A 224,542-nucleotide genomic window follows, 5' to 3' on the forward strand; every position below is an offset into this window, starting at 1 on the left:
CCCAGCACAATATCAAGATGGTCGGCATCGACTATCCGACCTCGATGGGCATCACCGGCATCGAAACCGTGCTTGACGTCATGAAGGGCATCCCGGTTCCCGAAAAGGTCGAGGTCAGCTTCAACGTGGTGACCTCGCCGGGAGCCGACACGGTTTCGGTCAAGGGCGACCGCCACCTTCTCGACCATGTCAGCATGAGCGACCCGGGCGACCTGTCGCCGAGCAACGGCTTGCCGGCCGGATACAATCCGAGCACGTTCAAGCCCGATTATCCGAAGTAAGCCTCCCAGCCTGACAGGGTGTGCGCTCCTTCGGGCGCACACCCTGGCGTAACCGGAATTTCGAGCATCGGATAAATGGTCACTCCCGTCATCGAGCTCAGTCGCATCGAGAAGGAGTATCCGGGCGTAAAACCCCTGGACAGGGTGGATTTTGCCGTTCGTCCTAGCGAGATCCATGCTCTTCTCGGCGAAAACGGGGCGGGAAAATCCACCCTCATTCGGGTCATGGGTGGCGCCATCAGGCCGAATGGCGGCAGCATGACGTATCTGGGCAAGCCTGTTTCCTGGCAGTCGCCCAAGCAGGCGCGTGCGGCGGGCATTCACGTCATCCATCAGGAACTTGCTCTTTTCCCGCAGCTTTCAGTCGCTGAGAACATCCTGGTCGACGCGCAGCCGCGCAACGGCCTGGGGCTGATCTCCGGCCGCGCCCGCCACGCGCGGGCAGCCGAGATCTTGTCGCAGCTCGGCGTGAAGATCTCGACCCATGCCAAGATCGATGAACTGCCGCTTGCCGACCAGCAGATGGTCGAGATCGCCAAGGCGCTGGTCGGCGAGGTGAGGCTGCTCGTGCTCGACGAGCCGACGGCGGTGATCTCCGGCCACGAGGTCGATCTCCTGTTCGACAACATGCGGCGTCTCAAGCGCGAAGGCGTCGGCATCGTCTATGTCTCGCATCGGCTGGAAGAGATATTCGAGATCGCCGACCGCGTGACGATCCTGAAGGACGGGCAGGTGGCGGGCAACGGTCCGGTCGGCGATCTGACGCGCGACGAGATGATCACCAAGATGGTCGGACGCCGCCTTGAGCAGATCTATCCGCCGCGCCGCAAGGCGCCGGCCAGCGGGCCGGACATCCTGAAGGTGAGCAACCTTCGGGCCGGCCACCGCGTGCGCGATGTCAGCCTCTCGGTCAGGCCGGGAGAGGTCGTCGGCATCGCCGGCATGGTCGGCTCGGGCCGCACCGAAGTGGCCGAGGTGATCTTCGGCACGCGCGATCTCGATGGTGGCACGATCGAGTTCGAAGGCAGGCCGTTCGATCGACGCATGCCACGCGAGGCGATCCGCAACGGCCTCGGCTTCCTGACCGAGAATCGCAAGGACGAGGGGCTGTTCCTCGGCCTGCCGATCTCGGCGAATGTCATTGCGCCCGATCTGGCGGGCGTCACCAGGCGAGGGCTGATCGACCGGCGCGGTGAGCGCGAAATCGCGCTCGACCAAATACGCAACTTCGCCGTGGCCGCGCTTTCGCCGGAGGTCAAAGTCGGCAATCTTTCCGGCGGCAACCAGCAGAAGGTGCTCTTCGGCCGCTGGTCGCGTATCGCCCGCAAGCTGCTCATTCTCGACGAGCCGACGCGCGGCGTCGACATCGGCGCCAAGGTCGAAATCTATCGCATCGTGCGCAACCTCGCGGAGCAGGGTGTGGGCATTCTGATGATCAGCTCCGAACTGCCGGAGATCATCGGCCTGTCGGACCGCATCTTTGTCATGTCGCAAGGCCATGTCGCGGGCGAGATCGACGGCGCCTCCGCCACCGAAGAGGCGATCATGGATCTCGCGGTGCGCTCGGTCGATCGGCGCGAGAGCAAGGCGGCGCGGCTGGAGCAGGTCGCATGAGCGCCGTCGTCGCCGAATTCCGCCGCAACCGGCTTTCGCTCTCCTATGTGATCGTGGTGGCGTTGCTCATCCTGCTCGTCGTGGCCGGCGGTTTCCTGTCCGACCGCTTTCTCACCTGGCGCAATTTCGGCAACCTGTTCCAGCAGCTCGTCGTGCTGGGCATGGTCAGCCTCGGCCAGACATTCGTGGTGCTCCTAGGCGGCATCGACCTTGCGGTCGGCTCGCTGGTCAGCGCATCGACGGTCTTCATCGCACATTTCCTCGAATGGCGGCCGGACCTGCTCTGGCTGGCTCTGCCGCTCGCCTTGATCGCCGCGACGGCGATCGGCGCGCTCAACGGCCTGCTCACCATCGTGCTGCGCGTCCATCCGCTGATCGTCACGCTCGGCATGTCGTCGATCATCTTCGGCGGCACGCTGATGTACAACAAGGAACCAGGCGGATCGGTCCCGCGGGGCCTGGCCGACTTCTCCTATGCAAAGCTGTGGGGCATCCCGGTGACCGCGATCGTCCTCGTCGCGATCTTCGCCCTTGCCGGCCTCTGGCTCCAGCGCTCGCGCTCGGGCCGCAGCATCTATTTCGTCGGCGGCGACCGCGAGGCGGCGCGGTTGAACGGCCTGCCGGTGAACCGTATCGTGGTCATGGCCTATGCGCTCTCCGGCCTGTGCGCCGGGCTTGCGGCGATCTTCCTGACCGCCCGCACCGGTGTCGGCGACCCGCGCATCGGCACCGCCTTGACGCTGCAGTCGATCACGCCGGTGGTGGTCGGCGGCACGGTTCTCGCCGGCGGGCGCGGCGGCGTCCTCGGCACGCTGCTCGGCGTGCTCCTGGTGACGATGCTCAACAATTTGCTGAATTTCCTCAACGTGTCTTCCTATTACCAGTGGGTGATCCAGGGCCTGATCATCATCATCGCCGTCAGCATCCACACCACGAAGCGGAGGCAGTGATGGCGCCTCTGGAGACACCTCTGCCCCGCTCCCGAGGCGTATCCGTCGCCTCGGTTTTCGAGCGCTATGGATTGATCGTCTTCCTCGTCGCGCTGCTGCTGGTCGCGGCCGCGCTCTCGCCGACCTTCCTGCGGCCGGCCAACCTGGTCAACGTGCTCACCATCGCGGCTCCGCTCGGCATGGTGGTCGTCGGCCAGACCTTCGTCATCCTGGTGCGGGGGCTCGACCTGTCGGTGGCTTCGCTGATGGCGACGGTGGCCGTGCTTGCGACCGCCTTCAAGGCAACGACCAACGATGCGATCCCGATGATCTTCGTGTCTGCGATCGCCTTCTCAGCCGTCGTCGGCCTGGTCAACGGCTGGCTGGTCGCCAAGCGCAACGTCAGTCCGTTCCTTGCCACGTTGGCCATGATGATCATCCTGCAGGGCATCCGCTTTGCCTATACGGGCGGGGCGCCGATCAGCACGCTTCCGCCGGGCATGGGCTTCCTGGCGTCGGGCCGCATCCTCGGCATCCCGGTCAACCTGATCACCTTGGCGCTGCTGGCGATTGTCTTCGGCACAGTGCTCCACCGCTCGCGTGTCGGGCGCGAGATATTCATGGTGGGCAGCAATCCCAAGGCGGCCTTCCTCAACGGTGTCGCGCCCGATCGCGTCATCATCTTCTGCTACGTCATCTGCTCCGTCTGCGCCGGCATAGGCGGCCTGTTCCTGCTTGGCTATGTCGGGACGGTCTCCAACTGGGTCGGCCAGGGCTATGAGCTCGACTCGATCGTCGCGGCGGTCATGGGCGGCGTGGCGCTCACCGGCGGACGCGGCAACGTCTTTGCCGCGCTGCTCGGCGTCGCGGTGCTGGTCGTCATCAACAACCTGGTGCTTTTGCTGGGCTTCCCGATCGAGATGCAGCTCATCATCAAGGGCATCATCATCATAGGCGCCGCTGCCTTCTACCGCACGCGGCTCGCATGAGCCAGCCGCCAGCCATCGAGGGAGGTATCAAATGAATGTCGAGAGCCTGAGCGAACGCGGTGCCCGCGCGCGGCGCGACGAGGAAGTGGATGTCGCCATCGTCGGCGCCGGGCCTTCCGGTTCGGTCGCCGCGCTTCATCTCGCGCGGGCCGGCTTTTCGGTGGTCGTGCTGGAGCAGGGGGAGTGGCCCGAATACAACGACTACACGGGCGCGCGGCCGGAGCACGAGCTGGTCAGCACCAAGCTCTGGCACCCCAATCCCAATGTGCGCGACAACCCGAACGACTATCCGGTCGACACTTCGACCACCGATATCAATCCGCTGATGTTCGCCGGCGTCGGCGGCAGCGCCACGCTCTATGGCGCGCAGTGGATGCATTTCCTGCCCTCCGACTTCCGTGTCCGTTCGCTCGACGGCGTCGCCGAGGACTGGCCGTTTTCCTACGAGGACCTGCTGCCCTACCAGCTCGAGATCGAGCGCGAGGTCGGCGTGTCCGGCCTTGCCGGCGATCCGGCCTTTCCGCCGCGCGGACCCTATCCGTTTCCCGCGCTGCCGATCGGTTCCGTGGGTCTGCGCGGCGCGCTCGGCATGGAGCGCATGGGCTGGCACTGGTGGCCGGGGAGCAACGCGATACCCTCCGAGAAATTCGGCGAGTTGAACGCCTGTGTGCGGCGCGGCACCTGTCTCACCGGCTGCCCCGAGGGCGCGAAGTCGACCACCGACCGCTCGCACTGGCCGCTTGCCTTGAAGGCCGGCGCCCGGCTCGTTACCCGCGCGCGCGTCAAGGAGGTCGAGACGAACGAGCAGGGGCTTGCCACCGGCGTCGTCTATGTCGACGCCAATGGCCGCGACCGGCGCCAGCGGGCCAAGGTCGTCATCCTCTGCGCCAACGGCGTCGGCACGCCGCGGCTGCTCTTGATGTCGGGTGGAGCGAAGCATCCGGACGGGCTGGCCAACTCGTCCGGCATGGTCGGCAAGCGGCTGATGATGCATCCCTTCGCCAGCATCCTTGCCTCCTACGAGGACCCGTTGGACTCCTGGCGCGGCCCATTCGGTCAGCAGGTCTATTCGCTCGAATTCTACGAAACCGACGAGCGGCGCGGCTTCGTGCGCGGATCGAAATGGAACTGCATGCCATCGGGCGGCCCGGTCGGCGTGTCGGGCGCCATCGGCTCCAAGGTCTATGTCGCCGAAGAAGGCCGTTTCCAGGACTTCTGGGGCGCCAACCTGCATGAGAACGTCGCCCGCCGCTTCGGCCATTCGCTGATCTGGGGCATCGTCGGCGAGGACCTGCCGGAAGAGAACAACCAGGTGGTGCTGTCCAAGGACCTCGTCGATTTCGACGGCCTGCCGGCGCCGCAGATCGTCTACAAGGTCAACGAGAACTCAAACCGCCTGCTTCAGTTCAACATCGATCGCTGCCTGGAATCGGTACATGCCGCAGGCGCGATCGAGACGCTCGTTTCCACCCCGGTGCGCGAATCCGGCTGGCACCTGATCGGCACGACCGTGATGGGCGACGACCCCAAGCGCTCGGTCGTCGACCAGTGGGGCGCCAGCCATGACGTGCCCAACCTCTACATCATGGACGCCTCGACCTTCCCGACCTCGGGGGCGACCAATCCGACCGCGACGATCATGGCGGTGGCGCTTCGCAACACGCGTCGCATGATTGCCGAACGGCGCAACCAGAAGGTCGCCTGAGATGAGCCAAGACAAGACTTTCCTCGCCCTTGCCGATTTCCTCATTCCGGCCCATGGCGAAATGCCGGCGTTCGGTTCGGTCTGCAGCTTCGCAGACGCCCAGAAGGCGCTCGATTTTCGCGTTGACCTCAAGGAAGGGTTCGATCGCGGGCTCGACGCCGATCCGGCATTGAGCGCGGAAGCGCATCTCGAAAAGCTCAACAAGGAAGACGGCGCCGCCTTCTCGGCCGTCACCACGATTGCCATCTGCACTTATTACATGAACCCGCGCGTGCGCGAGTTGCTCGGCTATCCCGGCCAGGAAAGCGTGCAGTACGATTCCAAGGCCACCCAGATCTACCTCACCGACGGCTCGCTCGGCCACGTGCTGGCGCGCGGTCGCAAATACCGGCCGACACCCGGCCTCTGATCCCCTCCCAAGCAGAAAGGAATAATCCGATGGGTAAGGACATGTTCGACAAGGGCTTCGAGATCCGCAAGGCGGTACTCGGCGCCGAATTCGTGGAGAAATCCTTCGCCAGCGCCGACGATTTCAACCGTCCTATGCAGGAGCTGGTGACCGAATATTGCTGGGGCGCCGTATGGGGTCGCGAAACGCTCGACCGCAAGACGCGCAGCATGCTGAACCTTGCGATGCTCGCTTCGCTCAACCGGCCGCACGAATTGAACATGCACGTCAAGGGCGCGATCCGCAACGGCGTCACCAAGGACGAGATCCGCGAGGTGCTGCTGCAGGTCGCGATCTATGCCGGCGTGCCGGCCGGCGTCGACGCCTTCCGCAATGCCCGCGAGGCCCTGCAGGAAATCGGCGCATGATCCAGCGTCCGCCGCTCGCCGAGGACAAGCTTGCCATGCTGATCGGCGGCCGCTGGGTCGCCGCGGCATCGGGCGAGTATTTCGAGTCCTTCGATCCCTTCACCGGCAAGGCCTGGGCGCTTGTTCCGCGCGCGGGCGTCGCCGATGTCGATGCGGCCGTCGAGTCCGCCTCACAAGCCTTCCGGGGGGAATGGCGGTCGATGACGGCGAGCGCGCGCGGCCAGATCATGGCGCGCTTTGCCGACCTCGTCGCAGAGGAGGCTGAGAACCTCGCCGTCCTCGAGACGCGCGACAACGGCAAGCTCATCAACGAAATGCGGATGCAGTGCAAATACATCCCGCAATGGTTCCGCTTCTTCGGCGGGCTGGCCGACAAGATCGAGGGGCGTGTCATCCCGATCGATAAGCCCGGCGTCTTCAACTACACCAAGCTCGAGCCTCTGGGTGTCGTGGCGGCGATCACGCCATGGAACTCGCCGCTGATGCTGGCGACCTGGAAGCTGGCGCCGGCGCTGGCCGCCGGCAACACGGTGGTATGGAAGCCTTCGGAATTCTCGTCGGTCTCGGCGCTCTTCTTCGGCAGGCTATTCGAGAAGGCGGGCTTCCCGAAAGGCGTCGTCAACATCGTCACCGGCTTCGGCCATGAGATCGGCGACCGCATGGTCACGCATCCGAGGGTGGCGAAAGTCGCCTTCACTGGCGGCGATGCCACGGGTCGCCGCGTCTACCAGGCCGCGGCCGGCGGGCTGAAGAAGGTGACGCTGGAGCTTGGCGGCAAATCGGCGAACATCGTCTTCGCCGACGCCAAGCTGGAGGCGGCGATCCCCGGACTGGTCTCGGGCATCTTCGCGGCGACCGGCCAGACCTGCATCGCCGGCTCGCGCGCGCTGGTGCAGCGCTCCGTCTACGACCAGGTGGTCGAAAAGCTGGTGGCGTTCGCGAAGACCGCCAGGATCGGCGATCCGCTCGATCCGGACACGCAGGTCGGTCCGATCACGACGCTGCCGCAGCGCAAGAAGGTCCTCGACTATATCGGCATCGCCCGGGACGAAGGCGCCCTCCAGCTTCTCGGCGGCAAGGTGCCCGAAGACAAGGCGATCGCCGATGGCTGGTTCGTCGAGCCGACCATTTTCGGCAATGTCAGCCAGTCGATGCGTATCGCCCAGGAAGAGGTGTTCGGTCCGGTTCTCTCGATCATTCCGTTCGAGGACGAGGACGAAGCCGTGGCCATCGCCAATGATAGCATCTATGGCCTCGCCGCCGGATTGTGGACCCAGGACATCGGCCGCGGCATCCGGCTGCCGGACCGGCTGGAGGCGGGCATCGTCTGGGTCAACATGTACCGCGCGACGAGCTACCTGTCGCCCTTTGGCGGTTACAAGCAGTCGGGCTTCGGCCGGGAAAACGGCCGCACCGCCATCTACGAATATCTCCAGGAAAAGAGCGTCTGGATCGACGCCGGGAACTCCATTCCGGCTCCGTTCGTCCAGCGCTGAAGATCGGCGGGTCGGACGGTCCACTATCCGACCCGCCGATCCAGACCATTGCCATCCGCCCACAAGCGAGACAGCCGATGTCCTGCTACGAGATCATCGATCCGCGCTTCGGCGACCTTATCGATCCGGTCGCTTTCCTCGAAACGCTGCACACCGGCAACCGCTGGGCGGAGGGGCCGGTCTATTTCGCCGACCTGCGCACGCTGGTGTGGAGCGACATCCCCAACGACCGCATGCTGCGCTGGGACGAGGAGACCGGCGCGGTTTCGCTGTTTCGCGGCAATGTCGCCAATCCGAACGGCAGCACGCGCGACCGCGAAGGCAGGCTCGTGACCTGCATGCAGGGCGAGCGCCGCGTCGTGCGGACCGAATGGGACGGCTCGGTCACCGTGCTTGCGGATGCCTTCGAGGGAAGGCGGCTCAACTCGCCGAACGACGTGGTGGTCAAGTCGGACGGCAGCGTCTGGTTCACCGATCCGAATTACGGCATCATCTCCGACTATGTCGGGCGCCGGGCCGAGCAGGAGCAGCCCGGCTGCCGCGTCTACCGCATCGATCCGCAATCCGGTCGCGTCACCGTCGTTGCCGACGATTTCTCGATGCCCAACGGTCTGGCCTTCTCGCCTGACGAGAAGACGCTCTACATCGCCGATTCCGGTTATCTGACCGACCGCAGCGCGCCGCATCACGTCAGGTCGTTTGACGTTGCCGGCGACAGGCTGGTAAATTCGCGCGTGTTCGCCGAAATATCGCCGGGCATTCCGGACGGGTTCCGGGTCGATATCGCCGGCAACCTCTGGATCAGCGCCTGGGACGGTGTCCAGTGCCACACGCCGGCCGGTGAATTGATCGGCAAGATCCTGGTGCCGGAAATGGTGGCGAACGTCGCGTTTGGCGGCGCGCGGCACAATCGGCTGTTCATCACGGCGACGACTTCTGTCTATGCCGTGTTCCTGAACGTGCGCGGCCTGAAATATCCGTTTCGCACCTAGGGATCGAAGGCTTCGGGCAGGGCACCGCCCGGCGGCGGGTTGGGTGGGTTGAGTTGGACACGAAGCAGCTACAGGTCTTCATCGCGGTCGGCTCGGCGGGCAGTTTCTCGAAGGCCGCTGTCGATCTCAACGTCACCCAGCCGATGATCACGCGCCATATCCGCGGGCTCGAAGAGGAACTGGGTGTCGAACTGTTCCACCGCAACGGTCGCGGCGTGGTGCTGACCGAAGCCGGCGCGCTGTTGAAATCGCATGCCGACGAGATCGTCGAGCGCATGCGCCTCGCGCAAAACGCCGTGTCCAATCTCAGGGCTTCGCCGCGCGGCCGGCTGGTGCTCGGCGTTCCGCCCTCGGTCGGCACGGTGCTGACGGTGCCGCTGGTCAAGAAGATCAAGAACGAGTTCCCGAATGTCGCCCTGCAGGTCATCGAGGGCTTCAGCGGCCACATCCTGGAATGGCTGATCGCCGGCCGCATCGACGCTGCGGTGCTCTACAACTCGCCCAACCACCCTTCGGTGCTGACCGAGCCGCTCGCCGATGACGAGCTTTTCCTGATCGGTCCGGCGCTGGCCGAACCTCTGCTGCCGCGCGGCCCGGTCGGCCTCAACGTGCTTGCGGAACTGCCGATGATCCTGCCGAGCCGGCCGCATGGCCTGCGCCGGCTGATCGACAACATCGTCGCCGAGCACGGCATCTATCCGCGCATCGAGATGGAGCTGGAAGCGATGCCGTCGACGCTGCTGCTTGTCGAGGAGGGCGGCGGCTACACGGTCCTGCCCTATGCCTCCGTGCATCTGCTCGCCGAAGCCGGCCGGATCGAGGTCTGGCCGTTCGAGCCGCAGATCACGCGCAAGCTGATCCTTGCCACCTCGTCGCAGAAACCGATGTCCTCGACGTTTCGTCCGCTGTTTCGCGCCGTGCGCACGGAACTGAGGGATATCATCTCCACCCATGTCTGGAAGCCGCCGCAGCACAGTCGCTGAGGTCGCTCGGCGGCTTGTCGTTTACGCCTTCGGCCGCGCCAGCGCCATGATCGAACCGGCGTCGCTGACGCCGCGCAGCGCCCACAGCCCGTCGGCAAACGCGCCGGCATCGATCGCCGGGCAGCCATAGCGGGCGAGGGCGGCGAATTTGTCGCGCAGCGCGGCATCCGTCATCGGCCGCGCCGGACTGCCGGTGGCGGCCAGCTCGCTCGTCTCGAAATGCGATCCGTCGCCGCAGCGGACGGAGATGTATGCCGCCTCGACCGGAATGGCTTCGTCCGTTTCGACCGGACGCACCTTGGCGCGCAATGCCTTCACTTCAGGATCGTTCACCGCCGCGTCGCTGAAATCGGCGGCGCCGGCCGTGCCGCGCAACAGGGCGACGGCGACGGCATGCTGCGCGCTGACCTGCGCCTCCCTGCCCGTGGTGACCTCGGGCCTGTCGGCGCGGGCCTTGAGCAGCGGGCAGCCGCGCACCGTGACGTCGCTGACCAGGCCGGCGGAGAAATCCGGTTTCCGATGCAGGTCGAGGCATGCGTCGATAACGGGGTTGAGCACCACGCCGCACGGATATGGCTTGAACATGTTGCGCAGGTTTTCCCAGTCACTGCCCAGTCCCCGCTCGATCAGCTCCGGCTGTGGCGCGTCGCACAAGACCTGCAGGAAACCGCGCGGGCCTTCGAGCGGCATCGGCGGTCCCTCGACGCCGCCTTGGGCCATCAGTGCCGCGAGCAGGCCCCCGCGCGCGGCAGTGCCGACGCCGACGCTTTTGGCCATAAAACCCAGTGTTTCGACGAGGCCGGATGCCTGGGCGGAAGCATTGCCGAAGGCCCAGAGGATTTCCTCCTCGGTCAGATCGAGCAGCTTCGCCGCGGCCGCGGCGGCGCCGAAGATCCCGCAGGTCGAGGTGATGTGCCAACCGCGATTGTAATGGCCCGGCGAGATCGCGTTGCCGATCCGGCAGGTCACCTCCACGCCGAGCACGAAGGCGTGCAGCAGCTCAGTCCCGCTGACCGGCCGGGACTCGGCCAAGGCAAGGACGACGGGCGCCACGGGCGCGGTCGGGTGGATGATCGTGCCTTGATGGGTGTCGTCGAAATCGAACACGTTCATCGAGGCCGCGTTGAGGAAAGCTGCGGTTGGCGCATCGCGCTTGGCCTCATGACCGATCACGGTCGCCGCTTCCCCGGCGGAGAAGGGCGCGAGGCTCGCCGCAAGGCGCAGGATCGCCTGGTCGGATGAGCCGCCAAGCGCGGTCCCGAAACCGTTGAAGAGAGCGCGCAGCGCGTGCTCGTGTACCGGTTCGGGCACGTCGCTCCATTGCGAATTGCGCACGAACGCCGCAAGCCGGCGCGACAGGCCCGGAGCGATCGCCTGAGGGGAATTGGCGCTCATCGGATGCGTTCCGGCCGGCGTCAGGCCTGGGCCTTCTTGCCAGCAACCGTCACGCCGGCCCAGCCTTCGATCGGCTTGATGATTTCGGTCAGGTCCGCATCCGGGCCGAGATCGCTCTTCGCCACGGTCAGCAACTGCCGCACCGCGCCGCCGACGATCATCGGCACGCCCAGCGCATCGCTCTCCTCGAGGCAAAGGCGGATGTCCTTGGCCGACAGCCCGATGGCGAAGCCGAAATCGAAGCCGCGGGTAAGCACGAATTTCGGGATCTTCGTCATTGTCGCGTTGGAACTGCCGCTGCCCGAATTGATGACCTCGAGCATGACGTCCGGATCGAGCCCGGCCTTGGTGCCGAGCACGAGCGCTTCCGACGCGATCGACAACGCCGTCACCGACATCAGGTTGTTGATCACCTTGATCATCTGGCCCATGCCCGGCTCCAGGCCGACATGGACCGGTTTGCCGAGCGTTTCGAGGACCGGGCGGATCGTTTCCATCGTCGCCGCGCCGCAAGCGGCCATCATCGCCAGCGTACCTTTTTCAGCGCCGCCCACGCCGCCGCTCACCGGGCAGTCGGCCAAGGCGATGCCGGCGGCCTCGAGGTCCTTCGCGACGAGGCGCTCCGTCCGTGGACCGGTGGTCGAGAGGTCGATGACGATGCTCGCGCCCTTGGCGGAGGCAAGCCCGTCGGGGCCGAGGCAAACGGCCTGCACGATCTCCGGCGTCGGCAGCGAAAGCAGCACCACGTCGCAGCTCTTCGCCAGCTCGGCGGGCGTCGCGGCCTTGCCGGCGCCCTGAGCAGCCAATGCCCCGACGGCGGCGGCATTGGTGTCATAGACGCTCAGATGGTAGCCGGCCGCCATCAGGCGCTTCGCCATCGGCGTTCCCATCCTGCCGGCGCCAGCCAGGCCAAGCTTGAGATCAGTCATTGTCGTCTCCATGCGATTGTGACGAACGCCCCGAGGCTTTCGACCGTCCGGGGGCATTGATCAAGAAGGCGCTCACGGCGCTCCGGGGATCGGGTCGAGGTCGAGACGCACGATGTCGTCCACGCCCGCCAGGGCGGCGGGATAGCGGGCGAGCACCAGCGGATCGTGGCCCGGGATGATGTGGTTCGGCGAGCTGGCGAGCTTGCGCATAGTGGCGTAGCCGTCCAGCATGTCGGTTGCGCTCTCCAGCACCGGGAAAGGCCGGTTCTGCTCGAAGTTGGCATAGAAATGCGAGGCGTCGGAGCCGAGCACGACAAAGCCGCGCTGCGTCTTCACCCGTATCACCTGCAGGCCTTTCGAGTGGCCGCCGATGCGATGAACGGTGAGGTTCGGAGCGACTTCGGAGACGCCGTCATGGAAAGTCACGCGCCCGGCGTAGAGCTTGCCGATCATGCTGGCCACGTCCTCATAGTCGAACGGATGCCGGAGATAGCTGTGGCACATGCAGCGTCCCGTGCAGTAGGCCATCTCCACGTCCTGGACATGGTAGCGGGCCTTCGGGAACAGCTCGTGGTTGCCGGCATGGTCAAAATGCATGTGCGAGATGATGACGTCCTCGACCTTGTCCGGGTCGATGCCGATCATCTTCAGTCCCTCGCCGACCGGGCGCAGCAGATTGCGCTGGCGCCGGTCCGCGACTTTTGCGTCGAAGCCGGTGTCGAACACGAAGGTGCGCGACTTGCCCACGATCGCCCAGACGAAATAGTCGAGCGGCATCGGGCCGTCATGCGGATCGCCGCCGATGAAATTCGCCGCCGCGTTGCGGTCGTGGTGGCCGTAACGGATGGCGTAGACTTCGTAGAGGTCGTCCATGGATAGCTCCCTTCAGCGCCGTGCCCGCGCGAGCATGTCGGTTGGTTTCAGCGCCGGCTCAACTTGCCAGCCAGCCCGCTTCGACCGGCAGCACGGACCCGGTCATGTCGCGGGCGATCGGGCCGCACAGGAAGACCAGCAGGTCCGAGATGCTCCCGGCAGAGACGAAATTGCCGCCCGGCTGCTTGCCTTCGAGGAAGAGCCGCTCGGCCGCCGTCCGATCGATGCCGCGTTCCGCCATCAGCCTCGCCACCCGTTCTTCCGTGCCCGGCGTCAGCACCGAACCCGGGCAGAGGCTGTGACAGGTCACGTCCCGGTCCAGGTTCTCCAGCGCTACGGCGCGGGTCAAGCCGAGGATAGCAGACTTCGTCGTCACATAGCCGACGCGGTCGGTCGTTCCGCGCATGCCATAGACCGAGGTGATGTTGAAGATCCGGCCGAAATTCCGGTTGCGCATGTTGGGGAGCAGAAGCCGGATGGCGTGGAACGCGGCGGAGAGGTTGACCGCCAGCGCAAGGTCCCACTGCTCGGCCGGAAAATCCATAACCGGCGCGAAGTGCCGGACGACCGCATTGTTGACGAGGATGTCGATCGGGCCAAGCACCGACATCGCGGCATTGATCAGTCCTTCGACCCCCGACCGCGTCGAGAGATCGGCCTTGTGGTAGGCGACACGGGCGCCCGTCTTACGGGCGAGCTCATCGCGTTGCGCCTCGATCTGCTCGGCGTCTTCCAGCCCGTGCAGCATGACGCCGCATCCGGCCTTGGCAAGCCTTGCCGCCATCGCCTGCCCGAGACCGGCGGTGGAGCCCGTGATCAAGGCGGTGCATTCGTTGAGCGGCTTCGCCCAGGTGGAGGGCGCCGCCCCCTCGGCTTCCTTCGACAAGCTCAAATCCTGTTCCGCCACTCTGCGAGCATTGCCAAGCCCCCTCGTTCCTACCGACAGCCCGCCAGGCCGTGACCGCCTTGCAGGTCTCGACTTTATATTGGTACCGGTAACAAAATGCAATCGCAGAAAAGCGGGGGAGCGGTGTCGCAGTTCCGGTCCCAGGGGCGGGTCAGGTGCTCTCGCGCTGGATGACTTCGAACTTGAGGTCGACGACGCTGCCGCGCAGGTGATCGGCGCCGTCGATGATGCGGCTCAAAAGGATCCGCGCCGTCCGCTCGCCAATATCGTAGCGCGGCAGCCGCAAGGTTGTGATGGAGGGGCTGACATGCCGCAACAGGTCGACATCGTCGAAGCTGGCGAGCGCGATGCGGCCGGGCACCGACCAGTTGCGGCGCTGGCACTCGAACAGCGCGCCGGCGGCCAGAACTTCGCCGGCGCAGAAAAGCGCGTCGACCTCCGGCACGCTCTGCATCACCCGCGCCACCACTTCGGCGCCGGCGGCAAGACCGCGCCCGGTTTCCAGCACCATGCGCGGGTCGGGATCGTGTCCCAATTGCTTGAGCGCAGCCAAATATCCCTTGAGGCGGTCCTGGGAGCGGTCATTGTGCACGGAATAGAGACTGGCGAAGGCGATCTTGCGGTAACCGAGCCTGCCGAGATGCATGGTCATCGCGTAAGAAGCATCGCGATTTGAATAGCTTACGACCATGTCGAGCGGTTCTTTGGGGATGTTTCCGTTCTCGACGACCGGAATGCCGGACTTGCGGATCTTCTCGATCGCCTGGGGCGTATGCTCCGTGCTGTGGAGCACGAGGCCGCCGACCCGATGGCTGAGGAAGACGGTGATGAGCTCCTCTTCCTCATTGGGATCATAGCCCGATTCCGCGATCATCAGCTGGAAGCCGGAGCGCTTCAGCACCTCCGACAGGCCCTTGACCGTCTGCGTGTAGATCGAATTGTCGATGCTGGGCACGATGAGCCCGATGGTCGTCGAGCGGTTCGAGGACAGGCTGCCCGCCAGGTGGTTCGGCAGATAGCCGATCTCGCGAACCGCCGTCAGCACGCGTTCGCGCATCTCCTCGGATACTTTGCCGGGCTCGTTCAGGACCCGCGAGACGGTCATGGTGGAGACCCCGGCGCGAACCGCGACGTCGCGCATTCGGGCGCTTCCGTTGCGCCTTTCTGGATTGTCGGATGATCGCCTGGGCATGTTTGTTATCGCTTGGTCCGGCCGGTGCGCATCAAATCATTCCCTTGTCGAACAAACAAGCCGTTGGCGGGGGTTGGAGCAATTCTGTTGTTACCGATATCAAAATCGGGTAATGCCCAAGGGAGGAGAGGCCGCGATGCCGGCGTGGAGGATTTGCGATGGGCGTGTATTCCTGCGTCGGCGTGACGGAGCAGTCGCTGCTGCGCTATGCCGACGCCGCGCGTGACGCGCAGCGATTGATCAGCCAGACCCTGACCCAGCTGTCCGGCTATGCGCTGTTCCTGCTGACGTCGCGCCGCCAGGCGGCGCTGGCCGAGGGCGCTCTGGCAGGAGCGAGACAGGCCGTGATGCAGGCGGCCGAAGCCGTTCGCGCCTTGCAGGCGCCGGAGCCGGCCGCGCACCATTATCATCATATGCGCGGCGCCGCCGAGACGCTCATGGAAGCCTGCGCCGCGGCGACGGCTTGCCGCGGGGCGCAGGACAGGTCGGACAAGCGGTTCGACACGCTGACGCGCGCTTTGCGCGCGACGAGCGACCATCTGCGGGCGACGACGCGCCTGCTGCCGGGCTTCGAGCTCGTCGATTTCGGCCAGGCCTGTTGCGCCACACACGCGCCGCGCCTTTCCGGCCAAGGCATCGAGAGCAATTCCAGGAAAAGTGTGAGCGGTTTTCCGTCCGGAATTGCGTCAACAAGGAGATAGAGCGGTTCGCCGTTTCCGTGAAACGGCGAACCGCTCTAGCCTATCAAGGGAGGATTGAATGGCACACTACTCGATCTGGGTGCTCGAATACGCGGCGGTGGAGAAATTCCCCTTCAGCGTCATGATGTACGGACCGCAGCACCAGGGCACGCGCAAGCTTCCCTATGCCTATGCGCTTCTGAAGGGCGGCGGCGAAACCATCCTGATCGATACCGGCTACGACCATGTCGCCTATGGCGAGCAACTGGCCACCGCCTATGGCGTCTCGAACTATCACGGCCCGCGGGCGGTTCTTGCCGAATGCGGCGTGAAGCCGGAGGACGTGACCAGCGTTTTCATCACCCATGCCCATTTCGACCATATGGGCGCCATGCATTTGTTTCCCAACGCCAAATTCTACGTTCAGAAGAGCGAGCTGGACAAATGGGTCTGGGCGCTCACGCTCGGGCCGGAATACCGCTTCCTGGTGGGCGGCGGCGATCCGGCCGATATCGTGCGCGCGGTCGAGGCGGCGAAGGAAGGCCGCATGATCTGCATCGACGGCGACCAGGAGAACGTGCTGCCGGGGATCGACGTGCATCTCGCCGCCGACACCCACACCTATGGCAGCATGTATGTGACCGTGCGCAATGACGGCACCAGCGGCGGCGAGGATCGCTGGATCTTCGCCGGCGACCTTATCTACACCTATGACAACCTGACCGGGCTCGATCCGGCCGCGCCGCAGATCGTGCCCATCGGCCTGGCCGTCGGCAGCCAGCACAATCTGATCTTCTCCAGCGCCGAAATGCTGAAAGCGGTCGGCGGCGAGGTGCGCAGGGTGATCCCGGTACATGAGGACCGGCTGCGCACGACATTCCCGTCTCGGCTGACGGACAGGGGTCTTCAAGTGGTGGAGATCGCCCTCGCCAAGGGCGAGAAGAGCTGCGTCGCCTGAACGGGGACGGCAAGGCAGGGGGCAACCCCCTGCCTTGAGGCCTCAGAGCTTGTCGGCGCCCGCGACGAAGCCGCCGCCGTCGATCACCACGGCCTGTCCGGTGATGAAGGACGCAGCGTCCGACGACAGGAAAAGCACCAGCTGCGCGATCTCGGACGGGTCGCTGATGCGGCCCATCGGGATCATCGGCAGCACCGTGTCCTTGGCGCTCTGCTCGCTGCCGAACATGCCACGCAGCAGCGGCGTCATCACCGAGCCGGGCGCGATGGCGTTGACGCGGATGTTCTTTCGCGCGACTTCCAGCGCCACCGAATTGGTTAGGCCGATCACGCCCCATTTGCTGGCGCAGTAGACCGCGGTCGTGGCAAAGCCCATGACCCCGAACAGCGACGAGGTGTTGACGATCGCGCCGCCGCCCTTCGCGGTCATATGCGGGACCTGGTGCCTGAGCCCGTTGAAGATGCCGCGCAGATTGACGTCCATCAGCAGGTCGTAGTCTTCGTCCTCGAGCTCGTGCACGGGCGCGGTCTTGCCCGGGACGCCTGCATTGTTGAAGGCGATGTCGATGCGCCCGAAGAGGTCGAAGGCATGCTTGTGCAGGGCGGCCATCGCCTTGCTGTCGCGAACGTCGACTTCCTCGAACTCAATCTCGACGCCAAGCGGCTTGACCTCGGCCTTGAGGCTTTCTCCGGAGTCCGCCCCGATACCGGAAACGTAGAGATTGGCTCCGGCCTTGGCGAAGGCCAGCGCCGTTGCCCGCCCGATGCCGGTCGTCCCTCCGATCAGGATGACGTTCTTGCCGGAAAAGTCGTAGATCACTTTCATGTCTGCTCCCATCTCGTTCGGACTGTCACGCGCTCGCGGCGCTCTCCATTTCGGCTGCTTCAGCCATAGCCCCAGCTTGATACCGATAACAAGAAAAATCAGCTTAGCAACGCGATCTTGCTCGTTTCAAATCACATGTGCCGTCGCGAACGCGAATTTCACAGGGCGCGCGATGCTGGCTATTGCCGGCCTGCTAAAACTACCATATGGTACCGGTACCAAAATTTGTGGCTCCGTCTCATGTTGGCTCACGGGAGCTGCAACGGAGTCATGCATGCAAGCGGCCGACAGGGGTGCCAGCGGATCCGGCAAAGCCGGTGTCCGGCGCCCCTGGTCGGAGTCCGAGGAGAGGGAACCGTCGGCCCGCCATGGGCCGGCACCAACGGGGAGAGGAGGATTTCCCAGATGAAAAGGCTTTTGCTCGCCTTACTGACCGCCGGAACGATGATCGTTTCAACCGCCGTGCAGGCGCAGGACCACAAGACACTCGGCATCGTCGCGCTGCTCGCCAACGACGCGCTCAACATCGCGGTCATCGGCGGGGCGACGGACGCCGCCAAGGCAGCCGGCTGGGACGTCAAGGTCACCGACACCCAGGCCAGCGCCGATCAGGCCAACGCGGCGATGAATAACTTCGCGGCCCAGCATGTCGACGCCATCTTCGTGCTGGCCTTCGCCAGCAGCTCGATCGGCTCCGGCCTTGCGGCCGCGCGCGACGCGCATATTCCCGTCGGCACCTGGGGCGGCGAGATCGTCCCCGGCATCGTGGCGACGACCAGCGGCCGGCAGGTCGGCGACGATTCGGTCAAATATCTCCTGGAGAAGACGGGCGAGAAGGCCAATGTGCTGGCCATGACCTTCCATCCGGGCAAGCTCTGCATCGACCGCGGCGTGGCCTTCGATGAAGGCGTCAAGGGTAAGTCGGGTGTCAAGGTGGATTACAGCGAAGTGGTCGCGCCGGGGCAGGTGCAGTTTGGCAACGCCACGGCCGCGGCCTGGCTGACCGCGCATCCCGCCGGCGGCGACACGCCGCTCGCGATCTGGTCGTGTTGGGACGAGCCGATGCAGGGCGCCGTGGCGGCTCTGCGCCAGGCCGGCCGCACCGACGTGACTACTGTGTCGATCAACGGCAGCGCCCAGGCCCTGCAGCTGGTCAAGGAAGGCGACATGACGGCCACGGTCTGGCAGCCCGCCTATCAGGAAGGCAAGGAGGTATTCCAGGCCATTCTCGACTCCATGAAGGCCGGCGATTCCTGGCAGCCGAAGACCATCGAGATCCCCGGCGTGGTGGTGACCAAGGACAATGTCGACAAGTTCATGGCCGAACATCCCAATGGCATGTGAGACCTGCCGGCCGGGCCGCTTTGCGAAACGGAGCGGCTAGGTGTCGGCGACCGTTTCGGCCGCCGACGCATGGATGCGCATCCGCGGCCTGACCAAATCCTTTGCGGGTGAGCTAGCGCTCGACCGCGCCGATCTCGACATCGCGCGCGGCCGGGTGCATGGCCTTGTCGGCGCAAACGGCGCCGGCAAGTCGACGCTGATCCGTTGTCTTGCCGGCGTAACCAGTCCGGACCAGGGCAGCGTGACCATCGCGGGCGACGAGCTTCAGATGGGCTCGCCGCAGGCTTCCGAGCGCGCCGGGCTTGCGTTCATCCATCAGGAACTCAATCTGATCCCGCATTTCAGCGCGTTGCAGAACATGCTGCTTGGCGCGCCGAAGGTGACGCGGTTCGGCATGATCGACTGGAAGCGCTCGGGCGTCGCCGCGCGCGCCGCGGCCGAGCGCGTCGGCATCCGGTTTCCGCTCGATACGAAAGTCTCCGAGCTGTCGGTCGCCCAGCGCTGGCTGGTCATGATCGGCAAGGCGCTCACCCGCGACGCCAGCATGATCGCGATGGACGAGCCGACCGCCTCGCTCTCCGAACCGGAAAGCGAGCAGCTCTTCGCCATCATCCGCGACCTCGCCGCCCAGGGTGTCGCCATCCTCTATGTGTCGCATCGGCTGGAGGAGGTGCTGCAGCTCTGCGACAGGATCACCGTGCTCCGCGACGGCCGCATCGTCAGCGAGGCCGAGCGCGGCGCGCTGGACAAGAAAGGATTGGTCCGCGCCATCATAGGCCATGCCATCCGCACGCCGGACGAGCGCGACCGGCTTGCCGCCGACCGCAGCCGGCAGCCGGTCTTTTCCGCGCGTGCCATCGCCTGGAAGCGGGCGCTGAAGGATGTGAGCCTCGATCTCTACAAGGGTGAGGTTCTGGCACTGGGCGGGCTGGTTGGAGCCGGCCGCACCGAATTCGCCCATCTCGTTACAGGCCTCGCGCGCCCCGAGGCCGGCCATTTCGAGCTGGACGGCAAGCGGCTCGACGTCGCCAACCCGTCCGAAGCGGTGAGAGCCGGCATCGCACTGGTGCCTGAGGAGCGCCGCTCGCAAGGGGTGATGCTGCAGCAGTCCGTCGCCTTCAACATCAACATCTCGACGCTGAAGCTGCTGCGCAGCGTGCCCGGCCTTCCGTTCCTTTCCGACGCCAAGAGCCGGCGGCAGGCGGAAAGCCTCGTTGCCCATCTCGGCATCAAGACGCCGGGCGTCACGGCCAAGATCGCTGGCCTTTCCGGCGGCAACCAGCAGAAGGCGTTGATCGCGCGCTGGCTGAACGCCGGCACGAAACTGCTCATCCTCGACGAGCCATCGCGGGGCGTCGATGTCGGCGCGCGCGAGGAGATCCACGACGCCATCCGCGCGCTTGCCCGTTCCGGCGTCGGCATCCTGGTGATCTCTTCCGATGTCGAGGAACTCACATTGCTGGCCGACCGCGTCCTGGTGATGCGCGAGGGCCGCATCACCGGCGAGCTGACCGGCGCCGACGTCACCGAAGCGCGCATCATCGAACTCAGCTATCACGACGCGCAAGACGATCAAGGAGAAGCGGCATGACGGCCGAGACTGTGCCCGTGGCAAAGGAAGCGCCGCAGCCCCGCAAATCCTCATGGAAACGGACCGCGCTGATCGGCCTGTCGCGCTACGGGACGATCATCGGGCTGCTGCTGATGGTGCTGTTCTTCTCCATCAATGCACCCGGCGTTTTCCTGTCGCGCGCGAACTTCCTCAACATCCTGAGCCAGGCTTCGCTCACCGCGATCATCGCCAGCGGCTTGACCTACACCCTTGTGGTCGGCGAGTTCGATCTCAGCATCGGCTATGTCGCAAGCTTCGTCGGCCTCATCGTCACCGGATTGATGGCGTATGAGGGCTTTCCGATCTGGCTGAGCATCCTGTGCGCGCTCGCTCTCGGCGCCGGCATCGGCATCCTCAACGGCCTGCTCGTGACCAAGGTCAGGATCAATGCGGTGATCTCGACGCTTGGCATCGGGACGATGCTGACGGGCATCGGTTTCACCTACAGCGCCTTTCCGATCGCCACCGGCATTCCCCGCGCCTTCACCGACATCTCGCTCGGCCGCATCGTCTTCGGTCTGCCCAACCCGGTGATCATCATGGTCGTGGTGCTTTTGGCGCTGTGGACCGTGCTCAACAAGACCGACATCGGCCAGAAGATGCAGGCCGTGGGCAGCAACATGGAGGCGGCGAGGCTCTCGGGCATTCGCGTCGACCGCATCAAGATCTTCGCCTTCGCCACCGCCGCCTTCTGCGCCGCGCTCACCGGAACGCTGCTGTCGTCGCTGCTCGGCAGCGGCACGCTGGCCGCCGCCGACGGCTATCTGCTCGACGCCTTCGCCGCGGTGTTTCTCGGTTCCGCCACCTTGCGCGAGGGCGAGTTCCACATCACCGGAACGCTGGTCGGCGTGCTGATCCTGGCGGTCGGCTTCAACGGGCTCAGCATCTTCGGCGCGCCCACGCATTTCCAGCCCATCTTCAAGGGCGGGATCCTGGTTCTCGCCGTCGGCATGTCGGCGCTCGCCCGGCGCTACGCCGCCTCGGCTTGAGAGCGTAGCGACGGACGAGGCAGTTTCGGGCTTCAGCCGAGATATTTGTTGAGGATCGACATGCCGCCGGAGCGGATCGTCTCCGGCTTCATCTCGTCGACGATCTCGCCATGCGTCATGACGTAGAGCCGGTCGCAGACGCGGGTTGCTACGTCGGTGCGTTGTTCGACTAGAAGCAGCGAGGCGCCGCGCTTGCGCAGCTCCAGCATCGCCTTGACGACGATGTCAACGGCGACCGGGGAAAGCGCCACAGAGGGTTCGTCGAGCAGCATGATCTCGGGGTCGCTCATCAGCATGCGGCCGATCGCGACCATCTGCTGCTCGCCGCCGCTCAAGAAAGACGACAGCCGCTGGCGGTAGGCCTTGAGGACGGGGAAGAGGTCGTAGACCGAAGCGAGCAAGGTCTGAGTGCGGGCCTTGTCGTGCCGGAGATGCAAAGCTCCCAGGAGCAGATTGTCTTCCACAGACTGGTCAAGGAACAGGCGGCGTCCCTCGGGCGCGATCGCGGCCAGTCCGCGCGCGATGCGATGGGTGGGCAGCGCCGAAACGTCCGTGGCGCCGATCCGGATCAGGCCGCGCCGCTGCTTGACGAGACCCATGATCGCACGCAGGACCGTTGTCTTGCCGGCGCCGTTAGGGCCGAGCAAGGCGACGGCCTCGCCCTTGCCGACGCTGAGCGCCACGTCGCGCACCACGTCGAAGCGTCCGTAGCCGGCGCATAGCGCGTTGATTTCGAGAGTGGGCTGTTCGCTCATTCGCCGAGATACACCTGTCTTACCACCGGATCGGCGCGCACTTCGTCGGCCGAGCCGGTGAGGATCACTTCGCCGGCATTGAGCACGGTCACGCGGTCGCAGAGCGGGAACAGAAAACGCGTCTGGTGCTCGATGATGATCATGGTCACGCCCTGAGTCTTGAGATTGGCAAGGATGGCGGCCAGATGCCTGACCTCTTTCGCGGAAAGTCCCGTCGCCGGCTCGTCGAGCACGATGATGTCCGGTCCGGCCACGCAGACCGAGGCGAGCTGCGTCAGCTGCTCGATGCCGTGCGGCACGTCCGCCACCTGCCTTACGGCCCAGTCGCCGGCGCCGACAAGGCTGAGAGCCTCGCCGGCGCGACGTTGCATGGCCGCGAGGTCGCGCCGGCCGGAGGCAAGCATCGGCCAGAACGGCGCGCGGCCAATGATGCGCGGCACCCGGTCGAAGAGACCGACCATGACGTTCTGCGTCGGCGTCAGTTCCTTCACCAGCTGCGCGGCCTGGAAAGTGCGCCGCAGTCCCAGCCGCGAACGGCTGCTCGCCGGCATGCCGTCAACGCGCGTGCCCTTGAGCAGGACCTCTCCGGCATGCGGCGTCAGGGCGCCCGATATCACATTGGCCAAAGTGCTCTTTCCCGAACCGTTCGGGCCGATCAGGCCGTGTATGTGGCCTCGGCGGACGGCCAGGTCGACATTGCGCAGCACCTTCGGGCCAAGCCCGTAGCCGAATTCGATGCCCCGGCATTCCACGATGACCTCGGAGTCCTTCGGCGAAGCCGGCGAGGCCGCCGTATCGAGCGCGGCGGGCAGGGCTTCGGCCGCGGCGTCCGCCGCCGGTGCTATTTCGCCGGCGCGCCGGGCAAGGGCGCGCCGCGCGATGCCGACCACGCCGTCGGGCAACCGCGTGATCGCCAGGATCGACAGCGCTCCATAGACGATCTCCTGCAGCCAGGGATTGATGTTGACGACATTCGGGAACATCGAGACGAACATCGCGCCGACAACCGGACCGATGCTGGTGTTGATGCCGCCGATCAGCACCATCACCAGCACGTTCAGCGACACCGACCAGTCGAACTGGCTTGGAGAGACGACGCCGAGGAACGAAAAGAGCCAGCCGGCTCCTCCGGCCATCGCGGCCGAGACACCGAAGACGCCGACCTTGATTGCCGCCGTTCGCGCGCCGGCGGCCTCGGCGAACGGCTCGGCATCGCGGATCGAAAGCAGGATCGGGTAGAGCGGCGAATGGCGGATGTTCCAGACCAGGCCGAGGCAGGCGAGCAGCGCCAGCATGATGCACCAAACCAAGGGTGTGCCGAGCCATTCCAGGCTTGCCGGGAAATCCGGAAAGGCCGGGCCGAGCAGGCCCTGCAGGCCGCCGGTGACGGTCACCATGTCGGTCGCCAGGACCGTCAGCACCAGCGTGAAGATGAAAGTGGTGATGGCGAAGTAGAGACCGCTGACCCGGAGCGACATCGCGCCCACGGCCATGCCGATAAGGGCCGTCGCAGCCAGGACCAGCACCAGCAGGCCGAAGACATTCCAGCCATAGTCGTTGGCAAGGATCGTCGTCGCATAAGCGCCGATCCCGAAAAAGCCGCCTTGACCAAGCGAATAGAGGCCGAGCATCCCGGCCACAAGGTCGAGGCTGATGGCGAGGATACCGAAGACCGCGGCCACCAGCACCAGGCTCTGGAGGCCGAGGTCGGTATGGGCGATATAGGCGGTGGCCGCGAGATAGACGATCAGGACAGCGGCCAGCCGGGCGGCGCGCCAGCGGCCGACGCGAAGCCTTGGAGCGGCGACCGGCTGAGTATCGAATGCAGGAGCCATGCTCGACCTCAGCCGCGTGTCACGGCCGCCCGGCGCGGGCGAAACAGGGGGTTGCTGGTGCTGAACAGGCCCTTGGGCGAGACGATCAGGATGAGCACGAGCACGATGAAGGGGAACCAGTCCGAAGCCTGCGAATTGATGAGCGCGTTGGCGCCTTCGGCGCAGACGCCGAGCAGCAGGCCGCCGAACATAGCCGCTATCGGCCGCTCGGTACCGCCTCCGATCATCATGGCGATGAAGCCGTAGGTCCCGAACGTATCGCCGAGATAGGGGTTGGCGAAGGTCGAAGGTCCGATGAGCAGGCCCGCGATCCCGGCATAGATCGCGGAGACCGCGAAGGCGACGATGGCGACGACAGTGGTGTTGGCGCCGATGGCCGATGCCATCTCGGGATCGCCCGCCGTCGCCATGCCGAGCTTGCCGAACAGCGTGTGGCGCCGCACGATCTCGAAGCCGGCGGCAAGCACTGCCGCGGTGACGATAGCGAGAACCTGCTGGGCGGTCAGCACGGCGCCGCCGATTGGCAGGCTGATGCCGTTTAGGATCGGCGGGAAAGCTTGCGAGGTCGGGCCCCAGATATAGGCAGCCGCGTTTTCCACGATCACGGCGAAGCCCAGCGTCGAGACCAGCCAGCCGAAGCTGAAGCGGTTCGACAAAAGGATCGGCCGCACCGCGATGACGTAGGAGAGGATGCCGACGACGCATGAGCACGCCACGCCGGCCAGCGCGGCCAGCCAGACCGGATAGCCGGAAGAGGCGAGCTCGGCGGTGACCATGACGGTCACCATCATCAGCTGGCCTTGCGCGAAATTGATGATGCGGGTGACGTAGAACGAGATCGCGAGCGCCATGCCGATCAGACCGTAGATCGATCCTATCGCTACTCCGCTCAACACGAATTGCAGCACTGCTGGCTTTCCCCTCTCCTCCGGCGGCGTCGCCTCCTCAGCCGGCTTGATCGCCTCGCGGGAGACGCTTCCGTGGGATAGCCGCCCCGGTTCAGTTGTGAACCGTCGGGCCGGGGTTCCATGTCGCAATATCCAGCTTTGGCATGCTGCGCCGGTGCCAAAAACCTAGTCGAAAGTGACCGTCCCGAAATAGCTGATGCGAGTGACATAACAGCTATGAGCGCAGCGATTGGATAGCGTTTCGGAACGGTGAAACGCGGGGCGACGAGATCGTGTTTCCACGTATGGGCGAACCAAGTCGCTCGGATCTAAAAACTAAATAAAACTAGGAGGTTAGAACGAAAATAGAGCTCTTCTCCGGCCGCATCGATAGTCGTGCTTGGCCGGCTTCTCCAGTGGCATTTGCAAGGTCGCTGAACCGGCTCCGGGGCGCTGGCGCTCGCGTTGACAAGGCCGGGCAACGGGATAGCAAAATCCACCACCGAGAGGGCGCGGGATGCGCAGGGCAAATTGAGCGATCGGGTTGTCGGTTCGTGCCCACCGTTCGCAGGGAGGGAAATCAGACATGAGAAAACGCGCGACGACTTCCGCGATGTTGCTGGCCACGACGGCATTCTGGGGGCTCGGCGTCCAGGCCGGCGCGGCGGACGAATATCTCATCGGCCTGATCGCAGGAACGACCGGCGCCTATGGTTCGACCGGCATCGCCACGGTGAACGGCTCGCAGATGGCGGTCGATGAGGTCAACGCTGCCGGTGGTGTCGACGGCCACACCTTCAAGCTCGACCCGCACAACGACAATGCGTCGGCCACGCTGTCCGGCCAGCTCTATGAGAAGCTGATGTCGCAGGGCGCGATCGCCATTGCCGGCTCGCCGGACACCGGCCCGGTCACGGCGCAGCTGGCGCAGCGCCACAAGTTCCCGACCATCGGCGTCGTCGACGATGGCGGCCTGACCGTCAATCCGGACGGCCCGACCAGCCCGCCCAATCCGTGGGTCTTCGACTTCGGCCTCAACACCTTCGCCTGGGGCGAGAAGATCGGCCAGCATGCGTTGAAGCACTGCCCCGACGGCCTCGCGGTGCTGCATGATCCATCCACCTACGGGCAGGGCGGTCTGTTCGGCATCCAGCTTGCCTATGACAAGGCCGGCAAGAAGATCGCCATGGATCACACCATCACCGAGAACTGGTCGACGGGCGCGACCGCCGGACTGATGCCGGAAGTCAACGCCATCAAGGCGGCGGGCATCAAATGCGTCGACGTGTGGCTGACGCCGCAGGATCAGGCGGCCTTTGTGCAGGACCTGCATTCGATCGGCTATAACGCCATCGTCTACGGCAATGACGAAACCAATGCCGACGACACCTACTCGAAGCTGGCCGGCGACCTTGCCGACGGGACGATCACCGCGATGCTGACGACGGAACTGCATCCGGGTCCGGAGCTTCTGGCTTTCAAGGATGCCTACAAGAAGAAGTTCAACGTCGACGCCACGCCCTTCTCTGCCGGCGCCTATGATAGCATCAAGATGCTGGCGCAGGTCATCAAGGAGGTGAAGTCGACAAAGCCGGAAGACCTGCAGAAAGGCTTCAACGCGGTCCAGGGCTTCAAGGGCATGACCGGCACCATCGGCTTTACCGAGCAGAGCCACATTACCATCACGGCCGAGCAGGTGACGCTGGTCAAATACGACGCCAAGAGCAAGACCTGGGTCGAAGTCACCGACTGATGCTTCAAAAGCATGAGGGCCGGTTCCGATCGGACCGGCCCTTATCCGTTTCTGTTGCCTGTTCTCAGAGCTGAACCAGCCAGGCTTCAGGCACCAGACGGTAGCCGTCCCCGGCCTTCACCAGATGTGCGAAACCGGGCAAATGCAGATGCCCGCCTGTGACGAGCAGCCGCTCGTTGGCGACATGCTCGAAGATCTTGTGGCGATTCTGATGCGCCAGCGCTTCGTCGACGTCGAATTCGCTGGTGACCTGGGGCCGCGGAATCTGGATCTCCGGCACGTGCACCGTGTCGCCCCACATCACCAGCGTCTCGCCCGCCGAGTCGAGCTGATAGCCGCTGTGGCCGGGCGTATGTCCAGGCAGCGGGAGTTGCCTGATGCCCGGCACCACTTCCCCGCCCTCGGCGGGATGGAAATGACCCCGATAGCTGGACAGCAGGGCATCGGCCGAACCGGTATAAGGTCGCGCCGCGGGTGACCTTTCACGCTTCTCCGGATTGGACCAGAAGTCGAGATCATCCCGGTGGACGATGACTTCAGCCCGCGGAAAGAGCGGCTTGCCCGATCTGTCCATCAGGCCGCTCGAATGATCGGGATGGATATGGGTGAGCAGGACGGTGTCGAAGTCCGTCGGCTTGAAGCCGGCGGCCTCGAGATTCTGCGGCAAGAGGCCCATGGAGTAGACCGTGGTCGACCCGCCGCCGGCGTCGACCAGGACGGTGTTTTTGCCGGTTTCGATCACGAAGGCGTTGACGGTGAGGCGCGGCTCCGTGTGCCGGAACTGCTCGCGCATCAGGCCTTCCATGTCGCCGCGCTCGGTTCCGCGCAGGATGGCCACGCTGATGTCGAGAAAGCCGTCATTGATGACGGTGACCATGGCATCCCCCACTCGGCGTCTATAGACCCCCGGCGTCTGTTTGCGCGGCTCGTCCGTCATCATTTCCTCCCGGTGCAGAAGGCGCTTTAGCGCCTTCGTCTGTCGGTCAGCAGTTTTGCGTGATTGGCAAGGCGGAGTGAAGCGACGAGGCTGTGCAGAATCCGGATAACAGCTATGGCGCTTTTCGCATGGCAGGCCCTGCCGAACGCGCCGGCCTTCAGCTCCCGCAGTCCCGCCCGATGCGGCGCGCATGCCCGATCCAGCATGAAACATAACTGATATTCCCTGGGCGGATATGTCTTGAGCCAGCCAAAAAGGGGATGGTCGCCGGCAGCAAAAGCAGGTCGCGAAGGGGGTTCGCGACCGGGCCGGCAAGGCCTGGTTCGGGAGGTGGCACAATGGCCAAGGCGCGGTTGTCGCAGGAGGGCGTGGTGTTCGCGCTCGCCGTCGCGCTGTTCGTGGTTTTTGCCGCCACGCTTAACAACTTCCTCACCGCGGGCAATCTGATCGCGCTGGTGCGCAGCGTCTCCATCCTTGGCATATTGGGCCTCGGCATGGGGCTGGTCGTCATCGGCCGCGGCATCGACCTCGCCATGGTGGCGACCATGGTGGTGTCGCTGTCCTGGGTGCTTTCGATGGCGCAGTCGGGCACGCCCTTCGACGCAGCCCTGGTCTACGGCGCCCTGCTGGCGCTGGCCATCGGCCTGGCGAGCGGCATCCTGATCGCCTATGCCGATATTCCAGCCATATTCACCACGCTCGCGATGGGCCTCGTGATGTATGGCTCGGGACGAGCCTTCCTGTTCCAGATCGACGTTCAGAATTCGCCTGCCGGCGTCGACTGGTTTGACTTCCTCGGGCGAGGGGCCTTCCTCGGCCTGCCGATGCCCATCGTCGCCTTCGCGGTGCTGGCCGCATTGGTCGCGCTTGTGCTGATGCGCACGCGCTTCGGTCGCTTCGTCTATGCGGCCGGCGACAATGCGCTCGCCGCGCGCATCACCGGCCTGCCGCTGCGCCCATTGATCGTGGCGCAATATGTGATCAGCGCCCTGATCGCCTTCCTCGCCGGCGTGGTGATGGCGGCTGCCGTCTCGGGAATGAGCACCCGCGTTTACAACTCGACGATGATCTACGACGTGCTGCTGGTCGTCGTGCTCGGCGGCATCAGCCTCAGCGGCGGCCGTGGCAGTGTGCGCAACGTGCTGGTGGGAACGCTGCTGGTCGGCGTGCTGCTCAACGGCATGACCATCCTCGACATCACCTACACGACGCAGAACCTCATCAAGAGCCTGATCCTGCTGCTCGCCATCACGGTCGATAGCTTCATCAACCCGAGGGACGAGCAGACTTCGCAACAGAGCCAGGGCGACATCTGAACAAAGCTTTGCAATCCAACGGGAGGAAACCATGAAATTCAGAACTATCCTGGCGGCCCGGGCTCATGGCACTCGGCCTCGCCGGGGCCGCTCAAGCCGATGACGGTCTCGACAATCCGTCGCGCAATCCGTTCTACGATGGTCTCAAAGGCAAGCGCGTCGTCTTCATTCCGCTGGCCATGGGCTTTGACCTGACGGAAGGCTGGGCCGCCATCATGCGCAAGCAGGCGGCCGATCTCGGCTACACGCTCGAGATCCGCGACCCGAACTGGAGCACCGACGCCGGCACCCGGGCGCTGACGGCGCTGATCGCCGAAAAGCCCGACCTGATCATCGCCCACAATCCGGATGTCCAGTCCTATGCGCGCCTGCTGAAGCGCGCCATGGACGCCGGCATCAAGGTGATCCAACTCAACCTGGAATCGGTCGTGCCGACCGACGCCTATGTCGGCGCCGATTGGTCGCGCGTCGGCTATATCGAGGCGGACGCGCTGGTGAAGCAGTGCGGCACGGGATCGGGCAAGTCCGGCAAGATCGCGATCATCCGCGGCCAGCCGACCGCGGCGTCGGATCTCTACGAGCTCTATGCCTACAAGCAGACGTTCGCCAAGGATCCGGCGATCAAGATCGTGTCCGAGCAGGCTGCCCAGTACGATCCCGCCAAGGCGCGCGCCATCATGGAGACGGTGCTGCAGCAGCATCCGGACCTGTGCGGCGTGGTCGGCAACTGGGACAACCAGGATGTCGGCGCGGGCGCCGCCATCCAGGCGGCGGGCAAGGCCAATGACGTCTATGTCGTGACGTCAGGCGGCGGCAACCAGATCGGCTGCGACAACATCCAGAAAGGGCTTCTGGACCTGATCATCAGCTATGACGTTCCGCTGCAGGGCAACGCGATCAACCAGCAGATCGTCCAGACGCTGCTGTCGCCCGCCAAGGCCGGTGAATCGAAGACCTCGTACTACACGCCGCTGACGCTGCTGACCAAAGACAATATCGGCCCGCGCACCTGCTGGTCGCTCGACCAGTTGAAGTAAGCCGGGGCAAGTCAATCAGCATCATGTCCAGCGACACCTTAGCGTCTCTGCGCTCGCGCTTTCTCCCCGATCATCTGATCGGGGAGATCATGTCCAAGCGATGGATCGACAACGCCATCCCGTTCACCGCGCTGGTGCTCACGGTGCTGGTGATGGGATCGGTCATTCCCGATTTCCTGTCGCTCTCCAGCCTGTCGGATCTGGCCCGCCAGTTCGCCGAATTCGGGCTTGTCGTCCTGGCGCTCACCGTTGTCATGATTTCTGGCGGCATCGACCTCTCGGTGGCTTCGGTCTTCTCGCTTGCCGTCCTATTCTCGCTCATCGGCGTGAATGTCTACGAGATGCCGGTACCGGCGGTTCTCGCCGGCATTCTCGGCATGGGCATGGTCTGCGGCGCCATCAACGGCGTGCTGATCGGCTATCTGCGGCTGCGCGCCTTCCTGACCACACTGGTCAGCCTGATCATCTTCCGCTCGCTCTATGAGATTGTCTTCGTGCGCATGTCCACCTCGATCATGTCGGGGTTCTCGATGTCGGATCTGTGGGTGTTCATCGGCGAAGGCACGGTGCTCGGTATTCCGGTGTCGCTGGTGATCACGCTGATCATCGCGCTCGCCTGGCATCTGGTGCTGTCGCGCATGCGGCCCGGCTGGCGGCTGACGGCCGTCGGCGGGGCGCGGCGCTCGGCCTTCAACGCCGGCATCAACGTGCGCTTCATGGTGTTCCTCACCTATGTCGCCTCGAGCACCATGTGCGCGCTCGCCGGCTTCCTGTTCGCCGCCCGCCTCGGCAGCACGGGATCCGACACCGGCGTCGGCCTGGAGGTGCAGGCGCTGACCGCCGCCGTGCTCGGCGGCACCGCCATCGGTGGCGGCCGAGGCTCCGTCGCCAAGGCCATCATCGGCAGCCTTCTCGTGCTCATGCTGACCAACGGCCTGATCAATCTCGGCATCAGCGGGCCGATCACCTCGACGATCCTAGGGACGATTCTTTTGCTCGCCGTCTTCGTCGACATGCGCTGGCAGAAGCACCGCCACCGCATCCTCGCCAAGGTCTATGTGTCGCCCGCCTATCTGGCGCTGCCGCCGTCGCCGCAAGTCGATGCGCCCGGCTCGCCCTATGTGCTCAACGACCGGCTGCGCTCCGTCGAGATCATCGGCCTCGGCGAGATCGAAGGGCCGGAGGACGTCATCCTCGATCCCGACGACAATCTCTATTGCGGCACGCGCCACGGCGACATCGTGCGCTTCTTCGGTCCCGACCATAAGCGTTCCGAGGTGTTCGCGCATATCGGCGGCCATCCGCTCGGCATGGCCTTCGACAAGGCCGGCAATCTGCTCGTCTGCATCGGCGGCATGGGGCTTTTCCAGGTGGCGCCTGACAAGACGGTCACCAAGCTGACCGACGAGACGAACCGCAGCTGGTTCTCGGTGGTGGACGATTCGCGCCTTCGCCTGGCCGACGACGTCGATGTCGCGCCGGACGGCCGCATCTATTTCAGCGAGGCGACCATCCGCTACGAGCAGGAGGACTGGGCGACCGACGCGCTCGAGAGCCGGGCGAGCGGGCGCATCATCTGCTACGACCCCCGCACCGGCAGGACGCACACGGAAATTCCGAAGCTGGTGTTCGCCAACGGCGTCGCCATGTGCCCCGACGGGCAATCCTTCATGTTCGCCGAGAGCTGGACCTGCTCGATCAGCCGATACTATTTCGACGGCCCGAAGAAGGGCAGGACCGAGAAGATTATCTCCAACCTTCCGGGCTATCCGGACAACATCAACCGCTCTTCCGACGGCAATTACTGGCTAGCGCTGCTCGGCATGCGCGGACCCGCGCTCGATCTGGCGCTGCGCATGCCGGGCTTCCGCAAGCGCATGGCCCGCCGCGTCGCGCCGGACCAATGGCTCTACCCCAACATCAACACCGGCTGCGTGGTGAAGTTCAACGAGAAGGGCGACATCCTCGACAATCTCTGGGACCTTGGCGGCCTCAACCATCCCATGATCACCTCGATGCGCGAGCATCGCGGCTGGCTCTATCTCGGCGGCGTCTCCAACAATCGCATCGGCCGCTACCGCTTGCCCGATGCCGACCCGAACTGGTGCGCGCAGGACGCCTATTGGGGCGCCCGCTCATGATCGCCGCCATCTGGAAAGCCTGGGCCAATTTTCGCGGCTTCGATCTCACCGGCAGCACCGTGCCGCCGATGGACGGACCGTTGCGGCCGAACGCGAAGCTGGACGCAATGCCCGTGCTGATGCAGCTCGGCGGCGTCGACAATCTCACGGCCGCGCATGACGGGATGCTCTGCTCTTCCGGCAACGATCTGCTGACGCTGTCGACCGCCGGCAATGCCTCGCAATTCGAGCTGAGCGCGCGTTGTCCGATGGACGGGCCGGTGACCAGCATCGCCGCCTTGAGCGAAAACCTGGCGATCGCGGTCGAAGGACGCGGAATTCTCCTGGAAAGTCCCGGCGCCGCCTCGCGGCCTCTGGCCGTCCAAGGCCTCAATCCGTCCTGCGTGACCGCCATGGTCTTCGCCGACCCAACGACATTGTTCGTTGCCGTCGGATCGGATCGCCACGCGGCGAGCGAATGGAAGCGCGACCTGATGACGAAGTCGGCAAGCGGCTCGGTCTGGCGCATCGACACCGGCAGCGGCCGCGCCGAACAGCTTCTCGGCGGGCTGGAATTCGCGGCCGGCCTGGCGCTTTCGGGAAAGGACATCTTCGTCGCCGAGGCGTGGCGGCATCGCGTCCTTGCGCTGGCGGGCGGCTCCCAACCCCGCGTCGCGCTTGCGGCCTTGCCGGCCTATCCAGGCCGCATGACGCCATCGGCTTCGGGCGGCTTCTGGCTGGCGATGTTCGCGCCGCGCAATCCGCTGGTTGAATTCGTGCTCAAGGAGGACGAATACCGGCGCCGCATGGTCGACACCATCGACCCGGCCTACTGGATCGCGCCGGCGCTGGTGACCGGAAAGAGCTTTCTCGAGCCAATCCAGGGCGGCGCCCGCAAGAAGCTCAACACGCTGAAGCCTTGGTCGCCGACATGGTCGACCGGCCTGGTGGTGCGGTGCGACGACCGCATGGCCATGCTGCGCAGCTACCAGAGCCGTGCCGATGGCGATGTCCATGGCGTGACGTCGCTCTGCGAGACCGGCGGCAGGCTGATCGCCGGCGCCAAGGGCTCGGGCAAGATCGTGGCAATCGACGACGAGACGGCGGCATGAATTCACTGGTTCAATTGCGTGGGGTATCTAAGGATTTTCGCGGCGTGCTCGCGATTTCGGATGTCAACCTCGACGTCCGTCCGGGCGAGATCCATGCCATCCTCGGCGAGAACGGCGCCGGCAAATCGACGCTGATGAAGGTGCTGGCCGGCGTCTATCAGCCGTCCTCGGGCGAGATGGTCCTGGACGGCAAGCCGACGGTTTTCAACTCGCCTTCCGACGCGCTCGCGCATGGCGTCGCTATGGTCTTCCAGGAGACCAACCTGGTTCCGGCGATGTCGGTGGCGCAGAACATCTATCTCGGCGACGAAAAGCTCTTCAACCGCCTGCGCGGCCTCAACATCCAGGCGCAGCGTTATCTCTTGTCGCTCAATTTCTACGTCGATCCCACCTCGCAGGTTTCCACGCTCGGCGCCGGCAAGAAGCAGATGGTCGAGATCGCCCGCGCCGTGCACCACCGCGCCCGGCTCATCATCTTCGACGAGCCGACAGCGACGCTGACGCCAGAGGAAAAATTTCACTTCTTCAACCTGGCGCGCCGGCTGAAGGAGCAGGGGATTGCCATCATCTTCATCAGCCACGCGCTGGAGGAGGCGCTTTATCTGTCGGACCGCATCACGGTGATGCGCGACGCCAAGGTCGTCGTCACCGACGACACGCGCAATTTCGACCGCGACCGCATCGTGCAGGCGATGGTCGGGCGGAGCCTGTCCGGCGAGCTTTATGCCGGCGAGAAACGCAAGGCGCGGCCGATGGGCAAGAAGATCCTGAGCATCGAGAACCTGTCGATGGGCAACACGGTCCGCAACACCTCCTTCTCGGTGTTCGCGGGTCAGGTCACCGGCATGTTCGGCCTGGTCGGGGCGGGGCGGACGGAGACGATGAAGATCGTCGCCGGCGTCCTGAAGCGCGACTATTTCCACGGCGGCACCGTGCGCTTCGAGGACCGACCGGTGCGCTACCGCACGCCGCGCGCCGCGGTGCGCGACGGCATCGTCTACGTCACCGAGGACCGCAAGATCGAAGGCTTCTTCGAGACGATGACGATTGCCAGCAACGTCCAGCTCGGCGCGCTGGCGACCGGCACCAATCCGCTGACGGCGGTCACGCCGCGCAACGCGCGCGAGCTCGCAACGGCCTGGACCAAGCGGCTGGGCGTCAAGGCGATCGATGCCAATGCGCGCGTGATCGAGCTTTCGGGCGGCAACCAGCAGAAGGTGGTGTTGTCCAAGGCCCTGATCCAGAAGCCGAAGCTGGTCGTCCTGGACGAGCCGACGCGTGGCGTCGATGTCGGCACCATCGTCGAGATCCACAACTTCATCAACGAGCTTGCCGACAGTGGCATGGCGGTGGTGGTGATCTCGTCCTATCTGCCGGAGATCCTGGCACTCTCGGACCGCATCCTGGTTGCGCGCCAGGGGCGCGTCGTAGAGGAGATGGACATCGCCGAGGCTACCGAAAGCCGCATCATGTACGCGGCCGTGCACTAAACAGGTCGGTCAGCCGGTGGGCAACCCTAAGCGACGGCCAGGGCCGCCGTTGGTCCGGACCTACCACCTGTTCGTCGGCAGCACGAACATCTGCGCGATCTGGACATGCTGCGGCTGGTTCAGCGCGAACATCACGCAGCGCGCCACGTCCTCGGGGTCGAGCGCCATGCCGAAGCGCTCGAAATATTGCCGCGCCGCTTCCTCGTCGCCGCGATGCCGCGTCGTGACGATGTTGGTGCGGGTGAGGCCGGGCATGATCTCGATGACGCGCAGCGGCGTCTCCGCGAGCTCGCCCCGGATGATGTCGCTCAGCATGTGCACACCCGCCTTGCTGGCGGAGTAGGGCGCCTGCTCTGGCACGATTCGGAGCGCGCTGATCGAGCTCATATTGACGATGTCGCCGCGGCCGCGCGCGACCATGCCCGGCAGGATCGCGTGCGTCACGCGCATCAGGCCGATCAGATTGGTCTCGATGATCGCCGACCAGTCATCCGCCGATCCCTGGTCGAAGCGGATGCGGCCGCCGATATCGTGGCCGGCATTGTTGACCAATATGTCGATATCGCGGAATTCCGCCGGCACTCGTTCCAGGCATGCATCGACGGCCGACGCATCGGTGATGTCCAGCGGAAGCGGAAAGACCTCGCTGCCCAGTTGGCTTGCGAAAACCTGAAGCGCCTCGGCCTGCCGGTCCGAGAGCACGATGCGGGCGCCCTCGGCCTGGAGGCTTGTCGCGATGGCGCGGCCGATGCCGCTCGCCGCGCCGGTCACGAAAGCTGTCCTTTGCCGAATTGTCATTCAGATCGGCCTTCCCGCTTAAGCCGCTTTTCGCTGCTTCGCCTTTTCCTTGGTCGCGCAGAGCGGCATCAGCCGGCCGGCATCCTTCTTGGACTCCAGCCTGTCGACGAAGTCCTCGATCGACCTTGCCACCTCGCCGCCCACGATCGGCACGGCAGCCGACCGGAAGCGCTCGCGGATTTCGGCTTCTGTCGCCGGTATGACGTCCTGAAGGCCCATCGACAGCTGCCGTCCGTCGCCGAGGAGGACATCGATGCTGGCGCCCTGCCTGGCCGGAAACTGCGCCGTCAGATCCTCGCTTGCCGAAAGGTCGCAGGCATCGATCAGCCGCAGCGTCTCCTTGTCCTTGAGGTCCCGGTAATTGTCTTCCGACAGGCCGCCGCTGGCGAACACCGCCGCAACGCCATAGGGGATGCTCATCTTGGCTTGCAGCGAACGCTCGAAGGGACCGGTGTTGTCGCAACCCGGATAGGCGGCCGCGGCGGCGGGGACGCGGATACGGATCCGCTCGACGGGCGCGGCGCCGGGACCGATCATCTCGACGAGCTTCAGCGCGGTCTGGCAGGCGGTCTGCGCGAAATTACAGGCGGGTGCCGCCTTGTGATAGACGGCCAATATATCGGCCTGGCCGTCAGGGAAGAGCTGCACGGGTCCCGGCATCGGCCGGCGTGCGAAGGCAGCGAAGTAGCCGGATTTTCCCTCGAGTGCGTCCGGGCTTCCATAGGCGCCGGCGGCTGCAAGCTGGACAGCCGTCCAGGCGTTCCGCGCGGCGAAGCCGGGATGGAAGAACATGTCCGATCCGCCGCTCTGCGGCCATTGGTTCAAGCCTGAGGACGTGTTGGCGGCAAAGGCGATCGCGGCCGCCGTCTGTTCCCTGTCGAGGCCGATGAGCCGCGCGGCGCCGCATCCGGCGCCGATCGGCGCCACCAGCCCCGTTGGTCTGAATAGCGCCGAAAGCTCCCGGTCGATCAGCATCCGGCCCAGTCGCCCGCCGACCTCGTAGGCGACGATCGCCGCCCGCAGCAGATCCGCCCCCGAGACCGTCTTCGTCTCGGCCAGCGCCAGCAGAAGCGGCCAGACGACGACGCCGTGATGGCATACGGATCCGGCATGCATGTCCTCGCGGACCAGTCCATGCCCCTTGACCGCGTTGACGAAAGCCGCGTCCGCCGGTGTGGCCTGCCGGTTTTCGCCTATGATGTGGCCGCCGCGCGCCGGCGTCACCGCGGCCAGCGCCTGCTGGCTCGGATCGAGCGCGGACGCCTCGAAGGCGCAACCGAGGAAATCGAGCAGGCAAAGCTTTGCCTTGGCGGTGGCGGCCGGACTGAACAGTGCCAACGGCAGGTCGGCCAGCGTGTCGGCCAATTGCTTCGTGAAGCTTGCCATCCCCGAGTCCTCCGCGGTTCCTGCCCTTTTAGAGCAATTCCAGGAAAAGTGTGGAGCGGTTTTCCGTCCGGAATTGCGTAAAAACAAAGACTTAGAGCGGTTCAGCGATTCCGCGAAGCGCTGAACCGCTCTAAGCGCGGATTTCTATCCCCGCCCATTCTTCGACGATGCGCACCATCGAGGTGAAGTCCGAGTCCGGTCCGAAACGGGCATTCGTGGCGGCAAGCATCTGTCTTACCAGCGAGCCCGCGACCATCGGCACGCCCAGATTCTCCGCCTCGTCGACGCACATGCGAACGTCCTTGTAGGAAAGGGCGGTGGCGAAGCCGAAATCGAAGGTTCCAGGCAGCACCGCGCGGGGAAACTTGTCCTGGGTGGCGCTGTTGCGGCCGCTCGAGGCGTTGATGATGTCGCACATGATGCGCGGGTCGAGCCCGGATTTCACACCCATCGCGAGCGCCTCGGCGGAGAGCAGGATGACGGCCGCCGCGATCATGTTGTTGCCGAGCTTGGCGACCTGCGCGGTGCCGGCGTTTTCGCCACAGTAGAACCGCTTGCCGAAATTGGCCAGCACCGGCTCGATCTCGTCAAACACCGACTTCTTGCACGAAACCATCACAGCGAGCGAGCCGTTGCGGGCTCCGGCGATGCCGCCCGAAACCGGCGCGTCGACCCAGGCTATGCCGCGGCCGGCCAACTCCGCCGCGATTGTCTTGGCCATGCTGGGGCCGGTCGTCGACAGGTCGATCACAACCTTGGCTTTCGCACCGGACGTCAGGCCGTCGGCGCCAAGAACCACGTCCTTCACGATGGGCGGTGTCGGTAGGCTGCAGAACACCACCTCGGCCTCGTCCGCGACGGCGGCGGCCGTGGCGGCCACGCTGATCGAATTGCCCGGCAGGTCCGCGGCAGCATCCGGCCTGCGATCATGGACGATGACGTGGTGGCCCGCTTCCGCAAGCCTTCTTACCATGGGCGCGCCCATGCGGCCGAGCCCAACGAACCCAAGCGTTCGAGTCTGCAAAGTTTTCACTCCGGGAAGGCCGTGCTCGTTCAGACGGCCATGGCTAGCAAATAAGCCAATTCCGGAGCGCAGCATAAGCTTCGCTCGCCGCATAACAGCTTTGCAGGGCCCCGGTTGGGCCTCACTTGTCAACCAACGCTCCGTGTCCCAAACTCGGACGTCTGCCGCGTGCTTCGACAATGCGGTTCCCGCATTCGAGCCAGAGGCTGCCACTGATGTTCGATCTTAAACAACTGCAGCTGTTCACCGCCGTGGCCGAGTTCGGCAGTTTCTCACGCGCGGCGGTGGCGCTCTCCATCAGCCAGCCGGTGCTCAGCCGTCAGATCAAGTCGCTCGAGGACAAGGTCGGCGTTGCGCTGCTTTATCGCAATGGCCGCGGCATTGTGCTTACGGAAGCCGGCAAGATCCTGCAAAGCTATGCCGTGGCCCTGCTTGAGCAGGCCGCGCGCGCCGAGACGGAACTGGCGGCGCTGCGATCCAACCCGCGCGGCACGATCGTGCTCGGAATGCCGCCCTCGGTCGGCGTCGTGTTGACGGCGCCGCTGGTGCAGAATTTCCGCGCCCAGTTCCCGCAAGTGAGCATGAGGGTGATCGAAGGCTTCAGCGGCCATTTGCTCGAATGGCTGGTGATGGGCAAGATCGACGTCGCGGTCTTGTACAACGCCCCGAGGATGAACAATCTTCTGGCTGAACCCATCTTGCGTGACGAACTGTTCCTGCTCGGCGCCAAAAACGACCCGCACAATCTCGGGCCAGGCCCGGTCGATGCCGACGTGATGTCCCGGCTGCCGATGATACTGCCGGCAAGGCCCCACGGGCTGCGGGTGGTGCTGGATCACATCCTCGGGTCCGCCGGCATCGAGCCCAACATCGAAGTCGAGGTCGACGCCATGCCTTCGACCTTGCGGCTTGTCGAAGCGGGGATAGGCTACACCATCTTGTCCTATTCGAGCTGCCATAACCTCGTTGCAGAGGGCAGGATCAACTACTGGCGCATCCGCAATCCGCCGATCGAGCGGGAACTGCTTCTGGCGACATCCAGCCAACGGCCGACGACTACGGTCATACGCGCGCTGACGACCCTGATCCGCGACGAGGTGCGTGTCCTGCGCAAGCTGGGGGTCTGGGAACCGCGCCAGCCCTCTCCGGTCCCCGACCATGCCGCTGATACGGGATAGACAGGATAAGGAGCGAGCCATGCCGTGCGTGCTGGCGGGAACGGCGCTCCTCGGCATTGCCGGCGGATGCAGATTTTCCCACTTGGCCTTCAGCGGTTCTCGCCATAAGGCGGGCGTTCTTCGTGCGAAAGGCGGCGTAGGACGGCGTGCGTATAGGCGCGTCCGCTTAGCGCCTTGTATTGCTCGTTCGATCAGAAATCACCGCACTCCGACATAGCCGGTACGCCGGCATGGCGGACGCGCGACTCTTGCCGAGATGCTTCTAAACGGACGCGGTGGAGAACAGTCATCGCTCGCCTTGGCGCATCTGTTCAAGCAGGCCGCCGCCAAGGTTCACGTCGGTGCGATGTTCGTAATTGCTGCGCTGTATGAGTCTGGCCAAGGTCTGTCTTTCGATCAGAAGGCGGCGCAGAAGTGGTTCGCCGCCGCTGCCGAGCGGCGACATGGTATGCGCAACTCTTGCTTGGCCGCTATCTCTCCAAGGGTATCGCCGGAGAACCCAACCCGCGCGCGGCCCGCGTTTGGCTCGAGCGTGCAGTCGCTCAAGGTGTCGAAGAAGCCGCCCAAGAGCTTACGGTTCTCGAGCCGGCTTGAGAGTGCGCCAAGCACGGGAACAAAATCATGCTGAATAGTCGGTGCAGAAGGCGCGCAATACCGCCTAATTCGCTGAGCCCGGTGTTCCGCTTCTATCAGTTAATCTCGTTCATCGTCATTAGGTTCGCCAGACCATACGAGAGAATACGAAGGAACGGGTTGGCGAACCAGCCGCTAACATATTGACTTTCTGTTGAAAACGACGACCTTCAGCGACTAGCATAATTGTATTTGCCGACAGGTTACGAGGCGGTTCGCCGAAATAGATTCAAGAAGGAATGCTGCTGCTCGCCCATCCCGTTTGTCTTCTGCGGAACGGCAGCTATGCGCCCGATATCTGTCGTTCAAACCCGCTTGTGCAACACCCGATCAGCGCCGGTCCAGTGACATCGATCACCGCTGGGGCGGAGCTATCTTCACTGTCCAGGCTGCATCTGTCACCGTTGATAACCAATTGGTGGACGCGCGGTGCAGGGCCGCGGTCTCTACGGACGAGGTGCCGCTATGAACTTTATCGACATGGACCTCAATTTGTTGCGCGTCTTCGATGTGATGATGCGTGAAAGAAGCGTCACGCGCACTGCAACCGAAATAGGCAGGACACAATCAGCTGTAAGCCACTCCTTATCAAAGCTTCGGTCTCTATTGCAGGATGAATTGTTCACCAGAGATGGGGGCGAGATGCGACCAACGCCTCGGGCAGTGGAGTTGCTGTCAGACATTTCTGCAGCACTGGCAACAATTCGGGCCTCGATCGACCGGCATCAGGTGTTCAATCCGGCAACGACCCGACGCAACTTTCGCGTTGGACTTACCGACTATCACGCCATGATATTCATCCCGGGGCTCATCCGAGAGTTTTCGAGGCAAGCCCCTAACGCGACACTGAACGTCATTCCCGCAAACGGACCCGACATCGGTTCATCTGTCTATTTGAGACAAGTTGACTGTGCGCTGACGGGAGCGGCAATTCGCGACGATCCGAATCTCTTGAAAGTGGAGCTCGGGCAGGATCGGCTATTTTGCGCGGTGTGGAGTGGAAGCAAAATCGCCAGAGGCGGTATGACGCTGGAAGCTTACTTGGCCAGTTCCCACCTGCAGATTTCCGCGGATGGTCAAGCAGAAGGATTGGCGGATGCCGCCCTCAAGCAGCGCGGTCTGCGACGCAACGTCGTTGCTACGATCTCGAACTATCTGGTGCTTCCCTGGGCGCTGCGGGGCACGGAACTGATCACCCATTGCGGGGATGCCATTCTGCAGATGCTGGATGACAGAAGTGAAGTGAGCCTTATCCCGCCACCGCTTCCTATTTCGGATGTTAATGCGTGGCTCATCGTTCACCGTCAGATGGCGAACGATCCGGGGACCAAGTGGCTCCGGGAGGTGATTGTGGGCATCTACAAGGAGTCCCAGGCCAGGCGCAGAGCTTCAATCGTCGGCATCGGAGTAGCGGGGCAATCCAAACAATAGCGCCTCAGCCAACTGTCACTGTCCACGTCCTCGACGCCGCACCCAAATCCAGAACCCAATTATCGGGCGCACTATGAGCTGCGCTCATGTTTGGAATGAGGACAATCAATTTGACGAATAGTTGATCGTACGTGCAAATTGGACTCAACAAAAACAGGGGAACACCGAAATGAGATCGCTGCTTACGGGTCTGATTACCGTAGCCATGGCGTGCACCGCCTCGTCAGCCTGGTCCGCAACCCTCGACAACGTCAAGAAAAATGGAGTGCTCACCTGCGGCACCAACTCAGCAACCGCGGGCTTCAGCCTTCCGGACAATGAAGGCAAGTGGACTGGATTTGTCGTTGATTACTGTCGTGCTGTGGCTGCCGCCGTGCTTGGCGACGCGCAAAAGGTGAAGTTCATCCCGTTGACGCCAAAAGATCGCTTCACCGCCTTGCAGTCGGGAGAGATCGACATTCTCGCGCATAACGCAACCTGGACATCCTCCCGCGATATGTCGCTCGGTATTCTTTTCGCTGGCACGTATTTCTATGACGGCCAGGGATTCATGGTGCGCAAGGCGGACAACATCAAGTCAGCCAAGGGGCTGGACGGCGCATCGATTTGCGTAACCCAAGGCACCACAACCGAATTGAACCTTGCCGACTACTTCCGTTCACAATCGATGAAGTACACCACGGTCGGGTTCGCCGACGAGGAAGCTGTCGTTAAGGCTTTTGAGGAGGGGCGTTGCGATGTCTTGTCTGCAGACACCTCCACCTTGAACGCGTCGCGGTTGCGCATGGCCAAGCCGGACGACAGCATCGTGCTTCCCGAGTTGATCTCCAAGGAGCCGCTTGGCCCGGCTGTCCGGCAGGGCGATGATCAGTGGTTCAACGTGGCGAAGTGGACGCTCTACGTCATGGTGGCCGCGGAAGAATTTGGGGTCACCTCGAAAAATGTCGATGCAATGAAATCGTCGGACAATCCCAACATCCGCCGTCTGCTCGGTGTGGAGGGCAGCATAGGCAAGGACATCGGGCTGGGCGACACTTGGCCGGTCGAGGTGATCAAACAGGTCGGCAACTATGGTGAAGTCTTCGACCGCAATGTCGGCAAGGAGTCGCCGCTGAAAATGGAACGCGGCCTCAACGCGCTCTGGAACAAGGGCGGCATTCAGTACGCTCCGCCGATCCGCTAGACGTGACATCATTGCCGGGCGCCGGCGCATGATCGCCAGCGCCGTTATGCTCACCCGACAGGACCGGCCATGTCCGATTTGACGCTTTCCATGCAGCCGCGCAGAAGCCTCTCTTTGCACAATGAGAAGGTGCGAGGCATTTTCTACCAGGTCCTGCTCGCCGGCAGTCTCTCGGCCTTGGCCCTTGGTATCGGCATTCAGACCGCCTCGAATATGCGGGCAAGGGGCATCCCGCTCTCATTCGGCTTCTGGAATGAGTCAGCCGGCTTCGACATCAATCAGGCCCTGATACCCTACGACGCGCTTTCCACCTACGGACAGGCGTTCTGGGTGGGCGTGGTCAACACGCTCTTCGTCAGCTTGCTCGCGATCCTGTTGGCAACGTTGCTCGGCTTCGTCGTCGGCATTGCCCGCCTGTCGCAGAACTGGATCGTCGCGAAGGTCGCGACCTCTTACGTCGAGATCATACGCAACATCCCGTTACTGCTGCAGCTGCTTGTCTGGTACAACGCCGTCCTCAAGCCGCTGCCTGCACCGAAGTCGTCAATCGAAATTCCCGGCGGCATCTACCTCAACAATCGCGGCCTCATAATCCCGGAGGTCCAGCTGCATCCGGGAGCGGGGCTGGTGGGCCTGGCGTTCGCGGCAGCCATTTTCTGCTGCATCGTCTTCTGCTTTTACGCCAAGCGTACCCAGAGACGAACTGGCAGGCAACTGCCAGTGCTCTTGGTTAGCCTCGCGACCCTGATAGGTTTTCCCCTCGTCATTTTCCTGGCGGCCGGCGAGCCGGTATCGTTCATAAGGCCGCAACTGCACGGGTTCAATTTTCAAGGCGGACACCAGCTCTATCCCGAGTTCGCTGCTCTCCTGATCGGTCTGTCAGTCTACACCGGATCCTATATCGCCGAGATCGTCCGGGGTGGCATCCAGGCGGTGCCGAAGGGCCAAACCGAGGCTGCCTACGCGCTGGGGCTCTCACCGGGCAAGACGCTTCGGCTGGTCGTTGTTCCACAGGCGCTGCGCATCATCATACCGCCTCTGACAAGTCAGTATCTTAACCTGACCAAGAACTCCTCGCTCGCTGTCTTCATCGGCTATCCCGACCTCGTCCAAATCTTTGCGGGGACGGTGCTCAACCAGACGGGAGCGGCCGTCCAGGTGATGGCAATTACCCTGGCGGTCTATCTCGCCATCTCCATCGTCACCTCGTTGGCCATGAACGCCTTCAACCGACGTTTTGCCATCGTCGAGAGGTGACGCATGACCGATCAATCCTTGCATCCACCAATCGTCAATCTCGCACTGATGCCGGCGATGGCGCCGCCTGCCGATGTCCGGCCGGGTCCGTTGACCTGGATCAAAAGGAATCTGTTCTCGACGCCGTTCTCAGGCGCGCTGACAATATGCTTTGTCCTCCTTGCGCTGTGGCTGCTGCATCAGTTCCTGAGCTTCGCCGTCATCAAAGCTGTCTGGAGCGGCGGCCGAGACGCCTGCCGTGCGAGCCCCGAAGGAGCCTGCTGGCCCTTCATCGCAGAGAAATTCAATTATCTGCGATACGGCGCGTACCCCGTTTCCGAGCGGTGGCGCGTGGATCTCACGCAGACGATCGGGGCCATCCTGATCGCTTGGCTCCTGTGGACGAAGGCTCCGCGGCGCAAACTGGCGGCAATGCTGTTCTTCGTTCTCTACCCCGTTGTCGCCTTCGCTCTCTTGCGTGGCGTCGCTCTGCTGCATTTGCCCGTGATTGATACCACGCTCTGGGGCGGGCTCCTGATCACGCTGCTCATGTCGATCGTGGGCATCGTTTTCTCACTTCCGATCGGGATCCTCCTGGCGCTCGGACGCAGGTCGGACCTCCCCATGGTCAAGGCGGTTTGCCTCACATTCATCGAAGTCGTTCGAGGAGTCCCGTTCATCACGGTGCTGTTCATGGCGAACTTCATGATGCCGCTTTTCGTGCCCGACTATCTTACCCCAGATCGTCTCCTGCGCCCCCTCGTCGCAATAGCGTTGTTCTCGTCGGCCTATATGGCCGAGGTTGTGCGGGCCGGCCTTCAGGCGATCCCGAAGGGTCAATACGAAGCGGCGAAGGCGCTGGGGATCAGTTATTTCGACATGATGCGCCTGATAGTCCTCCCCCAAGCGTTGACGATCGTCATCCCGAGCATCGTCTCCACGTTCATCGGCCTGTTCAAAGACACGACGCTGGTTGCGATCGTCGGCATCGCAGACTTCCTGAAGGCTGTCGAAACGGCACGGGTCGACCCGAGTTGGGCGGGTCCGACGATCTCCTCAACCGGGTACCTTTTTGCGGGGCTGGTCTATTGGGGCTTCTGCTTCGGCATGTCCCGTTACTCGCAGTCGATGGAGCGCCAACTGGCGCGCGGCCACAAATCCTAGAAAGCGAACGAAGATGCCTCCAGCAGTGTGCACTCCGAGAAGTGAAGTGCCCGGCGAGTCCATCGCCGCCGTTGAACTGCGCGACGTCAACAAGTGGTTCGGCGCTTTTCATGCGCTGAAGAACATCAACCTCACGGTGCGTCGCGGTCAGCGCGTCGTGATCTGTGGGCCGTCCGGGTCGGGCAAATCGACGATGATCCGATGCATGAATCATCTCGAAGAGCATCAATCGGGCGAGATCATCGTCAACGGCAAGCCAGTAGCCCAGGGTCTCCGCAGGATCGACGAAGTCCGCAGCAACGTGGGTATGGTGTTCCAGCACTTCAATCTGTTTCCCCATCTGACGGTGCTCGAGAACTGCGTGCTCGCGCCTGTGTGGGTGAGGAAGATGCCGCGGATAGCGGCAGAAGAATTGGCGCGCCATTATCTCGATCGCGTGAGGATCGCGGAGAAGGCGACCAGCTTTCCGGGACAGTTGTCGGGTGGCCAGCAGCAACGCGCTGCCATTGCCCGAGCCCTCTGCATGAACCCAAAAATCATGCTCTTCGACGAGCCGACCTCCGCCCTCGATCCGGAGATGGTGAAGGAGGTCCTAGATACGATGGTATCGCTCGCCAGTGAGGGCATGACGATGCTGTGCGTCACGCACGAGATGGGATTCGCGCGCGAGGCGGCCGATCGAGTGGTGTTCATGGACCGCGGGGAGATCGTTGAGGCAAACACACCTCACGAGTTCTTCGCCAATCCCCGATCGGAGCGAGCACGCCAGTTTCTGGCGCAGATACTCAACTAGCGACGCCGCAAGCAAGACGGCAAAAACGCGGGCAAACAGATTTTTGCGGGCATCACAAATGACATGTGCGGACACGTCAAATCCGTCGATCGCGGCTGCAAGCCTTGCGGGAGTAGATTTCGACCAAATCCACGACCGTCAACAGTTCGGATCGGTCAAGTGGTCCAATCAATGGGATGAGTTCTCCCCGCGGGTCGAGGGGCAAGGCCTGCTCTCGCTTTGGACGGCGGATATGGATTTCCGTGCTCCGGAAACTGTCGTCACGCGGCTGCGCGAAGCGGCAGACCATGGCATCTACGGCTACACCCGTCGCGATCCGCGCCACTACGAAATCGTGCAATCGTGGTTTGCACGACGCCACAACTGGTCGCCGGACGTGGAATCGCTGCTTCCCGCGCCGGCGATCATGCCATCGGTGGCGACGGTGTTGCGAACCTTCACGAAACCGGGCGACGGCGTCATCGTGCAGGCGCCTGTGTATTCGCCCTATTTCGAAGTGGTTCAGGGGAACGGGCGGCATCTGCTTACCAACCGGCTGAAGCTGAAGGACAATAACTACGAACTCGATCTCGACAACTTCGAGACACTGGCGGCAAGCGGCGCCAAGGTGTTCCTGCTTTGTAATCCCCATAATCCTGCGGGAAAGGCCTGGCGGCTCGATGAACTGACGGCGCTGAACGCTGTTTGCGAGCGCTTTGGGGTTTTGGTCATTTCCGACGACATTCACTGCGACATCAGATTGTCCGACCGGCCTCACATCGTCTTCTCCTCCATTTCGGAGGATGCAGCCGAGAAGTCGTTCATCTGCACGGCGCCGACGAAAACCTTCAACCTAGCCGGCGTTCCCTCGGCGACCATTTCGGTGGCGAACAAAAAGCGGCGCGACAAGCTTTTTGCCGCGATGCAAGCCTCATTCATGGTGAACGCGAACTTTTTCGGCCGCCTCGCCTTGGAGGTAGCTTACAGTACCGGTGCGCCATGGCTCGACCAACTGGCGCGCTACGTCGGCGGCAACATCGATCTGGTCTGCGAATTCGCCCGGGAGCATCTTCCGGGCATAACGCCGATGAGGCCCGACGCATCGTTTCTGGTTTGGTTGGATGCACGCCAGCTCGATGGCCGGGTGGAAGGAGTTCAGAAGTTCTTTGTCAATCGCGCCGGGGTCAATTTATACGACGGCCGCGTTTACGGACCCGGCGGCGAAGGGTTCATTCGCCTCAATGTCGGCTGTCCGCGTCCTCTATTGCGGCGAGCGCTGGAGCGCATGGCAAACGCGCTGATGTCTTCATGACAAAGGCTCAACCGCCGGGCTCCCAACCAAGCCACGCGTGCTATTCTAGCCGCGTGTAAGACCTGGCTTATATTGGCTTAGCTTATATTAACTTCGCTAATCCGACGCCATTCGATTAACCTCTTTATAATTCGCAGCATGTGTGATGTTCTTAATGGAGCGGCTTATAGTGTCGATTCGACTGGCTGGTTGAAGGCCATTGTCCGCTCTCCGAAAGGGAAAGCCGAAGGAGAATACGATCCCTCGGCTCTCGACCTCTCCCGATGGAGACCATCGGGATCACTTGTAGCCCCACACCCGTTTGGGTATTGTTCCTGCCTTGACGGGTGTTTGGAAAGGCTTTCTGTAAGCGCGGCTGCTGTACTCTTACGGCCACGGCGTCGGGGCGCGGCGCTATTCGATCCTTTTGAAAAGCGCCGCCCTTATCTCGTCCAGCGTCTCAATGCCGTTTTCAAACAAGGCGATGATCTCCGCCGCCAAGGACTCCCGCTCGGGGCTATGCAACGGAAGATCGGCCCCAACAGTTGCTTGACGGCCTCCGTCAGTATCGCAAGCTGTTCCGGTGTGGCATTGCCCGTTATGTTTCATAATCGCCCCCTGTGGCCCCTTGTTAAGCATCCGTCGCTATCGCTTCCCGCAGCCAGGAATAACCCGCATTAACATTTGTTATAGGCCGCATGGAGAAGGCGGATTGATCGATTCCTGTTGCCATTTTGCTCGCAGCGATCAGATCGCAGGTGGCCATCGACGGACGACACGGCGATGCCAGAAGGCCTCCGCGCAAGGGGGCTGGTGCCATGCCATCCACATCGATCAAGAGAACAGAAGACGATCCAGCCAGCAGGACGCTCTCCGTCTGATTTGTGGCCAGCGGCAAGCGCTACGATTTTGAGGGGGGCCGCCGGAAACTTATGCGGCGATCCGGGTGGCGTTGGTCAAAGCTATTTCAATGACGACATTCGCAATCACTTCCGCTATCGCCGCATTCCGGACTAGCTGTCCAGTTCAAGCGGCTCGTGTCCGTCCTGCTCGTGCCAGAGGACTTGGCGGAGGTTCGCGCCGATCGACCATCCGCTCATCAGCACGCCGGGCGGACAATGCTCCTCGATCGTGTCGCTGATCATCGGTAGAGCGGCGCGGCATGGAGGATCGTTCTTGCGCAGCTCAGCCACTTTTTAGAGCCTTCGCCTCCCGCTCCAGGGTTTCGCGGGCGTTCCCGTGCTTCCTGATCAGCTCGCGCACCTGCTGCGGCGTCAGCCCGACCTTCTGGGCGAAATACTCCACCTCATAGTCGTCATTAGCCGAAACTCGATCGCGGTCGCGGAAGTCGCGCTTGCCCTTGTCGTCTGCCATGTAGATTCCTCTTGAGTAGGAGAAACACCACCATTGCCGCCTTGTTCCCGCTCTTTGGCGGATCGCGGAACGCCTTGAACGCGCCGCCGTTGTCCCCAATGGCGCTTTCCGACGATATCCGCGTGGTCCGAGGACATGTTCGGCTGGGCAGGCATCACCTTGCGCAGCAGCGCGAGCGCATCGCTCAACTGGAGCGTGATGAATTGCCAATCAGTCAGGCGCTCGATTTCCTTGCGCTTCTGGAAAGCATGCAAGAGCTTCACGAGTGGCATCTGTCGCGGCTGCTCGAAAAGGCTGCGGATCAAGCCTTAATCGAACCGGCCCGAGCCGCTGGACTGCGCGATTCATGCTCAATGAGGACGCGCGGCATCAACTTCATCGACAATTGGATGGCAGAGCACCTCCCAACGCGATCACTGATGATCCCGTCGCGGTGAGCGACCTGGCCGACGAGCTGATGAAAGCGGCGGAAAGGGAAGGCATCCAAGCCAACGAGATCAACGAAGAAATCGACAGCGTCGTCGAGCTGATTTTCGAGAGTCTGGAGCATCGAGATGGCAGCTTGGTGTAGCAAAATGGAACATTTTGGACGCTGATGAATTGTCCCGCGGCGGTCGGTGCCTCGGAGGGGGTGTCAGCCGCTCAAATCGCAGGAAGGCCCGTCGCTTACGTGCCCCGCAACGCACGCCGGGGCAAGGTCCCGGTCTTGCCTAGTCCCCTCTAGACGTCCCCCAGGCGGGGTAATGGTTTATCCTCTGTACGGACGCTATCACCGTACCGAGCCAGCACCGCTTGTAGCTTTTCAATTGCTTCATCCGGCACCCATGCATCCGCTTCGACAACGAATTCGTGGCTCAGCCGACCGATGTAGTCGGGCACTATCTGGAACTGAAAGCCGGGCAGCGCTGCGCGAAGGTCCTCGGCTAGGTCGTCGACAAGCTTGGACGTGACCGCGCACATGCGCGGCGGCACGACGATCATGCTGGTTGCCTGCCGGCCTGATGTCATTTCGATCTGAAAAGGACGGGCGGCCAGCCGGGTTTGGGGACTGCCGGCCGCCCGAGGGGGCTTGGCGGTGTCGGGACAATGGAAAACCGACCAGCCGCCGCTATGCGGGCCGTTGCGGTATGCAAGAAACGCCCCGTTGCGATGGTGAAATGCAGTTACTTTCCACAGGGTCGGTCCCTCGCTTGCACGACCTGATGGCATTTTCAGCATCTGTTAGAAGTTCCTCGCCTAATAGGCCCGCTCGCCGCCCTCACGCTTGCCGGGGTCGCCGAACGTGGGCAGGTCCGAGCGGTGGGCCACGAACACCTCCTACATTCAATTTATCTAAAAATGCCCGGAACCGGACCGCAGGCACGGCTTGAATGTTGGGTGTGTGCATGCGTAACGCGGTCGAGCGTCTGAAGTTCATCGAGGCTATGAAGCCGAAGCTTTTCCGGTATCCTCCGAAGGGCGATGACTGGATTCACGAAGTCAAGCAGGACGGCTATCGGACGCAGATCATCAAGGACAGGGACGGCATCCGGCTTTTCACCAGAAGGGGCCATGACTGGACCGGCGTATTTGCGGAACTGGCGGTCGAGGCGACCGCGATCGGAGCCGATAACTTCATCCTTGAAGGTGAGACCCATCAAGCTAAATGCAGCCGGCCTTGCCGATTTCAACGCGCTTCAGAAAGCCATCGGCACCGGGCAGGGCCAAGGACATCTATCTGGCCGCGTTCGATCTCCTTCATCCGAACGGCAAGGACCTTCGCGATGAGCCGGTGGAGAGGCGTCGCGAGATGCGGCAATCGCATCCAGTTCAGCGAGGCCTTGCCGGGCAGAGGCGACGTGGTTTTTCACCTGGTCGACATGGCCGGGGTGAGGGCATGGTTTCGAAGCGGAAGGGCAGCCGCTACTGCAGCGGGCAACCATCGACTGGCACAAGGTGAAGTGCTTCCAGACGAAGACGCTGGAGATCATCGGCGTCCAGCGCGACCCTGGCCAAGCCGTCCGCGTGTTGATACGGATAGGGGCCGATACGTTGGCGCCGCGGTCGCAGGGGTTGACAGGAGCGCCACCTCCCAAGGAGGTGAAGAAGGAAAAGCCGAGTGGGCTGAAGTCCGGCCTAATGGGCGAGGTCGAGACGCTCAAGGGCGAGGAGAAGCTGCGTCACTTCCCTGAAACGTGCGTGGAAAGGATGAGTGGGAACACCGGCTGCGTCGGCGCTTTTTTAATGGGAGCGAGGACGCTGGCATGGTGGAGACGAGCCGAAGAAAATTCGACCCCCGGACAGAATTCGTGCGCATGGTGGCGCGGCAGACCGGCATCACCGAGGAACAAGTTCGCGAGATCATCGCAATGGTCGGGCTGGACTTTTCTTCGATCGTTAGAGAAGCCCGCATCGTGAAACGTGATAATCCGAGCTGATGTGTCGATCCGGAGTGCCCGCCAGATCGCAGGTGCTGGCGGGCACTCCATGCACTGACAATGAAGGGACTTTGCTTGCCAGCGCCCTTTAATAGGCTTGCCGCTCAAAGGTTTCGCTCCTCAGACCTAGGAGCCCCGCTATAGGACTTCAGTCCCAGACGCGCAGCGTCGTTCCCAAATGGCTCTTGTCTCTGTTGGCGTGTCAGTTTGGTACATCTGGCTCGGCATCGATTTTGCGTCGCCTTTGTTGCGAGGCGGCGAGACAATGACACTTTCACGAGACCTGTACGATTCCAACATCACCTTTCATTGTCCGGAGTGCAAAGCCGAGGTGGTCCGAAAGGGGTCTTGGTTCAAAAGCGCCAGGGTCTACATCTGCGCCAGCTGCAACGCGAAAACCCGCCTTACATACGGGCTCAAGCTGGCGATCTTCGATGCGCACCTGCATCCCCCTTCTGCATCAAATCTGCCGGCGCATGTGAGGCGCAAAGAACAATAACGGACGCCTCTTGCCCCTATGGCCACGAGAAGTTTTATGGAACGTGGCCCTGACCAATCCGTTGGAGAGAGCGCGGCGCTAGGTAGGACTGGAACAATACTTGTCGTGCCGCCGTTGGGGATGACCTGACAGCCCGCCCGAAGGAACCTATCTCGGGCGGGCCAGTCACCAAGCGGCCGGCCGGCGCGCATTACCGCCCGCGATCGCCAGCTCTACTTCGATCTTCGCGTTGTCCTTCTGCGTCATGTTGTCGGCCGCGATTGGCCGGCGCAGCGCACGCTTGGTTTTCCTCTCGCGTCCAGCCGGCCTCGATCGTGCAATCGACGACGGCCTGGAAGCCGGGTTCCATGGCCCGCTGGCAGTCGACCTCGCGGTCGGGATAGTCAGTAGTGCGACGAGGATGACTGATCATAGGTAAGCCTCCCCGTCGCCGCGATGCTCGTCCCGCAGTCCGTGCGGCTTGCCCTTCATCTTGTCCAACTCAGTCTGGAGGTGGCCGTTGAGCACGATCATCTCTTTCAGCGCCTTCACGGTATCGCCGCCGTGCAGCTTGATGAACTTGTCGGCAACCTGTTGCAGCGCTGCCTCCTGGCGGCTGTCCAGTCTTACGATGTGGTCCATTGCCGTTCTCCTTAGAACAAAGAAGCTTGCACCGGCGGCTGCTGCGGGAACTTGATCTGCGTCGCGGGTTTGTCGACGATGATCAACGCATCGTCTGGCGCCGTGCGCTGCAAGTCCTTGGCTTCCGACCACGGCGCTGTCAGCCAGGTGTCGATTTCCTCCTGTATGGTCAGGATTACCGGCATGGCTTTCTCGTGGATCGGCGCGATAACGGCGTTCGGCTTGGTTGTCATGAAGCCGTAGAGCTCGAATTCGCCCGGGCCGTCCTTGACCCGGCGCACGCCTTGCCACTTTGTCCAAAGGCCGGCGAAGAAGAACAGCGGCCGATCCTCGCCGCGGGCAAACCAATAGTTCCGCTGGATGCCGGTTTCAGGATCCTTGTCGGCTGGCCTCGGCGACGGCTCGGCGAAGCTGGTGACCGGAACGACGCAGCGATGCTCGACACCGACATACTGCTGCCAATGTGCATATTGCGGATTGCGGATATTGGTTGTGCCGTAGTCGGCCTTGCCCTTCACGCGTTCCGGCGGCGTCGGCATGCCCCAAAGCAGCCTGGCCAATTCGCGCTGACCGTCCGGTGCGTTTCGCACGATGGCGCCCGGCATATTCGGGTAGACGTCGATCGATGGCTCGAGGTTGCCCAGAATATCGCGCATGGCGCGCGTGAACTGTCGGATCGCCTCTTGCGACGTGGTGAGGTTGTAAAGATTGCACATAGTCCGTTCCTAATTCCGCAGCATCGCCGGCACGCTGAGTGGCCCGATTTCAGAATGCGCTCATTGGCGCCCTTGCGCTGCCAGATGCCACGCGAGCGGCCGCTTTCCCGATCCCGATTCGGATCGAACATGACGCCGCCGAAGTGGTCAAGGAAAGCCGCCGCGGCCGCGCTGTCGGCAAAACAGTGCAGCCGCCACTGCTCTTGCTTGCCGTCTTCCCACCTGGCGATCACTGTCCTGGTCCGGCATGCCACCCCGCGCTGCTCTAGGAAACTGCGGATCGGCGTGAAGTTGCGGCCCGTGCAGATGTCGTCGGGCAGGGCGACCTGGTGCGGCATGTCGCGGTCGATCACCGACGGCGGCGGGATGCCGCGGCTGCGCCTCACCATGCCGGCGGCAGAAAACTGTCGGCCTGCAGGCGCATAGCCGCGAGTGTAAGCGCAATCGCCGCGTTCGCCGGCGGCTTCTCCATGTGCTGATAGCCATCGGTGCAACGCCACGCGGCCACGCTGAGATCATCTTCGTCGTGCTCGTCGCGATCCGGTTCGATGATGCGAGCATCGCATGGATCGTGGTCGACCTCGATCGTCCAACCGGAAAGCGATTTCTCGGTGATTTCCAAAACCTGAGCCAGGTTGCCGGTGAGATAGGGAAGGTCCATCTCCGCGGCCTCGTCCGGTGTGCTCGGCTCATTGATCCAGCCCATCACATAGCAGATATCGACATCGAGTTGCCGGTCGGGGCCGGTGGCTATTTCCAGGCGCTCGATGATCTCACGGTATCTCCCTTGCCTGTCTGGCCAGGTGGCGAGGTTGGCCGTTTTCACCTTCGGTTTCGCTGGACCGATGCCCAAAACCCGGTGCGGGCGCACAACCTTGTCTGCGGGCCATCCTGCACAGCATGCCTGCCAAGCGGCGCGTTCGGCCTCGTACCAGACACTGGCTGCGGTCTCCTGTTCGGCGGTGGGCCCTGGAAAGTCTGGGAATTTCTCCTTCATCCAAGGATCGGCCGCCAGCATCCCGTCCGCAGCATCTCGGTATGAAATTCCAGAGCGGGCGAAAACAGCCTCCGCGGCCGCGACGCCGCGGCACAACTCTTCCCAGGTTGCATTCTCAATCACCAGTCGAAGCGGCATCGCTGCCTCCTGTGGCTATCAAGATCAAGGCAACAGTGAACAAAATAGGAACAAAACTGTCAAGCCGGCATTGACCGGCTAGGAATTTGTTCTCTATTCAGGTGGCATCGGCACGTCAGAGGATAGGCGGACGCCCAAGCGTCCGGCTGCGGGAGCTATGGCGAAGACAGCAGAGGACAATTTCCGAATAGAGGTGTGGGATCGCGACGAGTCGGCCCTTGTCGAGACCATATCGCGTTCACCGGATTTCGTCGTCTCCCAAGCGGGATGGCAGGCGGCAATTCGACGTCGGCCAGGAATGCTGCTCATCCATCGCAACGCCAATCACATCATGGAGAAGCTGCTTACGCCGGGAGAGCAGATCGTTCCGCCTGAGACGATCGTCGATGGCAGCATTCACGCGGGATTGGATGTTGCGCTTGGTGATCTCCGGAGCTGGCACGCACTCCGAGCGTGGTGCAAGAACTGTTCGCATCATGCCGCGGTGAACCCGAGGCCCTGATCAAGCGCTATGGCAAGGCCGCGTTGTTCAGTTCTGTAGAGCGAGCACTATTCTGCACAAGCTGCGATCGCGGTGGACCGGTTCGACTCGAAATCCTGTCGGTGCCTCGATGAGTGAACGAACGCGCAGTTTGTGACGCGAGCAGTTAACCACACGCCGCGATCAGCCATGCGGGCGCATCACCACTTTGATGCAGCCGTTCTGCTTGTCCCTGAATGTCTCGTAGGGGCCGGCCCGTGCGGGTTGGGTAGAGGCGCGCAACTCGACATCAATTGTACACCACTCGTCCGCTCACGTTGCAGATGGGCCGTCAATGCCCCGGACGAACCAGGCATTAGGATCATCTTTGACTGGCAGAAGCTGGATGGCTTTGAGGAGAGGGTCTAAGCCAAGACCATTGCCCTCCGCGGTGGCGATGATACCGGCGTGCGTTGAACTTGCGCTGGAGCCGAAGTCCCGACCGCACCTGGCGCAGCCGATTTACATTCATTTTTGCTAAAATGATCGGAACCGATTGCTGCGGCACGGTTTGAGTCCCCGTTGCAGGAGTCGAGTGCATGCATAGAGCGAAGGGTCAACTCGCATTCATCGAGTTCCAATCGCCAACCTTGGCAGAGAAGCCGCCCGATGAGGGCGATTGGGTGCATGAAATCAAATATGACGGCTACCGAACGCAGCTGGTGGTGGAGGCTGGGAAGGCTAAGGCATTCACGCGGCGCGGCTACGACTGGTCCCACCGTTATAGGCGTGTCATCCAGGCCGCGGCGAATCTGCCGGTCAAATCCGCCATACTCGATGGCGAAATTGTCGTTCTCGGCGCCACCGGCCTGCCTGACTTTCAGGCTCTGGAGCGGGAGCTGGGTAATCCGAACTCCTCCAAGCTCATGTTCTTTGGCTTCGACCTTCTGCACCTCAACGGCCAGGACCTTCGGCAGCAGCCCCTGATTGATCGCAAGGGCGCGCTGCAGAACCTGCTGACGGACACCGCGCCGACATTGACCTATGCCGAGCACCTTGAAATGAGCGGCAAGGACGTGTTCGACCACGCCTGCCGAATGGGCTTGGAGGGGATCGTCTCGAAGCGGGTGGACGCTGTCTATCGCTCGGGTGTCCAAACGAGCTGGCTCAAGCTGAAATGCGTCAAGAGCGACACTTTTCCGATCGTCGCGTTTGTCGAGAAGCTCGGCGCTCAACCGCGCCGTGTAGCATCGCTCTATATCGGCAAGCAGGAAGGCGATCGGCTGCTTTATGCCGGGAAAGCTCAAAGCGGCTACACACTGGAAGCGGCGCGGCGCATTCGAGAGCGGCTCGACCCGCTTATCGTCAGCAAATCTCCCTTGTCAGAGCCAATCCAAAAGCCCAAGGCCACCTGGGTGAAACCCGTTGTGCTGGCCGAGATACAGTTCAGCGGTGTGACCGACAGGGGGATATTGCGCGAGGCCGTGTTCAACGGCTTGCGCGAAGACCTTCAGACGATTCCGGCCAAGCCCCCGTCGCCCTCCAAGCGCAGGTCCGAAATCCAGAGCGTAGTCCCTCGCGAGAACATTTTGCAGTTTCTGCCCGAAGCGGTCGCTCCTTCCAAGGAGGACCTCGTGCGATACTGGTGGCTTGTGGCCGATCAAGCTCTGGTCCACCTCGGCGGGCGACCGCTCAAGCTGGTCCGCCATGCCTCGGGAGTCACCTTCTATCACAAGGGGCCACTGCCTGCGATACCCGCGGCGGTGCACCAGCTGCGCATCCAGAAGCGCGAGGGCGGTGAGGGTGTCCGAGTCTGGATCGACGACCTCGACGGCCTGCTCGGCCTGGTCGCTATGGATGCCGTCGAACTGCATCCGTGGAACGCCAAGGTCGACGATATAGAACATGCCGACCGGGTTGTCCTGGATCTCGATCCCGGAGAGGGCGTTCCGTGGGACCAGGTGATCGAAGCCGCCTTGTCTTTGCGAGACATATTGGAAGCGGCTGGCCTGGAGAGTTGGCCGAAGGTCACCGGCGGCAAAGGCATCCACCTGATGGCTCCGCTCACCACCAGGATGACCCATGACCGCGCGCGCCAATTGGCGAGGTCTCTCGCTCAACGCCTGGTCGATGCCGATCCGGACCGGTACCTGCTGTCAGCCGATCCGGTAGCGCGGAAAGGGCGCATCTTCCTGGACTATCTTCGCAACGGGCGGGGCAACACCGCGGTCGGCGCGTTTTCGCCCCGAGCACGACCCGGCTTCGCGATCGCCCGTCCTGTAACCTGGAGACAGGTTGAGCGGGGGCTGCAACCGGATGCTTTCACGCTGGCGCATCCGTTCAATGCCCGCGGTCAGAAAGCAGCATAGGGTGGGTTAGCTATCGCGCTGCTTCCGATCAGAAGTTTAATCTCTGTTCGAGCGAGGCACTGGAAGCCGCCCTGGCGATCAACCCGTCATCGGCGCGATCATGCGCATCCATCCCGATGGGAAAAGCCCGCCCATGTCAGGGCGAGCGCGTCATCCTGTCCATGAACAAGGGTCGCCCGGGCGCGACGGATTGAAAACGCGCGGTTGATCTCCTTCAGGCCGGTGCGAAGGAACAGGCAATGATGGCACATCGCAGTATTGCCATGCGCGAGCGCATAGGCCGGTTCGAGCGCGATCGCGTGCTCAAGAAGTACCAGCGCCCTGGTCCCTTGCTCCGGCATACCGGAATCGACATCACGCTGGGCCTGCAGCACGAGATGATAGGCATCGAGACTGTCAGGGCGCCTGCGCCTGAGGCGTTGGATCTCGGCCTTCCGCACCCTCGGCGCAATGGCGCCCACCGCTGCCAGCGCGATCTCGTCTTGAAGCGCAAAGATGTCTTCGGAAGGCAACGTTGGCGCTCAACGGGCTGGATGAACCTCCAGCGGGTGCCTCAGGTAGCCTACTTGATGACCGGCAGGCGATCCCACTGATGAAAGGGCGGGGGCGAGGGCAGCATCCATTCCAGCGTTGTGGCTCCTGAACCCCACGGATTGCTGCCAACTTGGCGTCTCCGGTAAAAAGCTTCTATCACGCAAGCGAGGAAGAAGAGGACGCTCACGCCGGACATGTACGAGCCGTAAGAAGACACCATGTTCCATCCGGCAAACGCGTCGGGATAATCGATGTAGCGCCTTGGCATACCGGCCAGGCCGAGGAAGTGATGCGGGAAGAACACCAGGTTGACGCCAATGAAAGTTGTCCAGAAATGTACGCCGGCAAGAACGGAATTGTACATATATCCGGTCATTTTGGGGAACCAGTAGTACCACCCTGCGAAGATACCGAAGAGCGCGCCCAGTGATAGGATGTAATGGAAATGGGCTATCACGAAGTAGGTGTCGTGCAGCTCGCGATCGAGCCCCGCATTGGCCAACTGGACGCCGGTTACGCCACCAATGGTGAAAAGAAAAATAAAGCCGAGAGCCCAAAGCATCGGCGTTTGCAGGCGGATGGATCCACCCCACATGGTGGCGATCCAAGAGAAGACCTTGATACCGGTCGGAACAGCGATAACCATTGTCGCGAAGGTGAAGTAACGCTGGGTATCGAGACCGATCCCGCTCGTGTACATATGGTGTGCCCACACGATAAACCCGATCGCGCCTATGGCGACGATTGCATAAACCATCCCCAGATACCCGAAGATCGGCTTTCGCGAAAACGTCGAAATCACCTGGCTGACGATGCCGAAGGCCGGAAGGATCATGATATAGACTTCAGGGTGCCCGAAGAACCAGAAGAGATGCTGGTACAGGATCAGATCCCCGCCCTGATCCGGCACGAAGAAGGCAGTGCCGAAATTTCGATCGGTCAGCAGCATCGTCAGCGCGCCAGCCAGCACAGGTAGAGCCAATAGCAGCAGGAAGCCGGTAATCAAAACCGACCAGGCGAACAGGGGCATCTTGTGAAGCGTCATGCCGGGAGCCCGCATATTGAAGATCGTGGTGATGAAATTGATGGCGCCTAGGATCGAAGACGCGCCAGCGATGTGTAAGGCCAGGATGATAAGATCCACCGCCGGCCCCGGGTGTCCAGATGTCGACAAGGTCGGGTAAAGGAACCAGCCGGTTCCAGCGCCGTAGCCCCCAGGCACGCCAGGCATGAACATGGAAAGCAGCAGCAGCATGAAGGCCGGTGGGAGAAGCCAGAACGAAACGTTGTTCATCCGCGGGAACGCCATATCGGGCGCTCCGATCATCAACGGGATCATCCAATTTCCGAATCCCCCGATCAGCCCTGGCATCACGGCGAAAAAGATCATGATCAGCGCATGGGCAGTCGTGAACACGTTGTAAAGCTGCTTGCCGCCATCGATCGCCGAATCGCCCTGATAGCCGTAGAGGAATGCGGCCAGACCCGGGAAAATCTGAATGCCGGGCTCCTGAAGCTCCATTCGCATCGCCACCGAGAGAACCATTCCGACGATGCCCGCGATGATCGCAAAGACCAGATACATCGTGCCGATGTCTTTGTGATTGGTCGAGAACAGCCAGCGCGCGGCTCCAGTGGGGTGGCGGATACCAGCTTGCAGTTCTGCACTTGTCTCGGTGGGGGACACGGCAACTCTCACTTTTCAGCCGGATGACTGGCAGCGAGTTATGCACGCGCCAGGCGCACCGAACCGGACAATGTGGGGATTGTTCCCCGCCGATTGGCGGTAAATTTTCCGGCCGCTGGAACAACCAAACCAACGGCCTGTTCGGTTGCGACAGGAGCGACGCAAATGCTGGAGATGTTTGCAGCCCTACTGGTGCTTTCGGCGGTCGCCGGGGGATTGATTGTCGTGTTTTGGCTGGCGGCCCGTCATGGCCTCCATGGTCCGCCGGAGAAGGCGCCGATCGGCGGCACCGATGTGGGAGGACCCGATGTCGCTCCATGAGGGCGTTGGCCGTTCTCTTGGTGGCCTGGATCGCAAGGCGCTTTGCGGATGGCTGCTGGTCGGCTTCGCGCTGGCTGGATTTTTCGATGGCATCGTTTTGCACCAGATCTTGCAGTGGCATCACTTGCTTTCAGCCGTTTCCCCCAAAGCCGACTTGCGGTTCCAGATCATGAGCGACGGCCTGTTCCATCTGGCGATGTACCTGTTGCTAGTATTGGCAACCATTTTGCTGGTAGCGGCACGCGCAGCCAACTCACGCGTCGTCACGACAAGTGAGATTCTGAGGCTGTCGCTGGTCGGGTTTGGCCTGTGGCACGTTGTCGATGCCGCTGTATTTCACTGGCTGCTGGGGCTCCATCGGATCAAGATGAATAGCGATGCTCCGCTGGCCTGGGACATCGGGTGGGTCGGTGTCTTTGGTCTTGGACCTTTGCTGCTCGCGTGGGTCTTGCCGAGCCGGAGCGGGACGGCGAGTGGGAGCGCGAGCGCTGCCTTGACGAGCATTGTCTTACTGTCAGGGCTAGCGGCAGGGGTCGGACCGAGCTTCACCCGAAACTCCGAAACGATAGTGGTCTTTCAAAGGGGGATGAGCCCGGCCTCCATGATGCAAGTGGTTCTTGGTGCCAGCACGGGCTTAAAATGGACCAGCTCCGACGGATCTGTGTGGGTCGTTGGGCCGGTCTCATGGGCAGGGCTATTCAGGTTGCATGCGAACGGTGCCCTTGTCGTCAGCACATCGCCGTTCGTCAGCGGCTGCTTAGCTTCGTCGCGATTCAAGGCCTGAACGGAATAGCACGCTCGGTCGTTTATCTTCGCCTCAGTGCCGCCAGCTCCAGTCAACTCCCAGGCCGGTTGCTTCAACCGACTAGCCCCAAGGTTTCGTCGAGTGACCGCCGCGAGCCTGCTCTGCCAGCAGCGTTGTGGATGTGAGCGGCAGCTAAAGCTGCCTGACCAAATCCACTGCCATCTGGTTGAGAGCTTTGGCCACGTCGCCGATGGCGTAAACTCCCTCGACCGAGCTTTGCGGGTGCGAGCCAATGTAATGTAGCCGTCGTCATCGCAGTCGGCGCCGACGTCCATCGCGAGCTCGGATCGGACCTCGCATCCCATGGCGGGATAAAGCACGTCGATCCGCTCCGTCGACCCATCTGCCATGACGACGTCGAGCCCGGAGTAGCGCAAGACGAGATCATCAACGGCGTCCCAGACCGCTATACCAGCGGCGCGGGCCTCAGTTCGCTTAAAGGCCCTCTATCCATTGGCACCAGGTACGTGTGGGCTGTTCTATTCTAGGGGCGGCGCTTCCGTAGCGGAACATTGAGCCTAAGCCGATGTTCGGGGGCGCGACGCGCGCTTTCCCGAGCGCTTCACCGCGTCGTGTCGGGTGGATGGTCCCCGACAAAGAGCCTGGCTGACCCTCCCACAGCCAGGCTCTTTCTAGCTTCACGGATGGGGAACCGGCTGTATTGCGGGGTAGTAAATCGAAGTAGGCATGAGGTGGATGCTATGTTGGCTCTCATTCTGGAAGACGAGTATCTGATCGCCAACGACCTTGCTGGGGACCTGAAGGAAGCGGGGTTCGAAGTCAACTGTGCTGCCAGTGACACCGCAGCCGAGGCGTGGCTGGAGCGCAACACGCCAAGCGTTGCCATTCTCGATATCAAGCTGTTGGATGGGCCGGAAGGAAGGGCTGCTGCTCGCCTAAAGGAACTGGGCGTTCCTTTCACCGTTCATTCTGGCTACGATCCGGCTTTTCAGGCCCGATCTTCCAGGGAGTGCCGTACCTGCCCAAACCGGCGCCGGTGCGACACCTTGTTAGTCTGGCGGCCCGGCTGGCCCAGGGCTCTGACAGTACTAACACGGGCATTTCGCCGTGACACTCTTTTGACCTGTTGCTAGGTGTCACCGCCGCGCAATCATGCTCAAGCGTTCGCGGTTATTTTGCCGTACTTCTTAATGAGGTCCGCAGATCGCGGTCGCCGAACTTAGCGCTTCTTGTCTTCTGCCATGTAGGTTCGGTCTGAATGGGAGTAGCACCACCATTGGCGCCTTGTTCCCGCTCTTTGGCGGATCGCGGAACGCCTTGAACGCGCCGCCGTTGTCCCTAATGGCGCTTTCCGACGATATCCGCATGGTCCGAGGACATGTTCGGCTGGGCAGGCATCACCTTGCGCAACAGCGCCAGCGCATCTCAACTGGAGCGTGATGAATTGCCAATCAGTCAGGCGCTCGATTTCCTTGCGCTTCTGGAAAGCATGCAAGAGCTTCACGAGTGGCATGTGTCGCGGCTACTTGAAAAGGCTGCGGATCAAGCCTTAGTCGAACCGGCCCGAGCCGCTGGCTTGGGAACATAGTAGAGACTGCGCGATCATGCTCAATGAGCACACGCGGCATCAACTTCGTCGACAAATGGATGGCAGAGCACCTCCCAAACGCGATCACTGATGATCCCGTCGCGGTGAGCGACCTGATGAAGGCGGCCGAGCGAGAAGGCATCCCGGCTGCGGAGATCAACGAGGAGGTCGACAGCGTCTACGAAGTGATCTTCGAAGCGATGGAGCACCGCGAAGGAAGCTTGGCGGGGTAGACCGCGAATAACGGTTATTACAAACAAATTTGGCTTGGAACCGATCGGCCAGGTGCGGCTTGAATCGCGTTCGGAGTACAACGTGTATGCATGGCGCCAGAGAGCGGTTGAAATTCATCAATCCGATGGAACCCGCTCAGGTTCTCGAGCCGCCTATCAGCGACGATCGGTTTCACGAGATCAAATAGGACGGGTTTCGCACCCAGCTGATCCTCGATTGGGCTGGTGCTCGCGCATTCTCAAGGAACGGCCACACTGGTCGAAGCGCTACCGGCCCGTCATCGGAGCGGTCGAGAAGCTTCCGGCGAAATCCTTCATCATCGACGGCGAGATGATCGCGCCGGATCCTGACGGTCGGCCCAACTTCCATGAGATGCATTCCCGCATGGCATGGAACACCGAGCTGCTCGCGTTCGTCACGTTCGACATCCTGCATCTGGACGGCCGGGAGCTGCGGTCGCTGCCGGCCGTCCAGCGCAAGGACATTCTCTGGGAGCTGGTCAGGCCGGCTACAGACATCATCCAATATAGCCATCGCGTCGAGGGTGGCGGTGCCGAGTTCTACGCCGCCGCCGACAAGATGGACTCGAGGGCATGGTCTCGAAGCGGAAGAACAGCCCTTATCGCAGCGGGAAGACCGAAGCCTAGGTAAAGACGAAATGTTGGGATGTCGCCGACTTCGAGTGGTTGGGCATAAGGCGCGACCCCGGTAAACCGGCTGTCGCGCTTGTGGCGCGTGACGGCAAATACGCCGGCGGTGCCGTCATCACGGCAAACCGTTCCATCAAAGAACGGTTATGGCGGCGCGTGGAGGAGGCAAGGGCGAAGCAACCGACTGGCGTGCCGGCTGCGGTCACGGACGATTTGGAATGGGTGAGGTCTGGCATCGTGGCGCGGGTGAAGACTCTCAGGGGTGAGGCGAAACTGCGCCACGCGTCAATGCTGGATTTCGGAGTCGGCGAGCCGTCAGCACTAGGCGCACTAGCTACGTGCCCCTTCTCCAATCGCGCATTTACCGCCAGCCCGAAGAAATGGCAATCGGGGGCCCCTATGGCAACGCTTTGGCGCGTCGCCCCTCGGGAAGCGAGACGGCCAATAGCACCGCAGCGCAGCAGAACAGCAAATAGCCACCTATCAAATTGTACAGGACCGCTCCTACGACGCCGCCAAACAGGAAGCAAAAAATCGTGCCGGTGTGGAGACGCAGACGTTCCATTGCGTTCGGGATTTTTGACGACGAACTGAGCAGGGCTGCAAGTCCGAGCCCGATGTCGGTTGCCATCCCTGATACATGCGTTGTCCTCACCCTGGCGTTCGATATCAGTGTGGTCGCCGCATTTTGGAGCCCCATGATGAAGCTCAGTCCGAGAACCAATGCCCAGCCGCTTTGCGGGCCGGTCAGGGCAATATCGGCAAGCCCGAGAACAACGAGGAGCGCCGCCTCAAAAGTGATGCTGTAGGCGTAGATAGCGCGGACTCCTCGCTTGCGGCCGGCCTCGATCAGCAAGCCCGAGATGAACGCCCCTGTAACGAAGGCGCCGACCAAGGCGCCGAAGAAAGCCGCCGTGCCAAATTGTGCCAACCCGAGGTGGTCGGACAGCGATGAAACGTTGCCTGTCATGTTGGCGGTGAAAAAGCCCGTTGCCTGGAAACCAGCGGCGTTGAGGGATCCGGCTATCGCCGCCAGCAGGGATGCCAAGCGGATGTCGATCCCGAGGGTCCGTCGATCGCCTTCACTCACCAGCATCGCCACCCACCTTCCGGCTGACCCGTTTCAAACGATTCCTACGGTCGATCACCATAGAGCGTAATTGTTATCGATGAACTCATGCAGCTATGATTTCGCAGGTCTTGGCTTAATCCTCGATCGGAGAAAAGGAGGGGCCAGGGCGCGTCGCAACATAGAAATTATGAATCCACTACAGCGGTCACAGTCGTCCGGCTCTATGACGTTCCTTGTGCGGGTTCCTCGGTCGGGCGGACCATCCGGGAAAGGGGCGCACAGGCAGTTTCAGGGAAGATTGTCCGTCGGCTCACGCCGGCGGGCTTTTCTTTTCTTGACAACCAACAATAGCGCCGCTCAATTTGATGGGCGTTTTGAGGGATCAGCCGGTTTAGGGAGGGACCTCACGTGCCGATTTATCAAAGAGCCAAAGAGGCGGGCATCTTTAGTTCTTCAGAGGTTGCGCTGCTCGGTCGCGTGTTCGACAAATTGAAGGACGAACGCCAATCCTTGGAGCGGCGCGAAGCCCTGGCATCTCGCCTTTTGGCAAATTACTTGGCAGGGATCAGGGACGAGACTGAGCTGCTGTCAGTTTCCAAGTTGCCGCTCGGGCGCTAAACTGTTCCGATTAGTCGCCCGACATGGCCTCCTGCGTTTTGATTCTCGGCGCGCTTCGGCGGTCTGTCGAATGACAGCCGCTCAACTGTGGCCACGATCGCCACGGGCGAGTCGAAGCTGAGCCTCACGGCGCAAGGGGTTCACGAGGACTATGGCCGGCCGATCGCCTGAAAGCCCGCGAGGTCGACGGCGCCTGTGAGGTGTTCGAGGGTGATGACGTGCTCGGCCGGTTCATCAGCATTGTCGAGATGGCGCGCTTCGTGCGCGATCGCGGCGCGCGCTTCTGGCTCTCGGACCGTGATGGGCGGCAATACCTAGCCGTATGACTTCTCGCCGACTTTCTTTGGGTCCGATTCCGTCGGCCGGCTCCTTGGTGAAAGGCACGGACCGAGTGCGGGCAAGTGGTTCTGGTCGTGCTCGACCTATGACAGGCGCTGGCGCGGCCATGGTGGCGGTAGAGGCCGCGCGGAGAGCAAGGACGAGGCCGTCGCCGCGCTCGAAACGGAGTTCACCCGCTACATCGCCGACACGCCCGACGGCTGGTCGGCCTATGCCGCGTCGAAAGGCGAGTGAACTCGGCCCGCCATTTCGTCTTCCTGTATTCGACGAAGGGTTTCTTCTTGGGCGGCGCAGCCCCTTGGGCTTCATCGTCGGGTATTTATGCTCGCCAAAATCAACGCCGAATGCGCCTTCAATTTCTGAATTTGCTCGACGGCGGCGGAAAGTACGAAGCGGGGGTGCTTCTCCCAATATTCAACCTTGCTCTCGCAAAGGGGCCATCTCCTGCTCGGCTTGAATGCGTTCGTTGAGCGACGCTTCGGGGGTTGGTCGCCACGAATTTGAGGAAGAGATAGTTCTTGCGGAAGATCCGCGTGCCGTCGACCTTGTCGATCTTATCTCCCAGGCCACGCTGGCGGCGAGATGGGCTGCCTAGAGCGCCGCCAGCATCGGCATGTCCGGCTAACCTGTCGAGCGGAGAGCACCGTCTCGATGCCCTGGCGGGCTGCCGTTACTTCGCGGCCGATGCCAAAGCGAACCGCGTTGCCGAGAAGATCGTCCATTGCTCGTCGCGGTGTGTCGAGAGGCGCCTTGACACGGCGCCGCGGGGTCGAGCCAGGTGCGATGCGCTCCACTGATCCTCCCGTTGAGGTCGGTGACCGCTGCGATCAACGCCGGCCAGGTCTCGGTTGGCGAGTGCTCGTCCGGGCGATAGTAGCAGCGGGGTGGAAATGCAGGCTTCCGGTTCCGCGTAAATCCGTAATGCCGCCTTCCCGTAAATGCGCCTGTACGAGTGTGCCGTAGATCGGCTGCGACATGCGAACCACGCGACGAGCCGCTTCGGGGGAACCGTGCGGCGCCGGGCTCTGCCGCTGGTGATCAGGGGGTTCACGCTCCGGGGGCGGCACGCTGAGGAAGGTCCGGGCCTCCTCAGTGACTTCCTTGAAGTCTACCAGGCCGCAGCTTTCGCGGATGACGTCGAGGAGATCGCCATGTTCGCCGGTCGGTGCGTCGGTCGATTTGCCGGCCGGACCCTTGGGCATGTCTTTGAGCCGGACATAGATCGAGCGGCCCGGCGTGTTGCCTACGTCGCCCCACCAGCCAGTAGCCACCTTCGCGGCGACCGCTGGAGAGGCAGTGCCGGCACACCTTCCTCGCCACGATCGGCGAGACGGCGTGCAAGATCATGCGGACTTGCGCCATGAAGGTGAACGGCCTGATCGTCGTGGCCATCGACGTCAACGGCGTCACGGCGGCGGTCAATCAGGTGGCAGACGCCAAGATCCCGTGGTGGCGATCGACGCTATCCTACTAAGGCGCCGCAGAATGCGCAGATCGGCGTGGACAACGCCAAGGCGGTGCCGACATGGGTGCGCATTTCCTCGACTATGTTAAGGCCAAATACGGGAAGGCAAGGCCAGAATCGGCATTGTCGGCGCCCTCAACTCCTACATCCAGAACGGAGCGCCAGAAAGGCTTCGAGGACGCCATCAACGCTAAGGACGGCATTGAAACCGTAGCTGTGGTCGATAGCCAGAATGTGCAAGACACTGCGCTTGCCGCTGCTGAAAATCTGATCACCGGCAATCCCGACATGAACGCCATCTATGCCACCGCGGGGACGTCCCTCTGGAAGGAATCGTTTTCAGTGACTCCTACTAAGAACGAAACCTTGACTACCGGTCTCGGATAGTAACGTGTCCGTTCCTAGTGAAGGAGGCAGGGAACATTGTCGTGCCTTCCGTCTGAGGATCATCGCCTCACGAGGGTCAGTGATGCCAATGCGTAAGACAGGTCGATATGAGAGCGTGATTGTCGGTGGGGAGAAGGTCAATGCCTTCGTCCCCTTCGATCTGCCACCCATGCGCCCGGCGCTGGTCATCGAGACAAGCTCGAACATCGCCTCCGCGAAGCCGAGCAGGCGCTCGTTCGGCTCGACCTTGCAGGCGAGATGGTGCCGTCGCTCGATTGGTTCATCTATGCCTTCGTGCGTAAGGAGGCGGTGCTTTCATCCCAGATCGAGGGCACCCAGGCATCGCTGATCGACCTCCTTGCTTTCGAGGCCGAAGAGCATCCTGCTGCCAATGCAGACATCGAGGAAGTGACGAACTATCTCGACGCTCTGGCCTATGCGCGCGGGCAACTCGCAGCAAAGCGCGGCCTTCCTCTTTCAATGCGGCTCCTGAACGAGGCTCACAAGCGGCTGATGCGTGGCGTACGCGGCTCGAACAAACAGCCTGGAGAGGTTCGCCGCAGCCAGAACTGGATTGGGGGAAGCCGGCCTGGGAATGCAGCTTACGTGCCACCGCCGCCCGACAAACTCCCCGAACTTCTTGGCGCGTTCGAAAAATACATACACGCCGATGAAAAGCTGCCGGCCCTTGTGCGCACGGGTCTGCTGCATGTGCAGTTTGAAACCCTCCATCCATACCTCGACGGCAACGGCAGAATCGGACGACTGCTGATCGCGTTGCTGTTGGAGCATTGGCGCTTCTGAAAGCCCCGCTTCTCTACCTCAGCCTGTTCTTCAAGCGTCATCGCGAAGAGTATTATCGTCGGCTCAACCGCGTCCGGCTGGAGGGGGACTGGGAAGGCTGGACCGACTTCTTTCTCGACGGGATCGCCACGATTGCCGATGAAGCGGTCGCGTCGGCGCGTGAGCTGTTCAACCTCGTCAACGCGGATCGGACGCGATTGTTGAACACAGAATCTGCTTTTGTCTCGGCGATCAGACTGTTTGAGCAGCTGCCCCGGCATCCGATTGTCACGGTGGCCTCCACTATGGAATTGATTGATGCCAGTAAGCCGACGGCGACGCGGGCGATCGAAACGCTAACGGAGGTTGGCATTCTCACGGAAACGACCGGCAGGAAGCGTGATCGCAGTTTTGCTTACCGAACCTACATGGAGTGCCTGCGGGTCGGAACGGACTTATTTGACCGCAGTCCTGCCGGAGATCAGGCCTCGAACTCCATCGGACAATGAACCGACCACAACGGGTTCGCTGGGAGAGGCCGCACAGAACGATACGGGGGACTTGGCCCACGAGAACGCCAATAACAGATTTGCTCGCGTCCTCAGCGACTAACATAATCTTTATTCGCGAACAGGTTACGAAGCAGTTCGCCGAAATCGATTCAAGAAGCCGATCCCACCATTCGTATTCCTATCGGCTCCTGCGGAATGGCACCTTTGGCGCGATCGCTCATCTACTCTGCTTGCCGAGGTCGGGATCGGAGCAATTCGCAGCCTCATGGTTTGGTTTCAACTCTGCTCGAGAGGACCATCATCATTATGCGCCACCGCCGAGCTAGGTGTTTGATCCCAGACTTTGATGGTGCATCCTTGTCCTCCGAATCGAAGGAGGCACTTGGGCCAGGTTCTCCATGGGAGCGCCACGACGACAGAGGCGGTCCGTCGAGCGATACAACATAGTCAAGAGAGCCTGAGAACCCTGGCCAAGCGCTACGGGATCAACCGGAAGACGGTCGCGAATTCGACATCGCCGGGCAGCGGCGCGAGATTGCGTGCCTCGTTGTCGGCTATAGACGCGTTGGGTCCGGTAGCAGTGGGTGTCCTCGACCGCCCGATCGAGCCAGCGACCTCGAGGTGGCTGAGCTCTTCGGTCGCTATGTCGAGGAGCATGTCCTTGCGGCCGACATCTTCCTCCAGCCCTTGGGATGGCCGAGACGATCAGAGCGCGCCGAGGCGTCGCCGTGTCAGTCGGGCCTGAAGCAAGACCACCACCAGCAGGAACAGCCCTCGGATCACTGATTGCCAGTAGGCCGAAAGCGAGATCCATCCCATTCCATTCTCAAAGTTCAGAACATTGAAAAGGATGCCGAGGAGCAACACGCCGGCGAGCGTGGTCACAACCGAGCCCGAGCCGCCGGTGAGCAGCGTGCCGCCGACCACGACGGCTGCGATGGCGAACAATTCCCAACCAACGCCTTCAATGGGCTGTCCCGCTCCGAACTGCGAGGCAAGGATGACGCCGGCGAGCCCCGCCAGTCCTCCGCTCGCGACATAGACCAAAAACTTCACACGATCGGTACGCAGTCCCATCAGGCGCGAAGCATCCTCGCCGCCGCCGATTGCCAGCACTGCGCGTCCGGTGCCGGTATAGTTCAACACTAGGGAACCGATGAGATATGCCACGACCGCGATGGCCGCAGGGATCGGAAACATCCACAAGTTGCCCTGGCCGATGGCGGTGAAGCCCGACTCATAGGAGACCGATACCGTCTGGTTGCCCGCAAGCAGAAGGGCTGAGCCACTGGCGGCCTGCATCGTAGCGAGAGTGGCTATGAACGGCATCAGATTGGCGCGTGTGACAAGGATCGCATTGATGAGCCCGGCGAGCAGCCCAGCGCCTATTCCCGCCGCGAGACCCGGCGCGATCCCGTAAGGACTCGCCAATGCCGAGGCTACACTGCCCAAGGCAGCGACGGAGCCCACGGATAGGTCGATCCCCCCTGTCATGATGACGAAGCACATGCCAAGCGCCACCAGCGCGAACATGGAATTGTAGCGCAGGAGAGTCATCACATTGTAGAAGCTGAGAAACCGATCATAACGCAGGAACCCGAACAGAACCAGCGCAGCCAGCGCAATCAATACGCCGTAGGTGCCAATGATGCGGACCAGGCGGGCGCGATTCATAGGCTACCCGCGATGCTGCTGCTGCAGCCACACGGCGAGGGCGATGATCCCCGCCTTGACCACCAGGGCAGCGGCGTCAGGCACCCCGTTCGCCAGAAGGGTGAAGCGCACCAGTTGAATGGTAAGCGCGCCTAGCAGGCTACCGACGATGGTGGCCTTGCCGCCACTGAGCAGAGTCCCGCCCACGGCAACCGCCGCGATGGCGTCGAGCTCCATACCAAGGCCAACCAGATTCGCGTCGCTGGAGGAGTTGATTGCAATCACGATAAGCCCGGCCAGCCCGGCGCAGAGGCCGCTTATGCCATAGACCGCAAGTTTGATCTTTGAGACGGCAATACCTGCGAGTTCGGAAGCCCTTTCATTACCGCCGACTGCCAATATGCATCGCCCGAACAGCGTTTTTTTCAACGCCCATGCAGCTGCCGCGACAATGACAGCCATGATGATGACTTGCGCCGGGATGTCCAAGGGTCGGGCAAGGCCGATCCATTGAAATTCCGGTACGCGGAAGGTCTGCAGGTTCCCATTCGTCATCACCTGAGCGATGCCGCGGCCCGCGATGAACAGAACCAGTGTCGCGACAATGGGCTGGATGCGGAAGCGGGCGACCAACCAGCCATTGAAGAGTCCCAATAGCCCAGCCACCGATACCGAGACGATCATCGCGGCAGCCACGCTCAGGTAGATGCTTCCGATCGGAAGGATCTTGCCCATGAATATCATCGGGGCCAGCGCACCCGAAATAGCCATCAGAGATCCGACGGAGAGATCGATGCCGCCTGTGGCTATGACGAGCGTCATTCCGACGGCTACGATGACGATCGTGCAGACCTGAGTGAGGTTGACGTTCAGCGTCTGCATCGTCGCGAAATTGCGCGTGAAGGCGAGGTTGAACGCAACCAGCAAAACCAGCGCGATCACGGTCCCGTAGCGCGACAAAAAACCGAAGAGATCGAAGCTGCGCGCGACGGCATCCCGATCCGCGTATGATCTCGGCAACTCGGTCACGTCGCGGCCTCCGAGGAAGCGCTTATCCCGTGCGCCATTGCGGTGAGCACTTTTTCTTCGTTGGCGGCTTCAGCCTCCAACTCGGTCACGCTGACACCGTCGCGCAGAACGAATATGCGATCCGCACCCTCGATCACTTCCTCCAGCTCTGACGAGATCATGAGCACGCCGAGACCCTGGTCTGCAAGTCCGCGGATCAGACGCTGGATCTCGCCCTTGGCACCCACATCGATTCCCCTTGTCGGCTCGTCGAGTATGAGCAGCTTCGGGTTCATCGCCAGCCAACGGGCAAGCAGCACTTTCTGCTGATTCCCGCCCGAAAGCTCTCGCACCTTCTGATTGGGCCCGGAACATTTTATGCCGAGCTCGCGGATGAACCGCTCGACGACTTCGCGCTGGCGCGACTCGTCCAGCACGCCGTTGCGGCTGATTTTCGGGAGCAACGCAAGGGTGAGATTTTCTGCCACCGTCATCTCCGGCACGATGCCTTCGCTCTTCCGGTCCTCGGTGCAAAAGCCCATGCCGGCGACGATAGCGTCGGCGGGACGCTCAGGATTGTAGGCAGCGCCTTCCATCGTCATCTCGCCGGCGTTCGCGCGATCGGCTCCGAACACGAGCCTTGCGGCTTCTGTACGACCTGCGCCCAGTAGGCCGGCAAAGCCCGCGATCTCGCCGCGCCGGAGGTCGAAGCTTACATCGCGGACGGCCTGCCCGGCTCTAAGCCCGCGGGCCGAAAACATCATATCCCCGATCCTAGAGCGGTCGCGCTCGCCGAAGGCTGTGGCGTGCCCCTCGACAGCCGCGACATCGCGGCCAAGCATAGCTGCGACAAGTTCCAGCTTGCCGATCTCTTCCATCGCGGCGCTGCGCACAGTGCGGCCGTCGCGCATGATCGTGACCTGGTCGCAGACTTCATACAGCTCATCGAGCTTGTGGCTTACAAAAATAACCGATACCCCTTCAGCCTTCAGCTGACGGATGACGCTGAACAGCACTCCCACTTCGCGTTCATCAAGGGACGAGGTCGGCTCGTCCATAATGACAAGGCGAGCGGAAAACCCTATGGCCCGGGCGATCGCCACCATCTGCTGTGTTGCGGTGTTCAATTCACCCAGCGGACGGCGAACATCGATGCCAATGGAGAAGCGGCTCAGCAGGCGCTCGGCTTCCGCGTGCATGGCATTCCAGTCGAGCAGGCCGTAGCGGCGCTTTTCCCGGCCCAGGCAAATGTTCTCCGTCACCGAACGCAGCGGGACCAGATTGATCTCCTGATAGATCGTGCTGATGCCGTTGACTTGTGCCTGGTGGGGCGAGTGGACCTCAAAAGGCTTGCCTTCGAACAGCACTTGCCCGGCATCCTTGCGGTGGTACCCGGTCAAGATCTTGATCAGCGTCGATTTGCCCGCGCCATTCTGGCCTATCAGGGCATGGACCTCGCCTGAGCGCACGGAAAGCGACGCGTCCACCAGCGCGGGTATGCCGGCGAAGCGCTTTTGGATGTCGCGCATGTCGAGAAGCAGCGGGGAGGGCCCGTCCGGCGGCCGCGTCATTGGCAAAGCTCCGAAAAGCCTCCCCGCCGAGGCGGGGAGGCAGTTTTAACCAGACGATCTCAGAACGCCGTACCAATCTTATCCTTGGCGTTGGTGCCGTCGTAGAAGTCGTCGTCGTTCTTGATGAAAGGCGGGATTTGCTTCCCGGCTGCATAGTCGGCCATCGTGGCGAAAGCCTTCGGTCCGAAAAGCGGGCTGCAGCCGCAGATGGCGCCGATCTTGCCGTCGATGATTGCTTGCACGCCGTCCTTTTCGCCATCGATCGAGACAATAAGCACGTCTTTTCCCGGCGTCTTGCCGGCCGCCTCGAGAGCTGCGATGGCGCCGAGTGCCATCTCGTCATTATGGGCATAGATGATATCGGCTTCAGGATGCGCCTGTAGCAAGGTCTCGGCTACCTGGCGGCCCTTGTCGCGGGCGAAGTCGCCCGACTGTGAGGCGACAATCTTGAACTCCGAGTGCTTGGCGATGATGTCGTCAAAACCCTTCTTGCGGTCGTTGGCTGGCGAGGAACCGGTGGTGCCTTCCAGCTCGATGATCTTCGATTTTCCATTGGCGTTCTTCACCACCCATTCGGCAATGCGGTTACCCTCATTGATGAAGTCGGAACCGATGAAGGTGACGTAATCCTGTCCAGGCTTGGCCATGGTGTGGTCGACATCGCGGTCGATGAGGAAGACCGGGATGCCGGCATCACGCGCGGCCAGGATGACTGGCACCAGCGGCTTGTCCTCGCGCGGAGGCAGGAAAATCGCATCGACCCCCTGAGCGATCATGGAGTTTACGTCGGAAGCCTGCTTGGCCGAGGATCCGGCGGCATCAGTATAGACGAGCTGATGGCCGAGCTTTGCAGCCTCGTCCTGCATGCTTTTGGTTTCAGCCAACCGCCATGGATTGTTGCTCTCGGTCTGGGCGAAGCCAACCTTGTATTTGTCTTTCTTGGCGAGCGGCGGCAGCGCGGCGAAGGCACGTGATGCGAGGGTAAGAGCGGCCACGCCGACGGCGGAGCCTACCAACAATTTCCGACGGGTAATGATCATGCTTTCCTCCTTGGTTGTCGCGTTTTGACGACGTTGAATATTCCTCGCCTATGCGGGCCAGGTCAGCTCGCTAGCAGGCGCCTCCCTCGATTGAGTCACTGCGCCCGGTTCCAAAATGAAGTCGGCGCAGCGATCGCCCAGCATCATGGCGGGTGCAGCGGTGTTGCCGGCGTTGATGTTGGGACAGGCTGACATGTCGGCAACGCGCAAGTTCTCTATCCCGCGCACCCGCAGGGCCGCGTCCAGGACGGCCATTCGATCGCTGTCCGGACCCATACGGCACGTGCCGGCGGGATGGTAATTCGTTTTGACAAAACGCTTGCAGTGCTTTTCCAGCGCCTCGTCGCTGAGGTCGTCTTCCCTGGGAACGGCTACAGCCTTGATGCGGTCCGCCAGAGGCTTCGCGTGGAATGCCTTCATGAAATAGCGCTGGCCGGCAATCATCTCCTTCATGTCGTCTTGGTGTTTGAGCAGGTGCGGAGAGACGACCGGCATGTCATCTGGATCTGCCGAACGCAGCTTCACAAAGCCACGGGACTTCGGCTTGACAACCACCGTCGTCACCGTGAGGCCGTAGGTATTCTCCACCAGGGTGAGGATATCGCGGTCCAGGTAGACATGTGGTACGCAAAACGCCTGGATCGTCGGTTCGCCATCCGGATCGGAAGGATTGACAAAAGCTCCTGCCTCGACCCCTGCGGACAGGATCGTCCCGGCGCCGAACAGCTTGAAATGCAAGCCGTTCTTGATCATCCGCCAACCCTGGCCCTGCTTAAAGTAGCCGTAGGGCCCGTTTGTCGTGGCAATGATCGGCACTTCCGGATGGTCGATCAGGTTCTGGCCTACGCCTGGAAGGTCGGCGATGCAGGCAATGTCATGTTTGGCAAGTTCGTCAGCCGGGCCAATACCTGACAGCATCAGGAGTTTCGGCGACACCAGTGCGCCAGACGAGACGATCACGTCGCCATCCGCATAGGCCTGGTGTTCGGTTCCTGATTGGTCAGTGTAGATTACACCCTTTGCGCGCTCGCTTTGGATCAGCAACCGTCTCGCGGCAGAATTCAGCCTCAGCGTCAGCCTTGGATCCTTCGCCAATGGCTCGATAAAGGCATAGGCGGCGCTGCTGCGCTTCCCGCGCCGGTTCATGAACTGATAGAAGCCCACTCCGCTTTGCGACGGCCCGTTGAAGTCATGATTGTAGGGCAGTCCGAGCCGTTGCACCGCCTGCACGAACCACCGCGAAACGTCATCAATGTGACCGGGGTCGGAGACGAGCAACGGTCCTTCGCTGCCATGCAAGTCGCCGCCGAGGCGGTTGTTGCCTTCCATGCCCGTGAAGTGGGGCAGCACAGCCTGCCAATTCCAGCGGATGCCGGCATTGTTGCCGCGCAGCAGCTCATCCCATTCGTCGTAGTCCGAGGCGCGGCCGCGCATATAGACTTGGGCATTGACCGAGGTGCCGCCGCCCAGCACGTTGCCCTGGGAGATTTCGTGTTGGCGGCCTTCCAGATGCTGCTGCGGCTCGGTGCGGTAATAGCGCATGAACTTCGAGCCATTGATCATCTTGAAGATGCCCGGCGGCATATCGAGCAGCGGGTGGTGGTGCGAATGCCCAGCTTCGAGAAGCAGGACCCGCCGTCCCGCTTTCACCAACCGCGCCGCGACCACGCAACCCGCTGCTCCGCCGCCCACCACGATATGATCGTAAGTCTGGGTCATTCTCACCGGCCCTCCCGCCGGCCCTCAAGACATTTCAAATGTCCCACGGACATATTCCCAAGCCGCGGAAAGATGATTGAGCAGTGCGCGCTCTGCGCCGTCTGGGTCTCGATCGATGATGGCCATACAGATTTCGCGGTGGCTCAGGAAATTGATCCGGTTGCGCTCGGGTGACCGGGGCATGCGCATCCAATGCGGTGACAGCCAGGCAGTGAAGGCCTTGTGCACGGCGGGCATCACCGGATTGCGCGTGATCTGGTAGAGCACGGCGTGGAATCCCACGTCGGTTGCATAGAATTTTTCCGAATCCGGTATCGCCGCCTCATTCATCTCGAGCGCTGATCTGAGCGTGGCCACGTCGTCCTTGCGCGCGTGGATGGCGGCGTTGCGGGCAAGAGCGGCTTCAAGAAAGACCCGGGTGTCGTAGAGGTTCTTTACTCCTGCCTGATCGTTTAGCAGGTGGCCGACAACACCTTCCAAAGCGCCGAGCGCCGCGTCCAGCCCCGGCCGGCGCACCACCGGGCGAAAGCGTGGACGCGCTTCGACAAGACCGCGGCTTGCCAGGCGAGCGACTGCTTCACGCACCACGCCGCGGCCAACGCCGTACTCGGCCATCAATTCGCGCTCAGCCGGCAGGAAGCTGCCGTCGCCGAGCTTGCCGGAGGCGATATCCGCTTCGATTCCGGCCACCATGGCGTCTGCGGCGCGAGCAGCTCCGCTCGTGGCCCGCGTTCCGAGATGTTGTGGTGTGCTTAGCAAGCCGTCCTCCACTTTTCACCCAACCATTAATGCGCAGATCGGACCAAAGCACAAGGTCCGGCGAATTATCATCGGACCAAAATAGGCGAAATCGGCTTCGGCTGGTTGCGGTCCGCGCTCCAGAGTGCAATTATGGTAGGACGAAAATAGGTGAAGGGACGAGAGTCTCGCAATGGGCGATACAGCGATCACGGACGTGAAGGTTCGGCTTTTTCGGGTGCCGCTGCGTGAAGTGATGACCGACGCCAAGCATGGCGCCCACACGCATTTCGAGCTCGTGACAGCAAGCCTCAGGCTGGCCGACGGCAGTGAAGGAACTGGCTACACCTACACTGGCGGCAAAGGGGGGCATGCGATCGGAGCCATGATCGTGCACGACCTGGCGCCGTTCCTGAAAGGACGGGACGCGACGGAGATCGAGGCGCTCTATGATGGGATGTTATGGCACATCCATTACGTCGGGCGCGGCGGAATCGCGTCCTTTGCAGTTTCTGCCCTCGACATAGCGCTCTGGGACCTGCAGGGCCGGCGCATGGGCCGGCCACTCTGGCAGATGGCCGGCGGCGCGAACAAGACAGCCAAGGTATATCGCGGTGGCATCGACCTGAACTTCTCCCTCGATCAGTTGCAGGCGAGCATCGACTCCTATCTCGCCGCCGGGTTCAAAGCCGTGAAGATCAAGGTCGGCAAAGATGACCTCGCAGAGGATGTCGCCCGAGTAAAGGCCATCCGCGAGCGCATCGGGCCGCACACCCCCTTCATGGTGGACGCCAATTATGCGCTCGACATTCATCGGGCGATCGAGGCGGCGAAAGCATTCGCGCCTTACGATCTGCTATGGTTCGAGGAGCCTATCATCCCGGACGATTACCAGGGCTACGCTGCCATTGCCGAGGCGACGGGCGTGCCGCTGGCCATGGGCGAGAACTTGCATGTCATCGAGGAGTTCGAGCATGCCTTCGCATGGTCGAAGCTGTCCTACATCCAACCGGACGCCTCGAACTGTGGCGGCATAACAGGTTGGTCGCGGGTGGCCGAGCTTTCCCGCAAGGCTGGAGTTCCGGTGTGCAGCCACGGCATGCAGGAACTCCATGTCAGTTTGGTCGCGGGCCAACCAAACGCTGGTTGGGTGGAGGCGCACAGTTTCGACATCGACCAGTATACCACTCGCCCGCTTAGGTTGCTGGATGGGCTCGCAGTCGCCCCGGACGAACCAGGCATTGGTGTCAGCTTTGACTGGCGGAAGCTGGATGGTTTTGAGGAGAAGGTCTAACCCGAGAGCACGGCGCTTACCCAGGTGCCGACAGGGATATCGGCGCGTCGACCTGAGCCCAACTTTTCCCCTGCTCGACGACGTGCCTCCGAACGGCACGCAAGCTAGATCGACCAGGCAAAACGATGTCTAGAACGGCGGCCATACGTCAGCCGAGTATGCAGACCCCGACGGGTCTGCCGGTAGGATACCTCGCCAGAGTCGCGAGGGCGGCAAGGTAGCCAGCGTCGTTGCGGAATTGGATTTCTTGGCAGCCTTGCTCGACTCACGCTGGCACATTCCCGGAACTAATTTGTTCGGTCTGGATGCGTTGGTGGGGCTGGTGCCCATACTCGGAGACGCAGCCACTGGCATCGTGTCGGCCTATATCGTGTTGCGTGCCCGAAGCTGCGGTGCCGCAATTTCTTGGTCGCCAGGATGTTGGGGCACGTATTGCTCGATACGCTTGTCGGTAGCGTCCCCATTCTGGGCTCAATCTTCGACGTGTTTTTCAAGGCCATCAATCGCAACATGCGGCTGCTTCGCCGTCACCTTGGTAAGGCGGACGTTTGCAGCCGCTCTGCCAAGCGAGCGGCTTGATCGGCACACCCCACCGACTTTCTTGGTTATCGGACGTTCCCCGCCGGCATAAGCCCACTTAGAATTCCACTCGGTAGTCTCGGCATTGCCTACAACGACGGCTCGCTGGGCAGAGCCGACTGAACGGCGTCGAAGAAGCGACGCACTTCATCGCGCGCATCGTTGGCGTTCTGCCCGCGTTCGATTGCGACGGAAAGCAGATGCGAGGCAGTTTCCCGCCAGAGCTGGGCCGCTTCGTCGCTCGGGAGCCGAGCGATCGCGCCGGCCACGATACGAATGGTGGGAAGCTCCCGGCTGAGTGGGAATGCATGCACTGACATGGACGGAATACCTGCAATGTTCCATGCCAAGCTAACGGTCGAAAAGGAAAGAAAGGCTTAAAGCACCCGCAACGTTCGGGGTGCTTAGGGCTTCGCGAAGCTCGACTTTCTCGGGCCCCATTGAGATCAGCAGCGCAGCCGAGTTTTTGGGCGTGGATCGCTGACAATCGGATGCGCGGCAGTGTTGGCGCCGAAGGCGCGCTCGCAAGCGTTCGATTTCGTGTCCACGGCGGTCGAGCATCAATCGCAGTGAACTATTACCTTTTGTGGCGTGTTATGCAGTTTGTTACACAGCCGCGAATGACCGCATGGGCCGCGTGTCGGCCGTTGAGGTCAGCTGTGAGTATTCTTGAAAGCGGACGTCATCGACGACAACGCAAAGGACGTCGCGCAAAGCATTACGTCGCGGCTTCCTGCTCCATCTCCTTCATGTCCTGGAAACGGTCCGCTATGCGCGGATGGACCCGTCCGCCGTCCGCCGCGCCGATAGCCACGACGATCTCGTCCGCGGCCGGTCCATCAGCGATCTGAAAGTTTGCAGTGATGAAATGCGAGCGGCGGCCGTTCTCGCTCTTGTGCATCATCGGCAGTGACAGCAGCGCGCCCGGCGCGTTGCGCGTGTTGCAGAACTCGAGATAGGTCGTGCCGCCGACGGCGTCGCGAAACACATTGCCGAAGCGCAGCGTGTGGATCATGGCCGAGGCGTGCTCGATCTCGCCGGCGACGCCGACGGCCGCGGCTTTGCCGTAGCTCTCGATGCGCTCCGCGGGCGTGAGCTCGAGCAGGCGCCGCGTCAGTTCGTGGCCAAGCCGGGGCGCGATGGCCACGATCTCGGGCCGCAGGTTCTCGACGAAGCCGCGCCCCGCCCATGGATTGCGCAGCACGGCGGCGACGACGATCGAGGTTATCGGCCTCGCGCCCGGTTTGCCGCCTTCGATATGCACTTCCTCGATGAAGGTGCAGACTTTTCGCAATTCCATGATTTCGAGCCCTGTTGATGGAAGCCCAGCCTAGTCAGCCCCGTCGACCAGGTATTCCTCCGGTTCGTAGGAAGAATCTGCGTGCACCCCGCTTGGAAGCGGTGTAGCGTTGGTACATCCGCGACGGCTTAAGTAGGCCCTTCGCGAGGCAGAAGACCGGGCGTGGACCACCAGTCGCAAATTCTCTCGTTGCGGGACGCCGCCAGCCTCATCAATTCGGGTGGCGATCTCCAGTCGGTGCTGCGCGATCTCGTGCTGGCAGCCTGCCGCCATGCCAAATGGACGCTAGGCTCGATCATGAGCATCGATGCGCCGCATGGCCACGCCTATGTCATCGTGCGGCATGACCCGACGCTCATCCAGCGCACCTTGCCGGACCGCTGGGAACTCGCGACCAGTCCCTCGATCGTGGCGCTCAACCGCAACGAGCCTGTCTATATCAGGGACGCGCGGGTATCTGAGGAGTTTCCGGGCTATCGCCGCGAGGCGTTCGAGCGCGACTACCGCAGCGTGCTCGTCATGCCGATGAACTGCGTCGACGAGGCCGGCCGGCCGATGGTGCTGACCGTGGTCTCGCGGGAGATCACCGAAGTGAGCGCCGAGGATATCGCCTTCATCGGCATGATCGTGCATCTGGGCGAGATCGCGGTGGAGAAGCAGCACCGCCTGCGCCAGGAAAAGCAGGCCGGCGAGCGCCTGCAGCGCGCCCTGGCTGCACACACCTCGCTTCTGCAACAGGCCCTGTCGGAAGGATCGGTGGCCGCGCTCGCCGACAAGGTCGGCGAGCTGCTGCCCAATCCGGTCGTGGTCATCGATTTCCATGCCAATCTGGTCGTCGCCGGCCGCTCGCCGAGCGAAGCGCATTTCGACGCCGCGGCCTGGCAACAGGCCGTCGGCGGCGCGCTCAACCGGCAGATCGTCAAGGTCGCGCGCGGCGCCTCGGAGGCGCGCCAGAAAGAGACGCTGTTCATCGACGACGGCAAGCACCGGCTGAAGCTTTCAGTGCGCATCGAGCCGCTGACCATCGACGACGAAGTGGTTGGCGCGCTGATGATTTTCCCGACGCCGCAGCAGTCCGGCCAGCTCGACCAGATGCTGCTCGACAGCGCCAAATTCGCGCTCAGCGTACAGATGATGCGCAGCTTCGTCCGCTTCCGGTTCGAGACCAGATCGCTGACCGAGCTCTTCCTGGAAGTCGTCGAGCGCCGCTGGCGCGAGGAGGCCGATATCGTCAATCGCGCCCGTCGTTTGGGGGTCAACCTGACGACGCCGCATAGACTGGTCGTCGTCGACTATGCCGACGAGGCCAAGGACGGCAGCGGCGGTCTTGCAGATCCCCACCATGCATTGGTCCGGCTGCTGGAACGGGCGGGTCTGGGGGGCGCTGTCATCGCCGTCGAGGGTGGTCTCGTCTGTTTGGTCGCGGACGATGCGGCGCAGGATGGCCTGCGCCTGGGTAAGCTGCCGAACAAGATCGCCGCAGAGCTTGGCCGCTATTTCAAGCGCGAGCCGGCGGTGCTGGTTTCCGAGACGTGCGCCGCGCTGGCCGATTACCCGACCGCTTGGGAACGCTGCCGCCGTATGATCCGCATCGGCCGCTCCTTCGGGCGCACCGGCGTCTTCGCCGGCCAGGATTTTGGTCCGCTGCCGATGCTGGTCGCCGCCGCCGACGTGCCCGACGTGCGCAACTTCGTCGACAAGAGCGTCGGCGCGCTCATCGCGCATGATCGCGAGCACGGCACGCCCTATCTGGATACGCTGTTTGCGTATCTGCGCGAAGGCTGCCGCAGCCAGGCCTGCGCCGACGCCATCGGACTGCACGTCACCACCTTGCGCTACCGTCTGTCGCGCATGGAGGAATTGTTCGGCATCAACCTCGACACACCCGAACAGCGCTTCGCGGTCGAGCTGGCGATTCGCCTCAGCGGCATTATCGACAGCCGCGTGCCGGCCTTCCCCTAGAACTGCTCCATCCGAACATTGCTGCCAGTATGTCAGATCGCGTGTCAGGCACGGGCACGCCGCGCTTCCGCTTGCTCGGGTCGGCAGCAGCGCGTCGTAAACTTTTCCTACAGATCGGAGGAAGAATGGGCGCCGGCTCCTGCCTAGCTTCCGTCCAACGATGTGGAGGAAGACAATGGCGGATGCGATGGCACAAAGGACGATCGACCCGATCGCCTTGCGTCGTGCCTTCGGCACCTTCCTCACCGGTGTGACCGTCATCACCACGCGCGACGGCGACGGCAATCCGCGCGGCATGACCGCCAATTCCTTCACCTCCGTCTCGCTCGACCCGCCGCTGCTGCTAGTCTGCGTCGGCAAGTCGGCGGCGAGCTTTCCGGCCTTCAACGAGGCGCAGTCCTTCGCGGTCAATTTCCTGCATGAGGGGCAGGTCGATGTATCGTCGGTGTTCGCCTCGAAGGCGGCGAACAAGTTCCAGTCGGTGAACCATGACCGCGCCCATACCGGCGCACCGGTCCTCACCGACAGCCTGACTTGGTTCGACTGCACCGTCCACAACCGCGTCGAGGCCGGCGACCACATCATCCTGATCGGTCAGGTGCAAGCCTTCGGGACCAGCCCGTCGGCGCCGCTCGGCTTTTGCCGCGGCCGCTACGCCAGCGTGAAGGATCCGCTGCCTGCCGGTTGGCTCGCCTCGCAGGACATGATCATCGGCTATCTGGTCGAAGCGGGGAACCGCATCCTTCTACGAAGCGACGGCAAGGGCGGCTTCGTGCTGCCGACGGGGCGGCGCCGCAAGGCGGACAGCAGACTGGTGCTGGACGGCGGCGAGGCGCTGAGCCTCGTCGCGGAAAACACCTTCCTTTATTCGGTGTTCGATGTCGCCGACAGCGACCCAGGTTATCTGATCTATCGCGCCGAACTGAGCGGCGACGGCAGGCAAGCCACGCTGCCGGACAGCCATGCCTTCTTTCCCGTCGACGCGCTGCCCTATGACCAGATCGCCACCCACGAACTGCGCGCCATGCTGCGCCGCTATGCCCGCGAACGGCAGGACAAGCGCTTCGGCATCTACATGGACAGCGGCGACGGTGGCCGCGTCGCGATGATCGACGGCCCGTCGCAATCGTGGACGAAGGCTGCATCCGAATGACGATCCACGCAGGACAGACAGCATGAAAACGACGGTCGCATCGCTCGAAGGGTCGCGTCAGAACCTGTTCATCAACGGCGCGTTCGTGGCGCCGAAGAGCGGGCAATATATCGACAGTTACGACCCGACCACCGGTAAGCCCTGGTACCAGTTCGCCGAAGCCAGCGAGGAGGATGTTGGCGCGGCTGTCGCGGCGGCGCGCGCTGCATTTGCCGATCCGGCCTGGCGGCGCATGACCCAGACCGACCGCGGCAGGCTGGTGCGCCGGCTGGCGGAGCTGGTGCTGGAAAACGCCGATGAGCTGGCGCTGATCGAGACGCGCGACAATGGCAAGCTGCTCAAGGAGATGCGGGCGCAAATGCGCGCTATGCCCGACAGCTACACCTATTTCGCCGGCATGGCCGACAAGCTGCTCGGCGACACCATTCCGGTCAACAGGCTCGACATGCTCAACTTTAACCTGCACGAGCCGATCGGCGTGGTCGGCATGATCACGCCGTGGAACTCGCCGCTGATGCTGCTCACCGGCACGCTAGCGCCGTGCCTGGCGCTCGGCAACACGGTGGTTGTCAAGCCGTCGGAGCATGCTTCGGCCTCGACGCTCGCTTTGGCCGAGCTGATCATGGAGGCAGGTTTTCCCGCCGGCGTCGTCAATGTGGTGACCGGCACAGGAGCAGTCGCCGGAGACGCGCTGACCCGGCATCCTGGCATCGCCAAATTCGTCTTCACCGGCGCGACCGGAACCGGGCGGCGGATCGCCGCCAATGCGGCGCAAAACCTCATTCCCTGCTCGATGGAACTTGGCGGCAAGTCGCCACATGTCGTGTTCGGGGACGTCGATATCGAGCATGCCGTGAACGGCGTCGTGTCCGGCGTCTTTGCGGCTGCGGGCCAGACATGCGTCGCCGGCTCGCGTTGCTTCGTCGAGGCAAGCGCCTATGAGCCTTTCGTCGAGGCGCTGGTCGAGCGCACAAGGCGGGTGCGGGTTGGACTGCCGATGCTGGAGGACACCGATATCGGCCCGCTGGCGCTGTCGGCGCAGCTCGCCAAGGTGGAAACCTATGTCGCTTCCGGTGTACGCCAGGGCGCGCGGATCGCGGCCGGCGGCAAGCGGCCGCAGTCGGACGAGCTTGCCGGCGGCTGGTATTTCGAGCCGACGGTGATGACCGATGCCGACAACGGCATGGAGTTCATGCAGGAGGAGCTGTTCGGCCCGGTCGTCGGCGTCATCCCGTTCTCGTCGGAGGACGAGATGATCCGGCTCGCCAACGACACCCGCTACGGTCTCGCCTCCGGCATCTGGACCCGCGACATCAACCGCGCGCTGCGCTTCGCCAGGAATGTCGACGCCGGCACGGTCTGGATCAACACCTACCGCGCCTCTTCCTTCATGTCCGCCAATGGCGGCTTCAAGGAAAGCGGCTACGGGCGGCGCGGTGGCTTCGACGTGATGGAGGAGTTCTCGCGGCTAAAGAACGTCGTCATCGACTATTCCGGAGCCATGCAGGACCCGTTCGTCATCCGCCTTCGCTGAAGAACCCGATGTAATGACCGGGAGATCAACATGAAGTTCGCCGTATCGCTGACAATGGAGCGCTTCTCGCCCGATATCCCAATGGCAAGGGTGAAGAGCAATCTGCTCGAGCTCGCGCGCATGGCCGACGAGGGCGGCTTCGAGACGCTGTGGACGGCGGAGCATCACACGATCGAATGCACGATCTCGCCCAATCCGCTGATGACGCTGACCTGGCTGGCGCAGCACACCGAGCAGATAAGGCTCGGCACCTCAACGCTGGTCGCGCCCTATTGGAGCCCGATCCGCCTGGCGGGGGAGGCGGCGCTTTGCGACCACCTGACCGGCGGGCGCCTGGAATTCGGCATTGCGCGCGGCTCCTACCAGTATGAGTTCGACCGTATGGCCGGCGGCATGCCGCAACAGGAGGGCGTCGCCTATCTGAAGGAGCTGGTGCCGGCGGTAAAGCGACTGTGGGCCGAGGACTATGCCCATGACGGGCACTACTGGAAGTTCCCTTTGGCCGCCGGCGTGCCGAAGCCGCTGCAGAGGCCACATCCGCCGATCTGGGTCGCCGCGCGCGATCCCGGCACTTTCGACTGGGCGGTCGGCATCGGCGCTTCGATCCTGTCGACGCCTTTGTCGGCGCCGCCGGCCGAAGTGGCCGTCCTTGGCGAGAAATTCCGCAAGGCCGTCGCCGATCATCCGGAGGTGCCGCGACCGCGCCTGATGATGCAGAGACGCACCTGTGTATACGATCGGGAGCAGGATTGGGAGGTCGCGGTCGGGCATGCCATCGACTACGGCCGCGCCTTCGAGAACCTGTTCCAGAATATCGGCACTGTCAGGGACGGCTTTCCCGAAGCCGTGCCCTACGAGAGCGTGAAAGGCAGGGACAACTACAATCCGGAAAACATCCGCCGCAACCTCATGTTTGGCACGCCGGACGAGGTGATCGAAAAGCTGCTCGACTATGAAGCCGCGGGCGTCGACCAATACTGCCTCGGCCTGACGTTCAACCTGCCGTTCGAGCTGCAGAAGAAGACGATCAAGCTTTGGGTCGACGAAGTGATGCCGGCTTTTGCCGCGCGCGAGCGCGACAGGGCGCGCCAGGCGGCGAGAGCGTGAGGATGGCGCGTTCCGGCCAACTCGATGTGGAAGGCGTGCTGCTCAACTGGCGCCTTGAGGGCGAAGGTGGCGTGCCGCTGGTCTGCATCCATGGCGTCGGCTCCTATCTCGAAGCCTGGAACGGCGTGGCCGATCGGCTGAAGGATCGTTTCGCGATCCTTACCTTCGACCTGCGCGGCCATGGCCGCTCCAGCCGGGTCAAGGGGCGTTACGAGATCGACGATTTCGTCGGCGAGACGCTGGCGTTGGCCGACCATCTGGGGTTTTCCACGTTCAATCTGGCCGGGTTTTCCCTGGGCGGCCTGATCGCGCAGCGCCTTGCGCTGACCCATGCCGAATGCGTGCGTAAACTGGTGCTTTTGTCGACCGTCGCCGGACGCACGCCGGAGGAGCGGCATGCGGTGCGCGGCCGGCTGGCGGCGCTGATGGCGAGCGACGCCTCGGCGCATCACGCCGCCTCGCTGTCGCGCTGGCTAACGGAGGATTTTCAGGACAGGAACCCTGAGATCATCGCGGAACTGCGCCGGCGTGACGCCGAGAATGACCCCGACTGCTACGCCGCCGCCTACCGGGTTCTTGCCGAGACCGATTTTGGCGGGATCCTCGACCGCATCACATGCCCGACGCTGATCGTGACGGGCGAGGACGACCAGGGCTCCAGCCCGCGCATGGCGCGGCTGATGCACGAGCAGGTGCAGGGGTCCGAGCTCGCCATCCTGCCAGGGCTTCGCCACTCGATCCTGATCGAGGCGCCGGCGCTTGTCGCTGAAACGATGGCCGGCTTCCTGCTCAGCGCCGGCCGCGGGAGAGGAGCCGTCGCGCATGCATAGCGGTCTTCGCGGAGCGGCAAGGGCCGGCTTGCCAAGGCGCACCTGGCCGAAAACACGCCGAAACATCCCCCGTGAGCGAGGGAAGGACGACGGCAAACATCCGGCGCGGAAGTGGAAGACCGGACTGGCCGGGCACCGCTAAATCCGCGAGCCGTCGGCGGGACGCCGACCTCGTCGGCAAGGAATTGCGAGATCATGACCGGCTGAATGGCCATGACCGCATGGGACTGAACAAACAACAAGGGAACAGACGAAAATGACATTCTGGAACAGACGACAGCTGACGATGGCCGCACTCGCGCTTGTGCTTAGCTCCTATCCCGCCCACGCCGGTGCGGTGCTCGACCGTGTGATGGCGGCTGGCACGCTCAAAGTTGCGACCGACGCCAACTGGGCGCCGCAATCCTTCATGAACGCGAACAACGAGTTGGATGGCTTCGACGTCGATGTCGCCAAGGCGATCGGCAAGCATCTTGGCGTCAAGGTCGAGTTCGTCACGCCCGGGTGGGACATCATCACCGCCGGCAACTGGGCGGGCCGCTGGGACATGCATGTCGGCTCGATGACGCCGACCAAGAAGCGCGCCGAGATCTTCGATTTCCCGGCGGTGTACTATTACACTCCCGCGGCGGTCGCGGTGCACAAGGACAGCAAGGCCAAGACGCTCGCCGATCTCGACGGCAAGGTGGTCGGCGCTACGAGCACCTCCACTTTCGAAGCCTATGCCAAGAAGAACCTGACCCTCGACGCCGCCGGGGCGCCGCCCTTCGAATACAAGCTCAACCCGAAGGAAGTCCATTCCTATGAGAATTCAACCACCGCCTTGGACGACCTTCGCCTCGGCGACGGCGTGCGCCTGGATGCTGTGGTGTCGTCGCTGCCGTCGATCCTCGATGCGGTGAAGGCCGGCTATCCGATCAGGCAGTTGGGCGAGCCGGTGTTCTACGAGCCACTGGCAATCGCCATCGAGCATGGCGATCCGGAACTGTCGGCCAAGATCGCCGACGCCGTGAAGGCGATGAAGGCCGACGGCACGCTGAGCAAGCTCTCGGAAAAATGGTACGGCCAGGACTACTCTAAGACGAACTAATCTGTCCAAGGCGGCCTGCCATTTAGCAGGCTGCCGAACTGCCGGTGCTCAAAGATGCTCTACCCGGATACCGTCGAGGCCGAAGTCCTCGTTCACAAGCCCTGGTTCGTGGCGACGATGTTCGGCATCGTCCTGCTGGTCTTCATGGCGTTCAACATGTCCGGCACCGGCTTCGCCGAACTCATGCGTCCGGTGATCGGCGAGCCTTCCACAAGCGGCTTCTACGGGCGCTTTGCCATCGGCTTCGCCATCGCGGTGATCTTCACGCTGAATGTCGTGCTGATCGGCTTCGCGCCGCTCAAGCTGCAGATCGGCATCGTATGGTTGGAGCTGCTGCTCCTGTTCATCGCCTTCTTCGAGACGTTCCACCTCAGCCTGCCTTTCATCCGCGAGAAGCTGCCGTTCCTGATCAGCCAGGGTGTCGTCACCACGCTCTATGTCTCGGCGATCTCCATCGTCATTGCTTCGGTGATCGCGGTGGCGGGCGCGGTCGCCAAGCTCTCCAACAACGGCTTCGCCTACGCTATCGCCAGCTTCTACACCTCGTTCTTCCGGGGCCTGCCGCTCTTGATGCAGGTCTACCTGATCTATCTCGGACTGCCGCAGCTCGGCTTCGTCATCAATGCCGTACCCGCCGGCATCCTGGCGCTGTCACTCTGCTACGGCGCCTACATGACCGAGATCTTCCGCTCCGGCATCCAGAGCATCGACCGCGGCCAGTGGGAGGCATCGCGCTCCATGGGGTTCGGCTTTGCGCTGACCATGCGCCGCATCATCCTGCCGCAGGCATTGCCGGTCATCATTCCGCCGACCGGCAACCAGTTTATCTCAATGCTGAAGGATTCGTCCCTGGTCTCCGTGATCGGCGTGTGGGAGCTGATGTTCCTGGCTCGCACGCTCGGCCAGAAGACCTTCCAGCATATGGAAATGCTGATCTCGGCTGCCGTCATCTATTGGATGCTGTCGATCTGCCTCGAGCTGATACAGTCCCGCATCGAACGGCACTATGCCAGGAGCAAGGTGCGATGAGCGCTCAAGCCATCATTGAGGCCAAAGCCGTTTCCAAATGGTACGGCCAGTTCCAAGCGCTGAAGGGTATCAACCTGACGGTCCACAAGGGCGAACGCATCGTCATCTGCGGGCCGTCCGGGTCGGGCAAATCGACGCTGATCCGCTGCTTCAACCGCCTCGAAGCGCATCAGGAGGGCGAGATCGTGGTCAACGGCGTCGCGCTGCATGGCAGGATGAGCAATGTCGCCGCCGTGCGCTCGAACATCGGCATGGTCTTCCAGCATTTCAATTTGTTTCCGCATATGACGGTGCTGATGAACTGCATGGCCGGACCGATGTGGGTCAAAGGTGTGCCCGCCGCGGAGGCGCGCCAGACCGCGCTCCAGTTCCTGGAACGGGTCCGCATCCCCGAGCAGGCGAACAAGTTCCCCGTCCAGCTTTCCGGCGGCCAGCAGCAGCGCGTGGCGATCGCCCGCAGCCTGTGCATGAAGCCCGATGTCATGCTGTTCGACGAGCCGACCTCCGCGCTCGACCCGGAAATGGTCTCCGAGGTACTGGACACGATGACGGGGTTGGCGCGGGATGGCATGACGATGGTGTGCGTGACGCATGAGATGGGCTTTGCCCGTGCCGTGGCCGACCGCGTCATCTTCATGGACGCCGGACAGATCGTCGAGGAGGGCACGCCCGACGCCTTCTTCGGCAACCCGCGTCATGATCGGACGAAGTTGTTCCTCAGCCAGATCCTGAAGCATTAACGTTCCAGGCAAGACTGCGCTTTAAAAAAACGGACAGCCCGCTGCCGGCCACAAAGACGACATGGCTGCTTTGCGCCTCACTGCCACCGCACAACATCGAGTTGCCTGACCTCTAAAGCAGCCCTTCGTCTGTTCAGCAAGCGAATTGCAGCTGAAGATAGGCGAATCGGGTCGTGCCGGTATTCTAGAGCAGAGCAGGTTTCGACCATGTGGGCAGCCAGACGCGTTCGGCCACACGATGGTCGCTGAGCAGGAGGTTGGGGTTGGAACCAGGACGACCAGTAGAACCAAGCCGCAATTGCAATAAGATGCTTCGTCGTTTCCGATTTCCGGCGTTCAATGTCTGAAGTGGACTGGCTTAGCCATCTCTTGCAGATCATCACCGTTACCGGCCGCCTCGAGGTCCGCTGCGCCTATGGTGCGCCGTGGCGTATCGCCTGGGCCCAAGCGGCGGCGAACGAGATCCCCTATCACGTCATAGTCAAGGGCCGGGCCATTCTCGAGGATCCGGAGTCGAAAACGGCGCGGGAGCTGGTGAGCGGAGATATCGTATTGCTCCCCCACGGTGCGCCGCATATGCTGCATGATGGTAGCGGGCAAGCGCCAATCCGCACGCATGAAAGCGCGAGCTCTGCCGGATGGATGCTGAGCGAGAACGAGAGCCAGGGCGAGCAACTGGATCTGCTGTGCGGACGATTTTTCGTCACGGCGCCCCATGATCGGCTGATCCGCGGCTACCTGCCGACAAATCTGGTGGCACAGGCAATGGACGGCCATGCGGAAGAGGGCAACGGGTCCGCCTCCAACCAACTCGCCGGCCTTGTCGCGCTGATGCGAATGGAATCAGCCGGCGACCGGGCCGGAGGACGCGCCATTCTCAACGCGCTTTCGTCGGCCCTGTTTACATTGGTGCTACGCGCGGCGAGCCAATCGGGGAAAGCCCCACAGGGCTTGTTGGCCTTGGCCGGCCATCCGCGCCTTGCTCCAGCCACGGCCGCGATGTTCGCGAACCCGGCACGGCCGTGGAAACTGCCCGAATTGGCCGATTTGTGCGGCATGTCGCGTGCCACGTTCATGCGCCAGTTTCGGGACAAGTTGGGTCGCTCTGCCCTCGACTTCGTGACCGATCTGCGCATGAGCCTGGCCGCGAACGAGCTCAGGAAATCGCGGATCAGCACGGAAGCCGTGGCCGAGGCCGTCGGGTATCAATCCGTTTCGGCTTTCCGGCATGTCTTCGCGGAAAGGATGGGGATGACGCCCGGTGAATGGCGGCGGCTGGCGCACAAGGGCGAGTAGACGCGCCGTCCAGAATCCGGGAGGTGCGGATTGATCCTTTCCCGTATTAGATTGAGCTGATTCAGTCTCGAACTTCTCACCCCTGCCCGTAAATTGGCTTCCGCAATCACTTGATAAGGGATGAATTGCATCAGTGTCGCCACAACCGGCGACGCAACCCGCACAGCCGCCGAAATCTCGGGGCAGACCGGCAAGAGTGAAAACGCTTTCGGGACGAACGCCGTCATCGAAACCATCCTGAGCCGCAGCGCCGCCAAGTACTACTACCCTAGCGCGGCCCTCACCGACGACCAGATCCGCGACCTGGTGCGTATCGGCACGTCCGCGCCAACGTCCTTCCACCTGCAGAACTGGCGCTTCATCGCCATACGCTCGCCTGAAGCCAAGGCACGGCTGCGTCCGATCGCCTGGAATCAGCCCGCGATCACCGAGGCGGCCGTGACCTTCATCATCATCGGACAGTTGGCCGATGCCAGCACCGTCCCCGCGCGTCTGGCGCCGGTGGTGGAAGCCGGCATCATGCCGGCGCACATTGTGCCGGAGTGGGAAATCCCCGCGCGAGGACTGTATGACAACCAGCCGCAGCGCCAGCGCGACGAAGCCGTACGCTCCGCGACCTTCGGAACCGCGGCGATCATCTACGCCCGCTCACTGGGCCTGGGTTCAACGCCGATGATCGGCTTCGACGCCGAGGCCGTGCACTGCGAGTTCGGCCTGGCCGAAGACGAAGTGCCGGTCATGCTCCTGACTGTCGGGCCGGAGCGAGCCGGCAACTGGCCGCAGAAGCCGCGCATGCCGGTGGCGGATGTGCTCGACTTTGCGTGATTACCGTCGCGTCGTTGAAATTCAAAAAAGCTAAGTTCGCGGCACGGCAATTCTAAGGAAACCGAGCAGCAGCCTCGCCGGCATCACACGACAACTCAACATCGAGGGGTCGGGGAAGGTGTCGAACCGATAATCTACGGCCATGAAAGCTCGAAAAGACCTTCGCGCCTGCAATTTACCCCGAACCAACAAGCCACTTAGGAGACAATTCCCATGAAAGCAATCGTTGTAACGGACCAGACTGCGGGAACGGCCGGCATGAAGCTGGTGGAGCGGCCCGAACCACAGGCAGCGATAAACGACGTCGTCGTTCAGGTGCACGCGGCGGGATTCGTCAACACCGAACTGGAGTGGCCCTCGACCTGGGTCGATCGGGCCTTCCGCGACCGGACGCCATCGATCCTCGGCCATGAATTGGCCGGTGTGGTCACCGCGCTTGGCTACGGCACCTCGGGGCTGTCGATTGGTCAGCGGGTGTTCGGCCTGTCCGACTGGCACCGCGACGGCACACTTGCTGAGTACATCGCCATGGAAGCACGCAATCTCGCGCCACTACCCGGCGATGTCGACTTCGCGGTAGGCGCGAGCCTGCCGATCTCGGGCCTCACCGCATGGCAGGGCCTGTTTCAGCATGGCCGCCTTAAGGCAGGACAGAGCGTGCTGGCCCATGGCGCGGCCGGCGCCGTCGGCTCAGCCGTGACGCAGCTTGCGCGGGAGGCCGGCGCCTATGTAATCGGCACCGGACGCGCCGCCGACCGCCAGAAGGCGCTCGACTTCGGTGCAAATGAATTCGTCGACCTCGGGAATGGTACTCTGGAGGACGTCGGTGGCGTCGATCTGGTGTTCGATGTCATCGGCGGCGATATCCAGAAGCGGTCCGCAGCGCTGATCCGGGCCGGAGGAACGCTGGTGACAGTCGTCGGACCTACCCAGGTGAGGCCAGCAGATGGCCTGACGATCGACTTCGTGGTCGAGGCGGATCGCGCCCAATTGTCCGAGATGGTTCAGCGAGTCCGGGACGGACGGCTGCGCACGAACATCGGCCACGTCTCGTCCCTCGAAAATGCCATCGCCACCTTCAACACAACTGAGCGGCGGGCGGGGAAGACCGTCATTCGCGTCCGTGAGTGAATGCGGTTCCTCCCTCCTCGAGCGCACCGGCGCGGTCATGCGCAACGATGGCGGGAATCCACCAGGTCTTAGGAGAGGGCGCAGTCGAACTAACGATAACGCGGTCGGGTCGCATTGCCACGATGGCGCAGGAGGTTGCGCGCGTCCTGATGCGAGAAAAAGTTCTCGCCCGTCGCCATCGGCCCGTCGTAGTGGCTCGTCATTTCCGCCAGTAACGCGCAGTCCGTGCCGACGGCAGCTTTTCCGAGGAGCTAGCTTGTCTGTCTGAGGCTAACGGCCCCGCAGGCTCTTGTTCAGGGCGCCGCCGGGCCGACCGGTGGGCACTTGAGGGAGAAACCCCACAGGCGCCTAAATCATATCAATACTCTCCGAAGCGCCGTCATGTGAACGAAGGACCGTGTTCGAAAGGTGCGGCTTGTTAGCCCGCGAACGCGCGAGATCGCGAAGCCCACGCCGATTGCAGCGCCGGTGAACAGCTTGCCGGCCAGATCGAGGGCGATGGCCGAACCTTGGCCCACGCGTCTGTGCGGGGCTCTCTGAGGGCGCTGGAAAGGTCGTCAAAGATCGCTTCCATGCCTGAGTCATGGATGGGACGCTGATTCTGTGATCCCCCTTTGCTGTGGCTCCCCGGCTACAGCCCATTAGCCGAGACTGTATTAGACAGGGCTTGTGCGGGGGTTCCTGGGTAGGGCGGACCATCTGGGAAAGGGGCGCACAAGCATTTGAGGGATGATAAGCCCGTCGACTCCGGTTGGCGGGCTTGTCATTTCAGGACTTGATGCTGGGCGCCGGCGGCTTCGTACCGTCGAATGACAACCGCTCGACCGAGGCGACGATCGCCACTGACAGTGCCTCGGCCTCGTCGAGCAGCGTTGGGCCATAATGGCCTCTCACCTGCTCCTCGCTCATTAGCACGCCGGGCGGGCAATGCTCCTCGATCGTCGCGCGGATCAGGCGCAGCGCAGCACGGCACTCGGTGGCTTCCATGGTCTCCATGACAACAAACATTCAATTTTGCTAAAATGTTCCATTGCGGCCTGGAACCGTTGCTAAAACGGCAAGTTTCCATAGTGTGAGCGGCTCACTCGTCCCTCCGGGCCGCTCGCCCTTAAAGTCCCCTACCTACAGCCCGCCGCTTTGTTCATTAGCGGCGGGCTTTTTCTCATGTCGTCTTATCGATGAGCGGCGCCTTCCGCTTCGGCGGCACATAGCTTGTGACGAGCTTCACTGCTGACCGTTTGATCGTGATGCCTAGATCCTTGCCGCCGACCGTCACCGTATCCTCATCGACGCGCAGGACTTCCCCGGTTAGCTCTATCTTCTGACCACTGCTGATGTTCGGCGACGTGTCTACGATCGAATGCGGCTGATGGTAGGAAGGGATCAAACGCTGACCCTGTCCTCAGTAACGCGCTTGCGGATCGTTGCGATGATCGCAACCGTATCGCCCACCTTGATGTTCTCCTGACCCATGCCATGACTTTGGCGCGGTATGCGGGTTCGTCAAGCGATTGCTAACGTTCTCCGATAGCCCGCCGCTGGTGTGCATTTTTACGATGGAATGGAACCTGTCCCGGCTAATGGGGTTGGACCCAACTCGGGGACGAAACTGCATGGCACAAAGGCGGCCTCACGGTCGCGCGGAAGTCATTCGCTCGATGATCCGAGACGAGCAAAACCGCCGCGCGTTACAAAAGCTGTTAGGGCTGGAAGTCGATCCGGAATTGCCGCTCAACTTCGTCTCGCTACTCGAGGCTCTTGAGGAAGCGGAGGAAGGCGAAGCGGATTAGGGCCTTACCCATTAGCGCAGCCAATAACCGTTGGTCTGCCGGTTGCCCACACCTGCTTGCGCACCTGCGTCAAATGTGAATGCGGGGCGCTTCTGTAAGGCTTAAGGTTCATAGGTCGTCCGGTTTTGTCATGGCGCACGGACGCTGGGAGCGAATAGCACTCTCGCCCAACCGCTGAGGCGCTGAGATGCACACCCAAATCATGGAACCGTCTGACCTCGAAATGCTCACTCGCGTGCTGCACCACATGTGCAAGCAAGAAGGGCATCAACTGGACTCTGACGATGCGCAGAACGTCGCCAGGAAGCTGCTCTATCTCTTCCAGAGCGGCATGGTAGATGAGTTCGACCTTATAGATACCATGGAGGCTTGGTCCCGGGAGAACGAACGCCGGTTTGGCTGAACAAGCCGCGCGGCGGCAACGCGCAACGCAGCACCCCACGCCACTATGGCCGAGAGCGCCCAATGCCGAAGGCTGTAGAACTGAGCGACCGCGAGCTTCACCGTCTGATCAGCTACGATGTGCGAACCTTGGAGCGGACCGATCTAACCGACGAGCAACGCAAGTTGGTCCAGCGACGGTATGGCATTTGCATTTCGGAAGCGATACGCCGGGTCAGGGTGCGCCACGAGAAAAATCGAAAGAGCTAGGCTGGTGGCCATGCCAGTAGCGGCCCGACAGTTCCGCGTTGGGGTTTGCGTTGGGTGAACCGCCGGGCCTAACCGACTCGGGTAGGGTGGCTGAGTCGGCTGAAGCGGAGGGTATATTAGCGAGGCTGCATCAATATCACGGTTGGTTACATTCCACCGGTTTTCGCCGGGCGGGGCGAAGCGACTGCTAATGGAACATCGGACGCGCAGCTAAGTTGATCGAACAGACGGCGCGCGGGTTGGCTGGCTTTCTATCCGCGCGCCGCGTCGGGGTGGGTTATCCCGATGAAGAGCCCGTCTGGCACCACCCATGGCAGGCGGGCTCTTTCCACGCCGGGCCGTCAGCGTGGGCTTCGGTAGTCGTCAAAGCTAATTTAGCGATGATGCATCTTTTTTAAATGACGGGCCGATGGTCGATAGTCGAAAATCGGCGGGCCTAACTTCATCGAGGGGGATCCTGCCATGAAGCGCACTTATGAAAAGCCGACCCTGGTAAAGCGCGATCGCCTATCCGCGGTTACAGCCGTGGTTGTCGTCTCGATCGTCAACGGCTCGGCGACCTGACACAGCACTACCCGGCGAACCCGCTGTGGGATTTCCCGCAGCGGGTTTTTGTTGCCTGCACTCTTGCTGATCGGTCGGCGCAGAGGAATATACTCCAATGGTGCGTCGACCCCTCAAGACGATCGCCAATGTCGAACAAGTACCTTTCGTCGAAGATACGCTCGGCAAGAAGCTGGCAGCCGGCACAGGCCTGTCGGTCTATTGCCTCACATGCAGGCGGACTGCGCTGCTCGACGTTGCCGAGCTGGTGAAGCGGCTCGGGCCAGACCACGGCTGCTTGCACTGGAATCTGCTGAAGGTGATCTATTGTCACTAGTGTCGCGCCGCCGGCCGCGACGACTGGAATCCCCAGTTCACGAACATCGCCAGGACGCCAGAACAGCGTAAGGGCCGGACGCCTCGTCCATAAGCCGGCTCTCAAATTTGAATGCAGGCGCGACTCTTTTATCTCAGAGTGGCGCATGCCGACTTACCGGTTCCAGGTCGTCAGAAACAATCACCTGCTGGGCGAAGCCTGGGTCGAGCAGGCGAACGTCGACGACATGCGTCGGGAAGCCTTACGGGCACTGCATGACATTGCGATCGACGAAATGGCATCAAGCGACTTGGACGAGACCTTGAGCGTATCCGTGCACGATGAGGAAGGCAGGCCGGTCTATTCCGCTACCCTCAGCATCTCTCAGCCATTTGCCTAGCGGCAAATTGCTTTTGGCCTTACATTCCGGTGAAGTAGACGGATATGCCGGCGCCGATCACAGCAAGGCCAATCATGAAGGCCATGAACGCCTCAAAACCATTGCCGCGGTCCCCGATTCTGTCCATTGCGTGCTCTCCCCAACAGTCAGCCGGGTTCTAACGTACTTGGCGTTAGAAAGTTGCGCCGACGACAGGTTGTCGGAAATGTGAGCGATTGCTAATGTTCTCTGAAAGCACGGGAGATTGGCGTGTCGATCAGAGATGAACTGCAGGTCCTGTGGAATGCCTATGCCAAAGCTTACACCCTCGGCGACGCGGCCACCTGTGGAGCAATGTTCACGGCCGATGCAGAGTTGCACTCACCTTACGCGCCTCCTGCCATTGGCCGCGACGCAATAGAGGCGCTTCACGCCGTCTGGACGCAAGGGCACGGCGACGGCGCAGAGAAGAAAATGACTGTATTGCAGGCAGGAAGCTCAGGTGACTTGGCCTGGTGCCTCGCCACGTATTCCGAGGGACTTAATACCGGCAACGGGACGTCGGTCGACGTCTTTGAGCGTCAAGGGGACGGCTCCTGGCTGATAAGAATGTGCAGCCTGAACAGCACAGACTAAACATTTGTGAAAGCGACCGCGAAATGCGCACATGATAGTGCCTCGTCCCCTTGGCGGGGGTCGAGACCATATCCAACAATTTCACCCGCTGGCTTCGGCCGGCGGGTTTTTCGTAGAGCGAGACAGCTGGACGGGCTCGGTGCGAGCAGCGGAAGGGCTGGAGGCCCTGTCCGTAATACCGGTGGCAGATCGTCGGTTTAGCTTGGGCCTAATTTCACCTTGGCGACGTCATCCTTGTAATCTTCCTTTGGATCACCCATGCCTAGGAACATCTTCACGCCAGCAACAAGGCTCGATGCGTCTTTCCAAACTTCAGCCGAGCCAGGATCGAAACGCAGCAGGCATAGCTTCGGGTCATCCTTTCCGCCTTCAAACCACGCCGCCACAAAGCGATTCCAAAGCCGCTCAATCAATGCCGGATCGTTGTTCACCTCCAAAGTGCCATTTACCGTCGCGAACAGATCATGACCCTTCGCAGCATAAACCAATTGTGCCCTTTGAGGGGAAGCGGCGGCTTTGGCGAGGTCAGTCTCTCTTGACGTGAAAAAGTAAATCACAGGCTGTTCGCCATCGAACTGCGCCGTCATAGGCCGGGGACTGATCGATCCGGCCCCAACCATGGCCGTCATGTCGGATCGGATAGAACGCCAAAATTTATCGACAAACTCGTTAGCTTCCTGCATCTCCGGAACCTCTATTGCGCTTGGGCCAACGCCGGCTCTCATCAATTGTTCCGGGTCCGCGCTATCTCGCCTGTGGGGCTGCGCCACGACGCGGACCATTTCTGGGTGCATCCATCAAAAGATAGTTTGCGAAGCGGCTCGATCTGCCAGATCGGCGCGATGTACATGAGCAAAGCGGAATATGGCCGATCTTCGGACTGTGCAGTCTGTCATGGCAGCGCCAGGATATTTGTTTGCGGCCGGTGGGAAAATTCGGGCGGAACATGCTGCCCGGCTGGAACGCACAAGCAAGGTTGCCCGGGGCGCACAATGACGTGCACGCACTGCGAAGGCAACCAGCATCAGGAGGGTGGTGCCGGCAGAGGGCTGGACGCCCAGTCGTAGCCTACCTTACGGGGCGATGGCGCCGTTAAGAGTCGTGGCAATCGACACGAACTGTGCATTTAGCGCGCCGCCCAGTGAGGTGGCTCCAACCATGATCCCCAAGGCGATCAGGGCTGCAATCAGACCGTATTCGATGGCCGTTGCTCCGGACTCGTCACGCAGAAGACTCGCTGCCAATTGCATTTTGCTACAGGCTCCAACTGGTGATTGGAGAAATATTAGGGACAGCTAATTTCGAGAGGGTAAACGGACAACCCTGGTTTTTAACCAACCGGTGAAGCTGGGCCGCCGAGGCTAATGAGTGTTCTCCAGCAGTCTCGTAGCAACCGGCTTATTGAACGATGCGGGCTACCAAACCAAGCTCATAGCGCGCCATCTGTCTCGTTGGCTCAACAAGGGATGCAACAGGTTGTGGTCTGATTGGAGCACAGCTTAATGAGGGCCTACGAGGTCGAGATAATGGCGGGCGAGGTCCCGCTTTCCCACAAGTCACTACCGCCGAAACGCCCATGGCTGCCGCTGCAAAGGCAAACGGGCGGCCGGTGGAGGACAGGCGGTCGGAAAACCATTGGGCCCCTGTGACGGATCACGAGAATTGGACCGTGTACAAGTCCGCGTTCCAACGGAACACATAGTTGGAGAGGCCGTTCTCCTGTGCCACTTAGGAGCGCCTCCATGTTCAACCCTATGCTCAATCTAAGTCTCTCCATGATGGAAGGCCAACAGGTGGTCTGGCTGCGGCTCCTGTACATTGATCAGGGCGGGAAAGGTGTCGAGCAGGAGGCCGAACGCATGCTCAGTGAGAAGATCGACGCCGCTGTGCACGCCGGGATCATGCTGGCTACCGGAGCGACGCCGGCGGCAATTGCGCGATACTATCAAAGGAAGGTCAGGGCCAACCGCATACGGCTGTCACGTTGACCTCGGCTCATCGTTGCCGACGTTCTCTCAAAACGGTGTCTCGTGTGCGTCGAAGCTGATCTCCGCAATGTGGAGCAACCGGCCTGCCGCGTCCCTGATATGCACCGCAAGAGTCGCATTATTCGATCCTGGCGCATATCTGCCGGTCGCATTCCTGATCATATCACCCAGATAGGTCTCGAACCTCGGTGCCTGAGAACGAACATCATTGCTCCCGCCCCAGCCGAGGAGGGGCAGACAATGTTCCAGGCCAGTGGATTTCTTGCGCGGTTCAAAAAATCCATCGGCTTGATCCAAGCCGAGACCGGCACTGTGTCTGAGCGACAAGGCCGTAACGATCGTCGACGCGATTCTTCGTCTGGGTGAGTGATCTGACGCGGGCTGAAGAGGCGCAAAAGGTCCGGTCCAGAACGGGATTCCAAGCGCGGCGGTTTTATCTGCGTACTTCGATCCAGGCGGGTGCGTGGTCGCTCGGCTTCTCCCACCCACGGGTCTCGACGTCGACGCCTGCGGCTTGAATCGTCTGCGCAAGCGATGGGCTTACAAGCAAGTGATCCATGCGCAGGCCGGAACTCCGGTCGTATCCGCCGCGGTAGGAAAAGTTCCAATAGGTGTAGATGCCTTTGCCCGGGTGGATTCTTCGCATCGCATCCACCCAGCCAAGGCTCAGCATGCGAGCGTAGGCGTTCCTGCTTTCGGGGAAGAAGACGGCATCGCCCAACCAACGCCGAGGGACCACAGCATCTATCTCGGTGGGCACGACGTTGTAGTCGCCACAAAGGACGGCGCGCTCGCCTAGCAGAGATTTGCTGTACTCGGTGAGACGGTCGAACCAGCGCAGCTTGTAATCGAATTTGGGGCCTGGCGCCGGATTGCCGTTCGGCAGATAGATGCAGCCGACGATCAGATCATCGACCTCTGCCTCGAGATAGCGGCTGTGCGTGTCGTCGGGATCGCCAGGCAAGCCGCGGCGTCGCTCGACCGGATCCCTCCCTCGCGCCAGGATTGCCACCCCGTTGTAAGATTTCTGGCCATGCCAGATCGCGCCGAAGCCGGCGTCTCGAATTGCTTCGATCGGAAATTTGTCGTCCGACGTCTTCAGTTCCTGAAGGCAGACAACGTTACAATCGGTTTCGCCAAGCCACTTCAGCAGGACCGGGAGGCGGCCGTTGACGCCGTTGACGTTGAACGTCGCGATTTGCGTCATCGCTATCTCCCAGGGGGATTTCGAACGCCCATTTCGAGAGTTGAAAGGGCGACAAGCACTTTCTCAGCGTCTACCGGCTTTTGAAGGCAGGGAACGCCCTTGAACTCGGCTGGAACGATGTCGGGATCATAGCCGGTAAGGAAGACAAAAGGTATCCCCCGCGCCTGGAGGGCGGAGGCCAGCCCGAAGCTGGGACCAGCGCCGAGGTTAACGTCCACCACAGCGCAGTCCGGCCTCTGAAGCTCCAGCAGCGAAAGAGCCTCGTCGGCTGCGCTGACGGGACCCAGGACTTTGGCCCCGGCGTCTTCGAGCATCTGTCCGGTGTCATCGGCAAGGTAAAAGTCGTCCTCGACCACCAACACTGCTCGGCCGTGCAGGTCAAAGCTCATTAACTCCTCCTGTTTTCCTGGCTTCGCTCCGCGGGCACGTCGGTCTGCAGCACGCTTTCGCTCGGCTGCAACGGAAAAGAAATGCGGCACAAAAGCCCGGTTTCGGTAAGCTGCATCTCACCTACACCTTTGAGCTCGAATGGCACGCGGCGGGTGATTAGCTCGGTTCCGAATCCTTTCCGCATCTGCCGACGCGGCGATATTTCGACGCCGCTCTCTTGCCACGTCAGTTCCAGCCAATCCCGGCCCTGCCGCGCCTGTCGCCGCCAGTGGACGATGACGTTACCCTGCGGCGCGCCAATGGCACCGTACTTGGCAGCGTTGGTCGTCAATTCGTGAATTGCCAATGTCAGGACCTCAGCTGCCTTTGGCATCAGTATGAGGGAAGGCCCGTCGACCGAAACCCGCGACGCATCGGCAGCTTGCGCCAGAAGTTCATCACGCACGATGACGTCCAGTTCCACACCTTCTCCGGCTCCGCGCGTCAGCAGAGTCTGAGTGCGCGCCATGGCGGCAATTCGGCCGCTCAGCCGTTCACGAAACTCCTGAGTGGAGCCGGTCGCGTCGCCTCTCTTGACAAGCGAAGCGACCGTGGCAAGAACGTTGCGGACCCGATGCTGTAGCTCAGCCGTCAGGACGGCCTGGCGCTCTTCGTTGCGCCTGCGCTCGGTGATGTCCTTGCCGATCTTCATGAACCCGCGAATTGTTCCATCATCATTGCGAAGTGCAACCGTCTGGCCGTCAAGGAAAACCCGGCCACCGTCCTTGGTTCTATGCCAGCGGACATTGGGAGCGACACCTTCAGAGCGCGCCCGGCTGAGTTCTTGCTCGGGCACCCCATGTGCCTGATCTTCGGGTGTGAAGATCGAGGAGGTGGGCTTGCCCAGCATTTCGTCTGCGCTCCAGCCGAAAACCGAAGCGGCCCCGGGCAACCAGTCGACGATCAAATCGTCGGGGTCACTTAGTATGATTGCGTAGTCTCGGGCATTCTCGACAATCAGGCGGAAGCGCTCATTTCCGTGCTCCAGCTCGCTCAACAACCCTCTGAGCTCGTATTGGCGCTGACGGGCACGCAGTGCTGCCCTGGTCGAGCTGGTAAGCGTAATGGACTCGACCGGGCGCTCTAGCAGCGTGACATTTCCGAGCGAGGAGACAAGCTCGGCTCGCCATGCTGTGGCCCTTTGATGGGGCAGGTGGCTCGTGAGAATGATGAAAGGAAGGTCTGACCAGACCGGCTGATCCTTGGTCCAGCGGATCAAGTCGTCGAGATCGCGACCGTAGAGACCTTCTTCGGCGGCGATGACGGCAAGACATTGCGGGCCAAGCCGCTCGACCAATGCGCTATAATCAGGACAAACGATCCCTGAGATTCCGATTCGCGACAAAATCTCGACGACCGCCGGCCCATCTCGGCCGATCGGGGCCAGGACAAGAACTGCGGCGCTGTCCATTGCAGGCCTAATCGTTGGCACCGTGCACCATTGGCAGTTCTTTGTCGCTGCTATAGGTCGGCGTGCCTGAGAAGACTCCGGAGAAGTGCGTGAGCGGCGGGCCCAGCGCAACGCCGTTTGGCGTCAGTTGAAATTCCCGGATCGTATGCTCGTGATTACCGCTGCGTTTCTTCACCACCGAAAGCGCACGCCGAACCGTGCCGCCGAACTCAAAGTAGCGCAGCATGAGCACGGCGTCGCTCAGGTAGCTGATGTCGAGAGGCGTATCCATCGGGCCAACGAGACCATGCTGTGCAAGAATGAGGATAGTGGTGACCCCCTGCTGCCCTAGATAGCTGAGCAACTCGTGCATCTGGAGGATCAAGAATCGCTCGTCAGGCATCGCGTTCAGATAGCCGTTCAGGCTGTCGATGACGACAACTCTGGCCTTGTCCAGCTCGACACTGGCGCGCACCCCGGCAGCGAATTCTCCGGGCGAAAGCTCGGCCGGATCGATTTGCTGGAGTCTTATGGTTCCGTCGGCCAGCGCCTGTTCAAGCGGCATACCCAATGTGCGTGCCCGCGCCTCAATCGTGCCGCTACCTTCGTCGAAAGCGAAGTACACGGCGTGCTCGCCCCGTTGAGCCGCAGCCAGGGCGAAGGTCAAGGCGAGTGAAGACTTTCCAACGCCGGCGGCGCCGATGAACAGAGCGTTGGTTCCTCGCTCGATGCCGCCCCCGAGCATCTTGTCGAGTTCGGCATTCCCACTCGGCGCCGCTTCGACGGTAAACTCCTTGTGGTGCTCCGCTGCTATCAGGCGAGGGAAGATTCTGAGGCCGCCTTTCACGATCGTGAAATCATGATAGCCGCCGCGAAACCGAATCCCTCGCATTTTGACCACCCGGATGCGACGCCGTTCCGCCCCATAGTCCAGCGCGAGTTGTTCCAGATTGATCACGCCATGGCATATCGAGTGCAATTGCAGATCGGTATCCGACGACGAGAGGTCATCCAGCAAAACGACCGTGCAGCGGCGTGCCGTGAAAAAATGTTTCAGCGCGAGAACCTGTCGTCTGTAGCGCAGCGAGTTCTGAGCCAGCAATCGCAGCTCCGACAAGCTGTCGAACACCACGCGCGTCGGATCAAGGGCGGCAATCTTGTCAAACACCAGCTTGGTGGTTTCGCTCAGTTCGACTTCCGCAGGGTGCAGGATCGTCAGTTCTCGGTCGGGATCGAGCGACGTTTCCGGCGGCACCAGTTCGAATATGTCAATCCCGTCGAGGGTCCAACCGTGCCGCTTGGCTACCAAGGCCAGCTCCCGTCGGCTTTCCGAAAGCGTGATATAGAGCACGCGCTCGCCGAGTCTTACGCCCTCGAGCAGAAATTGAAGCGCTATCGTCGTCTTGCCGGTACCGGGGCGTCCCTCGTAAAGATACATCCGGTCGGGGTCAAAGCCCCCACCTAAGATATCGTCCAGCCCCTCGCTGCCCGTCGATACGCGCCTTTCTCCCGAATCTTCGACATGACCATCGCCGCTTGCGGTTCGAGCGCGCCCCTCTTGATAATTAGCCACGTTTGCTTCCCCTAAAGGAATGCGCCGGGCAATGCCGGCAGCTGCGAGCCGAACAACGCCGAAAACTAACGCCGGTTCCTTGCGTTTACTCCATCCTTCACTACGCAGAATGTCGGCTAAGCGGGCGCCCGTGACGACGGCGTAGGACAGGCTGCACGACTTAATTTCGGGTCGCGCGCTCGCCCACCTCTTCGATCTTGTCCAGGACAGCTTCCGGCGCCACATCGCGCTTGAGTTCTTTCAGTTCTTCGTCTGCCTCGGTGTTCACGTCCAAGCGCTTGGCAATCTCTTCAACCAGCTTGATGAGCTTGGTCGTCTCATGTTCATTCAGCAGACTGACCTGCAGATCCAGGTCTGCCCTGGCATCATCCTCAGCCGCCATGCGGTTCTGGTTGATGAGCACGAAGGTCGACAAGAAAATCGCCTCGACAGAGGCAAACATCGCCAGGATGACCAACGACGGATCAAATGGCTTGATGAACGTTACAATGCCGAGATTGAGTCCAATCCACGCCCCAAAGATGACCAGGTGGATGTAGACGAAGATCATGCTGCCGGCAAAGCTGCTGATCGCTGCGGCTGCACGTTGCTCCAGCGAGGCGGCCTTGGCATCGCGCTTCCTCCTTTCGACCAGTGCCTCTATGTTTCGCGCCAGGGCAGGGGCGAGCCCCTCCGCCGCCGGCGTGGTCGGCGTCACGTACCCTATGCTTTCTGCGGCGGCCTTCGGATGCATTTGGATCTCCCGTGTAGCCACCCTAACTCCCTGTTTGAGAATTCGCTCCATCCGCCAGTGCATGATGCGAGCCTTGCTCCTTTTTGGAGCCCAACCCGGCCTGCTCCGCTAACAAGCATGCCTCGCCCGGTCTCATTCCGTGACGATGCGAGCATCAGGCGAGAAATTGTCGGTGCTCTGCGGTCCGAAGCATGGCCATCGATCGGAGCAGCCGACGTGAGCGTGACAAGCGGCGTGGTCACCTTGTGGGGCGGTTATCTGTCGGAACAGGAACGAAAGGCATCGCTCGTTCTGGCCGAAAACATCGCCGGAGTTCGGGCGGTGAACGATCACCGCGTTCCCCTCGACATTGCCTAGGCGGTGGTTTGAGGCAGGGCGAGGACAGAGAAATGAGCATCGAAGTCAAGGACGCTGCCCCGGTTTCCGAACAGCAAATCCGTCAACTCGTGGACCTGGTTTACGACGTTCGCCTTATTCTATCGTCCTGACCGGCCCTGGCCGCCGATACGCGCCCCATGACGTTCGTGGTTACCGACAACTGCATCACATGCAAATACATGGACTGCGTGGAGGTCTGCCCCGTCGACTGCTTCTACGAAGGCGAGAACGTCGCGAATGCGCTGGGCGCAGTCGTAGGGCAGGTGTGCATGTCGGTGGAGGCTCGCGTCAGCCAGCCGGAAATTGGGCTCTTCCGTCTGAATTCCAGGGAGCGGCTGGACGACTTCGATGCCGAGGCCGAAGCCATGGCCTCCCCCGAGTCGTCATGGCGTGGTATTGGCGGCGGCCACTAGCGGCCGCCGCACATGCTCAAAGCACCTGGTCGGCGATGACGATCGAATATTGCTCCTCGGTGCGATCCCGGCGGATGTCGAATTCCGGGAAATCGACCGAGCGATAGTTGGGGCAGAGCGTCCGCCAATAGCGGTTCCAGCCCGGCGAGATCTCGATCACGTCGCGCGACTTGCGATTGCCGCTTCAAGAAATGTGTTGAAGGCTTCGATCTGGCGGATGCGCAGCCAGTTGCGCCCGTCATAGCGAAGCAGCCGCTTCACGGCATGTTTGCTTCGGTTCTTCAGAGCAACGGCAAGGCCTGTCATTCTCGACCTCCTCCTGCCGGCCGCCTCAATAGGTTAGAAAGCATGACGGAAAAAGGGCTGTCGCAAAGGGCGCAAGATCAGACAGTGCTAATCGAGCTTGCTGTCTCTCAGCATAGGGATAAGCTTGGCTGCTGTTGGGGAGAGGGTTGAAGTTGGTCCGTCGATCGGCTCGAGCTCATCTGCTTGGCTTGATAGCAGCGGTCGTGTTGCCCGTCTGGCTATTCGCCGCCTACCTGTTCGTTGACTACGCGCGGCATGAACAGTCGCGGCTAGAGCAGGAAGCACGCTGGACTGCCCGTCAGATGTCGCTGGTCGTAGAAGGCGAACTGGCCAGTCTCCAGACCCTTCTCGATGGGCTTTCGAAATCTCCGGCCCTAGCGGCTCAAGACTGGCAAGCCTTCGGCAGCGAAGCCCGACGCGTCGTCCAGGGCACGGATCAGATAATCACGCTCCGGGATTTCGAAGGTCGCGACCTCGCGAGCAGCCAGCCGGGCAGGATGCCGGATCTGCCGGAGCGACCGCTTACGGCCGCCGAGCATGAACAATTGAAACTCGCCGGTATCCTGGTTAGCAACGTATATGCCGCGCCGGGACCGAACGCATATCGTATTGCGGTTGCCAAACAGGTGTCCGGCGCGAAGGGCGTGCCGCTGCTGCTTTCGATCTCGGTCCCAACGGAACGCATTCGCCTCGTGATGCTGCCCGCCGTACCCGATGGATGGATCATCGGCGTTGGTGACCGTGAGGGAAGATATGTCGCGAGGTCAAAGCTGCACGACCAGGTGACCGGCAGGCCTGGTTTGCCGGAATACGTGAGTAAAATTGTAGGTCGCTCGGGTAGCTTCCACTCCCGTAATTTCGAGGGCAACACCCTGCTCGCAGGCTACTACAGGTCTCCCTACTCGGAGTGGTTCTACACCGCCAACATTCCCTTGGCTGACGTTCAGGCACCTCTCTGGTCGTCCCTCGCACAAATCGGTGCGACGGGTCTCGCAGCGCTGCTCATATCGCTGGCTCTCGCCTACGTCGTAGGCAGGAGAATCACCAAAGCTACCGGCGATCTCGCCGCTAGTGCCGATGCGCTTGGGAGCGGCCGCGCAGTTCAGGAAGTCTCCACCTCAGTCGCCGAGTTCGCCTCGATTTCCAAGGCCATGATCGCTGCCCAGCATGCCATCTCAAAGCGCACGCGCGAGCTGGAGACGGTTCTGGAGACTGTGCCGGCCGCGGTCTGGTTTACCTACGACCCGCAGGCGCACCAGGTCATCCGCAACCGGTTCGCGGCCGAACTTATGGGCCTGCCAACCGAGGGGCGCGATCTCTTTGGCAGGCCTGACCAGGTCATCGCCACCTTGGCATATAAGGATGGCCAGCCTGTAAGCCGGGAAAATCGACCGCTGAGCAAGGCCATGCGCGGCGAAAACACCAGCAACGAAGAATTTGTTTACACCTTGCCGACGGGAGGAGAGCGCTATCTGCTTTCCAGCGCCCGGCCCATACGCAGTCCGCAGGGATCGATCATTGGGGCCGTGCAGATCAGTTTGGATATTTCCGAGCGCAAACGCGGTGAAGAACAGCGCCAGTTACTTGTTAACGAGTTGAACCATCGCGTTAAGAACACCCTTGCCGTGGTCCAAGCGATAGCCGGCCAGATCCTCCGCAACGCGACCGGCCTCGAACAGGCAAGAACAGCCTTATCAGCCCGGCTCGTGTCACTGGCCAAGGCACACGACATTCTCACCCGGCAAAACTGGAGCGGAGCTGATCTCGCGGAAGTTATTGCGGCCTCGGTAGGGCCTCATGCGCCGATTGACCGATTTGATTTCTCCGGGGACAAGATCTGGCTGCCTCCGAACACAGCGCTCTCCTTCGCCCTAGCCTTTCACGAACTTACGACGAATGCCATCAAACATGGAGCGCTTTCGAATACGAAAGGCTCGGTCTCCATCTCTTGGCGAATTGAAAAGCACAGGGAGGGCATAAGCATTCTCGAACTCGAATGGCGCGAGCAGGGCGGTCCGCCGGTCGCGCCCGGCAAGGCAGGTTTTGGAGCGCAACTTCTGCAGCGGGTCTTCGGCGGAGAAAAGTCGGGTGGCGTTGAACTGATCTACGAGCGGACGGGAGTGCGCTGTCTTTTCACAGTTCAGTTCGAACACCAACAAGCTCCGAAGCCGGCCGACTGATCTTCACAGGGGAAGATCAGCCGGTCGGCCTACCTGTCCTAGTAATTGCCGCTGTAGTACCGGTCGTCGCAGGGCGCCGTGTAAATGCGTCCGTAGCGGTCCCTTACGCAGAGCTGATCGCCGCGGCGCTGCGGCGTAGTCGCAGAGCCGACCACGGCGCCGACCGCTCGCCGCGCCGATTACCGTGCTCTTGGTGGGCCATCAGTTGAGAGGTGGCCGGCTCCCGGCCGTCGCGAAGCTTTCGCCTCACCTGGGTTGAAACAGACGGGCCGGAGGTTCAGAGCGTCGGCCGCGGCGGCTTTGGAAGCGTGGTGTTGAAGCGCGTCGCGCCTTAGGCGGTAGGCGGTACGAGTAATCTCGAATATGGCCCGCATGGAATTGTCCGGACGCTGGAAGCGCCATTCGCCGGCCTGGCAGCCACCATTGCTGCCTAACAGCAAGCCGCGCCCGTTACTCGGCGCCGTCCGGCAGGCCTTTTGTTGACAACCGTCGACAGCGCAGGCGACAGGTGATACGCGTCTAGTCTGCCGATCTTCCTTTGCGAGCAAGCGCGAGACAAACCGCAAGCCGATTGCGGGAGCCCGTATCGCGGAGGTAGTACGCAAAGGGCTCGCCGGTTGAATCTTGTCACGCCCACATCCTTTCAATAACTTAGCTGTGCCGATGGCTGAGAAGGACGTTGGTCAGCCGCTGATGGACCCGAACAAGACATCGCTCGAGCGCGCTTTTGAACTCGCCCGTTCGGGAGAGGTAGCCGATCTCAAAGCGTTGCGGAACCGACTGTCCTCGGAGGGCTATGACGGGCGGCAGTTGGAAGGCAAATTATTGCTCAACCAGCTTGCCGAGATGATCAAGAAGGCCGCTCCGTCTTCTGTGAATCCAAAGAAACTTCGTTAGCAAAACGGCGCACTTTCCCGGAGAGACCGGGCAAGACTCAATCACTTATACTTGTCGCTCGTGACCAGCCTCAGAGTGTCGGCGTTCACTGTGACCGGCTCACCAAGATTCACCGTGACCTTGTCGCCATCGACCCGGGTGACATCGCCGATCAGCTCAATGTCCTGGCCCTCCTTGACCTTAGACGTTGGATCGACAATCGAGTGAGGCTGCCCATAGGAGGGAATGGAAACGCTTACCCAGTCCTTCGTGACGCGCCTACGTACCTTGGCCCTAATGGCGACCTTATCGCCAATGTTGAAAGAGCCCTTCGCCATGCGAACGAGTCTGGGAGCGACCAGAGCGTTAGTCAAGCGAATGCTAATATACGCCGCATCCACTGCTTGAGATTGCCGTGCAAACAAAAAGCCCCGGACAATCTTGTCCGGGGCTTCTGTCGAGGTCCGCCCATAACCGTGAATGTGCCAGCTGCCGAATCGTGGGTTGCAGTCGTTTTCATGTCACCTTGGTAGGCAGAGGTGCCTGCGAGGCCAACCGATTAGGCGGGCGCTTTTTTCGTTCTCGTGCACAGTCGGATTTGCAAAACGCTAGGACTTTATGCCCCGCGCGGGCGGCTTTGGCGTGCCGTCGAACGACAGCCGCTCGTTTTTGAGCTTTGGCAGGCTGCTATATCGATCAATATATGAGGAACGGCTCGCCGGAAGCGCCAGCCCTCCGGCGGATCTCCGTCAGCATCGACTGCGCAAATTCCAGGTTCTCAAGCGGTCCTGGTTTGGTCCAACTCGGCCTTCCGTAAATAACGGCTGTGGCAAATTTATTAGCTGAACTGCGTGAGAATTAATCCTTGGCACTCGCGCGGTCGCCATACCGTGCCAGCACCTCCTGAAGCGCTTCAACCGCTGCATCGGTCACGATGCCATCCGTCTCGACTAAGAACTCGTGACTGTGCCGGCCGATGTAGTCGGGTACGATCTGAAACCGAAAACCGGGTAACGCCGAGCGAAGGTCCTTACTCAGCTGCTCAACCAGCTTGGGCGTGACCGCACACATGCGTGGCGGAACAACGATCAAATTGGTGGCCTTTTGGCGCGAAACCATTTCGGTCTCCCGAAAAGAATGAGCGGGCAGCCCGGTGGGGGACTGCTGGCCGCCCGAGGTGTGTCGGAGTGACAGAAACCGACCAGCCGACGCTATGCCGGCCGTTGCGGCGTTCAAGGGGCACCCCGCCACGATGGTGAATAGGCACTAACTATCCACAAGTCATTTGAACGCGAACCAGAACACGGCGGCGTCGGACTCGTCGGTAACCCGTACCCATTCCATTTCTTGGCGCCGCACGTGCACCTCGCGGCCGGTCCCTATCCTGGCGGCGTCCAACGGAGTTTCTGCTACGACTATCCGAAGGGCTGTCACGGCTTCGCCGGCCATCGTCTCGACCACATAGCTTTTCAATGCACTGCGCTCCGTTCGTCGGAGATGAACGGTGACTATCAAGGCTTGTTCCTGGTTGCCGTTGAGAAGCAGCGAATGAATGGTCCTATTAGCGAGAGCTAACGGAACCGAAACAATCCTGCGCTATTAAATCGAATTCAAGGGAGTGTTGGGGACCTGATGCGTAGATCAGGCAGCGACCGGCTGTCCTTTATTCCGCCTTTATCGCCGACCTTGGCTGATAAGCTACCGGAAGGCGAGGGTTGGATTCACGAAATGAAATTTGACGGATACCGCTCTCAGATCGTCATCGATAGGCGTGGCGTTCGCATCTTCACGCGGAGCGGCATCGATTGGACCGAAAAATATCGAGAACTGGCGAAAGTCGCCGACGAGTTAAACGTCGTCAGCGCGATTGTCGATGGTGAGATTATTGTGCTGAATGCAGCGGGGCATCCCGACTTCCGGGAGCTTCGCAAAGCCATCACACGCCGCCCGCACGATTTGTACTTTGTGGCTTTCGACCTAATGCACCTGAACGGCCATGATCTGCGCGACATGCCGTTGATCGATCGACGGGACATCCTTCAGGATCTCATACCAAAAGGCCAGCACATCCAATTCAGCGAAGCACTGCCGGGTGACGCAAAATCTATTTTTTACCTGATCGACCAGGCTGGATTGGACGGAATGGTCTCGAAGCGAATGGACAGCGTTTATCGGAGCGGCGATTCGACGGCGTGGCTGAAGATCAAGGCTTATGCCGTCGACGAATACGATCTGCTCGGTGTCGAGCGCGAGCCCGGAAAGCCGGCCTTCGTTCTCCTCACCGAGCGCGGATCGGGGCGCTTCATGGGGGCTGCATCCGTTACCTTGAACACAGAAGTGCGTAATCGGCTCTGGAAACGCGTCCAGGAGCACACAGGACCCGCGCCAAAGGGCGTCAAGCGACCCGCAACGCAGTGGGTAAAGCCTGGGCTGATCTGCCGCGTGAAGCATCTGCGTGGCGAAGAGACGTTGCGTCATGCTTCGCTGCAAGATTTTCGAGAAGAGGATTAAGGCACTAGGTCGATAGCCCGCCGCTGGTGTGCCCACACCTGGCGACGGGCTAAAAGTGGCCGACGCCTCTCCTGGGGGAAGCCGCTGATCGGGCATTTGGAAATGCAGCGGAACCTTTTCCGACTGCGGCTGCTTCCCCTGTGATGGGAAGAAACCAATGGCAAATCTGGGCAGGCTGGCAGTCGCCTTACTCGGCGTGCTCGCCTACCAAAATCGCGACAAGATCGGGGCTCCGTCGGAGTCGCGATCCTAACGATCCGCGGGGCGGGATACTGGACCAATTGTCCAAAGGCGTCTCCGGGACAGCTCTTGGCGATATCGTCGACCGCTTCCGAGATGCGGGAGCCGGCTCAAAAGTGGGTTCTTGGGTCAGCCCCGGTCCCAACCAGCCTATCGGGCAAAACGAGGTCGAGGCGGCAATAGATGATGAAACCCTCGCTTCCCGCCCTAGGGTTAACCGGCCGTGGAGAAATAGCCCCGGCCAAGGCGGGCCGCAGCGACTTCCAATGATTACGTCCCGCCTTCTCCAATCGCGAATTTAGCCCGAGCGAAATTCGAGCGAGACCCTTGACCAAATGGCCTCAACGCAATCTGCTACATGGGTTGAGAGCAACCCTATTGCAGTGGCCAGATCTGACTGTGAGTGGGGCCTGCAAGAAGCTCGAGCCAAATGCTTTTGGCCTCGTTGGAGAACTCGCGCCCGGCCTGTGGGCGTTGAGCGTCAGGCCCGGTAAGTTTCATTCGTCACTGGCATGCCGACTGGCAGACACGCCACTCTCACTTCGCTGCAGCCTGCAGTTGCTTGCGGCGCACCGGCTGGCGGCGGCGGTGCGTGGTTCTGAGCGGGACCGCCGGTTTGTCCGACAGGGCGCCGGTCACGGCGCCAACCATGTCGAAAGCGACGAAATCGGCGTTGAGCGTGCTGGCGAGCTCGGCCGCGGCCTTGCCATCGCCATCGCCGACCTCCGACCAGAAAACGATGCCGACGCGCAGCTTCGGTTCAATGCGCTTCAGCCGGCGCACCATGAAACGCGCGTGCTGGATAGACTGGCGGTTGAGAAAACTGATGAGGACGGCGTTGGCGGCCTTCAGGTCGAGGCGGCGAATAGCCGAAGGTTCGAGGTCTGCGAAGCTCGCCTTCGACACCGAGGCGCCTTGTACTTCCAGCACCTGCGCCAACATGGCGCCGGCCGCATCGTCGAGCTCGCCGCGCCCGCCGGTGCAGAGGACCGCGATGCCGGAGCCGTCCGGCAGGTCGATATCTTCCTCGTCATCGCCTTCGTCGGAAGGCTTGCCATCGGCAGCCTTCTTTTCAAGCACCTTCTTGTCCGTCGCCCTCTTGTCTGTTGCCTTCTCGTCCGCCGCAGCCGCCTGCTCTGCCTCTTCCTCGTCAGCCTCCTGCTGGGCGCTCTCGTCGAGATTGGCGACCAGTGTCATGGCACTGTCGGCGACCTGCTTGCGCTGTTCGTCATCCATGACGCCGCGCCCACGGTCCTGCTCGCCAAGCAGAAGCGCGGGGATGGCGACCTGATCATAAAACTGGAACAGATATTTTTCCTCAAGCATCTCTTCGGCATGATCTGTCGCTTCGTCCGGATCGCCGGCCAGCAGGCGTTGGTAGAGCCGAGCATGCGGCTCCAGCACCGGTTCGTTACCGAACAGCACGTCGAGGAACTCGAATTGGGGCACATGCCGGCCGAGCACCACCAGGCAAACGGTGAGCGGCGTCGAAAGCACCAAGCCGATCGGCCCCCACAGCCAGGTCCAGAAGATCGCCGCCACGATAATGGCCAAGGGGGACAAGCCGGTGTGCGAGCCATAGAGCCACGGCTCGATGACATTACCGGTGATGAGCTCCACGACAATGAAAAGCACGGCGGTCCACAAAACCAGCGACCAGCCGGGCGCCACCGCCAGCGCGAGGAACAGCGGCAGCAGCGCGCCCACGATCGGCCCGATATAGGGAACAAAGCGTAAGGCCAGCGCCAGAAGGCCCCAGAGCAGCGCATTGGGAATGCCAAGCACCCATAGCCCGATTGTGATGGGCACGGCGTAAACGGTGTTCACCACCAACTGCATCAGCAGATACTGGCCGACGCGCTTGCCAGCATCCTGCAGCGCCTGCGTGGTGCGGTGGAGATCGCCATAGCCGACCAGCCGGATAAACCGGTCGCGGAGATCCTCTCGCTCCATCAGCATGAAGATGACGACGATGACGACGAGGCCGGCCGAGCCCAGCGGGCTGAGCAGCGGCCCAATGAGGTTCTGTAGAACATCCAGCGGCTTTTCATGCGAGACAACCTCGACCGGGATCGGCTCGCGCTTCGGGGCCTGGGCGGCTGAGGGCAGCTGCGGTTCCTGGCGATCGATCTCCTGGCCAACCCGCTCGATGACGCCGCTGAGACGCGAGATAACGCCTCCGCTAAGGCCGTTTTCCTTCAGGGCGCGGATTTTGGTCAGGATGTTGATCTGGTAGACGGGGATATTCTGCGCGAGATCGCTGACTTGCGTGGCGACGACGAAGGAGAACATCAAAAGCGCGGCGAACGCCCCCGCGACGCTGGCGATGACTGCCGCGATGCGAGGGACGCCGGCGCGCTTCAGCCAAGACACGACGGGCGCGATGGCGAAGGTCAAGAGCAGCGCGACCGCGATCGGCAGAAACACCTCGCGCCCGAAGTAAAGCGCGGCGACCGTGGTGACGACGCTCGCCACCGTTGGCAGCACGGTGCGCGGATGGCCTCTGGAAGCGGCGAGCAGGCTCGCCAGCCTCAGCTCCGACGCCCCATTACGACGATTGGCCACCATCGAGCCTCCGTACGGCGTGGCAATGATCCGTGACATCTCGCCCGCGTGCAACGCGCCCTGCCTCGGTCGGTTGCAGATCCGCTAATAAATAGCTTGGGATGGGGTTTTCCGGGGAGGAGCTTTTTCCCGGATCCGGGCCTCGCAGCAAGGTGGAGTCCGAATGACACAATCTCGGACGAACCGTTCGCGCAGCGCCAAGGTCCCTTGATGTTCCCCCGAGAAGGCCTATTGGGACCAGTGCGCGCCAGTATCAGACCACAAGGCCTAGCATCCTGACATTAGTGCGGATGCGCAGGCCCAGTTGTAGAGGACCCGACCCGTCAGACAAAGGCGCCGGGCGGGTCCCGGCGCTCTCATTATTGGTCCGGCCGTAAGTGCGAAACCGTCAAGGACGATTTGCATATCGCGCTCGATCGCGCTCGATCTCCTCGGGCGTATAGTTGTCTGCAGCAGGATCAAAGCCCGTCCAGCCACCAGCCTCGTAATCACGCCGGCGCTCCTCCACGTTCACCACTCTTGTGCGTCCCAGTATCGTCTGTGCCTGGGCAGCCAGTTGGTCGTCGACCCGTGCCGTTACCAGCGTTCCGCCACGGCGCACGCCTTCTGCATAAACGTGAGCATCTCTTTCGGACACTCCAGAGTCAGTGAGCGCGCCGATGATTCCTCCGGCGGCTCCCCCAACCGCCGCTCCGCCTAAGGCGCCTACGGCGGTGGCAGCGAGCCACCCCGCGGCAACCACGGGACCAACACCAGGAATGGCCATGATGCCGAGGCCCGTCAGCAACCCACCGGCACCGCCAATGACGGCACCAATGCCTGCGCCGCCAGCCGCGTCTTCAGCGGCGTCGGAGCGATCACCTTCATACCAGTCGGTCGAATTGTTGGCGACGATGCTGATATCGGAGTGGGGAATCCCGCTCTCCTCGAGTTCGCGAACCGCCGCTGCAGCGTCGTCATAATTGTCGAATAGTCCGGTCACTGTCTGCATGAGTCTTCTCCAAAATCTCGGTTACTTGGCGCCGGCAACGACGTTGCCCTGGTAGTCAAGGGCGACGTCTGTCTGCTTGCCATCCTTGGTAGCGTGCCCACGCCAGATGCCTTGGTCATCCTTCGTCAGCCCTGACACATCCGAGAAACCGGCGTCTTGGATTCGGTTTTTGGCCTGATCTTCGGTGAAGCTGTTGGCGCCCGGTACGGGCGCGGCCGGATTGTTCGTGTCGCTCGTGGATACGGCGGGCGTGGTCGAGCTCGTGGTGGATGACTGGTCGTTGGAGCCGGAAGCAATCTTTTCAATCATTTCCTGGTGCATCTTGAGCGTCGGCAACGTCTCCTGCGCGAATGTCTTGAGCTGAGCATTGTCGCCGTCCCGGACGTAGCCTTCGAACAGCTCTACAGCATCCGCATGTGCATCACGCTGCATCTGGACGTAAGACTTGTCGAACGCGTCCTTGCCGGTTTGCAAAGTGTCGAGGTCGCTCTTGTGCTTGGCGTCCATTTGGGCAGGTACTTTCAGTTTCTGCTCGCCCGCGATTGTTTCAAGCTTGGCGTTGGCCGCACCATGATCGTCGATCATCTTCTGAGCGAAGTCTTTGGTTGCCTGATCTTGGGCCTTGCTCTGTGCGATCTTGCTCGACTCGACCTCGAACATGCCTCCCGCCGCGGCCTTGTCGACAAAGTCCTGCGCTTTGTCGGCGGCGTAGGAGGGCGCAGCAAATGCCAGGACCGCGCAGGTAGACAGCGCTGCCATCATAAGGCGGTGTTTCATCAGAGAGGTTCCTTGTTGAATGGGTGTCACTCCAACAAGCGCCGGACTCCTTTGTTCCACCCACTAGACAATTCAGATGCGCTCTGGCGCGGGCTTAAACCGGAACATTGTCGGCCCACGAAGGTTCGGCTCTATGTCAACAACCCGGGCGTTCGCAGCTTCGTCGTTAAACCTGATGATCCGTAAGCTTCAGGTCATCTCTGATCTTGCACCATCGGATGTTGTCATTCTGGAAAAGGTGGCGGTTCAGGAGCGCACCTTCGAAGCAAGCCAGGATATCGTGCGCGAGGGCGATCGGCCTTCCCATTCCTTTGTCGTTCTGGACGGCTTGGTGGCATCGGCAAAGCTCACGGGCGAGGGCAAACGGCAGATCACGTCGATCTTTGTTCCGGGAGATCTTCCCGATCTTCACGGACTTCATCTTTCCGTCATGGATTGCAGCTTCGCGCCTCTCACCCCCGCCAGGCTAGCTTTCATGCGTCATGACACTCTGCGTGCCATTTGCACTGAGCACCCTTCCATTGCCAATATATTCTGGCGCTCCACGCTGATCGACGCAGCTATATATCGAGAATGGGTCACCAATCTCGGTAGACGAGACGCCTATACCCGCATGGCTCACATCCTGTGTGAACTCATCGTTCGGCTTCATGCCGTCGGCAGGATTCAGGACCATGTGGCGGAGTTTCCAATAAGCCAAGCCGTGCTTGGTGATACATTGGGTCTTTCCACAGTGCACGTGAACCGAGTGCTGCAGGAGCTTCGTCGCGAAGGTCTGATATCAACGTCAGGCTCGAGGCTCAAAGCGATTGACTGGCGGGAGTTGGTCCGAGCCGGAGATTTCCACAGCACCTACCTGCACCAAAAAAACTTGAGGCCGCTATGAAAACGCATTCGTGGAAGCGTGCTTCCTATCTAGTAGCGTTGCCGGTGTCCCGGGCATGGCCGTCCTCTCCGCGTTCATACTCCACCGAGGAGCACGCGTGGGTAGATCCTGGAATCGTTTTGCTGAGAGATCACCTGCCGACCGCAATGACGTCCGAGCCGCTGGCAGCGTGGCAACTGCGTGAGGAACACATGAACGCGACCGAACGGGGGGCACCAACGGCTGACATCATTAAGAGGTCGAAAGCGTCTCCGGGACTATGGAGTCTCGAGAGGTGGGGATGGTGGACCAGTCTGTGGAGCGCTTTGCACGCCGATGGGTAGTCAAAGCAGCGGTCGGTCCCTCAGGGCGTGTTAGCCGCTGGATTGAGGCCAATCGCTGGAGGCCGCTCGCCTACGCTCATAGCTGCGGGCGGGCTTTTCTATGCCCGAACCTCGTGCCGCGCAGTGCGGTTTGCGCTGGCTGTCACCGTCCAGAGCTGTAAATCCCCTTCGCAGTTGCCGCGAAGTTACAGCGTCGTTGATGGACTTGTATCAAGGGACCCGCGTGCAGGGTTCCTGGGCAGGCGGACCGTCTGGGCAAAGGCGGAGCACGAGCTTTTGATGAAGAACAGCCTGCAGGCACGGCAGGCGGGTTTTCTTTTAGCTCGCCTTGTTGACGAGCGGCGTTTTCCGCTTCGGCGGCACATAGCGCGCGCAGCCTGAGGGTGTCGGCATTCACCGCCCCGGTCGCGAAAGTCTCGTTTGGCTCCGTCGTCTGCTGTAGCTTTGCCTCTGGTCGAACAGCGACCGATAACGAATGTTCCCATTGGCCGGCACGGAAGCAGCGCTGAGCAGTCCCGATCTTCTCAAGGAACTCGCGTTCTGCGGTTTCTCTTCGGTCAGTCGACTGCCTTCTTTCTGGCCGGCGCTTTCGGGTGACCTGACTTGCCTTTTGAGGCAGCGTCCTTCGCGTGGGCCGACATCGCCGGAGCTGCACCAGTCTTCTTCGCTGCTGACGACTTGGTGGCAGCTTTTGTCGGAGCGGCCTTCTTCGGCGCAGCCTTTCTTGCACGTGCCTTTTTCGGCTCCTCCTTCGACGAGAAAATGCCGGTGATGCTCTCAATGATGGACATTGGCAGGCCCTCGGTTGCATTTGACCATCAATGCCGACCGTCTTTAATTGTTCCACTGTTGAATTAGCTGTTGCTAATGGAGGAGAATTCACTCCTTGCTATTGAATCGAACTCCAGAGATTTGGTGCACATGGGTAAGCCCATGGGCAGGGGCTAGCTCTACTCATCCAGCCCTATGGAACCGAGCTTTTTAGGAGTCCTCCGAAGGGCGACCTTTGGATTCACAAGGTCAATAAGCACGGCTACGGAACGTAAGTGGTCCAAGGACCGCGACGGCAACCGGCGGCGTCTCGAGGTCCATCATGGGTCGATACAGAGCATCGGATCCAGTTCAGTGGTGCCCTGCCGGGCACCGGCAACGCAGCGTTCCACCGGGTGGACATGACCGGCGTGGAAGGCATGATCTCTAAGGAAGAGAGGCGAAATTGCGCGCCACCCTCGCCGAAACGTGCGTTCCGCTCAGCTTCTGGCCGCGCGCTTGCCGTCGGACGTGCAAGCCACTCTGTTGTAAGACCCGCCTGATCCGTAAAGGCTGCTCTTGTTCTCCTTGAGAGGCAACAGATCGATGTCGCGCTGCTTGTCGTTCAACTGAACGGCGAGACGTTACGCGCTGGCCGACACTTTGTATGAAAAGGAAATCGCGTTCGTTACAAGTCACGGCCAAGGGGATCTGCCACTAATCGCCAACATCCCCATATGCAGAAGCCGGCTTCGGCCGACGCCGCCAACGCGATCATCGATCGAGTGCGCCCAGCGTAGATAGTGGCCTTCCGACATCTGGGTAGCGGACCCCCGAAAGCGCAACCTCGTCAACAGAGCTCAGTTCAGCAACTTCTGGCACTTTTCGGCCAGGCCGATGTTTCCAGCGTGGAACTGTCGGAAGCGTTGAGAAGCCCGACGGGTTGGTCAATTCGGGAACATCCGTCGGTATCACTGGTTAGCTCCAGCAGCAGAGCCTGTGGCGTGCCGCGGGCAACATCCCTCTCCGGAATGGTGTTTCGATGGCCAATGACATCCCCGAAAAGAAAGCTCGCCAGGGCGGCCGTGGAGTTCGGGTTTTTGGGGTTTTGATGTGCGGGCTGGTGCTGGCGGCGATCGCATGGGGCATTGCGGAGATCTATGGCGAGGCGGCAAAGACGCCTGCAACCCAGGAAAAGCCCGCGCCGCAGGAGAATGGTCGGGCACCGTCGACCGCCAGTCCAAATCCCGCGGAAGCTGATCCGGCAAAGTCCAAAGCCGACAATATGAACGTCACCCCTGTTGACCGAAATCCACAGGTGGACAGGGACCCAACGCCTCGATCCAGCACAGGCGGCGACCAACCGGGCAAGCAACCGTCACAGCCCGCCTTGCAGTAGCTCATTCGGCCAATGCCCAATGGTTGCTCAGTCAGCCCGTCCAGTGGAACCGTTTCCGACAGCCCAACTGGGCGCGTGGATGTTGTAGCCAAATCGGTCAAGCGATCCGGTCCAGAACGGTTTCAACGGCGGCCAGCCTCTCCTCTCGCACATCGGTGCCGTGCTCAAGAATGAGCCGCTGGGCCGACCATCGGAGCGGATCGTTTTTCCCAATTTTGAGGTGCTTCTGCAGCTCTGCCGCCTGCTCGGCAGGAAGTGTCAGCGCAACCCCCTTGGGTCCGCCATGGATTTTGCTGACGCCAAGCATCGTCGCGCGAATTCGAAGCGACGCAAGGGCGAAGCCTGTCTCGAGCGAGGACGGGATCGGTCCAAACCGATCGCTGAATTCCTCACGAGTTTGAGCGAGGGCAACTTCGCTTTCGGCCCGATCGAGTGCGGCGGCTAACTCGATCCGCAGTTCGGGATGGGGGATGTAGTCAATCGGAATGACGGGAGTAAAGCCAAGGTCAATTTCGGCGCGGTTCGCTGCTTTTATTTTTTCGCCTCGAACTTTGGCAAGAGCACGTTCGAGCAGGCTTCGATAAAGCGACAAACCGATTGCATGAAGGTGTCCGGCTTGCTCTTTGCCTAGCAAGTCGCCGGCACCGCGGATGTCGAGGTCGCGAGTGCTGATGTCAAATCCCGAGCCGAGAGCATTGAACTGCTCCAACGCCTGGAACCGACGTCGCGCACCCTCGGACACCTCAGCGCCGGGTTCTAGCGCCATCAGCATGTTTGCCCGGCGCGAGCCACGCCCGACGCGACCGCGTAACTGATGGAGCTGGGCAAGGCCAAACCGCTCGGGCTTATAAACGATGATTGTGTTGGCTCCTGGAACGTTGAGTCCGCTCTCGACTATGTTGGTTGCCAGCAATATGTCGCCCTTGCCTGCACCAAAGGCGAGCATCGCACGATCGATTTTCGCAGCTGACATGTCGCCATGAAGAACCGTGAGAGAAAGCTCGGGGACAATATCGTTGATGCGTCTGGAAAGCGGAGCGAGGTCCTCAATGCGCGGGCACACAATCAAGCTTTGCCCGCTCCGCTCCTTTTCCGCGCGCAGCGCTTTTCGCACGACTTCGGTTTCGAACGTGACCGTCGCAGTCCGTATCGGGCGACGTCGTACTGGTGGCGTGGTGATGACGCTCAGATCCATGAGCCCCACCAAGCCTGCTTGTAGTGTCCTTGGAATGGGCGTTGCTGTCATCGAAAGAACGTGCTGTCCTCGGGCCAGATCGCGCATGGCCTTCTTGTGGCGCGTCCCAAATCTCTGCTCTTCGTCGATCACGACGAGTGACAGATCCTTGAACCAGACGTCTTTGGCGCAGATGGCATGGGTAGCCACAAGGATTCGGACTGAGCCCTCCGCCAGGCTGGCTTTCGTTCGGCGGGTCTCGGCCGCCGTTTGCAGGCGAGACAGCATTGCAACCTCGATGCCATGTCGCCTGAAGCGCCTTCTGAACAGCTCGAAGTGCTGGCGGGCAAGGACCGTGGTCGGAGCGACGATTGCCGCCTGCCGGCCCGAGAAGACCGCAGAGGCTACGGCGCGCACGGCGACCTCGGTCTTGCCGAAGCCGACATCTCCGCAAAGAAGCCGGTTCATCGGCCGGCCGGAGGCGAGGTCCGCGGCGATAGCGGCAGCGGCATCGGCTTGCCCCAAGGTCAGATCGTATGGGAAGCCGGCGCAGAGGCGTTCAAATTTCACCCGGTCGGGGTTGAGAGGCGTTGCCCGGCGTTGGTCGCGCTCGCCAAGCATTCGCACCATCCGTTTGGCCGTTTGCTCGATCCTCGCCACTGTCTCGTCGCGGCGTTGTCTCCAGGCCTCGCCCTTGAGCCGGTCAAGCGTGACTTCCGTTTCGGCGCCGCCATACCGCCAAAGCTTCCCGATCTCCCGCAGCGGGACCAGCAGGATGGCGTCATCGGCGTAACGCAGACGCAGCGCTTCATCATCTCCGATTGCGGGCTCAAGCCCTTCCAGAATGCCGATGCCGTGGTCGAAATGAACCACCACGTCGCCGAAGCGGAGCTGGGCGTCCGGATGGTGCGATGAATCATTCCGAGGCTGGTGAACCGGGAGCGCCTGTCCAGCAAGATCTCTTAACGCGATACAAAGAAACATGTCCTCACGATCAACAAAGCCATGCTCGATTGGGGCTACATACAGGCACGCCGATCGCGCTGAGCACACAGCATCCCAATCGTCCTGGGGAGCCAGCGGCAACGCCAAGGCCCGTTCGACACGCCGCCTCCACAGCTGCAGCACATGTCCGGCCGGTCCGATGAGAACGAACCGCAATCCGTCTGCGAACAGATTCTCCGCAAAAGATCGCAGGGCACCGGCAGCATCGGCTTCTCGGGCGAAAACCGGTATTTGCGCCTCCGCTTCCACATCGTCTACCACCTCAGCAGCAATCTTGCTGGAGATGGATTCCCACTCATCCCGGGAGAGGAAGTCGGACATGTTCTCGCCATCTTCCTGCAGCGCCGAGATCGCATTCATAGCCCGCTGATTGGTGCCACGTTCGGCGATCACCTCAGCATCATCGAGATAGTCGAAAATTGTCTCGCTCGGCCGGGTGAGGCCATCCGGCGACGTGTCGTGGACCGGGACCGATTCCGATGCCGGATCCACAATGAGGTGCCTGGCTTCCGCGACTGAGCGCTGCGACAAAGGATCATAGGAGCGGATCGAGACGATAGTGCTGTTTTCTATCTCAATGCGGCAGGGGCGGGGGGAGGCGGCAGGGAACACCTCTATCACCCGGCCACGGATCGCTGCTTCGCCGGGCTCGTCGACGCGATCGTCGAATACATATCCGATCTCTTGCAGCCGAGCCTGAACATCCTCCGCGACCACCTCGTCGCCGGCGTGGAATTCGAGGTGAACGTTGTTCCAGATGTCACGAGGAGGGACACGGCGCAGCAGTGCCTCAGGTGTACTGACGAGCACGTGCGGCCGCTTGTCTCGATCCAGCAGCCCTCGCAGGATGCTCATGCGCCGTCCAACCGCTTGAGCGCTCGCCGGAATAGCGTCAGCCGCTGAACCATCCCAGCGCGGATAGAACGCAGCCGCCAACTCGCCGGCCATCGCGTTGAGGATTGTTGCTAGCTGCTCGGCTCTACGGGTGTCTTGTGCGATATAAAGGATCGGTGCAACGGACGTGCGGATGCGGCGGTGCATCATCGCTGCCACAGCGCCCACTGGGTTCAACGGCGTCAAGTCGGCACTGATCTTCTTGCGGTGCACGCGTGCTACTTCGCTCACCGACGTGTTGGCCAGGAGGACACTCGCCAGCGCGGCCGGCTCGACTTTTTCGCCGGCGAGTCGTCGGGCCTCCGGTCGAGATAACGTTTCCCCTTTGGCGTTCGAAATGCCTGAAGCAAGATCAGCTGCTGCGCTCCCGGGTAGAGATCGAACCCCAGATTGAACAAGCACGCCCTCTCGATCGGCACAGAGAAGCCATCTAACCGCCGTTGCGGCGACGGGATGGCTGCCGCCCGCTTCGCATTTTCAAAGCATTACGGAAGGCTCGGGCACCTACCTCGCAACCATGTCTCGAAGGCCCATTCGAGCCGATTACGATCCTCGCCTGCTCGATGGTCAAACCAAACAACTTTGCAAGTTCGGCTGGGCCATACGTATCGCTCCAGTTCTCAATTGATTTGGTCATTTGGGCTCCGCTGGATGGGTCTGCTCCCGCTCAACGTCGCTCGGCAAGCAAAGTTCAAGACGAAGCGCGAAATAGGCCGTTATAGGTCGCAATTCTCATTGCATCAGTGCCGGCAGGACCTGGTCGGCCCGGCCCCATCCCGCGAGAGCCTTCGATGCGGCGCGCTTCTTCAGCTCGGGCGCATCGCCGACATGAAAGTGGGAAGGTGCATCGATCGTTTTCATTTCCGCCCAAGTGATGGGCGCGGCGACCGGAGCGCCAGGCCGCGACCGGGCACTGTACGGCATGATTGCCGTCGCGCCGCGCTGGTTGCGCAGATAATCGACAAAGATTCGCCCCTTCCGTTTCGCCTTCGACAACGCGGCGGTGAAGTGGCTCGGATCACTCTGCGCGGCCGCCTGCGCCAGCCTGGAGGCGAAAGCCTTCACCTCAGGCCATTCGGCCCGGGGCGTGAGCGGCGCGATCACGTGCACACCCTTGCCGCCGGTCAGCATCGGAAATGTCGTCAAACCCAGCGATTTCAGGATATCCCGAAACTGGAATGCGGCTGCGCGCACAGCCTCGAAATCCAGCCCCTCGTCGGGGTCGAGGTCAAAGACCAGGCGGTCAGCCTTTCTCGACGTCTTCGATGCGCGCTCCCCAGCCATGAAACTCGATCGTCCCCATCTGGACACAGGTCATCAGCCCCTCGGCGTCGTCGATATAAAGATAGGGCTCCTCATGCCCGTCCTTTTCGGTGATGCCGACATGATGGACCTTCTCGCCGAAGCTCCCGGCGTCATGCTTCTGGAAGAAGCATTTCTTGGCGCGGCCCTGCGGACAGCGGACAAGGCTGATCGGCCTGCTGCCCGCCCAGGGAAGCATGATCGCGGCGACGTCGGCGTAATAATCTGCAAGCTGTCCCTTGGTGATGTTGGATTCGGGGTAGATGACGCGGCCGCGATTGCTGATCGCGATCGTGCTTTTCGCCGGCGGAGGCAGCGTCGCAGTGTGATGTTCCGTCTCAAGCGCAACGGCTTCCGGCTTCTTGTCCTCGCGCAGGCCGAGATAGCTTGGATGGCGCAGTGTTCCTTCGTTTGTCATCTCGGTATAGGCGATCTCGGCGACAAGCTTCGGACGCAGCCAGTGGGCGCCGCGAACCTCCGCGCGCGGCGCTTCGACCGTGGCGGCCTTCTGCTCGAGCGGCGCCATAATCTTCATCAGCCGCGCCATCTCGGCGGTATCGAAACCGGTCCCGACCTTGCCGGCAAAGCGCAGCTTTCCGCCGTCATGGACCCCAAGGATAAGCGATCGAAACGCGCGATCCTTGTCCGACGGCGTCCAGCCGACGAGCACGAATTCCTGACGTTTGATGCACTTGATCTTCAGCCAGCTTCCATCGCGGGCGCCGACATAGTCCGAATCCGCCAGCTTCGAGATAACCCCCTCGAGACCGGCGTCGCAGAAGCGGTTCAGCAATTCTTCGCCCCGGCCCTGGATGTGATCGGAGTAGCGAAGGATGGGGCTCTTCGCCGGCAGGATTTCCTGCAGCTTCTTCTTTCGCTCCAGGAGCGGAAGCCTCGTCAGGTCTTCGCCGTCGAGCTCGAGCAGGTCGAACGCATAAAAATCGATGCTCGCGGGATTGCCCTTCAAGGCGTTCTGGAGCGCCTGGAAACTCGATCGCCCCTCGGCGTCCATGACAACTGCCTCGCCATCGAGGAGCGCGGAGCGAACCTTGAGCTTGCGTGCCTCCGAAAGGAGAGAGGGGAAGCGGCCAGACCAGTCCAGGCCGGAGCGCGTATAGGCGCGCGCTTCGCCTCCGCCCACGGCGACGAGAATGCGGTAGCCATCGTGTTTCATTTCGTGGATCCAGCGATCGCCGGCGGGGACGGTGTCCACCAGTTTTGCGAGCTGGACCGGCCGGAACGCAGGTGGCGCGAGATTGGCCGTGTCGCGCGAGGCTGGCTTCGCAGGGCGAGTGGAAGACACTTCGATTGTGGGCCGACGCGACGCTGACTTACTCAATCCTAACTCTCACCAATACAACTGTCCGATGTGTCATTCGCATTCCGCAGCCTATTGCTTGGGTTCGCTGCGGCGGTATTGAGCTTGTCGCGATCATTGCCGACCCGCTTGATCAGGCCTCGGCCTGCTCTCGTAGCTTTCACCGCCGGCGATCTGCCGACGGCCGGTGGCGCCTCGCTTGGACCGCTGTCTGCCACTGTCGTCTCGCTGGAATCGATCGCCCGCGTCGTTTCGATGTTGGTCCTGTAACGCTCTGGTGCCGCTTGCGATCCTGAGCCGGGCAAGAAATTTCAATTCACCCGAAATCCGGGTCTTGATCTTGATGTTGTCGATGTGGAGATCCGGAATGAAGATGTCGGCGGCTGCGCAGCCCCTTTGGCGGCAGCTCGCGTGGATCGGGTCCCGAGCCGCCATCGCGCACCTGGTCCCCACGGGCGTGCGGCACGGAAAGCTCCCCTGCGCTCGCCGACTAACTCGGGGATGAGCCACAGACTTCCCGCCGGCGACATTGAATTCAACGTACCACACTGCGGGCCTTCCGAGGGGCCGCCTCGGAACGAAGCGCGGCTTGACGGCCTCGAGGTGGTGGTTCTTAACGAGAACTGGTCCGCCTGGCTCATCCGGCAAAGCCGGAAGGTGAGCTGCTGCGGCCGCTTCCAGCCGGGTTTCTCTTGGTTAAGACGCTTCGGCCAGAGAGACAAGCGGCCCGGTCGGCGATCGCGCAACGTCTCAAAGATCACTCTTGAAACGCAATTTAGCCGCCCCTAACTCATTTTTGCCGGATGCCGCTATGGGTCCTGGCACGGGAACAACGGTCCTATCATGGATCGAGTTCGGTTCATGTCGCTCGCATGGAGGATGTGTTCCGGCGTTTGCCCGAACCTCTCTCCTCGCGGTTGCGAGTTGACTCTTGGCCGTTTCGGTCTCTGCCTGATCGCCTCCCGCTTGCCTTCGATCCAGTTCGCTTCCGGTGCACGCGTGCTTCGCGCGTTGCGGCGCCCGGTCATCAGTCGAAGGAGGATAGCCATGCTGTTGTCGGATTTGGGCCGCATCGGATTCGATCCGTTTCTGGAAATGCGGCGCATGCAACAGGAAGTGAACCAGCGTTTGGCCGGCCTGACGGCCAGTGCCGCCCAGGAGTTTCCCCCGGTCAATCTTTGGGTCGGCGAGGATAGCGTAGCCCTGACCGCCGAACTGCCTGGAATCGCGCCCGACGAGGTAGAACTTACGGTGCGCGACAATACACTGACATTGAAGGGCGAATGCGAATCTCGTGCTGATGACGAGAAATCCGTCTGGCATCGACGCGAGCGCCCCTACGGAAGCTTCTCCCGGACGGTGCAACTGCCGTTCCGCGTCGATCCGGAACAGGTCGAGGCGCGTTTTGGCGATGGGGTGCTCGAGGTCGAACTGCAGCGACCGGAGGCGGATCGGCCGAAGAAGATCCAGATCAAGGGATGAGAGGAGGGAACCATGGCTCAGGAACTGAGGACCACCGATCGCCAGGTCATCAGCAAGCCTGTCGGCGGCGAACGGACCCGCTCGCGGCCCGTATTCGTGCCGCGGGCCGATATCTATGAGACGCAGGACAATGTCGTCCTTCTCGTCGATATGCCCGGCGTCGGCCCGGATGGAGTGGATATCACGCTCGAGAAACGGACACTGGCGATCCGCGGCTACGCGGCCGATCAAGAGCATCAGAATTATCGTCAGGTCTATGCCGAATATAGCGCCGGCGATTATGAGCGCGTCTTCACGCTATCTGAGGATATCGACCGCGATGGCATCGAGGCGTCGCACAAGAACGGCGTCCTGCGTCTAGTGCTGCCGAAGGCGGCGCCAGCCAAAGCCCGCAAAATCCAACTCAAGATGGCTTAGCCGTTGGGTTAGAGCAATTCCAGGAAAAGTGTGAGCGGTTTTCCGTCCGGAATTGCGTAAACACAGATAGATAGTGCGTTTCGCCGTTTCCGTGAAACGGTGAAACGCCCTAGGGGAGGTTAATGATGGGACCAAGGACCTGATCCCATGAAGCATCAGATGCCCGTCACTCCAGGCAGGGAATGGCGGGCATCCATCTAGCTGCTACCGACCAGGAAGGTGACGAGGCCGCGTCAAATGCGGTAGCGAGGGATAGGGCTTCCCCATAGATAGCAACGCGACGAGCGCCCGCGGCCCGCCCCGAGGCCATCCCGCCCGCCGCAATGCCCGCACCGGGTGAACTGGCCAACAGCACGATCGAGGAGAAAAGCATTCCGGCGTTGCAGCGTGTCGGCGGCTCGCCTCGTTGTCTTGGGCAGCTTAATTCTCGCCGAGCTCGAGCTTGTGCGCTGGTTTCAAAGGAAGCGGGCAATAGGCTATTGCGGCTCTCCTGGACGGAGAAAACGGTGGCCCAAAGCGACCGAGCCGCGCAGACTACAGACCCTTCATACCCGGAAAGTCAACCGGAACGGCGCGTCTCCTATTGGTGTTGGCGCCCCTCTGCATGGGCACCTTCTGCAAGGCCTCTTGAACGCCGACACCGCTGAACTAAATCGTACTCCGCCGGAGGCCCATCTTGGGGCCGGCATGTCGGCGAAGCGGCATCCGCCGACGGCAGTCTTGTACCCATGTTGCTCAGAGGAGGATGTGGCTATGAGAACCACTCTCGATTTCACCCCGCTGTTCCGGTCGAGCATCGGCTTCGAGCGAATGCTGAGCGCGCTTGAAGCCGCGAGCCGCGGCGAAACCATCGACAGCTGGCCTCCGTATGACATCGCCAAGCTCGGCGAGGACGATTACCGCATCACCATGGCGGTAGCTGGCTTCAGCCAGGACGATCTGACCCTGACCCAGGAGCACAACATGCTCTTGGTGTCCGGCCAGAAGGGGGGCGAGGAGAATGGCCAGTATCTTCATCGTGGAATTGCCAGTCGCACCTTCCAGCGCCGTTTCGAGCTGGCCGACCACGTAAAGGTGGTGAATGCCAGGCTCGTCAACGGTCTGCTGACGATCGATCTCAAGCGCGAAGTTCCTGAAGCGGTGAAGCCGCGCCAGATCGAAATCGCGACGAGCGGCAAGACGACGTCGAAGTCCTCGCCGAAGCAGATCGAGGCTGAGAAGCCGGCCGCCTAAGGCATTCCGCAAGCGCACGCGCGCGGGTGCATGGGCCCGGCGCAGAATGGTGCATTGTCAATCGCAACGGACGAAGGAGAAGAAAAATGAGCGTTCGAGATCTGATCCCTTGGGGCCGCAACAACGGCAATCAGGCTCCGACCATATTCCGCGCTGGCGACCGTGATCCGTTGCTGTCGCTGCATCGCGAAGTGAACCGGTTGTTCGATGATGTCTTCCGCGGCTTCGGTTCGACCCTACCCGCCTTCAGTGGCGCTTCCGTCTTCAGCGGTGGTTGGCCAAGCGTCGAGATTTCCGACGGCGAAACGGAGGTCAAGGTGACGGCCGAGGTGCCCGGTCTTGAGGAGAAGGACATCGAAGTCCTGCTCGACGACGGCGTGCTGACGCTGAAGGGCGAGAAGCGCTCCGAAACCGCGGACAGGGACAGGCGGTTCTCCGAGCGCTTCTATGGCCGCTTCGAGCGCCGTATCCCGCTCGGCTACGAGGTCAAGGAAGACAAGGTCGATGCCCGCTTCAGCAATGGTGTGCTGACCGTGACCTTGCCCAAAAGCGAGAAGGCGCAGTCGCAGGTAAAGCGCATCGCCATCAAGAGCTGACGCGCGGCAGGCGCCGGCGGCCGGCCGCCGGCGGCAGCGTCCTTGCCAAAAAGGGAGGGATGAATGATGGAGAGACAGGTTAACGGATCAACCAGAACACCAATCCCGCAGTGGTGGTCGTCGAACGACAACCGGCAGAAGCCCCTTTCGATGGGACGCTCGACCTTCTCGGGCGACGCCGTCGCACGGATCTACAAGCCGTCCCGCGCGGCGACGACTTCCGGCGCGGCCCGCTCGCGCGGCTGGCGTCTCGTTTTCGAGCGGCGCACCGCGCCCTTTATCGAGCCGCTGATGGGCTACACCGGGAGCCGCGATACGCTTACCCAAGTCGAGTTGAACTTCCCGACGCTGGAGTCGGCCGTTCGCTACGCCGAGCGACAGGGGCTGTCCTATGTCGTTCAGAACCCGACGGAGCAGGCTGACGATGGGGCGACCAATTCGAGGCCTGCCAAGCCCGGAAGGTCGACCTACGGCTTTTCCAACATGACACTCGACCGGCTAGGACTTGGCGCACTTCAGGAGAGCTACGGGCGCGCCCTCGACGGCGCTGCAAACCGCAACGATCCGTCCGGTCCGGAAAGCTGGACGTCGCCCATGGGCGTGGCCCGCGATCCGAAGCTGACGCTGGAGGCCAAGCGCTCGATCCTGATGAACTGGGCTTGGACGGAGTATCTGATCGATCTGGCGACCAATGAGGGCATGCCTGAAAACAACCGTCCCTCGCGCCTCGACGAGGTCGAGCAGGCGCTGCTCGCGCTCGAACGGGAGGTTGCGGCTGACCAAGTTAATTCAGGCGTGCGCAAGGCGGCATAAGGTGTGCCTACGAGCGGAGCGGGTCTGGAGCAATTCCGGGCCCGCTTTTTCAAACCCCGCGGGCTTAGCCCCGCAGATAGCAATGACATCACCAGGTCAGGGAGGCAAGCCATGTTCGCTCTCGCACCGAAGCTCCGCGTCGTCTCCGTTGCGATGGGGGCCATTTTCTTCACCCTCGCACCCGTTGCTGCGCAAACGACTGCACCAGCTGAGGCATCCAGCCTGCCGACGCTTGCGCCCATGCTGGAGCGCGTCACACCGGCCGTCGTCAACATCGCGGTCGTTTCCAAAGCCCCCAAGGAAGACAATCCGCTTTTCAGCGACCCCAATTACCGGCGTTTCTTCGGGCCGGAGCAGCTGCCGCAGGCCAGGATGAGCGCCGGCTCCGGCGTCATCGTCGATTCGGCGAAGGGCTATGTTCTGACCAACCATCACGTCGTAGGGGACGGCAGCGAAATCTCCGTGACCCTCAAGGACGGCCGGCAATTCCCGGCAAAGCTGATCGGCAGCGACAAGGACACCGATATCGCGCTGCTTCAGATCGACGCTAAAAACATCACGCAGATAGAGACCGGCGATTCAGACACCCTGAAGGTCGGCGACTATGTCGTAGCCATTGGCAATCCCTTCGGTCTGGGCCAGACCGTGACGTCCGGCATCGTCAGCGCGCTTGGCCGCAGTGGACTCAACATCGAGGGTTACGAGGATTTCATCCAGACCGACGCCTCGATCAATCCGGGCAATTCCGGCGGCGCCTTGGTTACTCTGGACGGCAAGCTGGTCGGCATCAACACGGCTATCCTCAGCCCAGCCGGCGGCAATGTCGGCATCGGTTTCGCCGTGCCGAGCAACATGGCTGTCTCCGTGATGAAGCAGTTGATCGCCCACGGTGAGGTGCGGCGCGGAAAGGTGGGGATCGGCATTCAGGATTTGACGCCGGACCTCGCAAAGGCGCTGCAACTCGGAGACCTCCGCGGCGCGGTGATCGCCAATGTCGAACCCGGCTCGTCGGCAGAGAAGGCTGGTTTGCAGGTCGGTGATGTCGTCACCGCAATCGACGGACATCCCGTGCAAGGCACGACCGACCTCAGAAACCGCATCGGCCTCACCCCTGCCGGAAATACCGTCAAATTTGCCGTCAAACGCGGTAATGGCGAAGTCACGATCGACGTGACGATCGCCGCACAGGAAAGCGGGTCGGAGACGCTGGCAGGCACCCTCCTGCAGGGCGCCAGGATGAGTGACGCTTCGGCTGAGGAAGCCCAGCGGGCAGGCGCAGCCGGTGTCGTGATCGAGAGCATCGAGCCCGCTAGCCCGGCGGCTAGAGCGGGGCTGAGGACGGGCGACATGATCGTGGCGGTCAACCGCAAGCCGATCTCTTCCGTGCACGATTTGCGCAGTGCGATCGCTGGCCAGCGCGCAATACTGGCGCTGGAACTCATCCGTGACGGTGGGCGTCTTCTGCTGGTTGTGCGATAAATTCGGCGCGTCATGTGAGATGAGGTAGCCGTGATGGAAATGACCAAGAAGTCGTAATGACCCTGGTATGGGTCGCCACCTATAGCGAAGGGCTTATGATGTAGTTGCAGACTTCGCGGCTCAGAAGTCGTTTGCAAAGCGACGGGAACACGTCCGGCCCGGTGTGATGACCAATGCGTTTGCGCCTCTTTCATTTCCCTTTTGCCGGAGCTTCGAATGGCAACTGGCGCAACCCCGCAGGATCAGGTGCAGCAGATGTTCCTCCGGCATTTTGCCGGATCGGCCTCGGCGGCACCCAGGCGCTTGCCGAACAGACTGCCGCCATACACACGGGCGGTTCGGTCATGCACATGTCGGCTGGCGCTTTTCCGGCGCGCCTACGAGCATTTCGAAGCAGGCGCGCTGGCATCTCAATCGGCTGGTGGCGCATAGGAGGCGATGCGGAATACTCCTCGACCAAGTCGCAACCAACGTCACCAAGTTTGCCGATCACATCGAATTCGTCGATCTTAGCGGGCGTGCGCAGGTGCTTGCCGTGCTGCGCAAGAACTATGCGGCCTGGCTCCCAGAGAAGCCGCATCGATGGAACCCGCGGCTGCGCAGCGGAACGACGCAGCCAGCCAGCTCAGGAGCGAATGGCCTCGGTCGAACGCATGAATTCAAGTATGCTCGATGAGAACATGAAGATGAACGTCTTGTCCGCCCAATGAAGCCGATTGACACTGGCGAGTCCCTCGGGCGCGGACTGCGTTGCTTCCTCAGCGTGGCAGCTAGGCGCCAGGTTGGTTCGATCACCACAAATCGAGGTTCTCCGCCGGAGGTCTTCGCCTCGCTGTTCTCGCTACTCACGAGGTAAAATGGAAGCAGAGCTGACCGAGAAGACACTGGGCGCCGACCTGTAGGCGCAATCATGTCTGGAAAGGCCGCCACGGTGGCTCTGCAAGAGTGATAAGGTTGCCGTCAGGGTCTGTGACCTGCGCGATCTTTCCGTAGTCACCCTGCTTTTCCCCGGAGACGCTAACGCCAATTTCTTCGAGCGATCGGCGGGCCTTGTCCATTTTCGGCACGACAACAGTCATGGTTCCCGAACCTGCATGCTCCTGGTCATGGAAGATTTGAATGTTCGCCCCTGCGACGCCGCGCCACTGGATCAGACCATCCATGGGACGATCATCAGGCCTTCTTTCGAAGAGCTGGGTGTAGAACTGCTCCGCGCGATCCATGTTTGCCGTCGCCAGGGCCGCATAGATTGCTTGAATTTGCATTCGCTGTCTCCCTTCTTGCCGCTCAATGAGCAAAGGAACGGTCTTGTTCCAGGATCACCGGCATCCCGCCCGCGCTGAAGGTTCCATTCATGACAGAACTGTCACCGTCAATCGGGAGGCGTGACGCTGTCCGCTCTTCTGACGCGGCACTATGGCAAGGTCTTTTCCGGGATGGTGGCGAAGACGATCGCGCTTAACCAAGACCTCGACGGATCGGCTCCGTATCTGCCGGTCGGCCGCATCGTCACCCTGAATTGCCAACGGGGCTTCGGAGGGCGGTCTGTGAAAAGGGCATTTTCCGCGTCGTCGCCGGCGGCCGGATGTCACCTCCCGCTTCGTGCCGCTGCTGATCTCGCTGTCCGGTGCGCAACTCGATCACGGCCGTTCCTTCCGGCTCGGCCGGAGGCTCGCCTTCGATCGTGCCCGAGCCGGCATCCTGCGCGCGCCATCGACTGCGGCGATGCCACGCTCAACAAGGCGCATGCCGGTTTCTGCGCTCTGGTCAAGAAGATGGGTGGCTAACTCGTTCTGACATCTATGCTAGGGGAAGGCGGACCATGGTCCGCCTTTCTGGCGCTGGCATCCGGTGATCATGCGTGCCATCCACAGGCGCCAAAGCGCCGTAGCGAGAAGCTGTCAATTCAGCGCTGGTTCGCCCATCAACTCGGTGAGAAAGGACGCGGCGATCAGATCGTCCGCGTCGATGCGTAAAGAGCCTTCGCCGCGCCCCATGATGGCCGCGACCTTCTGGAAGGCTTTAATCTCATGCTCGGTGATCTTGGCTTCCCGCATCCTGGTTCTCAGCTCGGCGACACGCATCCCGAGCGAACGGGATGTTCCGATTTCTCTATTCGACATTGGTCAGTCCTCCTCCCCCACCCGTGTCTGTTTCGCCGCCGCCCGAATTCCGCCAGCCTGCCCATAGATTGGTGTTGCTTTCAGGAGCATCAGCATGCCCGCTAATGAGAATCTGCTGATATTATGAATGAATGATGAAGGGGCGCGGCTGTAGGGCTTCGCTTGTACCGAGATCAGCACGCGCGTCGGTCCTGAGGAAGGCTGCGGCAACGGCCTGTGCAGCCTCAAATTTTACACTGAGACACTACCGTCCCCGCGGGTCCCGAACTCACGTTCACCCGCTGGTTCACCTGGCGCGTTCGGAGCTAACCTGCGTTAGCAGATGGCCGCCCGCATCACGGACTGTGCAGATTGCATCGGTCTGGTCGCGCGGCCCCGGCCGGAGCTTGCGCACGATGTCGAAGGCCCTCTGCCTGGCGGCTCCAAAGCTTGGGAGAATTGTCCCCCGCGCATCGTGGTACACGTCGCCCCTTTCGGACACATCGAAAAAGAACCTCGGCATGATCGGATCACCTCCGAAAATCCTTATCGTTGCAAAACCGACGCCAGCTATTTGGTCCCGAAATGAAACAAACATGGTCGCTTTCTCTTGGCCGAGGATCTCGCTGAGCAGCTTGTGCGCCTCGTCAAGCCCGAGATCCTTTGCCCATTCCCGCAGGGAACCGTACCGGGAAATCTCGTAGTGCTTGACCGCCTGGCAGGCAGCCAGCAGGCCGGCGTCGAGAGCTGTTCCCGACGCTTCCTCTTTGATGAGACCCTGATGGCGTCGCACTTCTCGCCGGAAGCCTTCTTGCCGATCGACTTGAACACTTGCCCAGTTTCTTGATCTGTCCCTTGGTCTCCTGGAGGTGCCACTTTGGGCAATGCCTTGGTGATGCGTTCTCGGCGTAATAGACGTCCTGAAGGGTATGCTCCAAAATATCAGCCAGCATTTTCATGGTCCTCCAAGCCGGAACTGGCAGCGCAGAAAGGGCGAATGGGATGAAGGGTTCCATCCCACCATCCGGGTTGGGAAAGCGGACGGCGCAGTCTCGCTTTAGTTGAAGAATTATTCCCGACCGTGCCTTGTTTAGAACACCGGATAGGCCTATGTTGCAGGATCGATCTTGGCTGTCGAACTTTGTTTCTGACGCGAACAGCGTCGTCGGCGATCTTCTCCTCTCAAAATCGATCTGAACCGTTTGTCGTGTGTCTTGCGCGGCAGGCAACTTTCTATGGATGATTGAAAGGAAATCGTCATGAATACTGGAACCGTAAAGTTCTTCAATGCCACAAAGGGCTTCGGCTTCATCGAGCAGGGTGGCGGCAAGCCGGACGTGTTCGTCCACATCTCCGCTGTCGAGCGGGCCGGCATGCGTTCGCTCGTCGAGGGCCAGAAGCTCAGCTTCGACCTCGTGAAGGACAACCGCAACGGCAAGAGCGCGGCCGAGAACCTGCAGGCCGCATAAGCTAGTGCGCTGGTCGTTGACCACGGATGTACTGGCACCGGCTGCAGAGCGCAGATCAGAGAGGTCGGGCAAGTCCCGGCCTTTTTTTCGTTTGATGATCGGAGACCCGCACATGCGACACCCCGAAATACCGCAAGGGATATTCAAGCCCAAGCCAACCGCCAGCGAGACGAAGCAGGACGCCACCACCCGGGCAGCCCGCCAAATCACCAACGGCGAAGCGGCCGCGCGGGACCAGAAGACCGAACGGTTGAGGCTGGCCAGGCTTGCCAGCGAGGCAACAAAGGCGAACACGGCACCCACCCAGAAGCGAACAGTCAGGCCCAAGCACGTCTAGCCGAAACGAGCGCTGCCATCACAACAATGGGGGCAAACCACGACCGCCGAAGTCCAACAGGCAAGGATTGTCACGACAGGCTTCAGGCCCACCAAATTGGGAGCGCGACCTGACGAGGCGTTTCGCCACGGAGGGTAATTACATTATTCATTGGCGCTCGGTGGCCGTCACGAATTCATCGGGTGTCGAGAAGTCTGTTGCCGGATCAATACAGACGCACTGCGGGATCGATCCTTATGTCGGCGCCCGTCACCGCAGCGACCAAGGCGGATCTGACCTGCTCGGGGGTGGTAGTCCCCAGCTTGGCGGAAATGATGGGATTGCTACAGAGCGTTCCGGGTAAGGTCCTAGGCCGGCGCCACAAAGGGGGCGGGGGGCTTGGGGTTCTTAAAAGCGCCGGCCAGACGACATCCAAGTCCGCTGCGGCTGGACATATATCACGGCTCACGCACTCCGTCATTCAATGATCGCGGACCTTTTACGCACCCGACAGGTCATTGCCGCTGATAGAATCTGCGGATGGATGGTCGCATCGAGGACACTGCAATTTGCGATATGCTCAATGCTAAGCAGGATCCTGCTACAATCCCCCATGGCCGTTCGAATAATGGTTGTTCTGGCGCTTCTTTTCGCCTTCGCCTACGGATTCGCAAAGCTTGTGGAACGTTACGGCGGCGTTAGCGATCGTCCCGCTCCGTGTGAGAAATGGTCTGATTGCCCCGACCCGAATGCGCCGCCTCTTGAGCCTAAGCCTTCGTGAGCCTCACGAGCGGGCCGGCGCCTGCGGAAAAGATACTCCAAACGCGAGAACCCTGCCGGATTCTGGGAAGTGTTCGATACTCGGACTGGCGAGATCGCAAAGCTAGGAGGTATCGTCCTCCGGCATCTTGACTTCGGAACGGCTCATCGTGTGTTGGACATGCTTCAAAATCAGGTTCTGAGAGAGGACCGGCGTCCTCCCCCAAGCACCCAGAAATTTTGACGGAACCAATCCCCACGGCGATAGGTTGTAAAACCGTGGGTTGGTTCCCACGCGCATGGAACCGCCTCACGCAACAAGAGCCACGGCGCGACCCCAGCAGACGCGCGCCGGGCTCTTTTTCTTTTGCCTGGAACGGTGGACGCAACTGCCACCAGGGGCAAGATTGTACGTTGGGGTTGCCGCTGTAATGAATCGGATTGTGTTCAATTATCTGAGGGTTTGCAATCGCGTCGCATCAGTCCAAAAAGGATGCCTTGTTTCCTAGCCGCAGCGTCAAATGCGGTGCGAACGTCATCGGTAGCTACATCGCCAGCAACAGCAGTTAGGCAAGCTTTCACAGCCTTGTTCCAATGGCGTACGCGCCTTCTGTTGGCCTTCGGCAATAACGATCATTTGATGCCCGGAAGGCACAATGGATCGTGGTGTTTTGCGCAGGCCCCATCTACAACCCTTCCGGGGGTGTCTACTTCAATGACGGGGCAATAAAAATGGTCTATCGCGTTACTGCTGTTGGGATCGCGCTTGTTTTGGGACTTGGCGCAGGCCGGGCCGCCGCATGGGGGAACACGAAAACCCTTGAGAGGACAGCGCTTTCGGGGAAAGAAATCGACATCTATGAGGGGTCGAGCGTTAACCCAGACTGCTCGAACGCGGGCCCGGTGATCTGAAGGCTGTTTCCGGACCACCCATGGCAAAATCTCGATCATTAATGCAAAGACATTTCCGCACTTCGCCAAAAGCAACATTCGATGGAAATGCAATTTCCGTAAGGTGGACGGCATAAAAGTGCTGTACCGGTCGAAGCCGGGGTTCAAAGGCGAGGACAAAGTCGCCCTGTCGGTACACACATACGAAGGCGCATCATACAGCATCACGATCGACGTTAAGGTCGAGTAGCGGTTCGTTCGCCCTTTGAAGTGAGACCGAAGAGGCGCGTCTGCATTTAAGCTTGAGCGCGGGCTCGCCTCGCGTGTGAATGCGCGGATGATGCATAAGTAGTGGTGACTTATTCGCAAGTGTCATGCTCGCAAGCGCCATCCGGCGCCACGGAAGAGAATGCCGATTTCCGCTTCGGTTAGCGTGATCTGATAGCGCTGCTTGGAATTCTTCGAGTAGATGTCGTCAGCAACAATCGAGACGGTCACATCGCCGTTTTCGTCGATCCGCACATCCTCAATCTGCAGCGGCGCTGAGTATATGCATTTCGGTGATCCTGACTTCCGCGCAGGCTGAGCAGACAATCGCATGTGAACGCTGTCGTGGCTAAAGTCGTCGAGAGAAGATACTTTACGAATTCGTAAGGTAGCAAATCGTTCGTTCGCATGACGGTGTGCTTTGGCGAGTATTAATATGGTTCTGCTGCCTGTGCGGGCTCTCCCTTAAGAGCCCCACTGTCGGCCCGGCAGCCGTCCTGAGCTGGCCTGCCGGGCCGGCGCCTCACGGGCAGAGGGCCTTCGGCAGGCTCCGTTCGCACAGGAACCCCGCTTCACCACTTGCGTTTTCGGGCGATGCTTCTCCATGAACACATCAGCATGGCGGCGCAGCCCGCTGAAAGTCACGATCGAGTCTCGAGACGCGCAACAAACTGCATGCTCCAGGTCGGCGGATCGGCTCATGCGAGTTCGAGCAAGATCGGCGGCATGTCAGCTTCACTATGATAGACGAGCCGCGCCGCGAGATTGCCCTATGATTGAGCCGCTGCCCGGATATATCGTTTTACACAATCCTCAATTGGTGGACTCGCGCGACTTATCGGAAGCTTAGTGGGCTCCCCCGTCAGGCCAGAAGGAGGGCAATGCCTGCGGAATCCGGAGGAAACGATGTCTGCAAAAAAAGAAGATTACCGCACAAACAGAGCTGATTATCTGCTTGCCGCGAGGGAAGGTCGAGCGACCACTGATGATGATCGCAATGGGTTGCTGGCAAGGGAGACGTGCCAAAAAGACTGGCGCTTAGCCGCATTGGCTGCAAATCCGTGTAACAGCTTGCCGGAATCGAGGAAGCCGAACCGCCCCGTTCTGTAGAACCACATTTACCTCTTCGCGTTCTTGGCAATGCTTCTCCACGAGCACATCGGCATGGCGCGACGCCGTCTCGGATGGCGAACGGCATATCGCGAGTCAGCATGAACGGATAGACCGACTGCGGTCAAAAAATCTCCCAACGGCCGAGCTTTGAAGTTCCTGGACCTATTGAAACAAGTTCACGCGTTTCAGCGGAAAACACCTCTCACAGCTGATAGCTAAATCGGGTCGGGCAGCATCGGAAAAGTCCACAGGGCCGGCGCCGTTGCCGGGCCCGACCGACGCTGCCACGATTTCTGATCCCATGGTCCGCCTCGCGCTGGAACTTCAGAAGGGGGTTGATGAAATCAGACTGAAGTGGCTGACCGCTAAGCCTCCGAATAGCAGGCTTCACTAGATGCCCCCGACTGCGCGCGGCTCGTCAGGTTGAGGCAGGTTGGGGCGAGATTGAGCAAACCCGGTGGAACCATCAAAAGTTATATCTATGGCGCGCTGCTAATTTACCCTCGTCTGCAGCCGACTCAGCCACCCTACCCGAGTCGGTTAGGCCCGGCGGTTCAACCAACGCAAACCAGAAATCGGAACTGTCGGGCCGCTAGGGGCAGGCGTCCAGCTCTTCCGCTGCTCTGGCGTCATGGCATGGTTGGTGAATTGCAGGTTTCGATCATCGCGGCCGGCGGCACGGCATTCGTGACAGTAAATCCACTCCTCACCAAATCCCAGTGCAAGCAGCCGTGGTCTGGCCCGAGCCGCTTCACCAATTCGGCTACGTCAAGCAGCGCGGTGCGCCTGCATGTGAGGCAATAGACCGACAGGCCCGTTCCGGCCGCTAGCTTCTTGCCAAGCGAAGGGATATGTGTTTGACATTGGCGATCCTCGTGAATGGGTCGCCGCACCACTGAGGGATTATTCCTGCCCCAGCCGACGTTCAAATTCTTTCAGGAAGTGAGCTTCATTAAGCAGTGAATTCCAGTTGGTGCCGACGGTCCTGATCAGCTCGCCGGCCTGCTTTTCGGTGATGCTTGCTTCCCGTGCGAGCGGGGCCGCCAGGAGATCGAGGACCATCTTGTCGGCAGGGCTGCCTTCGCGCTGCTGCATCGCCTCGGCGATCACCTCGAACACGCTGCCGACTTCCTCATAGATCTCGCTGACCTCAATGCCCTCTCGGTCCGCAGCTTCCATCGCTTGGTCGGTCAGATCGCTTATCGCGGCGGGGTCATCCGTCCCCGGGCCGGGCAGATGCTCTGCCATCCAACGGTCGAGGAAATTGGCGCCGCGCGTGCTCATTTTTCCCTCAGCATGAGCCGCATATTAGGTTCCGCTGATCTTAGTTGTGACCCTTGAACCTTCTTTTTCGGGGAGCGTTGCCATTGGATTCAGAAGGTTTCCGATGGCGCGTTTTCAAATCGAAGAGTTCTACGGCGAACGCATCGTTGCCACGACATCTGCAGAGGCACCCGATGCGCTCACCGCCGCTGAGACCCTGACTGGAAAGGCGATCTCTACCAAAGCCTTGAAAGAGCACTGGTTTCGAGTCGTCGACGAATGGGAAGGCACCGTCCACGAATTCAGCATTGCAGAGGAGGACCAGGGGATTTTGTCAAATCAGCGCCGAAGCGGAGATAGCAAAACGTCTAGATCTTGCTGGCGTTCTCTCTCGCAGTTTTAATGAGCTGATGATTTGCCTTCGGAGGGCAAGCCCCTCCAACTGCCAAATATCGTACCCTTCGCTTTTCAACTTTGTCCGCACTTCGCAGAAATTGGCATAGGCGCCCAGGCTTGGGAGATCAAATGTCTGATTCATGAGACTTAGCATTAGGCGTTTCGGGCTCCGGGATCAAACGCAATGACTCGGCCTCTTGTACGCCGCTAGGACAGGGCGTTCGGCCGTTTATCATCAGAATAGATGGCGACACCAATCACGGGTAATGAAACTCTTTGATAATGAAGAGCACAGCGCCGAAGTGGGTTGGCATTTATCGATGCCCGGGCGTCTCGCCATTTATCTGTGTGATCGAGGGATCAAGGGGCGGTTACATTTCGCGGGACGAATACATCGCTTCGGGTTTCCAGCCCGACGTCGACGTTCTCCCTTGGGAATCCGAATATAGGACCTCCAGGAAGCCTTAAACCCTAATCCGGTCGACAAAACGACCTGAAATCTCCTAGAAGTAATAGCCGCAAACATCCAGTTCAGGCTTGCCGTTGTCCTGGTTGATCGCGAACGTCTTCGCCACAATACCGGAGAAGACCTGGCGATAGTGCCTCGCCAGAAGAGCGGACATAGTCATGCCTTCCAACTTGACGGTGACAGTTTCTGTCATAGTGCGGGTCCAGTTGCGCGCTTGCAGCTAAGCGTTGTCGCCGGGCTGCTGATCGTTGAGCAGGCTGGCCAACGCGGTCGTGATTTGCGGCATGAAGAACGGTTTCGAGATCATGAGGCTGTTGGGGACGCCTTCGGAAGGCCAATGCTCAGCGCTGTCGCCGCTGATGTAGATTATCGGCAGAGCAGGCTTCTTGGCCCGGATTTCGCGAGCCAACTCCCAACCGGATTTCCCGGGGCCTCGACGAATGTCGGTAACCAGAGCTTTGAACGTGTCGGGCTCTGCGCCGAATGCAGTCAAGGCACTTTCGGAACTGGTCATCCCCGTCACGCCAAAGCCAGCTTCCTCCAGTGCCGCTTCGATATCCATAAGGATGAGGGGTTCGTCTTCAACGACAAGAATCGAGCCGCCGTCCATAATTCCCATCCCCTCATTTGGCCTAATACGCTTCAGACGCCGCTTCGGTTCCACGTAATCGTTTTTTCGCCCCCTTCAGGCGAGCAGTGCGAGGCGAAGAGATCGGTCGGGGCGGGTGCCGCCGACTTCTGCATCTTGACGGTGATGTCGACGACCTGGCCGACGCCGTCGCGACCGAGAAAGGTGTGTTCGTCATTGACCGACTGCACGACGTAGAAGCCGAAAACGCCGCCGGCGATAAAGGCGGCTGCCGAGCTTTTGGCCGAAAGACCGCCCGGCGCTGGAGACGCCCGCGGTGAAAGTCTGTGCCCCTTCTGGCAAGGCCGGCGCGATGCTTACATCACAAAGGATGGCATCCGTGAATTCCGCGACGAGGTGATCACGGGCGTCCGCGATCTGAAAGGCAGCGTTTCGACCCTGCATGAGCGAATGGATCGCTTCATCCAAGGGGACAAGATGACCAGGCGACGATCATCTGCAGATTCGTAAGGCGCGCCCGTCAGCTCTGGGTGGCGGGCTTTTTTGTCAGCTTGACAACCACCGGTCGCGCAGGTCATTTCTATCAAGTTTCTGTGATCAACGGGGGGATTCCCATGAAGAAGACATACGAGAAGCCGACCTTGAAGAAGCGTGACAAGCTCAGCGCTGTGACTGCTGTTCCGCCATCGTCGGTTGTCGTGCCCGGCTGACCCCGGCCCCGTGCTGTTTTATAGCCCGTCGGCGTCGGTCGGCTGGCTTTTTAGTTGCCCTACTGAGTTGAGCAAGGCAGCAACCACTTCGCTCGGCGCTGTGCCTACAAAACACCGCATCAGGTTAGCTGCGCATTTTTCCCACTCTTCCGGTGGGATGCGGTCGTCTGCTATCGACCGTCGCAACGCCTCGCGGATTACGTCGAATTCAAAAGCGGAAATGAAACTAGCCGAGTGTTTGTTCATAGGGCTTCTCCACGAAAATGGCGAAAGCACCTAAGTTGACTTCCAAGCGTCCGTGTGCCGGGGAAGGCGGACGACTTTTCGACAAATACGCCTCTGCCGGCTCGGGAGCTATCACATTTGTTGGAGGGCTGCTTTTTGCATAGCGGGTGAAACCTTCTTCGAAGCTGCTGGTTGGCATCGCAGATGCGGAGCTTCGGATGGGTCGGGACGGTAGCGATGACAAGGAGAAGGCGGCTGATCTCCTGGTTCGGCGGCTGGTGAAAGAGACAGGCGTCACGGAGAAACAGGCACGAGATCTCATCCAGATGATCGGCTCGGACTGGGCTTCGCTCGTGCGGGAAGCGCGCTGCCTGAAGGGAAGGCATTGAAAAACACCGGAGCAGTCCAACAGGTGGTTGAGGCGCAGGGGTATACTCTTTTGCCAGCATGATCCTCGGGCTGGTCGCTTTTCGGGTGACTGATCGGCATTGATCCTGGAACATTTAGATCATGCTGATGTTCGGTGGGCGCGACGCGTCCTTGGCGTGGTCTAAGCGTCGTGTCGGGCTGAGACCCCCGACGGAGGGCCTGCAGCGCTCCCTGCTGCGGGCTCTCTTGCGTTCCGTATCGATCGTCGGATGGCAAATTACCTGCCGAACGTGATGTCCGATGACCCGATCGCAGTCAGCGACCTGGCTGACGACCTGCTGAAGGCAAACGCGACGGTAGTACGGCCAAGGGATCAGCGAAGAATTCGACAGCATGTAGCAAAATGGAACATTTTTCACCCTGATGAATTATTGGTGCAGCGGTCGGTCCCTTGGAGGGGTGTTAGCCGCGCAAATCGCAGGAAGGCCCGTCGCTTACGCTCATTAGCTGCGACGGGCTTTTCTTTAGGCGGTGTTAAAATTGTTAATGCGGGAGGGTCAAGAGCGGCGCATACTGTCAGCCTGCCCCGCGCCGCATCACGGGGTAAGGGCCCGGCCTGCCCTGCCTAGTCCGCTCTAGACGTCCCCCAGGCCGGGCATCGTCTTGCCTGAGCGATTTTGAAACCTTAGGTCGTGGGCACGTTTTTGAGCTTCGGCAGCTACTATATCGATCAAATATGTGAGGAACAGCTCGCCGGAAGCGCTAGCGTTCCGGCGGATCTCCGTCAGCATGGACTGCGCAAATTCCAGGTTCTCAAGCCTCGTGGTTTGATCCAACCGTGCCTCCCGTAAATAGCGGCTTAGGCAAGTTTATTAGCTAAAGCTTGCGTGAGAATTAATCCTTGGCACTCGCGCGGTCGCCATACCGTGCCAGCACCCCCCCAAGCGCGCCACGCGGGGTCGTTCCCTTGGCTGTCGGTCGGCGGCTTTTATGACTGTAACCCATCTCTCTCAGGAATGTAGAGCGCGTTGCCGGAGGGGACTTTCGCGACGAATTCAAGCGTGAACAGGAGATGATTGTCGCCATCCGTGACATGCATGACCCAGGGCTTCGCGTGCTCCCAGAACGACTGCTTGCTGTCGTCTATCATCTGGCCGGCTGCGCGCACGGCTTCCATTCGCGCAGCGTTTAAATCCGGGAGATCGATCCCATCACGGTCGGGAGTGAATGTGCCGTTGTCGACGTGAAAATGGTACCTGGTCATGGTGGGCTGGCCGGTTGGACAAAACCAAAACTCCCCGCGCACCACTTTGTTGCAAGCAATCCAAGCCGTCGCCGCCGGCAATCTGATTGACCTTACGGCAATTAGGTAGACGCCAAACGGCGAACTGCCTCCCAAAGGTGCCGAGGACGGTACCCTGCTTGACAGGTGCCGCCGCGTACGCCTCAGATAGAGTGCATCGCGAGCGAGGCCTGGAAGCACTTGTCATCTGACAGGCACTCAGGAATATAATCCTTTTCGGTGCGGCGACGACCCTTTCAGCACGAGGATCGCCACGATGTCGGATAAATTGCCACTTTCGACACTCTCGGCCGAAGTATGCGGCCGGACGGCCCTGTCTATTCCTCACATGCAGGCGCACCGCGCTGCTCGACGCAGCCGAACTGGTGAAGCGGCTCGGGCCAGACCACGGCTGCGAAAGGCTGGTTGCAGCTCGATCACGCGAGCGGCGGCAGCCCTCGCTTCGTCCAACCGGCCAAGCTTGGCCAGCGCCGCCGCCAATTGCGCCGCTTCTGATCTTCGACGAGAGGTTGAACGGCCTCGATCCGGTCGCCGCCTGGGAGGTGAAGCGCGTCATCACCGCGCTCTGCGCGAGCGGGCGGCACGCCGACATCGTCTCGACCCATGTGGTGGAGGCCGGCCGCGAGTTGATGAATGAGCAGTGGCGAGCCGCTTGCTGCTCCAGCTTCGTCAAGGAACTATCCGCCCGCCAGAGCTGTTGACGCGACCACCGGGCGCTAGACCAGCGTGATCGGCATATAACGGATAATCACCTTCTCCTGCCGGAAACGCCGCTCGAGTGCCGCGCGGCGGTACCGCCATTCGAGCAGGTCGATCTCCTCGGTCATGACTTCGAAGATGATGATCTTGTCAGCGTTTGACTCGGCGCCCTTTCTCCACAAACCGTCGGCAGGAGCCTGGAGATAGGCGGTAACGCCGTCGAAGCGGCTCGCCAGCTCTTCCTTTACCCTGTCGAAGTCTTCTTGAGGGAAAGGCTGGCCGCCGTTGTCCATGCAGGGAAGCAGTATCTGAACAAGGTGCATAGCGATCAATGACGAAAGCTGCGGTTGGGGTCTGCAAGGTGATTGTGAATGTCCGTGGCCGCGATCGCCGCGTGACCGAACGCGACCGCGATCTGGTTGATTTCGTTCACCACATCACCAGCGGCATAGAGACCGGGCACAACGGTTCGCTGATGTGCGTCCACAATGAGATAGCCCAGGTCGTCGCACGTCGCCCCGAGGTCGATTCCAAACTTAGCCCCGGTCCTGCATCCCATCGCTTGATAGACCGAATCGAATGTGCAGGTCGTTCCGTCGGAGAGCAGGACGACGGCGTGTTCGCCAAGGGGGCGGAGCGAGTTCGGAATGCAGGCCTTGAACCGGATTCCGGCTTCCCGGATCAGTGGGCCTGAACATCCGTCTATTCCACGCTTCCCGTCAGTCGCGAGTACGGTAACGTCGCGGGTGTAGGTTCGCATGAACAGCGCCTTCTTCGCGGCGTCTTTCGCTGGGCCCATTACTGCGACACGCTTATCGATGACCTCGTAGCCATCGCAGATTGGGCAAAGGCGCATGGTCCCCCCTCCAATCATATCGGTAGCCAGTGGGATGTCAGGAAGTGTATCGACCACACCCGTCGCTAGGAGCACCGCACGGGCTCGAACGGGCGTTGGACCGGCAGCAACAAACTCGGTATCGTCGCGCTTAATATCTTGCACTGCTTCGTCCCTAAGCTCCGCCCCGCTCAGCAGGGCCTGTCGCCGCAAACGACTTAGCAGGTCGGCCCCGGATATACCGTCGGGGAAGCCGGGACAGTTTCGAGTAATCGGAATCAGTCTCGCACGGCTTTCACCGGCGTCGAAAAGAACGACCCGCCGGCGGAAGCGGCCAAGATAAGTCGCGGCTGCGAGCCCAGCTGGGCCACCTCCAACGATCAAACAGTCGATTTGCTCACAGCGATGATGTCCCTGGTCCGTCATGGCTTAAATCCCGACGATCTTACTTCGAACCCCTGAGAGCGGGTGCTGACAGCCTGCAGCCCTTGCTGGATCGGGATGGCTAAGGACCGCCTTGTTCTTCGCACCTTTAAAAGGAAATGCCTTCGAGGCGAGGGGGCGTTCCTCGCCAACTTGCGCATATGGAGTGGAAGTTTTGACGTTAGTCTGCGCATAAACGATGCAGTCCTACGGCCTCCCGTATCCACTTTTTAAAGCGCGGGCCGCCATTTGGTTCAGGAAACATTTCCCCAAAGCACGCCGCTGCTTGTCTGGTCGCGCGCCATTGGCGTCCTCGATATCGTCGAATGCCAACCCGCAAACGCAGCGATTCGCGCTGGCTCTGCGGATCGCGGTGTTACTGGTGGTCGAAGGCGAAGCCTCTAATCTCAAGACCGTTCTTGACGGCCTCTCCAGGTCCCCCGCTGCCGCCAAATGAACTATGAGAAGGCCGTTCCGTCATCCATTTGGGACGGCCGTCATCAATGATCTCGTTTGTTTGCTCGCCTCGGCAAGACAAGTACCGTCGACGGCGTTATCTACTACCATTGACCACTCGCTCGGCTGGCTCGAGCAACCACCATAACCTCTTCGGCGCGAAGCGGTCGAGATTAGGGCCGATGCAACACCCGGGTTTTCCAGCTCAATCATCGCTGACCCGAACTTTCCGCTTTCTCCCCAAACCGGCCGCGCTCACGCCCTTGGTCAAGATGTAGCCGTTTGTAGGATAGAAGCCGCTTGCATTGAAAACTACTGCTCCTCCTGATCTGTGGGTTCGCTCGACCATACGAGATCATACGAAGGATAAGGGCTGGCTAACCACCCGCTAAACCATTGACTTTATTCTAGAGTTCCACGCTCTCCGGGCCCACCATTAGTAGTTTGGACTTTTTGAACTCAGTATGATCTTCAAACGTTGGAAGTTCGCCTCGGCGTTTGGCGAACCGTCGCTGTTGGGTTCAAAGCGGAGCCTTGCCACGGTGTATGGACAGCGGGCTTGCCGCGTCCCTCAATTGAGATCACCCGCGCACTTTTGCTCTTGAGCTCATCCAGATAGTCGGACCACCATTGCATCATCTTGACGCGCTCTTCCCAGTGCTCAGCCCGAGCGTAGGCGCGACGAACGTCGTTGTTCTCAATGTGGGCCAGCTGCCGCTCTACGGCGTCCGGATGCCACTTGCCACATTCGTTTAGCAGAGTTGATGCCGTTGCTCGAAAACCGTGCGCGGTAGCTTCTTCCTTGCCGTAGCCCATGCGGCGGAGGGCGGCGTTAAGCGTGTTGTCGGAAATCGGACGCGAATCCGATCGCACACTAGGAAACAGAAGCGATCCACCACCAGAGATTTCTTTAAGAGAGGTCAGGACGCTCACTGCCTGCTTTGGAAGAGGTACGCGGTGCGGCCGTCGCATTTTCATGCGTGCTTCAGGAATGATCCACACCGAGCTTTCGAAATCGAACTCTTCCCATTCTGCGGCGCGCAGCTCGCCGGGTCGGGGAAATAGCATTGCCATCAGCTTCAGGGCGGCTCTGGTTGTTGGCTGTCCGTCGAATGCATCGACTGCCCTGAGTAAGCCGCCCAAGGCTTTAGGGTCGGTAATCGCGGCACGAGGTGTGACCGTCGGACTGATGAGTGCGCCCCTCAGGGCGATCGTCGGATCTCCCTCGGCGCGTGCGGTCGCAATTGCGTATCGAAACACGGTGCCGATGGTGGAGCGCAGTCGCCTAGCCGACTCGTATCGACCGCGAACCTCGACGCGACGAAGGGCGGTAAGGATGATGGCCGGATCGATCTCCCGAATGCACATGTCGCCGATTGTCGGATAGGCAAAGTCGAGGAGCCATTTGACCTTGCTGATCGTCCGGTCGGCACGTCCCTCCTTCTTCAGCTTCTCAACATATTCGTCCGCAATTGAGCGAAAGGAGTCCTTTGCCGAATCGGCCTTCCGCAAGCTGCGTTCCTTTCCAGGGTCTATGCCAGACAGCAGGAGCCGTTTAGCGTCATCGCGCGCCTGGCGTGCCTCGGCGAGGGAGACAAGGGGATAGCTGCCCAGCGCCAGCAGTTTCTGCTTGCCGTCAAAGCGGTAGGCGAGCCTCCAGAGGCGAGAGCCCGTGGGCTGCACCCATAGCTGCAGTCCGCCCCCATCTGATAATTTGACGAGCTTGGAAGCGGGGCGGGCGTTTCGGCATTTCACGTCGGAGAGGGCCATTTGTCAGGTCTCCTTGGCTGTTTCGATACCATCAGGATGTCGAATACCAACGGAAATACCATCCCCCCGCCTCATTGGACCGAATGCACCCGAAGCGGTCTCAGCCCAGCTCAAGTACGCCATTTGGCAGAAAAAGATCAATGATTTCAGCTATTTGGAGGAGGCCGCAGCGTAGGAGCTTCGGCGAAAGGGACTGTCGGGAGAAGAGGGGATGGTGCCCAGAGGCGGAATCCAAGTAAACAAAATCCTATTTTGCTTTCAGATGCTTACGGAAGGTCAACCGGAGCTGCTACCAACAGAAATACCAACTAGGACCTGTCAGTCCCTTGCCATTGTATCTTAGATAGCGCGCGTGATCGAGCCAGAGGGCTCGCCACCCCCGATCCCTGTAGCGGCGTATCGGAGATCCGGACAACCCACCCATCCCACGGAACTCACCCACGCATTCCCCTCGGTTGCCATCGCGAATCCTGCAGGGACCTGAAGATCGCGATCGATCCGTTGACTGCCTTGGCGACTTTGCGAATCTCAGGCGCGGCGCTGCCGCCTTGCTTAGTCGGAAGTTTTGCGACAACAGCTTCGGCCCTTCGTAATTGTTGAGAAGACGAAGAGTGCAGACACGTTAGTGTGCTAAATTAATGAACCAACGGCATATGCGCCTCGGACACGGCAACTAGCAGTCAACGGCCCAAGGCGTAGAACTCGTCGTTGGGCCGCATGCTCGTGACGTTGGCAAGCCGGTTCGACATTCCGAAGAATGCCGATATGGCCGCAATGTCCCAGGCATCTTCTTCGGTAAAGCCGTGCGATCTCAGGGTTTCCAAATCGCGCTCGCCCACCTTGTAAGCCTCGGCCGAGACCATGACCGCGAAGTCGAGCATAGCCTTCTGGCGCTCAGTGATGTCGGCCTTCCGATAATTGACTGCCACTTGGTCGGCGATCAACGGGTTTTTTGACCGTACGCGTAGGATCGCTCCATGGGCGACGACGCAATATTGGCAGTGGTTCAGATTGCTGGTGGCCACGACGATCATCTCGCGCTCTGCCTTGCTGAGGTTGCCGGGCTTGTCCATGAGCGCATCATGATAGGCGAAGAAGGCCCGGAACTCGTCGGGACGATGCGCGAGGACGAGGAAAACGTTGGGAACGAAGCCGGACTTCTCCTGCACGGCGAGAATGCGCTCGCGGATGTCATCGGGCATCTCGGAGAGCGTCGGGACGGGAAAGCGGCTGATTGGCGACTGAGTCTCGGTCATGCGGAAGCTCCCGGAATGTGGTCGGTTGGCAGAGGTCTGAACGAGGACGCGGTCGTGTCGGGCTTTCCCCATGAGCAGTAAAAGCGTTCCGCAGAGCTGTCGAGTGCGTCAGCGTTCGGCCGCGCCGCTGCTCGGGCGCATTCACCTGGGCCTGATCGCAGCCTTTCGCCCGATAGATCGCCGTCGAAATGATCCAGCTTGCGACGAAAAGGAACACCATGGCGAGGCCGAAGCTCGCGAGATTTTCGTCAAAAATCGTCACGATGTCCCATAGACCGCCCTGCAGACGGTATCTGTCCAAGATCAAGCCGAGACCCTCCAGACCGCCGATGAATATCGCGACAACTCCGGAGGTGGTCGTGATCGTCAAGTTGTACCAAAGCTTGTGGATGGGGTTGACGAGAGCCCAGCCGTAGGCACGCGTCATCAGCACGCTATCCGTCGTGTCCATTAGTGACATGGCGGCTGTAAATAGGGCCGGGAAAACAAGGATTGAGACCGGCAAGCTTTGAGTGGCCTGTGTTGCAGAAATACCGAGCAGGGCAATTTCCGTGGCGGTGTCGTATCCGAGGCCGAACAGAAACCCAATCGGATACATGTGCCACGAACGTGAGACGACCTTGAATGTCCGGTGAAATACCCGCGCCAGCAAGCCGCGCCGTGCCAGCAACGCATCAACGTCCTCGTCGAAGATCATCTCGCCACGACGCGCTCGCGAGAATGCCGCCCAAACGCCTCTCAGGATAAACAAGTTGGCAAAGCCGATCACCAGCAGGAACAGCGCGGAAACCGACGTCCCTATGACGCTGCCGACGTGCTGCAAGACGTGAAGTTGGTTCTGCATCGCAATGGCGGTAGCCGCGATGGCCAATGATCCCAGAACGACGATGCTGGAGTGGCCGAGCGAAAAGAAGAAGCCGACCGAAAATGGGTGTTTGCCCTCCTGCGTGAGCTTGCGCACGACATTGTCGATTGCCCCAATGTGGTCGGCATCAAACGCATGCCGAAGACCGAGCATGTAGGCGACGGTGGCCATGCCGAGCAGGGTGGGCCGATCGTCGAAAAGACTCCAGGCCCAGATCCACGCCAAGACATTCGCGATGATCAGAAGCCCATAGACAACACCAATTTTTATCTTGGCGCGAATCGGTTTGTCGTCGAAGGGATTGCGCATGCGAAGGTCCCCTGCACTCCAAGGCGATTTCATTTTTGGCTTGGCGACAGCCAACCTTTCGTCAGCCGTTGGCTGCCGCCTGTCGGATCATGTTCAGGGTGCGGAATGCGGCACACGCAGCGCCGTACCCATTGTCGATGTTCACGACCGTCAGCCCCGGGGCGCAGGAAGCAAGGGCTGCGTGGAGGGCGGTTTCTCCTCCGTTCGAAACCCCATATCCGGTCGAGGTGGGCAGGCAGATGATCACGCCGGGCACGAGCCCACCAAGCACGCTTGGAAGGGCGCCATCCATTCCGGCGACCGCCACAATGACCGGAAAGGTCCGCAATTCGTCGACACTGTCCAACAAGCGCCACAGGCCGGCCACGCCGACGTCGATGAATTGCTTCGTCGCGGCGCCGAGATAGGTGAGCGTTCGCGTGACTTCGGCCGCCTGCGGCATGTCCGAGCTGCCAGCCGACACCACCGCGATCCGAGGCAGTTCCAGTTCGCCAGCAGGGGTCCAGTTCAGGTAAGCCGTCCTCGAGACGGGATCGTAATCCAGCCTTTCGCGATAAGTGGGCGCCATGCGGGCGAAGACATCGGGTTCGAGGCGGGTCATCAGGCACCGCGCGCCATGCGCCAACACCCGGTCCATGATTACGGTAAGCTGGGGATCGGACTTACGAGCGCAAAGAATGGCCTCATCGAAATCCAGCCGCTCAGGACGCTGAAAGTCCAATCTAATCTGTTCGTTCATGCGCTTTGTTCCCGCAAGAAGGCGCTGCCCCGGACGTAGGCCTCGAAATGGACGAGCCGCGGTCCGTCGAAAGCCTCAGAGATTTTGCGGGCCAGCTCTAACCGGCCGTCGTCGGAGAGACGCGACAAGGTAGGCTCATCCAGTTCGACAACGACGCCTGTGTGCCGAACGCGGCACCGAACAGTGTTAGGCGAAAGCTCGTCCCGGATCAGCGTCTCGACCCGATCTACAGCGCGCAGCATTTGCGGATCGATCTTGAGAGCCGTCTCGATGCGGCTCGAGAGGCAAGGGGCCGACGGCAATTTGGCGAGGTCGTTCAAGCCATGCGCTGCCGCCATCGCCCTCACGTCGGCCTTGGACATGCCGGCCTCGACAAAGGGGTGGCGTACGCTATTGGCCTCGGCTGCCTTGAGACCGGGCCGCCAGTCGCCCAGATCGTCTGTATTCGTGCCCGAAAAGAGCTGCGCTTTCGAGAGGGACGACAGCGTGCCGTAGAGATTCGATTTGCAAAAGAAGCAGCGATTGGAAGGATTGGCGAGATAGCGTTCGTCGGCAAATTCGCCAGCGTCGATGACCCGAAGGTTCCAACCATGGCGCGCCGCATAGTCCCTGACCCGTTCGGTCGCGCTGACCGGGACCGCGGCCGAGGCGGCGTGGAACATGGTCAGGTCTGCGCCCAACCTAAGGTGCGCCACGAAAGCCAGGGTCATGCTGTCGACGCCGCCGGAGATGGCCACAGCCGCGGGACGGGCGCTGTCGAACACCGCGTCGAGACGGCGCAAGAAGGCTTCAGTGGTGGTCATGTCTTTTCTCCAGCGCCTCTGCCTCCGCGCTGCGGCGCAACTCAGACCGGGCTTTGTGACTCTGGCGAAAGGCTTCCACGTCATCCATCTCTGCCTTGGCAGTCGGCCCGCCGGGGCGATCGGCTAGCTTCACCCTCATCCCATCGCTGGTCGTGACTGCCTGCCGCGGCAGGATGGTGCGCGCCTCCGTGCGGCTGCGTAGGCCAAGTGTCGTGGTCTGTCGGAAGCACAGCTCACCGATTGCCTCGATCGCATCCAGCCGTGTGAGAACCTGAACTGAGGCCATCATCCGACCTTTCTTGCCGAAGACCGGCGACTGGGTCACATCAATGACGCCTTCGGCTGCACGAATTTGATCAAGGCCCGCCGCCAATTCCTCGGCCGTCTGGTCGTCGATTTCGAACTGGATGACACCCACCCGTTCCTGCACGGCGGCTTCAGCCGTGAAGGCCAGAACGCGAAGCACATTGCTCATGCCGGGGAGGCGCCGCGTGCCAAAGCCGATGCCGGTGCGATCGAGCACATGGGGGGAGGAGCCGATACTGGTCGAGGGAGAGAGATAGCGCAGGATCGCCGCTCCCGTCGGCGTGATGCGTTCGCCCACGCGACCGTCGTCATGAAAGGCAAATCCGCGCAGCAATAGGGTCGTGGCAGGAGCTGGAACAGGCAGCCGGCCGTGGTCAGTCTCCACCCAGCCGCGCCCGAGCGGGAGCGATCCGACCGACCAGCTTGCTTCGCCCACTGCCTCGATCAGTGTCGCCGCGGCTACGATGTCAGCGATCGAATCCCAGTTGCCGACTTCGTGAAAGGTCACGTCATCGACGTCCCTGCCATGAACCGCGGCCTCCGCCAGGGCGAGCTCATGGAAGATCGCGATGGCTGCGCGCTTAACAGTCTCGTCCAAACGACTTCCCTCAAGCATCGCACGAAGGTCGCGCCAATGAGTGTGATGATGGTGGCCGTGGTGCTCGTCATGGACGTGCTCATGGTGATGTTGGCCATGCCGCTCGTCATGGTCATTATGCTCGTGGGCGTGCCCATGAGCATGGTGACTGCAATGAGGTCGGGCGGTGGCCTGTTCGGAGCCCATCTTCGTGACATCGAAGCGGCTGCCGGTCAGCACGCCGTCGTCATGCGGCCGCACCACAGCCTCTACGTCGTCTTCCAGACCGGCAAGACGAAGGTTTTGTTGCACGATTTCAGCCAGATCGGGCCAGGCGTCCAAAATCGCGGCGACAAACATATCGCCGGCAATGCCGCCCAGGACATCAAGATGAATATGCATCGGGCCTTCCATCCTTTATCGGCCCGCAAGCTGCAGACCAGACAGATCGACGCGCAAGGTCTTGCCCGGCTCAGTCGATCCAATGGTCGTCTCAATCGCCCCCTTCAACACTGCCACTGATACCGGCAGAAGGTCTCTCATCTGCGCGGATATGGCGACAAGATCGTCGTGTTCGGCCTTAGCCCGCATGAACATCCCCTCGTTAAGGATGCGTTTGAGGCGCAGTGGAAAACTGGTCTCGCCTCCCGCCCATTTCAGTTCGAGCTGCGTCCGATAGCGTCGGATGTCGAAGTGCTTGTGTTGGGATTCGAGAACCCGGTAGCCCCAAATCCCCAGATCGCCGACGAGAAGGGAGGCGAAATCCGGCTCGTCCTCCGCGTTGATGTCGACCAACAGTACGTAGGCTGGACGGCCTTTCTTGCCCAGGCTGGAAAGGAGCTGGACATTCTTGGCGCCCATCTCGGTCATCTTATCGATGACATGCCCGAGCAACTCGCCCGGCGCATCATCGATCTGGGCCATAAGGAGGATGACGCCGCCTGCCATCAGAGCGCCATGGATTCGACAGCGACTAGCGCCGCGGCCTCCGCCTTGGCCTTCGTACCGGGAATACCTGCGGAAATCAGGCCTGCTGACTGCGCCTCGCTGGCGGCGTCCGAAGCGTTCATCTTGCCCATCGCGGCAGCGACCACCGCGGGGATTGTGACGTTCATGATCACATTGCCAGCGAGCAGCAGTTCGCTTGCGATCGGCGCGAGCGCCGTCAGGAACGGCGCGCGTTCCTTACCGATCCCCTGCGCCACTTCCGGAATGACGGCGTTGATGATGCCTTCCATGTGAATCTTGTCGTCGCCGACGGTCACTTCGGCATCAAGCGCCGGATCGAAGGCAAGCCAACGTGCAGCCATCTTGCTCGAGCGCCGTGCTCCCTTGCCGATCTTGGTGAAATGAATCTTGATATTGGTGCCCTTTACCTTGCTCAGGAATTCCGAGCCGCGCGCCTCCACCAGAAGCTGACGTTCTTCGTCCATCGCGCGGACGATTTCGCCGACGCTCCTGCCGGCCATCAGATCGTCATAGCTGCGCGCCGCGCGGGCATGCAGCGCCTTGGTGACCATGGGAGTGGAGGACATGATCAGCGCTTCGGTCACCGGCCCGTTGCAAATCTGGGTTGCCTTTCGGGCAACGATGTTCATCGCCATCATTGCGGTCTCCGGGTCGAAGCTGAAGCCGAGCCGTCGATCGCGCAAAGCCCGCGCCACGCTCTGTTCCGTCGATCCGTCCTGCAACAGGCACATCAGCGCAATGACCGCATCGCCGCAGACGTGGCCGAGCGGCGGATTGACCGGACCCGCGCCGGCGCCGCAAATTCCCTCTTCGAACACCGAAATGATTTCATCCAGCGCCATGATGCCGATCACAGTGGGTCCGCCGATGTCCTTGAGGATCAGCCCGAGATCGCCGATGAGCCTTGCGGTCTCGACTTCCTTGCCGGTAATGCGGACATGCACCTTCTCCGGCAGGCCGGCGGTGCGAACGGCGGATTGTCCGGCAACAAAGGCACTGGTAACCTTGCCGTAGGGGCCGTACTCCTCAGCCACGTCGGCATCCGGGTGGATGATCTCCAGGATTGCTGCCGCGCCGAAAAGTGCTGACAGGAATTTCTGGCTGGGCATGCCAGCTCCTGACATGGCATCCATCATCGCCTTGGTTCCGATAGCCGCGCCTCGTTCGGCCATGCCGGGGAAGATGAAATCCTCGCCGAGGGCTCCGTGGCCAACCATCACACCGCCGCCTACGCCTTCGGGAATGTCCCGACCTTGAATCGGCGAGAGCTCTCCCTTCATCATGGCATCGTAAACCGCAGCGACGGCCGCGAATCCCGAGATCTTGTTGTTCATCTTGGCTGTGGGCACCGCCGCAAGGCCTGAGCGGCTCACCCCCGCGATCATCCGCGCAGAAGAACCGAGCTTGCGGTTGCCTGCCGGGATGCCAACCTGTGCGTTGGCGCCGCACAGGTAGAGAAGCGTGGCCGCGATCAGGGCCGCATTTGCTCCGTCGGCGCCGGCTGCCTTTGCAACAGCGATGCTCTTTGCAAGGAGGTCGTCGATGGGCTGGCGCACAGCATCGGCAAATTTGACTTCCGGGCTTACGCCACGACGAAGTTCGGCGGCGATGACATTGCATGCAGCAACGACGGGAATATTGAGCATCCCGTGCCCGCCGGTCAGTGCCTCGACGCGGTCGCTGGTCAGCCAGCCGGGATTGGCATTGGCAGCCATAACCGACGCCAGGATGACTTTTTCCCGTTGTGCAGACGCATTCGTCATTACTTGGTTTCTCCCTGTGGCGGCCAGACGAGCGGCTTTCTCGGTCTTCGAAAGCTTGTATTCGAATCGGTCGGGGCGCCGTTTCGTAGCGAAAGAGTCCGCCTGCCGGGCGTTCTTGCCGCATGGCGGCGGCGCTGGTGAAAGAAATAGCACGGCCGCATTATGATCGTTAAACGGCAATATTTCATGAGCTCATGAGCGGTCTTCATAACGGTTTCGGCCAGGCCAACACGCAAGGCGCCGATGCGAAGCGCCGATCGGATGACGCGTTCTCATGATTGCGTGAGAAGATGCCATTTCTGCTCATGAAGCTTCTTGGGTATGCCTGCGACGGATCCAGGTGATACCTCGCTGTTTGCTCACGTATTTGCCTGATCATCAGTCCCGATTTATGGAGAAGTTTCGAATGCTCGAATGGGCGAAATACCGGAAGCAACTGTCGTCGCGGGTGAGCGAGCTGGGGCAACTGTCCCCCGCCACCCTTGAGGGGGTTCGGGCGCTCGGTGGTGCAGGCAACAAGACCGCGCGCCTGGACGCCAAGACCCGCGAGTTGATCGCGCTTGCCGTCGCGGTCACGACACGCTGCGACGGCTGCATTGCGAGCCACACCGCCGAAGCCGCAAAGGTTGGCGCAACGCGCGAGGAAATCGCTGAAGCGCTTGGCGTGGCGATCGCTTTGAACGCGGGAGCGGCTCTGGTCTATTCCTCGCGCGTACTGGATGCCTTCGACACCGCTGACGGCTGATGGCCTCAGCACGCAAACAAGGCGGGGAAGGGCGCATACGATCCGTCTCCGCCAGCACCCAAGCGCGCATCACCCTCTATCCCGCAGTGCAGGGGCCATCTCCCTCTCTTGGGGAAGGCTGGCGATCTCTCTGCTGCGGATCTCAGGTCGCCCGCTCGCTCCTCGGTGCTCCACCTCACTGACGGCTTCGTCAGTGGCCCAGGATCTGCCCGAGGAAGGTGCGCGTGCGTTCCGATCGCGGCGCGCTGAAGAATGCCCTCGGTTCGTTCTGCTCTACGATCTGGCCCTGATCCATGAAGATCACACGGTCGGCCACTGCCTGCGCAAACCCCATCTCATGAGTGACGCACAGCATCGTCATGCCCTCGTCGGCGAGCGCAATCATGGTGTCGAGCACTTCCTTGATCATCTCCGGATCGAGAGCCGAAGTCGGTTCATCGAACAGCATGATGCGTGGCTTCATGCATAAAGAACGCGCGATCGCCACGCGCTGCTGCTGACCGCCCGAAAGCTGCCCCGGATATTTATGCGCCTGATCCGGTATCCTGACCTTTTCAAGGAAGTGCATGGCGATCTCTTTGGCTTGCCTTTCTGGCACCTTGCGGACCCAGATCGGGGCGAGGGTGCAGTTCTCGAGGATCGTCAGGTGAGGAAAGAGATTGAAGTGCTGGAACACCATCCCGACTTCGCGGCGGACTTCCTCGATCTTCTTCAGGTCGCTTGTCAATTCGATTCCATCGACAACAATTTTGCCTGACTGATGTTCCTCGAGCCTGTTGATGCAGCGGATCATGGTCGATTTGCCGGAGCCGGATGGCCCGCAAATGACGATCCGCTCGCCGCGGCGCACGGTCAGATTAATGTCTCGCAGCGCATGAAAATCACCGTACCACTTGTTCATGGATGTGATCTCGACGGCCGTTTCTGAAAGGCCGCGGCGGTTTTCGGGCGAAAGCCCACGTAACGTCTTGCTCATGCGCATTTCTCCTAACGATGATCCGTCTTCAGCCGGCGCTCAAGATACATGGAATAGCGCGACATGCCGAAGCAGAAGATGAAGAACACAGCTCCAATGAAGATGAAGAGTTCCCAGTAGATACCTTGCCACTCCGTGTTGGCGCGGATGGCCGCGGCAAGGGCGATGGGGTCGAGAAGACCGATGAACATGACGAGTGTCGTGTCCTTGAATAGACCGATGAAAGTATTCACGATCCCCGGAATGGAGATCTTGAGAGCCTGCGGCAGGATGATGAGGCGCTGGGCCTTCCAGTAATCCAGACCCAGAGCCTCCGCGGCCTCATACTGGCCGCACGGCAGGCCGGCGAGGCCCCCGCGGATGACCTCGGCCATATAAGCGCTGGCAAAGAGCGTCACCATGATCACTACGCGCAGGATGAGGTCGAAGTTGGTGCCGGGCGGCAGGAAATAGTTCAACAGCAGCGATGCGGTGAACAGCAGCGTGATGAGCGGCACGCCACGAATGAATTCGATGAACACGACGCTCAGCATATAGATCAGCGGCAAACCCGAGCGACGGCCAAGCGCGAGCAAGATGCCGAGCGGCAACGACGTTGCGATGCCGGTCACGCCGATGATGATCGACAGCAGAAACCCTCCGATCTCGCGCGAGGGGACAGCCTCGAGCACAATCGGGATGACAGCGTTTGCAGCCGATGAAAAAGGCTGGGCGGCGTAGACCCACCAGAGCGCCGCTCCGAGACCGGCGACGCTCAGGCCAAGCCCTTGACTGGCGCGTGCTGTCGACGCAAACAGGCCGGCGGCGACAGCGAAGCCGAGGTAGACGGCGACCGGAAACCACAGGCTTCCGCCCCAGATCAGCCAGCCCGCAAGGCCCGGGTAGACGGCGCTGAACCAGAGCGTGCGAGACGGCAGGGCGCGGAACAGAACCGGCGCCAGCGCCGCCAACAGCAGCGCGAAGGCGAGAACCGGGCGCCAATAAAGATCCGCAGGGTAGAAGCCGAACAGAAGTTGCGGCCAACGGTCGCGAATTACACCCCAGCACGCGCCTGGCGCTCCGTCGAGGAGCTGCCGACATTCGGCGAGCGAGTTGGCTTTCCAGATGGAATTGCCTAGCCAAGGAGCGATGGCCACGATGAGCCACGCGATCGCGGTCACCGATGCCACGGTCAGCAACGTGCTAAGCCAGCCATCGAAGAGATTCTTCCTCATCCATTCCCGCGGACCACCTTGGCCGGCTGGCCTTGCCGAAGGGAGAACCATTTCCTGGCGCACCCAGGAGACGTTGTGCAGGTTCATGTTAGCGCTCCTGCAGTCTGACGCGACTGTTGTAGACGTTCATGATGCCCGAGATGATCAGGCTGATGCTAACGTAGATCAGCATCATCAAAAGCATCGCCTCCAGTTCTCGACCGGTCTGGTTGATGGTGATGCCGCCGAGCGTCGAGCGCAGATCCATATAGCCGACCGCCAGGCCCAACGATGTGTTCTTGGTGATGTCGAGGTATTGCGAAATGAGCGGAGGCACGATGATCCGCAAGGCCTGCGGCAGGATCACGAGACGCATGGTTCGTCTCGGCGAAAGCCCAAGTGCATGAGCAGCTTCCGTCTGCCCTCGGGAAATCGCAAGTATTCCAGAGCGAACGTTTTCGGCGATGAACGCGCCGCTATAGACACTGAGCCCGATCCAGAGCGCAATGAAGGAATTGCGCAGCAGCAGCCCGCCAGAAAAGTTCAAGCCCTTCAGGGCGGGATACTCAAGATGGAAACCCAGCGCGTAAAGCAGAGTGATCATCGGCAGCGCGAAAACGAGCAGGCTTTTCCACCAGGTTGCCGGACGCTCTCCGCTCGCGCTTTGGACCCGTTGAGCACGCTCGACCAGGCTTCGACGGGCCAATACCGAAATCGCGAGCACACAGAGGACCGCAGCATAGTTGAGGTCAAGGGCGCCAAATGCGCTATTGAGTTGACCTAGGCTGCGGGAGAAATCGGGAACCGGCAGATAGATGCCGCGGTTGGTGACAGCGACGCTGTCCCACAGGATCATGGAAGCCGTGGGATTGTCGCCGCGGAACGCGCTGGGCGTCGGCATCGCCTGCGACATGATCGCGGCGACCACAACGATCCAAAGGAGTGCCGGCACGTTGCGGAAGCTTTCGACATAGACGGTCATCAGACGAGCGACGATCCAGTTGTTGGAAAGCCGGAGCACCCCGGCCAACACGCCAAGGACCGTCGCGGTCACGCAGGCCATTGCCGCTACGATCAGCGTGTTGAGCAAACCGACGACGGCGGCACGGGCATGAGAGCTTGTGCTCGAATACTCGATGGCGTGCGGCGAGATGTCATAACCCGCCGTGCTCCACAGAAATCCAAACGAGAAGTTCTTTCCAAGGGCAGCCAGATTGTGGACCGTGTTGTCGACGAGCCAGGCAGCCGCAAGGACGAGCATGATGAACGCGATGACCTGGATCGATCGGGCCCTATAACGGGTGTCATTGAAGAGCATGCTCAGGTGAAAGGGCTCGCGGGGAGCCGCGCTTTTCATGGCCATGAGTGATCTCCCTGAAGGTTCGCTGCGCTACCTTCGGCGTTTGGTTGTGCGTTGTGGGCTTGCAGGGGCGGAAAACGAAAGGCGCGGGGCAAGCCCGCGCCTCGAGACGTTTTTTCAGCGGAACGGCAGCGGATACATCAGGCCGCCTTGCGTCCAGAGCGCGTTCTGGCCGCGGGCCAATCCAATCGGCGTCTTGTCGCCAACGTTCCTGGCGAAGATTTCCCCGTAGTTTCCCACGGATGCGATCGCCCGTTTCGCCCAAGCCGGATCCAGCCCCAGCATTTCTCCCAGCTTATCCTCTTTGCCCAGGAGGCGATTGACTTCCGGGTTATCCGTGCCCGCGGAAAGCTTCTCCACGTTCTCGGATGTTATGCCGAGCTCCTCAGCCGCCAGAAGCGCATTCAAGGTCCAGCGCGCCACGTCAGCCCATTGATCGTCACCCTGGCGGACAAGGGGACCCAACGGCTCCTTCGAAATGACATCCGGGAGGATGATGTGATCCTGTGGATCCTTGAAGCTCGACCGGGTCGATGCCAGGTCGGACCCGTCACTCGTGATCACGTCACAAGCACCGGCAAGATATTTCTGCTGGACGTCGCCGTTGTTCTCGACGGGAACCGGGTCATACTTCATGTTGTTCTTGCGGAAATATTCCGCGAGGTTCAGCTCGGTGGTGGTCCCGGTCTGAATGCAAACGGTGGCGCCGTTCAGATCCCTTGCGCTCTTGGCACCGAGGGATTTCGGCACCATGAAAGCCTGACCGTCGTAGTAGTTCACACCCGCGAATGTGAACTTCAGGTCCACATCGCGCGAAAATGTCCAGGTCGTGGTGCGGGACAGAATGTCGATCTCGCCGGAGGCAAGTGCGGTGAACCGCGTTTGCCCAGTCGTGGGAACGAAGGTCACCGCATTGGGGTCTTTAAGGACTGCAGCCGCGACAGCCCGGCAGTAGTCCACGTCCATGCCATGCCAGGCCCCGGACGCATCCGGAGCGGAGAAGCCGGCCTGACCGCCGGTCACACCACAATTCAGCTTACCACGCGCTTGAACGTCGGCCATCGTGCCGGCCGAAGCGATACCGGCCGTCAGCGTTGCCGCTGCAAGCGTGGCAAGGGCGATCGTCATTTTCATTTTCATTCTCCCGGTTTGTGATCCGGCAGCGGTGGCTTTTTTGCCCAATTCTCCGCCACTCGGATCGGTTGAGTTCCCACTGGTTCGGTCTTGTCGGATCGAAGACGCTTATTGTTCTGGAGCAATCTCGATGATGGCTTCGATTTCGACGGGCGCGTTCATCGGAAGCGCCGCCACACCGACGGCGGAGCGCGCGTGCTTGCCCTTCTCGCCAAAGACCGCGACGAGAAGATCCGACGCGCCGTTGGCGACGAGATGTTGTTCCGTGAAATCGGCGGCCGAGGCGACGAAGACTGTGATCTTGACGATCCTGGCGATCCTCTCGAGGCTGCCAAGACAGCCCTTTGCCTGAGCGAGGATGTTCAAGGCACACTGTTTGGCGGCTAGCGTACCGGCCGCCACGTCGAGCTCCCTTCCGAGCAGCCCCCTCGCAATCAATTTGCCATCGGCGAGTGGCAACTGGCCCGACGTGAGAACGATGCTTCCGGTCTCCGCCGCCGGGAGGTAGTTCGCTACGGACTTTGTCGCTGCCGGCAATTCGATCCCGAGTTCATCCAGGCGCCGTTCAATCGTCTGAGACATCGGCTCGTCCTCAAAACTCGGCGACGGCGGCGGTGATGCGCCCGATCGCCTCGTCGACGACCGCACGCGGGCAGCCGAGATTGACGCGCATGAACCCATGCCCCTCGACCCCGAACTTCTGGCCCTTGTCGAGCCAGACGCGCGCCTTGGTCAGCATGAATCTGTTCAGGGCTTCGGCATCCATTCCGAGACCGCGGCAATCCATCCACGCCAGGTAGAGGGAGTCGGTTGGAAGTACCTTCAGGCGTGAATCCGCATCGTTGATCGCGTCGGCGAAGTGCGCGTGATTGGCACGCAAATAGGCCAGCATTTCCTCCAGCCACGGCTCGCCATGGGCATAGGCGGCTTCGGCGGCAACCATCCCCAATACGTTGACCAGCTCGAAGACGTTGCGCTCGTACTGGCGGCGCAGCTCTTCCCGGAGCCGCCTGTTCGGGATGAAAACATTAGCGCTCTGCAGGCCGGGCAGGTTGAATGTCTTGCTCGGCGCCGTGCAGGTGATGCTGTTTTGGGCGAACTCTTCGCCGAGCGAGGCAAACGGGATGTGCTTTTTGGCCGGATCGAGGATGAGATCCTCGTGGATCTCGTCCGAAATGACCAGAACGCCTTTGCGGGCGCAGATTTCGCCCATGGTCCGCAGTTCATTTTCGGACCACACGTTTCCGGTAGGATTGTGTGGGTGGCTTAAGATAAAGATCTTCGTGTTGGCGCGGATGGCAGCCTCGAAAGTCTGCTCGTTGAAGCGGTAGCCATCGCCGGTGAATTCGAGCGGCGCATAGGCCAAGTGACGGCCGTTCAGCAGGACATCGTTATGGAAATGCGCGTAGACCGGCGGCTGGATCAAAATGGTGTCGCCCGGCGCTGAGAAAGCCTGCACCGCGGTCTTCAGCGTCGTGATGATGCCGGAGGTCTGGAGGATCCATTCCTTGGCGACGTCCCAACCGAACCGTCGCTGCTGCCAACCGACGACAGCGTCAACATAGGATGCGGTCGCGCCACCGGGATAACCGAAGACGCCATGGTCGACCGCCGCATGGAGCGCGTCGATGACGGCATGAGGCGCCTTGAAGTCGGTGTCGGCCACCCACATCGGCAAGGGGTCGGCCGCAGCTTCGTCCGGCGCCAAAAGCTTGCTTGCACAGGCCCATTTCATGGAGTTGCTGTTCTTGCGGTCGACAATTTCGTCGAAAACAGACGCCGCCCGCGCATGCTCCGGGTGGAGTTGGTGGGCAAGTGCGAGCTTCGTCACAGCGGTTCCTTCCTTCCTGGCCTTGGGACGGCCCTGCAGGGCCGATTGACGGAAGGTTAATGGCATCGCATTATGAGTGGAAATGGTATGATTTCATTTACTCATGAACAGGGTTCATAATGATCGATCGGCAGCACCTTGCGATCCTTAGGGAAGTAAGCCGTCGGGGCAGCGTCACCGCGGCTGCGGAGAAGCTGAATGTCACCCAGTCGGCTTTGAGCCATACGATCGCCAAGTTCGAAGAACGGCACGGCATCAAGATCTGGATGAAGACCGGACGAGGCCTGCGGTTGACGCAGGCGGGCGAGTACTTGCTGACCGTTGCCGAGCGCGTCTTGCCGCAGATGGAGCACGCGCAGCGTATCCTGACGGACTTCGCGCTGGGGAGGAGGGGAGTGCTTCGCGTCGGCATGGAGTGTCATCCCTGCCAGCGATGGCTGACGAGAATTGCAACTCCCTATCTGACACAATGGCCCGACGTGGACTTCGACGTGCGCACCGCCTTCCGCTTCGACGGGGTCGAAGCGCTGCTGGGTTATGAGATTGACCTGTTGATAACGCCGGATCCGGTGGAGACGCCGGAACTACTGTTCACTCCCGTGTTCGATTACGAGCTCGTTCTGATGGTGCATGAGGCTCACCCCCTTGCCAGCCGAGCCTGCGTTGAACCGCAAGATCTCCTGGACGAAGAGTTGATTACAGTACCCGTCACGTTGGAGCGCCTGGACATCTACACCCGCTTCCTTGTTCCGGCGCATTGCAGGCCGCGTCAACATCGCACTGCGGAGACCATCGACCTGATGCTGCAACTGGTATGCGCGGGCCGGGGCGTGACGGTTCTTCCCGATTGGCTCCTGCACGAGGATGCATCCGGCCTGCCGATACGCGCACTGCGCCTGGGAGATTCCGGCATCCGGAAGAGCATCAACCTTGGTGTGAGGCGCGGCGAGGAGAGGACCTTCTACATCGACGGATTCCTGAAGCTTGCCCAGGAAATGGGTGCTAATCCATACCGGTGATTGCTCAAATTCAGTTTCGAAACCCAGCCGTAGCCCCTCGCCTACTACGTTTGCTATAGGACCGACCGCCCCTTACGTCTAAGGCACAACCGTTTTGGCGCTGGCTTCACGAGGAAGTGTCCGGCGCATAGCAAAAGGCAAAGTTTTTCTTTGCGTCGTGAAAGATGTTCCTGTTTGCTCGAAAGCAATCATAGACCCAAAAGCAGAGGCATTGCCGAAACCCGGATGTCTCATGTCCGATACCGTTCTCAACGTCGGCGGCTGCTCGGCTGAGCTGACTGCGGCGCGCCCCCCATACCGCGCAGGATTGGTGGGCGACAGCCTCGATCGCGGAATCTCTAGCAACGGGCCGCAGCCTTATCGGCTGGCGAAGCGTCAGATGCTCTAGTCTATGCGACCTGAAAGCCGCACTGCGTTGATCGCTGAACTGGCCTCCAAGGTCTCGGCCGACGCAATTCAACCTAGCGCACGCCTCATGGCCCTAACTGCAGGCGCGGTGGACGCGGCAGAGCTTGCGGCGTTTTCCCCTCTCTGCACGAGAGCGGCACAATGACGCCGGGCCATCGCGTTCTGCAGATAACAGTCCCCGGCACGCTGGAGCTAGTCGAACATGCAACGCCCGTTCCGGGAGCCGGCCAATTGCTGATCAAGGTGGAGGCTTGCGAGGTCTGTGACGACACACGTAGCCCTGACACAGAAAGCGCTGATCCAGCATTGCAGCCGCGCCAGGGGGCGGGTCATGAGATGGAGGGGCGCATCATGGCGTTGGGCGAGCGTGTGCCTTCGGTTTGGAAACTCGGGCAGCGGGTCGGCATTGGAAGTCTTGAGGACTGTTGCTATGCATGCCCGGATTGCCGACGGGGACAATTTCAGCTCTGCGGCAAAACCAGCGCTTGCGGCACTTCGATCGTATCGGCGCTTTTAGCCGGCCTAGCGCCACCAGGTCGGCTCGTGCATCTTGGATATGCCAATGATCCAATGGCCATGCATGGCGGGCAGCGTGCGAGGCGCGGGCCAAGTTCGATCACCGGCAAACCATTCAGGAAAGAAAAAACAGTTGCTTTCAATTTGCTGAAGGATGCGCGCTCGCTGATGAACACATTATCGCAAGACGCGGCGGCCGAGGACGACCCTGAGATCCGTCAGGTGTGAAGTGGATGGTGTTCTTCGAAAAAGAGAGGGCCCATGTCTCATCAATGACGACTTCTCCCGCCCGTTCATCGTTCACGTTGGCCGGCAGCACGGAGTCCCAAGCCCGCCCCATCGTTCAATGCATGCCGTTCAGGATCGGCAACGAGGTGGCGGAAACTCACTGCCCCGGCTCGCCGGTGATCCACATTGATCGTCGCGATCGAAGGATCAGCGAACACCTGTTCATAGTAGCTCGTCTTCCGATCGCCGCTGCCGCCACAAGATCTGCCAACCTGACGTCACAATCTGTACCTTCAGAGCACTCGAAATTGCCGAACGTGAGATGTGATCAGCATTGCCGTTCAATTGGCGCACTGAACTTTTCGACCGCAAGGCGAAGCGGACATTCACGTCCTCCGAAAAGGTGGCCGTCATGCAGAGGCGGTGGCAGTGTGTCGGCCTTTGTCTGTCGCGGTCAACACCTTGGAAAGGATGAGCGGGATCATTCCGCCTGCAGCAAGTATATCGACTTCTAAACCAGTCTCTACTGCTGCCGTTCCGCCCAACCGCGCAGACACCCCTTCTGATCGACGCACGTCGATTTCGATTGCAGAGCGTGGTGTGATGCTCGCGGCATCGACAATGATTTGATCGTTTGTCCCAAGTCCGCCGATCGACTGCGCGTCAGCCGCCGAAATGGTGATCGGGAGGACCCCCATCCCGATCAGGTTAGACCGGTGGATGCGTTCGAAGCTCTTGGCAATGACCGCGCGGACGCCGAGCATTGCAACCCCCTTGGCAGCCCAGTCTCGCGAAGAGCCGGCACCGTACCGCTCGCCCGCGACGATAATCGTGCTGGTTCCGCTCGCCTGGTAGCGTTTGGCGATTTCCCACAAGCGGCCGATGTCGCCGGTGGGTCCGTGAATTGTGCTGCCAGGATCGGCATCTGGAATGAGCAGGTTCACCGAAGCCCTATTGTCGAACAGGCCACGGACCATCACTTTCCAATTGCCCCGTCTGGAGGCGAACACGTTCAGGCTGGAGGGATTTTCGCCTCGATCGATAAGATGTCGGCCGGCGTAGCTTGTGGACGCTATCTGTCCAGCCGGCGATATATGGTCTGTGGTGATGTCGTCGCCGAGGACCAGCAAAGGCACGGCGGCATATTTTCCAAGGCAGCTCGACACACCCGCAGTCGCGAACGGCGGCCGACGAATGTAGGTGGACGTATCCGACCACGGGAAACGCGCGCTTTGCGGAAAGTCCAGCTTTTGCCAAAGGGGATTTTCGGCCGCCTCGCTGAACGCCTCAGGACTATCGGCGCCGAAAACATGGGCTCTCACATGCTTCGCGACTTCGGCTTGGTCGGGCCAAAGGTCAGCGAGATGGACCTCGTTGCCATCGGCGTCCTTTGCGATGGGGTCGGTCGCGATGTCGCGCAACACGTCTCCGGCAAGTGCGAACGCAACAATCATCGGCGGTGAAGCCAGGAATCCATCCTTGAGGGACGGATGCACCCTCCCTGGAAAGTTGCGGTTTCCCGACAAGACGGCAACGGCCGTGATCCCGCCGTCGATGGCGGCTTGCATCTCGAGGGGGAGGGGACCTGAATTGCCGATGCAGGTCGTGCAACCTAAGCCGACAATGCTGAAGCCGATTGCCTCAAGGTCTTCGAGTAGACCTGATCGCTCCAGGTAGCGGACCGCCGCCGGCGAGCCCGGAGCAAGCGATGTCTTGACCCAATGGGGCGGTCTCAGTCCAAGCTGCCGCGCCTTGCGCGCCAGCAGCCCCGCAGCAATCAGGAGTGACGGATCCGACGTGTTGGTGCAACTAGTTATCGCAGCGATTGCGACGGCGCCTTCGGGAATGGACTTGAATGTGACCTGTCGGCTCAGCTTTTTTCCGCAGGCGCGTTCAAGGGCGGGCTGCACGTTCGCTGGCTCGAGGCGATCCTGCGGTCGGCGTGGCCCGGCCAAGCTCGGGCGAAGCGCGCTGAGATCGATCGTGAGCTCGTCGGTGTATCGCGGGTTTGTATCGGGCTCGAACCAAAGGCCCTGTGCCTTGGCGACATTCTCGACGCGAGCAGCGAGCTCATCGCTTCTTCCTGTCTGGCGGAGATAGGCAACGGTATTGGCATCGACTGGGAAAAAGCCGGTGGTAGCCCCGTACTCGGGGGCCATGTTCGCCACCACGGCTCGGTCGCCTGCCGAAAGTGTAGACACGCCTGGCCCGAAGAACTCTACGAATTTCCCGGCGACGCCGAACGACCTCAGCCGCTCGGTCACGGCCAGAGCTAGGTCGGTCGAGAGAGTTCCGCTCTGCAGCCGCCCCACGAGGCGCACACCTATGACCTCCGGCATCCTGAGCATGACCGGCATTCCGAAGATGACGCTTTCGGCCTCGAGTCCGCCCACGCCCCAGGCCAGTACGCCGATGCCGTTGATCATCGGCGTGTGGCTGTCCGTTCCGATCAGGGTATCAGGCACCGCCCACTCGACATTGTCGCGCTTCTCGATTGCGACCACGGTTGCCAGTTGCTCAAGGTTGATCGTGTGCATGATGCCAGTACCGGGCGGATGAACGCTAAGGCCGGGAAGGGCTTTGGTCGCCCACTTCATCAGCCGGTAGCGCTCCGCATTGCGCTCCAGTTCCTTGGCCAGGTTGAAGCGGAGAGCATCGGCGGTACCAAAGCGATCCACGCCGATGCTGTGGTCGACAGACACATCAACCCTGATTCTTGGGGCAAGGAGGGCGGGATCGCCTCCCGCTTCAGCAATCGCGTCGCGCATTGCGGCAATGTCGACCAGGGCGGGAACGCAGGTCGTGTCATGCATCAACAGCCGACCCGGATGGAATGGAATTTCTGCCTGGCTCTCTCCAAGGCGTAGCCACTGGCTGAAGACCTCCAGCAGCCGCTCAGCCTCGTGAGGCTGGTGTCTTAGGTTGTTCTCGAGAAGGACACGCAGCACGAAGGGCAGCCGCTCGAACTTGGAACCCAGCGCCTTCCCCATGTCGATCGCGGTCAGCTGCCGGCCATGGCTCTCGACCTGCATTCTGATCATGCCAGGTTCCTCACCTTGTAGTATTGGATTTTATAGCTTAAAAAACCAAACTAGAGTCGATGTCAAGCGAGGCTTTCATGCGCAGCGACTGGTCTGCCGCGAAATACTGCAATTCGGCGATCATCGGACGCGGCCCATCGACCTTCTTGGTGCGGTTTCCAATGAGGACATGGAGTTTGTCACAGATATTGGATGCGGGCCGGGAAATTCGACCGAACTGCTGGGCCGTTAGCCGAGCACGAGTCGCGGGCATCGACTCGTCGCCTTCGATGATCGAAGCCGCGTGCGCCCGACTGCCGAACGTTGAGTTTGCAGTGCAGGCTATACAGGACTGGCGCCTGAAGAGCCGCAGGACGTAATCTTCGCGAACGCCGTGCTGCAATGGCTTCCGGATCATCGTGCGCTGCTGCCGAGGCTTGTCAACCTGTTGAAAAGCGGCGGAATTCTGGCAACCCAGGTGCCTGACAATCTTAACGAATCCACTCACCGTGGCATGCGGGAGGTTGCACGGGATCCGCGGTGGGCGGGCCGGCTGGCAGAAGGGACACCGAGCGAACGTCGATCGAGAGGACTCAGAATTATTACGGCATTCTCCGCCCGCTCTGCCGGCGGGTGGAAGTCTGGACGATCTATCACCATCCTCTCAAAGGACTGGACGGTATCATCGACTGGTTCAGCAGCACTGGCCTGCGTCCATACCTCTCGCGCCTCGACGCATCCGAAAAGAAGGCCTACCTTGCTGTACCGAGACGCTCGCGCCACTATGCGATCCTGGAGGAGGCAACAACGCTTCTGCCATTTCCACGTCTCTTCGTTGTCGCGACACGACTTTAGATTGGATTTTTAACGACAGCTCGTGCAAACTTGCCACGATCGCTGTACCGCTTGAACGCCAGATCCGCGGCAATCATCTCGGAGCTCTCATGCCAGCAAGCCCCTTGGCACGGAACATCGCCAGTCAGATTTCGCTGCTCGTAACAACGGGCGAACTGTCTTCTGGCGATCACCTGCGCACGCAACATCTCGCCGACAAGTTTGGCGTCTCCCGCTCGCCCGTGCGCGAGGCGATGCAAATTCTCGCTGAAGAAGGACTGCTGGAGCAGAAGGAGAATCGGGGGTTTTTTGTCAAAGATGTTCCGGAGTCCCGGATTATCGAGCCGATCAACGACGAGCCAAAACCGTTCGAGGTGGAGAACGATTACCAGCGCCTCGCCGAGGATTGGCTGATGGACCGCATCCCTGCCGAGGTGACTGAGGGCATGCTGCGGGAGCGCTACGACCTCACCAAAGCGCAACTCAGTGACATGCTTATGCGGGCAGTGCGGGAGGGCTGGGCGGAGCGCAAGCAGGGCTACGGCTGGCGCTTCCTGCCAGTCGCCAAGACACCCGAGGCGTTCGAGCAGATTTACCGGTTCCGCATGCTGATTGAACCGGCCGCCATATTGGAACCGAGCTTCAAGCTCGACCGAAAAATAATTGAAGAGCAGCGACGGTTACAGCAGCGAATGCTGGAGACCGACATCATGCGACTTCCTGCCGAACGTTTGGTCCACAACGGCTCCATCTTCCACGAGGAGCTGATCAAGATGTCGAACAATCCCTTCTTCCACCTGTCGCTGGTGCGCGTCAATCAAATGCGCCGTTTGCTCGAGTATCGCTCGCGCGTTGATCGCAATCGTCTGTTCACGCAATGCGAGGAGCACCTTGCGATCCTTGATCTGCTCGAGCGCGGTGAAATCCTCGAAGCGTCCTACGCCATGCGCAAGCATCTCTCCGGTGCGCTCGCGCGGAAATCACCCATCGCGCGATCCTGGTCCCAGCACGCGCACGAAAAAATACCGGCCTCGTAATTTTTCGATTGCATTTTAATCTTCAAAAAGCCAAAAAGTCGCCATGAAGCATTTCGGCGGATGCTCCGCCGTGTTCAGGGAGACGTTCTATGAAGATCATGGTCACGCCGTGCGACGGCATCGGCCCGGAGATCACCGCCGCGACGATGGAGGTGGTCGAGGCGGCCAACAAGGCATTCGGTCTTGGTCTGCAGTACGACTACGAGGACACCGGCTTCGCCAGCCTAGAAAAGTACGGAACGACCCTGCGCGACGAGACGATAGAGCGCGCCCGTACGTATGACGGCATTATCCTGGGTCCGCAGTCCCATATGGACTATCCGGCGCGCGACAAGGGCGGCGTGAACGTTTCAGCTGGGTTCAGGGTCAAGTTGGACCTCTATGCAAACGTTCGTCCGGCGCGCGTTCGCCCGTTTCTGAACAGCACCGCGAAGCGGATGGACCTCGTCATCATGCGCGAGGCGACCGAAGGCTTCTACCCAGACCGCAACATGTATGCGGGCAGTGGTGAGTTCATGCCGACGCCCGACATTGCGCTCTCCATGCGCAAGATCACGGCGCACGCCTGTGAGCGGATCGCACGCGCTGCTTTCGAGCTGGCGATGAAGCGCGACAAGCGCGTCACGGCTGTCCACAAGGCGAACAACTTCATCCTCACCGACGGTCTTTTCCTGACGCAGGTCCGAAAGGTAGCAGCCGAATTCCCCGAGGTGAAGCTCAACGACTACATCATCGACGCCATGGCAGCTCACCTCGTGCGCGATGCGTCCCGGTTCGACGTGATCGTGACGACGAACTTTTATGCAGACATTCTTTCGGATCTCGCCAGCGAGCTTTCTGGCAGTCTCGGCCTTGCCGGATCGATCAACGCGAATGCCGAAACCGGCCTTGTCTGCGCGCAAGCTCAGCATGGTTCGGCGCCCGATATCCAGAACCAGAACATCGCCAACCCGACCTCGCTCATCCTTTCCGCTGCGATGATGCTCTCCTGGCTTGGAGAGAAGCGCGGGCTGCCAAATTTCGAGGCGGCGGGCGCGGAGATCGAGCGTGCGATTGACGAGGTGCTTGCCAACCCGGCGACCCGGACCCGCGATCTCGGAGGGCAGAGCAACACGGATGCGTTTGGCGCCGCCGTGGCCAAGGCGATCAAAGCGGAGCCGGTTCGTGCGGCAGCGCGCGCTTAAACTGCCAACTTTGCATTTTACGATTGATAAATCCAAACTGAGATGTAACTGTTTTGGCGACGAAGAACGTCATCAGCGCACGCCCGGAGGAGCAATGAACGGGCGCAACCATGGGAGAAGTGAAATGAAGCATACCGCAGTGAGCAGACTGTCCGGCTGTTCGGCGCTCGTCTGTGTGACCTTGGCGATGTCGCCGGCCAACGCGCAGGACGCGTCCCTGATCGATGCCGCCAAGAAGGAGGGGACCGTCACGATCTACACGTCGACCGACGCGGCGCAGGCACAGGCGCTTCTCGATGCGTTCACCGCCAAATACGGTATTAAGATCGCGTACAACGACGTCGGCACGAACGGCGCCTACAATCAGGTGATCTCGGAATCGGCGGCCGGTCAGGTGACCGCGGACGTGGTGTGGACCTCCGCCATGGACCTGCAGATGACCCTTGTCAAGGACGGATACGCCGTGCCGTTCAAGAGCGTCGAGGCCGGTAACATCCCCTCCTGGGCAAACTACCAGGATACGCTCTACGCCACGACGATCGAGCCGATCGGTATGATCTACAACACCACGGCGCTGAAGGAAGACCGCATTCCAAAAACGCGTGCCGACCTGATCAAGTTTCTCCAGGAAAACCAAGCCGAATTGAAAGGCAAAGTGGCGACCTTCGACCCGGAGAAGAGCGGTACGGGCTTCCTTCACCACACCAACGATGCACGCCAGACAAGCAATTTCTGGGATCTCGCCAAGGCGCTCGGCGCCGATGGCGTGAAGACTTACTCGAGTTCCGGATCAATGAAGGAGACTGTCGTCTCCGGCGAGAACGTGCTGGCCATCAACATCATCGGTTCTTATGCGCTGGACTGGGTCAAGGAGACCCCAAACCTCGGCGTGGCGTTCGGATCGGACTATACCGCCGCCTTTTCCCGTCTCGCCCTGATCAGCAAGGGCGCGCCTCACCCAAATGCGGCAAAGCTATTCGTCGACTTTACTTTGTCCAAGGAAGGGCAGGAAGCGCTGGCATCAGGCGGTCTGCCCTCGGTGCGGGAGGATGTAACGAGCGGTCTCAACATCAAGACGCTGAACGAAAAGGTCGGCGGCGGCCTGAAGCCGATCGCCGTGGACGAAGGTCTTCTCGAATATATGGACCCCGCCAAGCGCGTCCAATTCTTCAACGACTGGAAGGCGGCGATCGCCGGCTGATCCGTGTTCGTCGTGGCCGCGGCAATGTTGTCGCCGCGGCCACATCTTTTAGGGAGGATCGCTAATGGCTACGAGCCACCACAGCGCAGCCATGCTCGCAGATGCGGCGATTGTCGACCTGCCGGTTCCGCCGCATACGGCGCGGCCGGCTGGCGACGCACCGCTCTTCCGGAACATCGCGATTGGCATTCTCGCGCTGACGGTCCTCGCGCCAGTCGGGCTGATAGTCTTCCAGAGCTTCCTCAGCGCTCCGTTTTTCAGCCCGCGCGCTGTGCTCAGCCTCGACGCCTATGCCTATATCATCAACGATCCGACCTTCTACAAGGCGCTTGGGACCACCACGCTGTTCGCGTTCGGTATGGTCGCTGTCGCGGTGCCTCTCGGCGGTCTGCTCGCCTTTCTGATCACCCGTACCGACATCCGCTTCAAGCGCCTGCTCGAAGTGCTTGTGCTCGTGCCGATGTTCATCTCCTCGATCGTCCTTGCTTTCGGCTACACGGTCTCAGTCGGGCCGACCGGCTTTTTGTCGTTGGCAGTCAGGGACCTGATCGGCGTCGTGCCGTGGAATATTTACAGCTTGGCCGGCATGATCGCGATCGCCGGCCTCAGCCATGTACCGCACGTCTATCTCTATGTGTCGTCTGCGATGAGAAACCTCCCCTCCGATCTGGAGGAGGCAGCCAGGACAGCAGGGGCTAACATCTGGCGCGTATCGCTCGATGTGACGCTGCCGATGGTTCTGCCCTCACTTGTATTCGCGGCCTCGCTCAACGTCCTGCTCGGCTTCGAGACATTCGGCATTCCGCTGGTGCTGGGCGACCCGAACGGCATCATGGTGTTGACAACCTACATCTACAAGCTCACCACGCTTTTCGGCACGCCGACCTACCAGCTGATGGCGGTGGTCGCGATGGTCCTAGTGCTCATCACCTTGCCGCTGGTGTGGATGCAACGCCGCCTGCTCCGCAACGCCCGCCGGTATGCCGCGCTCGGCGGAAAGGGCTCTCGTGTCTCCAGCCTGAAGCTTGGCCGCAGCGGTCAGGTGATCGCGCTTTCAATCATCGGTCTCTGGCTGTTTGTGTCCGTTGTCCTTCCGATCGGCGGCATAACCGTGCGTGCCTTTGTCGATGCCTGGGGTGAGGGTGTGAACCTTGTCGAGCGGCTCACCTTCTCGAATTTTTACGGCATGCTGCAGGTCCCGAGCCTCGTGCGCGGCATGATCAACACCGTTCTCCTGTCGGTTGTCGGCGGCGCCCTGGCCGTTGGAATCTACCTCCTGATCGGACTGGCGGGTCACCGCAACCGAGGTTTCTCCAACACGGTGCTCGATTACATCGTGCTCCTGCCTCGAGCACTGCCGGGGCTGGTGGTCGGACTGGCTTTCTTCTGGGTTTTCCTGTTCGTGCCAATCCTCACCCCGCTGCGGCCAACCCTGGTCAGCCTCTTCGTCGCCTATGTCGTTGTCGGGTTGTCCTATGGCCTGAGGCTGCTGCAGGGCACGCTTATCCAGGTCTCCCCGGAGCTGGAGGAGTCGGCAAGAACGACTGGCGCAACGATCGGTCGCACATGGTGGGATGTCGTGATCCCGATCGTGCGGCCAGGCTTGGCCGGCGCGTGGGCCCTCATCATGATCATCTTCCTGCGCGAATATGCGACGGGCGTCTATCTCATGGGTGCGGGCACAGAGGTCATCGGCTCGCTGATGGTTTCGCTGCTCACGACCGGGGCCATGAACACGATCGCCGCGCTCGCGCTCATAAGCATCATCCTAACGGCCGCGGGCCTTGCGCTCGCCCTTCGACTGGGAGCACGCATCCATGACTGAGCTCATTGTCAACAACGTCCAGAAATGGCTTGGCGGCCTGCAGATCCTGAAGGGCGCCTCCTTCACGGCGGAGCGCGGCTCGATCGTTGCCCTGCTTGGTGCATCGGGAAGCGGCAAGACGACGCTGCTCCGCTGCATCGCCGGACTGGAGCAACCGGAGATCGGACGGATCGTCATCGGCGACAAGACCGTTCTGGATGGCGAGCGCAAAATCGGTTTGCCGCCGGAGCAGCGCAACATCGGCCTGGTCTTCCAGTCCTATGCGCTCTGGCCGCATCGCAATGTCCGAGACAATGTCGGATATGGCCTGAAACTCAGGGGCGTGCCGCAAGCGGAGATCGCATCGCGCGTCCAGGCGATCCTTGATCGTCTCGGTCTCGGCCATCTCGCCGAACGCTATCCCTCGCAGCTCTCCGGCGGTCAGCAGCAGCGCGTCGCGATCTGCCGGGCACTGGTTTACGAGCCACGGGTGCTGCTTCTCGATGAGCCCCTGTCCAATCTCGATGCCAAACTGCGCGAGGAAGCGCGCTATTGGATCCGCAAGCTGATCCTGGACCTGGAGATCTGCGCGATCCTGGTCACCCACGACCAGAGCGAGGCCCTCGCCGCCGCCGATAACATCCTGCTTTTGCAGGATGGGCGCATCGTGCAGCAAGGCACGCCGCAGGACATCTACTCCAATCCAAACAGCTTCTATTCGGCCGATTTCCTCGGCGCCAACAATATAGTGAAGGGAAGGATACAGAAGCGCTCCGGCCGATCCACTGTGATCGCGGGTAATGGGTGGTCGCTGAACGGCACCGTGCGTGAGGCAAATGGGCTTGGCGATTCTGACGAGGCGCGCGCCGTCATTCGTGTCGAACAGATCAGTGTGAGCGACAGCCCGGCGCCTGAAGGTATCGAGATGCATCTCGATGACAGCATCTATCTCGGCGACAAATGGGAGTATCGCCTGCGCCGCGGTGATTTTGCCGCGAAGGCTCATGGTCCTCGCCAGATGCCGTCCGGCAAGGTCTGGGCTCGTATTCCCGCAGAGAGCGTCTGGGTCTTTGCGGCAGCGGCCCCGAAGTGATCTCCGCTCGATGGCCGCCTCCCTCCCGGGCGGCCATCGGTCCCTCCGTTGGAGCCGACAATGACAGCAACGCCTCGAATAACACTGATCCATGCCACCACCATTGCGATGGAGCCGATCACTCACTCTTTCAAAGCCGCCTGGCCGGAAGCTGATGCAGTCAACATCTTGGAGGACAGCCTGTCACCGGATCGCGCGAAGGTTTCCGAGCTCACCGACGAGCTCGTCGCGCGCATCGCAGCGCTTACGGCCTATGCGCGCTCGATCGGCAGTGCGGCGGTTCTCTTCACATGCTCTGCCTTCGGCCGGGCCATCGCGCACGCTGCGAAGCAGGTCGACATCCCTGTACTGAAGCCAAATGAAGCGATGTTCGAGCAAGCCATTCGACGCGGCGGCCGCACCGCGATGCTCTATACGTTTGCCCCGGCCAAGGACAGCATGGAGCAGGAATTCCGCGAGGAAGCGGACCGCACCGATCCTTCCGCAATGATCACCAGCTTCTTCGTCCCTGGTGCGATCGATGCAGTGCGTGCCGGAGATGTCGAAACGCACAATCGACTGATCGCCGCCGAGGCCGCCAAACTGAAAGATTTCGATGCCATCACCTTGGCCCATTTCTCCATGGCGCGTGCGCGGAAAGCGGTCGAGGCGGCAACGAACATTCCTGTCCTGACCAGTCCCGACGCGGCGGTCGCAAAGCTGCGCATCCTTCTTGAAAAGAACAATCTCATTGGTGACACAGAAAGGGTATGCGCATGACACGCGTTCCGATGACACGCCGTCAGTTCGCGGTATCCGCCGCTGGGCTTGCCACGTCGGTGCTGGCTAATACGGGGCCATCGAGGGCCGAAGGGGAAGTCCCTTTCTCGGCCGGCACGGAGAAGCCGAGCTTCAAGGTTCCCAAGAACGCCTGCGACAGCCACTTCCATATCTACAACAGCAAGTTTCCGGCCGCGCCCAATGCCAGCCTGATCCCGCCGGATGCGTCCGTTGCCGATTATCTGCGTCTTCGGGAGCGCCTCGGATTTGAACGTAGTGTAATCGTTCAGCCCTCCACCTATGGAACCGACAATTCATGTCTGCTCGAAGCGCTGCAACAGCTCGGCAGCAATGTCCGCGGCATTGCGGTCGTGGATACGTCCGTGAGCGATGACGAGTTGAAGAGACTCGACGGCCTCGGGGTGCGAGGCATCCGCTTCAATCTCGGGCGCGCCGGCGCGACCACCGTCGACATGATCGCGCCGCTGTCGCAGCGGGTCGCCCCCCTCGGCTGGCACATCCAGGTGCACATGAAGGGTGATGACATCGCCAAGAACGCGGACCTCCTTGCAAATTTGCCGGTCACCGTCGTCTTCGACCATCTTGGCCGCCTGCCGCAGCCGAATGCCCTCGCTCATCCCGCCTTCAATGTGGTGCAGGATCTTCTTTCACGCGGAAAGGCTTACACCAAGATCTCAAGTCTCTATCAGGACACACTCGTCGGCCCGCCGTCTTATGAAGACGTCGGTGCAACGGCAAAGGCCTACCTTCAGGCTGCGCCGGACCGCGTGCTCTGGGGATCGGACTGGCCGCATCCGTCACCAGGGAAGCATGGAATGCCGAACGACGCACAGATGATGGACGTGGCTTCCGCCTGGGCAGCAGACGAGGCCACCATCCAGAGGGTCTTTGTCGACAATCCGGCCAAGCTCTACGGCTTCTGAGCGCGATCCTGATGCTAGTCGGCGTTATTGCAGACGACTTCACCGGTGCGAGCGACATCGCCAACACCCTGGCAAAAGGCTTGCCCGGGCAGGGCGGTCTGAACACTGCGCAGTTTCTCGGCGTTCCGCAGAGCGATGCTTCGTCCGACATCGAGGCCAGCGTCGTTGCCCTGAAAAGCCGATCAATTCCGGTCACTGAGGCGGTCGAGCAATCGCGCGCGGCGCTTCGCTGGCTGCTCGGCCAGGGCTGCCGCCAGATCGTCTTCAAATACTGCTCGACCTTCGACTCGACGCCTGACGGCAACATCGGACCTGTTGCCGAAGCATTGGCCGATGATCTCGGGGTCAAGGGCGTGGTCGCGTGTCCCGCATTTCCGGCGGCGGGTCGCACGGTCTACCAGGGGCACCTTTTCGTTCACGACCGGCTGCTCAACGAATCCGGCCTCGAGAACCACCCGCTGAACCCGATGACGGATCCCGACATCCGCCGCTGGCTCGGCCGGCAGACAAGGCATCCTGTCGGCCTCGTTGCCTGGCAGGCCGTGCGCGAGGGCGCAGCACGCATTGCCTCAGAATTGCGGCAGGTCGCCGACCGGGGTGAACGTCTTGCAATCGTGGACGCCATCACTGCCGACGATCTGGTGGCGATCGGCCGCGCCTGTGACAGCGCCAAGCTCATCACCGGCGGCTCCGGGATTGCATTGGGCCTTCCGGCCAACTTCATCGCGGCGGGCGAGGCCAAAGGCGCTCCGCCCAGCCGAATCGCTGTCGAGGGACCTGAAGCGGTTCTTGCTGGAAGCTGCTCCGGCGCGACACGCGGTCAGATAGACCATCACAAGAAGCGACATCCGACTCTGGCGATCGACGTCGATGCAGTCATGCGTGGCCAGACGAACGCGGATCAACTGGTATCGTTTGTGCTCGACAATCCGGGCCGCGCCCCGTTGGTCTATTCATCTGCCAGGCCCGAAGAGGTCGCGCGGTTACAGGGCATTCATGGACGTGAGCATGTTGCCCAGACTCTCGATGCGCTGTTTGCCGATACGGCGTGCAAGTTGATTGCCAGCGGTGTCCGGAGGCTCGTCGTTGCAGGCGGCGAGACCTCCGGAGCGGTCGTCTCCGCGCTTGATCTGGGTGCGTTGAAGATTGGATCGGAGATCGATCCGGGTGTGCCGGTGCTTGTTTCCGGCAGTCCGCGTCCAATCGCACTGGCGCTGAAATCCGGAAACTTCGGCTCACTCGATTTCTTCGAAAAGGCGCTTGAAAGGCTGGCCGGACGATGAGCAACGAGACACGCGTTCGCGATGACATTGCCAGACTGTCGAAGTCGCTTTACGACCGCGGTTTCTCCGTCGGGTCTGCCGGAAACATCAGCGCCGCACTAGAAGACGGCCTCCTCATCACGCCCACCAATTCATGCCTCGGATTTCTCGATCCAGGCCGCATCGCAAAGCTCGATCGCGACGGTCGGCATCTGTCGGGTGATAAGCCGTCCAAGGAGATTTTCCTGCACCGGGCTTTCTACGAAACGAGGCCCGAAACCGGCGCAGTCGTGCATTTGCATTCGACGTTCGCCACCGCGCTCTCATGTTTAACGGACGTTGACCCGGACGACTGCATTCCGCCGCTCACGCCTTACGTCGTCATGCGTGTTGGTGCGGTTAAATTGGTACCGTACGTCCGTCCCGGCGACGAAAAATCCGGCGATCTCATTCGCGAGCTTCGCGGCAAATACGCTGCGGTGCTGCTCGCCAACCACGGACCGGTTGTGACCGGCAAGGACATCGCGTCAGCGGTTTATGCAGCCGAGGAACTCGAGGAGACGGCGAAGCTGCTGGTGCTCCTGCGTGGCGCGCCGACGCGCATGCTGACCGCCGGGCAGGTCGATGAACTGAAGGCCGTCTTTGCCAGCTACTAACGAGCCAGCGCTCGAAATATCGAGGAATGACGTATGAAAACAGCCGATCTTGTAGACGCGCACGGTGATGCCGTCCGGTTCTGCGATCTGCCATTCATAAAGCTGGGACGGAAGAAACAGTTTTGTGGCCCGATCGCAACGGTGAAGTGCTTCGAGGACAACGCGCTCCTCAAGTCGGAGCTCCAGAAGCGGGGCGAGGGCAGAGTGATGATCGTCGATGGTGGGGGTTCCACCCGCTGCGCCCTCCTCGGTGACCAGATCGCCATGCTCCTGCGGGACCATGGGTGGGCAGGTATCGTCATCAACGGATCGGTTCGCGACAGCGCGGAGATCGAGCAGATGGATGTAGCTGTCTTCTGCCTCGGCGTCTCGCCGAAAAAGTCGTCCAAGGACGGGGCAGGGCGGGTTGGCGGCGCGGTGCATTTCGGCGGCGTGGATTTTCGGCCCGGTGCCTTCGCCTACGCCGACTACGACGGCCTGCTCGTCTCTGATGAAGATCTGACGTCCTAAGCCTTATCGGATGGTCATCGGCTCGGACGATCGTTCGTCTGGTCCTCCAAATAGGTGCCCGATGCACGGCGCCGATATAGCGCAAGAAGAACAGAGGATTATTCAGTGATTGTCTCAATCAACCCGACTTCAGGCGAAGAGATCGCTAGTTTCGAGGAGCATTCCGCCGCCGAGGTCGACTCGGCATTGACCGCCGCCGTTCGCGCCCAACGCGCATGGCGCGCACGATCGGTCGAGGATCGCGTTCCGCTGCTCAGACAGATGGCCGTTGTGCTCAGGAAGGAGAAGACACGCTATGCCCGGCTGATCACACAGGAGATGGGGAAACCTCTCGTCGAGTCCGAGGCCGAAATCGAGAAATGCGCGTGGAACTGCGACTTCTACGCCGAGAACGCTCCCCGCTTCCTTGCCGACGAGTTTATTGAGTCTTCGGCGACCGAAAGCGCCGCCGTCTTCGATCCGCTCGGCGTCGTGCTCGCCATCATGCCGTGGAACTATCCGTTCTGGCAGTTCTTCCGCTTCGCCGCGCCGGCGCTTGCAGCCGGCAATGGCGCGATCCTGAAGCACGCCAACAACGTGCCGCAGTGTGCCCTGGCGATTGAGGAGGTCATGACGGCTGCCGGTTGTCCGGACGGGCTGTTCCGAACGCTCATGATCCAGCCGGATAGGGTTGCGGGCCTGATCGCGGATGACAGGATCGCGGCTGTGACACTGACCGGTTCGACGCAGGTCGGCGCAATCGTTGCAGCGCAGGCGGGAAAGGCGCTGAAGAAGCAGGTGCTTGAGCTCGGCGGCTCCGACCCCTTCGTGGTGCTGGCAGACGCGAATGTTGAGGCTGCCGCCGCCGTGGCGGTGAAGGCGCGGTTCATCAATGTGGGGCAGAGCTGTGTCAATGCCAAGCGCTTTATCGTCGAGGAGGGTGTGGCCGATGCCTTCGTGCAGGCGTTCCGCCGAGGTGTCGAACGTCTGAAGATCGGTGATCCGCTGGACGCAGAGACCTCGATCGGGCCGCTGGCGCGCGCAAATCTACGCGCCGCCCTGCACGAGCAGGTTGAACGATCATTGGCTGCGGGTGCTCGACTGGAAATCGGTGGGCAGCCGATTGAGAGGCCGGGCTATTACTATGCACCGACGATCCTCGACCATGTCACCCCGGGGATGGCGGCCTTCGACGAGGAGACCTTTGGACCGGTCGCGGCCATTGTCCGGGTCGAGAACGCCGACGAGGCCATCATGCTCGCCAATCAGACCGAGTATGGCCTCGGTGCGGCCATCTGGACCTCCGACCTCGGCCGTGCTCGCCAACTGGCGCGCAGGATCGATGCCGGCGCCGTGTTCATCAACGGCATGGTTGCTTCCGATCCCCGCCTCCCGTTCGGCGGCATCAAGCGCTCCGGATACGGCCGCGAATTGGGTGTCTGCGGCATTCGCGAGTTCGTCAACATCAAGACGGTGTGGATCGGTCCGGCACGAAACTCCGCACCAGCATCCAAGTCAGAGTAGCGAAAGGCAACCCCCGATGACGACACAGAAGGCCGCTGTATTCAGACCCGATCAGATTCCCGCGCACGAACGCGGCGGCGGGGCCAAGACGATTCCGCTGGTGAACCGCGCCTCCGGGACGACCAGCTTCATCAACGGTATCACGATTTTCGAGCCGGGCGCGGCGATCCCGTTGCACACACACAACTGCGAGGAAAGTGTGATGCTGCTCGAGGGAAATGCTATCGCCGAGATCGATGGCGAGCGCCACGAGTTGAAGCCCGAGGACACGACATTCATTCCCGCCAACCTGCCGCATCGGTTCATCAATGCGTCGAAAACGAAGCGGATGAAGATCCTCTGGATTTACGCGAGCGTGGAAGCAACGCGCACGCTGATTGCGACGGGCGATACGCGGCGGATTGATGCCGAGCACGGCCAGAAGCCGGTCAGCTGAAGTGGGGAACTGTATGTTCCTGGAGGTTGCTGAGCTTGCGGTCAAGCCGGGTAGCGGGCGGCCTTAGAGCGGGCTGTGGCCGAGGCTGCCCCGCTCTTCCTCAAAGCCAAGGGTTGCCACGGCCTCTCGCTGCACCGGATCGTGGAAGACCCGACCAGCTATCGGCTGGTGGTCAAGTGGGAAACCGTCGAGGACTACATGGTCCATTTTCGTAACTCTGCCGATTTCCAAAAGTGGCGGCGCTTGGCGGCCGACTACTTCCGGGAGGCCCCACGCGTCACGCATTCGCGCGCCGTTCTGACCAGATCACCTGTTTAGCGCAGGGGCCGAGGAAGTGAACGCGCACGCTGCCATCGGGAAATACCATGGGGCCCAGCATTTTCTGCCGTTCGCAGCAAGCTGGTGAACACCCTTTTCCGCGCCTTCGCCTGCTTTGGAATCCAATGCCGATACCAAGGCCCTCAATCGCAGAGTGACAGGACAAGGACTGCGAGAGCCGTGGCGATGTCGACGCTGGCCGACCGTCGCAAAGTCGACCTGTCGACCAATTAGCACGCGAGTTCTGATCGTCAGGTCTAGACTAGTTTCCGTCCATAACGTGCTTTATGGACGGAAACTAGTCTAAGTCGTCGCGGCCGATTTCAGTTGATCGAGCAACCGGCGGCGGCAGAGTTGGCTGAAGCAGATGTCGTCGGTGACATGCGAACGCTCTGGGGGCCGTGGAACGACCCCTCGTTCGAACGGGCGCTGCGTCGGGGCAGCTGCGTGAACCGCGGAATTGATGAGGTTGGAAGCGAGCAGAGGCGAGGGGCGGGTATCGGCCACCGAGCTGAAGGGTCAAATCTTGTGCTTGAGACGAGCATCCGATGATCAACGATCCTTAGCGTCCATCCGTCAGCGCGCGGCAATGCGACGCCTAACTTCTCGCTCGCGTTGTTTCGGATGGCGAACCTGTTCCATCAACCACGTTTGGAATGCCGATGCCGTGGGATTGTCGCTTTTTCCCTCAGGCAGCACGACATAGTAGTTGTTATTCGTGGTGATGGGCCGCGGAACGGCGACGGCGAGCTTTTCGGTTCGCAGCTCTTCCTCGATCAGGTAACGAGGCAGGAGTGCAAAACCAATTCCCGCGACCGCAGCTTCGATGATCATGTTGAATTGATCGAAACGGCTTCCGTGGAAAGCGTTTGCCCCTTCAAGACCGTCCAATTCGAACCATTCGCTCCACTGCTTCGGCCGTGTCGCCAGATGAAGAAGTGGTGCGGCCACTAGATCGGAACTTTCCAGTATTGGCCACCGCGACATGAGATCAGGGCTTCCCACAGGCAGGACCACGTCGCTGCACAGATAGGTGCAGATTCCGTGTGCCCAGATGGGCTGCCCGTAGTGGATGGCTATGTCGAAAAGGTCGACCGAGAAATCGAATGGTTGGGACCGAGACGCCACGTTGACGACGGTTCCTGGGTGTCTCTCAAGGAAATTTGGCAGCCTGCGCGTCAGCCATCGTGCGCCGAAGGTCGGGAGCGTGGCGACAGAGAGTATCTTCTTGCCGTCGGCGGCAGCCATCGCGCGCAGAACCATTTCCTCGGTCTGTCCCAGCAGGCGGATGACTTCCGGGAGCAGGGATTGACCCACCTCGGACAAAACCACCCTTTGGCGTATCCTCTCAAAGAGGGGTACGCCAAGCTGGTCTTCCAATGCACGGATTTGCCTGCTCACTGCGCTTTGCGTGAGGTTCAGTTCGGCTGCCGCCAGAGTGAAGTTCCCGTGCCGGGCGGCGCATTCGAAAGCCTGCAGCACCGACAGGTCGGGGATCATTTTCCGATTAAGCTTCATTCCAGACTCGCATCAAGTTATCACGAAAGGTCGCGTTACAGCACCGAAGCCTCAAAGTTACGATGAAAGTGGCGAATGAACCATCCGCAATTTTAGACGGCGAGAGGCAAAAGGCGATGACGAAATCCGGCTTCGTTACTTCCGACTCCATCCGGTCGGAGTTCTCTGCGGCCATGTCGGCCATGTATCGTGATGAGGTCCCTGCATACGGCACGCTCATGCATCTGGTCGCTCGGGTGAACGAGGAGGCATTGGCCGCCGATCCGGAGATGAGGGAGCGGCTTGCCGTCACGGACTCGCTCGACCGCATTTCCGAAGAACGGCACGGCGCAATCCGGCTGGGTACTGTTCAGGAACTTTCGACGATGCGCCGCGTCTTCGCCGTGATGGGTATGCAGCCGGTGGGCTATTACGATCTCTCAACCGCCGGTGTCCCCGTGCATTCGACAGCGTTCCGGCCGGTTGGCGGCGCCAGCCTGAAGATCAACCCCTTCCGCGTGTTCACCTCGCTGCTCCGCCTCGACCTCATCAAAGACGAGGCCCTGCGGAACGAGGCCGCCGCCGTCCTGTCGAAGCGCCAGATATTTACGGATGGCGCGCTGGAACTTTTGGAGAAGGCGGAGCGACAGGGAGGGCTGGACGGGCAGGAAGCAGAGCGTTTTGTCAGGGAGGTGCTCGAGACCTTCAGGTGGCACGACAAGGCGACCGTCAGCGCCGGCATGTACGAGCGGCTCCACAGTGCCCATCGGCTGATCGCCGATATCGTCTCTTTCAAAGGCCCCCATATCAATCATCTGACTCCGCGCACGCTGGACATCGACCGGGTTCAGGAGCGCATGCCTGAGGAAGGGATCGTGCCGAAAGCCATCGTGGAAGGGCCGCCGACCCGCCGATGCCCGATCCTGCTGCGCCAGACCTCGTTCAAGGCCCTCGAGGAAGCGGTTTCGTTCCCTGAGGTGGACGGCAGTTCGCGGTCCGGTTCCCACACAGCCCGGTTCGGAGAGATCGAACAACGCGGCATCGCTCTGACGCCCAAGGGCCGCGCGCTCTACGACCGTCTGCTCAACGAAGCACGTGAGCGCTGCAGGCCCGCGGCAGACGGCTCGAACGCCTCTGAATATGAAGCGGCTTTGGCCGAGGCCTTCAGGGGATTCCCGGATGATTGGAACGCGATCCGCAGGCACGGCCTGGGTTATTTCAGCTATTCTTTGACGGCAGAGGGCCAGCGCCGCGCGGGGATCGACATGGACCTCGAAGCCGCCGTCGACGCGGGTCTCGTACGGTTCGACCCGATCGTCTACGAGGATTTCCTCCCGGTCAGCGCGGCGGGCATTTTTCAGTCGAATCTCGGAGACGACGCCACGCAGGAGTTCGTCGCGAGTCCCAACCAGAAGATGTTCGAAGGCGATCTCGGTGCAACCGTGCTGGACGAGTTCGCGCATTACGCCGGTATTATGCGTGCCTCGCTTGAGCGCTGTCTCCGCGGAGGCCTCGCTGCGGCGGCCGAGTAACGGGCGGCATGCCTCACACGAATCACATCGCTGCTCTGCGCGAGCTTATCGGTGACCTGCGGTTTTGGCCGAAGCTGCTGACATGGCCGGCTACGAAACCGGAGCACGCTACGACAAGGGACGCGCAGCGTTCGTTGCGCGCCCGGCGTGCGCTCGCATTGGCCGTCGAGATTGATCTTTACGAGGGCGCTCCTTCGATCGGCCCCTTAGGCGCGGAGGGCGCGGGCGAAGTTCCCATCATGAACCCGCCGGCGCTATCGCTTGCGCCGTAGCCATGCGACTGGACGCCGGATCCAGCAGATGCCGCGGACCCCACCGCGCGTGCTTGGGCTTCTCTTGGGCAAAGAACCCCCGGTTGAGTTGCCTCACATTTCGGACGACTGGTGGGACAATGTCTTGATGAGGCGTTCTTGACCGACTGTATCGCCTGAGTTCTACCGAGGAGCATCAAAAGTCGTTTTCAACCTATTTGACCGGTCTGGTCGAGTGTGCGCGTGCGTATTCCGCGGATCGAGACGAACGACAGTCCCTCACGAGCGGCGCACGTGCTGGTTCGCCAAATTGGCTTTTTGCGCACGGCGGCAACGAGGAGTGGCGGGCTCTGCTCGATTTTTCGTACCGCGCCCGTGGAAGAGACCTGCTCGGCGACTGTCTGGACGACATGGCGGCTGCGTCTGGGCGAGAGGGGGAAGCTCCAAACGAACGTTTCTGGTCCGCTTGGCAGCCGGCAGCAGACTGGCTACTTGAGCAGTGCATCCTGCGGGGGCGGGACCGCGCCGGCGATATTTCTCAAGCACTTCTCGCGGCCGGGCTCGTTGGTCCCAATACGACGCCAAAGCGAACGCGCCAACCCGACCGCCGGATTGGAGAAAGAGTGGAGGCGGAGGTGTGATGTGGTGCCGGACCAGCCATGGCACGGCACGTTGCTCAAAGAGCAGGGCGGCGAGGATCGCCGCGACCAACCGAATGTCGCAGCAACTTCAGAAAACGATTGCGCCGACCCGGCACGCAGCTTCGTTGCGATTTCGAGCAGGGCAGCGGGAACAGGGATGCGCCGCAAACATGGCGGCGATGGCCGGCCGCCCGTTTAGAAAGGAGCTTCTACACGAATGGCGCTCTATGCGGCGGATGATTGTAGTTATGGCCGTGGCGATGTGCCGAGCTTTGACAACCACACCACTTGGCCGCTGCCCATGTCTTCACACCGGCTTGTCGTCCGGGTGGCCAAGCTCGCAGAACCAGCCGCCGAGATATTTCACTGACGGCTTGTTCGGGTCGGGTACCGGCGTCTTTGCCTCGACGGCGGCGCGGAACGGCTCGGCGCTGTCCTGCGGGATGAACCCCAGGTGGTTCGCGCCGCTGTTGTCGACCATCTTCAGCTTGTTGTCGGAAATGCCGAAGGAGATCGTGTGGCCGACGCGCGGCGCGGTGAGCGAGGCCTCGACCAGGCGCACACAGTCGGCGAAGGAGAGATAGGACCACAGCATGCGGCGGTCGGCGGGTTCGGGGAAGGACGAGAAGATGCGCAGGCACACCGTCTCGATGCCGAACTTGTCCCAATAGAGCCGGCTGAGGCTCTCGACGAAATTCTTCGACACCCCATAGAGGCTGTCGGGACGCACCGGCGCATCGACGCCGATATGCGCCTCGATCTCGTGATAGCCGATCGCATGCACCGAGGAGGCGTAGATGACGCGCTTCACCCCATGTTTTCGGGCGCCTTCATAGATGTGGTAGGAGCCGCGGATGCTGGAATCGAGGATGGTCTGCCACTCGCATTCGAGCGGCGCGCCGCCGAAATGCACGATCGCGTCGCAGTCCTTGGTCGCCGCGATCGTCGCCTCCATGTCGGCGAGATCGAAGACCGCTTCCTCCTCGTGCGGCGCGAGATCGCCGAAGGATTCGCGGCCCGCGAGGCGGATCGTCTTGGCCAGCGGCACCAGTCCTTTGCGCAGCTGTGAGCCGAGTCGGCCGGCGGCGCCGGTGATCAGGATACGTTCGTAATGCGGCATCATTTACTCCACTTGCGCGACGGCGGCGTTGATGCGCGCGATCGCTTCGGTCAGCACCTCTTCGCTGGTCGCGGTCGAGATGCGGAAATAGGGTGACAGTCCATAGGCGACGCCGGGCACCGACGCTACCCGGCCTTCGTTCAGAAGATAGTTGCCTACGGCCGCATCGTCCTCCAGCACGACGCCCTTGGGCGTCTTGCGGCCGATCAGGCTGGCGCAGCCGATATAGGCGTAGAAGGCGCCCTCCGGCGGCGACAGCGTCAGCCCGTTGATCTTCCTGATGCCGTCGACGACCAGGTCGCGGCGCCGCTCGAAGGCCTGGCGGAAGCGCGCGACCTCGTCCTGGGGGCCGTTCAGCGCGGCGACCGTCGCGGCCTGGGCGATCGAGCACACCGAAGTGCACGACTGGCTCTGGATCGTCGACATCGCCTTGAGGAGTGGCGCCGGCCCGGCCGCATAGCCGACGCGCCAGCCAGTCATGGCATAGGATTTCGAGACGCCGTTGACGATCAGGGTGCGATCCTTGAGCTCAGGGCAGGCCTTGCCGAACGAAACGAACTCGCGCCCGTCGAACAGGATGTGCTCGTAGATCTCGTCGGAGAGGACGAGCACATGCTGGTGCTTTGCCAGCACCGCGCCGAGCGCCTTCAGATCCGATTGCGAGTAGACCGCGCCGGAGGGGTTGCCCGGCATGTTGAGGAAGAGCCACTTCGTCCTTGGCGTGATTGCCTTTTCCAAGAGCGCCGCGGTCAGCCGGAAGCCGGTGGTCTCCGGACATTCGACGACGACAGGCGTGCCGCCGAGCAGCTTCACCATTTCGGGATAGGAGACGAAGTAGGGCGCCGGCAGGATCGCCTCGTCGCCGGGCTCCAGCGTCGCCATCAGGGCGTTGAAGATGATCTGCTTGGCGCCGTTCGCCACCACGATATCGTCGGCCGTGTAGTCCAGCCCGTTCTCGCGCCGGAATTTGCCGGCCACGGCCTCACGCACTTCGGCTGTACCGGCGGCAGCGGTGTAGAGCGTTTGCCCGGCCTTCGCCGCGAAATGGGCGGCATCGATGATGTGCAGCGGCGTCGGGAAATCGGGCTCGCCCAGGCCGAGGTCGATCACATCGACGCCCTTGGCGCGCAACGCCTTGGCGGCCTGCGAGGCGGCCATCGATGCGGAGGGCTTCACTACCGAGAGGCGCGAGGCAACATAGCTCATCAGTCGTTCTCCGTGATGTAACCCTTGGACCGGTCGTTGGCCCGCGCGGCCGCGTTGCGCTTGGCCGGATCGCCATAGCCGCCGCCGCCCGGCAGTTCGAGGATCAGCCGGCGTCCCGCCGGCACATGCTGCCAGCCCTTGGGGCGCATCTTGGTGCCGTCGTCGAGCTTGACCACGCCGGCGATGCCTGGCTTGCCACCCTCGCGGCCGTGGGCTGGATGATTGACGCGGTCGAACATGGCGGAAAAGTCGAATTCGTGGCCGTCGGTCGCGGCGATCTCGATGACCTGTCCGAGCCCGCCGCGGAATTCACCATCGCCGCCGGAATTGGGCCGCAGCTCCTTGCGCCAGATGACGATCGGGCCGGTATGCTCCGTGGCTTCGATCGGCATTGTGTGCACGCCCGAAGGGAAGGCCGTCGCCGACAGGCCGTCGAGCCCGGGGCGGGCGCCCATGCCGCCGGAATTGAACATCAGCACCTCGGCGCGGCGGCCGGATGCGCCGGCGGCCGGGCGCGCCGAGATGTGGATGTTCCACAAGGCGCCGGCGCCCTCGGCGAGGATCTTGCCGGGCAGCGCCTTGGCGAACGCGCCCAGCACCAGGTCGGGAACCATGTGGCCGAAGATGTGCCTGAGCGCCACCGGCGCTGGCCGCACGGCGTTCAGGATATTGACCGGCGACGAAACGGTGAAGAAGGCGAGCGAGGCGGCATTGTTGGGGATGTCGGGAGCCACCATGCATTTCAGCGCATAGCAGGCATAGGCCTTGCTGTAGATGATCGGGCAGTTGATGCCCCAGCGGCTCATCGGGTCGGTGCCGGTGAAGTCGACCTCGACATGGTCGTCGCGGACCGAGACGGTGGCTGCGAGCTTCACCGGCTCGTCATAGCCGTCGGTCACCAGCTCGTTCGACCAGCTTCCCTTGGGTAGCGCCTCGATGCGTTCGAGCATGGCGTCGCGGGTGCGCGAGAAGATGAACTCGCCGAGCCCGTCGAGCGAGGTCAGCCCGATCTCCTTCATCATGTCGACGAGGCGGCGGTGACCGACCTCGTTGCAGGCGGCAAGCGAATAGAAATCGCCGACGACCTGGTTCGGCTCGCGGACATTGGCGCGCAGGATGCGGACGAGGTCGAGATTGATCTTGCCCTTCTCCGCGAACTTCATGATCGGGATCTGGATGCCTTCCTCGTAGACCGACTTGCCGTCGGCGCCGAAGCCGCGGCCGCCGACATCGACGACATGCGCCGTGCAGGCGAAGAAGGCGACGAGCTCGCCGTTGAGGAAGGACGGCGACACCATGGTGATGTCGTGCAGGTGGCCGGTGCCGAGCCAAGGGTCGTTGGTGACATAGGTGTCGCCCTCGAACATCTCCTCGCGCGGGATCGCGTTCATGAAATGCAGCACGGCCTCGGCCATGGTGTTGACGTGGCCCGGCGTGCCAGTCACTGCCTGCGCCAGCATCTGGCCGCGCGGATCGAACACGCCGGCCGACAGGTCGCCGGATTCGCGCACCGAGGTCGAGAAGGCGGTGCGCAGCAAAGTCAGCGCCTGCTCCTCGACCACCGAGATCAACCGGTTCCACATGACCTGCATGCGGATTTCGCTAATATCGCTCATGCGCGGCTGCCTTTGCGGATCAGGAGGATCGCGCCGTCGCTCTGGATGACGGCGTCGAAGCTGGTGGTGACGACGGTGGATGTCTCGCGCTCGACGATGACAGCAGGTCCCGCAATGCGATCGCCGGCGCAGAGCGTGTCGCGCTCGACGATGCCATAGCTGCGCGGCTGGCCGCTGACCGGGTCGAACACCTCGCGCGTCGTTGCCGGCTTACCGGTCTTCTTACCCATGGTGAGCTCATGCCGCGCAACCGCAGGCCGAACATCCGTCGCCTTCACCGACCAGGTGACGATCTCGATCTCCAACCCGTCGAGCCCTTCGATGGCGCGGCCGAAGAAGCGCTGGTAGTTCTCCTCGAACAGGTCCTTGAGCTTCACCACCGCATCGTCGCCGAACGGCTCGTCCGCCAGAGGCACGGGGATTTCCCAACCCTGGCCTGCATAGCGCATGAAAGCGGTGATCTCGCAGACGATTTTTCCGCTGGCGCCGCTGCGCACAAACCCTTCGGCGGAGGCTTTGAGGTCGGCGAGGAGCGCGTTCACCTCGGCCGCCTTGAAGCGGGACAGGCGCGTCAGCTTCGACGCCAGCGCTTCGTAGCCGAAGGGCGCCTTGAGGAAGCCGATCGCCGAGCCGACGCCGGCGCCGCGCGGCACGATGCACTGGTCGATGCCGAGTTTTTCGCACAGCCTTGCCGCGTGCAGCGGTGCTGCGCCGCCAAAAGCGATCATCAGATTGTCGGAAATGTTCTTGCCGTTCTCGACGGCGTGGACGCGCGCGGCGTTGGCCATGTTCTCGTCCACCACCTCGCAGATGCCGAAGGCGGTCGCCATGGCATTCAGCGACAGGCGTTCGCCGACATCGCGCAGGATCGCCTGCTCGGAGGCGGCGGTGTCGAGCCTGATCGCGCCGCCGGCGAAATTGTCGGGATCGAGCTTGCCGAGCACCAGGTCGGCGTCGGTGATCGCCGGACGCTTGCCGCCGCGGCCGTAGCAGGCCGGGCCCGGCTCCGAGCCCGCGCTTTCCGGTCCGGTCTGGATGCGACCCATGGCGTCGACCCAGGCGATCGAGCCGCCGCCGGCGCCGATCTCGATCATCTCGATCACCGGAATGGAGATCGGCATGCCCGAGCCCTTCGAGAAGCGGTAGGTGCGTGCCACTTCGAAGGTTCGTGCGGTGCGCGGCGCATAGTCCTCGATCAGGCAGATCTTGGCGGTGGTTCCGCCCATGTCGTAGGAGACGACCTTTTCGAGTCCGAAGCGCCGGGCGATGTCGGCGGCAAAAATGGCGCCGCCCGCCGGGCCGGATTCAACCAAGCGTACCGGAAATTCCGAAGCGGTTTCCACCGAGATCAACCCGCCGCCGGAATGGATCATGAAAACCGGGCAGTCGGCGCCCATGTCCTTCAGGCGCGTCTGCAGGCGGGCGAGGTAGTCGGCCATCTGCGGCCGCACATAGGCGTTGGCGCAGACCGTGTTGAAGCGCTCGAACTCGCGCATCTGCGGCGAGACTTCGGCGCTGATCGAAATCGGGATGCCGAGCTTGCGGGCGAGGATGTCGCGGGCGCGGCGCTCGTGGCCGGGGTTGGCGTAAGCGTGGATGAAGCCGATCGCCACTGAGCCGAAATTGCCGGTGGCGATCCGATCGGCTATCTCCTCGAGCGCGGCTTCGTCGAGCGGCTGCAATTCCTGGCCCTCGGCGCCGATGCGACCCTTGACCGTGAAGCGGTCCTCGCGCGGGATCAGCGGCGTCGGCAGCTGCAGGTTGAGGTCATATTGCTCGAAGCGGTTTTCCGTCCGCATCTCGATCACGTCGCGGAATCCTTCCGTCGTGACGAGCGCGGTCCTGGCGCCGCGGCGTTCGATCAGCGCATTGGTGGCGAGCGTCGTGCCGTGGATGATGATGCCGATCTCGGCTGCCGAAATTCCGGCATCGCGGATGACCACGTCGATGCCGTCGAGGATCGCCTGCTCGGGCGCCGCGTAATTGGTCAGCACCTTGGTCGAGAACATCGTTCCCCTGACATCGAGCGCGATGTCGGTGAAGGTGCCGCCGATGTCCGCGCCGAGACGGATGTCGTCTGATCTGGAGGTCATGCCTTGGCCTTCTGCGAAGCGAGCGCGGCGTCGCGCATCTGGGAAAGGGTTTGCCGGGGCGTGAGCGCTTCGGGCGAGATGGCGATGTCGAGGACCGCGCCGGTCGCGGAGTTGAGCGCCCGCTCGAATGCCGCTGCGAAAGCCTGTGTTGCCTCGACGCGCTCGGCGTGAAAGCCGTAGGCCTTCGCAAGCGCCACGAAGTCGGGGTTCTCGAGCGAGGTGCCGGAAACGCGGGCCGGATAGTTGCGCTCCTGATGCGCGCGGATCGTGCCGTAGATGCCGTTGTTGACGATGAGCACGATCGGCTGCGCGCCCGCCTGCATGGCGGTGCCGAGCTCCTGGCAGTTCATCTGGAAATCGCCGTCGCCGGCGAAGCAGACCACCGTGCGCTGCGGATACGCGACCTTCGCGGCAATTGCCGCCGGCAGGCCATAGCCCATGGCGCCGGATTGCGGCGCGAGCAGCCGCGCCTTGGGTCCGAACTTGAAGAATTTGTTCGGCCATACCGTGAAATTGCCGGCGCCGTTGGTGAGGATGACGTCGGCCGGCAAGGTCTCGCGCAGCCAGGCGCTGACCGCGACCATGTCGACCGGGCCGGGCTGGACAGGTGCCGCGAATGCGCCCTCATAGGCCTTGCGTGCCGCAGCGCGCCAGTCGGCCCAGGTGCCCCTTATCGGGGTGAGTGCTTTGGCGAAAGCGTTCGGGCCGGCATGGATGCCGATCGTCGGCACATAGATCTTGCCGATCTCGCGGTCGGAGCCGTGCACATGAATCAGCTTCTGCCGCGGCACGGGCACGGAGAGCAGCGTGTAACCGTCCGTCGTCATCTCGCCGAAGCGGACATTGACGGCAAGGATCACGTCCGCGTCGCGGATCAGGTTCTTCACATGCGGCACCATGCCGACGCCGGCCTCACCGACGAAGACCGGCGAATGGTTGTCGAACTGGTCCTGATAACGGAAGGCGGCGACGACCGGGATGTCGGAGGCTTCGGCGAAGGCCTTGAGCGCGGCGCGTCCGTCCGCCGTCCAGTTGGCGCCGCCCATGAGCAGGACCGGCCTCTCGGCCGCGGCCAACATCTTGAGCGCAGCAGCAGTCGCCTCCTGCGCCGGCGCGGCTTCGAAAATCGCTGCGGGACCGCTCAGCGGCACGGCTTCCGTCGCCGCGGTCAACATGTCTTCCGGCAGCGCGACGACGACTGGGCCCGGCCGGCCGGTCAAGGCGGTGGTCCAGGCCCGCGCCACGATCTCGGGAAGCCGCTCAACGTCGTCGATCTCGACCGCCCATTTTGCGACGGTTCCGTAGACTGCCCGGTAGTCGATCTCCTGGAATGCCTCGCGCCCCTTCATGTCGGTCCCGACCTGGCCGACGAACAGGATCATCGGAGAGGAGTCCTGCATGGCGGTATGGACGCCGATGCTGGCATTGGTCACGCCCGGGCCGCGGGTGACGAAGCAGATGCCGGGCGTGCCCGTCAGCTTGCCGTAGGCGGAAGCCATGAACGCCGCGCCGCCTTCATTGCGGCAGAGCACATAATCCAGTCTGCCGTGGGTGTCGTGCAGCGCGTCGAGAACCGCCAGATAACTTTCGCCGGGTACGCCGAAGCTCTTGGTCGCGCCCAAGGCGATCAGGCACTCGACAAGAAGGCGACCGCCATTGCGGACCATACTTCGACATCCTCTTAAGCAAGGCAGAACTCTCGTCCCCGCCTTCGGACTTAACCTGCACCCAGGCGGCTCAGTGCAAAATCAAGAAATGCGGGTACATTCGAAAGTTCTCCTTTGCGGATCAATGCGTCTTGGATTCCCAATTGACTGAGTGCGACTGCCGATGGCAGGCCCTCACGAACCTGAGCAAGCGTTCGAGATTCATCCGGTTTGGCCTTTTTGCTCCCTCTTCAATTCATCGCGGATCGACCGAACGTGTCTCTCGCACCAGAACGCCGGGATTCATCGTGCCCAGCGGATCGAACGCGCACTTCAGTTGCGCCATAAGTTCTCGCTCTACCGTGCCGCGATTGCGGTCGGCCATGGCGATCTTGGCTCGGCCAAGCCCGTGCTCGGCCGCAAAGCTGCCGCCCATTTCGGTCGCTAGCGTTGCCAGCGCCTCGGCGAACGCCCCGGCCTTGCCATAAAAATCGGCGGTGCCTTCGGGCGGCGACAGATTGTAGTGAATGTTGCCGTCGCCGAGATGCCCGAACGGGTTGATTCGCACCCCGGGCAGGATGTCGTGGCATAGTTTCGCGCCGGCTTCGATGAAGCGCGCGATCGCGCCCGGGGGCACGGAGATGTCGTGCTTGAGCTGCTCGCCTTCGAGGCGCTGTCCCTCCGGCTGTTCCTCGCGCAGGCGCCAGAACTGCGCCCGCTGCGCGCCCGAATTGGCCAGCGTGCCGTCGACGACCAAGCCTTGCTCCATGCCCCATTCCAGCGCCGAAGCCAGGATCTCGTCCAGCGGGACGCGCGCCGAACCTGACGCCAGTTCGACGAGCAGGTAGACGTCGCCTCGTGTCTCCAGCTGGTAGGCGAGATCAGGTAGATGCTTGAGCGCCAGCGTCAGCCCGACATCGGAGAAGAATTCGAGCCCGGCAAGGAACTCCCCGGCCTCCGCGCGCAGATAGGTGCCGAACGACACGGCGGCGGCGAAGTCGGACATCACCAGCAGCGCGCTCGCCTGCTGCTTTGGCGTGGGATGGAGCCTGAGGATTGCCCGCGTCACGATGCCGAGCGTGCCTTCGGCACCGCAGAACAGCTTGCGCAGCTGATAGCCGGCATTGTCCTTCTGCACCGAGCGCATTCCGTCCCACACCGTGCCGTCCGCCATGACGACCTCGAGGCCGAGGACCAGATCCTGCATCATGCCGTACCGGAACGCATGGCTGCCGCCGGCGTTGGTGCCGATCAGGCCGCCGATCCTGGCGCTGCCTTCGGCCCCCAGATGCATCGGAAACATAAGCCCATGCGGCTCCAGCGCCTCGTGCAGCGCGGCGAGCACGACGCCTGCCTCAACGGCGATCGAGCCGCTCTCCGGATACGGCTCGCCGATCGCCGTCATGCGCGACAGCGAGACGATCACCGCGTCGGACTGCTCGGCGACGGCCCCGCCGCACAAGCCGGTGTTGCCGCCTTGCGGCACGACTGCCAATCCTGCCTGCCGGCATGCCTTGACGACCGCCGCCACCTCAGCCGTGTTCGCCGGTCGGGCAACGCCCAAAGGCGCGACGCCATAGCGGTTCAGCCAGTCGCGTTGGTAAGGCTCGGCATCGGTGCCCGAAAGCCAGCCTTTCGGTCCGAGAATTGCCGGCAATGCGCTAATGGGCTCAGCCATCGGGATACCTGCGGGGCTCGAAGCGCCGCGCATGGACAGGCGTGCCGTCCGGCTCAATGACCAAGGACCTGCGACAGGAACTGCCGCGTGCGCTCATTGCGGCAAGAGGTGAAGAACTCCTCCGGCGGCGCCTCCTCGACGATCTCGCCGGCATCCATGAAGATGACCCGGTCGGCGACGCGGCGGGCGAAGCCCATTTCGTGGGTCACGCAGATCATCGTCATGCCTTCGGAAGCGAGTCTCACCATGACGTCCAGCACCTCCGCTATCATCTCCGGATCGAGCGCCGAGGTCGGCTCGTCGAACAGCATGATCTGCGGCTGCATGCAAAGGGCGCGCGCAATCGCGACCCGCTGCTGCTGGCCGCCGGAGAGCTGGCCGGGAAACTTCATCGCCTGTTCGGGAATGCGGACCTTCTCCAGATAGCGCCGGGCGGTCGTTTCGGCTTCCGCGCGCGGCCGCTTGCGCACGATCATCGGTGCGATCATGCAGTTCTCCAGCACCGTCATGTGCGGAAACAGATTGAAGTGCTGGAACACCATGCCGACTTCGCGCCTGATCTCGTCGATGTTGCCGACGTCGTCGTTGAGTTCGGTGCCGAGCACGGTAATGCGGCCGCCATTGTGCTGCTCGAGCCGGTTGATGCAGCGGATCATGGTCGACTTGCCCGAACCGGAGGGACCGCAGACGACGATCCTTTCGCCCCGCTTCACGGAAAGGTTTATCTTCCGCAGCGCGTGGAACGAGCCGTAGTATTTGTCGAGGTTTTCGATGCGAACCGCTGGTCCGGATGATTGCGTCGAATTCACTTGCGACCTCACTTATCGCTCGCCGACCGACATGCGGCGCTCGAGGAAGGCGCCGTAGCGGGACAGGCTGAAGACGAAAACGAAATAGATCAGCGCGATGAAGGCATAGACCTCGACATAGGCGAAGCGCCATTCACCGGTGCCGTAGGCGGCGTTGCCGGAAGCCAGGATTTCGAAGAAGCCGACGATGACCACCAGCGAGGTTTCCTTGAACGAGATGACGAACTGGTTGATCGTCGCCGGCAGAGCGTTGCGCATGGCCTGCGGCAGGAGGATGCGGCCAATGCGCTGCCAGTAGCTCATGCCGAGAGCCATGGCGGCTTCTTCCTGTCCTGCCGGAACACCCTGCATGCCGCCGCGCACGATCTCGGCCTGATAGGCGGAGAAGAAGAGGGCGGAACCCAGGATCACCCGGTAGAGCTTGTCGCCCTGCAGCCATTGCGGCAGGGCGAAAGGCAGAACGACGGCAAATGTGAAGAGGATCGAGATCAGCGGCAGCGAGCGGACGCCATCGATGATGAGACCGGTGGTGCGCGATATCCAGGGCAGGTCCGAGCGGCGCAGCAGCGCGAGGCAGATCGCCAGCGGGAAGCCGATCAGGCAGGTGGTGACGAAGATGAAGAGGGTGAGCGCCAGCCCGCCCCAGGCTTCCTCACCGACAAAGGGAAGACCGAGCACGCCGCCCTTCATCAGCACGTAGTAGAGGGCGGCCCCGGTTCCCCAGACGAGCGCGATGCGACGGCCAGTCCAGAAGGCTGGAATGCAGCTCAGCACCGTCATGACCACAACGGCCACGCAGGCGAGCGCCGAGCGCCACTGCTCCTCGAAGGGATAGAGGCCGAACAGGATGATGCGCCACCTGGCCGCGATGACCGACCAGCAGGCGCCGGCCGCCGCCTGGCAGGCCTCAGGTCCGCCGGTCGTAGTGAAGACGGCCGAGAAGACGGCCCAGTTGAGCAGCTTCCAGACGACAAAAACCATGATCGCCAGGGAGATCAGCGACAGCAGCGCCTGAAGCGGCGTCGCGAAGAAGCGGCGCTTCAGGTCTTCGACCCTGCCCGGGGCAGGGGGAGCGACAACGACCATCTCCATGTCTTACCCCCTCAGTTGATTGCCCTTGAGGGCAATGGCTCTGTTGATGCGGTTGAACACCGCGGCGAGGCTGAGATTGATGGCGAGGAAGCCGGCCATCAGAATGCCGATCACCTCGAGCGTCTGGCCCGAGTGGTTGATCGTCAGCGCCACGATCATGAAGAAATCGGTGAAGCCCACTGCAATGCCCATGGTCGTCGCCTTCATCAGCCAGACATACTGGTTGGCGAGGATCGGCAGCATGGCGCGCAGTGCCAGCGGCAGCCGCACCAGCGTGAAGACGCGCCAGGGGCTCAGCCCCAGCGAAAGCGCCGCCTCCATTTGACCTTTGCCGACGGCCTTGAAGCCGCCGCGTACGATCTCGGCGATGTAGGAGCCGCCATAGATGGCTATGGCGACCGCCAGCGCGGAGAATTCGGGCGGGATACGCAGTCCTCCCTTGAGATTGAGACCCTGCAAGGAGGGGAAATCGAGTATCGGCACGCCCGGTGAGCGACCGAGCGCCAGGATGACGGCGCCGCTGGCCAGTGCGGTCGCCGCCGCGGTGAGCTGAATGCCGAGCCGCTCCCCGAGTGGTTGGCTTAGACGCGAGGTCCGGCCCAACCAGACCGGCAGGGCGACGGCCGCGATAACGGCAAGCATCGCTGCGGCCAGCGCCGCTCCGCCGACATTGGGGACCGGCACGTAGAGACCACGGCTGGTCAGCAGCATGCCGAAAGCCTCATGCGCGGCGCGCGGCGTCGGCAGATGCGTGATGACCGCATACCAGAAGAAGACCTGCAGGATCAGCGGGATGTTGCGGAAGATGTCGACATAGGTGCGGCCGAGCAACCGCGCCAGCTCGTTGGACGAGGTTCGCGCCAGGCCGACGATTGTGCCGACGATCGTTGCCAGGACAAGGCCGGTGGTTCCGAGGAACAGCGTGTTGATGATGCCGATCAGGAAGAACCACCAGTAGGGATCGTTGGCGTTGGCCGGCAGCAGCGAGAAGTTCACGTCCCAGCCCGTCGACTTGAACAGGAAGTCGAAGCCGGAGGTGATGCCTTGCTCGGCGAGGTTGCGCCTGGCGATCATCACGCAGGCAAGGATCATCGCGGCAAGTGAGCCGACGAAAAGGACCTGCAACAGCGTGTTGCGGACCTTCTGATTTCTCAGCAGGCTGACCATACGCCAGTCTCCCCAATTTCCGCCGGTTCCGCCCGGCGATACCCAGGCGGAACTTACAGCGGATATTTTAGAAGCGGATCAGTCGATCACCAGCGGGAACAGGACGCCGCCATTGTTCCAGAGGTTGGTGAGCTCGCGATCCATCTTGTAGGGCGAGTCCTTGCCGAGATCGCGCTCGAAGATCTCGCCGTAATTGCCGACCTTCTTGATCACGTTGTAGGCCCAGTCGTCAGGGAGCCCGAGACCCTTGCCCATGCCGGGCGTCACGCCGAGGAATTTCGCCACCTGCGGCGAGGTCGGCTTGGCCTTGATCTCATCGACGTTCTTGGAGGTGATGCCTTCCTGCTCGGCGAAGATCAGGGTGCTCAGCGTCCAGTTGGCGATGTCGACCCAATTGTCGTCGCCCTGGCGCATGATCATGACTTCGGGCTCGACCGCCAAAACGTCGGGCAGGATCACATGGTCCTCGACCTTGCCCTTTGCCGCGCGAGCGATGGCAAGCACCGGTCCCCATTGCGCATAGAGATCGCAGCGGCCGGAGAAGTAGGCCTGCTCGAGCTCTTCCGTCTTCTCGATCAGCACCGGCTCGAGCTTGATGCCGAGCTTCTGGGCGTAGGCGGCGACCTGCTGCTCCTGCGACGTGCCGGCGGGAATGCAGATAGTGCCGCCATTGGCGTCCTTGAGCGATTTCAGGTTGAGCTCCTTATGCGCCATCACCTTGGTCGTGCCGAGATAATAGGAATTGGAGAATTGCAGGCCGAGCTCGGTGTCGCGGCTGAGCGTGCCCCCGGACGCCTTGATGATGATGTCGACGTCGCCCGACTGGAGCGATGGCCAGCGCTGCGCCCAGCTGATCGGTACGATCTTCAGCTTCGCCGGGTCGCCGAACACGGCGGTCGCCACCGCCTTGCAGAGGTCGATGTCCATCCCCTTCCAGTTGCCTTTGTTGTCCACCTCGGCGAAGCCGAGATAGGAGCCGTCATGGCCGGTGCAGTTAAGCACGCCGCGCGCCTTCACGGTCTCCAGCGTCTTGCCGCCGGCGGCTTCAGCAGGTGCTGCCAGATGAACGAGGCCCAGGGCCATGGCAGCGGCCCCCCATTTGATCATTTTCATGTCGGTCGTCTCCACTGTTGAGGTTTAGCATTGTTCTTGTTTTTGGAGGTCCGAGACGCGCGTCTTGAACCCCGGTCGCGAAGCCGCTCCTAGTCGGTAAGCGGGATCGGTTTCGGCAAGAGCTTGAGGTCGCTTCCCCAATCCTGCTGGACGAGCCAGCGATGCAGGGCCGCCACCGCCTTCACGCGCAGATGCCCGCGCGGCATGACGAGGTAGAAGCCGGGGACTTCTTCCGGCTTCATGTCCGAAAGAGCGTCGCGGCCGAGCGGCGCGACCAGCGCGCCCGACCTGAAGTCCTCCTCGGCGTCGATGACGGAGACCAAGCCCACGCCGATGCCCTGGAGCGTCGCACGGCGCATGGTCGCCGCGTCGTCGAAGCCGATGCTGCGGTCGCCCTCGGCCTTCTCGACGGCAAGGTGGCGCAATATGTCCGGCCACAGCCGCTTGGACTTGACCGTGTCCAATAAGGTGAACCGCGTCAGGTCCTGCGCCGACTTGATCTTCTCGCCGATCGCCGGGGTGCAGCAGATGATCTTCGGATCCGGCACCAGCAGAGTGGTCTCGTAGTCCGGCCAGCTGCCGTAGCCCCACTGCACCGTCATATCGATGTCGTCGGGGCCGAAGTCGGGCAGGTCGACCATCGTCGTCAGACGCAGGTCGGCGCCCGGCAGGATCTCGCGGAACAGCGAAAGCCTCGGCAGCAGATAATGCGTGGCAAAGTATGGGCTCGCATTGAGATTGATGCGATCCCTGTAGTTCGACTTGGTGACGCGGCGAACGCCTTCGGAAAACTCGTCGAAGCCGGCCTTGACGTAATGCGAAAGCACGATTGCCGACTCGGTCAGCTCGATCGAGCGGCCCTTGCGTTCGAACAGCGTCACCTGGAGCGTGTCTTCCAGGAGCTTGATCTGCTGGCCGACCGCCTGCGGCGTCACTAAGAGCTCATCCGCCGCCTGTCGGAAGCTCTTGTGCAGCGCGACGGCGTGGAAGACGCGAAGCGCATTGAGCGAAGGAAGGCGAAGCTTGCCGGTCATCGTGAATTCCGCCTCCTTTGGTTCGAGACTCCGTCGGTCATGCACTGCTGGATGTCAGCTGCGTCCGGCTGACAAAATTGGTTCAGGCGTAGATGTAACCGCCTGAAACGATGACGTTTTCGCCGGTCATGTAGGTGTTCTTCGGCCCACCGGTCATGAGCACCCATTCGGCGATTTCCGTCGGCTCGGCGCCACGGCCGAGCGGGCTTGCCTTGGCCAGTTCCTCGAGGAAGCCGAGCGCCTTGGCCTTCTCGGTGGCCATGCCGGCGGGCGCCACCGAGTTCACCAGGATGCCGTCCTTGGCGACGTAATGGGCAAAGGAACGCGTCAGGCTGACGACGGCGGCCTTGGTCGCCGCGTAATGCGCGTTCTGCGGATGCGCCTTGAAGGCGTCGACGGAGGTCAGGTTGACGATGCGGCCGCGCACTTGGGCTTTCGGCTCTTGGCGTTGCATGTGGCGAACGGCGGCCACCATCATGTGGTAGGTGCCCTTGATGTTGATGCCGTTGGAGGCATCCCACTCGGCGTCGGTGATTTCGAGGAGCGGCCGGCGCGGATAGATTGCGGCGCAATTGATCAGCGTGTCGACGCGCCCGAGCTTCGCGACGATTGCGTCGAAGGCGGCGTGGCATTGAGGGCCGATCTGGATGTCGCAAACGGCAGCCGCAGTCGGCAGGCCCTTGGCCTTTGCCGGTTCGAGCGCGCTCTCGGCGGCTTCCTTATTGATGTCGATGATGCCGATCTTTGCCGCCCCGGCCTCGACGGCCATGCGGGCGAGAAGAGCGCCGAGGCCGGCGCCGCCGCCAACGATCAGAACGGAAAGGTCTTTCATTCCAGGGTTCCTTACTTGGTGCCGCTCGGCGAGGTCGGCCAGGTCGGCATGATGTCGAAACGGGTAACGTCAGCCCATGCGGGGAGCGCCAGCACAGCGACGACCATCCTGGCCACGTCATCCGGCTGCACCACTTTGCTGGCGTACATGGCTTCGCGTGCCTTGGTGTCGAGGATGTCGTTGTAGAGCTGCGTCTCGACACGTCCGGCGACGATCTCGGTGACCCGGATACCGGATGGGGAGAGGTCCGCGCGCAGCGCGCCGGCAAAACCGGAGATGGCCGCCTTGGTGGCGGCATAGACGGCAATGTTGGAGAATGCGGCGTGGCCCGCGACCGAACCGGTGAACAATATGTGGCCGGACTGCCTCTCGCGCATCTGCGGCACGACGAGCCGGGTGAGCAGGATCGCCGCGCTGAGGTTCACCTCCAGCGTGGTGTCGATGTCGGCGATTTTCATGTCGGCGAAATTGCCGAGCGGCGGCATGATGCCGGCGTTGTTGATCAAGACGTCGATGGTGAGGCCCGCCAACACCGATTCCAGTGCTTCGCGATCGGTGACATCGACGGCGATCGGCACGATGCCCGGGCGCTCGGCCTGCAGTGCTTTAAGCGCCGCCTTGCTGCGTCCGACCGCATAGACCTCGTAGCCGGCATCGCTCAAGGCGACCGCCATGGCGCGCCCTATGCCGCTCGTCGCACCTGTGATGAAGGCTGTGGTCACGTGGGCTTCCCCAATTACCTAGCCTAGTGTGTGACTTTTGCCAATCCGGCAAAACCAAGAAAAACAGCAAACAGGAAAGATCAACTTTCACAAATTACGCGGAGGCTTAGAAATCGTTCATTGCACGCGCTGCTAGGAGGAGCAGCAATCGGTGAGAACCGGGCGAAGGTGCCCCCCTTTCCTCTCAGCTGTCGAGGCGGGGCAGTCAAAAATTGCTTTCGCAATTCAGGCGGTCCATCACCCGCAATCGTTGCCATTAGAGAGTCATGCTCCCGGAGAGGCAGGCGTCTTCATGTCTTTGAACAGAGAGCGGGCGGCCTTCTGCTTCGCGTCCGTCGCCTCGACGCCGGAGGCTCTCGCCAGCGCGCGCACGCGACCCAGGCTATTTTGCAGATGCTTGCGCATGGCCTGCCGGGCCTTGCCGCCGTCCTGCCTTTCGATGGCGTCGACGATGGCTTTGTGCTCGCTGTGGATGCGCGCGTAGTAGCTGTCCTTGAGCGCCGGCTGGACGACATAGCCGAGCTGGAAACGCGGCACGATCATCGGCCCGAGATAGGCGAGGAAGCCGTGGATGAACTCGTTGCGCGCCGCCTTGGCGATCGCGAGGTGGAAATCATAGTCGTAGTGAATCTGGACGGCGGCGGGATCCGCCTGCTGCGCGTCGATCTGCTCCATCATTGATCGGATATTGCTGGCCTCCTTGTCGGTCCGCCGTTCGGCACAGAGCCCTGCCGATTCCACTTCCACGCTCAGCCTGAGCTCGAGCAAAGCGATGGTCTCCGGCAGGGTGCGCAGCGCCTCGTCGGGGATCGAAAAATTGCGCGGGCTCGGCGTTTCGCTGACGAACATGCCGCGTCCCTGCTGCGGCACCACCATACCCTCCGAACGCAGGCGCGCCACCGCCTCGCGCACCACGGTGCGGCTGACATCATATTCGGCGCAAAGCTCCGCTTCGGTCGGCAATTGCGCCCCGGGCTGCAATTCACCGGAGCGGATCTTTTCGGCCAGGCTCTCCGCCACCACGGTGGAAAGCGGCTTGCGCTTCGTCATTGAGGTCCTTCCGTTCAGGTTCAGATTCGGGATGATGCCCGAACCGGCAAGACGGTTCAAACCGCCGCGGTGACGATCAGTTCGACCAGCATGCCGGGCTTGGCCATCCGTCCTTCGCCGGAAGAGCGCGCCGGCGCATGCTCCTTCGGCATCCAGGCGTCCCACGCCGTGTTCACTTCATCGAAATCCCGCACGTCGTCCAGCCACATCTGGACGTGCAGGATACGGGTCTTGTCGGTGCCGGCCTTGGCGAGCAGACCATCGATCTTGCCGAGCACCTCGCGCATCTGGTCGGCCGCGGACTGCCCCGGTCTCGCCACCTGGCCGGTGAGGTAGAGCGTGCCGTTGTGGATGACGCCGTGATGGATGCGGGTGTCGAAGTCGAAACGCTGGATATCGCTCACGATATGCCTTTCAGATTGCCGGCGTCTGCCGGATGGGATTGCCTTGCAAATATTGCGCGTAAGGCGCCTGGACGAGCCAGCCGGCATCGACCGGAAGCGTGACGCCGGTGATCGAGGCCGCGCGGTCCGAGCAGAGGAACAAGGCCGCCTCCGCGACATCGCGAGGTTCGACGAAGCGGCGCAGCGCAGTCGTGGCCTGGATCGCTTCCGGGTTGCGTTCACCCTTGGCGATCTTCGCCTTCAGTCCGTCCGACAGCGTGTAGCCGGGCGCCACGGCGTTGACGCGAACCCCATGCGGGCCGAGCTCCGCGGCCAGGATCTGGGTGAGGGCCAGCACCGCATGCTTGCCGGGCGTGTAAGCAGGAAGCGACAGCGGCGCGAAAGAGGCGAGCGACCCGACATTGAGGATCGCGCCGCGTCCGGCAGCCGACATCAGCCGCCCAAATACCTGACAGCCAAGCAGCGTGCCGCGATAGTTGATGCGCCACATCTGCTCGTCTTCGGCGAGGTCCTGGTCGAGCACATGCTTGCCGCTCTGCAGGATGCCGGCGCAATTGACCACGACATGCGGCGTGCCGAAGGCATCGCCGACGGCCTGCGCCAGCGCTTCTACCGAGGCGGGATCGCCGATATCGGTCTGGACGAAGGGCGCGCGTGGCGCGCCTATGCTCTCGCACGCGCTCGCCGCTTCCTTGCCACGAACAGTGTCTCGGCCGGCGACGACCACGTGATATCCATCCTCGGCGAAGCGCTCGGCGATCGCGCGGCCGATGCCGGACGTGCCGCCGATGACGACGGCGGTCGACACGTCAGCCATTGCGGCGGTCCTTCCGTTCGATGTCGAAAAATGCGGCCATGGCCTCGACCTGGAAATCCATCATCGGCCGGCCCGGCTGGATGCGGCAGCCGATCGCCTTCGCCGCCTTGAGCAGCGGCGTCTCGGCCGGCTCCATGATGATATCGACGATCGTCATCTGCGGCGTCAGCTTGCTCACATCCATCGGCAATGGATCGCCGGCCTTCAGCCCGGACGGCGTGGCGTTGATCGCCATGTCCATGCCGGATGGATCGGGCTCTCCCACCTCGATGCGGCAGTTGGGAAAAGCCTCATTGACCAGCGCAGCGAGTTTTTGCGCGCGTTCCCTGTCGATATCGGTCAAACGGATTTCGGCCGCGCCTTCTTCGGCAAGACAGTAGGTCAGCGAGGCGCCCGCGCCGCCGGCGCCGACCTGGAGAATACGCTTGCCGGCGATCTGGTGCCCGCCCGCCTTCAATCCGTCGATGAAGCCGACGCCGTCGAAATTGTCGGCATACCAGCTGCCGTCAGCCTGCCGGCGCACGGAATTCGCGCTCCGCACGCGCGCGGCGCGGTCATGGGCGGCCGCGCATTTGTGGTAGACCGCGACCTTGTACGGCACCGAAACGATCACGCCGCGGATGTTTTCCGCCGCCGTGATGCCGGCCCAAAAAGTATCGAAGTCCTCCGGACGGCAGCTCAACGGCACCATCAGGCTGTCGAGCCCCTTCTGCTCGAAGATTTCGTTGAAGATACCGGGGCTCTTCGCATGGCCCACGGGATGGGCCAGCATGACGAAGACGTCGGCCTTGCCGGTTCCGCGCATCGGTTATTCCTTTCCGTTTGAGAGTTCGTAGTCGCTCAGGATCTCGAGAGCCCGCACGAGCGACGAATGGTCGGCTTCTGCGCCGCCCGCCCGGGCCGAACAGGCATTCATCAGCTGCTGCGCCGTTGCCGTGCCCGGCAGGGCGACGCCGAGCGCCCGCGCGCTTTCCAGCGCGAGATTGAGGTCCTTCTGGTGCAGCCGGATTCGAAAACCCGGCGCGAAGCTGCGGGCGATCATGCGCTCGCCATGCACCTCGAGCACGCGCGAGGAGGCAAAGCCGCCCATCAGCGCGCTGCGCACCCTGGCCGGGTCGCAACCGGCCTTGCCGGCAAAGACCAGCGCTTCGGCGACGGCCTCGATGTTGAGAGCGACGATGATCTGATTGGCGATCTTGCAGGTCTGGCCGGCGCCGTTCCGTTCGCCGATCAAGGTGATGTTCTTGCCGAGCTTCTCAAAGATCGGCAGCGCCCGCTCGAACTCTGCAGCCGGCCCGCCGACCATGATGGTGAGGCTCGCCGCCTTGGCTCCGACCTCGCCGCCGGAAACCGGCGCATCGAGATAGCCGGCGCCTGCTTCCCTGATCTTTGCGGCGAACTCGGCCGTGGCGATCGGGCTGATCGAGCTCATGTCGATCACCTGCTTGCCGGCCGAGATTCCTTCCAGCACACCGTTCCGCCCGAGCAGGACACGTTCCACGTCAGGTGTGTCGGGTAGCATGGTGATCACGATCTCGGACGTCCTTGCCACCTCGGCGGGAGAGGCGACGACAGATGCTTTCAGATCCGTTGGAAGAGGGGAGCGGTTCAGCACCGTGACGATCCCGTGCCCGGCATCGGCGAGATGCCGCGCCATCGGCGCGCCCATGACGCCTAGCCCGATGAAGCCGATTTGCATGTGCAACTCCTTTGAGCGACTTTGGCCGCAGATCGGTCTTGCGGCTCCATAAAATCATATGATATAGGACATCATACAAATTTCAATCCCGCCGTTTCTATGGAGGCCGATCGCAAAATGCAAGAGCGCATCAATTCGCTGAAGACGGCCGTTCAGGCCGGCCGGGCTCATATCGGCATCTGGTGCTCGCTGGCCTCCGCGCTCACCACCGAGGTCGTAGCAGGCTCCGGGGCGGGCTGGCTGCTGATCGACGGCGAGCACAGCCCGAACGATCTGCGCAGCATCATGGCGCAGCTTCAGGTCGCTGCGGCGTTTCCTTGCGAAGCCGTGGTGCGCTTGCCGTCGGACGATGCGAATCTGATGAAGCAGGCGCTCGATGTCGGGGCCCGCAGCCTGATGATCCCCAATGTGCGCACGGCCGAGCAGGCGCGCGCGATCATTGCCGCCATGACCTATGCTCCCGGCGGCTTCCGCGGCTTCTCGGTCGGTCACCGCGCCAACGCCTTCGGCCGCATTGCCGGCTATCATGCAAAAGCGCGCGAGCAGCAGCTGCTCGCCGTGCAGATCGAGGATGAGACTGGTGTCGCCAACGCCGCCGAGATCGCGGCGGTCGACGGGGTAGATGTTCTCTTCGTCGGGCCGGGCGACCTTTCCACCAATATGGGCGCGATGGGCAATCCCGGCGCCGCGCACGTGCAGCAGGCGATATCGTCCGTTCGCAAAGCCGCTGCGTCGGCAGGCAAGGCCAGCGGCATCCTGGCTCCGGTGAAGGCCGATGCCGACCGCTATCTCGCCGACGGCTTCACGATGGTTGCGGTGGGCTCCGACCTCGGCCTGCTGGCGCGGGGCTCGGACGCCCTGATCGCGTCGTTCAGTCAATAAGAGCGGCAACCAGCAGAGCGGAGAGACAGCCGTGGCGATCCCCCCTTACAAAGCACCGTCGCGCAGCGCCTATGACATCGTGATTGTCGGCGGCGCCGTCATCGGCTCGTCGACGGCCTATTGGCTGAGCCAGGCGCTGGGCAGCGGCGCCTCGATCCTGGTAGTCGAGCGCGACTCAAGCTACGAATTCTCCTCGACCGCGCTTTCGACCAGCGCCATCCGCCAGCAATATTCCAATCCGATCAATGTGAAGATCAGCCAGTTCGGCATCGAGATCATCCGAACCTTCCAGGAGCGGATGGCGCCATTCTACCCGAATGAGACGGCCCCCGATCTCGGCTTCAAGGAACATGGATATCTCTATTGCTGCTCACCGGAAGGCGTGGAAGCGGCCAAGGAACGGGTCGAGTTGCAGCGCAGCCTCGGCGCTCATACGGTCTTCCTCGATCCGGGCGCGCTGAAGGAGCGCTTCCCCTGGCTCAATGTCGACGACCTCGGCGGCGGCTCGTGGGGCGCTCGCGAAGAGGGCTGGTTCGATTCGATGGGCCTGCTCAACGGCTTCCGCCGCGCCGCGCGCGCCAGTGGCGTCGAATATATCGATAACGCCGTGACGGGATTGGATGTCGTCGACGGGCGGGTGATCTCGGCACGGCTCGCGACCGGCGAGACGGTCGCTTGCGGCACCTTGGTCAACGCGGCAGGCCCGCGCGCGCAGCAGGTCGCGGCAATGGCCGGGCTGTCCATTCCGGTCGCGCCCTACAAGCGCTACAGCTTCGTCTTTGCCAGCGCCAATCCGATCCCCGGCCGCATGCCCAATGTCATCGATCTTTCCGGCACATTCGTACGCCCCGAAGGCGAGCTCTTCCTCACCGGCAACACGCCGCAGGGCGATGGGCCGGCCGACTACGACGACTTCGATATGCATTTCGAGGAGTTCGACGACTATATCTGGCCGTCGCTCTGGCATCGCATCCCGGCCTTCGACGCGCTGAAGGTCCAGACCAGCTGGACCGGCCACTACGAGTACAACATGCTCGACCACAACGGCATCGTCGGCTTCCACCCCGAGGTGAAGAACTTCATGTTCGCCAACGGCTTCTCCGGCCACGGCCTGCAGCAGTCGCCGGCGGTCGGTCGGGCGGTATCCGAACTCATCATCCATGGAGCCTTCCAGACGCTCGACCTGTCGCCGTTCTGCTACGAGCGCATCCCACGAAACGAACCCTTCCTCGAAGAAGCCGTGATCTGAAGTCGCTAAGCGCTCACAACAGGATAATCAAATGAAGCTGCTCGTTCCCGTGAAGCGGGTTGTGGATGCGAACGTCAAGGTCCGGGTGAAGGCCGACGGACTGGGCGTCGAGCTCGCCAACGTCAAGATGGCGATGAACCCGTTCGACGAGATCGCGGTCGAGGAAGCGATCCGCATCAAGGAAGCCGGCAAGGCGGAGGAGATCATCGTCGTCTCGGTCGGCCCGCAGCAGGCGCAGGAGACGCTGCGCACCGCTCTCGCCATGGGCGCCGACCGCGCCATCCTGGTCAAGACCGACGAGCAGACCGAGCCGCTCGGCGTCGCCAAGGTGCTGAAGGGCGTGGTCGAGGCGGAGAAGCCCGGCCTCGTGATCCTCGGCAAGCAGGCGATCGACGACGATTCGAACCAGACCGGCCAGATGCTGGCCGCGCTGCTCGGCTGGGCGCAGGGCACTTTCGCCTCCAAGATCGAGCTCGCCGGCGATCATGCCAAGGTGACGCGCGAGGTCGACGGCGGGCTTCAGACGGTGGAGCTGAAGATGCCGGCGATCGTCACCGCCGACCTTCGCCTCAACCAGCCGCGTTATGCCTCGCTGCCCAACATCATGAAGGCCAAGAAGAAGCCGCTCGACGAGAAGACCCCGGCCGACTACGGCGCCGACGTCAAGCCGCGGCTGAAGGTGATCAAGACCGAAGAGCCGGGCGGCCGCAAGGCGGGCGTCAAGGTCGAGAGCGTGGCCGAATTGGTCGAAAAGCTCAAGAACGAAGCCGGCGTGCTCTGAGGCAGGGCAATGAGCGAAACAACATCCTCCCTGATTCGCCATTCGAGACTGTCAGCCGAGACGGAGAAGGCACTCCGAGCCGCGGTCACCAAAAGCCGGTTGGATGAAGCGGAGAGGACCACCAGCAGTGCAAAGAGATTGGCCATGTCGCTGGGGACTCGGCAATTGCATTCAAACGGGACCAATACGAAATGACCATCCTTGTGATAGCCGAGCATGACAACGCAACGCTTTCCGACCACACTGCAAAGGCGCTGTCGGCGGCGCTCCAGATCGGTTCCGATGTCGATGTGCTTGTGGCCGGCAAAGGCGCCAAGGGCGCGGCCGACGCCGCCGCCAAGCTGAAAGGTGTTCGTAAGGTGCTGCTCGCCGAAGCCGACGAGCTCGCCGAGCGCCTGGCGGAGCCGACCGCAGCGCTCGTGATCTCGCTCGCCGGCTTCTACGACACGATCGTCGCCCCTGCCACCTCGTCGGGCAAGAACGTCGCGCCGCGCGTCGCGGCCCTGCTCGACGTCGCGCAGATTTCCGAGATCATCGAGGTGGTCTCGCCAGACACCTTCAAGCGGCCGATCTATGCCGGCAACGCCATCCAGACCGTGCAGGCCACCGAGGCAAAGAAGGTGATCACGGTCCGCACCGCTTCCTTTGCCGCAGCCTCCCAGGGCGATTCGGCTGCCGTCGAACCTATCGCGGCGGCAGCCGATCCGGGCGTTTCGGCCTTTGTGGAAAACCAAGTATCGAAAAACGACCGTCCGGAGCTGACCTCGGCCAAGATCATCATCTCGGGCGGCCGCGCGCTGGGCTCCTCGGAGAAATTCCAGGAAGTCATCCTACCGGTTGCCGACAAGCTCGGCGCCGCTGTCGGCGCCAGCCGTGCCGCCGTCGACGCTGGCTACGCCCCCAACGACTGGCAGGTCGGCCAAACCGGCAAGGTGGTCGCTCCCGACCTTTACATCGCCGTCGGTGTTTCCGGCGCCATTCAGCATCTGGCCGGCATGAAGGAATCGAAGATCATCGTCGCCATCAACAAGGACGAGGAGGCACCCATCTTTCAGGTCGCCGACTACGGCCTCGTCGGCGATCTCTTCGTCATTCTGCCGGAACTGCTGAAGACGTTGTGATCTCGCTATGCAGCGGAGCCAGTATACGCCAACAAGCCATATCATCAGCCCGCCGGGGCGATCGGCTAGCTTCACCCTCTTCCATTGCTGGTCGTGAACGCCTGCCGGGGCAGGATGGTGCGTGCCTCGGTCCGGCTGCGCGGGCTAAGGGTCGTGGTCTGTCGGAAGCAGAGCGTGCCGATTGCCTCTATCGCGTCGGGGCGGGTGAGAACTTGCACGGAGGCCATCATCCGGCCCTTCTTGCCGAAGGCTGGGGACTGGGTCACATCGATGACGCCGTCGGCAGAACGAATTTGATCAAGGGCTGCGGCCAATTCCTCCCCGGTCTGATCGTCGATTTCGAACTGGATCACACCGACTCTTTCCTGCACTGCGACTTCATTGGTGAATGCGAGATTGGAGCACGCGCAGCGTGTCCTGACGGACTTCGCGCTGGGGAGGAGGGGAGTGCTTCGCGTCGGCATGGAGTGTCATCCCTGCCAGCGATGGCTGACGAGAATTGCAACTCCCTATCTGACACAATGGCCCGACGTGGACTTCGACGTGCGCACCGCCTTCCGCTTCGACGGGGTCGAAGCGCTGCTGGGTTATGAGATTGACCTGTTGATAACGCCGGATCCGGTGGAGACGCCGGAACTACTGTTCACTCCCGTATTCGATTACGAGCTCGTTCTGATGGTGCATGAGGCTCACCCCCTTGCCAGCCGAGCATACGTTGAACCGAAAGATCTCCTGGACGAAGAGTTGATTACGGTTCCCGTCACTTTGGAGCGCCTGGACATCTACACCCGATTCCTTGTTCCGGCACATTGCAGGCCGCGTCAACATCGCACTGCGGAAACCATTGACCTGATGCTGCAACTGGTATGCGCGGGCCGGGGCGTGACGGTTCTTCCCGATTGGCTCCTGCACGAGGATGCATCCGGCCTGCTGATACGCGCACTGCGCCTGGGAGATTCCGGCATCCGGAAGAGCATCAACCTTGGTGTGAGGCACGACGAGGAGAGGACCTCCTACATCGACGGGTTCCTGAAGCTTGCCCAGGAAATGGGACGATAGTCCATACCGGTGATTGCTCAAATTCAGTTTCGAAACGCAGCCATAGCGTTGACCTTGCGGCGCATGAAGAACCCTCCGTAGGCATCATCTTGGCATCGGCAACACGTCAGGGTGCTGAAGAGGGGCATCCTTGATCCAGATCTGGACGCCGTTTGGACCTGTCGTCGCCTCAAGTCGCTTGCCCGCGGGCAAGCGAGCCCAGCTTTGCTGTTCCAGGTTCTCGCCGCCGATGGTGAGGTCACCGGACAGCACAAGGAACTCGAGGCCGCTGTGATTATCGACCGCTATGGAGGAATGAGGCCGCCAGTGCTCGATCGAGACACGCTCCTTGGCGTCGTAGAACAGGACGCGTGCCTCTTCGGATCCGTTACGCAGCTGTGCTGCTTCACCCTCGCCGGGCCGGCGGACGATCTGCACGTCGTCGCCCTTCCGGAACTGCCAAAGACGGACGAAGATCGTGCAACCGCCTTCCGCCGCCGGCACATGCGAGGTTCCGGGCGGGTTACGGAAATAGCTTCCCGCTGGATAGTCACCATGCTCGTCCTGGAAGGTTCCCTCGAGGACGAGAATTTCTTCGCCGCCGGCATGCACATGGCGCGGAAAGGCACTCCCGGGAGCGTAGCGGACGATCGAAGTCGCCCGAGCGACTTCGCCGCCAACGCGATAGAGCATGCGGCGCTCGACGCCCGCGGCTGGACTTTGTATCCAGTCGAGCCTGGCAGCGTGAACGATGACCGGCTTCGTCAAGTCATCATTGATGCGCATTGGATCGGTCTCCCATCGTCAAGACTATCCGAAACTTCACGTCGCCGGACCTCATTTTTTGCACCGCTTCCGCGGCTCGCTCCAGCGGCATGGTTTCGATCATCGGTCGCACTCCCGTCATGACGCTGAAATCCAACGTCTTCTCGTTTTCGAATGGTGACCCCGTAATCGAGCCGATAATGCCACGTTCAGCCCCCACCAGATATCCCGTCGAGACCTGGAGCGGATCTTTGCCGACGCCGAGCACCACCAGGCGACCCTCCGGCGCAAGTGCAGGCATCAGCGCGGCGATGGCCGCTGAATTACCGGTCGTCGTAAGGATGGCCTTCGCGCCGCCCATGCCGTTCAGCGCATCGGCCGCGTTTTCCTTGTTGGCATCGATGTAACGATGAGCGCCGAGCCGTCCCGCATCCGCGGCGATATCTTCGCCGCGCCCGACCGCCACTACACGGAATCCCATTTTACGAGCATATTGCAGAGCCATGTGCCCGAGGCCGCCGATTCCTATGATGGCGACGGTATCGCCCGCCTCGGCGCCTGACTTTTTGAGCGCGTTGAACGTGGCAATGCCGGCGCACAGAATCGGTGCTGCTTCTTCCGACGACAACTCGACCGGAATGGAAATGAGGCCCGTCGCTCGCGCGATCATCATTTCTGCATAACCTCCGTCGCAAGTGAAGCCGACGGTGGGCTGGTCACGGCAAAGGTTGAAACGGCCCCGGCGGCATTCGCCGCACTCGTTGCAATGACCGCCGAGGCGGCCGACGCCGACGCGCTGACCGACCTTCCAGATCGAAGGCGTGTTCTCGCCCAGGGCGATGATGCGGCCGACGACCTCGTGACCGGGAACGCGGGGCGGCCTCAGCGTTCGATCAGCCCGGTCGATGTCGGTGGCGTCAGCTCCGCAGATACCGCAGGCTTCCACGGCAATGAGAACTTCACTAGCCCTCGGCGTCGGCGTTTGCCGCTCCACCAGTTCAAGACTGCCAGACATGCCGATCTGCATCGCCTTGTAAGTCCCTTTCATAATTTGCGCTCCTTCACTGGCCGAATGCGGTGGGCAAGACACTTTTGTCGATCTGTCTGTCGATCAGCCTAACGGCGGCCCGTTCTCCCGCCTCAATGGCCCCAGCCAGGTAGCCCGGGTCGTGGGCGGCGGTTTCGCTGCCTGCTAGCGTTATCCAGTCCCTCCAATTGCGATCAACCCACTCACGCTTACCGCCAGCCGGATGACCGGTACCTACCTGGTCCAAAGATGTCGCCGTCGATGAATCGGCAGCCCAATCCTTGTAAAGCGTTGTCACCGGCGTCAGCGCCTCAGGTCCGAACAATTGCCCAAGCTGCGCGACTGCAGCATTGATGATGGCCTTTCCGCCACCTTGTCTTCGGTATTGCGCTGGGACGCCGACAAAGCCGAATATGGCAGCCTTCCCCGATGCCGTGGTGGTATCATGGATTTCAACGAGCGGACCTGTCATGCTCTGCGCGGCGCCTGAAAGTCCCGCTGGGCGCCAGAATGGCGTGTCATAAAGGGCAAAGAATTTGGCATGGGGAGCCATCCAGGTCGGTGTGTCGCGCCACAGTCTCTGACACGATCCGTCCGGAGCGGGATCGAATTCCATCGTCTCCGCCAGTAGGCGCGGCGGCATCGCGAAGATCACATGGCCAGTCTCGAGGTCCTCAAACGAACCATCGGCAACCTGGAACCGGACCATCACGCCTTTGATGGTTCGTACAATTGAGATTGCTCTTGCACCGAGGCGTATGCGGCCCTGCGGAAAACGTGCCGCAAGCGCAGAAATGATTGAGCCGCTGCCGCCAACGAGGCGCATGGACGGCGGTTCCTGCCGGAGCACGCGATAGCGCTCCGGCTCGACTTCTTGTGACCGCTGGAACAGCATTGCGCCATCTGCATGCTGGGGGAAAAACGCAAGCCCCAGTTCATCTGCAAATCGGCGCACCGCGGGGTGCATGTCAGGCCACAACCAGGACGGACCAAGATCAAATCCATCGTTTGAAACTTCGCCCGCGGGACCAGCCGTGAAGATGCGTCCGCCCAGCCGTTCCCGCGCCTCGATCATAGTGAACTCGAGGCCAGCACGATGGAGGCGATAGGCAGCCGCCAACCCGGCGAGTCCACCGCCGACGACCAGAATGCTTTGAGAAATTGAGCAAGCCATTGGAACCAGAGTCCAGATCCGCGCTCGTCGTCGTCGTGGCTCAAGCCGTGGCGTAAATGCGAAATTCCGGCCGAGCCGACAGAAGTGGCATCAGTCCGGTGACGGCATCGTCGTTGAACATTGCGCTGTCGGCATAGGCTTTTGCGCCCTCAATGCTCTTGAAGCCGTGGAGGAGCTGAACGTCATCGTCGCCAATAAGAAGCTCCTTCGAAGTTGTGCCGGCAATCTGGGCAAGGAACGGCTGCTTGTACTTCTGATAGACGTCGGCGGCGGCACCTCGGTTCTCGGGAGCGATCTGCAGCGTGATCTCAAGGTAAGCCATGATTATCTTTTCCAGCGTCTTCTAATCTCCGGCATCTGATTGCCGCTGAAGGGCCGTCCTGACAAATGAGAGTTTCTTGCGGCCGACAAAGAAAAGCTTTGCCGGTGCCTGTGAAGCTGGCCCGAGGAAATGATGGGCTTAGCTGGGGCGACCTGCCGCCTCCTCGACTAGCCAACTGCGGAACGCCTGCAGCTTTGGCAATGAAGCATATTCCGCGCGATAGACCACATAATAGGCTAGAGTTGACGGCACTTTGATTGCGGGGAACAGCCGCTGTAGCCGTCCGGCCGCCAGATCGTCGCGCGCCAGGATGCTGCGCGCCAAGGCCACGCCCTGTCCTTCGATCGCCGCCTGGAGCACGGCAGCCGAATTGTCGATTCTCATGCCCCTCGTCGGTTGACTCTCAGGGACACCTGCTCCCCGCAGCCAGATGTCCCAGGTAATGAAACCAATTGCTGGATCGACGGAGAGGTCGTGGACGAGTGTCGTTCGAGCGAGATCAGCGGGTTCGGCTAAATTTCCCATGTCCGGGAAACTGGGCGAGCAGACCGGAAAGACCTCCTCCTCCATAAGCTTGTCTGCGACGAGGCCAGGCCAGTTTCCGTCTCCGTATCGGACCCCTATGTCGATGCCATGCGCCTTATAGTCGAGAAGCTTCAGGCTCGTTTCGAGCCGAATGTCCGTGTCAGGGAATTTGGCCTGGAAGCGATCGATGCGCGGAAGCAGCCATTTGGCGGCAAAAGCCGGACTAACCGTGACATTGAGGATGCCGCTCGTCGCTGACTCCTGAAGCCGTTCAAGCCCCACTCCCAGGCGATCCAGTCCAGCTCGGATGTCCGGAAGCGCGCGCTCGGCGCTTTCGGTCAAGGCGAGCCTCGCCTTCCCGGTGATGCTGCGATGAAACAGCGGAATACCCAGCCAATCCTCAAGCCCTCGCACCATCTGGCCGACTGCAGCCGCCGTAACATTGAGTTCCTTGCCAGCGCCCGAAAAACTGCCGTGACGTGCACTGGCTTCGAAAGCGCGCAGAGCATTGAGGTACACAGGTGATTTCTTCAAGTGACTCTCTGTTTCGGGAGCTTAAGAAGGATTGGCGGTCAGGATGTATTACGGCAGTAGCTCGAATCTTACGATGTGGGTCAAATGCCCAAAAGATACGTCGCACTTCGAAGGAGGGTGCGGCGGCTTTCCGTTTCCAAAAGAATCTATTGGAAATGCAATGTTGTCGTTCGATGTCATGGAACCAATGTCACAATCGGCTGGATAAAGGAGCATCAGCGTCGGGTGGCACCCGAGCGTCCGCCACTGAGCTCTAGGCCGAAACGACTCCGTCCGGAGCCGGTCGCCTGGCCACCGCCGACCTCAGGCGGTTGGAGAAACTCGCCGGCAACGCGGTCAAATTCGCGAAGCTCGATAGCCAGGCCGAGACCATTCGCAACGATCTTGAATTCCAGCAGGCGATCATCGACGCGACGGGATTGCAGCGGACCATGCAATACTTTTCCGAGCTGACGCCCGACGTTAGGCGATTCAACCACCACCTGGGTGTCGTCTACACAGATCGAAAAGGTGACGCAGAGAGGTGCGTGGTTAAGCTTTTCGAGAGTCTGCGGAACGGGGATTTGGCTACCGCGCATGAAATCTGGCACGCCAAGTTCGCGAAGGCGCTTGAGCGTTACCTTTCGCTGATTGCCGACCATGATTCAGATGGCGAGCCGCACCAACGCCGGAGTGCAGGCCGGTCGTCAAAGCCCCTCAGGCCGGAAATAGGCCGCCCATCCGAGAGGCGAGCGGGCGGCCGGGGCCGCCCACTATATGGCGTCTGAGAATGTCTCTGGCAGGTTTATAGGTCAGGCAGCGTATTTCGCCATAACAGGCTGCCTCGACCAATGGGCGTACCAGGCGTCGAACAGCTTAAGCTGCTGCTCGGCATAGCCGCGCTGGCTGTCGCTCAGCGCGTCCGTTTCGTTGAAGTGCAGCCGGTATTCGGGGTTACCCTTGAGCACCATCATGTGCTTGAAATAGAGCACCAGGTCCGGACCCTCGTCGAAGGAGGACAGCACGACGAGAGCGGTGTCCAGCTCCAGCGCCAGCCGGCGCGCTTCGGCATCGCCCTTCGCCGCCGCCTGGCTGAGAGCGACGAGATGCAGCACTTCCTTGGGCAGCACGTTGCCGATGCCGGTGATGGCGCCCGAGGCGCCGCAATTGACAAAGCCGTGGAAGACGGCGGTGTCGACGCCGATCATCAGCGCAACCTCGTCGTCGCGGCTGGTGATGTTTTCCGCCGCATAGCGCAGATCCGCCGGTCCGCCGAACTCCTTGAAGCCGACCAGGTTCGGATGTTCGGCGCGCAGCGCAAAGAACAGATCGGCGCGCGTGGCAAAGCCGTAGTAGGGGCTGTTGTAGATCACCGCCGGCAAGTCGGGGGCGGCGGCAAGGATCGCCTCGAAGTGGTGGCGCTGGGCCGTCACCGAAGGCCCGCGCGACAAGACGCGCGGGATGACCATCAAGCCCCGTGCGCCGACCTTCTGGGCATGGGCGGCGTGGGCCACGGCGCTGGCCGTGTTGACCGCGCCGGTGCCGACGATGACCGGCACGCCGGCCTTGACGAGGCGCTCGACGCCTTCCATGCGCTGCTGGTCGGTGAGCAGCGGCCAATCGCCCATGGAGCCGCAATAGACCACCGCCGACATGCCGGCGGCGATCAGCTCGTGGCCCTTGCGCACGAGCGCGTCGAAGTCGGGAAGGCGGTCGTTCGTGCAAGGCGTCATCAGCGCCGGCATGCAGCCGGAAAAGACATTGGCGTTCATTTCAGGTTCTCCCAGGTCGAAGTGGCCGCTTCATACCCCCAAATCGTGGAATTGACAACCATGTAGAAGGTGACATATTACCGGTTACCAATAACCAAAACCAAGCGGCGCCGGAACCGACATGAAAATCACCGCGATCGATGCTTTCGGATACGAACTCACCTACGCCCACGGCGAGTACGTGATGTCGAAGGGGCGCGCAGCGCAGAGCCAGGCATCAACACTGGTGCGCATACGCACCGATGCTGGCGTCGAAGGGTGGGGCGAAAACAGCACTCTCGGCGGAACTTATTTACCGACATTCGCCGAGGGTACGCGCGAAGCCATCAGGGTTCTGGCGTCCGTTATCATCGACCTCGATCCGACGAACCTGTCGAGAGTCCACCAGGCGATGGATGCCGTTCTTCTCGGGCAGAACAACGCCAAGAGCGCCATCGACATTGCCTGCTGGGACATCCTGGGAAAAGTCGCCAACCTTCCAATCTCGACGCTGATCGGCGGGACGACGCAGGAGGCTTTTCCGCTCTACGAGGCCGTTCCGCTCGCCTCGCCCGAGCAGATGGCCGAATTTGTCAGGATGCGCAGCAAGGCCGGGATCAATCGGTTCCAGGTCAAGGTCGGCAATGATCCATTCGATGACGCCAGGCGGACGCGCAGCGTCGTCGAAGCTTGCAGGGATGATGCGGTGATCATCGCCGATTCGAACGGCGGCTGGAATCTGCAGGCCGGCATCATCGCGGTTCGCGAGCTGGCCGGCCTCAACGTCTATGTCGAGCAACCCTGTCGTGATACTGCCGACTGCGCCATTGTCCAGAAGATGAGCTCACTGCCGCTGGTCATGGATGAGTCCGTCGTCAATTCGGCCGAGCTTTATCGCGCAAAATACGAAGCCGGCGCCGGCTCGGTGAACATCAAGCTCGGTCGACTCGGTGGCATCACCGGCGCGGTCCGGATGCGCGGCCAAGCCCAGGACCTTGGAATGACGATGTGCATCGAGGACGTGTGGGGCGGCGACGTTACGACGGCTGCGGTTGCCCACGTCGCCGCAAGCACCCAGGCCGAAGCCCTGCTGCATGCCTCCTTCTTCAACGATTGGACCAAGGAGCATGTCGCGGGTTATCTGCCGCGGTCCAAGGAGGGTCGGGGTAGGGCTCCATCCGGCCCAGGTCTCGGCATTTCCGTCGACCACAAGGCGCTTGGACCGGCACTCTTTGAGGTCAGATAGCGCGGGCAAGCACCTCTCGGAGGACAATTCGTCCGAGGAGTTTTCGCAAACGAATGCGATGGCCGCCAATGCAAGGCCTTTCGCGTCAGTATTTCGGCACAGGAGAAACCAATGGCCCTCAAGGGTGTACTCTCTGCAATCGTCACTCCGTTCACGTCCGATGGCGAGCAGATCGACGAGAAGACTCTTAGGAAACTTATCGACCAGAATATCGCCGATGGCGTCGACGGGTTCGTCCCGGCGGGTGGCACGGGCGAGTTCTCAGTCCTTTCGCATCAGGAAAGGCTGAGGCTGGTTGAGATCGTCGCTGAACAGACGGCAGGACGGGTTGCTGTGCTCGCCCATACGGGCGCCACATCTTCAAGAGAAGCAATCGCATTGTCCAAGCATGCCGAGAGGGCAGGGGCCACGGCAATCATGCTTGCCACCCCGTACTACGAGCCGATCGGCTTCGAGGAGGCGTTCGCCTACTACGCGGGGGTTGCCGATGCGACAAGCCTGCCCATCTGCGCCTACAATTTCCCACCGGCTACGGGCCTGCACCTTGACGTGGATTTTCTCGTCCGTCTGGCGAGCGAGATCCCTCAGGTCAAATTCGTCAAGGATTCATCCGCCAACCTCGCGCAGATGAACACGCTGCTCTATGACCATTCCGACAAGATCACCTTCTTCAACGGCGAGGATATCCTGATGCTGCCGGCGCTGATGCTGAAGGCGCCGGGGACGGTCATGGGGATTGCAAATTTCATGGCGCCGGCTTTGGCGAAGCTGCATCGCTGCGCTCAGGAGGAAGATGCCGCGACAACCGTGGCGATCTGGCGGCAGATAAATCCCATCATTCGCATCCTCGGAAGCGGGCCCTACAACAGCGGCGTGAAGGCGGCTTGCGAGATCCTGGGGCTGCCTGTTGGCCAAGTCCGCGCCCCAATCCGTCCGTACTCGGCCGCCCAGGTTGAAAAATTGAAGGAGGCGCTGTCGAAGATTGATCCGAGCCTGCTGACGGGGGTAGGGCGCTAGACTGGAGGGAGGGCGCCCTCGCGGCGCCCCTTTTTCCTGCACGCGAAATCAGGCCCAGTCGGTAACATGGTGGCTTAGATGGTCGGTCATCAATTTGGTGGTGAGCTTGCGGTCGCCGGCAATCAGCGCATCGAGGATCGGCTGATGTTCCTCGGCCGATTTCACCAAGGCGCCGCTCTCGGAAAGCGCCTTGAGGCCATACTGCCGCGACTGGTCGCGCAGGTTTTCCACGATGGCTGTCAGGTGGTCGTTCTCCAGGATATCGAGCAGCCCGATATGAAAACGACGATCGGCATCCAGATAGCCGACGATATCTCCCTTCTTGGCGCAGTCAACCATATCGGAAGCGATCTTGGAAAATTCTTGCCTGCGGGCCGCAACCTTCTCTTTCATGGAGGCAAGTCGTGCCATAGAGGGTATTTCGATAAGAAGGCGAAGGTCGTAGATGTTTCGCCGCTCTTTCTCGCTTAGCGGCACAATACGGAAGCCGCGATTCTTGACCGCCTCCATCAAACCTTGATTGACGAGCGTCAGCATTGCTTCGCGCACCGGGCTGTTCGAGACGCCTAGTTCTGCAGCCAAAGATGCCGCGGAATATATCTGTCCGGGTGCCAGATCGCCCGAAATCAACCGCAGTTTCAAAACCTCGAGGGCTTGATCCCTCAGGTTGGTATGTTGCAAGCGATTGTCCATTCATTCCTCAGCCGACAAGCGATCACCGATAACGTGCGATCTATCGTCGATTCTCGCATTGACAAAGAGAAAATTCAATATGCGCGGCTGGGACGCCATTCCATGCCGAAAACGCTATGCCCGGGCATCCCGCGAATGGTGAACCTCGGCAGGCCGTCCTTCCGCAGATGACCGGTAGATCGCGTCGATCACGCGCACGGCTATGAGGGCGTCCACGTCATCGATCGCTGGCGCATTCTGTGCGCGCAGCGAGCTCACGATCGCCTGCAATTGAGCACGCTGACCGTCGGTCGGATAGTCTCGGGGATCGGTAGGATCCGCGAAACTGAAGGATTGCGGAATGCCCGACGCTGTCGCGTCGCCTCTGGTTTTCCGGAAGACGATCTCGTCGTGCTCACCATTGATGATGATGGAGCCCTCCGTCCCGGAAATGGTCACGAGGTGACGCTGTCCCGGAAAGGCGGCGGTCGACGAGGAGAAGGTGCCGATCGCGCCGCAGGCGAATTCGAAGACGGCGACCGCCACGTCTTCCGTCTCGATCTCGTGGTATGCCGTTCTGGTTCGCGCGAACACCGACCTTATCGGTCCAACCAGATATTGCGCGAGATCGATGAGATGCGTCGACTGGGTCATGACGCAGCCGCCACCTTCGATGTCCCACGTGCCGCGCCATGCGTCTTTCTGATAGTAGGCGGGCGCGCGATATTGGTTATCCACGATGTTGACCAGGACGATGCGGCCGAGCCTGCCCTCGCGGATGTCCGCCAGCGCCTGGCGCGCGGCGGCGGAGTAGCGCCGCTGGTAAATGACGAACAGATGCGCGCCGGCGCTACGGCAGGCATCGATGATCCTCGACGCGCGGTCTTCGGTTATTTCCAGCGGTTTTTCGACGACGACATGCTTGCCCGCCCTGGCAGTGGCAACGGCATAGTCGAGATGCCGGCCGTTCGGGGTCGTGATGATGACGACGTCGATGTCCTTGTCCGCAAGGAGCGCTGAAATGTCGGAATAGCATTTCGGGACGGAAAAGGCGGCGCCGAATGCCGCAGCCTTGGTTGCGTCCCTGGCGAAAACCGCCGCGAGCGAGGCGCCGGGCACGCGTCTCAATTCACGCGCATGGGTCTCGGAAGCAACGCCCGCGCCAATCAGTCCAAACCGAATTGTCGGGCTGTTCATCTGGAGGCGCCGACGACCTTCAGCTTGGCGGATTTCTTTTCCTTGTCCATCAACCGGACCCTGGCGCGCCGGGCCGCCTCATGGGCCGATCCGGTCGCGATTTCCATGTTGCCTATTTCGGCAAAGTAGTCGCCGGCGAAATGGATATCGACATCGTCCCTTTCGCAATAGGACAGCATGGCGTCAAAATTGAAGCCCGCCGGGCGATAGGTATTGCCGGGAACCCAGCGCTGCACCACCGCTTCCTTGATATGACCCTTGAGCTCGGGGAACATCCTGTAGACGTCGGCGAGATAGGTATCGCGGATTTCCTCGTCGGAACGCTTCAGCAACTCCCGCGCTGGCTCGCCGCCGGAATAGACCATCAGGCTGCCGCCGGGCTTTCTCGGGCCTGTGCGAAGCGGGTTGGCGTGATTGAAGAACATGTCGAACGAGGCATCCGGCGTGGTGATGGCATAGATGTCGTCATAGGGCATCGGCCCGGTTTCGTCGGTTATGATGCCCATCGTCGGGAACGGTCCGTACTGCACGTTCTTCAGTGTCGTGCGCACATTGTCCGGAATGTCGCGCACGATCTCGGCCGCCTGATAGGCGGGAACGGCAACGATCACCTGCGAAGCCGAAACCGTGTGGGTGCCGCCGTTCATCTCGTAGGTAACCGAGACCTTGTCACCTACTTTTTCGACCGACTTGACCGTGGCGTTGTATTGCACCCTGTCTCCGAGCAGCTCCATCATCACCTCGCCGAACCGGCCGGAGCCGCCGTTGAGATTGAGCGCCATGGAGTCGCCTTTGCCGGCCCAGACCGCGCCGAAGAGCGAGACCCCGACCCCGGCGTGCTGGTCCTCCATTTCGGCCGCGGCGCGCCTTGCCGCTGACTGGAACAGCGCCTCGACCCGCTTGGGGGGACGACCGATGAAGTCACGGAACGAGATGTCCGCCATGTAGTGCGCGACCCTGGCCCGCCGCCTCTGGTTGCTTTCCCCGTAGACCGGTTGCATGGCCTGCTGCCAGCCCTTGACGGCCTTTAGCATGCGAAGTCCGATCGAGGCCAGCGAGATGCGCTCGCGGATACTCATCTTTAGCGTCAGCGGAAGGGCGGCCACCGCCTTCGGCTTGTAGACTTTTCCGCCCCAGTAGATCGCGAATTTGTTGCCGGGGATGCGAATGACGTCGAGCCCAATGGAATGCAGGATGTTGCGCATATGCGAGCCGGCCGCGGGAAACAGATGGCCGCCAAGGTTCAGCCAGTAGTCGCCGCGACTCATTGAAAAGAGACGCCCGCCCAGGCGGTGAGTTCTCTCGAGCACCAGGATGCGTCTGTCCCGCAGCTCCCAGGCCGCTGCAATCCCCGCTGGGCCGCCGCCGATAACAACGGCATCGTAAGTCGTATTCGTCATTCCGGCTCTCACTCCCGACCATGTGGCTCACTCGATCGATAACGCTGACGGCGTGCTGGCTGGGGCGTTAGCCTGCCCCTGAAGAACGCGCTTGTCAAAGCAATCGGTAAGCGGTAACATATTACACGTAAGCCATTATTGTCAACGCGCGGCCCTGACCGTGACGTTCTAACTCACACAAGAAAACCGGAGGGAAACAGTATGATCTTCAACAGACGCAATGCCCTTTGCATGATTGCCGCCATGGCCAGCACTTCGTTGGTCGTGGCCGCGCATGCCGAAGGTGGCAAGGTTGATGCAGTCGCCGCTCTCCTGCCAAAAGCCATTCAGGATGCCGGCGTGCTTCGGATCGCCGTGCCGGATGTCGGCAAGCCTCTCGCTTACAAGGAGGGCGCCGACCTCAAGGGAATGGATCCTGACCTCGCGCATGCCGTGGCCGACGTGCTCGGCCTCAAGGCCGAAGTGACCCTCATTCCTTTCGCGGCCGCGCTCACCGGGCTGCAGGCGAACAAATATGACATCTCCTACGGCGAATTCTATGTCACCGCCGAGCGCCTGAAGGTGGCGGATTTCGTCACCAGCTGGCAGGACTACAGCTCCTTCCTCGTCACCAAGGCCAAGGGCTACAAGCCGACGGCCCTAACCGACATTTGCGGCCATATCGTTGGCGCCATGGCCGGATCCGCCGAGCTGGAGACGCTGAACGCGGCATCGAAGAAGTGCTCGGAGGCCGCGACTGTGAGCGCCTTCCCGTCGATCAGCAACGCCGTGCTCGCGCTCAACAGCGGCCGCGTCGAAGGCGTGCTGATCAATCGCGGCGGCGCCCAGGAATCAATCCACATGGATAGCGGCCTCGATGCCTCCGGCGAGATCGGGGGAGGGCCGACCGCTACCGCCGTCGCCCGCAACGAGAACTCGGAAAAGCTGCTCGCCGCCATCAAGGCCGCCTACGATCATCTCATCGCCAGCGGCGAATACGCGAAAATCCTCGAGAAGAACGACACCTCCTATGGGGCGGCAAAGGAAGCCGTCATCTACAAGGAGGGCTCGACGCCTCCCAAGTACGGGTTCTGAAACCCGCGCTGACCTGCGATCCCGCCTCCTTCGAGGCGGGATTTTTTTAAACGCGGGCGGGTTAAGCCGGCCGTCAATCTTCACATGAGTTCGTAGCAATGGTCGGTCTTGAGCCTTGCTTTGAACCTGCCGCATTCTTCCAGCGTCCGACTTCTGCCCCATGAGAGGAGCGGCGCCATCGCGTTTGCGGCGGCGAGAACGGCATCGGCCGTCAGGCGGCCTGTCCAGCCGAGGCCGGTCCGGCTGAACAGCACGCCGGTCAGGTCCCGTGCGTGTTCGCGCTCGACGCAGAACCTGACGTCGTCGTCCGTGGCTGGATAGTCGTCCTGCAATCGGCGCCCGGTCCCGTGAAGTGCGATGTATCCGCCTTGGCGCGGCTTAGCCGGCCTCGACGGCCGAATTCTTGAACTTACCGCCCTGGCTAGGGCACGAGCCGTCGAGCGATGGTTCGCAATAATCCCCCAGCTCAGGGCCAGCATGTTCGGCAGCCCTTCCGCGGCAAGGTCATGCACCACGTTGAACGGCAGTCGTTTGCCCTTGGGATAGCGACGGTCGGCGGTTATCGGGCGCACGCCGGCCCAGGCCATCAGAACATCGCTTCGGGTTAGCGAAAGGCCGGGAGCGAACTTGCCCATCTCGGCCAGCAGGAAAGCGATGTCCTGCTCTTCAGGCCTGACATCGTCGAAGGCGCCGGCAAACCGGGTTTCCGTGGGGCCGATATAGTGGAGCTCGTTCCAGGGCAGGCAGCAGATCGGCTCGCCGATGCTGTTGGCTCCGGCTAGGCCTAGGCCGCGATACGGTTCCGGGAGCTTCACCAGCAGATAGACGCCTTTGACGGCGACGACCTTTTTGGAGACTGCCGTTTGCGGCTTTGCGCTGGCGATCACGTCGTCCACCCACACGCCGGCAAGATTGAGAACGATCCGCGCCGACACTTGCGTGTTCCGGCAGCTGTCACCGACCTCCGTCAGTCCGGCGTGCCAGAGCCCGTCCGATGCGCGCCACAGATCATCGACCCTTGCGAAAGAGGCAAGTGCAGCGCCGCTTCGCTCGGCGGCGAGTGCAGCATCGATCGCGATCCGCTCCGGCCAGCAAAACCGGAAATCCTGGAACGAGACTACCGACTGGAGCCCCTCGCGACCTGAAAGGCCCGCTACGAAAGGATTGGACCGGCTCTCAGCCGGGCTCCAGCGACGGTACTGGATGTTTGCGTCGCTGCCGCCGAATGCCTCGATCATTCCGGCGCCCAGATCGACCTGCCATCCCTTGTAGGGGCTATCGCGTAAGATCGGCACGAAAGTCGTCATGGGCTCAAGCCGGCGCGGCGGCTCGCGGCAGAACTCTTCGAAATCCCGGACGGCGCGCCTGGCCGACCGCAGACGCGTGACCAGCTCAAGCGGGTCCGTCAAATAGTCGAAGGCGGATCGCTTCGGCGCCAGCAGCTGCAGGCCGCAATGCAGGACGCGGCCGGAGCGAGCCGTTGTCGCCCCTCCGAGATCGCCACGGTCGACAAGAGCAACGCTGTACCCCTGGTTTGCGAGTTCTTCGGCAGCCGCGCAGCCGTTGATGCCGGCGCCGACGATCAACACGTCGAACAGCGATTTTCCGAGGTCAGGAAAGTCGCTGTCCTTCATCGCTCAGCCAAAGAGATCGGAAAGGTGAGGGTTGAGGAACAGATCGTCGGGATCCATTTCCTTTCTCACCTTCTGGAACCGCTCGAAGTCCGGATAGATACTTTCGATACGGTTGCGGTCGAGAAAGTGAAGCTTGCCCCAGTGCGGGCGGGCCGAGAACGGCTGCAGCGCCTCGTCGACGGCGCGCAGGAACGGGAAATAGTCCCGGCCTATCTCGCCCGAAACCGAGATCGATGTCGTGTCCCTGCCGCTCTGGGCGGACAGGAATGCATCGTCGGCCTTCTGCCAGCGGACCTGAAGCGGCGATATCTCGTCGGGGAAACGCTTCCACATCAGATCACGCATCCGCTCGACCACGGCGCGCGCGTCCTCCGCGCCGACCATGTATTCGAGCTCGTGAAACTCGGCATCCGTCGTGCCGTCGGGGTAGATGCGATAGGCCCGGTCCGTTCGCCGGTTCATCTCGCCGACAGGCACTTCCGGGTCATCGGCGGGAATTTCCCTGAGCAGCTTGACGAAGCAATGATCCGCCGGGACCTCGCCAAGCTTGTACATGTGCGAGGACCGGTCGGTCGGCATCCACCAGAACGAGAAATGGCGATACTCGGAAAGCAGGAAGTCCCACTGCCGCAATACCTCGGCCATCGGCAGGATGATGTTTTCCTCGCGCAGCCGATAGGCTGGCACGAGCTGCAGGCCGACCCTCAGAACCAGCCCCAGCAGCCCAAGCGAGACCTGCGCCGCGCGAAGCTTCTCGGGATCGGACTGATCGATGTCCACGACCTCGCCCCGGCCGTTGACGATCCTCAGGCCGGTGACCATCGACGACATCGAGCCGAAGGCTCTTCCCGATCCCTTGGTGCCCGTGGCGATGGCGCCCGAGATGGACTGGACGTCGACGTCACCCTGATTGGCGATCGAAAGTCCCTCGTCCCACAGTGGGGATCCCAGCGCGGCAATCTTCGATCCTGCAAGGACTTCGGCACGGCGGCTCGCCTGATCGACCGAGACCACGCCGCTGAGTTTCGAGAAGTCGAAGAGCACGCCATCCGTTCGCACGATCGGAGTGAACGAGTGCCCGCTACCCGCAACTCTCACCGATCGTTTCTGCCCAATGGCGGCCCGGATCTGCGAGACTGCTTCCGCCTCGTCCGCCGGCGTGACGGTTCTCGTTGGCTGGAAAGTCTGGTTGCCGCCCCAGTTGGACCATTGGTTCATTGCTGCCAAACTCAATCTCCTGTCATTTTCGGCCGCACGGGCCTTGACTGCTTTCGATGCGAGCGTCACTATATAAGCGGCTACCGGTTATCGATTACTCTTGCTGCGGCCAAAATGCAAGGATGACCCCAAGGGAATGCCAGTGACAGACCTATCAATCCGGTCCGCGGGACAGGACATCGAGAAAATGCCCGTCGTCCCCCTCAGGCACTACGGGCGTTGGCTGGCCGCCGCGTGCATTCTTGTTGTCCTGGCTGGGCTGGTGGTCTCGATGATCACCAACCCGCGCTTCAAATGGGAGATCGTGCTTCAGTATCTGCTGGACGATGCCATCATATCCGGCCTGCTGATGACGATCTGGCTGACCGTTGCCGCGATGGCGATCGGCATCGTGCTGGGCACTGCGATCGCGCTTATGCGGATATCCGAGAACCGGGTTCTGGCCAGTGTGGCTTCCGGCTATCTGTGGGTGTTTCGCGGCACGCCGCTCTTGGTCCAGCTCATCTTCTGGTTCAATCTCTCGGCGCTTTATCCGCAGATCACCATCGGCTTCCCCTTCGGTCCGAGCCTCGGCAGCTTCGACGCCAACCAGTACATCACCGTCTATGTCGCGGCACTCCTCGGACTTGGGTTGAACGAGGGCGCCTACATGTCCGAGATCGTGCGCTCGGGCCTGAACTCTGTCCCCGTCGGCCAGAGGGAGGCGGCAGAGGCGCTCGGCATGTCGAGCTTTCGCGTCATGTGGCGCATCATCCTGCCGCAGGCGATGCGCGTGATCATTCCGCCGACCGGCAACCAACTCATCGGCATGCTCAAGACGACGTCGCTGGTCAGTGTCATCGCGATGCAGGAACTGCTCTATTCAGCGCAGCTTATCTACACGGCGAACTTCCAGACCATTCCGCTGCTGATCGTGGCCTCGATCTGGTATCTGGTGCTGACGACGGTGCTGTCGATCGGGCAATATTTCCTCGAGCGGCATTTCGGCAGGAGCGACCG

The 224,542-nt window shown here is 61.6% G+C and carries 223 protein-coding genes and 8 pseudogenes (2 of these 231 cut by a window edge); 112 read left to right on the plus strand and 119 right to left on the minus strand.

The window, feature by feature from the left end:
• The 10 genes from ACVMIM_RS09320 to ACVMIM_RS09365 all read left to right on the plus strand — a co-directional run.
• Positions 1-281 carry the 3' portion of a substrate-binding domain-containing protein gene (locus ACVMIM_RS09320; protein WP_476111703.1) on the plus strand. 880 nt of this gene lie to the left of the window's left edge, so only the last 281 of its 1,161 coding nucleotides appear in the window; its start codon lies off the left edge, out of view; it ends in the stop codon at positions 279-281.
• A gap of 75 nt (positions 282-356) precedes the next feature.
• Entirely contained in the window at positions 357-1,895 is a 1,539-nt protein-coding gene (locus ACVMIM_RS09325) for a sugar ABC transporter ATP-binding protein (protein ID WP_476111704.1), read from the plus strand.
• Positions 1,892-2,845: an ABC transporter permease gene (locus ACVMIM_RS09330; protein WP_476111705.1), complete on the plus strand. Its 954-nt coding sequence runs from the start codon at positions 1,892-1,894 to the stop codon at positions 2,843-2,845. Before ACVMIM_RS09325 ends, ACVMIM_RS09330 begins: the two co-directional genes overlap by 4 nt.
• Complete coding sequence (locus ACVMIM_RS09335) at positions 2,845-3,813, plus strand: ABC transporter permease (RefSeq protein WP_476111706.1); 969 nt, start codon at positions 2,845-2,847, stop codon at positions 3,811-3,813. The genes ACVMIM_RS09330 and ACVMIM_RS09335 overlap by 1 nt, the downstream gene beginning before the upstream one ends.
• 31 nt (positions 3,814-3,844) lie before the next feature.
• Positions 3,845-5,518: a GMC family oxidoreductase gene (locus ACVMIM_RS09340; RefSeq protein ID WP_476111707.1), complete on the plus strand. Its 1,674-nt coding sequence runs from the start codon at positions 3,845-3,847 to the stop codon at positions 5,516-5,518.
• Position 5,519: 1 nt separating this feature from the next.
• Positions 5,520-5,927 carry a hypothetical protein gene (locus ACVMIM_RS09345; RefSeq protein ID WP_040999575.1) on the plus strand — a complete coding sequence of 136 codons (408 nt, stop codon included), beginning with the start codon at positions 5,520-5,522 and terminating at the stop codon, positions 5,925-5,927.
• A 29-nt stretch (positions 5,928-5,956) separates the two neighbouring features.
• A complete protein-coding gene (locus ACVMIM_RS09350; protein WP_476111708.1) occupies positions 5,957-6,334 on the plus strand; it encodes a carboxymuconolactone decarboxylase family protein in 378 nt (125 codons plus the stop codon).
• On the plus strand, positions 6,331-7,830 hold the full coding sequence (locus ACVMIM_RS09355) for an aldehyde dehydrogenase (protein ID WP_476111709.1): 1,500 nt from the start codon (positions 6,331-6,333) through the stop codon (positions 7,828-7,830). The genes ACVMIM_RS09350 and ACVMIM_RS09355 overlap by 4 nt, the downstream gene beginning before the upstream one ends.
• A 77-nt stretch (positions 7,831-7,907) precedes the next feature.
• Positions 7,908-8,822: an SMP-30/gluconolactonase/LRE family protein gene (locus ACVMIM_RS09360; protein WP_476111710.1), complete on the plus strand. Its 915-nt coding sequence runs from the start codon at positions 7,908-7,910 to the stop codon at positions 8,820-8,822.
• 53 nt (positions 8,823-8,875) lie between these two features.
• Positions 8,876-9,805, plus strand: coding sequence for a LysR family transcriptional regulator (locus tag ACVMIM_RS09365; protein ID WP_040999580.1), 930 nt, complete (start codon positions 8,876-8,878; stop codon positions 9,803-9,805).
• Positions 9,806-9,826: 21 nt separating this feature from the next.
• Here the strand turns inward: ACVMIM_RS09365 and ACVMIM_RS09370 are convergent, their stop codons facing one another.
• The 5 genes from ACVMIM_RS09370 to ACVMIM_RS09390 all read right to left on the minus strand — a co-directional run bounded on the left by ACVMIM_RS09370 (position 9,827) and on the right by ACVMIM_RS09390 (position 15,050).
• Complete coding sequence (locus tag ACVMIM_RS09370) at positions 9,827-11,200, minus strand: MmgE/PrpD family protein (RefSeq protein WP_476111711.1); 1,374 nt, start codon at positions 11,198-11,200, stop codon at positions 9,827-9,829.
• Between the two features lie 20 nt (positions 11,201-11,220).
• The gene (locus ACVMIM_RS09375; RefSeq protein ID WP_476111712.1) at positions 11,221-12,186 is read right to left on the minus strand and encodes an NAD(P)-dependent oxidoreductase; all 966 of its coding nucleotides are present in this window, start codon (positions 12,184-12,186) and stop codon (positions 11,221-11,223) included.
• A 15-nt stretch (positions 12,187-12,201) separates the two neighbouring features.
• Entirely contained in the window at positions 12,202-13,002 is an 801-nt protein-coding gene (locus ACVMIM_RS09380) for an N-acyl homoserine lactonase family protein (RefSeq protein ID WP_476111713.1), read from the minus strand.
• A gap of 58 nt (positions 13,003-13,060) precedes the next feature.
• On the minus strand, positions 13,061-13,888 hold the full coding sequence (locus ACVMIM_RS09385; protein ID WP_476111714.1) for an SDR family NAD(P)-dependent oxidoreductase: 828 nt from the start codon (positions 13,886-13,888) through the stop codon (positions 13,061-13,063).
• 172 nt (positions 13,889-14,060) lie between these two features.
• Positions 14,061-15,050, minus strand: coding sequence for a LacI family DNA-binding transcriptional regulator (locus ACVMIM_RS09390; protein ID WP_476111715.1), 990 nt, complete (start codon positions 15,048-15,050; stop codon positions 14,061-14,063).
• Positions 15,051-15,259: 209 nt separating this feature from the next.
• Here ACVMIM_RS09390 and ACVMIM_RS09395 point away from each other — a divergent pair, with 209 nt between their 5' ends.
• Positions 15,260-15,802, plus strand: coding sequence for a hypothetical protein (locus ACVMIM_RS09395; protein ID WP_040999586.1), 543 nt, complete (start codon positions 15,260-15,262; stop codon positions 15,800-15,802).
• Between the two features lie 58 nt (positions 15,803-15,860).
• The gene (locus tag ACVMIM_RS09400) at positions 15,861-16,739 is read left to right on the plus strand and encodes an N-acyl homoserine lactonase family protein (protein ID WP_476111716.1); all 879 of its coding nucleotides are present in this window, start codon (positions 15,861-15,863) and stop codon (positions 16,737-16,739) included.
• Positions 16,740-16,781: 42 nt separating this feature from the next.
• Here ACVMIM_RS09400 and ACVMIM_RS09405 read toward each other — a convergent pair whose 3' ends face one another.
• Complete coding sequence (locus ACVMIM_RS09405; protein WP_476111717.1) at positions 16,782-17,564, minus strand: SDR family NAD(P)-dependent oxidoreductase; 783 nt, start codon at positions 17,562-17,564, stop codon at positions 16,782-16,784.
• A gap of 405 nt (positions 17,565-17,969) precedes the next feature.
• Between ACVMIM_RS09405 and ACVMIM_RS09410 the strand changes: the two genes are divergently transcribed.
• The 3 genes from ACVMIM_RS09410 to ACVMIM_RS09420 are packed head-to-tail and all read left to right on the plus strand — an operon-like array spanning position 17,970 to position 21,509.
• Positions 17,970-18,908, plus strand: a complete 939-nt coding sequence (locus ACVMIM_RS09410) for a sugar ABC transporter substrate-binding protein (RefSeq protein WP_278051843.1) — start codon at positions 17,970-17,972, stop codon at positions 18,906-18,908.
• 40 nt (positions 18,909-18,948) lie between these two features.
• Positions 18,949-20,499 (plus strand): sugar ABC transporter ATP-binding protein, encoded by a 1,551-nt coding sequence (locus ACVMIM_RS09415; protein WP_476111718.1) that lies wholly within the window; start codon positions 18,949-18,951, stop codon positions 20,497-20,499.
• Positions 20,496-21,509 carry an ABC transporter permease gene (locus tag ACVMIM_RS09420; protein ID WP_476111719.1) on the plus strand — a complete coding sequence of 338 codons (1,014 nt, stop codon included), beginning with the start codon at positions 20,496-20,498 and terminating at the stop codon, positions 21,507-21,509. Before ACVMIM_RS09415 ends, ACVMIM_RS09420 begins: the two co-directional genes overlap by 4 nt.
• A gap of 32 nt (positions 21,510-21,541) precedes the next feature.
• Here the strand turns inward: ACVMIM_RS09420 and ACVMIM_RS09425 are convergent, their stop codons facing one another.
• The 3 genes from ACVMIM_RS09425 to ACVMIM_RS09435 are packed head-to-tail and all read right to left on the minus strand — an operon-like array spanning position 21,542 to position 25,007.
• On the minus strand, positions 21,542-22,264 hold the full coding sequence (locus tag ACVMIM_RS09425) for an ABC transporter ATP-binding protein (RefSeq protein WP_476111720.1): 723 nt from the start codon (positions 22,262-22,264) through the stop codon (positions 21,542-21,544).
• The gene (locus ACVMIM_RS09430) at positions 22,261-24,099 is read right to left on the minus strand and encodes a branched-chain amino acid ABC transporter ATP-binding protein/permease (RefSeq protein ID WP_476111721.1); all 1,839 of its coding nucleotides are present in this window, start codon (positions 24,097-24,099) and stop codon (positions 22,261-22,263) included. The genes ACVMIM_RS09425 and ACVMIM_RS09430 overlap by 4 nt, the downstream gene beginning before the upstream one ends.
• An 8-nt stretch (positions 24,100-24,107) precedes the next feature.
• Positions 24,108-25,007, minus strand: a complete 900-nt coding sequence (locus ACVMIM_RS09435; protein WP_476111722.1) for a branched-chain amino acid ABC transporter permease — start codon at positions 25,005-25,007, stop codon at positions 24,108-24,110.
• 565 nt (positions 25,008-25,572) lie between these two features.
• On the opposite strand from ACVMIM_RS09435, the gene ACVMIM_RS09440 reads away from it, so the two are divergent.
• Positions 25,573-26,739 (plus strand): ABC transporter substrate-binding protein, encoded by a 1,167-nt coding sequence (locus ACVMIM_RS09440; protein ID WP_476111723.1) that lies wholly within the window; start codon positions 25,573-25,575, stop codon positions 26,737-26,739.
• A 64-nt stretch (positions 26,740-26,803) separates the two neighbouring features.
• Here ACVMIM_RS09440 and ACVMIM_RS09445 read toward each other — a convergent pair whose 3' ends face one another.
• Positions 26,804-27,676: an MBL fold metallo-hydrolase gene (locus ACVMIM_RS09445; RefSeq protein ID WP_476111724.1), complete on the minus strand. Its 873-nt coding sequence runs from the start codon at positions 27,674-27,676 to the stop codon at positions 26,804-26,806.
• Between the two features lie 338 nt (positions 27,677-28,014).
• Between ACVMIM_RS09445 and ACVMIM_RS09450 the strand changes: the two genes are divergently transcribed.
• From ACVMIM_RS09450 to ACVMIM_RS09470, 5 genes are all read left to right on the plus strand, one after another.
• Positions 28,015-28,992, plus strand: a complete 978-nt coding sequence (locus tag ACVMIM_RS09450) for an ABC transporter permease (protein WP_476111725.1) — start codon at positions 28,015-28,017, stop codon at positions 28,990-28,992.
• Between the two features lie 65 nt (positions 28,993-29,057).
• Positions 29,058-30,029, plus strand: coding sequence for a sugar ABC transporter substrate-binding protein (locus tag ACVMIM_RS09455; RefSeq protein WP_476111726.1), 972 nt, complete (start codon positions 29,058-29,060; stop codon positions 30,027-30,029).
• Positions 30,030-30,052: 23 nt separating this feature from the next.
• Positions 30,053-32,170 (plus strand): ABC transporter permease, encoded by a 2,118-nt coding sequence (locus ACVMIM_RS09460; RefSeq protein ID WP_476111727.1) that lies wholly within the window; start codon positions 30,053-30,055, stop codon positions 32,168-32,170.
• Positions 32,167-33,261 (plus strand): hypothetical protein, encoded by a 1,095-nt coding sequence (locus ACVMIM_RS09465; RefSeq protein ID WP_476111728.1) that lies wholly within the window; start codon positions 32,167-32,169, stop codon positions 33,259-33,261. The genes ACVMIM_RS09460 and ACVMIM_RS09465 overlap by 4 nt, the downstream gene beginning before the upstream one ends.
• Complete coding sequence (locus ACVMIM_RS09470) at positions 33,258-34,751, plus strand: sugar ABC transporter ATP-binding protein (protein WP_476111729.1); 1,494 nt, start codon at positions 33,258-33,260, stop codon at positions 34,749-34,751. The genes ACVMIM_RS09465 and ACVMIM_RS09470 overlap by 4 nt, the downstream gene beginning before the upstream one ends.
• 60 nt (positions 34,752-34,811) lie before the next feature.
• On the opposite strand, the gene ACVMIM_RS09475 is transcribed toward ACVMIM_RS09470, so the two are convergent.
• The 3 genes from ACVMIM_RS09475 to ACVMIM_RS09485 form a co-directional block, all read right to left on the minus strand.
• Positions 34,812-35,522, minus strand: a complete 711-nt coding sequence (locus ACVMIM_RS09475) for an SDR family oxidoreductase (RefSeq protein WP_476111730.1) — start codon at positions 35,520-35,522, stop codon at positions 34,812-34,814.
• A gap of 45 nt (positions 35,523-35,567) precedes the next feature.
• Entirely contained in the window at positions 35,568-36,935 is a 1,368-nt protein-coding gene (locus ACVMIM_RS09480; protein ID WP_476111731.1) for an MmgE/PrpD family protein, read from the minus strand.
• 130 nt (positions 36,936-37,065) lie between these two features.
• The gene (locus tag ACVMIM_RS09485) at positions 37,066-37,959 is read right to left on the minus strand and encodes an NAD(P)-dependent oxidoreductase (protein WP_476111732.1); all 894 of its coding nucleotides are present in this window, start codon (positions 37,957-37,959) and stop codon (positions 37,066-37,068) included.
• Between the two features lie 215 nt (positions 37,960-38,174).
• Between ACVMIM_RS09485 and ACVMIM_RS09490 the strand changes: the two genes are divergently transcribed.
• A complete protein-coding gene (locus ACVMIM_RS09490) occupies positions 38,175-39,137 on the plus strand; it encodes a LysR family transcriptional regulator (RefSeq protein WP_476111733.1) in 963 nt (320 codons plus the stop codon).
• A 286-nt stretch (positions 39,138-39,423) separates the two neighbouring features.
• On the opposite strand, the gene ACVMIM_RS09495 is transcribed toward ACVMIM_RS09490, so the two are convergent.
• Positions 39,424-39,582: a hypothetical protein gene (locus ACVMIM_RS09495; protein WP_278051822.1), complete on the minus strand. Its 159-nt coding sequence runs from the start codon at positions 39,580-39,582 to the stop codon at positions 39,424-39,426.
• Positions 39,583-40,235: 653 nt separating this feature from the next.
• Between ACVMIM_RS09495 and ACVMIM_RS09500 the strand changes: the two genes are divergently transcribed.
• The 6 genes from ACVMIM_RS09500 to ACVMIM_RS09525 all read left to right on the plus strand — a co-directional run bounded on the left by ACVMIM_RS09500 (position 40,236) and on the right by ACVMIM_RS09525 (position 46,868).
• A complete protein-coding gene (locus tag ACVMIM_RS09500) occupies positions 40,236-41,201 on the plus strand; it encodes a LysR family transcriptional regulator (RefSeq protein ID WP_476111734.1) in 966 nt (321 codons plus the stop codon).
• Positions 41,202-41,370: 169 nt separating this feature from the next.
• On the plus strand, positions 41,371-42,384 hold the full coding sequence (locus ACVMIM_RS09505; protein WP_476111735.1) for an amino acid ABC transporter substrate-binding protein: 1,014 nt from the start codon (positions 41,371-41,373) through the stop codon (positions 42,382-42,384).
• Positions 42,385-42,453: 69 nt separating this feature from the next.
• Positions 42,454-43,641, plus strand: a complete 1,188-nt coding sequence (locus ACVMIM_RS09510; RefSeq protein WP_476111736.1) for an amino acid ABC transporter permease — start codon at positions 42,454-42,456, stop codon at positions 43,639-43,641.
• 3 nt (positions 43,642-43,644) lie between these two features.
• Positions 43,645-44,784 carry an amino acid ABC transporter permease gene (locus ACVMIM_RS09515; protein ID WP_476111737.1) on the plus strand — a complete coding sequence of 380 codons (1,140 nt, stop codon included), beginning with the start codon at positions 43,645-43,647 and terminating at the stop codon, positions 44,782-44,784.
• A 46-nt stretch (positions 44,785-44,830) separates the two neighbouring features.
• The gene (locus ACVMIM_RS09520) at positions 44,831-45,577 is read left to right on the plus strand and encodes an amino acid ABC transporter ATP-binding protein (protein WP_476111738.1); all 747 of its coding nucleotides are present in this window, start codon (positions 44,831-44,833) and stop codon (positions 45,575-45,577) included.
• 58 nt (positions 45,578-45,635) lie between these two features.
• Positions 45,636-46,868, plus strand: a complete 1,233-nt coding sequence (locus tag ACVMIM_RS09525; RefSeq protein ID WP_476111739.1) for a MalY/PatB family protein — start codon at positions 45,636-45,638, stop codon at positions 46,866-46,868.
• A 393-nt stretch (positions 46,869-47,261) separates the two neighbouring features.
• On the opposite strand, the gene ACVMIM_RS09530 is transcribed toward ACVMIM_RS09525, so the two are convergent.
• The 3 genes from ACVMIM_RS09530 to ACVMIM_RS09540 form a co-directional block, all read right to left on the minus strand.
• Positions 47,262-47,456, minus strand: a complete 195-nt coding sequence (locus ACVMIM_RS09530) for a hypothetical protein (RefSeq protein ID WP_476111740.1) — start codon at positions 47,454-47,456, stop codon at positions 47,262-47,264.
• A 404-nt stretch (positions 47,457-47,860) separates the two neighbouring features.
• Positions 47,861-48,040: a hypothetical protein gene (locus ACVMIM_RS09535; protein ID WP_476111741.1), complete on the minus strand. Its 180-nt coding sequence runs from the start codon at positions 48,038-48,040 to the stop codon at positions 47,861-47,863.
• On the minus strand, positions 48,033-48,221 hold the full coding sequence (locus tag ACVMIM_RS09540; protein WP_476111742.1) for a DUF3606 domain-containing protein: 189 nt from the start codon (positions 48,219-48,221) through the stop codon (positions 48,033-48,035). Before ACVMIM_RS09540 ends, ACVMIM_RS09535 begins: the two co-directional genes overlap by 8 nt.
• 74 nt (positions 48,222-48,295) lie before the next feature.
• On the opposite strand from ACVMIM_RS09540, the gene ACVMIM_RS09545 reads away from it, so the two are divergent.
• On the plus strand, positions 48,296-48,658 hold the full coding sequence (locus ACVMIM_RS09545; protein WP_476111743.1) for a hypothetical protein: 363 nt from the start codon (positions 48,296-48,298) through the stop codon (positions 48,656-48,658).
• Positions 48,655-48,792 (plus strand): hypothetical protein, encoded by a 138-nt coding sequence (locus ACVMIM_RS09550; protein ID WP_476111744.1) that lies wholly within the window; start codon positions 48,655-48,657, stop codon positions 48,790-48,792. The genes ACVMIM_RS09545 and ACVMIM_RS09550 overlap by 4 nt, the downstream gene beginning before the upstream one ends.
• Before the next feature lie 149 nt (positions 48,793-48,941).
• On the opposite strand, the gene ACVMIM_RS09555 is transcribed toward ACVMIM_RS09550, so the two are convergent.
• Positions 48,942-49,439 carry a hypothetical protein gene (locus ACVMIM_RS09555; protein ID WP_476111745.1) on the minus strand — a complete coding sequence of 166 codons (498 nt, stop codon included), beginning with the start codon at positions 49,437-49,439 and terminating at the stop codon, positions 48,942-48,944.
• Positions 49,440-49,645: 206 nt separating this feature from the next.
• Between ACVMIM_RS09555 and ACVMIM_RS09560 the strand changes: the two genes are divergently transcribed.
• The gene (locus ACVMIM_RS09560; RefSeq protein WP_476117158.1) at positions 49,646-50,392 is read left to right on the plus strand and encodes an ATP-dependent DNA ligase; all 747 of its coding nucleotides are present in this window, start codon (positions 49,646-49,648) and stop codon (positions 50,390-50,392) included.
• Positions 50,393-50,464: 72 nt separating this feature from the next.
• Positions 50,465-50,638 (plus strand): hypothetical protein, encoded by a 174-nt coding sequence (locus ACVMIM_RS09565; protein ID WP_476111746.1) that lies wholly within the window; start codon positions 50,465-50,467, stop codon positions 50,636-50,638.
• A gap of 907 nt (positions 50,639-51,545) precedes the next feature.
• Here the strand turns inward: ACVMIM_RS09565 and ACVMIM_RS09570 are convergent.
• The 3 genes from ACVMIM_RS09570 to ACVMIM_RS09580 all read right to left on the minus strand — a co-directional run bounded on the left by ACVMIM_RS09570 (position 51,546) and on the right by ACVMIM_RS09580 (position 53,609).
• Complete coding sequence (locus ACVMIM_RS09570) at positions 51,546-51,758, minus strand: hypothetical protein (protein WP_476111747.1); 213 nt, start codon at positions 51,756-51,758, stop codon at positions 51,546-51,548.
• 11 nt (positions 51,759-51,769) lie between these two features.
• Positions 51,770-52,474 (minus strand): SOS response-associated peptidase, encoded by a 705-nt coding sequence (locus tag ACVMIM_RS09575; RefSeq protein ID WP_476111748.1) that lies wholly within the window; start codon positions 52,472-52,474, stop codon positions 51,770-51,772.
• A gap of 382 nt (positions 52,475-52,856) precedes the next feature.
• Positions 52,857-53,609, minus strand: a complete 753-nt coding sequence (locus tag ACVMIM_RS09580; RefSeq protein ID WP_476111749.1) for a hypothetical protein — start codon at positions 53,607-53,609, stop codon at positions 52,857-52,859.
• A 157-nt stretch (positions 53,610-53,766) separates the two neighbouring features.
• On the opposite strand from ACVMIM_RS09580, the gene ACVMIM_RS09585 reads away from it, so the two are divergent.
• Both ACVMIM_RS09585 and ligD (ACVMIM_RS09590) read left to right on the plus strand, forming a co-directional pair.
• Positions 53,767-54,111 carry a hypothetical protein gene (locus tag ACVMIM_RS09585; RefSeq protein ID WP_476111750.1) on the plus strand — a complete coding sequence of 115 codons (345 nt, stop codon included), beginning with the start codon at positions 53,767-53,769 and terminating at the stop codon, positions 54,109-54,111.
• A gap of 557 nt (positions 54,112-54,668) precedes the next feature.
• A complete protein-coding gene (gene ligD / locus ACVMIM_RS09590) occupies positions 54,669-56,438 on the plus strand; it encodes a DNA ligase D (RefSeq protein WP_476111751.1) in 1,770 nt (589 codons plus the stop codon).
• A 98-nt stretch (positions 56,439-56,536) separates the two neighbouring features.
• On the opposite strand, the gene ACVMIM_RS09595 is transcribed toward ligD (ACVMIM_RS09590), so the two are convergent.
• Positions 56,537-56,950, minus strand: a complete 414-nt coding sequence (locus ACVMIM_RS09595; protein WP_336619391.1) for a hypothetical protein — start codon at positions 56,948-56,950, stop codon at positions 56,537-56,539.
• A 50-nt stretch (positions 56,951-57,000) separates the two neighbouring features.
• Positions 57,001-58,659 (minus strand): cytochrome c oxidase subunit I, encoded by a 1,659-nt coding sequence (gene ctaD, locus ACVMIM_RS09600; RefSeq protein ID WP_476111752.1) that lies wholly within the window; start codon positions 58,657-58,659, stop codon positions 57,001-57,003.
• Positions 58,660-58,824: 165 nt separating this feature from the next.
• On the opposite strand from ctaD, the gene ACVMIM_RS09605 reads away from it, so the two are divergent.
• The 6 genes from ACVMIM_RS09605 to ACVMIM_RS09630 all read left to right on the plus strand — a co-directional run bounded on the left by ACVMIM_RS09605 (position 58,825) and on the right by ACVMIM_RS09630 (position 62,219).
• A complete protein-coding gene (locus ACVMIM_RS09605) occupies positions 58,825-58,980 on the plus strand; it encodes a hypothetical protein (RefSeq protein WP_476111753.1) in 156 nt (51 codons plus the stop codon).
• On the plus strand, positions 58,967-59,764 hold the full coding sequence (locus ACVMIM_RS09610; protein ID WP_476111754.1) for a DUF2243 domain-containing protein: 798 nt from the start codon (positions 58,967-58,969) through the stop codon (positions 59,762-59,764). Before ACVMIM_RS09605 ends, ACVMIM_RS09610 begins: the two co-directional genes overlap by 14 nt.
• Before the next feature lie 722 nt (positions 59,765-60,486).
• Positions 60,487-60,879, plus strand: a complete 393-nt coding sequence (locus tag ACVMIM_RS09615; RefSeq protein ID WP_476111755.1) for a response regulator — start codon at positions 60,487-60,489, stop codon at positions 60,877-60,879.
• A 245-nt stretch (positions 60,880-61,124) separates the two neighbouring features.
• Positions 61,125-61,334 (plus strand): hypothetical protein, encoded by a 210-nt coding sequence (locus ACVMIM_RS09620; protein ID WP_476111756.1) that lies wholly within the window; start codon positions 61,125-61,127, stop codon positions 61,332-61,334.
• 23 nt (positions 61,335-61,357) lie between these two features.
• Positions 61,358-61,567 (plus strand): hypothetical protein, encoded by a 210-nt coding sequence (locus tag ACVMIM_RS09625; protein ID WP_476111757.1) that lies wholly within the window; start codon positions 61,358-61,360, stop codon positions 61,565-61,567.
• A gap of 34 nt (positions 61,568-61,601) precedes the next feature.
• Positions 61,602-62,219 (plus strand): ATP-dependent DNA ligase, encoded by a 618-nt coding sequence (locus ACVMIM_RS09630; protein WP_476111758.1) that lies wholly within the window; start codon positions 61,602-61,604, stop codon positions 62,217-62,219.
• Between the two features lie 396 nt (positions 62,220-62,615).
• On the opposite strand, the gene ACVMIM_RS09635 is transcribed toward ACVMIM_RS09630, so the two are convergent.
• A complete protein-coding gene (locus tag ACVMIM_RS09635) occupies positions 62,616-63,314 on the minus strand; it encodes a YoaK family protein (protein ID WP_476117160.1) in 699 nt (232 codons plus the stop codon).
• A 384-nt stretch (positions 63,315-63,698) separates the two neighbouring features.
• Here ACVMIM_RS09635 and ACVMIM_RS09640 point away from each other — a divergent pair, with 384 nt between their 5' ends.
• Positions 63,699-63,908 carry a hypothetical protein gene (locus tag ACVMIM_RS09640; protein ID WP_278049481.1) on the plus strand — a complete coding sequence of 70 codons (210 nt, stop codon included), beginning with the start codon at positions 63,699-63,701 and terminating at the stop codon, positions 63,906-63,908.
• 149 nt (positions 63,909-64,057) lie between these two features.
• Here ACVMIM_RS09640 and ACVMIM_RS09645 read toward each other — a convergent pair whose 3' ends face one another.
• Together ACVMIM_RS09645 and ACVMIM_RS09650 are read right to left on the minus strand one after the other, a co-directional pair.
• Complete coding sequence (locus tag ACVMIM_RS09645) at positions 64,058-64,219, minus strand: hypothetical protein (protein WP_278049482.1); 162 nt, start codon at positions 64,217-64,219, stop codon at positions 64,058-64,060.
• Between the two features lie 622 nt (positions 64,220-64,841).
• Positions 64,842-65,592, minus strand: a pseudogene (locus ACVMIM_RS09650) (DUF7146 domain-containing protein); the annotation flags it as partial.
• A gap of 18 nt (positions 65,593-65,610) precedes the next feature.
• On the opposite strand from ACVMIM_RS09650, the pseudogene ACVMIM_RS09655 reads away from it, so the two are divergent.
• The 4 genes and pseudogenes from ACVMIM_RS09655 to ACVMIM_RS09670 form a co-directional block, all read left to right on the plus strand.
• Positions 65,611-66,036, plus strand: a pseudogene (locus ACVMIM_RS09655) (substrate-binding domain-containing protein); the annotation flags it as partial.
• Between the two features lie 321 nt (positions 66,037-66,357).
• A complete protein-coding gene (locus ACVMIM_RS09660; RefSeq protein WP_476111759.1) occupies positions 66,358-66,903 on the plus strand; it encodes a Fic family protein in 546 nt (181 codons plus the stop codon).
• Positions 66,891-67,391: a Fic family protein gene (locus tag ACVMIM_RS09665; protein WP_476111760.1), complete on the plus strand. Its 501-nt coding sequence runs from the start codon at positions 66,891-66,893 to the stop codon at positions 67,389-67,391. Before ACVMIM_RS09660 ends, ACVMIM_RS09665 begins: the two co-directional genes overlap by 13 nt.
• A 385-nt stretch (positions 67,392-67,776) precedes the next feature.
• Positions 67,777-67,899, plus strand: a pseudogene (locus ACVMIM_RS09670) (IS481 family transposase); the annotation flags it as partial.
• Here ACVMIM_RS09670 and ACVMIM_RS09675 read toward each other — a convergent pair.
• From ACVMIM_RS09675 to ACVMIM_RS09705, 7 genes are read right to left on the minus strand one after another with little or no spacing between them, the layout of a single operon-like run.
• Positions 67,872-68,051: a hypothetical protein gene (locus tag ACVMIM_RS09675; protein WP_476117463.1), complete on the minus strand. Its 180-nt coding sequence runs from the start codon at positions 68,049-68,051 to the stop codon at positions 67,872-67,874. The pseudogene ACVMIM_RS09670 and the gene ACVMIM_RS09675 sit on opposite strands and share 28 nt — an antisense overlap.
• Positions 68,052-68,099: 48 nt before the next feature.
• Positions 68,100-69,068 (minus strand): ABC transporter permease, encoded by a 969-nt coding sequence (locus ACVMIM_RS09680; RefSeq protein WP_476111761.1) that lies wholly within the window; start codon positions 69,066-69,068, stop codon positions 68,100-68,102.
• A gap of 3 nt (positions 69,069-69,071) precedes the next feature.
• Entirely contained in the window at positions 69,072-70,067 is a 996-nt protein-coding gene (locus ACVMIM_RS09685) for an ABC transporter permease (protein ID WP_052458786.1), read from the minus strand.
• Between the two features lie 5 nt (positions 70,068-70,072).
• Positions 70,073-71,626: a sugar ABC transporter ATP-binding protein gene (locus tag ACVMIM_RS09690; protein WP_476111762.1), complete on the minus strand. Its 1,554-nt coding sequence runs from the start codon at positions 71,624-71,626 to the stop codon at positions 70,073-70,075.
• 59 nt (positions 71,627-71,685) lie between these two features.
• Entirely contained in the window at positions 71,686-72,666 is a 981-nt protein-coding gene (locus ACVMIM_RS09695; protein WP_476111763.1) for an ABC transporter substrate-binding protein, read from the minus strand.
• 48 nt (positions 72,667-72,714) lie between these two features.
• Positions 72,715-74,385: a GMC family oxidoreductase gene (locus ACVMIM_RS09700; RefSeq protein ID WP_476111764.1), complete on the minus strand. Its 1,671-nt coding sequence runs from the start codon at positions 74,383-74,385 to the stop codon at positions 72,715-72,717.
• A gap of 24 nt (positions 74,386-74,409) precedes the next feature.
• Complete coding sequence (locus ACVMIM_RS09705; RefSeq protein ID WP_082045176.1) at positions 74,410-75,078, minus strand: FCD domain-containing protein; 669 nt, start codon at positions 75,076-75,078, stop codon at positions 74,410-74,412.
• A gap of 238 nt (positions 75,079-75,316) precedes the next feature.
• Between ACVMIM_RS09705 and ACVMIM_RS09710 the strand changes: the two genes are divergently transcribed.
• Complete coding sequence (locus ACVMIM_RS09710) at positions 75,317-76,417, plus strand: mandelate racemase/muconate lactonizing enzyme family protein (RefSeq protein WP_476111765.1); 1,101 nt, start codon at positions 75,317-75,319, stop codon at positions 76,415-76,417.
• 247 nt (positions 76,418-76,664) lie between these two features.
• Positions 76,665-76,996: pseudogene (locus tag ACVMIM_RS09715) on the plus strand (DUF4112 domain-containing protein).
• 89 nt (positions 76,997-77,085) lie between these two features.
• On the opposite strand, the gene ACVMIM_RS09720 reads toward ACVMIM_RS09715, so the two are convergent.
• Positions 77,086-77,316 carry a DUF6074 family protein gene (locus ACVMIM_RS09720; RefSeq protein WP_476111766.1) on the minus strand — a complete coding sequence of 77 codons (231 nt, stop codon included), beginning with the start codon at positions 77,314-77,316 and terminating at the stop codon, positions 77,086-77,088.
• Between the two features lie 398 nt (positions 77,317-77,714).
• Positions 77,715-78,296 (minus strand): amino acid synthesis family protein, encoded by a 582-nt coding sequence (locus ACVMIM_RS09725; RefSeq protein ID WP_476111767.1) that lies wholly within the window; start codon positions 78,294-78,296, stop codon positions 77,715-77,717.
• Between the two features lie 162 nt (positions 78,297-78,458).
• Between ACVMIM_RS09725 and ACVMIM_RS09730 the strand changes: the two genes are divergently transcribed.
• The 11 genes from ACVMIM_RS09730 to ACVMIM_RS09780 all read left to right on the plus strand — a co-directional run bounded on the left by ACVMIM_RS09730 (position 78,459) and on the right by ACVMIM_RS09780 (position 90,993).
• Positions 78,459-80,258: a helix-turn-helix domain-containing protein gene (locus ACVMIM_RS09730; protein ID WP_476111768.1), complete on the plus strand. Its 1,800-nt coding sequence runs from the start codon at positions 78,459-78,461 to the stop codon at positions 80,256-80,258.
• 175 nt (positions 80,259-80,433) lie between these two features.
• Positions 80,434-81,411 carry a flavin reductase gene (locus ACVMIM_RS09735; protein ID WP_476111769.1) on the plus strand — a complete coding sequence of 326 codons (978 nt, stop codon included), beginning with the start codon at positions 80,434-80,436 and terminating at the stop codon, positions 81,409-81,411.
• 22 nt (positions 81,412-81,433) lie between these two features.
• A complete protein-coding gene (locus tag ACVMIM_RS09740) occupies positions 81,434-82,945 on the plus strand; it encodes an aldehyde dehydrogenase (RefSeq protein WP_476111770.1) in 1,512 nt (503 codons plus the stop codon).
• Between the two features lie 30 nt (positions 82,946-82,975).
• Positions 82,976-84,052 (plus strand): LLM class flavin-dependent oxidoreductase, encoded by a 1,077-nt coding sequence (locus ACVMIM_RS09745; RefSeq protein WP_476111771.1) that lies wholly within the window; start codon positions 82,976-82,978, stop codon positions 84,050-84,052.
• A 2-nt stretch (positions 84,053-84,054) separates the two neighbouring features.
• Entirely contained in the window at positions 84,055-84,882 is an 828-nt protein-coding gene (locus tag ACVMIM_RS09750; RefSeq protein WP_476111772.1) for an alpha/beta fold hydrolase, read from the plus strand.
• 256 nt (positions 84,883-85,138) lie between these two features.
• Complete coding sequence (locus ACVMIM_RS09755; protein WP_476111773.1) at positions 85,139-85,972, plus strand: ABC transporter substrate-binding protein; 834 nt, start codon at positions 85,139-85,141, stop codon at positions 85,970-85,972.
• 54 nt (positions 85,973-86,026) lie between these two features.
• On the plus strand, positions 86,027-87,001 hold the full coding sequence (locus tag ACVMIM_RS09760; RefSeq protein WP_476111774.1) for an amino acid ABC transporter permease: 975 nt from the start codon (positions 86,027-86,029) through the stop codon (positions 86,999-87,001).
• The gene (locus ACVMIM_RS09765) at positions 86,998-87,741 is read left to right on the plus strand and encodes an amino acid ABC transporter ATP-binding protein (protein WP_476111775.1); all 744 of its coding nucleotides are present in this window, start codon (positions 86,998-87,000) and stop codon (positions 87,739-87,741) included. Before ACVMIM_RS09760 ends, ACVMIM_RS09765 begins: the two co-directional genes overlap by 4 nt.
• 339 nt (positions 87,742-88,080) lie before the next feature.
• Positions 88,081-89,037 carry an AraC family transcriptional regulator gene (locus ACVMIM_RS09770; RefSeq protein ID WP_476111776.1) on the plus strand — a complete coding sequence of 319 codons (957 nt, stop codon included), beginning with the start codon at positions 88,081-88,083 and terminating at the stop codon, positions 89,035-89,037.
• 120 nt (positions 89,038-89,157) lie between these two features.
• A complete protein-coding gene (locus ACVMIM_RS09775; protein ID WP_476111777.1) occupies positions 89,158-89,862 on the plus strand; it encodes a nitroreductase family protein in 705 nt (234 codons plus the stop codon).
• A gap of 213 nt (positions 89,863-90,075) precedes the next feature.
• Positions 90,076-90,993, plus strand: a complete 918-nt coding sequence (locus ACVMIM_RS09780) for an NADP-dependent oxidoreductase (protein ID WP_476111778.1) — start codon at positions 90,076-90,078, stop codon at positions 90,991-90,993.
• Positions 90,994-91,064: 71 nt separating this feature from the next.
• Here the strand turns inward: ACVMIM_RS09780 and ACVMIM_RS09785 are convergent.
• The 3 genes and pseudogenes from ACVMIM_RS09785 to ACVMIM_RS09795 form a co-directional block, all read right to left on the minus strand.
• A pseudogene (locus ACVMIM_RS09785) lies at positions 91,065-91,217 on the minus strand (mandelate racemase); the annotation flags it as partial.
• Positions 91,218-91,761: 544 nt separating this feature from the next.
• A complete protein-coding gene (locus ACVMIM_RS09790; protein ID WP_476111779.1) occupies positions 91,762-92,001 on the minus strand; it encodes a hypothetical protein in 240 nt (79 codons plus the stop codon).
• Positions 92,002-92,155: 154 nt separating this feature from the next.
• On the minus strand, positions 92,156-92,380 hold the full coding sequence (locus tag ACVMIM_RS09795; protein ID WP_476111780.1) for a hypothetical protein: 225 nt from the start codon (positions 92,378-92,380) through the stop codon (positions 92,156-92,158).
• Positions 92,381-92,651: 271 nt separating this feature from the next.
• On the opposite strand from ACVMIM_RS09795, the gene ACVMIM_RS09800 reads away from it, so the two are divergent.
• The 5 genes from ACVMIM_RS09800 (at position 92,652) to ACVMIM_RS09820 (ending at position 95,308) form a co-directional block, all read left to right on the plus strand.
• On the plus strand, positions 92,652-92,783 hold the full coding sequence (locus ACVMIM_RS09800; RefSeq protein WP_476111781.1) for a hypothetical protein: 132 nt from the start codon (positions 92,652-92,654) through the stop codon (positions 92,781-92,783).
• 187 nt (positions 92,784-92,970) lie between these two features.
• Positions 92,971-93,186 (plus strand): hypothetical protein, encoded by a 216-nt coding sequence (locus ACVMIM_RS09805; protein WP_476111782.1) that lies wholly within the window; start codon positions 92,971-92,973, stop codon positions 93,184-93,186.
• A gap of 909 nt (positions 93,187-94,095) precedes the next feature.
• Positions 94,096-94,314, plus strand: coding sequence for a hypothetical protein (locus ACVMIM_RS09810; protein ID WP_476111783.1), 219 nt, complete (start codon positions 94,096-94,098; stop codon positions 94,312-94,314).
• A 145-nt stretch (positions 94,315-94,459) separates the two neighbouring features.
• Positions 94,460-94,693, plus strand: a complete 234-nt coding sequence (locus tag ACVMIM_RS09815; protein WP_278051898.1) for a DUF6894 family protein — start codon at positions 94,460-94,462, stop codon at positions 94,691-94,693.
• 249 nt (positions 94,694-94,942) lie between these two features.
• Positions 94,943-95,308, plus strand: coding sequence for a YybH family protein (locus ACVMIM_RS09820; protein ID WP_476111784.1), 366 nt, complete (start codon positions 94,943-94,945; stop codon positions 95,306-95,308).
• A 197-nt stretch (positions 95,309-95,505) separates the two neighbouring features.
• Here the strand turns inward: ACVMIM_RS09820 and ACVMIM_RS09825 are convergent, their stop codons facing one another.
• The gene (locus ACVMIM_RS09825; RefSeq protein WP_476111785.1) at positions 95,506-96,033 is read right to left on the minus strand and encodes a pyridoxamine 5'-phosphate oxidase family protein; all 528 of its coding nucleotides are present in this window, start codon (positions 96,031-96,033) and stop codon (positions 95,506-95,508) included.
• 348 nt (positions 96,034-96,381) lie between these two features.
• On the minus strand, positions 96,382-96,558 hold the full coding sequence (locus tag ACVMIM_RS09830; protein ID WP_476111786.1) for a Flp family type IVb pilin: 177 nt from the start codon (positions 96,556-96,558) through the stop codon (positions 96,382-96,384).
• Between the two features lie 492 nt (positions 96,559-97,050).
• Between ACVMIM_RS09830 and ACVMIM_RS09835 the strand changes: the two genes are divergently transcribed.
• A complete protein-coding gene (locus ACVMIM_RS09835) occupies positions 97,051-97,296 on the plus strand; it encodes a hypothetical protein (RefSeq protein ID WP_476111787.1) in 246 nt (81 codons plus the stop codon).
• Positions 97,297-97,729: 433 nt separating this feature from the next.
• Here the strand turns inward: ACVMIM_RS09835 and xth are convergent, their stop codons facing one another.
• From xth to ACVMIM_RS09860, 5 genes are all read right to left on the minus strand, one after another.
• On the minus strand, positions 97,730-98,503 hold the full coding sequence (gene xth, locus ACVMIM_RS09840) for an exodeoxyribonuclease III (RefSeq protein WP_476111788.1): 774 nt from the start codon (positions 98,501-98,503) through the stop codon (positions 97,730-97,732).
• A gap of 2 nt (positions 98,504-98,505) precedes the next feature.
• Positions 98,506-98,892, minus strand: coding sequence for a response regulator (locus ACVMIM_RS09845; protein WP_476111789.1), 387 nt, complete (start codon positions 98,890-98,892; stop codon positions 98,506-98,508).
• Positions 98,892-100,343, minus strand: a complete 1,452-nt coding sequence (locus tag ACVMIM_RS09850; RefSeq protein WP_476111790.1) for a sensor histidine kinase — start codon at positions 100,341-100,343, stop codon at positions 98,892-98,894. Before ACVMIM_RS09850 ends, ACVMIM_RS09845 begins: the two co-directional genes overlap by 1 nt.
• Positions 100,344-100,350: 7 nt before the next feature.
• A complete protein-coding gene (locus ACVMIM_RS09855) occupies positions 100,351-101,895 on the minus strand; it encodes an ATPase domain-containing protein (protein ID WP_476111791.1) in 1,545 nt (514 codons plus the stop codon).
• A 160-nt stretch (positions 101,896-102,055) separates the two neighbouring features.
• The gene (locus ACVMIM_RS09860; RefSeq protein WP_278049495.1) at positions 102,056-102,628 is read right to left on the minus strand and encodes a DUF1003 domain-containing protein; all 573 of its coding nucleotides are present in this window, start codon (positions 102,626-102,628) and stop codon (positions 102,056-102,058) included.
• A 117-nt stretch (positions 102,629-102,745) separates the two neighbouring features.
• On the opposite strand from ACVMIM_RS09860, the gene ACVMIM_RS09865 reads away from it, so the two are divergent.
• Together ACVMIM_RS09865 and ACVMIM_RS09870 are read left to right on the plus strand one after the other, a co-directional pair.
• Positions 102,746-102,985 (plus strand): BON domain-containing protein, encoded by a 240-nt coding sequence (locus ACVMIM_RS09865; RefSeq protein WP_278049496.1) that lies wholly within the window; start codon positions 102,746-102,748, stop codon positions 102,983-102,985.
• A gap of 158 nt (positions 102,986-103,143) precedes the next feature.
• Positions 103,144-103,239, plus strand: a pseudogene (locus ACVMIM_RS09870) (ferredoxin FdxA); the annotation flags it as partial.
• A gap of 196 nt (positions 103,240-103,435) precedes the next feature.
• Here ACVMIM_RS09870 and ACVMIM_RS09875 read toward each other — a convergent pair.
• Both ACVMIM_RS09875 and ACVMIM_RS09880 read right to left on the minus strand, forming a co-directional pair.
• On the minus strand, positions 103,436-103,579 hold the full coding sequence (locus tag ACVMIM_RS09875) for a hypothetical protein (RefSeq protein WP_476111792.1): 144 nt from the start codon (positions 103,577-103,579) through the stop codon (positions 103,436-103,438).
• Positions 103,576-103,725, minus strand: a complete 150-nt coding sequence (locus ACVMIM_RS09880; RefSeq protein ID WP_476111793.1) for a hypothetical protein — start codon at positions 103,723-103,725, stop codon at positions 103,576-103,578. The genes ACVMIM_RS09875 and ACVMIM_RS09880 overlap by 4 nt, the downstream gene beginning before the upstream one ends.
• Positions 103,726-103,928: 203 nt before the next feature.
• Between ACVMIM_RS09880 and ACVMIM_RS09885 the strand changes: the two genes are divergently transcribed.
• Positions 103,929-105,905 carry a sensor histidine kinase gene (locus ACVMIM_RS09885; RefSeq protein ID WP_476111794.1) on the plus strand — a complete coding sequence of 659 codons (1,977 nt, stop codon included), beginning with the start codon at positions 103,929-103,931 and terminating at the stop codon, positions 105,903-105,905.
• A 663-nt stretch (positions 105,906-106,568) separates the two neighbouring features.
• A complete protein-coding gene (locus ACVMIM_RS09890; RefSeq protein WP_476111795.1) occupies positions 106,569-106,802 on the plus strand; it encodes a hypothetical protein in 234 nt (77 codons plus the stop codon).
• A gap of 41 nt (positions 106,803-106,843) precedes the next feature.
• On the opposite strand, the gene ACVMIM_RS09895 is transcribed toward ACVMIM_RS09890, so the two are convergent.
• The 3 genes from ACVMIM_RS09895 to ACVMIM_RS09905 all read right to left on the minus strand — a co-directional run bounded on the left by ACVMIM_RS09895 (position 106,844) and on the right by ACVMIM_RS09905 (position 108,296).
• A complete protein-coding gene (locus ACVMIM_RS09895; protein WP_476111796.1) occupies positions 106,844-107,119 on the minus strand; it encodes a KOW domain-containing RNA-binding protein in 276 nt (91 codons plus the stop codon).
• Between the two features lie 520 nt (positions 107,120-107,639).
• Positions 107,640-107,900, minus strand: coding sequence for a hypothetical protein (locus ACVMIM_RS09900; RefSeq protein WP_476111797.1), 261 nt, complete (start codon positions 107,898-107,900; stop codon positions 107,640-107,642).
• 162 nt (positions 107,901-108,062) lie between these two features.
• Positions 108,063-108,296, minus strand: coding sequence for a hypothetical protein (locus tag ACVMIM_RS09905; protein WP_476111798.1), 234 nt, complete (start codon positions 108,294-108,296; stop codon positions 108,063-108,065).
• Positions 108,297-108,413: 117 nt separating this feature from the next.
• Here ACVMIM_RS09905 and ACVMIM_RS09910 point away from each other — a divergent pair, with 117 nt between their 5' ends.
• Both ACVMIM_RS09910 and ACVMIM_RS09915 read left to right on the plus strand, forming a co-directional pair.
• Positions 108,414-109,292, plus strand: coding sequence for an ATP-dependent DNA ligase (locus tag ACVMIM_RS09910; protein WP_476111799.1), 879 nt, complete (start codon positions 108,414-108,416; stop codon positions 109,290-109,292).
• A 143-nt stretch (positions 109,293-109,435) separates the two neighbouring features.
• Positions 109,436-109,834, plus strand: a complete 399-nt coding sequence (locus ACVMIM_RS09915; RefSeq protein WP_476117162.1) for a YidB family protein — start codon at positions 109,436-109,438, stop codon at positions 109,832-109,834.
• Between the two features lie 235 nt (positions 109,835-110,069).
• On the opposite strand, the gene ACVMIM_RS09920 is transcribed toward ACVMIM_RS09915, so the two are convergent.
• The 3 genes from ACVMIM_RS09920 to ACVMIM_RS09930 form a co-directional block, all read right to left on the minus strand.
• Entirely contained in the window at positions 110,070-112,100 is a 2,031-nt protein-coding gene (locus ACVMIM_RS09920) for an AI-2E family transporter (RefSeq protein ID WP_476111800.1), read from the minus strand.
• Positions 112,101-112,485: 385 nt separating this feature from the next.
• Complete coding sequence (locus ACVMIM_RS09925) at positions 112,486-113,088, minus strand: general stress protein (RefSeq protein WP_278049499.1); 603 nt, start codon at positions 113,086-113,088, stop codon at positions 112,486-112,488.
• 21 nt (positions 113,089-113,109) lie between these two features.
• Positions 113,110-113,865, minus strand: a complete 756-nt coding sequence (locus ACVMIM_RS09930; protein ID WP_476111801.1) for a DUF4142 domain-containing protein — start codon at positions 113,863-113,865, stop codon at positions 113,110-113,112.
• Positions 113,866-113,998: 133 nt separating this feature from the next.
• Here ACVMIM_RS09930 and ACVMIM_RS09935 point away from each other — a divergent pair, with 133 nt between their 5' ends.
• On the plus strand, positions 113,999-114,751 hold the full coding sequence (locus ACVMIM_RS09935) for a Crp/Fnr family transcriptional regulator (RefSeq protein ID WP_476111802.1): 753 nt from the start codon (positions 113,999-114,001) through the stop codon (positions 114,749-114,751).
• Positions 114,752-115,631: 880 nt separating this feature from the next.
• Here ACVMIM_RS09935 and ACVMIM_RS09940 read toward each other — a convergent pair.
• Positions 115,632-115,865 carry a hypothetical protein gene (locus ACVMIM_RS09940; RefSeq protein WP_476111803.1) on the minus strand — a complete coding sequence of 78 codons (234 nt, stop codon included), beginning with the start codon at positions 115,863-115,865 and terminating at the stop codon, positions 115,632-115,634.
• A gap of 1,001 nt (positions 115,866-116,866) precedes the next feature.
• Between ACVMIM_RS09940 and ACVMIM_RS09945 the strand changes: the two genes are divergently transcribed.
• A complete protein-coding gene (locus tag ACVMIM_RS09945) occupies positions 116,867-117,223 on the plus strand; it encodes a hypothetical protein (protein WP_040999773.1) in 357 nt (118 codons plus the stop codon).
• Between the two features lie 97 nt (positions 117,224-117,320).
• On the opposite strand, the gene ACVMIM_RS09950 is transcribed toward ACVMIM_RS09945, so the two are convergent.
• From ACVMIM_RS09950 to ligD (ACVMIM_RS09960), 3 genes are all read right to left on the minus strand, one after another.
• Complete coding sequence (locus ACVMIM_RS09950; RefSeq protein ID WP_476111804.1) at positions 117,321-120,698, minus strand: DEAD/DEAH box helicase; 3,378 nt, start codon at positions 120,696-120,698, stop codon at positions 117,321-117,323.
• 330 nt (positions 120,699-121,028) lie between these two features.
• The gene (ligD, locus tag ACVMIM_RS09955) at positions 121,029-121,580 is read right to left on the minus strand and encodes a non-homologous end-joining DNA ligase LigD (RefSeq protein ID WP_476111805.1); all 552 of its coding nucleotides are present in this window, start codon (positions 121,578-121,580) and stop codon (positions 121,029-121,031) included.
• A complete protein-coding gene (gene ligD / locus ACVMIM_RS09960; protein WP_476111806.1) occupies positions 121,540-122,772 on the minus strand; it encodes a DNA ligase D in 1,233 nt (410 codons plus the stop codon). Before ligD (ACVMIM_RS09960) ends, ligD (ACVMIM_RS09955) begins: the two co-directional genes overlap by 41 nt.
• Before the next feature lie 1,191 nt (positions 122,773-123,963).
• Here ligD (ACVMIM_RS09960) and ACVMIM_RS09965 point away from each other — a divergent pair.
• The 6 genes from ACVMIM_RS09965 (at position 123,964) to ACVMIM_RS09990 (ending at position 128,936) form a co-directional block, all read left to right on the plus strand.
• On the plus strand, positions 123,964-124,398 hold the full coding sequence (locus ACVMIM_RS09965) for an Hsp20/alpha crystallin family protein (protein WP_476111807.1): 435 nt from the start codon (positions 123,964-123,966) through the stop codon (positions 124,396-124,398).
• 12 nt (positions 124,399-124,410) lie between these two features.
• Positions 124,411-124,815 carry an Hsp20/alpha crystallin family protein gene (locus tag ACVMIM_RS09970; protein ID WP_040999779.1) on the plus strand — a complete coding sequence of 135 codons (405 nt, stop codon included), beginning with the start codon at positions 124,411-124,413 and terminating at the stop codon, positions 124,813-124,815.
• 753 nt (positions 124,816-125,568) lie between these two features.
• Positions 125,569-126,048, plus strand: coding sequence for an Hsp20 family protein (locus tag ACVMIM_RS09975; protein ID WP_278049506.1), 480 nt, complete (start codon positions 125,569-125,571; stop codon positions 126,046-126,048).
• An 86-nt stretch (positions 126,049-126,134) separates the two neighbouring features.
• Entirely contained in the window at positions 126,135-126,644 is a 510-nt protein-coding gene (locus tag ACVMIM_RS09980; protein WP_278049507.1) for an Hsp20/alpha crystallin family protein, read from the plus strand.
• A gap of 66 nt (positions 126,645-126,710) precedes the next feature.
• Positions 126,711-127,457: an ETC complex I subunit gene (locus ACVMIM_RS09985; RefSeq protein ID WP_278049539.1), complete on the plus strand. Its 747-nt coding sequence runs from the start codon at positions 126,711-126,713 to the stop codon at positions 127,455-127,457.
• Positions 127,458-127,568: 111 nt separating this feature from the next.
• Complete coding sequence (locus tag ACVMIM_RS09990; protein ID WP_476117164.1) at positions 127,569-128,936, plus strand: DegQ family serine endoprotease; 1,368 nt, start codon at positions 127,569-127,571, stop codon at positions 128,934-128,936.
• A 190-nt stretch (positions 128,937-129,126) separates the two neighbouring features.
• Here ACVMIM_RS09990 and ACVMIM_RS09995 read toward each other — a convergent pair whose 3' ends face one another.
• From ACVMIM_RS09995 to ACVMIM_RS10015, 5 genes and pseudogenes are all read right to left on the minus strand, one after another.
• Positions 129,127-129,516: a hypothetical protein gene (locus tag ACVMIM_RS09995; RefSeq protein ID WP_476111808.1), complete on the minus strand. Its 390-nt coding sequence runs from the start codon at positions 129,514-129,516 to the stop codon at positions 129,127-129,129.
• Positions 129,517-129,844: 328 nt separating this feature from the next.
• A complete protein-coding gene (locus tag ACVMIM_RS10000; RefSeq protein WP_476111809.1) occupies positions 129,845-130,201 on the minus strand; it encodes a VOC family protein in 357 nt (118 codons plus the stop codon).
• Between the two features lie 636 nt (positions 130,202-130,837).
• The gene (locus ACVMIM_RS10005) at positions 130,838-130,993 is read right to left on the minus strand and encodes a hypothetical protein (protein WP_442920216.1); all 156 of its coding nucleotides are present in this window, start codon (positions 130,991-130,993) and stop codon (positions 130,838-130,840) included.
• Between the two features lie 352 nt (positions 130,994-131,345).
• Entirely contained in the window at positions 131,346-131,636 is a 291-nt protein-coding gene (locus tag ACVMIM_RS10010; RefSeq protein ID WP_476117166.1) for a DUF6894 family protein, read from the minus strand.
• Positions 131,637-131,997: pseudogene (locus ACVMIM_RS10015) on the minus strand (YciE/YciF ferroxidase family protein); the annotation flags it as partial.
• Positions 131,998-132,297: 300 nt separating this feature from the next.
• On the opposite strand from ACVMIM_RS10015, the gene ACVMIM_RS10020 reads away from it, so the two are divergent.
• Together ACVMIM_RS10020 and ACVMIM_RS10025 are read left to right on the plus strand one after the other, a co-directional pair.
• Complete coding sequence (locus ACVMIM_RS10020) at positions 132,298-132,507, plus strand: cold-shock protein (protein WP_476111810.1); 210 nt, start codon at positions 132,298-132,300, stop codon at positions 132,505-132,507.
• A 112-nt stretch (positions 132,508-132,619) separates the two neighbouring features.
• On the plus strand, positions 132,620-132,844 hold the full coding sequence (locus tag ACVMIM_RS10025; protein ID WP_476111811.1) for a hypothetical protein: 225 nt from the start codon (positions 132,620-132,622) through the stop codon (positions 132,842-132,844).
• Positions 132,845-134,029: 1,185 nt separating this feature from the next.
• Here the strand turns inward: ACVMIM_RS10025 and ACVMIM_RS10030 are convergent.
• Both ACVMIM_RS10030 and ACVMIM_RS10035 read right to left on the minus strand, forming a co-directional pair.
• Positions 134,030-134,209, minus strand: coding sequence for a DUF982 domain-containing protein (locus ACVMIM_RS10030; protein ID WP_476111812.1), 180 nt, complete (start codon positions 134,207-134,209; stop codon positions 134,030-134,032).
• 636 nt (positions 134,210-134,845) lie between these two features.
• Entirely contained in the window at positions 134,846-134,995 is a 150-nt protein-coding gene (locus ACVMIM_RS10035) for a hypothetical protein (RefSeq protein ID WP_476111813.1), read from the minus strand.
• 651 nt (positions 134,996-135,646) lie between these two features.
• Here ACVMIM_RS10035 and ACVMIM_RS10040 point away from each other — a divergent pair.
• A complete protein-coding gene (locus tag ACVMIM_RS10040; RefSeq protein WP_476111814.1) occupies positions 135,647-135,850 on the plus strand; it encodes a hypothetical protein in 204 nt (67 codons plus the stop codon).
• 906 nt (positions 135,851-136,756) lie between these two features.
• On the opposite strand, the gene ACVMIM_RS10045 is transcribed toward ACVMIM_RS10040, so the two are convergent.
• The gene (locus ACVMIM_RS10045; RefSeq protein WP_476111816.1) at positions 136,757-137,137 is read right to left on the minus strand and encodes a hypothetical protein; all 381 of its coding nucleotides are present in this window, start codon (positions 137,135-137,137) and stop codon (positions 136,757-136,759) included.
• A 103-nt stretch (positions 137,138-137,240) separates the two neighbouring features.
• On the opposite strand from ACVMIM_RS10045, the gene ACVMIM_RS10050 reads away from it, so the two are divergent.
• Complete coding sequence (locus tag ACVMIM_RS10050; RefSeq protein ID WP_476111818.1) at positions 137,241-137,519, plus strand: hypothetical protein; 279 nt, start codon at positions 137,241-137,243, stop codon at positions 137,517-137,519.
• A gap of 496 nt (positions 137,520-138,015) precedes the next feature.
• On the opposite strand, the gene ACVMIM_RS10055 is transcribed toward ACVMIM_RS10050, so the two are convergent.
• Genes ACVMIM_RS10055 through ACVMIM_RS10065 form a run of 3 tightly spaced genes read right to left on the minus strand, consistent with a single transcriptional unit; the run spans position 138,016 to position 138,800 of the window.
• Entirely contained in the window at positions 138,016-138,174 is a 159-nt protein-coding gene (locus tag ACVMIM_RS10055; RefSeq protein WP_476111820.1) for a hypothetical protein, read from the minus strand.
• 27 nt (positions 138,175-138,201) lie between these two features.
• Complete coding sequence (locus ACVMIM_RS10060) at positions 138,202-138,591, minus strand: response regulator (RefSeq protein ID WP_476111821.1); 390 nt, start codon at positions 138,589-138,591, stop codon at positions 138,202-138,204.
• A 32-nt stretch (positions 138,592-138,623) separates the two neighbouring features.
• On the minus strand, positions 138,624-138,800 hold the full coding sequence (locus ACVMIM_RS10065) for a hypothetical protein (protein ID WP_476111823.1): 177 nt from the start codon (positions 138,798-138,800) through the stop codon (positions 138,624-138,626).
• A gap of 384 nt (positions 138,801-139,184) precedes the next feature.
• On the opposite strand from ACVMIM_RS10065, the gene ACVMIM_RS10070 reads away from it, so the two are divergent.
• A complete protein-coding gene (locus ACVMIM_RS10070; RefSeq protein ID WP_476111824.1) occupies positions 139,185-139,280 on the plus strand; it encodes a putative RiPP precursor in 96 nt (31 codons plus the stop codon).
• A gap of 18 nt (positions 139,281-139,298) precedes the next feature.
• On the opposite strand, the gene ACVMIM_RS10075 is transcribed toward ACVMIM_RS10070, so the two are convergent.
• A complete protein-coding gene (locus ACVMIM_RS10075; protein ID WP_040999559.1) occupies positions 139,299-139,526 on the minus strand; it encodes a hypothetical protein in 228 nt (75 codons plus the stop codon).
• A 197-nt stretch (positions 139,527-139,723) separates the two neighbouring features.
• Here ACVMIM_RS10075 and ACVMIM_RS10080 point away from each other — a divergent pair, with 197 nt between their 5' ends.
• On the plus strand, positions 139,724-139,894 hold the full coding sequence (locus ACVMIM_RS10080; RefSeq protein ID WP_476111826.1) for a hypothetical protein: 171 nt from the start codon (positions 139,724-139,726) through the stop codon (positions 139,892-139,894).
• A 968-nt stretch (positions 139,895-140,862) separates the two neighbouring features.
• Here the strand turns inward: ACVMIM_RS10080 and ACVMIM_RS10085 are convergent.
• Entirely contained in the window at positions 140,863-141,219 is a 357-nt protein-coding gene (locus tag ACVMIM_RS10085) for a DUF6894 family protein (protein WP_476111828.1), read from the minus strand.
• Between the two features lie 467 nt (positions 141,220-141,686).
• On the opposite strand from ACVMIM_RS10085, the gene ACVMIM_RS10090 reads away from it, so the two are divergent.
• Positions 141,687-141,878, plus strand: coding sequence for a hypothetical protein (locus ACVMIM_RS10090; RefSeq protein WP_476111830.1), 192 nt, complete (start codon positions 141,687-141,689; stop codon positions 141,876-141,878).
• Between the two features lie 15 nt (positions 141,879-141,893).
• Here the strand turns inward: ACVMIM_RS10090 and ACVMIM_RS10095 are convergent, their stop codons facing one another.
• The 10 genes and pseudogenes from ACVMIM_RS10095 to ACVMIM_RS10140 form a co-directional block, all read right to left on the minus strand.
• Positions 141,894-142,169: a hypothetical protein gene (locus ACVMIM_RS10095; protein WP_476111832.1), complete on the minus strand. Its 276-nt coding sequence runs from the start codon at positions 142,167-142,169 to the stop codon at positions 141,894-141,896.
• A gap of 35 nt (positions 142,170-142,204) precedes the next feature.
• The gene (locus ACVMIM_RS10100; protein ID WP_476111834.1) at positions 142,205-143,137 is read right to left on the minus strand and encodes an NAD(P)/FAD-dependent oxidoreductase; all 933 of its coding nucleotides are present in this window, start codon (positions 143,135-143,137) and stop codon (positions 142,205-142,207) included.
• 924 nt (positions 143,138-144,061) lie between these two features.
• Positions 144,062-145,360 carry a tyrosine-type recombinase/integrase gene (locus ACVMIM_RS10105; protein WP_476111836.1) on the minus strand — a complete coding sequence of 433 codons (1,299 nt, stop codon included), beginning with the start codon at positions 145,358-145,360 and terminating at the stop codon, positions 144,062-144,064.
• Positions 145,361-146,040: 680 nt separating this feature from the next.
• Positions 146,041-146,616: a peroxidase-related enzyme gene (locus tag ACVMIM_RS10110; RefSeq protein ID WP_040985663.1), complete on the minus strand. Its 576-nt coding sequence runs from the start codon at positions 146,614-146,616 to the stop codon at positions 146,041-146,043.
• A gap of 139 nt (positions 146,617-146,755) precedes the next feature.
• A pseudogene (locus ACVMIM_RS10115) lies at positions 146,756-147,790 on the minus strand (HoxN/HupN/NixA family nickel/cobalt transporter); the annotation flags it as partial.
• A 61-nt stretch (positions 147,791-147,851) separates the two neighbouring features.
• Positions 147,852-148,529, minus strand: coding sequence for a nickel pincer cofactor biosynthesis protein LarB (gene larB / locus ACVMIM_RS10120; protein ID WP_040985662.1), 678 nt, complete (start codon positions 148,527-148,529; stop codon positions 147,852-147,854).
• Positions 148,526-149,311 carry an ATP-dependent sacrificial sulfur transferase LarE gene (gene larE / locus ACVMIM_RS10125; protein WP_476111838.1) on the minus strand — a complete coding sequence of 262 codons (786 nt, stop codon included), beginning with the start codon at positions 149,309-149,311 and terminating at the stop codon, positions 148,526-148,528. Before larE ends, larB begins: the two co-directional genes overlap by 4 nt.
• 7 nt (positions 149,312-149,318) lie before the next feature.
• On the minus strand, positions 149,319-150,617 hold the full coding sequence (gene larC / locus ACVMIM_RS10130; protein WP_040986162.1) for a nickel pincer cofactor biosynthesis protein LarC: 1,299 nt from the start codon (positions 150,615-150,617) through the stop codon (positions 149,319-149,321).
• Between the two features lie 15 nt (positions 150,618-150,632).
• Entirely contained in the window at positions 150,633-151,163 is a 531-nt protein-coding gene (gene larC2 / locus ACVMIM_RS10135) for a nickel pincer cofactor biosynthesis protein LarC2 (RefSeq protein WP_040985660.1), read from the minus strand.
• Positions 151,163-152,947, minus strand: coding sequence for a hypothetical protein (locus tag ACVMIM_RS10140; protein WP_040985659.1), 1,785 nt, complete (start codon positions 152,945-152,947; stop codon positions 151,163-151,165). Before ACVMIM_RS10140 ends, larC2 (ACVMIM_RS10135) begins: the two co-directional genes overlap by 1 nt.
• A 406-nt stretch (positions 152,948-153,353) precedes the next feature.
• On the opposite strand from ACVMIM_RS10140, the gene ACVMIM_RS10145 reads away from it, so the two are divergent.
• On the plus strand, positions 153,354-153,692 hold the full coding sequence (locus ACVMIM_RS10145; RefSeq protein WP_040985658.1) for a carboxymuconolactone decarboxylase family protein: 339 nt from the start codon (positions 153,354-153,356) through the stop codon (positions 153,690-153,692).
• Positions 153,693-153,882: 190 nt separating this feature from the next.
• On the opposite strand, the gene ACVMIM_RS10150 is transcribed toward ACVMIM_RS10145, so the two are convergent.
• The 6 genes from ACVMIM_RS10150 to ACVMIM_RS10175 form a co-directional block, all read right to left on the minus strand.
• A complete protein-coding gene (locus ACVMIM_RS10150) occupies positions 153,883-154,668 on the minus strand; it encodes an amino acid ABC transporter ATP-binding protein (RefSeq protein WP_040985657.1) in 786 nt (261 codons plus the stop codon).
• An 11-nt stretch (positions 154,669-154,679) separates the two neighbouring features.
• The gene (locus ACVMIM_RS10155) at positions 154,680-155,969 is read right to left on the minus strand and encodes an amino acid ABC transporter permease (protein WP_040985655.1); all 1,290 of its coding nucleotides are present in this window, start codon (positions 155,967-155,969) and stop codon (positions 154,680-154,682) included.
• Position 155,970: 1 nt separating this feature from the next.
• Positions 155,971-157,224, minus strand: coding sequence for an amino acid ABC transporter permease (locus ACVMIM_RS10160; protein ID WP_040985653.1), 1,254 nt, complete (start codon positions 157,222-157,224; stop codon positions 155,971-155,973).
• 114 nt (positions 157,225-157,338) lie between these two features.
• A complete protein-coding gene (locus ACVMIM_RS10165) occupies positions 157,339-158,355 on the minus strand; it encodes an amino acid ABC transporter substrate-binding protein (RefSeq protein ID WP_040985652.1) in 1,017 nt (338 codons plus the stop codon).
• A 108-nt stretch (positions 158,356-158,463) separates the two neighbouring features.
• The gene (locus tag ACVMIM_RS10170; RefSeq protein ID WP_040985651.1) at positions 158,464-158,937 is read right to left on the minus strand and encodes a RidA family protein; all 474 of its coding nucleotides are present in this window, start codon (positions 158,935-158,937) and stop codon (positions 158,464-158,466) included.
• Between the two features lie 10 nt (positions 158,938-158,947).
• Positions 158,948-160,186 (minus strand): MalY/PatB family protein, encoded by a 1,239-nt coding sequence (locus tag ACVMIM_RS10175; RefSeq protein ID WP_476111842.1) that lies wholly within the window; start codon positions 160,184-160,186, stop codon positions 158,948-158,950.
• A 119-nt stretch (positions 160,187-160,305) separates the two neighbouring features.
• Here ACVMIM_RS10175 and ACVMIM_RS10180 point away from each other — a divergent pair, with 119 nt between their 5' ends.
• Positions 160,306-161,205 (plus strand): LysR family transcriptional regulator, encoded by a 900-nt coding sequence (locus tag ACVMIM_RS10180; protein WP_040985649.1) that lies wholly within the window; start codon positions 160,306-160,308, stop codon positions 161,203-161,205.
• Positions 161,206-161,754: 549 nt separating this feature from the next.
• Positions 161,755-162,357, plus strand: a complete 603-nt coding sequence (locus ACVMIM_RS10185; RefSeq protein WP_082037206.1) for an alcohol dehydrogenase catalytic domain-containing protein — start codon at positions 161,755-161,757, stop codon at positions 162,355-162,357.
• A gap of 410 nt (positions 162,358-162,767) precedes the next feature.
• On the opposite strand, the gene acnA is transcribed toward ACVMIM_RS10185, so the two are convergent.
• Positions 162,768-165,398 (minus strand): aconitate hydratase AcnA, encoded by a 2,631-nt coding sequence (acnA, locus tag ACVMIM_RS10190; RefSeq protein WP_082037205.1) that lies wholly within the window; start codon positions 165,396-165,398, stop codon positions 162,768-162,770.
• A 37-nt stretch (positions 165,399-165,435) separates the two neighbouring features.
• On the minus strand, positions 165,436-165,795 hold the full coding sequence (locus ACVMIM_RS10195) for a hypothetical protein (protein ID WP_040985647.1): 360 nt from the start codon (positions 165,793-165,795) through the stop codon (positions 165,436-165,438).
• 526 nt (positions 165,796-166,321) lie between these two features.
• Here ACVMIM_RS10195 and ACVMIM_RS10200 point away from each other — a divergent pair.
• The 13 genes from ACVMIM_RS10200 (at position 166,322) to ACVMIM_RS10260 (ending at position 178,918) form a co-directional block, all read left to right on the plus strand.
• Positions 166,322-167,248: a GntR family transcriptional regulator gene (locus tag ACVMIM_RS10200; RefSeq protein WP_040985645.1), complete on the plus strand. Its 927-nt coding sequence runs from the start codon at positions 166,322-166,324 to the stop codon at positions 167,246-167,248.
• An 89-nt stretch (positions 167,249-167,337) separates the two neighbouring features.
• Positions 167,338-168,432 (plus strand): isocitrate/isopropylmalate dehydrogenase family protein, encoded by a 1,095-nt coding sequence (locus ACVMIM_RS10205; RefSeq protein WP_040985643.1) that lies wholly within the window; start codon positions 167,338-167,340, stop codon positions 168,430-168,432.
• Positions 168,413-169,633, plus strand: a complete 1,221-nt coding sequence (locus tag ACVMIM_RS10210; RefSeq protein WP_476111845.1) for an ABC transporter substrate-binding protein — start codon at positions 168,413-168,415, stop codon at positions 169,631-169,633. The genes ACVMIM_RS10205 and ACVMIM_RS10210 overlap by 20 nt, the downstream gene beginning before the upstream one ends.
• Positions 169,634-169,697: 64 nt before the next feature.
• Positions 169,698-171,458, plus strand: a complete 1,761-nt coding sequence (locus ACVMIM_RS10215) for an ABC transporter permease (RefSeq protein ID WP_476111847.1) — start codon at positions 169,698-169,700, stop codon at positions 171,456-171,458.
• A complete protein-coding gene (locus ACVMIM_RS10220; protein ID WP_040985637.1) occupies positions 171,451-172,530 on the plus strand; it encodes an ABC transporter ATP-binding protein in 1,080 nt (359 codons plus the stop codon). The genes ACVMIM_RS10215 and ACVMIM_RS10220 overlap by 8 nt, the downstream gene beginning before the upstream one ends.
• 60 nt (positions 172,531-172,590) lie before the next feature.
• Complete coding sequence (locus ACVMIM_RS10225; RefSeq protein WP_040985635.1) at positions 172,591-173,289, plus strand: arylsulfatase; 699 nt, start codon at positions 172,591-172,593, stop codon at positions 173,287-173,289.
• Complete coding sequence (locus ACVMIM_RS10230; protein WP_040986159.1) at positions 173,286-174,233, plus strand: amidohydrolase family protein; 948 nt, start codon at positions 173,286-173,288, stop codon at positions 174,231-174,233. The genes ACVMIM_RS10225 and ACVMIM_RS10230 overlap by 4 nt, the downstream gene beginning before the upstream one ends.
• A gap of 11 nt (positions 174,234-174,244) precedes the next feature.
• Positions 174,245-175,516 (plus strand): 3-oxo-tetronate kinase, encoded by a 1,272-nt coding sequence (gene otnK / locus ACVMIM_RS10235; RefSeq protein ID WP_040985633.1) that lies wholly within the window; start codon positions 174,245-174,247, stop codon positions 175,514-175,516.
• Complete coding sequence (gene otnC, locus ACVMIM_RS10240; RefSeq protein WP_040985631.1) at positions 175,513-176,151, plus strand: 3-oxo-tetronate 4-phosphate decarboxylase; 639 nt, start codon at positions 175,513-175,515, stop codon at positions 176,149-176,151. Before otnK ends, otnC begins: the two co-directional genes overlap by 4 nt.
• Before the next feature lie 33 nt (positions 176,152-176,184).
• Positions 176,185-176,661: a ribonuclease E activity regulator RraA gene (rraA, locus tag ACVMIM_RS10245; RefSeq protein WP_040985629.1), complete on the plus strand. Its 477-nt coding sequence runs from the start codon at positions 176,185-176,187 to the stop codon at positions 176,659-176,661.
• A 105-nt stretch (positions 176,662-176,766) separates the two neighbouring features.
• Entirely contained in the window at positions 176,767-178,164 is a 1,398-nt protein-coding gene (locus ACVMIM_RS10250; RefSeq protein WP_040985627.1) for an NAD-dependent succinate-semialdehyde dehydrogenase, read from the plus strand.
• A 16-nt stretch (positions 178,165-178,180) separates the two neighbouring features.
• Entirely contained in the window at positions 178,181-178,600 is a 420-nt protein-coding gene (locus ACVMIM_RS10255) for a cupin domain-containing protein (protein ID WP_040985625.1), read from the plus strand.
• Positions 178,601-178,675: 75 nt separating this feature from the next.
• On the plus strand, positions 178,676-178,918 hold the full coding sequence (locus ACVMIM_RS10260) for a putative quinol monooxygenase (protein WP_476111850.1): 243 nt from the start codon (positions 178,676-178,678) through the stop codon (positions 178,916-178,918).
• 576 nt (positions 178,919-179,494) lie between these two features.
• On the opposite strand, the gene ACVMIM_RS10265 is transcribed toward ACVMIM_RS10260, so the two are convergent.
• Complete coding sequence (locus ACVMIM_RS10265; RefSeq protein ID WP_040985623.1) at positions 179,495-180,436, minus strand: LysR family transcriptional regulator; 942 nt, start codon at positions 180,434-180,436, stop codon at positions 179,495-179,497.
• 116 nt (positions 180,437-180,552) lie between these two features.
• Between ACVMIM_RS10265 and hglS the strand changes: the two genes are divergently transcribed.
• Positions 180,553-181,947 carry a 2-oxoadipate dioxygenase/decarboxylase HglS gene (gene hglS, locus ACVMIM_RS10270; protein WP_040985621.1) on the plus strand — a complete coding sequence of 465 codons (1,395 nt, stop codon included), beginning with the start codon at positions 180,553-180,555 and terminating at the stop codon, positions 181,945-181,947.
• 1,199 nt (positions 181,948-183,146) lie between these two features.
• On the opposite strand, the gene ACVMIM_RS10275 is transcribed toward hglS, so the two are convergent.
• The 18 genes from ACVMIM_RS10275 to ACVMIM_RS10360 all read right to left on the minus strand — a co-directional run bounded on the left by ACVMIM_RS10275 (position 183,147) and on the right by ACVMIM_RS10360 (position 202,937).
• The gene (locus ACVMIM_RS10275; RefSeq protein WP_040986158.1) at positions 183,147-183,959 is read right to left on the minus strand and encodes an NAD-dependent epimerase/dehydratase family protein; all 813 of its coding nucleotides are present in this window, start codon (positions 183,957-183,959) and stop codon (positions 183,147-183,149) included.
• Between the two features lie 3 nt (positions 183,960-183,962).
• The gene (locus ACVMIM_RS10280) at positions 183,963-185,165 is read right to left on the minus strand and encodes a pyridoxal phosphate-dependent aminotransferase (protein WP_476111853.1); all 1,203 of its coding nucleotides are present in this window, start codon (positions 185,163-185,165) and stop codon (positions 183,963-183,965) included.
• A complete protein-coding gene (locus ACVMIM_RS10285; RefSeq protein ID WP_476111855.1) occupies positions 185,165-186,781 on the minus strand; it encodes a hydantoinase B/oxoprolinase family protein in 1,617 nt (538 codons plus the stop codon). Before ACVMIM_RS10285 ends, ACVMIM_RS10280 begins: the two co-directional genes overlap by 1 nt.
• A complete protein-coding gene (locus ACVMIM_RS10290) occupies positions 186,778-188,874 on the minus strand; it encodes a hydantoinase/oxoprolinase family protein (RefSeq protein ID WP_476111857.1) in 2,097 nt (698 codons plus the stop codon). Before ACVMIM_RS10290 ends, ACVMIM_RS10285 begins: the two co-directional genes overlap by 4 nt.
• A complete protein-coding gene (locus ACVMIM_RS10295; RefSeq protein ID WP_476111859.1) occupies positions 188,871-190,541 on the minus strand; it encodes a thiamine pyrophosphate-binding protein in 1,671 nt (556 codons plus the stop codon). Before ACVMIM_RS10295 ends, ACVMIM_RS10290 begins: the two co-directional genes overlap by 4 nt.
• A gap of 235 nt (positions 190,542-190,776) precedes the next feature.
• Complete coding sequence (locus tag ACVMIM_RS10300; RefSeq protein WP_040985610.1) at positions 190,777-192,198, minus strand: FAD-binding oxidoreductase; 1,422 nt, start codon at positions 192,196-192,198, stop codon at positions 190,777-190,779.
• Positions 192,199-192,251: 53 nt separating this feature from the next.
• A complete protein-coding gene (locus tag ACVMIM_RS10305) occupies positions 192,252-193,007 on the minus strand; it encodes an amino acid ABC transporter ATP-binding protein (RefSeq protein WP_040986157.1) in 756 nt (251 codons plus the stop codon).
• Positions 193,008-193,019: 12 nt separating this feature from the next.
• Positions 193,020-194,099: an amino acid ABC transporter permease gene (locus tag ACVMIM_RS10310; RefSeq protein ID WP_040985608.1), complete on the minus strand. Its 1,080-nt coding sequence runs from the start codon at positions 194,097-194,099 to the stop codon at positions 193,020-193,022.
• 3 nt (positions 194,100-194,102) lie between these two features.
• Positions 194,103-195,266, minus strand: coding sequence for an ABC transporter permease subunit (locus tag ACVMIM_RS10315; protein ID WP_052457913.1), 1,164 nt, complete (start codon positions 195,264-195,266; stop codon positions 194,103-194,105).
• A 78-nt stretch (positions 195,267-195,344) separates the two neighbouring features.
• Positions 195,345-196,379, minus strand: coding sequence for an amino acid ABC transporter substrate-binding protein (locus tag ACVMIM_RS10320; RefSeq protein ID WP_040986155.1), 1,035 nt, complete (start codon positions 196,377-196,379; stop codon positions 195,345-195,347).
• Positions 196,380-196,468: 89 nt separating this feature from the next.
• Positions 196,469-197,413 carry a LysR substrate-binding domain-containing protein gene (locus ACVMIM_RS10325; RefSeq protein ID WP_040985606.1) on the minus strand — a complete coding sequence of 315 codons (945 nt, stop codon included), beginning with the start codon at positions 197,411-197,413 and terminating at the stop codon, positions 196,469-196,471.
• Between the two features lie 82 nt (positions 197,414-197,495).
• Positions 197,496-198,245 (minus strand): SDR family NAD(P)-dependent oxidoreductase, encoded by a 750-nt coding sequence (locus tag ACVMIM_RS10330; protein ID WP_040985604.1) that lies wholly within the window; start codon positions 198,243-198,245, stop codon positions 197,496-197,498.
• A gap of 11 nt (positions 198,246-198,256) precedes the next feature.
• Positions 198,257-198,967: an SDR family oxidoreductase gene (locus ACVMIM_RS10335; RefSeq protein ID WP_052457912.1), complete on the minus strand. Its 711-nt coding sequence runs from the start codon at positions 198,965-198,967 to the stop codon at positions 198,257-198,259.
• A 264-nt stretch (positions 198,968-199,231) separates the two neighbouring features.
• Complete coding sequence (locus tag ACVMIM_RS10340) at positions 199,232-200,017, minus strand: FadR/GntR family transcriptional regulator (protein ID WP_040986154.1); 786 nt, start codon at positions 200,015-200,017, stop codon at positions 199,232-199,234.
• A gap of 56 nt (positions 200,018-200,073) precedes the next feature.
• Positions 200,074-200,421 carry a RidA family protein gene (locus ACVMIM_RS10345; protein WP_040985600.1) on the minus strand — a complete coding sequence of 116 codons (348 nt, stop codon included), beginning with the start codon at positions 200,419-200,421 and terminating at the stop codon, positions 200,074-200,076.
• A gap of 10 nt (positions 200,422-200,431) precedes the next feature.
• Positions 200,432-201,238: an SDR family NAD(P)-dependent oxidoreductase gene (locus ACVMIM_RS10350; protein ID WP_278047562.1), complete on the minus strand. Its 807-nt coding sequence runs from the start codon at positions 201,236-201,238 to the stop codon at positions 200,432-200,434.
• Positions 201,231-202,043 (minus strand): shikimate dehydrogenase family protein, encoded by an 813-nt coding sequence (locus tag ACVMIM_RS10355; protein WP_476111620.1) that lies wholly within the window; start codon positions 202,041-202,043, stop codon positions 201,231-201,233. Before ACVMIM_RS10355 ends, ACVMIM_RS10350 begins: the two co-directional genes overlap by 8 nt.
• A 3-nt stretch (positions 202,044-202,046) precedes the next feature.
• Positions 202,047-202,937: a 2-hydroxy-3-oxopropionate reductase gene (locus ACVMIM_RS10360; protein ID WP_040985594.1), complete on the minus strand. Its 891-nt coding sequence runs from the start codon at positions 202,935-202,937 to the stop codon at positions 202,047-202,049.
• A 117-nt stretch (positions 202,938-203,054) separates the two neighbouring features.
• Here ACVMIM_RS10360 and ACVMIM_RS10365 point away from each other — a divergent pair, with 117 nt between their 5' ends.
• The 4 genes from ACVMIM_RS10365 to ACVMIM_RS10380 all read left to right on the plus strand — a co-directional run bounded on the left by ACVMIM_RS10365 (position 203,055) and on the right by ACVMIM_RS10380 (position 206,970).
• Positions 203,055-203,819, plus strand: a complete 765-nt coding sequence (locus tag ACVMIM_RS10365) for an aldolase/citrate lyase family protein (RefSeq protein WP_040986153.1) — start codon at positions 203,055-203,057, stop codon at positions 203,817-203,819.
• 31 nt (positions 203,820-203,850) lie between these two features.
• Positions 203,851-205,068 carry an NAD(P)/FAD-dependent oxidoreductase gene (locus tag ACVMIM_RS10370; protein WP_052457911.1) on the plus strand — a complete coding sequence of 406 codons (1,218 nt, stop codon included), beginning with the start codon at positions 203,851-203,853 and terminating at the stop codon, positions 205,066-205,068.
• Positions 205,069-205,099: 31 nt separating this feature from the next.
• Entirely contained in the window at positions 205,100-205,849 is a 750-nt protein-coding gene (locus tag ACVMIM_RS10375) for an electron transfer flavoprotein subunit beta/FixA family protein (RefSeq protein ID WP_040985592.1), read from the plus strand.
• A 191-nt stretch (positions 205,850-206,040) separates the two neighbouring features.
• On the plus strand, positions 206,041-206,970 hold the full coding sequence (locus tag ACVMIM_RS10380; protein ID WP_040985590.1) for an electron transfer flavoprotein subunit alpha/FixB family protein: 930 nt from the start codon (positions 206,041-206,043) through the stop codon (positions 206,968-206,970).
• 71 nt (positions 206,971-207,041) lie between these two features.
• On the opposite strand, the gene larC2 (ACVMIM_RS10385) is transcribed toward ACVMIM_RS10380, so the two are convergent.
• Positions 207,042-207,323 (minus strand): nickel pincer cofactor biosynthesis protein LarC2, encoded by a 282-nt coding sequence (larC2, locus tag ACVMIM_RS10385; RefSeq protein WP_476111865.1) that lies wholly within the window; start codon positions 207,321-207,323, stop codon positions 207,042-207,044.
• 94 nt (positions 207,324-207,417) lie between these two features.
• On the opposite strand from larC2 (ACVMIM_RS10385), the gene ACVMIM_RS10390 reads away from it, so the two are divergent.
• Complete coding sequence (locus ACVMIM_RS10390) at positions 207,418-208,029, plus strand: LysR substrate-binding domain-containing protein (RefSeq protein ID WP_476111867.1); 612 nt, start codon at positions 207,418-207,420, stop codon at positions 208,027-208,029.
• An 84-nt stretch (positions 208,030-208,113) separates the two neighbouring features.
• On the opposite strand, the gene ACVMIM_RS10395 is transcribed toward ACVMIM_RS10390, so the two are convergent.
• From ACVMIM_RS10395 to gcvA, 5 genes are all read right to left on the minus strand, one after another.
• Positions 208,114-208,794: a cupin domain-containing protein gene (locus tag ACVMIM_RS10395; protein ID WP_040985588.1), complete on the minus strand. Its 681-nt coding sequence runs from the start codon at positions 208,792-208,794 to the stop codon at positions 208,114-208,116.
• Positions 208,781-209,821, minus strand: a complete 1,041-nt coding sequence (locus ACVMIM_RS10400) for an alcohol dehydrogenase catalytic domain-containing protein (RefSeq protein ID WP_040985587.1) — start codon at positions 209,819-209,821, stop codon at positions 208,781-208,783. The genes ACVMIM_RS10395 and ACVMIM_RS10400 overlap by 14 nt, the downstream gene beginning before the upstream one ends.
• Positions 209,822-209,834: 13 nt before the next feature.
• The gene (locus ACVMIM_RS10405) at positions 209,835-210,974 is read right to left on the minus strand and encodes a flavin monoamine oxidase family protein (protein WP_040985586.1); all 1,140 of its coding nucleotides are present in this window, start codon (positions 210,972-210,974) and stop codon (positions 209,835-209,837) included.
• 40 nt (positions 210,975-211,014) lie between these two features.
• Entirely contained in the window at positions 211,015-211,296 is a 282-nt protein-coding gene (locus tag ACVMIM_RS10410) for a hypothetical protein (protein ID WP_052457910.1), read from the minus strand.
• 138 nt (positions 211,297-211,434) lie between these two features.
• Positions 211,435-212,355 (minus strand): transcriptional regulator GcvA, encoded by a 921-nt coding sequence (gcvA, locus tag ACVMIM_RS10415; RefSeq protein WP_040985582.1) that lies wholly within the window; start codon positions 212,353-212,355, stop codon positions 211,435-211,437.
• A 311-nt stretch (positions 212,356-212,666) separates the two neighbouring features.
• Here gcvA and ACVMIM_RS10420 point away from each other — a divergent pair, with 311 nt between their 5' ends.
• Positions 212,667-213,122, plus strand: a complete 456-nt coding sequence (locus ACVMIM_RS10420; RefSeq protein WP_476111870.1) for an FCD domain-containing protein — start codon at positions 212,667-212,669, stop codon at positions 213,120-213,122.
• Positions 213,123-213,146: 24 nt separating this feature from the next.
• Here ACVMIM_RS10420 and ACVMIM_RS10425 read toward each other — a convergent pair whose 3' ends face one another.
• Entirely contained in the window at positions 213,147-214,106 is a 960-nt protein-coding gene (locus ACVMIM_RS10425) for a dihydrodipicolinate synthase family protein (protein WP_040985580.1), read from the minus strand.
• Positions 214,107-214,227: 121 nt separating this feature from the next.
• Between ACVMIM_RS10425 and ACVMIM_RS10430 the strand changes: the two genes are divergently transcribed.
• Both ACVMIM_RS10430 and ACVMIM_RS10435 read left to right on the plus strand, forming a co-directional pair.
• Entirely contained in the window at positions 214,228-215,331 is a 1,104-nt protein-coding gene (locus ACVMIM_RS10430; RefSeq protein ID WP_040985578.1) for a mandelate racemase/muconate lactonizing enzyme family protein, read from the plus strand.
• Positions 215,332-215,442: 111 nt separating this feature from the next.
• The gene (locus ACVMIM_RS10435) at positions 215,443-216,348 is read left to right on the plus strand and encodes a dihydrodipicolinate synthase family protein (protein WP_040997869.1); all 906 of its coding nucleotides are present in this window, start codon (positions 215,443-215,445) and stop codon (positions 216,346-216,348) included.
• Between the two features lie 48 nt (positions 216,349-216,396).
• On the opposite strand, the gene ACVMIM_RS10440 is transcribed toward ACVMIM_RS10435, so the two are convergent.
• From ACVMIM_RS10440 to ACVMIM_RS10450, 3 genes are all read right to left on the minus strand, one after another.
• On the minus strand, positions 216,397-217,041 hold the full coding sequence (locus tag ACVMIM_RS10440) for a GntR family transcriptional regulator (protein ID WP_040985574.1): 645 nt from the start codon (positions 217,039-217,041) through the stop codon (positions 216,397-216,399).
• A gap of 114 nt (positions 217,042-217,155) precedes the next feature.
• A complete protein-coding gene (locus tag ACVMIM_RS10445; RefSeq protein ID WP_040985572.1) occupies positions 217,156-218,217 on the minus strand; it encodes a Gfo/Idh/MocA family protein in 1,062 nt (353 codons plus the stop codon).
• Positions 218,214-219,617, minus strand: coding sequence for an NAD(P)/FAD-dependent oxidoreductase (locus tag ACVMIM_RS10450; RefSeq protein WP_040985570.1), 1,404 nt, complete (start codon positions 219,615-219,617; stop codon positions 218,214-218,216). The genes ACVMIM_RS10445 and ACVMIM_RS10450 overlap by 4 nt, the downstream gene beginning before the upstream one ends.
• A 201-nt stretch (positions 219,618-219,818) precedes the next feature.
• On the opposite strand from ACVMIM_RS10450, the gene ACVMIM_RS10455 reads away from it, so the two are divergent.
• A complete protein-coding gene (locus ACVMIM_RS10455) occupies positions 219,819-220,691 on the plus strand; it encodes a transporter substrate-binding domain-containing protein (RefSeq protein WP_040985568.1) in 873 nt (290 codons plus the stop codon).
• A gap of 80 nt (positions 220,692-220,771) precedes the next feature.
• On the opposite strand, the gene ACVMIM_RS10460 is transcribed toward ACVMIM_RS10455, so the two are convergent.
• Positions 220,772-222,325 (minus strand): FAD-dependent oxidoreductase, encoded by a 1,554-nt coding sequence (locus ACVMIM_RS10460; RefSeq protein WP_040985566.1) that lies wholly within the window; start codon positions 222,323-222,325, stop codon positions 220,772-220,774.
• A 3-nt stretch (positions 222,326-222,328) separates the two neighbouring features.
• On the minus strand, positions 222,329-223,543 hold the full coding sequence (locus ACVMIM_RS10465) for a D-arabinono-1,4-lactone oxidase (RefSeq protein ID WP_040985564.1): 1,215 nt from the start codon (positions 223,541-223,543) through the stop codon (positions 222,329-222,331).
• A gap of 187 nt (positions 223,544-223,730) precedes the next feature.
• Here ACVMIM_RS10465 and ACVMIM_RS10470 point away from each other — a divergent pair, with 187 nt between their 5' ends.
• Positions 223,731-224,542, plus strand: the 5' portion of a protein-coding gene (locus ACVMIM_RS10470) for an amino acid ABC transporter permease (RefSeq protein ID WP_476111873.1). It continues 67 nt past the right edge of the window; 812 of the gene's 879 nt are visible here — the first part of the coding sequence; its start codon is at positions 223,731-223,733; its stop codon lies beyond the right edge, outside the window.

Source organism: Mesorhizobium sp. USDA 4413 (assembly GCF_056280365.1).

Coding starts and splice junctions, on each gene's coding strand:
- ACVMIM_RS09495 (WP_278051822.1), bottom strand. CDS start 39,582: ATGTCGCCGCTCGGCAGCGGCGGCGAACCACTTCTGCGCCGCCTTCTG.
- ACVMIM_RS09410 (WP_278051843.1), top strand. CDS start 17,970: ATGAAAAGGCTTTTGCTCGCCTTACTGACCGCCGGAACGATGATCGTT.
- ligD (WP_476111751.1), top strand. CDS start 54,669: ATGCATAGAGCGAAGGGTCAACTCGCATTCATCGAGTTCCAATCGCCA.
- ACVMIM_RS09405 (WP_476111717.1), bottom strand. CDS start 17,564: ATGAAAGTGATCTACGACTTTTCCGGCAAGAACGTCATCCTGATCGGA.
- ACVMIM_RS10155 (WP_040985655.1), bottom strand. CDS start 155,969: ATGAACCTGCACAACGTCTCCTGGGTGCGCCAGGAAATGGTTCTCCCT.
- ACVMIM_RS10255 (WP_040985625.1), top strand. CDS start 178,181: ATGACGACACAGAAGGCCGCTGTATTCAGACCCGATCAGATTCCCGCG.
- ACVMIM_RS10050 (WP_476111818.1), top strand. CDS start 137,241: ATGGCGCGTTTTCAAATCGAAGAGTTCTACGGCGAACGCATCGTTGCC.
- ACVMIM_RS09980 (WP_278049507.1), top strand. CDS start 126,135: ATGAGCGTTCGAGATCTGATCCCTTGGGGCCGCAACAACGGCAATCAG.
- ACVMIM_RS09555 (WP_476111745.1), bottom strand. CDS start 49,439: ATGCTGAAAATGCCATCAGGTCGTGCAAGCGAGGGACCGACCCTGTGG.
- ACVMIM_RS10200 (WP_040985645.1), top strand. CDS start 166,322: ATGCCAGCAAGCCCCTTGGCACGGAACATCGCCAGTCAGATTTCGCTG.
- ACVMIM_RS10435 (WP_040997869.1), top strand. CDS start 215,443: ATGGCCCTCAAGGGTGTACTCTCTGCAATCGTCACTCCGTTCACGTCC.
- ACVMIM_RS09540 (WP_476111742.1), bottom strand. CDS start 48,221: ATGGCAGACGACAAGGGCAAGCGCGACTTCCGCGACCGCGATCGAGTT.
- ACVMIM_RS10220 (WP_040985637.1), top strand. CDS start 171,451: ATGACTGAGCTCATTGTCAACAACGTCCAGAAATGGCTTGGCGGCCTG.
- ACVMIM_RS10275 (WP_040986158.1), bottom strand. CDS start 183,959: ATGCCGCATTACGAACGTATCCTGATCACCGGCGCCGCCGGCCGACTC.
- ACVMIM_RS10330 (WP_040985604.1), bottom strand. CDS start 198,245: ATGAAAGACCTTTCCGTTCTGATCGTTGGCGGCGGCGCCGGCCTCGGC.
- ACVMIM_RS09325 (WP_476111704.1), top strand. CDS start 357: ATGGTCACTCCCGTCATCGAGCTCAGTCGCATCGAGAAGGAGTATCCG.
- ACVMIM_RS09970 (WP_040999779.1), top strand. CDS start 124,411: ATGGCTCAGGAACTGAGGACCACCGATCGCCAGGTCATCAGCAAGCCT.
- ACVMIM_RS10430 (WP_040985578.1), top strand. CDS start 214,228: ATGAAAATCACCGCGATCGATGCTTTCGGATACGAACTCACCTACGCC.
- ACVMIM_RS10365 (WP_040986153.1), top strand. CDS start 203,055: ATGCAAGAGCGCATCAATTCGCTGAAGACGGCCGTTCAGGCCGGCCGG.
- ACVMIM_RS09680 (WP_476111761.1), bottom strand. CDS start 69,068: ATGAATCGCGCCCGCCTGGTCCGCATCATTGGCACCTACGGCGTATTG.
- ACVMIM_RS09850 (WP_476111790.1), bottom strand. CDS start 100,343: ATGGACAGCGCCGCAGTTCTTGTCCTGGCCCCGATCGGCCGAGATGGG.
- ACVMIM_RS10145 (WP_040985658.1), top strand. CDS start 153,354: ATGCTCGAATGGGCGAAATACCGGAAGCAACTGTCGTCGCGGGTGAGC.
- ACVMIM_RS09440 (WP_476111723.1), top strand. CDS start 25,573: ATGAGAAAACGCGCGACGACTTCCGCGATGTTGCTGGCCACGACGGCA.
- ACVMIM_RS09900 (WP_476111797.1), bottom strand. CDS start 107,900: ATGGTTTCGCGCCAAAAGGCCACCAATTTGATCGTTGTTCCGCCACGC.
- ACVMIM_RS10280 (WP_476111853.1), bottom strand. CDS start 185,165: ATGAGCTATGTTGCCTCGCGCCTCTCGGTAGTGAAGCCCTCCGCATCG.
- ACVMIM_RS09565 (WP_476111746.1), top strand. CDS start 50,465: ATGGTGGAGACGAGCCGAAGAAAATTCGACCCCCGGACAGAATTCGTG.
- otnK (WP_040985633.1), top strand. CDS start 174,245: ATGCTAGTCGGCGTTATTGCAGACGACTTCACCGGTGCGAGCGACATC.
- ACVMIM_RS10055 (WP_476111820.1), bottom strand. CDS start 138,174: ATGACAGAAACTGTCACCGTCAAGTTGGAAGGCATGACTATGTCCGCT.
- ACVMIM_RS09940 (WP_476111803.1), bottom strand. CDS start 115,865: ATGTCCATCATTGAGAGCATCACCGGCATTTTCTCGTCGAAGGAGGAG.
- ACVMIM_RS09455 (WP_476111726.1), top strand. CDS start 29,058: ATGGCACTCGGCCTCGCCGGGGCCGCTCAAGCCGATGACGGTCTCGAC.
- ACVMIM_RS09975 (WP_278049506.1), top strand. CDS start 125,569: ATGAGAACCACTCTCGATTTCACCCCGCTGTTCCGGTCGAGCATCGGC.
- ligD (WP_476111805.1), bottom strand. CDS start 121,580: ATGGCTGGGGAGCGCGCATCGAAGACGTCGAGAAAGGCTGACCGCCTG.
- ACVMIM_RS09530 (WP_476111740.1), bottom strand. CDS start 47,456: ATGAAACATAACGGGCAATGCCACACCGGAACAGCTTGCGATACTGAC.
- ACVMIM_RS09370 (WP_476111711.1), bottom strand. CDS start 11,200: ATGAGCGCCAATTCCCCTCAGGCGATCGCTCCGGGCCTGTCGCGCCGG.
- ACVMIM_RS09740 (WP_476111770.1), top strand. CDS start 81,434: ATGAAAACGACGGTCGCATCGCTCGAAGGGTCGCGTCAGAACCTGTTC.
- larC (WP_040986162.1), bottom strand. CDS start 150,617: ATGCATATTCATCTTGATGTCCTGGGCGGCATTGCCGGCGATATGTTT.
- ACVMIM_RS10465 (WP_040985564.1), bottom strand. CDS start 223,543: ATGAACCAATGGTCCAACTGGGGCGGCAACCAGACTTTCCAGCCAACG.
- ACVMIM_RS09375 (WP_476111712.1), bottom strand. CDS start 12,186: ATGCCCCCGGACGGTCGAAAGCCTCGGGGCGTTCGTCACAATCGCATG.
- ACVMIM_RS10020 (WP_476111810.1), top strand. CDS start 132,298: ATGAATACTGGAACCGTAAAGTTCTTCAATGCCACAAAGGGCTTCGGC.
- ACVMIM_RS10375 (WP_040985592.1), top strand. CDS start 205,100: ATGAAGCTGCTCGTTCCCGTGAAGCGGGTTGTGGATGCGAACGTCAAG.
- ACVMIM_RS10180 (WP_040985649.1), top strand. CDS start 160,306: ATGATCGATCGGCAGCACCTTGCGATCCTTAGGGAAGTAAGCCGTCGG.
- ACVMIM_RS10300 (WP_040985610.1), bottom strand. CDS start 192,198: ATGGCTGAGCCCATTAGCGCATTGCCGGCAATTCTCGGACCGAAAGGC.
- ACVMIM_RS10340 (WP_040986154.1), bottom strand. CDS start 200,017: ATGACGAAGCGCAAGCCGCTTTCCACCGTGGTGGCGGAGAGCCTGGCC.
- ACVMIM_RS10040 (WP_476111814.1), top strand. CDS start 135,647: ATGTCTGCAAAAAAAGAAGATTACCGCACAAACAGAGCTGATTATCTG.
- larC2 (WP_040985660.1), bottom strand. CDS start 151,163: ATGGCAGGCGGCGTCATCCTCCTTATGGCCCAGATCGATGATGCGCCG.
- ACVMIM_RS10000 (WP_476111809.1), bottom strand. CDS start 130,201: ATGCAAATTCAAGCAATCTATGCGGCCCTGGCGACGGCAAACATGGAT.
- ACVMIM_RS09335 (WP_476111706.1), top strand. CDS start 2,845: ATGGCGCCTCTGGAGACACCTCTGCCCCGCTCCCGAGGCGTATCCGTC.
- ACVMIM_RS10165 (WP_040985652.1), bottom strand. CDS start 158,355: ATGAAAATGACGATCGCCCTTGCCACGCTTGCAGCGGCAACGCTGACG.
- ACVMIM_RS10095 (WP_476111832.1), bottom strand. CDS start 142,169: ATGGACAACGGCGGCCAGCCTTTCCCTCAAGAAGACTTCGACAGGGTA.
- ACVMIM_RS09615 (WP_476111755.1), top strand. CDS start 60,487: ATGTTGGCTCTCATTCTGGAAGACGAGTATCTGATCGCCAACGACCTT.
- ACVMIM_RS09510 (WP_476111736.1), top strand. CDS start 42,454: ATGTCCGATTTGACGCTTTCCATGCAGCCGCGCAGAAGCCTCTCTTTG.
- ACVMIM_RS09725 (WP_476111767.1), bottom strand. CDS start 78,296: ATGGAATTGCGAAAAGTCTGCACCTTCATCGAGGAAGTGCATATCGAA.
- ACVMIM_RS09660 (WP_476111759.1), top strand. CDS start 66,358: ATGGTGCCGTCGCTCGATTGGTTCATCTATGCCTTCGTGCGTAAGGAG.
- ACVMIM_RS09810 (WP_476111783.1), top strand. CDS start 94,096: ATGGTGCGTCGACCCCTCAAGACGATCGCCAATGTCGAACAAGTACCT.
- ACVMIM_RS10425 (WP_040985580.1), bottom strand. CDS start 214,106: ATGAACGCCAATGTCTTTTCCGGCTGCATGCCGGCGCTGATGACGCCT.
- ACVMIM_RS09390 (WP_476111715.1), bottom strand. CDS start 15,050: ATGCGCGACGTCGCGGTTCGCGCCGGGGTCTCCACCATGACCGTCTCG.
- ACVMIM_RS10315 (WP_052457913.1), bottom strand. CDS start 195,266: ATGGTCAGCCTGCTGAGAAATCAGAAGGTCCGCAACACGCTGTTGCAG.
- ACVMIM_RS09775 (WP_476111777.1), top strand. CDS start 89,158: ATGAATTGCATCAGTGTCGCCACAACCGGCGACGCAACCCGCACAGCC.
- ACVMIM_RS09835 (WP_476111787.1), top strand. CDS start 97,051: ATGTTCAACCCTATGCTCAATCTAAGTCTCTCCATGATGGAAGGCCAA.
- ACVMIM_RS09505 (WP_476111735.1), top strand. CDS start 41,371: ATGAGATCGCTGCTTACGGGTCTGATTACCGTAGCCATGGCGTGCACC.
- ACVMIM_RS10140 (WP_040985659.1), bottom strand. CDS start 152,947: ATGACGAATGCGTCTGCACAACGGGAAAAAGTCATCCTGGCGTCGGTT.
- ACVMIM_RS09450 (WP_476111725.1), top strand. CDS start 28,015: ATGGCCAAGGCGCGGTTGTCGCAGGAGGGCGTGGTGTTCGCGCTCGCC.
- ACVMIM_RS10320 (WP_040986155.1), bottom strand. CDS start 196,379: ATGAAAATGATCAAATGGGGGGCCGCTGCCATGGCCCTGGGCCTCGTT.
- ACVMIM_RS09500 (WP_476111734.1), top strand. CDS start 40,236: ATGAACTTTATCGACATGGACCTCAATTTGTTGCGCGTCTTCGATGTG.
- ACVMIM_RS09825 (WP_476111785.1), bottom strand. CDS start 96,033: ATGAGAGCCGGCGTTGGCCCAAGCGCAATAGAGGTTCCGGAGATGCAG.
- ACVMIM_RS09490 (WP_476111733.1), top strand. CDS start 38,175: ATGTTCGATCTTAAACAACTGCAGCTGTTCACCGCCGTGGCCGAGTTC.
- ACVMIM_RS09360 (WP_476111710.1), top strand. CDS start 7,908: ATGTCCTGCTACGAGATCATCGATCCGCGCTTCGGCGACCTTATCGAT.
- ACVMIM_RS10225 (WP_040985635.1), top strand. CDS start 172,591: ATGACAGCAACGCCTCGAATAACACTGATCCATGCCACCACCATTGCG.
- ACVMIM_RS09845 (WP_476111789.1), bottom strand. CDS start 98,892: ATGAGCTTTGACCTGCACGGCCGAGCAGTGTTGGTGGTCGAGGACGAC.
- ACVMIM_RS10450 (WP_040985570.1), bottom strand. CDS start 219,617: ATGACGAATACGACTTACGATGCCGTTGTTATCGGCGGCGGCCCAGCG.
- ACVMIM_RS09460 (WP_476111727.1), top strand. CDS start 30,053: ATGTCCAGCGACACCTTAGCGTCTCTGCGCTCGCGCTTTCTCCCCGAT.
- ACVMIM_RS09350 (WP_476111708.1), top strand. CDS start 5,957: ATGGGTAAGGACATGTTCGACAAGGGCTTCGAGATCCGCAAGGCGGTA.
- ACVMIM_RS10405 (WP_040985586.1), bottom strand. CDS start 210,974: ATGGCTTGCTCAATTTCTCAAAGCATTCTGGTCGTCGGCGGTGGACTC.
- ACVMIM_RS10455 (WP_040985568.1), top strand. CDS start 219,819: ATGATCTTCAACAGACGCAATGCCCTTTGCATGATTGCCGCCATGGCC.
- ACVMIM_RS10445 (WP_040985572.1), bottom strand. CDS start 218,217: ATGAACAGCCCGACAATTCGGTTTGGACTGATTGGCGCGGGCGTTGCT.
- ACVMIM_RS09470 (WP_476111729.1), top strand. CDS start 33,258: ATGAATTCACTGGTTCAATTGCGTGGGGTATCTAAGGATTTTCGCGGC.
- ACVMIM_RS09780 (WP_476111778.1), top strand. CDS start 90,076: ATGAAAGCAATCGTTGTAACGGACCAGACTGCGGGAACGGCCGGCATG.
- ACVMIM_RS09355 (WP_476111709.1), top strand. CDS start 6,331: ATGATCCAGCGTCCGCCGCTCGCCGAGGACAAGCTTGCCATGCTGATC.
- ACVMIM_RS09815 (WP_278051898.1), top strand. CDS start 94,460: ATGCCGACTTACCGGTTCCAGGTCGTCAGAAACAATCACCTGCTGGGC.
- ACVMIM_RS09420 (WP_476111719.1), top strand. CDS start 20,496: ATGACGGCCGAGACTGTGCCCGTGGCAAAGGAAGCGCCGCAGCCCCGC.
- ACVMIM_RS09585 (WP_476111750.1), top strand. CDS start 53,767: ATGGCGAAGACAGCAGAGGACAATTTCCGAATAGAGGTGTGGGATCGC.
- ACVMIM_RS10005 (WP_442920216.1), bottom strand. CDS start 130,993: ATGCGGGAAGCCAAGATCACCGAGCATGAGATTAAAGCCTTCCAGAAG.
- ACVMIM_RS09920 (WP_476111800.1), bottom strand. CDS start 112,100: ATGGTGGCCAATCGTCGTAATGGGGCGTCGGAGCTGAGGCTGGCGAGC.
- ACVMIM_RS09720 (WP_476111766.1), bottom strand. CDS start 77,316: ATGTCAGTGCATGCATTCCCACTCAGCCGGGAGCTTCCCACCATTCGT.
- ACVMIM_RS09880 (WP_476111793.1), bottom strand. CDS start 103,725: ATGACAGGCCTTGCCGTTGCTCTGAAGAACCGAAGCAAACATGCCGTG.
- ACVMIM_RS09735 (WP_476111769.1), top strand. CDS start 80,434: ATGGCGGATGCGATGGCACAAAGGACGATCGACCCGATCGCCTTGCGT.
- ACVMIM_RS10010 (WP_476117166.1), bottom strand. CDS start 131,636: ATGTTTGTTTCATTTCGGGACCAAATAGCTGGCGTCGGTTTTGCAACG.
- ACVMIM_RS10285 (WP_476111855.1), bottom strand. CDS start 186,781: ATGAGCGATATTAGCGAAATCCGCATGCAGGTCATGTGGAACCGGTTG.
- ligD (WP_476111806.1), bottom strand. CDS start 122,772: ATGAAACACGATGGCTACCGCATTCTCGTCGCCGTGGGCGGAGGCGAA.
- ACVMIM_RS10410 (WP_052457910.1), bottom strand. CDS start 211,296: ATGGCTTACCTTGAGATCACGCTGCAGATCGCTCCCGAGAACCGAGGT.
- ACVMIM_RS10325 (WP_040985606.1), bottom strand. CDS start 197,413: ATGACCGGCAAGCTTCGCCTTCCTTCGCTCAATGCGCTTCGCGTCTTC.
- ACVMIM_RS09915 (WP_476117162.1), top strand. CDS start 109,436: ATGGGAAGAAACCAATGGCAAATCTGGGCAGGCTGGCAGTCGCCTTAC.
- ACVMIM_RS09945 (WP_040999773.1), top strand. CDS start 116,867: ATGGCCAATGACATCCCCGAAAAGAAAGCTCGCCAGGGCGGCCGTGGA.
- hglS (WP_040985621.1), top strand. CDS start 180,553: ATGACGAAATCCGGCTTCGTTACTTCCGACTCCATCCGGTCGGAGTTC.
- ACVMIM_RS09890 (WP_476111795.1), top strand. CDS start 106,569: ATGGCTGAGAAGGACGTTGGTCAGCCGCTGATGGACCCGAACAAGACA.
- ACVMIM_RS09765 (WP_476111775.1), top strand. CDS start 86,998: ATGAGCGCTCAAGCCATCATTGAGGCCAAAGCCGTTTCCAAATGGTAC.
- ACVMIM_RS09805 (WP_476111782.1), top strand. CDS start 92,971: ATGCACACCCAAATCATGGAACCGTCTGACCTCGAAATGCTCACTCGC.
- ACVMIM_RS10440 (WP_040985574.1), bottom strand. CDS start 217,041: ATGGACAATCGCTTGCAACATACCAACCTGAGGGATCAAGCCCTCGAG.
- ACVMIM_RS10105 (WP_476111836.1), bottom strand. CDS start 145,360: ATGGCCCTCTCCGACGTGAAATGCCGAAACGCCCGCCCCGCTTCCAAG.
- ACVMIM_RS09345 (WP_040999575.1), top strand. CDS start 5,520: ATGAGCCAAGACAAGACTTTCCTCGCCCTTGCCGATTTCCTCATTCCG.
- ACVMIM_RS09690 (WP_476111762.1), bottom strand. CDS start 71,626: ATGACGCGGCCGCCGGACGGGCCCTCCCCGCTGCTTCTCGACATGCGC.
- ACVMIM_RS09995 (WP_476111808.1), bottom strand. CDS start 129,516: ATGCGGCTTCTCTGGGAGCCAGGCCGCATAGTTCTTGCGCAGCACGGC.
- ACVMIM_RS09580 (WP_476111749.1), bottom strand. CDS start 53,609: ATGCCGCTTCGACTGGTGATTGAGAATGCAACCTGGGAAGAGTTGTGC.
- ACVMIM_RS09330 (WP_476111705.1), top strand. CDS start 1,892: ATGAGCGCCGTCGTCGCCGAATTCCGCCGCAACCGGCTTTCGCTCTCC.
- ACVMIM_RS10230 (WP_040986159.1), top strand. CDS start 173,286: ATGACACGCGTTCCGATGACACGCCGTCAGTTCGCGGTATCCGCCGCT.
- ACVMIM_RS09610 (WP_476111754.1), top strand. CDS start 58,967: ATGTCGCTCCATGAGGGCGTTGGCCGTTCTCTTGGTGGCCTGGATCGC.
- ACVMIM_RS09560 (WP_476117158.1), top strand. CDS start 49,646: ATGAAGCCGAAGCTTTTCCGGTATCCTCCGAAGGGCGATGACTGGATT.
- ACVMIM_RS09800 (WP_476111781.1), top strand. CDS start 92,652: ATGATCCGAGACGAGCAAAACCGCCGCGCGTTACAAAAGCTGTTAGGG.
- ACVMIM_RS09895 (WP_476111796.1), bottom strand. CDS start 107,119: ATGGCGAAGGGCTCTTTCAACATTGGCGATAAGGTCGCCATTAGGGCC.
- ACVMIM_RS09400 (WP_476111716.1), top strand. CDS start 15,861: ATGGCACACTACTCGATCTGGGTGCTCGAATACGCGGCGGTGGAGAAA.
- ACVMIM_RS09930 (WP_476111801.1), bottom strand. CDS start 113,865: ATGAAACACCGCCTTATGATGGCAGCGCTGTCTACCTGCGCGGTCCTG.
- ACVMIM_RS09985 (WP_278049539.1), top strand. CDS start 126,711: ATGGAGAGACAGGTTAACGGATCAACCAGAACACCAATCCCGCAGTGG.
- ACVMIM_RS10100 (WP_476111834.1), bottom strand. CDS start 143,137: ATGACGGACCAGGGACATCATCGCTGTGAGCAAATCGACTGTTTGATC.
- ACVMIM_RS10265 (WP_040985623.1), bottom strand. CDS start 180,436: ATGAAGCTTAATCGGAAAATGATCCCCGACCTGTCGGTGCTGCAGGCT.
- ACVMIM_RS09575 (WP_476111748.1), bottom strand. CDS start 52,474: ATGTGCAATCTTTACAACCTCACCACGTCGCAAGAGGCGATCCGACAG.
- ACVMIM_RS09710 (WP_476111765.1), top strand. CDS start 75,317: ATGGGCGATACAGCGATCACGGACGTGAAGGTTCGGCTTTTTCGGGTG.
- acnA (WP_082037205.1), bottom strand. CDS start 165,398: ATGATCAGAATGCAGGTCGAGAGCCATGGCCGGCAGCTGACCGCGATC.
- ACVMIM_RS10460 (WP_040985566.1), bottom strand. CDS start 222,325: ATGAAGGACAGCGACTTTCCTGACCTCGGAAAATCGCTGTTCGACGTG.
- ACVMIM_RS09340 (WP_476111707.1), top strand. CDS start 3,845: ATGAATGTCGAGAGCCTGAGCGAACGCGGTGCCCGCGCGCGGCGCGAC.
- ACVMIM_RS10160 (WP_040985653.1), bottom strand. CDS start 157,224: ATGGCCATGAAAAGCGCGGCTCCCCGCGAGCCCTTTCACCTGAGCATG.
- ACVMIM_RS09910 (WP_476111799.1), top strand. CDS start 108,414: ATGCGTAGATCAGGCAGCGACCGGCTGTCCTTTATTCCGCCTTTATCG.
- ACVMIM_RS10295 (WP_476111859.1), bottom strand. CDS start 190,541: ATGGTCCGCAATGGCGGTCGCCTTCTTGTCGAGTGCCTGATCGCCTTG.
- ACVMIM_RS09380 (WP_476111713.1), bottom strand. CDS start 13,002: ATGGACGACCTCTACGAAGTCTACGCCATCCGTTACGGCCACCACGAC.
- ACVMIM_RS09570 (WP_476111747.1), bottom strand. CDS start 51,758: ATGGACCACATCGTAAGACTGGACAGCCGCCAGGAGGCAGCGCTGCAA.
- ACVMIM_RS09695 (WP_476111763.1), bottom strand. CDS start 72,666: ATGATCATTACCCGTCGGAAATTGTTGGTAGGCTCCGCCGTCGGCGTG.
- ACVMIM_RS09395 (WP_040999586.1), top strand. CDS start 15,260: ATGGGCGTGTATTCCTGCGTCGGCGTGACGGAGCAGTCGCTGCTGCGC.
- ACVMIM_RS10395 (WP_040985588.1), bottom strand. CDS start 208,794: ATGCGCATCAATGATGACTTGACGAAGCCGGTCATCGTTCACGCTGCC.
- ACVMIM_RS09770 (WP_476111776.1), top strand. CDS start 88,081: ATGTCTGAAGTGGACTGGCTTAGCCATCTCTTGCAGATCATCACCGTT.
- ACVMIM_RS09860 (WP_278049495.1), bottom strand. CDS start 102,628: ATGCATCCGAAGGCCGCCGCAGAAAGCATAGGGTACGTGACGCCGACC.
- ACVMIM_RS10170 (WP_040985651.1), bottom strand. CDS start 158,937: ATGTCTCAGACGATTGAACGGCGCCTGGATGAACTCGGGATCGAATTG.
- ACVMIM_RS10060 (WP_476111821.1), bottom strand. CDS start 138,591: ATGGACGGCGGCTCGATTCTTGTCGTTGAAGACGAACCCCTCATCCTT.
- ACVMIM_RS10195 (WP_040985647.1), bottom strand. CDS start 165,795: ATGATCCGGAAGCCATTGCAGCACGGCGTTCGCGAAGATTACGTCCTG.
- ACVMIM_RS09620 (WP_476111756.1), top strand. CDS start 61,125: ATGTTCGGCTGGGCAGGCATCACCTTGCGCAACAGCGCCAGCGCATCT.
- ACVMIM_RS10185 (WP_082037206.1), top strand. CDS start 161,755: ATGACGCCGGGCCATCGCGTTCTGCAGATAACAGTCCCCGGCACGCTG.
- ACVMIM_RS10380 (WP_040985590.1), top strand. CDS start 206,041: ATGACCATCCTTGTGATAGCCGAGCATGACAACGCAACGCTTTCCGAC.
- ACVMIM_RS09790 (WP_476111779.1), bottom strand. CDS start 92,001: ATGTTTGTTGTCATGGAGACCATGGAAGCCACCGAGTGCCGTGCTGCG.
- otnC (WP_040985631.1), top strand. CDS start 175,513: ATGAGCAACGAGACACGCGTTCGCGATGACATTGCCAGACTGTCGAAG.
- ACVMIM_RS10360 (WP_040985594.1), bottom strand. CDS start 202,937: ATGCAAATCGGCTTCATCGGGCTAGGCGTCATGGGCGCGCCGATGGCG.
- ACVMIM_RS09515 (WP_476111737.1), top strand. CDS start 43,645: ATGACCGATCAATCCTTGCATCCACCAATCGTCAATCTCGCACTGATG.
- ACVMIM_RS09830 (WP_476111786.1), bottom strand. CDS start 96,558: ATGCAATTGGCAGCGAGTCTTCTGCGTGACGAGTCCGGAGCAACGGCC.
- ACVMIM_RS09705 (WP_082045176.1), bottom strand. CDS start 75,078: ATGGTGGCCGGAATCGAAGCGGATATCGCCTCCGGCAAGCTCGGCGAC.
- ACVMIM_RS10080 (WP_476111826.1), top strand. CDS start 139,724: ATGGGTCGGGACGGTAGCGATGACAAGGAGAAGGCGGCTGATCTCCTG.
- ACVMIM_RS09480 (WP_476111731.1), bottom strand. CDS start 36,935: ATGGCAAGCTTCACGAAGCAATTGGCCGACACGCTGGCCGACCTGCCG.
- ACVMIM_RS10075 (WP_040999559.1), bottom strand. CDS start 139,526: ATGAACAAACACTCGGCTAGTTTCATTTCCGCTTTTGAATTCGACGTA.
- ACVMIM_RS09745 (WP_476111771.1), top strand. CDS start 82,976: ATGAAGTTCGCCGTATCGCTGACAATGGAGCGCTTCTCGCCCGATATC.
- xth (WP_476111788.1), bottom strand. CDS start 98,503: ATGACGCAAATCGCGACGTTCAACGTCAACGGCGTCAACGGCCGCCTC.
- ACVMIM_RS09925 (WP_278049499.1), bottom strand. CDS start 113,088: ATGCAGACAGTGACCGGACTATTCGACAATTATGACGACGCTGCAGCG.
- ACVMIM_RS09865 (WP_278049496.1), top strand. CDS start 102,746: ATGCCTCGCCCGGTCTCATTCCGTGACGATGCGAGCATCAGGCGAGAA.
- larB (WP_040985662.1), bottom strand. CDS start 148,529: ATGAACGAACAGATTAGATTGGACTTTCAGCGTCCTGAGCGGCTGGAT.
- ACVMIM_RS09625 (WP_476111757.1), top strand. CDS start 61,358: ATGAGCACACGCGGCATCAACTTCGTCGACAAATGGATGGCAGAGCAC.
- ACVMIM_RS09755 (WP_476111773.1), top strand. CDS start 85,139: ATGACATTCTGGAACAGACGACAGCTGACGATGGCCGCACTCGCGCTT.
- ACVMIM_RS09605 (WP_476111753.1), top strand. CDS start 58,825: ATGCTGGAGATGTTTGCAGCCCTACTGGTGCTTTCGGCGGTCGCCGGG.
- ACVMIM_RS10025 (WP_476111811.1), top strand. CDS start 132,620: ATGCGACACCCCGAAATACCGCAAGGGATATTCAAGCCCAAGCCAACC.
- ACVMIM_RS09700 (WP_476111764.1), bottom strand. CDS start 74,385: ATGACCCAGACTTACGATCATATCGTGGTGGGCGGCGGAGCAGCGGGT.
- ACVMIM_RS10045 (WP_476111816.1), bottom strand. CDS start 137,137: ATGAGCACGCGCGGCGCCAATTTCCTCGACCGTTGGATGGCAGAGCAT.
- ACVMIM_RS09525 (WP_476111739.1), top strand. CDS start 45,636: ATGACATGTGCGGACACGTCAAATCCGTCGATCGCGGCTGCAAGCCTT.
- ACVMIM_RS10205 (WP_040985643.1), top strand. CDS start 167,338: ATGAAGATCATGGTCACGCCGTGCGACGGCATCGGCCCGGAGATCACC.
- ACVMIM_RS10310 (WP_040985608.1), bottom strand. CDS start 194,099: ATGGAGATGGTCGTTGTCGCTCCCCCTGCCCCGGGCAGGGTCGAAGAC.
- ACVMIM_RS09635 (WP_476117160.1), bottom strand. CDS start 63,314: ATGCTGGTGAGTGAAGGCGATCGACGGACCCTCGGGATCGACATCCGC.
- ACVMIM_RS09445 (WP_476111724.1), bottom strand. CDS start 27,676: ATGACGGACGAGCCGCGCAAACAGACGCCGGGGGTCTATAGACGCCGA.
- ACVMIM_RS10350 (WP_278047562.1), bottom strand. CDS start 201,238: ATGGCTGACGTGTCGACCGCCGTCGTCATCGGCGGCACGTCCGGCATC.
- ACVMIM_RS09430 (WP_476111721.1), bottom strand. CDS start 24,099: ATGGCTCCTGCATTCGATACTCAGCCGGTCGCCGCTCCAAGGCTTCGC.
- ACVMIM_RS09750 (WP_476111772.1), top strand. CDS start 84,055: ATGGCGCGTTCCGGCCAACTCGATGTGGAAGGCGTGCTGCTCAACTGG.
- ACVMIM_RS09990 (WP_476117164.1), top strand. CDS start 127,569: ATGTTCGCTCTCGCACCGAAGCTCCGCGTCGTCTCCGTTGCGATGGGG.
- ACVMIM_RS10150 (WP_040985657.1), bottom strand. CDS start 154,668: ATGAGCAAGACGTTACGTGGGCTTTCGCCCGAAAACCGCCGCGGCCTT.
- ACVMIM_RS10215 (WP_476111847.1), top strand. CDS start 169,698: ATGGCTACGAGCCACCACAGCGCAGCCATGCTCGCAGATGCGGCGATT.
- ACVMIM_RS09425 (WP_476111720.1), bottom strand. CDS start 22,264: ATGAGCGAACAGCCCACTCTCGAAATCAACGCGCTATGCGCCGGCTAC.
- ACVMIM_RS10355 (WP_476111620.1), bottom strand. CDS start 202,043: ATGCGCGGAACCGGCAAGGCCGACGTCTTCGTCATGCTGGCCCATCCC.
- ACVMIM_RS10070 (WP_476111824.1), top strand. CDS start 139,185: ATGAAGAAGACATACGAGAAGCCGACCTTGAAGAAGCGTGACAAGCTC.
- ACVMIM_RS09965 (WP_476111807.1), top strand. CDS start 123,964: ATGCTGTTGTCGGATTTGGGCCGCATCGGATTCGATCCGTTTCTGGAA.
- ACVMIM_RS09675 (WP_476117463.1), bottom strand. CDS start 68,051: ATGCTCCTCGACATAGCGACCGAAGAGCTCAGCCACCTCGAGGTCGCT.
- ACVMIM_RS09465 (WP_476111728.1), top strand. CDS start 32,167: ATGATCGCCGCCATCTGGAAAGCCTGGGCCAATTTTCGCGGCTTCGAT.
- ACVMIM_RS10110 (WP_040985663.1), bottom strand. CDS start 146,616: ATGACCGAGACTCAGTCGCCAATCAGCCGCTTTCCCGTCCCGACGCTC.
- rraA (WP_040985629.1), top strand. CDS start 176,185: ATGAAAACAGCCGATCTTGTAGACGCGCACGGTGATGCCGTCCGGTTC.
- ACVMIM_RS10290 (WP_476111857.1), bottom strand. CDS start 188,874: ATGACCTCCAGATCAGACGACATCCGTCTCGGCGCGGACATCGGCGGC.
- ACVMIM_RS09935 (WP_476111802.1), top strand. CDS start 113,999: ATGTCAACAACCCGGGCGTTCGCAGCTTCGTCGTTAAACCTGATGATC.
- ACVMIM_RS09760 (WP_476111774.1), top strand. CDS start 86,027: ATGCTCTACCCGGATACCGTCGAGGCCGAAGTCCTCGTTCACAAGCCC.
- ACVMIM_RS10400 (WP_040985587.1), bottom strand. CDS start 209,821: ATGAAAGGGACTTACAAGGCGATGCAGATCGGCATGTCTGGCAGTCTT.